Source organism: Streptomyces sp. BYX5S, assembly GCF_054724165.1.
Genome location: NZ_CM138829.1, coordinates 7033915 through 7264600, shown reverse-complemented (window position 1 = coordinate 7264600; position 230686 = coordinate 7033915). Strand labels below are relative to the sequence as shown.

Here is a 230686-nt window from a genome sequence, read left to right as displayed (position 1 = left end):
GCGAACCGCTCTCCGAACGTCATCTGTCCCGCGTCGGCCTCGTCGAGGGCCCGGGTGAACGCGGCGTACTCCTCGGCTGCCGTCTGTCCCATCGCGTCGAGCGCTCCCCGCGCCCGCGACAGCAGCACCGTGCCGTCGGCACGCCCGCCGGAGCGCCGCACCTCTTCCTCCACGGCTCGTGCCAACAGCCGCTCGGCTTCCGCCCGATGGCTGTCCCGCATGTTCGGTCCCCCTCCGGTAGCGACAGTACGGGTCAAGTGTGCTGCGTATGGGGTGTCGGCGCGAGGCCCCCGGCGATCAGAGACGCGACGCGGACGGCTCATGCGCGAGGATGGGGGACATGCCGAACCGACTGGCCCAAGAGACGTCCCCCTACCTCCTCCAGCACGCCGACAACCCGGTGGACTGGTGGCCCTGGTCGGCCGAGGCCTTCGCGGAGGCGCAGCGGCGCGGGGTGCCGGTGCTGCTCAGCGTCGGGTACTCCAGCTGTCACTGGTGTCACGTGATGGCCCACGAGTCCTTCGAGGACGAGGCCACCGCCGCCGTCATGAACGAGCACTTCGTCAACATCAAGGTCGACCGCGAGGAACGCCCCGACGTCGACGCCGTCTACATGGAGGCGGTGCAGGCCGCGACCGGGCAGGGTGGGTGGCCGATGACCGTGTTCCTCACGCCGGAGGCCGAGCCGTTCTACTTCGGGACGTACTTCCCGCCCGAGCCGCGCCACGGCATGCCGTCGTTCACGCAGCTGCTGCACGGCGTGCGGGACGCGTGGACCGAGCGGCGCGGCGAGGTCACCGAGGTCGCCGGGAAGATCACCGCTGACCTGGCCGCCCGTGAACTGTCGTACGGGAACACGGAGGTGCCCGGGGAGAACGAGCTGGGGCAGGCGCTGCTCGGTCTCACCCGGGAGTACGACGCGACGTACGGCGGCTTCGGCGGCGCCCCGAAGTTCCCGCCGTCCATGGTGATCGAGTTCCTGCTGCGCCACCACGCGCGCACCGGCGCCGAGGGCGCGCTCCAGATGGCCGTCGACACCTGCGAGCGGATGGCGCGCGGCGGGATCTACGACCAGCTCGGCGGCGGCTTCGCCCGCTACTCGGTGGACCGCGAGTTCAAGGTCCCGCACTTCGAGAAGATGCTCTACGACAACGCGCTGCTGTGCCGCGCCTACGCGCACCTGTGGCGCTCCACGGGCAGCGAGCAGGCGAAGCGGGTCGCCCTGGAGACCGCCGACTTCATGGTGCGTGAACTGCGCACGAACGAGGGCGGGTTCGCCTCCGCGCTCGACGCCGACAGCGAGGACCCGGCGAGCGGCAAGCACGTCGAGGGCGCGTACTACGTGTGGACGCCCGCCCAGCTGACCCAGGTGCTGGGGGAGGCGGACGGCGAGGTGGCCGCCCGGTACTTCGGCGTCACGCAGGAGGGCACCTTCGAGGAGGGCGCCTCGGTGCTCCAACTCCCGCAGGAAGACGGTGTGTTCGACGCCGCGCAGATCGAGCGGATCCGTGAGCGGCTCGCCGACGCCCGCGCCGAGCGGCCCGCCCCCGGCCGGGACGACAAGGTCGTCGCCGCCTGGAACGGGCTGGCGATCGCCGCGCTCGCCGAGACCGGCGCGTACTTCGGGCGCCAGGACCTGGTGGACGCCGCGGTCTGCGCGGCCGACCTCCTCGTCCGCCTGCACATGGACCCGCTCGCGCGGATCACCCGCACCAGCAAGGACAACCGGGCCGGGGCCAACGCCGGGGTGCTGGAGGACTACGCGGACGTCGCCGAGGGCTTCCTCGCGCTCGCGTCCGTCACGGGCGAGGGCGTGTGGCTGGAGTTCGCCGGGTTCCTGCTCGACCACGTCCTCGACCGCTTCACCGACCCGGAGTCCGGCGCGCTGTACGACACCGCCGTCGACGCCGAGCAGCTCATCCGCCGCCCTCAGGACCCGACCGACAACGCCACGCCGTCCGGCTGGACCGCCGCGGCGGGCGCCCTGCTGTCGTACGCCGCGCACACCGGCTCCGAGCCGCACCGCACGGCCGCCGAGCGCGCCCTCGGCGTGGTCAAGGCGCTGGGCCCGCGGGCGCCGCGCTTCATCGGCAACGGTCTGGCCGTCGCCGAGGCGCTGCTCGACGGGCCGCGCGAGGTCGCCGTGGTGGGCGAGGTCGGCGGGCGGCTGCACCACGCGGCGCTCACCGGTACCGCGCCGGGCGCGGTCGTCGCGGCGGGCCCGGAGGGCGGGGACGAACTCCCGCTCCTCGCCGACCGCCCGCTGGTCGACGGGCGGGAAACCGCCTACGTCTGCCGCCACTTCGTGTGCGACGCGCCGGTGACCGACGTCGACGCGCTCCAGCGGGCGCTCGCCGGGCCGCAGGGGTAGCGCCGCCGCTCAGAGCCCGTGAACGAACCCCCGTCTGCGCTGCGACGCCCGGCACGCACGCTCGCGGCGTTGCCGAACCGCCCGAGTAGCTCCGCTACTAGGACGCTCCGGCGCCTTGCGATCGCACGCACCGGACGCCGCAGCGCCCGCCCTCCGGGCGGACGACGGGGGTTCGTTCACGGGCTCTCAGAGCCCGTGCTGCACCGTGTCGAGGGCGCGCAGTACGAGCTCGCGCAGGTCGTCCTGGTGGTCGTGCTCGGCCCAGTACATCGTGGCCTGCATCAGGGCGCCGACCAACGCCATGGCGTAGACGCGGACTTCGAGGTCGGTGGCGTCCCGGCCGGTGCGGCGGGCGATGACCCGGCACAGCAGCCGGCCGGTGGTCGACATGGACTCCATCATCCGGGAGCGCACCGCGGGCGTCTCCACCTGGAGCCGCAGGCGCAACCTGGTGACCTCGGGATCCTCGTCGGCGAAGGCGAGTTCCAGGCTGCGCTGGACGACGTGCCGCACGGACTCGACGATCGACTCGTCCTCCGGCCGCTTGAGGAGCTCCCGCTCCAGGATCGGGTCGAACTCGTCCGTGAGGACGATGTCCTCCTTGGTCGGGAAGTAGCGGAACACCGTCGACGGCGACACCTCGGCGGCCTCGGCGATCTGCTCGACCGTCGTCGCGTCGTACCCCTGCTCCGTGATCAGGCGGTACGTCGCCTCGCGGATCGCCGTCCTGGTCTTGATCTTCTTGCGCTCGCGGAGCCCGACCCTGGGCTCCGCGGGCTGCTGTGCTGACGCGGCCATGGCGCTCATTGTCAGGCATCGGCGCTGACCGGGGCCACCTCCGGTGCGGCCGCCGGGTCGGCGGCCTGTCCGGGCAGCAGTACCGCCGTCAGCAGCGCGGCGGCCAGGGCGACGAAGCCGATCACGACCAGCGCCAGATCCATGCCGTGGACGAAGGCGCCGTCGGCCGCGGCGGCGAGCGCCGGGTCGCCGAGCCGTCCGGCGACCACGTGCGCGCCGACCACCGAGTCGCGCGCCGCGTCCGCCGCAGCGTCGGGCAGCCCCGCGGTGGTGAGCCGCGCCGTGTACGCGCCGGAGACGACCGCGCCGAGCAGGGCCACGCCGAGCGCCGAGCCGGTCTGCCGCACCGTGGACAGCAGGCCCGAGCCGCGGCCGGCCCGGTCCTTGGCGAGCGCGCCCATGGCGCCGCCCATCGCGGGGATCATGGCGAAGGCGATGCCGATCCCGGCGATCGACAGCCACAGCGCCGTGAAGCCGTACCCGGAGCCGACGGTGGTGCGCGCCCCGAGGAACGCGGCGAAGGCGAGGACCACCAGGGCCACGCAGATCACCGCCCGCGCCCCGAACCGGGAGACCAGGGGCTGCGCCAGTTTCGCGGCGACGAGCATCCCGCCCATCAGCGGCACCATGCGCACGCCGGTGCCCAGCGCGTCGATGCCGAGCACCGCCTGGAGGTACTGCGGCAGCAGGAACAGCACGCCGGTGAGGATGAACATGCCGAGCGTCGCCGCGAGGGTGTTGGTGAGGAAGCCCCGGTGCGCAAGGAGGGAGAGGTCCAGCATGGGCCGGGCGCTGCGCCGCTCGCGCAGCACCAGCGCGCCGATCAGGACGACGGCGGCGAGGAAACCGCCGAGCACGACCGCGCTCGACCAGCCCTTGCCGGGGCCCTCGATGATCGCGTAGATGAGGGCGCCGAGGCCGAGCACGGTGAGCGCGGTGGAGGGCACGTCGACCTTCGGCGCGGCCGGGTCCCGGCTCTCGGGGAGCAGGAACACGCAGGCGGTGATGCCGATCGCGACCATCGGCACGTTCAGTACGAACACCGAACCCCACCAGAAGTGGTCGAGCAGCCAGCCGCCGATGATCGGGCCGAGCGGCAGGCCGAGCGCGGAGGCCGCCGAGATCGCGCCGATGGCCTTCGTCTGCTCGTCGCGCGCGAACAGCGAGGGGATGACCGACATGGCGAGCGGCATCACGAAGGCGCCGCCGACGCCCATCAGGGCGCGAGCCGCGATCACCCAGCCCACGTCGCCGGCGAGGGCGCCCACGACGGACGCGGCGAGGAAGACCCCGAGCCCGCCGATGAGCATCCGGCGCCGCCCGAACCGGTCGCCGAGCAGTCCCGCGGGGAGCATCAGCGCGGCGAACACCACGATGTACGCGTCCGCCATCCACTGCTGATGGCCCGTGGTGGCGCCGAGGTCCTCGGCGATCGTCGGCAGCGCCACGTTGAGGATCGTCGTGTCGAAACCGAGCACGAGCATGCTCGCGACCAGGGCCCCGAGGGCCCACCAGCGCCGGGGGTCGGGGCGCGGACCCGCCCCGTCAGTGACAGTAACCATGAAATGAGAGTAACTCTCAATTCACGGTCACTGTCAATGAGTGTGGCCGCGCACGAAAAAGGGCCGCGGCTCGAAGCCGCGGCCCTGAGGGGAGAGGAGGGGAGGTCAGGCGTGCTGGTACGCCACCAGCGAGATGCCCACGTAGTGCACGACGAACGCCGCCAGCGTCAGGGAGTGGAAGACCTCGTGGAAGCCGAACCAGCGCGGGGACGGATTCGGGCGCTTGAGGCCGTAGATGACGCCGCCCGCGCTGTAGAGCAGCCCGCCCACGATCACCAGGACGAGCACCGCGATGCCGCCCTTCCGCATGAAGTCCGGCAGGAAGAAGGCGGCGGCCCAGCCCATCGCGATGTAGCACGGCGTGTAGAGCCAGCGCGGGGCGCCGACCCAGAAGACGCGGAAAATGATGCCCGCCGCGGCCGCCGCCCAGATGCCCCACAGCAGCCACTGCCCCTTGGCGCCGGGCAGCAGCAGCATCGTCAGCGGCGTGTACGTGCCGGCGATGATCAGGAAGATGTTGGCGTGGTCCAGTCGGCGCAGCACGCCACCCGCACGGGGGCCCCAGTTTCCCCGGTGGTAGAGCGCGCTCACGCCGAACAGCAGGCAGGCGCTCAGGACGTAGATGCCGCAGGCGATCCGGCCCCGCGTGGAGTCCGCGAGCGCGGTCAGGAAGAGGCCCGCGACGAGCACGGCGGGGAACATGCCCGCGTGCAGCCAGCCGCGCAGTCTCGGCTTCAGCACGGAAGGCTCGACGGCGGGGACTTCGCTCTGCTCGGTGGCGACGCTCATCCGGGCATCGTACCTACGCGACCGTAGGTAACGGACCGGGTCAGTGGTGGGGTTCACAGCGAAGTGGCCATGCTCACTTCGCTCAAGTGTGAGGCCCCCTGGACAGATGGGCGTTTCGGTCGGATGATCAAATGAGTGCGGTCGGCACCGGATGAGCGCCCACTGAGCTCCAGTGGATTGGGAGGCGCAGCGTCCGGGTCGCAGCCCCCACGGGGCATCAACCTCAATACCCCTCATTTAGGAGCGATCGTGGCGCGCGACATCGCGGCTCCCTCCCTGGACACCCTCCCGACCAACCACCAGGAACTGATCTCGTGGGTCAACGAGATCGCCGAACTCACGCAGCCGGACAGTGTGGTCTGGTGCGACGGCTCCGAGGCCGAGTACGAGCGCCTCGCCGACGAGCTCGTCGCGAAGGGAACGTTCAAGAAGCTCGACCCCATCAAGCGCCCCAACTCGTACTACGCCGCTTCCGACCCGACCGATGTCGCGCGGGTCGAGGACCGTACGTTCATCTGCTCCGAGAAGGAGGAGGACGCCGGCCCCACGAACCACTGGAAGGCCCCCGCCGAGATGCGGGAGATCTTCCGGGGCAACGAGGGGAACGGGGGGATCTTCCGCGGCTCGATGCGCGGGCGCACGATGTACGTCGTCCCGTTCTGCATGGGCCCGCTCGGCTCGCCGCTCTCCGCGATCGGCGTCGAGATCACCGACTCGGCCTACGTGGCCGTCTCCATGCGCACGATGACCCGGATGGGCCAGCCGGTCCTCGACGAACTGGGCGAGGACGGCTTCTTCGTCAAGGCCGTGCACACGCTGGGCGCCCCGCTGGGCCCCGACGAGGCGGACGTGCCGTGGCCGTGCAACTCCACGAAGTACATCTCGCACTTCCCCGAGGACCGCGAGATCTGGTCCTACGGCTCCGGATACGGCGGCAACGCCCTGCTCGGCAAGAAGTGCTACGCCCTGCGCATCGCGTCCGTCATGGCGCGCGACGAGGGCTGGCTCGCCGAGCACATGCTGATCCTCAAGCTGACGCCGCCGACCGGTGAGTCGAAGTACGTCGCCGCCGCCTTCCCGTCCGCCTGCGGCAAGACCAACCTCGCGATGCTGGAGCCCACGATCTCCGGCTGGACCGTCGAGACGATCGGTGACGACATCGCCTGGATGCGGTTCGGCGAGGACGGCCGCCTCTACGCGATCAACCCCGAGGCCGGCTTCTTCGGCGTCGCGCCCGGCACCGGCGAGCACACCAACGCCAACGCCATGAAGACGCTGTGGGGCAACTCGGTCTTCACCAACGTCGCCCTCACCGACGACAACGACATCTGGTGGGAGGGGATGACCGAGGAGACGCCCGCCCACCTCACGGACTGGAAGGGCAACTCCTGGACCCCGGACTCAGGTGTCCCGGCCGCGCACCCCAACGCCCGCTTCACCACCCCGGCCGCGCAGTGCCCGATCATCGCGCCGGAGTGGGAGGACCCGAAGGGCGTGCCGATCTCGGCGATCCTCTTCGGCGGCCGCCGCGCCACCGCCGTGCCGCTGGTGACGGAGTCCTTCGACTGGAACCACGGTGTCTTCCTCGGCGCCAACGTCGCCTCCGAGAAGACCGCCGCCGCCGAGGGCAAGGTCGGCGAGCTGCGCCGCGACCCCTTCGCCATGCTGCCGTTCTGCGGCTACAACATGGGCGACTACATGGCCCACTGGGTGAAGGTCGGCGCCGGCAAGGACCAGGCCAAGCTGCCGAAGATCTACTACGTCAACTGGTTCCGGAAGAACGCGGACGGCAAGTTCGTCTGGCCCGGCTTCGGTGAGAACAGCCGCGTCCTGAAGTGGATCGTCGACCGTCTCGACGGCCGCGCCGAGGGCGTCGAGACCCCGATCGGCATCCTGCCGACCAAGGAGTCCCTGGACACGAACGGCCTCGACCTGGCCGAGTCCGACCTGGACTTCCTGCTGACGGTGGACAAGGAGGCCTGGCGCGACGAGGCCTCGCTCGTCCCCGCCCACCTCAACACGTTCGGCGACCACACGCCGACCGAGCTGTGGGACGAGTACCGCAAGCTGGTGGACCGGCTCGGCTAGCCCGAACCCGAGCGGGCCCCCGTACAACGGCGTACGGGGGCCCGCTCATGTCCGGAACCGGCCGCGGGCGGAACTCCGGCACCGGAACGCACCACGATCCCGTCACACCATCTCGACTCGGCGGGCACAGAAGGTCATTGACGACTCCTGCGGAAGCGCTTCACCATGTGAGGTCCCCGTTCGCCCAGTCTCCGTGGCAGCGCCCAGGCTGGTGCCCGACGCGTGCACGGGAGCCGCCACATGAAGAGTTCGCCCAGGGCAGCGTTATCCGGCTGGACGGCGGTGCTCGCCGTGCTGGTCACGGTCCCCGCGTCCGGCTCCGCGGCCGCGGCCCCGGACGCCACCTCGCTGCGCTACACGTGCCCCTTCCCGGTGATCGGGGACGAACCGATGACGGCGTCGGTCGTGTGGGACGCCGCGCACACCCACGTGGTCGGCCGGGCCACCCCGCGCCAGCCCATTCGGACGTCGGCGACCGTCGGCTCCCGTGTCGTGGGGTCACTCCGGTTCGTCGGCGCGGCCACGGTCGAGGGCACGGCGCGGGTGCACGCCGTCGTCGAAGCGCCGGAGGGCGATCTGCCCGTCACCGTGCCGCTCACGGTGGCCAGGACGCCGGTCGGGGATTCCGGAACGCTGACCGTCCCGGCGAGTGGCACCCTCCCGTCGTTCGTCTTCCGCCGCCCGGGTCCGGCGAAGATCGTCGTCGGCGCGATCGATCTGCGCCTGACCCCACGGAACGCCGACGGGGACGAGACGCTCGCCGGAAAGATCGACACGTCGTGCGCCCTCAACAGCGGGCAGAGCGGGTTCCTGGCGTCCTTCCGGGTCGCGCCCGCCTCGACCGGCCCGACCGCTTCCGGGAGGCCGTCCGCGCCGGGCGGATCCGGGGCGTCGGGCGCACCGGGATCGGCAGGGGGGCCGGGGAAGGCCGGGTCCGACGGCTCGGGTCCGGCGTCGGCCTCCGGGGCGGCGGGCGCGTCCGCTTCCGCGGCGGCGGGCGCGTCCGCTTCCGCGGCGGCGGGCGCGTCCGCTTCCGCGGCGGCCGCCGCGTCGGCGAAGGGGCAGGACCCTTCCGGGTCGCCCAGCGGTACGGTCCGGCCCTCGCGGTCCGGCGCTCCGGGCACCCCCGCCGCCGACGACGCCCTGACCCGCGGCGCGCACTGGCCGGTGCCGGTGGGCGCGGTCGTGGCCTTCCTCGTGGTGAGCGCGGTCGTCGCGGGGATCGGCTGGTGGGGCCGGCGCCGCAGCCGTGCGGAGGGCCCGGATGAGTGACACGGCGCGTGCCGGGGGCGGGGCCCCGGAGCCCGGACCCGCGGACAAGGACGAGGTGTCTCCCGGGACGCAGCTGAACAAGGTGAGCGACGGCGCCGTCGTCCACGGCTCGGTGTTCATGGCCCGAGACGTCTTCGGCGACGTGTACGTCCAGTCCCCGGCACCTCCCGCGACCGCGCAGGAGCCGCCGCCGACGGGCGGGCCGGGCCCGCGCGACGAACTGCGCGCAGCCGCGGAGCGGCTGGCCGAAGCCGTCGATGCCCGCTGGCGGGACGAGCCCCGGAAGCGGAAGGCCGGGCGGCAGCCGAACGCGCGGCCGCTGCCCGTGCGGTGGACGACGGCCCGCGAGCACCTGATGGACCACTGGCCCAACATCGTCCCGGGCCCGCGGGAGACGGCCGCACCGGTGGACCTGAGCGATGTCTTCGAGAACATCACCGAGACCTACCGGAAAGTGCCCTCCGGCCGGCTGGTGGTGCTGGGCGAAGCCGGCTCGGGGAAGACCGTCCTGGGCCTGCGACTCGTTCTGGAACTCCTGGAGGGCCGGCCGCCCGGCGGACCCGTCCCGGAGTTCTTCAGCCTGGGGGCGTGGAACCCCGCGGCCGAGACGCTCGGGGCGTGGCTGAGCAGTCGGCTGACCCGTGACACGACCGGTATGGACGCCGTCACCGCCGACGGGAAACCGGCCGCCACCGCCCTCGTCGAGCAGGCGATGATCGTCCCGGTGCTGGACGGATTCGACGAGATAGCCGAGGACCTCCGGCTTCTCGCGATCCAGCAACTCAACCTGTACGAAGGCCCGTTGGTGCTGACCAGCCGTACGGGCCCGTACGCCGAGGCGTCCCGCGGAACCAGGGGTCTCCAGCGCGCCGCCGCGATCGAACTGACCGCTCTCACTCCGCAGGACACGGAGAGCTTCCTGGTGCTCGGGAGCGCCCCGGCCGTCAAGTCCCAGTGGGAGGAGCTGCTGAAGGAGCTGCGCGACCGTCCCGACTCCTCGGCCCACAGCAGCCTGCGCGAGGTCCTGAGCACGCCCCTGATGGTCTCCCTCGTCCGGGACGTCTACGGCGAGAGGGCCGCCGCGGAGGACGGCGACGGACGTCCCGACCGACCGCGTCGCCCCGGGGACCTGCTCGCGTTCGGCTCTCGGGACGAGATCGAGAAGCACCTCCTGAGCAGCTTCGTCCCGTCGGCCTACGACCGGCGGCCCGGCGCCCCGAACCCGCCTCCCCGGCACTGGAGTCCCCGGCGGGTCCGGCGCTGGCTCGGGTACTTCGCCGACCATCTGCAGTGGACCGGCGGCCCCGATCTGGAGTGGTGGCGGCTCGGCACGGAGATGAGCCTGCGCGCACGGACCGCCGTGGTCTCGTTCCTGGCGGGGATGCCCTTCGCGCTGGCGACCGGGATCGGGAACATCCCCGTGAACCTGATCGCCACGTCGCACGGACTGGAGTTCGCGATCCTGCGCGGCGTGGTGGTCGGACTGCTGCACGGACTCGTGTCCGGACCGGCCTTCGGCTACGCCTACTGGCGCGCCAACACCGCGCAACGGCCGCGGCCGAGCCCCGTACGCGTCCGCCTCACCGGCCACGACAGGGCGGAACAGAGCGGGCAGTTCTTCCACCGGCTCTTCCACAACGCGCTCCTGGCCGCCCGCATCGGATTCGTCGTCGCGCTGCTCATCGTGCTCGTCGACCGGCTGCTCCTGCCGTTGCTGAACCTCAGCGACGGCCTCGGTGGCGGGTTCGTGGCGGCGGCCCGGTTCCCGCTCACCATCGGGCTGTCCGCCGGGACCGCGCTCGCGCTCATGACCTGGCTGGAGACGCCCATCGACCTGAAGAAGTCCGTCGGCTGCGTCGACCTGCTGCGGCAGAACCGGGAGAACATGTTCGCCCAACTCGCCGTCTGGGCGCTCGCGCTCGGGCTCATCGGGGGGATCACGGCCGCCTTCGTCGAGACCCCGCTGCGCAGCTTCCAGATCGGGCTCGTCTTCGGGCTCGAAGGCGCGTTCGGCGGTGGGTTCGGCTACTGCCTCTGCATGACGGCGTACGGGCAGTGGTTCGCGCTGGTCCGTGTCTGGCTGCCCCTGACGGGGCGCGTGCCGTGGCGGCCGGTGGCGTTCCTGGAGGACGCCTGCTCACGCGACGTGCTGCGGCGGGCGGGCGCCGTGTACCAGTTCCGCCACGCCCGGCTCCAGGATCATCTGGCGACCGCCCGCTCCTAGGGCCTGATGCAAACGACAGGCCCTAGGCGGCGACCAGCGCGTGTGCCTCCATGCGCTGCGCCGCCAGGATCGCGGCGGCGGTGTCGGCCCGGGAGGCCGCGACCACGAGGGCGCGGCCCGCGAGGGCGTGGGCCCGCTGGTGGAGCGCGTCGATGCCGGGCTCGTGGATGGCGGCGGCCACCGAAGCACGGACCGGCGTGAGGCCCCCGCGCAGCCGCGCCACCTGCGCGGCCAGCGCCTCCGCCGCCTCGTCCAGGTCGGCCGCCGGCGTGAGGTGGCGCAGCTCGTCCGTCACGGCGAGGAGGGCGGCCAGGTGGCCGGCGAGCTGGATGTCCAGCTCCTCCTCGCGGGAGCGGTGCGGGAATTCGCCGCTGCCGGCCGCCGTCGAGTGGACCGACTTGGTGCGGATCGGCTCGTACATGGGAGGCCTCCAGGGCATGCGTGTGAGCTTGGCCTCCATCGTACATTGGATTCTGTCTAAATTAGAACCTGTCCAAAACTGTTGACCGTCCGTGCTCGGGTCACGGCTGGCTGTACCCGTCCAGGAAGGTGCCGATCCGGGTCACGGCCTCCGTCAGCTGCCGGGTGTCGGGCAGGGTGACGACGCGGAAGTGGTCGGGCTCCGGCCAGTTGAAACCGGTGCCGTGCACCACCATGATCTTCTCGGCGCGCAGCAGGTCGAGCACCATCTGCCGGTCGTCCTTGACCTTGAAGACCTTCGGGTCGAGGCGCGGGAAGAGGTACAGCGCCCCCTTGGGCTTCACGCAGGTCACGCCCGGGATCTGGGTGAGCAGGTCGTACGCGACGTCCCGCTGCTCCTTCAGCCGGCCGCCCGGCAGCACCAGGTCGTTGATCGTCTGGCGGCCGCTGAGCGCGGCGACGACACCGTGCTGGCCCGGCATGTTCGCGCACAGGCGCATGTTCGCCAGGATCGTCAGGCCCTCGATGTACGACTCCGCGTGCGCGCGCGGGCCGGAGATCGCCATCCAGCCCACCCGGTAGCCGGCCACCCGGTACGCCTTCGACATGCCGTTGAAGGTGAGCGTCATCAGGTCGGGCGCGACGGCGGCGGTCGGGGTGTGCGTGGCGTCCTCGTAGAGGATCTTGTCGTAGATCTCGTCGGAGCAGACGAGCAGGTTGTGGCGGCGGGCGATGTCGGTGAGGCCGCGCAGCATCTCCTCGCTGTAGACGGCGCCCGTGGGGTTGTTGGGGTTGATGATGACGATGGCCTTGGTGCGGTCGGTGACCTTCCGCTCCACGTCCGCCAGGTCCGGCATCCAGTCCGACTGCTCGTCGCAGCGGTAGTGCACGGCGGTGCCGCCGGAGAGCGAGACCGCGGCCGTCCACAGGGGGTAGTCCGGGGCCGGGACGAGGACCTCGTCGCCGTCGTCGAGCAGGCCCTGCATCGCCATCACGATGAGTTCCGAGACGCCGTTGCCGATGAAGACGTGCTCGACGTCGGTCTCCACGCCGAGGGTCTGGTAGTGCATCATCACCGCGCGGCGGGCGGCGAGGAGGCCCTTGGCGTCCCCGTAGCCGTGCGCGTCCCCGAGGTTGCGGAGCATGTCCTCGAGGATCTCCGGCGGGCACTCGAAGCCGAACGCCGCCGGATTGCCGGTGTTGAGCTTCAGGATGCGGTGCCCTGCCGCCTCCAGCCGCATCGCTTCCTCGAGAACCGGGCCCCGGATCTCGTAGCAGACGTTGGAGAGCTTGGTCGACTGGATGAGCTGCATGGTCCGACTTTACGACGGTGTGTCGCGCGGCCGTGTCCTCTTCCCGGGCCTGTGGAGAGTCCGGGAGCGGCCCGGTTTCGGATGCGATGGCACCGGGTGCCGGGTGTCTTCGGAATGCAGGGCCGGGCGGTCGGCGTGGCTTTGAAGCGGCTGGTCGCGGTCGCGGGCGAGGTGGGCCACGTCACCCGGGGAGGGGTGACGCGGCCCGGACCGGTCTCAGGCGGGGGTGAGCGGGGCGGTCGCGGCGTCGAGGACGGCGCGCTCGGCGGGGGTGGCCTGCGGGATCCACTCCGGGGCCAGCGCCGCGTACGTCGTGACGTCGTGCCAGGTCCCCTGCGTGTGGAACAGCTCGCGCAGGGTGGCCTCCGGGCGCAGTCCGGCCGCGAGCATGACCTCCCGCATCCGGTGGTGGTCGGCCCGGTGACCCGCCCAGATCCGGTGCAGGCCGAGCGGGCCGAAGCCGTGGGCCATGAGCAGGCGGCCCGCCTCGTGGCCATGGCCGCGCACCGGGGCGTCGGGCAGCAGGACGAGGCTGGTGAGCATGGCGTTGCGCCCGTACTCCTCCAGGAGCAGGCCCATGGTGCCGACCATCGTGTCGTCGCCCGGGGCGCACACGGCCAGCGTGTGCTTGCGGCGCGGGTACGTGTGCGGCTGCGTCAGGACCTGGACGAAGGCGTCCTGGGCCTGGCGGGCGTCCATGCGCTCGATGCCGAGATAGCGGGTCAGGACCCGGTGCGTGTGGATGCGTTCGAAGGTGCCCAGGTCGGTGGGGCGCAGTTCGCGCAGCCAGAGCCGGTGGCCGTGGAGGTCGGGCAGACGGTTCACGCGGCCGCTCCACCGGTCTCGGGGGCCTGGGGGTGGCCGATGAGCTCTTCCAGGTCGACGTAGTAGCGCCCGGACGCCACCGGGCGGCCGAGCAGGACGCGCCGGGCGGTGTCGGTGACCAGGGCGCCGCCGAGCGTGACGCCGCTGGCCAGCTGGGGCCAGCTGGAGAGGGTGGTGCCGATCCGCTTCAGGGCGTCGGTCATGGCGGGGCTCAGCTTCTCGGCGTCGCAGATGTCGAGAAGGTGGGACAGGGTGGCGGCCGGGTCGAGGGCGCGCACCTGATCGGCGCTCAGGCCGCCGTCGCGGCCGTGGAAGAGGGGGCGGTCCGGTTCCAGGTCGAAGCGTTCGACGTCGAGCAGGCCGCGGTCGTTGGCGTCCATCAGGACCGGGATGCGGCGGGCGCGGGCGCGCTCGCGCACGGCCGTCTTCACCCAGGGGGTGTCGCACTCCTCCACGAGCAGGTCGAGCGCGTCCCCGTCCGAGCCGATGAAGGCGTCGACGGTGTCCTCGGTCAGCCCCTCGGGCCACAGTTCGATGTCGAGATAGGGGTCGGCCTCGTACATCTGGCGGGCGCACAGGACGGTCTTCGCGACGCCGAGGTCGTGCACGCCGGCCCGCAGCCGGTTGAGATTGCTCAGGCCGATGTGGTCGAAGTCGGCGAGCCGGAACGATCCGCCGACGCCCTCCATGGCGCAGGTCAGGGCCGCACTGTTGCCCACGGACAGCCCGACCACGCCGATCCGGCGGCCGAGCAGCAGCTCCTGCTCGACGCCGGTGATCTTGTCGCGGTTGCGGTCGGTGCGCACCCTGCGGAACTCCCGCTCCGGCAGGACGTGCACGAGCCGTCCGGACCACGGGTACCAGACCCAGGTCCCGTACTGGCGTGGCCCGACCCCGGCCAGCAGCTCGGCGACGGCCGCGTCGTGCGCGGGGCCGTCGGGCGCGGCGTCCGGGCGCAGGCAGCGCGCGAGCTCGGCGAGCTGGTCCCCGATGCGGTCGTGCGTCTCGCGTACGGCCCCGGAGGACCGCAGGGAGTCGAAGCGTGCCTGGTCGTGGGGGTCGGAGAGGCGCAGCAGAACGGGGCGCCAGGGGGCCGGTACGGCCGTGTCCTCCGACGCGTGCGCAGGTTCACTCACGGTTACGGAAGCGGTAGAAGTTGTCACAGTGGGTGAAATTAGCAGCGCGTGGGATCGGGTGTCGGGCGTGTCCCCAGAGGGGCGGCACGGGAACGTGTGAGCGAGGCGACCTGGTCGGGTTTAGAGCACATGTTCGAATCGGGCGGTACGGTGGAGCCATGCTTCAGGGATCGCTGTTCGATCAGGCGGAGGAGACGGCGCTCGGCCCGCTCGCCGGGGTGCGCCGCACCGTGCTCGGGGCCGGGGCCTGGATCGACGTGCTGCCGGGATGGCTGAGCGGCGCCGACCCGCTGTTCGAACACCTCGCGGGCGCCGTTCCGTGGGAGGCCGAGCGGCGGCAGATGTACGAGCGGATGGTCGACGTGCCGCGGCTGCTGAAGTTCTACGGGGCGCGCGAGACGCTGCCGCACCCCGTCCTCGACGAGGCGCGCGACGCACTGTCCGCGCACTACGCCGCGGAGCTCGGCGAGCCCTTCACCACGGCCGGGATGTGCTTCTACCGGGACGGCCGGGACAGCGTGGCCTGGCACGGTGACCGGATCGGGCGCGGGGACCGCGAGGACACGATGGTCGCGATCCTCTCCGTGGGCGCGCCCCGCGATCTGCTGCTGCGCCCGCTGGGCGGCGGCGGCCCGACCGTGCGCAGGCCGCTGGGGCACGGCGACCTCATCGTCATGGGCGGCTCCTGCCAGCGCACGTGGGAACACGCGATCCCCAAGTCGGCGCGGGCGGCGGGGCCCCGGATCAGTGTCCAGTTCCGGCCGCACGGGGTGCGTTGAGACAGATTCGGGCGGTCTGTGGACGTATCGCCGATGGCTGTTCCACAGACCCCCACAGTCCCTACACTTCGCCCTCATGTCCTGGCAGCATCACCGTCCCGGCGGCGAACCCGTCGTTCCCGAGGTCGTGTACGACCCGAATCAGGCCGCCCACGCGTACGACGGATACGGCGACCCGGCCGCCGCGCACGGCTGGCAGGAGCCCGGCGCCGAGGACGACACGGCCCCGCTCCCGCCCGTCCCGGCCACGGCCTCCGCGTCGGACACCGCCGGACGCGACCGCGGGCGCCGCCTCGGCCGGACCGGCGGCATCGCGCTCGGTGCCGGCTGCGCCGTCGTCCTCGGCGTCGTCGCCACCGGCCTCCTCGCCTCCGGCCCGTCCGACGGACAGGGCGCCACGAAACAGCGCGCCGAGCACACCGCCCCCGCCACCACCGGGCCCGCGCCCACCACGAGCGAGGGCGCGACACCCTCCGGCCCCGCCTCCGTCACGCCCTCGGGTACCGCGAGCGCGGCGCCGGAGAAGCGGCCGGACGACAGCCCGAGCCCGACCCTCGCGCCGTCGAGGGCGACGACCGCGGCCCCCACGACCACGGCGCCCGACGCCGCACCAGCCCGCGGCAACTCGGGCGACAAGCCCGGCCGGGGCAACGGCGGGCCGGGCGGTTCCAAGGGGTCCGGTTGAAGAGGTAACCCGCCTGTCCGACAGGGGAGTTGACGGCCATACGGACTGGATCCCACCTCTTGCCCGGCCGCCGCGCGCCGCAAAGAATGCGCACGGCAACCATCGGCTACGGGCGTCCCACCGGACGCCGTGAGGGGATCCACCGATGAAGAAGTCCATCGCAGGTGCCGTGTTCGCGCTCGCCCTCGTCGGCGCGGGAGCGGCACCGGCCCTCGGCGCGGACAGATCCCACGACGCGCCCGTCACCTTCGCGGGCACCGTCGCGCTCAGCAACTGTTCCGGCTCCGTCGTGCGCACCCCGCAGTCGCAGCCGGACGACCCGGCGCTCGTCCTCTCCAACGGCCACTGCCTGGAGACCGGCTTCCCGCAGGCGGGAGAGGTGATCGTCGACCAGCCGTCCACGCGGACGTTCACGCTCCTCGACGCGGACGCGGGCGAACTCGGCACGCTCCGGGCCGGCAAGATCTCGTACGCGACGATGACCGACACCGACATCTCGCTGTACCAGCTCACCACCACCTACGCGGAGATCGAGAACAAGTACCACGTGGCACCGCTGCTCATCGATCCCCGCCACCCGCGCAAGAACACCGACATCACGGTGGTCTCCGGGTACTGGAAGGAGCAGTACAAGTGCTCCGTCGACGGGTTCGCGTACCGCCTCAAGGAGTACTGGTGGACCTGGAAGGACTCGGTGCGCTACACCCCGGAGTGCCAGACCATCGGCGGCACCTCCGGCTCCCCGGTGATCGACGACCGCACCGGACGGGTGATCGCCGTCAACAACACCGGCAACGAGGACGGCGAGAAGTGCACCCTCAACAACCCCTGCGAGGTCGACCGCAAGGGCCGGGTCACCGTGCGCAAGGGCATCAACTACGCGCAGCAGACGTACGGGATCGCGCCCTGCGTCGCCCATGACAGCAAGATCGACCTGAGCCGCAAGGGCTGCGAACTGCCGGAGCCCGCCGCGTAGTTCACTTCGTGGTGCGCCGTACGGACCTGCCCGCGAGCACGTCCGTGCGGCGCCCGTCCTCGATCACGAACCTGCCGTCGACGAGGACGTGCGGAATGCCGACGGGCAGCGTGCGCGGCGCCTCGAACGTCGAACCCGCCGCGACCGTCTCCGGGTCGAAGAGGACCAGGTCGGCGCGGTAGCCCTCACGGACCAGACCGCGGTCCGGGAGCCGCAGACGGGCGGCCGGGCGGGACGTCAGGTGCGCGACCGTCTCCTCCAGGGACATGACGCCGAGGTCACGGGCGTAGTGGCCGAGGTAGTGCGGGAACGTGCCGTACGCGCGCGGGTGCGGCTTGAAGCCCTGGAGGATGCCGTCGCTGCCGCCGGTGTGCACCGGGTGCTGCATGATCGCGCGGACGTTGTCCTCGTGGCCGACGTGCTGAAGGATCGTCGAGCCGAGGTTGTCGGCGATCAGCAGGCGGCGGGCCGTGACCCAGGGGGCCTCGCCGCGTTCGGCGGCGGCCTGCGCGACCGTCTTGCCGACGCAGGAGGCGAGCGCGGGGTCGGAGACGCCGGAGATCTCGATGGTGTCCCACTCCATCGGCACGCCGTGACAGCCGTCCGCGCCGATCACCTCGACGTGGTGGCGGATCCGCTCCGCGGTCGCGTCGTCCTTCAGGCGGGCGAGCGTGGCGTCGGGACCGCCCTCGTTCGCCCAGCTCGGCAGCATGGCGACGAGGGTCGTCGCGCCCGGGGTGTACGGGTACGTGTCGAGGCTGATGTCGGCGCCGTCCGCGAGGGCCTCGTCGAGGAGGGCGAGCAGGTCCTTGCCCTTCCCCTTGTTCACGCCGAAGTTCATGGTGGCGTGGGCGAGGTGGAGGGCGCAGCCGGCGTCGCGCGTCAGCTCCACCATCTCCCGGTAGGCGTCGAGGGCGCCGGCGCCGTAGCTGCGGTGGTGGGGGCAGTAGTAGCCGTCGTACGCGGCCACGACCCGGCACAGTTCGGTGAGTTCGGCGTCCTTGGCGTACATGCCCGGGGTGTAGGTCAGCCCGGACGACATCCCCACGGCGCCCTGCTCCATGCCCTCGGCGACCAGGCGCTTCATGTGGTCGAGCTCGGCGGGCGTCGCGTCGCGGTCGTCCCAGCCGACGGCGTACATCCGGACGGTGCCCTGGGGGATGAGGTACGCCGCGTTCACGGCGGTGCCCTGGCGGTCGATCCGGTCGAGGTACTCGCCGACCGTGCGCCAGTCGAAGTCGATGTCGGAGCCGTCGCCGTTCCAGCCGGTGATCGCCTGGCGGACCTGGGCGAGGGTGCGGTCGTCGACGGGGGCGTACGACAGGCCGTCCTGGCCGAGGACTTCGAGGGTGACGCCCTGGGCGGCCTTCGCGGTGTGGTCGGGGTCGCGGAGCACGGCGAGGTCGCTGTGCGCGTGCATGTCGATGAAGCCGGGGGAGAGGGCGAGGCCGTCGGCGTCCACCGTGCGCAGGGCGGTGGGGCGGGGGCCGTCGCCCTCCGCGTGGATCTCGGCGATACGGCCATCGGTGACGACTACGTCGGCTCGGTACGAAGGGCTGCCGCTGCCGTCGATGACGCGGGCGTCGCGGATGACCAGGTCCATGGGGGTGCCTTTCTGGGTGGGTGGCGGGTGGTGCGTGCTGCGGTCCCGGGGCTCCGCCCCGGACCCCGCTGCTCAATCGCCGCAGGGGCTCCAACGATCAAGCCTCGCCGGCGTTTGAGGCGCGGGGTCCGGGGCGGAGCCCCGTGGCGTGAGGGGAGACGGGTGGGCTTCGGTCAGAAGTACGTGCGGACGTAGTCCACGACCGTGCCGTCCGCCTCCACCAACGGAATCAACTGCCACTTGTCGAAGGACGTGCACGGGTGCGACAGGCCCATCCCGAGCCAGTCACCCACCTCAAGGTGCGCCCCCGGCTCCGTCCGCACCCACCCGTGCTGGTCGGACAGACCGGTCACCGCGACCCCCGCGGCCTCCCGGACCTCGCCGGTCCGCGCGTCCCGCACCACCTGCGCCTCCGGCAGATCGATGTCGTACGCGGCGTCCCGCTTGCCCGCGTTGGTGAACGCCTGGCCCTCGTTCGGCCGCGAGACCACCTGCGCCCACAGCCGGAACGCCGGGTGCAGCGCACCCTCCTCCGGCACCCGGTTGAACGGCGTGAGGTGCCGGTAGTGGCCGTCGTCGTGCGAGACGTACGCGCCGGAGCGGAGCAACTTCAGTACGGGCAGCGACAGTTCGGGGATCTGGGCGAACACGTCCGCCACCGCGTCGAACCACGCGGAGCCACCCGCGCTGACGACGATCTCCTCGACGTCCGCGAACCGCCCCGCCTTGTCGAAGTCCGCCGCGAGCCCGACCAGCCGGCGCAGCCACGCCCGCACCCGCTCGCCGTCCGCCTCCGGCACCTCGCCCTCGTACCCGGCGACGCCCACGAGCCGCAGCCGGTCCGCCGCGGCCACCGCGTCCGCGACCGCCGCGCAGTCCGCCTCCGAACGCGCCCCGGTGCGCGCGCCGTCACCCGCGCCGAGCTCCACGACCACGTCGACCGGGCGGCCCGCACCGGCCTGCGTCAGCGCGGCCTGCATCAGCTCCACGCCGCGCACGGAGTCGACGTAGCAGATGAACCGGAAGGAGGGGTCGGTGTCCAGCTCGCGCGCCAGCCACGTCAGTGCCGCCGCGTCGACGAGTTCGTTCGCCAGGAAGATCCGGTCGATGCCGAACTCCCGCGCCACCCGCACCTGGTGGGGCACGGCGAGGGTGATGCCCCAGGCGCCGTGCTCGATCTGGCGGTGGAAGAGCTGCGGGGCCATCGACGTCTTGCCGTGCGGGGCGAACGCGAGGCCGTGCCGGGCCGAGTAGGCCTCCATGAGCGCGAGGTTGTGCTCCAGGCGCTCGGCGGAGAGGGCGAGGACGGGGGTGGTGAAGCCGTCCGTGAAGAGGTTCAGGCGGCGGGCGGCCAGCTCGCCGACCGTCGCGCCGTCCGCCTCGGGCGGCAGCCCCTTGAAGCGGAAGTCCACCCGCTCCGTCGCCAGCTTCTCAAGACGGGCGGTACGGCGCTCGACGGCGTTGTCGGCGTTCTCGGCGGTCACGGCGCCTCCTCCAGGCAGTCCGTTGCGCTATTTGCAACGGTCATTGCGTATGTCGCTTCATGCTGTCTAACATCCGATCCGATGTCGGGTCAACGAAAGCCCGGAGCCCCCGTCGCAAGGAGAGCGATCCACGTGACCGCCACCGGAACCGCAGTACCGAACGACGTCGTCGCGCTCGGCGAGTCCATGGTCACGTTCCGGCCCTCCGTCCCCGGGCGGCTCGCCGACGTGCCGTCGTTCGACCGCGGCATCGGCGGCGCCGAGTCCAACGTGGCGTGCGTCCTCGCCGCCGCGGGCCACCGCTCCGCCTGGGTCAGCCGGGTCGGCGCCGACGGGTTCGGCGACCACCTCGTCGCGGCCATCGGCGCGTACGGCGTCGACACCTCCGCCGTCCGCCGCGACCTGCACCGGCCCACCGGCATCTACTTCCGCACCGCCGGCGACCGGGCCACCGCCGCCCACGAGGTCGCCTACTACCGCGCCGGATCCGCCGCCTCCGCGATGTCCACCGCCAACCTGGACCTGGACGCGCTGCGCTCCGGCCGGATCCTGCACCTGTCCGGGATCACCGCCGCGCTCTCCGAAGGCTGCCTCGACCTGCTGCGCGAGCTGACCGCCCCGCGCGCGGGACGCCCCCTCGTCTCCTTCGACGTCAACCACCGGCCCGGCCTGTGGTCCGGCGCCGCCGAGGGCCCCGGCGTACTCCTGGACCTCGCGCGCGGCGCCGACATCGTGTTCGTCGGCGACGACGAGGCCGAGGCCGCCTGGGGCATCACCGGCGGCCCCGACGCCATCCGCGCGGCACTGCCCGAGCCCGCGCTGCTCGTGGTGAAGGGCGGCGCGGACGGCGCGGTCGCCTTCGACGCCGACGGGCGCCACGAGGAACCCGCCCCGCGCGTCGACGTCGTCGCCGCCGTCGGCGCGGGCGACGCCTTCGCCGCCGGATTCCTCTCCGCCACCCTGCGCGACCTGCCCGTCGCCGAGCGGCTGCGGCACGGCCACCTCTGGGCCGCCGCCGCCCTCACCGACCCCGGCGACCTCGCGACGCCCCCGGGCCGCGCCCGGTCGGAGCGCCTCGTCGGCCTCGACGCCGCCGCGTGGGGGACACTGCACCTCGGCCCCGGGTGGACCGAAGCCACCGACGCGGCCGCCGAGGAGGTACGTACGCCATGAGCCAGACCGTCGACCGCGCGCTCAGCATCCTGCCGCTGCTCGCCGAGGGACCCGCCGACCTGGGCCAGGTCGCCGACCGGCTCGGCGTGCACAAGTCCACGGCGCTGCGCCTGCTGCGCACCCTGCACGAGCACGGCCTGGTGCACCGCCAGTCCGACCAGCGCTACCGCCTCGGCGCCCGCCTCTTCGCGCTCGCCCAGGAGGCCGTGGAGAACCTCGACGTCCGCGAGATCGCCCACCCGCACCTCGCCCAGCTCAACGAGAAGGTCGGGCACACCGTCCACCTCGCGGTGTACGAGGAGAACGAGGTCCTCTACATCGACAAGGTCGAGAGCCGCTACCCGGTGCGCATGTACTCGCGCGTCGGCAAACCCGTCGCCATCACGGTCGCGGCCGTGGCGAAGCTGCTGCTCGCCGACCTCTCCGAGCCCGAGCGCCGCGCCCTCGCGGAGAAGCTCGACTACCCCCTGTACACGGCCCGTTCGACCCCCAACGCCGCAGCGTTCCTGCGGGAGCTGGAGAAGGTGCGCGAACAGGGCTGGGCCACCGACCTCGGTGGCCACGAGGAGTCCATCAACTGCGTCGGCGCCCCCATCCGCGGCGCGGACGGCCGGGTCGTGGCCGCCATGTCGGTCTCCGCGCCGAACGTCGTCGTGACCGCCGAGGAACTCCTCACGTTGCTCCCGCTGGTGCGCCGCACGGCGGAAGCCATCAGCCGGGACTACTCAGGCACCGCAGCCCCGACCGGAAACACCGGTAACACCCCTCCCAAGGAAGCAAGTTCATGACCGAGAAGATCGCGCTCACGCCCGCCACCCACACCACCCCGCCGGCGAAGTTCTCGCACGGCGTCAAGAAGGGCAACATCCTTCAGGTCGCCGGCCAGGTCGGCTTCCTGCCGGCCGAGGAGGGCAAGGCCCCCACCCCCGCGGGCCCGACCCTGAAGGAGCAGACCCTCCAGACCTTCGCCAACGTCAAGGCGATCCTCGAAGAGGGCGGCGCCACCTGGGACGACGTCATGATGATGCGCGTCTACCTGACGGACGTCGACCACTTCGCCGAGATGAACCAGATCTACAACGAGTACTTCGAGGAGCAGGGCCTCAAGGCCCCGGCCTCCGCCCGCACGACCGTCTACGTCGGTCTGCCCAAGGGCCTGCTCATCGAGATCGACGCGCTCGCCGTCCTGAGCTGACCGCCCTCCCCCTGCCGTAGTCCGTACGTCGTCACGGTGCGGCGCCCTCCCCACAGGGGCGCCGCACCGCGATCCCCCCTGCCCGAAAGCCCCATGCACTTACGAGGTCAACGATGTCCCCGTTCGCCCCGCTCGCGGCCGCCGCCCCCACCGAGGCCCCGCCTCACACCGGCGGCATCCTCACGTTCATCGACGGCACCGCCGGTCTGCTGACCGTCGCCTTCCTCGGGATCGTGCTGCTGCTCTTCCTGATCATCAAGGCGCGCATCCAGCCCTTCGTGGCGCTGCTCGCGGTCTCCATAGCCGTCGGCCTCGGCGCCGGCCTGTCGGTCACCGAACTCTTCGGCACCGTCCAGAAGTCCGACGCGGTCTCCACGATCGAGTCCGGCATGGGCGGCACCCTCGGCCACGTCGCGATCATCATCGGCCTGGGCACCATGCTCGGCGCGGTGCTCGAAGTCTCCGGCGGCGCCGAAGTACTGGCGTCCCGCCTCCTGAACCTCTTCGGCGAGAAGCGCGCCCCGCTCGCCATGGGCCTCACCGGCCTGATCTTCGGCATCCCCGTCTTCTTCGACGTCGGCATCTTCGTCCTCGCGCCGATCGTCTACGCGGCCGCCAAGCGCGGCGGCAAGTCGATCATCCTGTACTGCATGCCGCTGCTCGCGGGCCTGTCGATGACGCACGCCTTCCTGCCGCCGCACCCCGGCCCCGTCGCCGCCGCCGGCCTGCTCAAGGTCGACCTCGGCTGGGTCATCCTCATGGGCATCGTCTGCGGCATCCCGGCCGTGCTCGCCGCCTGGGGCTGGGCCGCCTGGATCGGCAAGCGGATCTTCGTCCCCGTACCGCAGGACATGGTCGAGGCGGCCGAGGAGGCCAAGGCCGCCCTGGAGGCCGAGCAGCGCGCCGCGGGCGTCACCCCGACCGAGAAGCCGGTCCCGCTGGGCACGGTCTTCGCCATCATCGGCACGCCGCTGGTCCTGATCCTCCTCGCGACCTTCTCCTCCATCGCCTTCGACCCGTCGACGGGCCGCTCGGTCATCGAGTTCTTCGGCCACCCCTTCGTCGCGCTGACGATCGCGCTGATGATGGCCTACTACCTGCTGGGCATCCGCCGCGGCTGGTCGCGCAAGTCCCTGGAGACGGTGTCGACGGCGTCCCTGAAGCCGGTCGGCAACATCCTCCTGGTGGTCGGCGCGGGCGGGGTCTTCGGCGCCGTCCTCAAGGCGAGCGGCATCGCGGACGCCCTCGCCGACACGTTCAACGGCATGGGCCTGCCCGTCATCGTCCTCGCCTACCTGATCTCGCTGGTGCTGCGCGTCGCCCAGGGCTCGGCGACGGTCGCCATCGTGACGACGGCGGGCATCGTCGCCCCGCTGCTCTCCGAGGGCGACTACTCGCAGGCCTTCGTCGCGCTCGTCATCATGGCGATCTCGGCGGGCTCCATCTTCGCCTCGCACGTCAACGACGGCGGGTTCTGGATGGTCGCCAAGTACTTCGGGATCTCCGAGCGGGACACCCTGCGCACGTGGACGGTCCTGGAGTCGGTGCTCTCCGTCGCCGGGTTCGTGGTGGCGCTGGTGATCAGCCTGTTCGTCTAGCCCGCACGGGGCTCCGGCCCGTTCCTGTGCCGCACCCACCCCCTGGGGGAGGTGCGGCACAGGCTTGTCCGCCATACTTCCGCCCGTGGAGCAGCGTATGGAGAACGAGAAGGTCACGCCCGTCACCGGTGCCGGCTTCGACCCGGCGTACATCCCTGGCCTGACGGCTCCCGCGCGGGGGCCCGCCACGAAGGACGCCGAGGTCACGGACGCCGAGGAGACGCCGGAGGAGGTGACGTCGACGTCCGGGGCCCAGCACGACGAGCCCGAGGAACCGGAGGCCGAGGCCGAAGCGGCCGAAGAGGCAGAGGCTGAAGAGGCCGAGCCCGAAGCCGCGAAGGACTCCGGGCCCGACGATGCCGACGCCGATGCCGAAGGCCCCGCCCTGGAGGCCAGGGACCGCCGCGGTTCCATCACCGTCGACGCGACCGGCGTCCGCTTCACGCTCGACGACCAGGAGGCCGACTTCACCTGGGACGAGATCAGCGCCGTCGAGGTCGGCACCGCGCGCAAGCGCCTCACGGTGACGGTCCACATGCCCAACAGCCGCTGGTTCCCCAACGACGTCGAGGCCCCCGACAAGGCCCGCCTCCAGGAGTGGACGGACCAGCTCGACAAGGCGCTGGACGCGTACTTCGAGGAGTAGTCACCCAGTTGGTGGTGACGCCCCTCTTGCCAGGGCGGCAGCTTTACGCACCCTTGGTGTTCATGGCGGACACCACGGGCACCCCAGGAACCGGCAACACCACCACTCTCGACTCCGAACCCCGCAAGTCCAGTTGGAAGTACATCGGCCCCGGCATCGTCGTCGCCGCGACGGGTGTCGGGGCGGGCGACCTCGTCGCCACCCTCATCGCGGGCAGCAACTTCGGCTACACGCTGCTCTGGGCGGCGGTCCTCGGCTGCCTCGTCAAGATCAGCCTCGCGGAGGCGGCGGGCCGCTGGCACCTGGCCACCGGCCGCACCCTCTTCGACGGCTGGGCGAGCCTCGGCAAGTGGACGACGTACTTCTTCGTCGTCTACGTCGTGATCTGGGGCTTCGTGTACGGCGCGGCGGCGATGTCGTCGAGCGGGCTGCCGCTCCAGGCGCTGTTCCCCGACGTGTTCCCGGCCGACTGGTCGATCAAGCCGTGGGCGATCCTCAGCGGTGTCGTCGGCCTGGTCTTCGTCTGGCTCAACAAGTACAGCGTCTTCGAGAAGGTCATGACCGTGCTCGTCGGCGTCATGTTCGTCGTGACGGTCTACCTGGCGATCCGCGTCACCCCGAACCTCGGCGACGCCTTCGCGGGCCTGCTCCCCGTCCTGCCGGACGAGAAGGACTCGATCCTCAACACGCTGGGTCTGATCGGCGGCGTGGGCGGCACGATCACGCTGGCCGCGTACGGCTACTGGGTCAACGCGAAGGGCTGGACCAACACGTCCTGGATGAAGGTGATGCGGCTCGACAACCGGGTCGCGTACATCACCACCGGCGTCTTCGTCGTGGCGATGCTGTTCGTCGGCGCGGAACTGCTGCACGCGTCGCACACGGCGATCGCGTCGGGCGACAAGGGTCTGGTCGACCTCTCGAAGATCCTGGAGGCCGAGTACGGCACGGCGACCGCGAAGCTCTTCCTCGTCGGCTTCTTCGCGACGTCCTTCACGTCCCTGATCGGCGTGTGGCACGGCGTGAGCCTGATGTTCGCCGACTTCGTCGAGCGCTACCGCCTCTCGCGCGTCGCCACCGGCCGGGAAGTGGCGAGCGGCGACCGCGAGAAGGGCTGGCCGTTCCGGGCGTTCCTGCTGTGGATGACGTTCCCGCCGATGATCCTGCTCTTCCAGGGCCAGCCGTTCCGCCTGGTCATCATCTACGGGGTGCTGGGCGCGGCCTTCATGCCGTTCCTGGCGCTCACCCTCGTCTGGCTCCTGAACTCGTCGCGCACTCCAACGAGTTGGCGCAACGGCTGGCTGAGCAACACCATGCTGACGGTCGCGGGCCTGCTGTTCGTGGTGCTGTGCGTGAAGCAGATCTGGGACCAGCCCTGGTCGGAGTTCTTCTGATCCGTACGGGCCCGGGTGCGGGCAGCGCCGCCGGGGGAGCGGCGGCGCTGCCCGCGCGGGTGACTACAGGCCGTCGACGTGCGGTCCGACGGCCGAGGACCACGCGTTGCCGGAGCTCGCGTCCCAGTTGGTCGACCAGGTCATCGCGCCGCGCAGGCCCGGGTAGGTCTTCGACGGCTTGAACGAGCCGCAGTTCGTGCCCTTGGTGAGGCAGTCGAGCGCGTCGTTCACGACGGACGGGGCCACGTACCCGCTGCCCGCCGCGCTCGACGAGGCCGGTGTGCCGATGCCGACCTGCGAGGGGTCGAGCCCGCCCTCCAGTTGGATGCAGGCGAGGGCGGTGAGGAAGTCCACCGTTCCCTGGCTGTAGACCTTGCCGTCGCAGCCCAGCATCGAACCGCTGTTGTAGTACTGCATGTTGACGACGGTGAGGATGTCCTTCACGGCCAGGGCGGTCTTGAAGTACTCGGCCGAGGTCGACTGCATGTCGATGGTCTGCGGCGCCATGGTGAGCACGAAGCCGTCGCCCGCCTTCGCGGCGAGCGACTTCAACGCCTGCGACATGTACGTGGAGTTGAGCCCGTTCTCCAGGTCGATGTCGACACCGTCGAAGCCGTACTCCTGCATGAGCGCGTACACCGAGTCGGCGAAACTGGTGGCCGAGGCCGCGTCGTTGACCTGGATGGTGCCCTTCTCGCCACCGATCGAGATGATCACGGACTTCCCGGCCGCCTGCTTGGCCTTGATGTCGGCCTTGAAGGCGTCGTCCGTGTAGCCGCCGAGGCCGGCCGAGTCGAGCGTGAAGTCGACGGCGCCGGGCGTCGTGGTGGCGTCGGCGAAGGCGACGGCGACGATGTCGTACGCGTCCGGGACGTCGGCCAGTTCCTGCACCGTGGCGCCGTTGTTGAAGTTCTGCCAGTAGCCGGTGACGGCGTGCGCGGGGACGGCGGCCGTGGAGCTCTCCGCCGCGCTGCCCGCGCTCGCGGTACCGCTCGTCGCGGCGAGACCGCCGACGGCGAGCGCCGCCGCCGTGACGGCGCCCAGCAGCACGCCGAACCGTGACCTGCTCCGATGGGAATGCGCCATTTCTTCCTCCATGTGGGGGGAGGTCTCCCGCAGCGAAGTGGGGGAGAAGTGGGGGGAGTTGAGGAAGCAGCTGCTGGGGCCCCAAGCTGGTCCAGACCATTGAGGATGTCAAGGGGTCGCGCCGACACTTCTTCGCCAACCGGGCCCGAGCCACGGCCGATCACCCCGTGAACAGTGCGAAGTGGGGTGTTGCCGGGCGGCCTCGTGGATATGGTGCTCAAGCAGCACCGCGGCATCACAGCAAGGTGCCACTGGAGGAACGCAGAGCGACGACCGGGGGGTTCACGCGTGCCGACCGCCATAGCCGTGACCGACCCCGACCTGGTCCTGGCCTCGCCCGACCGCCACACGCCGACCGCCACGGTGCTGCCCGTGGGCGAACCGCCGCAGAAGTACCCGCTGGACCGCGCGCTCACCGACGTACACGCACTGATCGAACAGCACGGCTATGTGATCGTGCTCTGCCCGGATTCCGCGCCGGAAGCGACCGTGCACCGCCTCCATTCGATCCGCTCCGTGCTGGAGACCGACCGGATGGCGATCCTCCGCCCCGCCCTGCCGCCCCTCGGACTCGCCGTCCTGGCGCTGCAATTGCGCCAGCTGTCGATCTGCGACTTCAGCCCCGGCGTCCTGGCCTCCTCGGCCCGCCTGCTCGCGCACTACGTCCACGCGGGCGCGGTGGTCGGCTCGGTGGCGAAGCTGGACCGGGTCCCGGTCTCGCTGAAGGCGCACGCGAAGTCCTGGTCGCCCAACGCCCAGTTCGCCGTGGTCGCCTCCCCGCAACCCCAGCTCCTGCGCCTGACCGGCTCCGAGACACCCACCGGCCCGGCCTTCGGCACGCGGATGGTCTACGCGGTCGGCCAGCACACCCCGGACTGGCTCACCGGCGTCCTCGCCCCCGCCTGGCGGGTGCAGGGCGTGACGCGGACGCGGCTGCCCGCGGACTCGCCGCGCTGGTGGGCGACCGGCAAGCCGGGAAGCCCCGGCCGGATCGTCGAGTTCGCCGCGGCCATCCCCGACATCTCGGTGCTCTACCAACTCGTGTCGTCCGTCCGCCGCGAGCAGTGCGGCTGGTGCGGCCTCGAACTCATCGGCGACCGCTGCGGATTCTGCTCCGCGCCCCTGGCCGTAGAGGCACCGCCCGAGGCCCCGGCCGCGCGGGGGCGCACGGCGCTGACACCGGCCGCCGGCTCGACCAGGACGGCCCTGCCACGGGCCCACCACCCATGACCCGCCCGCGTCGCCCCCGCGACCCCTCTGGCCCCCGCCCCCTACGAACGAGGTTGTCCGGTCCATGAACTCACGTCAGCGCCGCGGCGTCATACTCCTGGTCGTCTCGGCTTTGTGCGCCATCGGGGCGTTCGCCGGTGTGCTGGCGGTGATCCGTGACGTGGACTCGAAGGTGGCGCCGGAGGTGGACGCGTACGAGCTGAAGCAGGACGTGGCGCCGTACAAGCAGCTCACGGCGGACCAGTTCGAGAAGGTGCGGATGCCCGAGCGGTGGCTGTCGGAGACGGCCGTCACCGACCTCGGCGACATCCGCGGCAAGATCGCGGTCACCCAGCTCAAGAAGGGCTCGCTGCTCCAGTCCGACATGATCGTCGACCGGCCCCGCCTGGAGGCGGGCCAGCAGGAGATCGCCATCATGATCGACGCGGAGACCGGCGTCGCCGGAAAGATCAACCCCGGTGCGAAGGTCAACATCTACGCGACCTTCAAGGCCGAGAACGACAAGCAGCGCGACCAGTCGAAGGTCATCGTCGAGAACGCCGAGGTCATGGACGTGGGCAAACTGACTCCGCTCGACCAGCAGGGTGCCGGAGCGAACGACAACGACGCGCGCAGGCAGGGCGAGGCGGTTCCGATCACGTTCGCGCTGGCCGCGTCCGATGCGCAGCGGGTCGCGTACGCGGAGTCGTTCGCGACGCATGTGCGGTTGGCGCTGGTCGCGCCGGGGGCGGACGAGGAGATCCCGCCGGGGGACCGGTCGTACACGCTGGAGGGCGACAAGTGACACCGACGCCGGCCGCGCTTTCCCCACTCCGGTGGCCCACGCCCCCCGCCTCCTACGGCCCCCCGCCCCTGACGCCCCGGGGCTCCGCCCCGGACCCCGCTCCTCAATCGCCGGAGGGGCTTGGTGGGGTGGGCTCGACCGCATGGCCCGCGGCAGCTGGGGCTGTGGCGTCGGTGCGGGTATATGGAGCCCCTGCGGCGATTGAGCAGCGGGGTCCGGGGCGGAGCCCCGTGGCCGCAACGACGGTGCGGGTACACCGGGCCTCCGCGGCGATGGTGCCGGTGACGGGAGGTGGGGCGTGAGCACCAGGATTCTGCCGGCCGTCGCGGACCCGGAAACCGCCCGCGCCGTCACCACCCTCCTCTCCCAACTCCCCGACACCGACCCCGCCCCACCCGTCCCCGACGCCACCGCCCTCCTCGACACCCTCGCCTCCCTCGCCGCCGAATCCCTCGACGAACTCCCCGAAGTCGTCCTCGTCCACGAACGCATCGGCCCCGTCCCCGCCCTCGACCTGATCCGCGACCTCGTCCTCCGCTTCCCCGCGGTCGGCGTCGTCCTGCTCACCGCGGACACCAGCCCCGCCCTCCTCACCGCCGCGATGGACAGCGGCGCCCGCGGCATCGTCGCGTTCCCCCTCGGCTACGACGCCCTGGCCGAACGCGTCCAGGCCGCCGCCACCTGGTCCGCCGGCATGCGCCGCCACCTCGCGGGCGGCACCGGCACCGAACTCGTCCCCGCGGGCGGCGGCCGCGTCGTCGCGGTCGCGGGCGCGAAGGGCGGCGTGGGCACCACGGTCACCGCCGTCCAGCTCGCCCTCGCCGCGAAGGCCTCGGGCCGCACCGTCGCCCTCCTCGACCTGGACCTCCAGTCCGGCGACGTGGCCTCCTACCTCGACGTACAGTTCCGCCGCTCCGTCGCCGACCTCGCCGCGATCCGCGACATCACGCCCCGCGTGCTCCAGGACGCGGCGTTCGCCCACGAGTCCGGCGTGGACCTGCTCCTCTCCCCGGCCGAGGGCGAACGCGGCGAGGACGTCACCGACCGCGTGGCCCGCCAGGTGATCCACGCGCTGCGCGCCCGCTACGACGTGGTCGTCGTCGACTGCGGTACGCAGATGGGCGCGGCGAACACCACCGCCATCGAACTCGCCGACCAGACGGCCCTCCTCGTCACCCCGGACGTGGTCGCGGTACGCGCGGCGAAACGCATGGTCCGCCTCTGGGACCGCCTCCAGGTCCGCAAGGCGGAGGAGACCCTCACGGTCGTCAACCGGCACGCCCGCACGGCGGAGATCCAGCCGCCCCTGGTGGAACGGGTCACCGGCACGAAGACCGCGAAGACCTCGATCCCCGCCGCCTACAAGGAACTTCAGGCCGCGGTCGACGCGGGCCGCATGCAGGACCTCGACAACCGGTCGACGGTCAAGCAGGCGATGTGGTCGCTGGCGGCGGAACTCGACCTGGTCGCCACCCCCGCCCCTCCGGGGGCCGGCCGCCGGGGCCGGCGCAGGGCCGGCGACAAGGGCGCGGTCACCCTCGAATTCGCGGCGATGTTCCCGCTGATCCTCGTCGTCCTCGCCCTGATGTGGCAGTGCGTCCTGTACGGCTACACGTACTCCCTGGCCGGGAACGCGGCGGACGAGGCGGCGCGGGCCGCCACGTCGGCGTACGCCTCCGGCGGGGACGGGCAGGGGGCGTGCGACGCCGCGGGGCGGGAGCATCTGCCGGGGGCGTGGCAGGGTGCGCGGATCAGTTGCCCCGAGGGCGGCGGGGTGGTCACGAAGGCCACCGTCGAAGTCGACGTCCCCCTCTTCTTCCCCGGCGTGAACCCCGGCTGGTCCGTCAAGGGCGAGGCCGGCGCGGCAACGGAGGCCACCCAGTGACCCTCCCCCCGCCCCGGGGCTCCGCCCCGAACCCCGCTGCTCAATCGCCGCAGAGGCTCAAAACCCGACCCACCCCAGCCCGGCCGGCCCTCCCGGCGCATGAGAAGCGGGGTCCGGCCCTTTCAGCCCCTCCGGCGTTCGAGAAGCGGGGTCCGGCCCTTTCAGCCCCTCCGGCGTTCGAGAAGCGGGGTCCGGCCCTTTCAGCCCCTCCGGCGTTCGAGAAGCGGGGTCCGGCCCTTTCAGCCCCTCCGGCGTTCGAGAAGCGGGGTCCGGCCCTTTCAGCCCCTCCGGCGATTGAGGAGCGGGGTCCGGGGCGGAGCCCCGGGGGTGCGGGCACGGTGCCGGGCACACCACGACGGCTGACGCCGCGCGACGACCGCGGCGTATCCATGCTCGAATTCGCCGGCTTCCTCCCCTTCCTCCTCCTCATCGGCATGGCCACCATCCAACTCGGCCTCGTCGGCTACGCCGCCAACCAGGCCGGCTCCGCCGCCCGCGCCGCCGCCCGCGCCGAATCCCTCACCCCCGGCACCGCCCAGACCGCGGCCACCGCTTCCGCCAGCAGCTGGCTCAACCCCCAGGCGTCTGGGGGCAGGACTGGTGACACCGTCACGTGCACCGTCACCGTCCGCGTCCCCCCGGTCATCCCCCTGTTCGACGGCTGGGACCTCCGCCGCACCGCCACCATGCCCAACGACGACGAGAACGAGGGGAGCTGACCGTACCGACATGAGCCTGCGCTCCCGCGTGGTCGCCACCCGCGACCCCGCAGCCGGCGGCCCCGGCACCCCCACGTCCGCCGACCGCGACGAGGGCCTGGTCGCCGTCTACCGCACCAAACTCCTCGAGGAGATCGACCTCGCCGAGATGTCGACCCTCCAGGCCGCGGAACGCCGCGTCCGCCTGGAACGCGTCCTCGGCCACATCATCAGCCGCGAGGGCCCCGTCCTCTCCTCGACGGAACGCACCCAGCTGATCCGCCGCGTCGTCGACGAAGCCCTCGGCCTCGGCATCCTCGAACCCCTCCTCGCGGACCCCTCGGTCACCGAGATCATGGTCAACGGACCCGACGCGATCTTCGTGGAGCGCGCCGGCCGCGTGGAACAGCTCCCGCTCCGCTTCACGTCGTCCGAGCAGCTCATGCAGACGATCGAACGCATCGTCTCCACGGTGAACCGCCGCGTCGACGAGTCCAACCCCATGGTCGACGCCCGCCTCCCCACCGGCGAACGCGTCAACGTGATCATCCCGCCGCTCTCCCTCACCGGCGCCACCCTCACCATCCGCCGCTTCCCCCGCGCGTACAGCCTCACCGAACTCCTCGAACTCGGTTCGCTGGACGAGCACATGCTGATGTTCCTCGCGGCGTGCGTCCGCGCCCGCTTCAACGTGATCGTCAGCGGCGGCACCGGCTCCGGCAAGACGACGCTCCTGAACGCCCTGTCGGCCCTCATCCCCTCCCACGAACGCATCATCACGATCGAGGACTCGGCGGAACTCCAGCTCCAGCAGGACCACGTCATCCGCCTCGAATCGCGGCCCGCGAACGTGGAGGGCAAGGGCCAGATCACCATCCGCGACCTCGTCCGCAACAGCCTGCGCATGCGCCCCGACCGCATCATCGTCGGTGAGGTCCGCGGCGGCGAGACCCTCGACATGCTGCAAGCCATGTCCACCGGCCACGACGGCTCCCTCGCCACGGTCCACGCGAACACCGCCGAGGACGCCCTCACCCGCCTCCAGACGCTCGGCTCCATGTCGGAGGTCGACGTACCGTTCGAGGCGCTGCGCGACCAGATCAACTCGGCCGTCGACGTCCTCGTCCAGCTCACCCGCGCCGCCGACGGCTCCCGCCGCATCACCGAGATCGCCCTCCTGATCTCGCACGGCCGCGAGCAGTTCCGCATCGCGACCGTGACCCGTTTCGTCGCACAGCCCTACGTCTCCGGGGCCACGGACGCCGAGATCCGCCGCGTGCACGGCTACTACGAGCATCTGCCGCTGCCCCGCCCGCTCGCCGACCGGATGAACGTGGCGGGGGAGGCGGTGCCACCGGCGTTCGGCGTCGTGGAGTCCGTCGACGTACGCAACACAAGGGAGGCAACAGGATGACGACCCCCGTCCTCCTCGCCCTCGGCGCCACGGTCCTCGCCTGCGTCGTCGCCGTCGCGGGCGTCTACGCGCTGGCCTCGGGCCGGGCCCAGCGCCAGGCCCTGGTCGACCGCCTGGACACGTACCCGGCGGGCGGCGCCACGGGCCTCGGCGCGGGCGGCGGGCGCGCTCGCCGCTTCGCCGCCGTCGACCGCCGGATCCGCCGCACCCGCCTCGGCCGCTCCGTCCACCTGCGCCTGTCGGCGACGGGCCTGGACGTGACGGCGGGCGAGTTCTCCGTCTACGTCGCCGTGGTCGCGGCGGGCCTGTGGTTGATCGCGGCGACGACGCTGGCCCCGTTCTTCGGCCCGATCGCCGCGCTCGTCGCCGTCTGGAGCGCCCTGATCTTCCTGAACTGGCAGCGCCAGAAGCGCATCGAGGCCTTCATCAACCAACTCCCGGACGTCGCCCGCCTTCTGGCGAACGCGACGGCCGCGGGCCTCGCCCTGCGCACGTCGCTCGCGATGGCGGCGGAGGAGCTGGAAGCCCCCGCGGGCGAGGAACTGTCGCGGGTGGCCGACCAGTTGGCGCTGGGCCGATCCGTCGACGACGCGCTCGACGAACTCGCGACCCGCCTGCCGTCCCGCGAACTCATCGTCCTCGTCACGACCCTCGTGCTCTCCAACAAGGCGGGCGGCACGGTGGTCTCCTCCCTGCGGAACCTGACCAAGACCCTGGAGGACAGGAAGGAGACCCGCCGCGAGATCCGCACCATGCTGTCCGAGGTCAACGCGACGGCCTTCACCGTCCCCCTCCTCGGTCTCGGCTCCCTCATCCTCATCAACTCCTCGAACGACGGCGCGCTCGCGCGGGTGACCGACTCGGGCATCGGCCGCACCCTCGTCCTCGTCGCCCTCGCCCTCTACGGCATCGGCTTCTTCGTCATCCGCCGCCTCGGCCGGATCGAGGTGTGAGCGGACCATGACGACCACGATGCTGGGCATCCTCCTCGCGGCCCTGGCGGGCGCGGCGGTCCTGGGCATTTTCCTGGGCATCCGCATGTACCGGGCGGACGCCAAGGTCCCCAGCGACCTGGCCCTGGCCCTGGAAGTGGGCGCCAGCCGCGTCTCCACGACCGGCTCGGCGGTCGACCGCATCGGCATGCGGTTCGCGCCGCTGGTCCTGCGCCTGATGGGCCCGCGCCGGGTCGACGCCAAACGCCGGAAGATCGACATGGCGGGCAACCCCGGCGGCCTCACCATCGACCGCTACGCGGCGCGGCGCGCGGTCTACGGGGCCTTCGGCCTGATCATGGGCCTGATCTTCTTCTCCGCGGGCCAGACCCTCTTCGGCGCGCTCACCTTCGCCTTCGGGGCGCTGGCGGCCGACGCCCTGATCTGGCAGGCGGTACGCGACCGCAAGGAGGTCATCGACCGCACGCTCCCCGACTTCCTCGACGTCCTCGCGGTCGTCGTCTCGGCGGGCCTCGGCTTCCGCCAGGCGCTGGACCGCGTATCGGAGAAGTACGAGGGCCCCTGGGCGGACGAACTCCGCATCACCCTGCGCCAGATGGACATGGGCGTCCCGCGCCGCCAGGCCTTCGACGAGCTGCGGCGCCGCAACGCCTCCGAGCAGGTCGCCCAGTTCGTCTCCGCCCTCCAGCAGGGCGAGGAACTGGGCTCCCCGATCGCGGACACCCTGATCCAGCTCGCCACGGACATGCGCCGCACGGACGCCCAGAACTCCCGCCGCCGCGCGGCGAAGACGATCCCGAAGGCCACGATGGTGACGCTGGTCTTCATGCTGCCGGCGACGATGATCCTGATCGCGACCGGCATGTTCCTTGGTTCAGGCACGAACTTCGGCTCCGTACTGGGCCGTTGAGCGACGTGGGACGGAGGACGGCGATGACACGGAAGGCAACAGGCCGACAACTTCCGGTCAAGCGCACCCCCTTCCTTGGCGAAACCGGGTGCGGAGGGTTGCGCTTCGCGTACGTTGCGTGTGTTGATTTGGTTGCCTTGGCGAAAGCGCCGGAAGTGGTGAAAGGGGGCTCCCGTGATCAGGGACAAACTGCTCGGGGTGTGGGTGACGTGGACCGTCGCACTGGGAGAGAAGGTCCGGGGCGCCCGGCGGGATTCCGGGGCCGGGTTCGTGGAGTATGCGGGGCTGATGATTTTGATCGCGGGGATCTTCGTGGCGATCGACGGCCTGGGGCTGGACGGGATGATCTCCAACGCGATCCTGGGCGCCATCAACAACGTCCTCGGTGGCTGAGCCCTCACCTGAAAGGTGATCGGGGATCGACCCTCCCGATCTACATCTGGCTGACGGCCATGCTGCTCTTCGCCGCGTTCGCCTTCTTTGCTTTTGCCCAAGCTGCATCGACACGCAATGGCGCCCAATCGGCCGCTGACGCTGCGGCGTTGGCGGCAGCACAGGCCGATCGCGACAAGCTGATGCAAGGACTGGGCGAGGCGCTCGAAGGCGGCAAGGATGACTGGCTGGACTGGCTGAACGGCATGGACATCCAGGGCAGCGACGCGGAGGCGGCAGCCATCCAGTTGGCCGCGGCCAACGATGCTCATCTCCTGTCCGGCCCGAACGGGACAGAGGTCAACGGTTATCCGGGCTACTGGGTCGAGGCGGAGACCAACTACACCGTCGGCGACACGATCATCCCCGGCACGGAGACCAGGCGGGCAAAGGCGCGCGCGACTGCGGTGATTCAGCCACGCTGCGACGTTCCTCTCGATGCCGACCCCAAAGAGGCCCTGCAACTGACCTGTGACGACGAGACGTTGGACTTCGATCCCGAAGACTTCGACCTTGACGACCTGCCGGACGCGTCGGACCTGTTCGCCGTCCATCTGGCCGACTGACGAGAGAGGGAAGCCGCAGCGATGAACCTTCGGCGTACGACGACCACCCGCCGGGCACTTGCTGCGGCGACGATCGCGGCGGGCCTGGTGCTGACCGTGACCGGCTGCGGAGGCGACGACGACAAGGGCGAGGGGGATGCCGCGAAGTCCTCGGCGCCAGCGAGGCAGGGCAGCGACGACAAGGCGGAGTCCTCGGCGCCCTCGCCGGACAAGCCGTTGGCCGAGGTGAAGAGCGACGGACTGACGCTCGCGATCACGTCTGCGAGGCGCGACCAGGGCGGCTTTCTCACCGTTGAGGGTACCGTCACGAACAACACGGGAAAGCCGTGGGCAGTCGTCGACTGGCGCGGCGACGAGAAGGAGTTGGCGTCAAACGGCGGCTCCATGGCTGGCGCAGCGCTCGTTGATCAAGCCGGCAAGAAGAAGTACCTGGTGCTGCGGGACACGCAGGGGCGCTGTCTCTGCACCCGCTTTACGGGCGGTGTGCTCAACGGAGCCACGAAGGACTGGTACGTCCAGTTCCCGGCCCCGCCCGAAGGCACCACCGACGTCAGTCTCCAGGTCGGCAGCATGCCCCCCGCCTCCATCGAGATCACCGAGGGCGATTGACATGCCCCGACGCCACCTCACAGCGGCCGCGCTCACCGCCCTCCTCCTCACCCCCCCCACCGCCCACGCCGACGACGAACCCACCGGCGCCCCGCCCGGCAGCACCAGCACCTCACCGCCGCCGTCCGTGGACGCCAACAGCCCGGGGCTGAAGCTCGCCGACGGGGCCACGCTGGCACCGGCCAAGGTGCTGGACATCAAGTCGGTCGTCGAGGACCTGTCCGGGGACGAGCGCCGTACGGACACCAATGAGGACGTGACGTTCGCCCTCCAGGCGGAGGTCCTCTTCCCGAAGGACAGCTCGAAGCTGAACCCGGACGCGAAGTCCCGGATCCAGGCCATCGCTGACGAGATCGAGAACCAGAAGGCCAGCTCGGTACGGGTGTTCGGCTTCACCGACAACCTGGGCTCGTACGCCCACGGCCTCAAGCTCTCCAAGAGCCGAGCCGAATCGGTGCACGACGCGCTGACGGCCGCGCTGGGCGCGCGGGGCGGGAACATCACGTTCCAGGTGCGCGGCTACAGCGAGGACTACCCCATCGCGGACAACGGCACGGAACAGGGCCGCAAGAAGAACCGCCGGGTCGAGGTCTCCCTCCCCAAGTCCGACTGAGGAAGTCCGACCGAGACGAGAAAGGGGCGCCGGGTGCGCCGCCGCACCCGGCGGCGCACCCCGCCTCACCCCACGTGCACCGGCAGCCGATCCACCCCGTACACGATCGACAGCTTCCGGAACTCCAGCTCCGCCGGCTCGACCGCGAGCCGCAACTCCGGGAACCTCCGCACCAGTTGCGGGAACGCCGCCCGCAGCTCCATCTTGCCGAGCTCGGCGCCGATGCAGCGGTGGATGCCGTACCCGAACGCGAGGTGGGAGGCGGCGGGCGGGCGGTCGGGGAGGAACTCGTCCATGGAGTCGCCCAGCCGCGGATCGCGGTCCGCCGCGCTCAGCGACACGATGACTATGTCCCCCGCGGCCAGCGGCACCCCGCCGATCTCGATGTCCTCGCGCGCGAAGCGCGGGAACGCGGTCTGGACGACCGTGAGGTGGCGCAGGAGTTCGTCGACGAAGGGGGCCGCGACCGTGGCCGGGTCCTCGGCGTCGCGCAGCGCGTCGAAGTGCGCGCGGTCCTGAAGCATGATCATGGTGCCGAGGGCGATCATGCTCGCCGTGGTCTCCAGGCCACCCGTGAGCACGCCGTCCGCGAGGCCGGTCAGCTCCTCGTCCGTGATGTTCTCGCCGTGCTCGCGCACGAGCATGCCGAGCAGACCCTCACCGGGGTTGCGGCGCTGCTCCGCGACGACGCCGCGCAGGTAGTCCAGGGACTGCGAGACCGCGCCGAAGGACGCCCCGGCGCCGCCGAGCACGTCGAAGCGGGCGACCGAGAACTGCTGGAACGCGTCGCGCTCCTCGTACGGGACGCCGAGCAGCTCGCAGATGACGAGCGCGGGGACGGGCATCGCGAAGTGCTCGACGAAGTCGGCCGTGCCGTCGGGCGACTCGCGGGCCGCCTTCTCCAGCTGGGCCAGCTGCTCCTCGACGATCGCGTGGATGCGCGGCGTCAGGCGCGACAGGCGGCGCATCGTGAACTCGGGCGTCAGCAGCCGGCGCAGCCGCGTGTGGTCCGGCGGGTCGCAGAAGCCGAGGCCGCCGGGGTTGTGCTCGGCCTCGGCGCCGCCCACCCCCACCAGGTTGCGGAAGTCGTTGCTGAACGCCTTCGCGTTGCCGAGGACCTCCTTCGCCTCGTCGTAGCCGGACACCAGCCACACCGTCATGCCGGGGATCGGCAGCTTGCTGACCGGCTCGCGGTCGCGCAGCGCGCCGATCTCCGGGACCGGGTCCACACCCTCCCGGCGCAGCGGCAGCAGCGCGGCGTCGGGGAGTTTCGACAGCACCGACAGGTCGAGGCTGCCCCCCTTCTTGCGCAGCCGGGAGAAGTAGAGGCGGGTCAGCCAGGTCGCTATCGCGGAACGTACGGACATGTGCTCGCATTTCTGCGGTGAGGCGGTAGGACGGACGGGCCTGAGGGGGGTATGGGGGTTGGGGAATGCCAGTGGGGAACGCCAAGGGTACGTGCGATACCCCTGTCGTACGGAAGAGGGTCAGCCCCCCAGCGGTTCCGGGGGCTGTCCCCAGGGCAGTCGAAATACGGGTGAACCGGACGGGGCGCTGCTGACATCATGCGCACCATGACCCCCGCTCACACCCCGCATCCGGACCACCCGCACGCACACCGTTCCTACGACGACCTCGTCGCGGAGGCCGTCGCCGCGCCCACCGAGGGCTGGGACTTCTCCTGGTTCGACGGGCGGGCCACCGAGCAGCGGCCCTCGTGGGGCTACGCGCGGCTCATGGGGGAGCGGCTCGCCCGCGCGGAATCCGCCCTCGATCTGCACACCGGTGGCGGCGAGGTGCTGAACCTCGCACCGAAGCTCCCGCCCGTGATGGCGGCGACCGAGGGCTGGCCCCCGAACGTGGAGAAGGCCACCCGCCTCCTCGGCCCGCGCGGCGTGGTCGTCGTCGCCGCGCCGGACGACGCCCCGCTGCCCTTCGGCGGGGCCGCCTTCGACCTGGTCACCGCCCGCCACCCGGTGAAGGCGCACTTCGCGGAGATCGCCCGCGTGCTGCGCCCCGGCGGCGCCTACTTCGCCCAACACGTCGGCCCCAGCAGCGTGTTCGAGCTCGTCGAGTACTTCCTGGGCCCGCAGCCGGAGGAGAACCGGCGCGCCCGCGACCCGCACGACGAGGCGCGAGAAGCGCGGGACGCCGGCCTGGAGATCGTCGACCTGCGCGCCGAGCGGCTGCGCGTGGAGTTCCACGACATCGGGGCCGTCGTCCACTTCCTGCGCAAGGTCGTGTGGATGGTGCCGGGCTTCACCGTCGAGGCGTACGAACCCCAACTCCGGGCCCTGCACGAGCAGATCAGGGCCGACGGGCCGTTCGTGGCGCACAGCGCCCGGCACCTCATCGAGGCCCGCAAGCCGGGCGAGCGGTAGGCCGGGCCTGCGCAACTCTGGCCTCTACAGGCGTCTCGCGTAAGGTCCCGCCCCATGAGCCACACGCAATTCAGCCAAGCCTTTCTGTACGAGACCGAGCGGCACGCGGCGTGGGGTGGCGCTCAGCTCGAAGCCCTCATGGGGTTCCTGCCCGAAGGGTCGTCGTGGACGGCCGATCTGCCGACGTGCCGCTACCGGCAGGGCCATGTCGACCTGCGCGTCGGCGTCCTCGGCACGTACGACGCGCGTCAGCGGTCGTGGATGTGGGGCTGGGCCAACCCCGAGCTGAGCGGCACGCCGGTGGCGGCGCTCTCCCAGCAGGTGGGGCGTTTCGGCCAGAGCCACCAGATAGCCGAGTTCACGACCCAGGTGATCGACCTGTCCGGCTTCCCCGACCCCCGGCGCGCCGCCGAGACCCTCGCCTTCGCGGGCATGGGCGTGGTCGGCGCCCCCGGCTACATCGGGGTGCCCGCGAGCCCCGAGACGCAGGTCTACTTCCTGCCGGAGGACGCGCAGGTGCCGCGCGCCGCCCTCGACCCGGTCACGCTGCCGCGCACCCTCGTGCAGGCGGAGGGGCTGCTCGGCGTCGACGCCCGGCGCCTGGTCACCGGCTTCTTCGACCACCACGGGGTGGCGTACCGGGAGGACGGCGGACAGATAGCCGCCGAGCTGCCCGGCTCCGTGCCCGCCGAGATCGGCTTCGACGAGACGGGCCGCATCGCGGGCATCCGCCTCGCCCTGCACTGAACCGCGCACCGAAGCGGACGGCGTCCCGCAGGCTTCATGCCTCGTCGCGCAGCCCGAGGCGCAGGTGCTCCACGTGGAAGAGCGCCTGGTCGAGCAGCTGCGCGACGTGGTCGTCGTACAGCGCGTAGACGATCGAGCGTCCCTTGCGCTCACCGCTGACCAGGCCCAGATTGCGCAGCAGCCGCAGCTGGTGCGAGCACGCGGACTGCTCCAGACCGGCCGCCTCGGCCAGCTCCCCGACCGCGCACGGCCCCTCCTGGAGACGGGCCAGGATCCGCAGCCGCGAGGGGGTGGCGAGGGCCTGGAGGGTCGCCGCGACATCGGCCGCGCCCACGGCGTCGAGCCGCTCGCGGGTGCTGCTCTTGTCATCGATTCCATGGCCCATGGGCCTCATCGTATCCAGGTCACGGGCTTCTTCCATGGCACGCATGAAGAGGTCTTCATGTATCCCTGTATCGTGATCGGCATGTCAGCCCCCGTCCCCGCCACCACCCTGACCGAGGCCGCGGCGCCCGCTCCCGCCGCGCCGCCGACCGGCCGCGGGCCCCGCCGCACCCGCACGCCGCTGCTCGCCCTCCCCGAGGCGCGCTGGGCCGCGGCCGCCACCGTCGCCTTCCTCCTCGCCCTCCCGCTCCAACTCCTCGGCGCCACACCCTGGTTGTGGGGCCCGCTGTACGCCGTCGCCTACGCGGCCGGGGGCTGGGAGCCCGGACTCGAAGGGCTCAGGGCGCTGCGCGAGAAGACCCTCGACGTCGACCTGCTGATGGTCGTGGCCGCGCTCGGCGCCGCCGCGATCGGGCAGGTCATGGACGGCGCCCTGCTCGTCGTGATCTTCGCGACGTCCGGCGCCCTGGAGGCCCTCGCCACCGCCCGCACCGAGGGCAGCGTGCGCGGCCTGCTCGATCTCGCCCCCGCCACCGCCACCCGCCTCACGCCCGACGGATCGCAGGAGACGGTCGAGACGTCACAACTGGCCGTCGGCGACGTCCTGTTGATCCGCCCCGGCGAACGCGTCGGCGCCGACGCCCGCGTCATCGAGGGCGCCAGCGACGTCGACCAGGCCACCATTACCGGCGAGCCCCTGCCCGTCCCCAGGGCCGCGGGGGACGAGGTCTTCGCCGGCACCCTCAACGGCACCGGCGCGCTGCGCGTCCGCGTCGCCCGCGACCCCTCCGACACGGTCATCGCCCGCATCGTCGCCCTCGTCGAGGAGGCCACCCGCACCAAGGCGCCGACCCAGCTGTTCATCGAGCGCGTCGAGCAGCGCTACGCCCTCGGCATGGTCGCCGCGACCCTCGCGGTTTTCCTGGTCCCGCTCGCCCTCGGCGACGCGCTCACCGACGCCCTCCTGCGGGCCATGACGTTCATGATCGTGGCCTCGCCGTGCGCCGTGGTGCTGGCGACGATGCCCCCGTTGCTGTCGGCGATCGCGAACGCGGGCCGCCACGGAGTCCTCGTGAAGTCGGCGGTGGTGATGGAACGCATCGGCCGCACCGACACCGTCGTCTTCGACAAGACCGGTACGTTGACGGAGGGCGCCCCCCAGGTGACCGCCGTCCACCCCGAAAACCCGTACACCGAAGCGGAGTTGCTGGCTTTGACGGCCTCCGTGGAACACCACAGCGAACACCCGGTGGCCCGAGCGATCGTGAGGGCGGCGAGGGACCGCGGCCTCGACCTCCACCCCGTGGAGGGCTTCGCCTCGACCCCGGGCAAGGGCGTCTCGGGCAGGGTCTTCACCAGTGCGGGGAACCGCGCGGCCGACCCCGTCACCGTCGCCGCGGGCTCCCCGCACCACATCGGCGTCGCGCCCACGGCGACGCCCGGCACCGACGTGGCCGTCACGGTCGACGGCGCCCTCGCCGGCCGCATCACCCTCACCGACACCCTCCGCCCCACCGCACCGGAGGCGGTCCGCGCCCTCACCGCCCGCGCCGGGGCGCCCCCACTGCTCCTCACCGGTGACCACGAGCACGCCGCCCTCCCCGTCGCGGAAGCCACCGGCATCGCCCCCGGCGACGTACGCGCGGGTCTCCTGCCCCACGAAAAGGCGCGGGCGGTCCAGGAGTTGGCGGCGGCGGGCCGTACCGTCCTCGTCGTCGGCGACGGGGTCAACGACGCCCCCGCGCTCGCCGCCGCGCACACCGGCGTCGCCATGGGGCGCGGCGGCTCCGACCTGGCCCTCGAAACCGCCGACGCGGTCCTCGTCCGCGACGAACTCGGCGCGCTGGAGCGCACCGTGGCGCTCTCCCGGCGGGCCCGCCGCCTCGTCGTGCAGAACCTGGTGATCGCGGGCGTCTTCATCACCGGACTCGTGATCTGGGACCTGGTCGGCCACCTCCCGCTGCCGCTCGGCGTCGCGGGACACGAGGGCTCGACCGTCCTCGTCGGCCTCAACGGCCTGCGGTTGCTGCGTGAGCGCGCGTGGACGCGCTGAGCGACCGATCCGGATCGTTATCAGTCCGCGATCGAACCACGGGTAAAACTCACGTAAGTTCGGACCAACGGCAATTCGCGTGAGCAAAGCTGCGCGCCGGTACCGCGCAGCGGAGGGGGCTGCGCGGTGCCCGGCCGTAATCGCGCCATTCATCCGCGAGGGGTCCCGCGAGGGCCCGCCGGGGTGCCCCCGCGTCAACTCCGCGTGTGACACGGGAGAGGGACGCCGCGCCGGGAGGCGCGGGCCCCGGAAAACCGGGCCGCGGACCCTGTTGAGCCTGCTGCGGGGCGGCTTGAAAGAAACCTCCGGGCGTCGCCGGGCGACTCCGGAGCGTAGTTGTGGGGCGCCGATGCGCGCGCCGGCACTTACGAAGGGTTATGGTGGAAACCCCCCCTCGGGCCGGTCCGTCTCCCCCCCCCCCCACGGACCGGCCCGTTTTTCTTCCCCCGGTGTCGGCTGCGCGAACCCCCGCTCCCGTGACGGGAGTTCAGCGTCGGCCGTTCCAGATGTTCGTGCCCTCCGTGGAGACGGCGAACGAGTCGATTTCGGTCAGCTCCTCGTCGGTCAGCTTCGGACCGTCGAGCGCCGCCAGATTCTCCTCCAGCTGCTTCACGCTGGAGGCGCCGATCAGCGCCGACGTCATCCGCTCGTCCCGCAGCACCCAGCTCAGCGCCATCTGCGCGAGCGACTGGCCGCGGCGCCGCGCGATCTCGTTCAGCCCGTTCAGCCGCCGGACCACGTCTTCGCTCAGCAGGTTCGGGTCGAGGGACTTGCCCTGCGTCGCCCGCGAGCCCTCCGGGATCTCCTTCAGGTACTTGCCGGTCAGCAGCCCCTGTGCGAGCGGCGCGAAGGAGATGCAGCCCATCCCGGCCGCCTCCAGCGTGTCCAGCAGGCCGTCGTCCTCGGTCCAGCGGTTCAGCATCGAGTACGAGGGCTGGTGGATCAGCGCCGGAACGCCCATCTCCTTGAGCAGCCGCGCCGCTTCGGCCGTCTGCTCACTGCTGTACGAGGACACCCCCACGTACAGCGCCTTGCCCTGCTGGACGGCGGAGGCGAGCGCCCCCATCGTCTCCTCCAGCGGCGTGTCCGGGTCGAAGCGGTGCGAGTAGAAGATGTCGACGTAGTCGAGGCCCATCCGCTTCAAGGACGCGTCCAGGGACGACAGCAGGTACTTGCGGCTGCCCCACTCCCCGTACGGGCCGGGGTGCATGCGATAGCCCGCCTTGGACGAGATGACCAGTTCATCCCGGTACGGCGTGAAGTCCTGGGCGAAGATCTTGCCGAAGTTCAACTCGGCGCTGCCGGGCGGGGGCCCGTAGTTGTTCGCCAGGTCGAAGTGTGTGACGCCGAGATCGAAGGCGCGGCGCAGGATCTCCCGCTGGCTGGTGAGTGTGCGGTCGTCCCCGAAGTTGTGCCAGAGTCCGAGGGAGACGGCGGGGAGCTTCAGACCGCTGCGGCCCGTGCGCCGGTACTCCATGGAACCGTACCGATCCGCCGAGGCGACGTAAGGAGAGGTGTCGTTCATGGATACGAAGCTACGTCAGAGCGCTGACACCCCTTCGCAAGGCACCGCGACCCCACCCGCGTAGGCTTCCGCCTTCGGGGACTCCCATCTGCACGGAGGGCAAAGAGACCGTGAACCTGCGCGACAGGCTGCGCGGCCTGCTGGTCAGGCTGTACGCACGCCGGGTGGAAGGCCACCTGGACCACGCCCAGGTGCCCAAGCACATCGGCGTCATCATGGATGGCAACCGCCGCTGGGCCAAGGCCGCCGGATCCACCACCGCCCAGGGCCACCAGGCGGGCGCTCACAAGATCGAGGAGTTTCTCGGCTGGTGCAGCGAGACGGACGTCGAGGTCGTCACGCTCTGGCTGCTGTCGACCGACAACTTCGACCGGCCCCAGGAGGAGCTCGTCCCGCTCCTCGGCATCATCGAGGACACCGTGCGCAGCCTGGCCGCCGACGGCCGCTGGCGCGTGCACCACGTCGGCAACACCGACATCCTGCCCTCCGGGATGCGCAACACGCTCAAGGAGGCCGAGGAGGCCACCTCGGGGCGCGACGGAATAGTGGTCAACGTCGCCATCGGCTACGGCGGCCGCCAGGAGATCGCCGACGCCGTCCGCGCGATGCTGCTCGACGCCGCCGACAAGGGCCACTCCCTGGAGGAGGCCGCCGACGCCGTCACCGTCGACGCCATCGGCAGGCACCTGTACACCAAGGAGCAGCCCGACCCGGACCTCGTCATCCGCACCAGCGGCGAGCAGCGCCTGTCCGGCTTCATGCTGTGGCAGACGGCGCACTCCGAGTACTACTTCTGTGAAGTCTTCTGGCCGGCCTTCCGCAAGGTCGACTTCCTGCGCGCGATGCGCGACTACGCGCTGCGCCACCGGCGTTTCGGCGGCTGAACCCCGGGCAGGCGGGACGTAGGTCATCAGGAGTTAACGCACGCGTCGTCATATGCCCTTGCATGGCGGCGCGTGTTCGAGGGAATAAGCCTTCCAGGTCGGTGTCCGAGCCAAGGACACCGCATCTCAGCGGACGGCACGGGGCCGTCCGCCCGGGAGGCCCTTTGCACCAGGACGACCGTACGCACATCGGTACGGACGACGACTTGGAGGGCCGGTTCTCGGCCCGCGCGTCGCGGCCCATGAACCGGTCCCGAAAACTCCGTCGCTCCCCGACCTCATCCGAGGGGGTACGTCCTTCCGTGGTGACCAGCAACAAGCGCCTTCCCAAGCCCGACCGGCGCACTTATGTTCTCGACACCAGCGTCCTGCTGGCCGATCCGAACGCCATGACCCGATTCGACGAACACGAAGTGGTTCTTCCTGTCGTCGTGGTCACGGAGTTGGAGGCCAAGCGGCATCATCCGGAGCTGGGCTACTTCGCCCGGCAGGCACTGCGCCTGCTCGACGACTACCGGATCCGCCACGGACGCCTGGACGCGCCGATCCCCACCGGCGAACTGGGCGGCACCCTGCGCGTCGAGCTCAACCACTCCGATCCCGGCATCCTGCCCTCCGGCTACCGCCTGGGGGACAACGACAGCCGCATCCTGGCGGTGGCCCGCAATCTCCAGGCCGAGGGATACGACGTCACCGTCGTGTCGAAGGACCTGCCGCTGCGCATCAAGGCGTCGTCGGTGGGCCTCCTCGCCGAGGAGTACCGGGCCGAACTCGCCATCACGGACTCCGGCTGGACCGGAATGTCCGAGCTGACGCTGCCCGCCGAGCAGGTCGACCTCCTCTTCGAAGAGGACACCCTCTACGTCCCCGAGGCGGCCGACCTTCCCGTGCACACGGGCCTGACCATCCACTCCGAGCGCGGCAAGGCGCTCGGCAGGGTCACGCCCGAGGGCAACGTCCGGCTGGTGCGCGGCGACCGCGAGGCCTTCGGCCTCAAGGGCCGCAGCGCCGAACAGCGGATCGCCCTGGATCTGCTGCTCGACCCCGACATCGGCATCATCTCGATGGGCGGCCGGGCCGGCACCGGCAAGTCCGCGCTCGCGCTCTGCGCGGGCCTGGAGGCCGTCCTGGAGCGGCGCCAGCACCAGAAGGTGATGGTCTTCCGTCCGCTGTACGCGGTCGGCGGGCAGGAGCTCGGCTACCTGCCGGGCTCCGAGGCCGAGAAGATGGGTCCGTGGGCGCAGGCGGTCTTCGACACGCTGTCCGCCGTCACCTCGCGCGAGGTGATCGAGGAGGTGACCGCGCGCGGGATGCTGGAGGTCCTGCCGCTCACCCACATCAGGGGCCGCTCGCTGCACGACGCGTTCGTGATCGTGGACGAGGCGCAGTCCCTGGAGCGCAACGTCCTGCTGACGGTCCTCTCGCGCGTCGGGGCCAACTCGCGTGTCGTCCTCACCCATGACGTCGCCCAGCGCGACAACCTCCGGGTGGGGCGCTACGACGGGGTGGTGGCGGTCGTCGAGAAGCTGAAGGGACATCCGCTCTTCGCGCACGTCACGCTCACCCGGTCGGAGAGGTCGCAGATCGCGGCCCTGGTGACCGAAATGCTGGAGGACGGTCAGATCTAGCCCGCATAGGGCCTGTTCGTCCATATTGGCGCCGTTCGGCAAAGGCTGGAGAGCCTAGCCGGGCGGCGCCTCGGCGCGTGCTCGTTTCCGTAAATCCCTTGGGGCAAACGGGGTGTGACCTTTCACACGCGGTGGGGAATTGCCTTGCCCCACTCCCATACGGCAGAGTCACGGTCCTGTCAGGCCCCGCATACGACACTTGCGTGCCCCCAGCGGTACGAAACAACAGCAGCACCCGCTGCAACTGAACTTCATAGAGGCCGTCGTATGCCGCCCGAGCACCACGCGGCGCTCCCGTCACGGGAGTTGTCCACCGGGCCCGTGTCTCCCGTGACCCCGCAGTTCAGAGACCAGTGCCAGGGGCACGATTGCGTCCGCGACGGTCACACTCAAGCGGGCGATGCTGGAAGGAAACCGTGTGAGCCGGATCTCGGTCCGGGGATTCGCAGTGGCCTCGGCCACCGCGGTCACCACCGTCGGAGCTGTTGTGGGTGTTGCCTCGGGCAGCACCGGTCAGCCCTCGAACGAGGCTGCTGAGGCAACGGCCAGCGACGCGACCCTCCTCGCCGACATCCCTGCCGGTCAGCAGGCGCAGGTGCAGACCTCGTCGCTGAAGCAGCAGGCGCAGACGCAGGCCATCGCGGCCGACACGGCTGCGCAGAAGTCCGCTGAAGAGTCTGCCCGCAAGCAGGCCGCCGAGGACGCGGTCGCCAAGCAGCAGGCCGCGCAGGAGGCCAAGGAGAAGGCCGAGAAGGAGGCCAAGGAGCGCGAGGAGGCCAAGAAGGCCGCCGCCAGCCGCTCCGCGACCCGCGACGCCTCCGACTTCGCCACGCAGTCCTCGTACAGCGTCGCCCAGGTCCAGTCGATGGCCCGTCAGATGGTGCCGTCGGGGCAGTGGCAGTGCTTCAGCAACATCGTGGACCACGAGTCCAGCTGGAACTACAAGGCGGTCAACGCCTCCTCCGGCGCCTACGGTCTCTTCCAGGCTCTGCCCGGCACCAAGATGTCGTCGGCCGGCGCCGACTGGCAGACCAACCCGGCCACGCAGATAAAGTGGGGCCTCGGCTACATGAACGACCGCTACGGCAGCCCTTGCGAGGCATGGTCGTTCTGGCAGGCCAACAACTGGTACTGAGCCAGTAGTTCGCAACTTCACGGAGCCCCTCACCGTCCTACGGTGAGGGGCTCCGGCCGTTTCACCGGGTACGGTCGGTGCGGTCGGGGCAACACAGCTCAAAGAGGACGGATGATGTCGCGAGTTCCAGGTTGGCTCGGCCGTGTCGGCGCCGGAATCAGCAAGGTGGGCGAGCGGCTGGACGAACGCCGCGCGGAGGCCGAACGCGCCGAGGAGCGAGAACTGTCCGGTCCGCCGGACAGAGCCCCCACGGCGGGGCGGCCGGGCGCGCCGCCCGGCCACGAGGGGCACGAGGCCCACGAGAGTCACGCGGCGGACCACGTGCCCGCCCCGCCCTCCTACGCGCCCGCGGTGTCGGCCCGGCCCGAGCCGGTCGCCGCGCTGCCCTGGGGGCTGCGGGTCGCGGCCGAGGCGGGCTGGCGGTTCCTGGTGCTCGCCGGGACGCTCTGGGTGCTCATGAAGGTCATCAGCTCGGTGCAGCTGGTGATCTTCGCGTTCACCGCCGCGCTGCTCGTCACCGCCCTGCTCCAGCCGACGGTGGCGCGCCTGATGCGCAGGGGAGTGCCCCGGGGCCTCGCGACCGCCCTGACGGCCATCCTCGGCTTCGTCATCATGGGGCTCGTCGGCTGGTTCGTGGTCTGGCAGGTCCAGGAGAACATCGACCAGCTCTCCGAGCAGGTCCAGGACGGCATCGACGATCTGCGCAGGTGGCTGCTGAACAGCCCCTTCCACGTGACCGAGAGTCAGATCAACGAGATCGCGAAGTCGTTGCGGGACGCGGTCGGGGCGAACACGGACGAGATCACGTCGGCGGGCCTGGAGGGCGTCACCGTCATCGTCGAGGCGATGACCGGCATCCTGCTGACGATCTTCTCGACGCTGTTCCTGCTCTACGACGGTCGCCGCATCTGGGAGTGGACCCTCAAGCTGGTCCCGGCGCAGGCGCGTCCCGGTATCGCGGGGGCGGGGCCGCGTGCCTGGCGCACGCTGACGGCGTACGTCCGCGGGACGGTGATAGTGGCGTTGATCGACGCGATCTTCATCGGCCTCGGCATCTTCTTCCTGGGTGTCCCCATGGCGGTGCCGCTGGCCGTCTTCATCTTCCTGTTCGCGTTCATCCCGCTGGTCGGCGCGGTGGTCTCCGGTGCGCTGGCGGTGGTCGTCGCGCTGGTCACGCAGGGGGTGTTCGTGGCGGTGATGACGCTGGTCGTGGTCCTCGCGGTGCAGCAGATCGAGGGCCACATCCTCCAGCCCTTCATCCTGGGGCGGGCGGTGCGGGTGCACCCCTTGGCCGTCGTCCTGGCGGTCGCCGCGGGTGGGATGGTGTCCGGGATCGGTGGGGCGGTGGTGGCGGTGCCGTTGGTGGCCGTCACGAACACGGTGGTCGTGTACTTGCGGGCGTGGTCCCGGGAGGCGCACCTCCGGCACTCCCCGGCCCCCCACGGCTCCACGGCGGTCGACCTCGCCCCCAAATCCCCGGACGACCAGTAGCCCCATTCAAGCCCCTGCGGCGTTTGAGCAGATCCAGCCCCGCCGGCGTTTGAGCAGATCCAGCCCCGCCGGCGTTTGAGGCGCGGGGTCCGGGGCGGAGCCCCAGCCTTTTAGCCCCTGCGGCGATTGAGCAGGCGGCTCCGTGGCCGACGCCGCGGGGCTCCGCCCCGGACCCCGCTGCTCAATCGCCGCAGGGGCTTGAAGGACGCGCCTCAAGGCCGCGAGGGCTTGAGGCGCGTCATGGGGTACGGGAGCCGCCGGAGGTGTTACGCCAGCGCGTCTTCCGCGTCGAGGGTGACGGCGACCGCCTGGACGACGGAGGCGATCTTGAAGGCCTCCTGGACGACCTCGCGGTCGACCCCGGCCTTGCGCAGCACCTGCTCGTGCGAGTCGAGGCACATCCCGCACCCGTTGATCGCCGAGACCGCGAACGACCACAGCTCGAAGTCGACCTTGTCGACCCCGGGGTTGCCGATGACGTTCATGCGCAGACCGGCCCGCATCGTCCCGTACTCGTTGTCCGAGAGCAGGTGACGCGTCCGGTAGAACACGTTGTTCATCGACATGATCGCGGCAGCGGACTTCGCGGCGGTGTACGCCTCCGCCGACAGGTTCGCCTTCGCCTCGGGCTCCAGCTCACGCAGCACCCGCGGGGACCGGGCGGCGATCGCGGTCGCCAGCACCGTGCCCCACAGCTGCTGGGCCGGGAGGTCCGAGTTGCCGATGACCGAGCCCAGGTTGAGCTTCAGGTCCTTGGCGTAGTCCGGTATGGCGGACTTCAGTTCAGCGAGGGCCATGGGTCACTCACCGGCCAGCAGCGCGACCGGGTCCAGGGTCTCGTCGCCCTGGCTCCAGTTGCACGGGCAGAGCTCGTCCGTCTGGAGCGCGTCGAGGACCCGGAGGACCTCCTTCGGGTTACGGCCGACGGAGCCGGCGGTCACCATCGTGAACTGGATCTCGTTGTTCTGGTCGACGATGAAGACGGCGCGCTGCGCGAAGCCGTCCTCGCCCTCGATGCCGAGGTCACGCATGAGCTCGTGCTTCGAGTCGGCCATCATCGGGAAGGGCAGGTCCGTCAGGTCCGGGTGGTCCTTGCGCCAGGCGTGGTGCACGAACTCGGAGTCGCCGGAGAAGCCGAGGATCTGGGCGTCACGGTCGGCGAACTCCTCGTTCAGCTTGCCGAACGCGGCGATCTCGGTCGGGCACACGAAGGTGAAGTCCTTGGGCCACGCGAAGACGACCTTCCACTTGCCCTCGTAGGTCTTGTGGTTGATCTGCTCGAACTCCTGGCCCTTCTCCAGCGAGACACAGGCAGTCAGGTCGAACTCGGGGAACTTGTCACCGACAGTGAGCACGCGCTCTCCTTGCAGCTAGAAACGTCCCTTTTGGGGACTTTCCTGTGGGTTGGACTACTCATGATCGTGGCACAGGGTGCATTGATTGCGGAAATAGCTAGACTCGGTCGTGTTGATCGGAGGTGGCTATCAGTGGCCGTACCCACGGGAGGCAAGCGCAGGCAGCCGAGCCTGGCGCAGCTCAGGGCATTCGCGGCGGTCGCGGAGCAACTGCACTTCCGGGACGCGGCGGCGGCGATCGGGATGAGCCAGCCCGCGCTGTCGGGCGCCGTCTCGGCGCTGGAGGAGGTGCTCGGGGTGACCCTCGTCGAGCGTACGACGCGCAAAGTGCTGCTCTCGCCGGCCGGGGAGCGGATCGCGGTGCGGGCCAGGGCCGTGCTCGACGAGGTCGGCGCGCTCGTCGAGGAGGCGGAGGCGGTGCGCGCGCCGTTCACGGGGGCGCTGCGGCTCGGGGTGATCCCCACGGTGGCGCCGTACCTGCTGCCGACGGTGCTGCGGACCGTCCACGAGAAGTACCCGGACCTCGACCTCCAGGTGCACGAGGAGCAGACCGCCTCGCTCGTCGAGGGGCTGGGTGCGGGGCGGCTCGACCTGCTGCTGCTCGCCGTGCCGCTCGGGGTGCCCGGGGTGGCCGAACTCCCGCTGTTCGACGAGGACTTCGTCCTCGTCACCCCGCTCGACCACTGGCTCGGCGGCCGGGAGGGGATCCCGCGGGAGGCGCTGCGCGAGCTGAACCTGCTGCTTCTCGACGAGGGGCACTGCCTGCGCGACCAGGCGCTCGACATCTGCCGGGAGGCGGGCCGCGACGACGCCCCCGTCGCCACGACCGCCGCCGGGCTCGCCACACTGGTCCAGCTCGTCGCGGGCGGACTCGGTGTGACGCTGCTGCCGCGCACCGCCGAGTCCGTCGAGACCAGCCGGAGCAGCCAGCTGCTCACCGGGTACTTCGCCGACCCCGCCCCCGCGCGCCGCGTCGCCCTCGCCATGCGGGCGGGCGCGGCGCGCTCCGCGGAGTACGAGGAGCTGGCCGCGGCCCTGCGAACGGCCTTGCGGGGCCTGCCGGTCCGCGTCCTCGGCGACGGCTGAACCGGCGGCCGGGCGTCACTCCGTGCGCAGGCCCTCCGCCCGCATCATGCGGTACAGCGGAGGCAGCGACAGCAGGGTCACCGCCGCGACGAGGGCGGCCGCCACCCCGGCCAGCGGGAGGAACAGCAGCCAGTCGGTGACCGGATGGCCGACGAGCCGCAGCATCAGCCAGCCGAGCGTCAGCCCGCCCGTCACCGCGACGGCCATGCCGAGGACGACCGGGATCGCCGTCTGCCACAGCACGGACCAGGCGAGCGTCGAGCGCTTCGTGCCGTAGGCGACGAGCACCGACAACAGCCGCTTGCGCTCGCGGAGTTGCTCGATCTGCGAGACCAGCATCGACGCCGCGATGATCACCATGGTGAGGGCCGCGGCCGTGAACAGGGCCGTGCGGATGCTCGCGTACTCCTTGTCGCGGGTCGCCAGTTCGTACGTCCACACCCGCATGCCCGGGTCGACGGCGAACGCGGTGTTGCGGACCTGGTCCGCCGCGTCGGGCACGCTCTCGTCGATCTGGATCTGCGCGCTGGTCGACGCGGTGTGCAGGGTCGCCGGGTCGAGGGCGCCGGGCGTGGCGAGGATGCCGCCGTAGTACTCGCCCGCCGGGTCCTTGCGGGCGTCGACGGTGCGCACGTCCTCGGGCAGCGTCCAGTGCACCGGCTTCAGGTCGGTGCGGCCCGCGTCCTCGGGGTCGTCCACGACGAGCCGCCCGCCGGGCACGGCTACCTTCCCCAACTGCTCGTCGCTGTACGAGTCGTGGGAGCGGGTCACCCGGAAGACGTCGCCGTCCGAGCACGACCGCAGGTGGGCCAGCTCGCGCAGCGAGGGGCAGGAGCCGACGGCCAGCGAGACGGACGGGGCGTAACCGTCCGCGTCCGTCTTCGCGCCCACCAGCCCGGCCGAGGTACTGACCGTGCCGATGACCTTCTTCACGCCCTTGGTGGTCCGGAACTCCCGCACCATCCGGTCGGCCAGCGCACCGCTCGGGAAGTCGGTGTTCGCGCCGATCTGGGCGCGGTGGGGGTCCTGGCCGGTCGCACTGTTGAAGCTGTCGTTGATGCCGACGGTGAACATCTGAAGGGCGATGCCGCCGGCCACCGCGATGGTGATGCCGGAGACCGCGCGGGTGGCGGCGCCACTGTTCAACTGGAGCCTGCGGATCGCCAGTTGCCAGGGCACGGAGCCGCCCCGCAGCCTGCCGACGACGGCCTCCACCAGCCAGGGCAGTACGAGCACCAGGCCGACGAGGGTCAGCACCACACCGGCGACGATGACGGCCATGTCCAGCTGCGAGGCGCCCTCGCCGAAGCTCGACAGGAACAGGGCGAGCACCCCGGCGACGGGGACGGGCAGCCGCCACCACAGCCTGCGGCCGCGTACCCGCCCGCCCCGTACGACACCGAGCGGCTCGATCGCGACGGACCGCAGGGCGAACACCGTGACGGCGATCGCGGACAGCGGCACCGCGAGCAGCACCACCGCGGCGAGGACCGGCACCGGGGTGAAGTCGGCGGGGAACGCCGACAGCCGCCACACCTCGACGTGGGCGAACACCTGCCGCCCCGCGAAGAAGACGACCAGACCGACCGCGAGGCCGACCAGCGTGCCGAACAGCGCCTCACCGGCGGCCACCCACCGTGTCGTCCGCGTGTCCGCGCCGACGAGCCGCAGTGCGGCGAGCCTGCGGTCGCGCCGCTCGCCGCCGAACCGTACGGCGGTCGCGACGAAGATGGCGATGGGCGCGAGCAGCACCACGCAGCCCAGCAGGACCAGCAGCACCAGGGCCGGGTCGAGCGGGCTGTCGTCGCCCGCCCGCCCGAAGTCCTCGACGCGGGTGGCGCCGCGGTCGGTGCTCAGGCTCTCGCTGCCCGCGTACAGGTACAGGTCGAAGGGGTCGCTCAGGCCCGCCGCGTCGATGGTGCCGACGTCGCGGAAGTCGTAGCGCTTCCTGAGGAGTTCGCCCTCGGGGGAGGCGAGGAGGTCGCGCAGCGCGGGCGAGACCAGCATCTCGCCGGGGCCGGGCAGTTCGTCGATGCCGGGCGGCAGGGCGGGGCGCTCGCCGTCGGCGTCCAGCAGGTAGCCGCCGACCGAGACGTCCCGGTACGAGGAGCCGATGTCGAGCGTGAGCAGTGTCCGGTCGGACGGCCGCGGGCTCTCCGGGCTGTACTCGATCGAGCGGGCGTCGTAGCGGGCGTCGCGGGCGCTCGTGAAGTTCGGCACGGACGCGGCGCCCAGCAGCACGGCGACGCCGAGGCCGACGCCGAGCGCGGTGAGCAGCGTCCGGATCCAGCCCTCGCGGCCGCCGGAGAAGCCGAAGCGGACGCCGAGCGCGAGATCGCGCAGGCGGCCCGCGAGGCCGGGGCGGGCGGGCGGTGGCGGGGCGTGGACGGGGCGGTCGTCGAGGAGCGTCATCGGGCGAACTCCATGTCCCGCGCCTTGCCGTCCCGTACGACGATCTCGCGGTCGGAGTAAGCGGCGACCCGCGTCTCGTGCGTGACCAGGACGACGGCGGCGCCGGTGCTCCGGGCGGCGTCCGTGAGCAGCTCCATGACGCGCTCGCCGTTGAGGGAGTCCAGGGCGCCGGTGGGTTCGTCGGCGAACAGCACGCGCGGCCCGGTCACCAGCGAACGGGCGACGGCGACACGCTGCCCCTGCCCGCCGGACACCTCACCGGGCCGCTTGCGCGCGAGGTCGTCGACCTCCAGGCGCTCCAGCCACGCGACGGCCCGGCGCTCGGCCTCCTTGCGCTTCACGCCGTTCAGCCGCAGCGGCAGCGCGACGTTCTCGACGCACGTCAGCTCCGGGACCAGCTGGCCGAACTGGAACACGAAGCCGAACTCGCCGCGCCGCAGCGCGCTGCGCTCCGCGTCGGCCATGCCGGTCAGCTCGCGGCCGTCGTACGTGATGGTGCCGGAGTCCGGCGTGACGATGCCGGCGAGGCAGTGCAGCAGCGTCGACTTGCCCGAGCCGGAGGGACCCATGACGGCGACGACCTCGCCCGGGTGGACGGAGAACGAGGCGCCGTCGAGGGCCGGGGTCGGCCCGTACGTCTTGTGCAGGCCGGCGGCGGCCAGCAGGGAGCCGGCGGGTGCGGTGGGGGAACTCATGACGGACGGACCTCCGCGGCGAGCTTGTCGAGGCGCGCGGCGGTCAGTTCCAGCCAGCGCAGGTCGGCTTCCAGGTGGAACAGGGCGTGGTCGCAGATGAGCTGGTCGGCGAGGTCGCCCTTGCGCTTGCGGTCCGTGAGGATGCGCATGAGGCGCAGATGCTCGGAGCGCTGCGCGTCGAGGAGTTCGGTGGCGTCGCGCCGGGTCAGCAGGGCGAGTACGACCTTGGTGTAGAGGGTCGACTGGAGGTACGGCTCCGGCTTCTCCGGCGTCGCGAGCCAGCGCTGTACGTCGGTGACGCCGGCGTCGGTGATCGCGTACCGCTTGCGTTCGGGGCCGCCGCCGGTCTCGACGCCGTCGATCTCGACGAGGCCGTTCTTCAGGAGGCGGGACATGGTCGAGTAGACCTGGCCGTAGTGCAGCGGTTTGTCGTGACCGAAGGTCTCGTCGAAGGTGCGCTTGAGGTCGTAGCCGTGGCGGGGCCCTGATTCGAGCAGCCCGAGGAGAGTGTGGCCGATGGACATGCGGGTGACTATACATGGCGTGTATACGCGGTGTGTATAGCTGACGCACGGGGCTCCGCCCCGGACCCCGCTGCTCAATCGCCGCAGGGGCTTGAAATATCAAGCCCCTGCGGCGATTGAGCAGATCCAGCCCCGCCGGCGTTTGAGGCGCGGGGTCCGGGGCGGAGCCCCGTGGCGTTCAGTCGGGTTCGGCGGCCGGCGGGCGACCCCGCCTCGGTATCGGCCCCGCCGAACCCGGCAGGCGCCCCGCCTCCGCGAGCGCCTTGCGCAGCAGGAACTCGATCTGTGCGTTGGTCGACCGCAGGTCCTCGCCCGCCCAGCGCGCGAGCGCATCGTGCACGGCCGGATCGAGCCGCAACAGGACCTGTTTGCGGGGCGCGCGCGGGCTCACTGGTAGAGCGTCCCCGTGTTGAGGACGGGCTGCGCGGCCCGGTCCCCGCACAGGACGACCAGCAGGTTGGAGACCATCGTCGCCTTCCGCTCCTCGTCCAGCTCCACGAAGTCCTGCTCGGCGATCCGGGCGAGCGCGGCCTCGACCATGCCCACCGCCCCGTCGACGATCTGGCGGCGGGCCGCCACGACCGCGCCGGCCTGCTGGCGCTGGAGCATCGCCGAGGCGATCTCCGGGGCGTACGCGAGGTGCGTGAAGCGGGACTCGATGATCTGGACGCCCGCCGCGTCCACGCGCGCGTGCAGCTCGACCGCGAGCTTCTCGGTGATCTCTTCCGCGTTGCCGCGCAGCGACAGGCCCTCCTCGTCGTGCGCGTCGTAGGGGTACTCGATGGCGATGTGCCGGACGGCCGCCTCGGTCTGCGTCGAGACGAACTCCAGGAAGTCGTCGACCTCGAAGGTCGCCTGCGCCGTGTCCTCGACCTTCCAGACGACGACCGCGGCGAGCTCGATCGGGTTGCCGTACGCGTCGTTGACCTTGAGCACGGCCGTCTCGTGGTTGCGCACCCGGGTCGAGATCTTGGTCCGCGAGGTCAGCGGGTTGACCCAGCGCAGGCCGTCGGTGCGGATCGTGCCCCGGTAGCGGCCGAAGAGCTGGACGACGCGGGCCTCTCCCGGGGCCACCATGTTCAGCCCCGCCATCGCCATGACCGAGCCGACCACGACCACCAGACCGACCACGATGAGCGTCGCCTTGGTGCCCGCCGAGTCGAACCCGGTGGCGAGCGCGATCAGGCCCGCGCCGACGATCAGGCCGACGAGGCCGAGCAGCAGGGCGAGTCCGCCGCCGATGCTGTGGGCCGTGAACTCGCGTACGCGAGCCTTCGGCATCTCCGGTACGTCGGGCGTGCCGGGTGTGGCGTCCGTCTCGGACATGTTCGTCCCCGTTTCTCTGAGCTGGTCGTTCGTGGCTGGAGTGGCCCGAACGCGGTCTAGCAAAGTGATATCACTTTATCGCGCCCGGCAACCATCCGCATCCCTCGCACGTCGGTTCCCATGGGGCAGGTGCTGATTGTCACGTCCGATATGGCCGAATCAACGGAGATTCGACGTAAGTGACGGGTTAGGTTCTTGAGCCGATTCAGCACGATCGTGAGAACTGGGTTCGTACGGGTACGCGAAGGCGAATGCCCGTACTGGGACAAGAAGCGGAGCGACTGAGGTCATGGGCCGAGCGGATGCGAGGAAGGCGCGCAAGCGCGCGGCGCGGCCGTCGGGCATACGCCGCCTCTTCACCTGGAAGAAGCTCCTGGGCACGTTCTTCGGACTCGTCCTGCTGTGCATGGGCGCGTTCGCCGTCCTGTACCTGGTGATCGACGTCCCCGAGGGCAACCCCGAGGCGCAGGTGCAGAGCAACGTCTACAGGTACGGCGACGGCACGACCATGGCCCGCACCGGCAAGGTCAACCGGGAGATCGTCGACCTGGCCGAGGTGCCGAAGCCGGTCCAGCACGCCTTCGTGGCCGCCGAGAACAAGACGTTCTACACGGACAAGGGCATCGACATGAAGGGCACCGCCCGCGGCGTGCTCAACACCGTCATGGGCAAGGGCAAGCAGGGCGGCTCGACGATCACCCAGCAGTACGTGAAGAACTACTACCTCACGCAGGAACAGACCGTCTCCCGCAAGCTCAAGGAGCTGGTCATCTCGCTGAAGGTGGACCAGCAGAAGTCCAAGGACTACATCCTCGCCGGGTACATCAACACCAGCTACTACGGCCGCGGCGCCTGGGGCATCCAGGCGGCCGCCGAGGCCTACTACGGCAAGGACGCCTCGAAGCTGACCGTGGAGCAGGGCGCGTACCTCGCCGCGCTCCTCCAGGCCCCCAACCAGTACGACTGGGCCGTCGCCTCCGACACGGGGAAGAAGCTCGCCAAGGCGCGCTGGAACTACGTGCTCGACAACATGGTCGACATGCACTGGCTGTCCGCGAGCGAGCGGCAGGGCATGACCTTCGACAAGCCGGACCAGCCGAAGGCCGTCTCCGGGCTCGACGGCCAGGAGGGCTACCTCTACACCGCCGCGCGCGACGAGGTGATGAAGGAACTCAACCTCACCGAGGCGCAGTTCGACGCCGGTGGCTACACGATCACGCTGAACATCGACCGCAAGAAGCAGAAGCAGCTGGAGAAGTCGGTCCAGCAGCAGCTGAACGACAACCTCGACCGCAAGGACAAGAAGGCCGACGCGCGCGTGCAGGCCGGCGCCGTCTCCGTCGACCCGAAGACCGGCAAGGTCCTCGCCCTGTACGGCGGCGAGGGGCTCAGCGAGCACTACGTCAACAACGCGACCCGCACCGACTACCAGCCCGCCTCCACCTTCAAGCCGCTGATCCTCGCGGCCGCCCTGGAGGACGAGGCGACGACGCAGTCCGGTCAGCAGATCACCGCGGACACGATCTACGACGGCACCAGCAAGCGCCCCGTCGTCGACAACGGCGAGAAGGTCGGCTTCGCCCCGCCGAACGAGGACAAGAAGAGCTACGGCCAGGTCACCGTGCAGACCGCCATGAACAAGTCCATCAACTCCGTCTTCGCGCAGATGGGCGTCGACGTCGGCATGGACAAGGTCATGCGGGTCGCCAAGGAGCTCGGCATGGACGCGGGCGACCTCAAGCCGTACCCCGCGCAGACCCTCGGCACCATGGGCGCGAGCCCGATGGAGATGGCCGGTGTCTACGCGACGCTCGACAACCACGGCAAGAAGGTCACCCCGCGGATCGTGAAGGCGGTCTCCAAGCAGGGCGACAAGATCCCGCTGGAGGACCCCGTCGGCGAGCAGGTCATCAGCCGCGGCGCCGCCGACTCGGTGACCTCGATCCTGACCGGTGTGGTCGACGACGGTACGGCGAAGGCATCCGTGCGCGACAACCCGTCCCGCGACGGCCAGCAGGTCGCCGGCAAGACCGGTACCTCCGACGACAACAAGTCGGCCTGGTTCACCGGCTACACGCCCGACCTGGTCACCTCGGTCGGCCTGTTCGGCGAGGGCGCGCTGAAGTCCTCCGAGGCGGGGGCGCACGTGTCGATGGAGGGCGCGGGCGGACTGCCCCGCGTCGACGGCGGCAGCTTCCCGGCCCGGATCTGGGCGCAGTACACCTTCAACTCGTCCAGCTCCAACGGCAGGTTCGACCTCGACACCGACATGGGCAAGGCCGTCAAGCCGACGACGACCGCCCCGGTCACCCCGTCCGAGGAGCCCTCGACCGACCCGACGCCGAGCGAGACGGAGTCGGACAGCCCGACGCCGACCGAGTCGACGCCGAGCGAGACGCCGACGAGCGAGACGCCGCCCCCGGACCCGACGCAGACCCTCCCGGTCCCGACCGAGACCGTCTCACCGACCTGGTCGGTGGACCCGGTCGAACCGGAGAACGACGACGGGAACGGCAGGAACTGACCGGCCCCCGGGACTACTCGGGGGAGCCGAGCCAGGTGCGGGCCGCGCCCAGCAGGGCCCGCACTCCGAGCTCGATCGTCGGATCCTGCAAGGGCGCGAAGTGCGGCGAGTGGTTCACCGGGATCTCGGCGGGCAGACCGCGCGAGGCGAGGGTGTTCGCGTCCAGGCCCGCGAAGGCGGCGGGGTCGGTGCCGCCGAAGTGCCAGAACACCGAGGGCGCGCCGAGTTCCGTGCCGAACAGGCCGAAGTCCTCGCTGCCGTTGATCGGATGCGGCAGCACGAGCACGGCCTGCTCGCCGAGGACCTCGCGCAGCCCCTCGATCGTGGTGGCGGTGGCGTCGTCGCTGTTCTCCGTGACGGGGAACGCGCCGAGCGAGGTGAACTCCGGCTCCTTCGGCGATCCCGAGGCCTCCGCCTCCGCCCGGACGATCCTGCGCACCGCGGCGAGCACCCGCTCGCGCACCACCGGGTCGACCGAGCGGATGTTGAGCTTCAGCTCGGCCTCGTCCGCGATGATGTTCTCCTTCGTGCCGGCGTGGATCGAGCCCACCGTCACGACGGCCGCCTGCGAGGCGCCGACCTCGCGCGCGACCACGGTCTGCAGGCGCATCACGACGGCCGCCGCGAGGACCACCGGGTCGACGGTGGACTCCGGCATCGAGCCGTGCCCGCCGCGCCCGAAGAGACGTACGCGGTAGCTGTCGGACGCCGCCATGATCGCGCCCGGCCTGGTCACCGCGATCCCCGTCGGGAACGGGCCGACGTGCTGCCCGAGGCACACGTCCGGCGCCGGGAACCGCTCCGCGAACCCGTCGTCGAGCATGTCCCGGGCGCCCCGGCCGATCTCCTCCGCGGGCTGGAACACGGCGACGACCGTGCCGCGCCAGGCGCCCAGGTCCGCCGCGAGCAGCGCGGTCACGCCGAGCAGACACGTGACGTGCATGTCGTGGCCGCAGGCGTGCATGACCGGTACGTCGTTGCCGTCGCGGTCGGTGCCGCGGGCCTCGGAGGCGTAGGGCAGGCCGGTCGTCTCCAGGACGGGCAGGCCGTCCATGTCGGCGCGCAGCAGCACGGTCGGGCCCGCGCCGTTGCGCAGGACGCCGACGACCCCCGTGCCGCCGACGCCCTCGGTCACCTCCCAGCCGCCCTGCTCGCGCAGCCGGGCGGCGGCGATCCCGGCGGTGCGGGTCTCCTGGAGGGAGAGTTCGGGGTGCGCGTGCAGGTCCCGGTAGAGCTCGCGCAGGGACGGCAGCAGGCTGTCGAGGGTGGTGGCCGTGGCAGTCGTGGCAGTCATCGGGGCTCGCTTTCTACGTCTGGTCGTGCTGAGTCTGCGTTCCGCGCGCCCGCTTTGGCGGCGACGGGCGTGGGTTCGGGGGTGTCGGGCAGCCGCAGCGCCCGCCGGAAGTCGTGCGTGGTCTGGGGAGTGAAGCAGGCGAGGACCGCGGCGAACAGGGCGCCGACGACGAGGAAGCCGAACGCGGCGCCGAATCCGGCCGCGTCCGCGAGCAGCCCCATCGCGGTCGGCGCCACGATCCCGCCGGCCTGCCCGCCGAACGTGATCAACCCGGCCGCCGCGCCCGTCAGTTCGGGCGGCAGGCTGCGCAGCGGCACCGCGAAGATCGGCATGTAGCCCAGCGAGGCGGACGCGATCGCCACGGTCATCCAGCCGATGAACAGAGCCGTGCCGGAGGCCGTCGCCATGAGGATCAGGGCGACCGAGGAGACCGCCATGGCAGGCACCACGATCTTGCGCTGGTTGCCCTCGAAGCGGTCCGCGAGGCGGCCGCCGGCGATCACGGCGACGGTGGCCGCGCCCGCGGGCAGGATCGAGAGGGCGCCCGCCGAGGTCAGCGAGAGGCCCCGCTCGTCGTGGAGGAACGAGGGCACCCAGGTGTTGAGGCCCCACACGATGATGTCGTAGCCGAAGAACATCCCGGCGAACGCCCACATCGTCCCCGAGCGGAGCACGGTGCGGGTGCCGCCGCCCGTCTGCGGCCCGGCCGCCGTCCGCTCCCGCTCCGGCAGCCACAGCCGGACGGCCGCGTACACGAAGACGCCGACGGCGGCGACGGTGAAGAACGCCGAGCGCCAGCCGAAGTGGGCGATGAGCGGCGCGGCGACCAGCGGGGCGACGACGGCGGCCACCGCGTTCGAGGACTGCACGATGCCGTTGGCGCTCATCCGCTGGCCCGGCGTGGTCCGCTCGCTCACCGCCTTCATCGAGGCGCCCGGGAAGATCCCCTCGGCGACCCCGAACAGGAAGCGCACCACGAGCAGGATCGCGAACGAGCCCGCGAGCCCGGTGATCGCCGTGAAAGCGGACCAGATGAGCAGCGCCCAGCAGGTCACGCGCTTCGCGCCGAACCGGTCCGCGAGCATGCCGCCCGGGATCTGGCAGACGGCGTACGCCACGAAGAACACGGAGACCGCCATGCCCTGCTGGGCGCGGCTGAGGTCGAACTCCTGGCCGATCGAGGGAAGGGCCAGATTGATGACGAGACGGTCGATGTAGTCGATCAGCCAGGCGGCGAACAGCAGCGTGACCGTGATCTTGGCACCTCTGTCGAGGCGCTCACGTGCGGGACCTTGCGCGGGTGGGACCACAGGCACTCCTTCTAGAGTGGGCGTGCTGGTGTGGGGTGCGGCTCGGAAAGTGGGGACAGAATCCGGCCGCCGTGCGGGAAGGGGCCGCAATTGCAGGAAAACGGCAGCGCTGTCGAGCCGGTGCCGGAATCCGCCGCCTTCGAGGAGGCCGACCTCGCGCTCGTCGACGCCCTCCAGACCGACCCGCGTGCCCCGTGGAGCCGGATCGGCCCGGCCGTCGGCATCGACGCGACGACCGCCGCCCGCCGCTGGGCGCGCCTGGAACGGGCGGGCCTGGCCTGGGTGACGGCGTACGCGGGGCCGACGACGGCCACCGTCGCGTACATCGAGGTGACCTGTGTGCCGGGGGAGCTGGAGGAGCTGAGCGCGCGGCTCGTGCGGCTGCCCTGGGTGTTCAGCGCGGAGCACGTGGTCGGCGACTACGACCTGCTGCTGTCGATCGCGGCGTCCGACCTGCCGTCGCTGGGCCGCCGGGTCAGCGACGACCTCGGCCGACTGCCCGGCGTGCGCACCACCCGGACCCGGCTGAGCATGCGGCTCTACCAGGAGGGCAGCGGCTGGAAGGTACGGGCCCTTGCCCCGGCGGGGCGGGCGCGGCTCGGCGGGGCGGGGCCCACCGGCACCCGCGCGGCGCCGCCGCCCGCGTTCCGGCCCCGCGACGAGGTCGACCTGGCGCTCCTGCGCGAACTCGGCGACAACGGCCGCGCCGGATACGCCGAGCTGGCGGCCGCCGTCGGCGTCGGCGAGTCGACGGTACGGCGGCGGCTCGCCCGCGAACTGCGCGACCGGGAGATCGTGCTGCGCTGCGACCTGGCCCAGCAACTGGCGGGCTGGCCGGCCCTCGCCACGTACCGGGCGACCGTCCCGCACGGCGAACTCGACCGGACCGGCGCGGCGCTCGCCCGGCTCCCGCAGACCCGGCTGTGCGCCTCCGTCACCGGCTCCTGCAACCTGCTCCTGTCGGTGTGGCTCCGCGACCTCGACGGCATGGCCACCCTGGAGGCGCTGCTGGACGAGCGGTTCCCCGCGCTGCGCGTCGAGGACCGCACGGTGACACTGCGCACGGTGAAACGGATGGGGCGGATCCTGGACGACCAGGGGCGGGCCACGGGATACGTACCGGTGGGGCTCTAGACGCCGCCGGTACGCGGGGGATGCGCCGCGCGCCACGCCGCCATCGAGGCATCCCACCCGTCGCCGGACAGCGCGGTCAGCGACGCCGGGAAGAGACCGTCCTCCTCCTTGGCGATGTGCCGGTGCAGCTCGTCCGTCTCGTCCCTGAGGCGCTGCACGTCGCCGGGGTCGTTGAGGTCGAGCGTGGGCAGCAGCGCGCCGAGCTCCCGGTGCTCGGCGACGAGGGCGGCGATGTAATCGGCGTACTCCGGGTCCTCGGACATCGCCGCGAACAGGCCGTCCTCCTCGCCCTTCCAATGCGCGGCCAGCTCCCGCGCCATGGTGTCGACGAGCGTGTGCGCCGCCGCCACGTCACCGCGCTCCAGGGCCCGCAGCGCGTCCCCCGCCGCGTCGGTGACGCGCTCGTGCTCGGCGATGAACTCCTTGATCAGCGGGATCTCACGGCATCCGCAGTAGTGACACATGGCCTCATTGCAGTCGCTCGGACCCGCGCCGCGGGCGCGGTGGGCGCGGGCGCCGGGCCGCGCCCACCCGTGCGGCCCAACACCCTCGCGCCCCTTACGGCACCGGCAGTTCGAACCAGACGACCTTGCCGGTGGACAGCCGCGTCGCACCCCACCGCCGGGCCAGCCGGTTCACCAGATAGAGCCCGCGGCCACCCTCGTCCGTCGCCCGCGCCTGCCGCAGCCGCGGCAACTGCGGTACGTCGTCGCCCACTTCGCAGCGCAGCACATTGGTGCGCAGCAGACGCAGCGTCACGGGGCGCGAGGCGTAGCGCACCGCGTTCGTCACGACCTCGCTCACCAGCAGCTCGACCGAGTCCGTCAGCTCCTCCAGGTCCCAGCGGGCCAGCGCGCTGCGGGCCAGCCTGCGGGCCCGGCCGGGCGCCGCGTCCTCCGGGTCCAGGTGCCAGTACGCGACGTCGCTCGGCGCGATCCCGTCGAACCGGGCGGCGAGCAGCGCGATGTCGTCGTCCCGGTCGCCCGGTCCGAGCATGTCGAGCACCTCGTCGCACAGCGCCTCAAGGGGCGGCGGGTGGTCCGGGCCGGTCAACTGCGCGGTCGCGGCCAGCCGTTCGCGCAGCTGCTCTATGCCCGTCCACACGTCGCGCAGCCGCGACTCGACGAGCCCGTCCGTGTACAGGAGCAGCGTCGCGCCCGCCGGGGCGTCCAGCTCGACGGCCTCGAAGTCGACCCCGCCGACGCCGATGGGCGCGCCCGGCGGCACCCGCAGCACCTCGGAACGCCCGCCCAGGTGCAGCAGCACGGGCGGCGGATGACCGGCGTTGGCGATGGTGATGCGGTGCGCGACCGGGTCGTACACCGCGTACATGCACGTCGCCATGCGGTCGGAACCGAGCCGCTGGGCCTGCTCGTCGAGGTGGTGCAGGACCTCCTGCGGGGGCAGGTCGAGCCCGGCGAGGGTCTGCGCGGTCGTGCGCAGCTGGCCCATGATGGCGGCCGACGTCATCGAGTGGCCCATGACGTCGCCGACGACCAGCGCGACGCGGCTGCCCGGCAGCGGGATCGCGTCGTACCAGTCCCCGCCGACCCGGGCCGTCTCCGCCGCCGGGAGGTAGCGGGAGGCGAGCCGCACGCCGGTCGGGTTCGGCAGCGTCTCGGGCAGCATCGTGCGCTGCAACTCGTCGGCGATGTACGCCTCACGGCCGTAGAGGACCGCCTTGTCGATGCCGAGCGCGCTGTGCGTCGCCAACTGTCCCGCCACCAGCAGGTCGTCGGCGTCGAACGCGGGCCGGTCCGGGCGGCGCAGGAACACCGCCGCGCCGATCACCCGGCGCCTGCCGCGCAGAGGGGCCAGGATCGCGCGCTGCCCGCCGGGCAACACCCGCTCCGAGCCCAGCAGTTCCGGCAGCGCGGCGATCGCCGCGGGCGAGTCGGCGAACACGGGGCGCACCCCGCGCAGTACCTCGGCGAGCGCACCGCCGGTGAGCACCTCGCACAACTCGGCGGTGCCCCCGGTCAGTTCGAGCTGCGGGGAGGCCGGGACCGAGAACCCCACGCCTTCGGTGTCCGGGTCGTCCACCGCGTCGGGGATCCGGTCGGTGCGGCGCAGGCGCAGCACCATGGGGCCGGTCGGCCGCTCGTCGCCCACCGGCAGCGGCTCGCGCAGGTACACGAGGATCGCGTCGGAGAACGTGGGCACCGTCGCCCGGCACAGGCCCATCACGATCTCGTCGAGGTCCAGGCCGCGCGCGATCCGCCGGGTCGCGGCGCCGACGAAGCGCAGCCGGTCGCCGTCCCGCCGCATCGCCGTCGGCTGCCCGGCGGGACGCGGCTGCCCGGTGCGCCGGTCGGCGCCCTCCGGCGGCCCGGGGCGCACCGGCTCGGGGGAGGGGGCCACGGGCTGCGCGTGCTCGGCGTCCGGGGCGGAACCGGAGCCGCGCCGCGGCTGCTCCGGTAAGCCGCCGGAGGCCGGGGCGGAGGCCTCGCCGGAGGACGCGGAGGTCTCAGGGGTGTGCCGAAGCGCCCCGCGGGCATCGGCGGGGCGGGCCGCCGTGCCGTGGTGGCGGCCTTCGTGGGAGGTGGGGTACTCCGTCACGCGTGTCGATTCCGTCCGTCCGGGGCTGCGCGCCGTGTCACTGGCCAGTACGCCGGCAGTTGAGGAACATCTGGGGCCAGGGCCTGTCGAGGGTGGCGCCGCGACCCGTGACCTGCGGAGTGTCCCGCAGGAGAGCGGATACCCGGAACGTGCCCTCCGGGAACGGAATCCCGGCAGGCGACACCGCCGGGCGCGCGAACGCCGGGCGTGCGCGGACAGCGTGGCTCCCGGCCCTGGCGGCCGGTTCGCTCCGGCCCGCCCTCTGCGTCGTCTCACCCACGTTCACGGTCCCGCCGCCCCTCGATGACCTCGTTGACATCGTGTCAGACCTGTTGTGCGTGCCAAGAGTTGTCCGTAGAACCCGCACATTCGGACCGGTGCTCTCTCCGTGGCTGTCTTGCGGAGGACGATCCTACGGTTCCCCCATGGGGGCGCATCAAGGGTCTCATGAGGACACGTGCGCGGGCGTACGGTCCCAGTCCGCGGGGAGCGCGGGAACCGGCCACGCGGGGTCCGGGCGCCAGTGCTGCCAGCCGTCCGAGAACGGCCGCTGCCAGCCCTCGATCACCTCGATCGCGCGGCGCCCCGCGGCCCGCACCTCGGCGGCCTGCCCGGCGCTCATCAGGCCCACGGCCTGCGCCTGCGCGAACTCGTCCTCGTCGTGCCAGCGCCAGCTGCCGTCCGGATACACCGACAGGTCGAGGAAGTGGTCCTCCGAGTCGACGCCGCCGGCCCAACGGGCGCGCGGCTCCTCCAGGTTCACGTACCAATTGCGGAACCTCCAGCCCGGCTCCCAGAACAGCCACACCGACCAGGGGTCGCCGGGCCGCGCCAGCTTCAGCACACCGGTGCCGAACCAGCGGTCGCGCTGGAGCGTGCGCGGCTTCGTGTAGCGCGTGGCGAGCGGCTCGCGGTGCACGGGGGTGCCGTCGGCGAGCACGGGCTTCACGCACTCGGTGCCGGGCGCCATCCACACGGCGAGCAGCTCGTCGGTGTCCTGGACGACCGTGACCGGACGGCAGATGTGGAAGCCCTCGCCCCCGTTGGCGCGGTAGCGCCACAGGATCGGCTCCCCGGGCGCCCAGCGCCCCTCCCCGTCGGTCTTCCGGTCGTCGTCTGTCATGCGCAGATATTAGGTGCCATCGGCATACGACGCTGCGGTGCGTATCACGAATACGCCATCCGGCCACGCCCCGTTACGGGTGCGTCACCCGCAGGACATCCAGCGCCTCGTCGAGCTGTTCCTCGGTGAGGTCGCCGCGCTCCACGTAGCCGCCCTCGATGACGACCTCCCGGATCGTCTTCCGCTCCGCGAGGGACTTCTTGGCGACCTTGGCGGCCTCCTCGTACCCGATGTACTTGTTGAGCGGCGTGACGACCGACGGGGACGACTCGGCGTACTCGCGGGCGCGTTCGCGGTTGGCGGTGATGCCGTCGACGGTGCGGTCGGCCAGCAGCCGGGAGACGTTGGCGAGCAGCCGGATCGACTCCAGGACGTTCTTGGCGATGACCGGGAGCATCACGTTCAGCTCGAAGTTGCCCGCGGCGCCGGCCGCGGCGACCGTCGCGTCGTTGCCGGTGACCTGCGCGGCGACCATCAGCGTGGCCTCGGGCAGCACCGGGTTCACCTTGCCGGGCATGATCGACGAACCCGGTTGCAGGTCCGGGAGGTTGATCTCGGCGAGGCCGGTGCGCGGGCCGGAGGCGGCCCACCGCAGATCGTTGGCGATCTTCGTGAGGCCCACCGCGATGGTGCGCAGCTGGCCGCTCGTCTCCACGATGCCGTCGCGCGCGCCCTGCGCCTCGAAGTGGTCGCGGGCCTCGGTCAGCGGCAGCCCCGTCGCGCGGGCGACCTCGGCGATCACGGCGGCCGAGAAACCGGGCGGCGTGTTGATGCCCGTGCCGACCGCGGTGCCGCCCAGGGGCAGCTCGGCGAGCCGGGGGAGCGAGGCCCGCAGACGCTCCACGCCGTAGCGGACCTGCGCCGCGTAGCCGCCGAACTCCTGGCCGAGCGTGACCGGCGTAGCGTCCATGAGGTGCGTACGCCCCGACTTCACGACGTCGGAGAACTCGGCCGACTTCCGCTCCAGGGCGGCGGCCAGGTGGTCCAGGGCCGGGATCAGGTCGTGGGTGACGGCGGCGGTGGCGGCGATGTGGATGGAGGACGGGAAGACGTCGTTGGACGACTGCGAGGCGTTGACGTGGTCGTTCGGGTGCACGTCGCGGCCCAGGCGCTCGGTGGCGAGGGTGGCCAGCACCTCGTTGGTGTTCATGTTCGACGACGTGCCGGAGCCCGTCTGGAAGACGTCGACGGGGAACTCGTCGTCCCAGCGCCCCTCGGCGACCTCCGCGGCCGCCGCGGCGATGGCCTCGGCGATGTCCTTGTCGACCACCCCCAGCTCCGCGTTGACCGTCGCCGCCGCGCCCTTGATACGGGCCAGCGCCTCGATGTGGGCGCGCTCGATGCGCTGCCCGGAGATCGGGAAGTTCTCCACGGCGCGCTGCGTCTGGGCCCGCCACTTCGCGGCGGCGGGGACGCGGACCTCGCCCATGGAGTCGTGCTCGATGCGGTATTCGTCGGCGTTGGCACTCATACCGGGTACAGCGCACAAGACGGTGGGGTTGTTCCGGAAACGCCGGAACAACCCCACCGAAGAGTGCCGCGGAGTGCCGTTTACGACAGGCCGGGGCCGCGCACCGGGATGTGCGTGAAGGTCGGCTCGGGCGCCGGGTTCTGGAAGAAGTCGTTGCCCTTGTCGTCGACGACGATGAACGCCGGGAAGTCCTCGACCTCGATCTTCCAGACGGCCTCCATGCCGAGCTCCTCGTACTCGACGACCTCGACCTTCTTGATGCAGTCCTGCGCGAGGCGCGCGGCCGGGCCGCCGATGGAGCCGAGGTAGAAGCCGCCGTGCGCGTCGCACGCGTCCGTGACCTGCTTGGAGCGGTTGCCCTTGGCGAGCATGACCTTGGAGCCGCCCGCGGCCTGGAACTGCTCCACGTAGGAGTCCATGCGGCCGGCCGTCGTCGGGCCGAAGGAACCGGAGGCGTAACCCTCGGGGGTCTTCGCGGGGCCCGCGTAGTACACCGGGTGGTCCTTCAGGTACTGCGGCATCTCCTCACCGGCGTCCAGGCGCTCCTTGATCTTGGCGTGCGCGATGTCGCGGGCGACGACGAGCGGGCCGGTCAGGGAGAGGCGGGTCTTCACCGGGTGCTTGGCGAGCTCGGCGAGGATCGCGTCCATCGGCTGGTTGAGGTCGATCTTCACGACGTCGCTCGACGCGTCCTCGGAGAGGTGCTCGTCGGTCGTCTCCGGCAGGAAGCGCGCCGGGTCCGTCTCCAGCTGCTCCAGGAAGACGCCCTCGGCGGTGATCTTCGCGACGGCCTGGCGGTCGGCCGAGCAGGACACGGCGATGGCGACCGGGCAGGAGGCGCCGTGCCGCGGCAGACGCACCACGCGCACGTCGTGGCAGAAGTACTTGCCGCCGAACTGCGCGCCGATGCCGATCTTCTGCGTCAGCTCGAAGACCTTCTGCTCCAGCTCCTCGTCCCGGAAGCCGTGGCCGAGCTCGGAGCCCTCGGCGGGCACGTTGTCCAGGTAGTGCGCGGAGGCGTACTTGGCGGTCTTCAGGGCGTACTCGGCGGAGGTGCCGCCCACCACGATGGCCAGGTGGTACGGCGGGCACGCGGCGGTGCCCAGCGACCGGATCTTCTCCTCCAGGAACTTCATCATGGAGCCCTCGTTGAGGACCGCCTTCGTCTCCTGGTAGAGGAACGACTTGTTGGCCGAGCCGCCGCCCTTGGCCATGAAGAGGAACTTGTAGGCGCCGCCGTCCGTCGCGTACAGCTCGATCTGCGCGGGGAGGTTGGAGCCGGTGTTCTTCTCCTCCCACATGTTCAGCGGGGCCATCTGCGAGTACCGCAGGTTCAGGTTCTGGTAGGCGTCGTAGATGCCCTTGGAGAGCGCCTTCTCGTCCTCACCTTCGGTGAGGACGTTCTGCCCGCGCTTGCCCATGACGATGGCGGTGCCGGTGTCCTGGCACATGGGGAGCACGCCCGCGGCCGCGATGTTGGCGTTCTTCAGCAGGTCGAGCGCGACGAACTTGTCGTTGCCGGACGCCTCGGGGTCGTCGATGATGCGGCGCAGCTGCGCGAGGTGCTCGGGGCGCAGGTAGTGCTGGATGTCGTGGATCGCCTCTTCGGCGAGCTTGCGCAGCGCCTCCGGCTCGACCTTCAGGAACGTACGGCCGTCCGGCCCCTCAGCGGTGGAGACACCCTCCGAGGTCACCAACCGGTACGTGGTGGTGTCCTCGCCTTGGGGGAGCAGATCGGTGTACGCGAACTCAGGCATCTCGCCCATTCCTCTTTCGGCCGGTTGACAGCTGGCATCCGTTGGCAGCGCCAACCAGCGTAGAACCTGGTCGGGCGGCCGGGTCTGTGAGGTAAGGCTCAGTTGGCTCAGGGAGCCCCGCCACGGGGGGTGTCGCGATCTATCGCGTTTCGGTACGCTGCTGCCGTGGACCTTCAAAAGCGCCCTTCGCAGCCCGCGCCCAGTGCCCCCGCGGCGGAGCCGACCGACCTGCGCGCGTCCGACGCGGACCGCGACCGGATCGCGGACATCCTGCGCGAGGCGCTCGCGGAGGGCCGGCTGGACGCGGAGGAGCACGCCGAGCGGATCGACGGGGTCTACCGCGCGAAGACGGTGGGTGAACTGGAGCCGCTGGTGCGCGACCTGCCGGGCGCCCACGAGCCCCGCCGCCCGGCGCCCGAGGAGGGCCCCGCCCCGAGCCGCCCGGCCCCCGGCACCGTGCCGTCGGTGGCCGACGAGAACCTGGTGGCGGTGCTCAGCTCCACGACGCGCAAGGGCCGCTGGCGGGTGGGCCGCCGCACGCACGCGTACGCGATCTTCGGCAACGTGGAGATCGACCTCAGCGAGGCGATCTTCGAGTACCCGCAGGTGTACATCAAGGCGGTCTCCGTGTTCGGCAACGTGGAGGTCCGCGTCCCCGAGAACATCTCGCTGCGCGGCAGCGGCGCGGGCGTCCTCGGCAACTTCGAGGTGGACACGCTGGACGCGCGCGAGCCCGGGGCGCCCGTCGTGTACGTCGACGGGTTCGCGGTCCTCGGCAACATCGAGGCGAAGCCGAAGCGGGGCAAGCTCATCCAGAACCTGGAGAAGCACCTGCGCAAGCACTTCGGCTGACGGCGCCGACGGTCGGTCGGCGGCTTTTGGGTGCCCAAGTCCCCTATGGGGGCGGGAACTTCCGTGCGTGGGAACTCAGTGCATAGGCGTCGACACAGCGGGTAGAGCTTGCTGCATCGTCTCTCGCTCGCGAAAGCCGTCGTTAGCCGTCGTCAGGAGTAGACCGTGCTGCACCCGCCGCATCAGTCCCTGCAGGTCACCGCCGTACCGCAGCAGCGTGAGCCAGTCAGGGGCAGGGATCAGGACGCTCCATGGCACACGGAGGCCGTGTGCAGGCGCGACGAGGCGGGCCTCTTCTTCGCCCCGTCCAAGGAACCCACCGCCGCGCGTCTCGCCCGCGAGGAAGCGGCCAAGCGGGTCTGCGCCCGCTGCCCCGTACTGGTCGAATGCCGCGAACACGCCCTCCTCCAGCCGGAGCCCTACGGCGTCTGGGGCGGCCTCACCGCCGCCGAACGCCGCGTCGTCCTCGCCCGCAGGCGCCGCCGCGACGTCGAACTGAAGAAGACACCCCGCACGGTGGCGGTCTGACCGGACGCAAGCAGCCTCGCCGGCGTTTGAGGCGCGGGGTCCGGGGCGGAGCCCCGATCTTTGAGCCTCTGCGGCGATTGAGCAGCGGGGTCCGGGGCGGAGCCCCGTGGGTGCACCCCCGGACCCCCGCGACCTACTTGGCCCGGTCGAAGTCGATCGCGCTGTAGGCCCGCAACTTGCTCAACCGGTGCGTGGAGTCGATCTGCCGAATCGTCCCGGACTTCGACCGCATCACGAGCGACGACGTGTGCGCCCGCTCCGAGTCGTACCGCACCCCCCGCAGCAACTCCCCATCGGTGATCCCGGTGGCCACGAAGAAGATGTTCTCGCCGGAGACGAGGTCGTCCGTCGACAGCACCCGGTCCAGGTCGTGCCCCGCGTCGATCGCCCGCTGCCGCTCCTCGTCGTCCTTCGGCCACAGCTTGCCCTGGATCACACCGCCCAGGCACTTGATCGCGCAGGCGGAGATGATGCCCTCGGGCGTACCGCCGATGCCCAGCAGCAGATCGACGCCGGACCCCTCCCGCACGGCGAGGATCGAACCCGCGACGTCGCCGTCCGAGATCAGCTTGATGCGGGCGCCGGTCTCCCGGACCTCCTTGATGATCCCCTCGTGCCGCGGCCGGTCGAGGATGACCACGGTGATGTCCTCGGGCGCCCGCTTCTTCGCCTTGGCGACCCGGCGGATGTTCACCGACACCGGCGCGTTGATGTCCACGTAGTCGGCGGCCTCGGGGCCGGTGACCAGCTTGTCCATGTAGAACACGGCGGACGGGTCGAACATCGTGCCGCGGTCGGCGGCGGCGAGCACCGCGATCGCGTTCGGCATGCCCTTCGCGCAGAGCGTCGTGCCGTCGATCGGGTCGACGGCGATGTCGCACTCGGCGCCCGTCCCGTCACCGATGCGCTCCCCGTTGAAGAGCATCGGGGCCTCGTCCTTCTCGCCCTCGCCGATGACGACCACGCCGTTCATCGAGACGGTGGAGACGAGCGTGCGCATGGCGCGCACGGCCGCGCCGTCCGCGCCGTTCTTGTCGCCGCGGCCCACCCAGCGGCCGGCGGCCATGGCCGCGGCTTCGGTGACCCGGACGAGTTCCAGGGCGAGGTTGCGGTCCGGGGCCTCGGAGGGAACCTCGAGTTCGGACGGAAGCTGGTGATGCTCGGTCATCGAGACGCACCTTTCTGTTCCGGGATTCACCGGATTGTTCGGCTTCACCGGGATACGACGACGGCCGGACGAGGGGTTGGTATGGGGAGGACTCTATCGTCAGTCCGACAATCTGAGCAGACCGCCCCACGGATGAGCGGACCGGGCAGCCTCGTACCGCGCGAATCCGGACCTCCCGGCGGAGATCATCGGGCGACCTGCGACGATGGAACGCGTGGCAGCAAGAAACGGTAAGAAAACGGTCGGCAGCCTGGTCCTCTCGCTCGGGGTCTGTGTCGTCGCGGCCGGCGTGATCTACCTCTTCGTCCCCCACGACGACTCCGGGGAACCGCCGGTCAAGCGCGTCGACTACAAGATCGAGCTGACGACGGCCCGCCGCGCGGCCTCGTACCCGGTGGCGGCGCCCACGGGTCTCTCCGACGCCTGGAAGGCCACCTCGGTGCGCTACCAGGGGACGTCGAACGACGCCTGGCACCTGGGCTTCCTCGACCCGGACGGGCAGTACGTCGCCGTCGAGCAGTCGGCCGACAAGTCCAAGGCGTTCATCGCCGACGCGACCCAGAAGGCCGAGGCGACCGGCCGTACGCAGCGCATCGGCGGCGAGGAGTGGGAGCGCTACAAGGGCGAGAAGTACGACGCCCTGGTGCTGAAGAAGGACGACGCCACGACGGTGGTGACCGGCACGGCCGACTTCGCCCAGCTGACGAAGATGGCCGAGTCCCTGGAGATGAAGCGCGAGAAGGCGTAGGTACGCGGACATGAGGAAGGGCCCCGGGCTTCGAAAGCCCGGGGCCCTTCCTCATGTCCGTACGCGCGCGGCTCAGACGGTCGTGATGACCTGGTCCAGCTCGAGGCGGGGGGAGCGCGGGAACCAGGCGTCCTCGCCCGGCTTGCCGATGTTGACGACCATCAGCGGGGTGTGGTCGTCGTCCAGGAACTCCTTCTGGACGCCGTCGAAGTCGAGGCCGGTCATCGGGCCCGCGGCGAGGCCGGCGGCGCGCACACCGATGATGAAGTAGGCGGCCTGGAGCGTCGCGTTCAGCGTGGCGGCCTGCTCACGGACCGGGCGCTCGGAGAAGAACATGTCCTTGATCGCCGGGGCGTGCGGGAAGAGCTGCGGCAGCTCCTCGTGGAACTCGTGGTCGGCGGAGAGGATCGCGACCAGCGGGGCGGCGGCGGTCTTCGGCTGGTTGCCCTCGGCCATGTGCTTGACGAGGCGCTCGCGGGCCTCGGGGGAGCGGACCAGCGTGATGCGCAGCGGCGACTGGTTGAAGGCGGTCGGGCCGTACTTGACCAGGTCGTAGATCGCGGCGATCTGCTCGTCGGTCACCGGCTCCGACGAGAACGTGTTCGCGGTGCGGGCCTCGCGGAACAGCAGGTCCTGCGCGGCGGGGTCAAGAACGAGAGACATGAATCAACCTTCTCGGTGCGACGGTGACTGTCGAGGCGATCCGAGTCTGCCGGATCCGCCGTCATGATCGACCGTACGCCTATGAGGTTCAAGGTTCAACCAAACGCCTCGTGATGCTGTTCACAAGGCGCCTCCCGTGTCCCGCGCCGACGCCCCCGCCGCCCGCCGTCACTCCTCGTCCTCGTCGTCCCCCTCGGCCGCCTCGTCGTCGCCCTCCTCGCCCTCCTCGGCGAGCGCCGCGTCCAGGCGGGCGCGCGCCCCGTCGAGCCAGCGGCGGCACACCTTCGCCAGCTCCTCGCCGCGCTCCCACAGCGCGAGCGACTCCTCCAGGGACGTGCCGCCCGCCTCCAACCGCCGTACGACGTCGATCAGTTCGTCGCGCGCCTGCTCGTAACCGAGCGCCTCGTCGGCCGCCTTGGTCGTCATCCTGTTGTCCGTCCTCACGCTTCGTCCGCCGCGGCGGCGTCTGTGGTTACTCGTACGGTGAATTCGCCCTCGGCGACGCGGGCCCGCAGCTCCTCGTCGGCCGCCACCTCGTCCGGCGCGCGCACCACGTGCCCGTCCGGCTTCTGGAGCACCGCGTAGCCCCGCTTCAGGGTGGCGGCGGGGGAGAGCGCGACCACGCGCGCGTGGGTGTGCGTCAGCTCCGACTCGGCGCGGTCGAGGAGATGGCCGAGGGTGCGGCGGGAGCGCCCGGTCAGCGCGGCGACCTGCTCCTCGCGCTCGTCGATCATGCGGTGCGGGTCCTCTATCGAGGGCCGGGCGAGCGCCGCGGCCAGGCCCCGCTCCTCCCGCTCCAGGAGTGCCTCCACGCTGCGCCGCGCCCGGTCCCGCAGCCAGCGCACCCGCTCGTACTCCTCGCCGACGTCCGGCACGACCTTCTTCGCCGCGTCCGTCGGTGTCGACGCGCGCAGGTCGGCCACGTAGTCGAGCAGCGGGTTGTCCGGCTCGTGCCCGATCGCGGAGACCACCGGCGTACGGCAGGAGGCCACCGTCCGCACCAGCTGCTCGTCGGAGAACGGCAGCAGGTCCTCCACGCTGCCGCCGCCGCGCGCCACGATGATCACGTCGACCTCGTCCGCCGTGTCCAGCTCCTTGACGGCCTGCACGACCTGCGGCACCGCGTGCACGCCCTGCACCGGCACGTTGCGCACCTCGAAGCGGACCGCGGGCCAGCGGTGCCGCGCGTTCTCCAGCACGTCCCGCTCCGCGGCCGAGGCGCGGCCGCAGACCAGACCGATGAGCTGCGGCAGGAACGGCAGCGGCTTCTTGCGGTCGGCCGCGAACAGGCCCTCCGCGCCCAGCGCCTTCTTCAACTGCTCAAGCCGCGCCAGCAGTTCCCCGACACCCACCGGGCGGATCTCGGCGGCGCGCAGCGACAGCTGACCGCGCGGCGCGTACCACTCCGGCTTCGCGTGCACGACGACGCGGGAGCCCTCGCGGACCACGTCCGCCACCGCGTCGAACACCTGCCGGTAGCAGGTCACCGACACCGAGATCTCGTGCGACGGGTCGCGCAGCGTCAGGAACACGACGCCGGCGCCCGGCCGCCGGGACAGCTGCGTGATCTGCCCCTCGACCCACACGGCGCCGAGCCGGTCGATCCATCCCCCGATGAGCCGCGACACCTGGCCGACGGGCAGCGGGGCGTCCGCGGACGTGTTGACAGCCATGCCGAGAGCGTAGTCGCAGGCACCGACAACGCAGGTGGTCCCGGGCGCCCGTCCGACGGTCCGGTGGGCGTGGCGCCCGGGGGTGACGGGAGGGCGCTTCTAGCGTCCCTGTATGACAAAAACGACAAACGCCGTGAAGGTGATCCCCGTCGCGGGCGCCGTCGCCTGCACCGTGGCCCTCGCGGCGTTCTCCGACGCCTCCGCGGGCCTCGCGGCCGTGGCACGCGAGACGGTCTCCATCGGCAACCCCGTGGCGGGCAACAACGGCTTCGGCGTCGTCACCGAGGGCGACGCCGTCCTCGGCAGCACCGAGTCGGAGGGCCCCGTCGCCATCGGCGGCGACCTCACATACGGCCCCGGCTACAACGTCGCCCTCAACCACACCGGCTCGTACACCGCCCCCGGCGACAGCAATCCCACCGCGCTCATCGTGGGCGGCGGCATCGACTACGCCGACAGCGCGTCGGACGGTGTCCTGAAGGTGCTGCGCGACGGCTACGTGAAGATCGGCGACCTCAGCGGCAGCCGGGTCCTCAGCCAGGACAGCAACGGCGCGGCCGTCAACACCCACATCACGCGCGCGGGCGCCGCCTACGACTCGACCTCCCGCATCGAACTCACCACCAGGCAGTCCGCCGACTCGATCGCCCAGCAGCCCATGGACTTCGCCTCCCTGTTCACGACCTACCGGGCCCGCGCGCAGTCCATGGCGAGCTGCGCGAACACGGTCGAGCTGCGCGACGGCAACGACAACGTCCTGGCGGACCCCACGCGGATCCCCTCCGACGGGCAGGTCCGGGTCTCGCTCACGCAGGGGCGGACCAACGTCCTGCGCCTGACCGGCGAGCAGCTCGACGCCATCGACGAGATCACCTTCGACAACCCGCCGAGCGCCGACACCCCGTTCCTCGTCGTCGTGGACACGACGGGCACCGACTCGCAGTTCACCTGGCACACGCCCACCCTCGCGGGCGTCTCCGGCGCGCAGGCCCCGTACATGCTGTGGGACTTCCCCGACGCGACCGACATCACGATCGCCGACGGCGACGAGATCGAGGGGACCGTCTTCGCGCCCAACGCCCGGATCACCGACCTCGACCCGTCGAACATCGAGGGCGACGTCATCGCGAAGGAGCTGATCGCGGGGCCCCTCGACCCGGTCACCGGGCAGTCCGTCAACGCGGGGGAGATCCACTACTTCCCGTTCGACGCGCAACTGACCTGCGACGACCAGCCCTCGCCGTCGACCAGTCCGCCCCAGTCGCCCACGCAGGCCTCGGGAAGCCCGCACCCCTCGGACAGCGGTTCGCCGTCACCGTCGGACAGCGGCACCCCCACCCCGTCACCGTCGGACAGCGGCACCCCGACACCCTCGCCCTCCCCGTCCTCGGAGAGCCCCACGCCCTCGCCGTCGGACAGCGGGACGACGACGCCGTCGCCCTCCGGCAGCACCTCCGCCCCGGCTCCCACCCCCACGCCCACCTCTCCCGGCGGGCCCCTTGCCCACACCGGGACCGACGGGCGCCGGGCCGCCGTGCTCGGCGGGATCGCGATCGTCCTGGTGGCGGGCGGCGCGGGAGCCGTCCTCCTCGGCCGCAGGCACGGACGCGGCCGCCACTGACCGGCGTACGGGGCCGGGCACGGGCTCAGCGGGCCGCGTCGCCACCCGCCGGCGGCGCGGCCGTCGCGGTCGGTACGCCCGGCTCGGCCCGGCCCCGCTGGACCGCCAGCACCACCAGGCCGACGACCAGCCAGATCGCGCCCACCACCTGCGCCGTCCGGGACGCCTCCACGATCACCGCGACGGTGATCGCCGCGCCGATCACCGGCACCACGAGGTGCCGCCACCAGACCACGGGCCCGCCCTGGCGGCGTACCGCGAAGTACCCCACCACGCTCGCGTGCAGCAGCGTGAACGCCGTCAGGGCGCCGATGTCGACGACCGAGACGAGGTGGTCCATGCCGTCGCCCCGGCTCGCCGCCCACACCGCCGCGACCAGCGTGATCACCGCGGCGAGCAGCAGCGCCACCCGAGGCACCCCCGAGTACGTCCGCGACAGCGCCTTCGGCAGCCGCCGGTCGCGGGCCATCGCGAACAGCAGCCGCCCGGCCGCCGCCTGCCCGGCCAGCGCCGCGAACGCCGCGCCGATCGCCTTGCTCACCGCCACCAGGTCGTGCAGCCAGGTGCCCACCGACGCGTCCACGGCGTCGTAGAACGCGCTGCCCTGCTTGCCCGGATCGGCGGCCAGCTGCGCCGACGTGGTGGGTTCGAGGAGCGCCACCAGGTAGGTCTGCGCGACGAACAGCACACCCGTGAGCGCGAGGCAGAACAGCACCGCCCGCGCGACCTTCGCCGAACCCCCGGTGACCTCCTCCGCGAACGAGGCGATCGCGTCGAAGCCCAGGTACGACAGGACCGCCACGGACACCGCGCCGAGCACCGCCGACAGCGCGAACGCGCCCTGCGTCCCGTCGCCGGTCAGCGGCGACAGCCAGTCCCGCTGCGGGCCGTCCGTGGCCAGCACCACGACCGCCGAGACGACGAAGACCAGCAGGACCACGATCTCCAGCGCCAGCACCGCGAAACCGACCCGCGCCGCCGTCCGCACGCCCCACAGGTTGAGCAGCGTCGTGATCACCACCGCGATCGCCGTCCACACCCACTGCGAGACCGACGGGATCAGGGAGTTCATCGCGATGCCCGCGAAGAGGTACGCGACCGCCGGGATCAGCACGTAGTCGAGCATCGCCATCCAGCCCGCGATGAACCCGGGCCCTTTTCCGAGACCCGCGCGCGCGTAGGCGAACACCGAGCCGGCCTGCGGGGCGACCCGCACCATCTGCGCGTAGCTGAACGCGGTGAACGCCATCGCGATCGTCGCGACGACGTAGACGAGCGCGACCGCGCCGTGCGATTTCGCGTCCAGGGTGCCGAAGACGCCGACGGGCGCCATCGGGGCGATGAAGAGCAGCCCGTAGACGACGAGGTCCCGGAACCCGAGACTGCGCCGCAGCGTCGCTTCCTCATGGGTGGTGTCGGCGGACATGGAGCCTCCGTAGATCGCGCAGACTCCCAGTCTCCCCACCCGGACGATCTTTGGCGCCCTGGGGTCGCCCTTACGATGGGACACATGACTGCAACGCCTGGCTCCCGCCGCGTCCTGCTCGCCGCCCCCCGGGGTTACTGCGCCGGTGTGGACCGTGCCGTGATCGCCGTCGAGAAGGCCCTTGAGCAGTACGGGTCGCCCATCTACGTCCGCCACGAGATCGTGCACAACAAGTACGTCGTGGAGACCCTGGAACGGAAGGGCGCCATCTTCGTCGAGCAGACGGAGGAGGTCCCCGAGGGTTCCATCGTGATGTTCTCGGCGCACGGTGTCGCACCGACCGTCCACGAGGAGGCCGAGCGCGGCAAGCTCGCCACCATCGACGCCACCTGCCCCCTGGTGACCAAGGTCCACAAGGAGGCGATCCGCTACGCCAAGGACGACTTCGACATCCTCCTGATCGGGCACGAGGGCCACGAGGAGGTCATCGGCACCTCCGGCGAGGCCCCCGAGCACATCACCCTCGTCGACGGCCCCGAGGACGTCGCCAAGGTCGAGGTCCGCGACCCCGAGAAGGTCGTCTGGCTCTCCCAGACCACGCTCTCCGTGGACGAGACGATGGAGACCGTCGACGCCCTGAAGACCAAGTTCCCCGGCCTCGTCTCCCCGCCCAGCGACGACATCTGCTACGCGACCCAGAACCGTCAGCTCGCCGTGAAGCAGATGGGCGCCGACTCCGACCTCGTCATCGTCGTCGGCTCCCGCAACTCCTCGAACTCCAAGCGGCTCGTCGAGGTCGCGAAGATCGCGGGTGCGCGCGAGGCGTACCTCGTGGACTACGCGTCCGAGATCGACGAGTCCTGGCTGGAGGGCGTCACGACCGTCGGCGTCACCTCCGGCGCCTCCGTCCCCGACGTGCTCGTCGAGGAGGTCCTGGAGTACCTGAAGCAGCGGGACTACGCGGACGTCGAGATCGTGAAGGCGGCCGAGGAGTCGATCACGTTCTCGCTGCCCAAGGAGCTGCGCCGGGACCTGCGCGCGGAGGCCGCCGCCCTGGTCGGGGGAGCCGAGGGCGTCAAGGGTGCCGAGGGTGCCGGGGATTCCGCCCCCGGGAAGTGACTGTCGGTCTCCCGTCGTAACGTGGAGTCATGCAGATCTTCGGTGTGGACATCGGCGGATCCGGGATCAAGGGCGCCCCGGTCGACCTGGGGCGCGGCGATCTCGCCCAGGAGCGCCACAAGGTGCTGACCCCGCATCCGGCCACCCCCGAGGCGGTGGCCGACGGGGTCAAGCAGGTCGTGGACCACTTCGGTGACGCCCGCCCGGACCGGGTGGGCATCACCTTCCCCGGCGTCGTCACGGGAGGCTCCACGATCCGTACGGCGGCCAACGTGGACAAGTCCTGGGTCGACGTCGACGCGCAGGACCTGCTGAGCAAGAAGCTCGGCGGGCTGCCGGTCACGGTGCTCAACGACGCGGACGCGGCGGGCGTCGCCGAGATGAACTTCGGCGCGGGCCGCGACCGCAAGGGCACCGTGCTGCTGCTCACCTTCGGTACGGGCATCGGCAGCGCCCTGTTCAGCGAGGGCGTCCTCGTGCCGAACACGGAGCTGGGCCACCTGGAGCTGGACGGGCACGACGCGGAGAAGCGGGCCTCCACGAAGGCCCGCGAGGACCACGACCTCAGCTGGGAGCACTGGGCGCACCGCGTGCAGAATTACCTGGCGCACGTGGAGATGCTGTTCTCGCCCGACCTGTTCATCATCGGCGGGGGCATCAGCCGCAAGGCGCACAAGTTCCTGCCGCTGATCGAGGGCATCAAGGCCGAGATCGTCCCGGCCGAGCTGCAGAACAACGCGGGGATCGTGGGCGCGGCGATGACGGCCTCGCGCGCGTAGCTCCCCCGGAGGGGGTTACGCAGTGCGGCGGCGCGGCCCCGGCGCCTTCGACGGCGTCCGGGCCGCGGACGCGCCGGACGCCCGCCGTGCCGCCGCCCGCCGGGCCATGAGCCGCACCTTGCGTACGCTCACGAGCACCCCGGTGATGAGCGTCCCGCCGTACAGCCACACCGCGTTCATCGCGAGCGTCGTGGCGAGCCCCATGAACTGCTGCCCGAGGCCCCCGCTGCCCTCCGCGATCGGCACGATGCCGACGGCGAACGCGATCGGCACCACGACCGCCGCCGTCACCAGGTCCGCGCCCCGCACCCACACCGCCGTGAGCCCGCTGACGAGCAGGAACAGCACCCCGTAGACGGCCGGGGCGCCCCCGAACAGCAGCCGGTCGAGGAACCCGGCGGCGAGCATGGAGGCGACGCAGAACAGCGCGGTGCCGCGGCCGGTGAGGCGCGGCTGCGGGAAGCGGAACGCCCGGCGCCCGGCAGCGGGTCTGCCCGCTGCGGCGGCCCGGTACACGGTGGCGGTCCCACCGGTGTCACCGGACGTGCCGGCCGCACCGGGCGACGGCACGGCGCCGTCGTCCTCAACGCCCTGGTGGCCGCCCTGCGACTGGGGCGGCAGCGGGCTCGTGCGGCGGGGGCGGGCCTGCGGCGAACGCGTCCTGGGTTGCTCCACAAGCCCAACATAGATGCGCTTATGTGCCCAATAGCCCATGAGACACGCACTTTGGCAGACCTTGACCGACCTTGGCGCAATTCGGCCGGGTCGGGTGAGGCCGTAGACTGGTGGACTGCCCAGCCCCACACTCACTCACACCACGTACGGGAAGTCGCAACGTGTCGCTCACGATCGGAATCGTCGGTCTGCCGAATGTCGGCAAGTCGACCCTGTTCAACGCCCTGACCAAGAACGACGTGCTCGCGGCCAACTACCCGTTCGCCACGATCGAGCCGAACGTCGGCGTGGTCGGCGTCCCGGACGCCCGCCTCACCAAGCTGGCCGAGATCTTCAACTCCCAGAAGGTCCTCCCGGCCACCGTCGACTTCGTCGACATCGCGGGCATCGTGCGCGGCGCCTCCGAGGGCGAGGGCCTGGGCAACAAGTTCCTGGCGAACATCCGCGAGTCCGACGCGATCTGCCAGGTCATCCGGGCCTTCCAGGACGAGAACGTCGTGCACGTCGACGGCAAGGTCGAGCCCAAGAGCGACATCGAGACGATCAACACCGAGCTGATCCTCGCCGACCTCCAGACCATCGAGAAGGTCCTGCCGCGCCTCCAGAAGGAGTCGCGCATCAAGAAGGACATCGCCCCGAAGGTCAAGGCGGTCGAGGCGGCCAAGGAGATCCTGGAGCGGGGCGAGACGCTCTCCTCCCAGGGCATCGTCCAGGGCAGCGGCAACGAGGAACTCCTCCACGACCTGCACCTCCTCACGACGAAGCCGTTCCTCTACGTCTTCAACGTCGACGAGGACGAGCTCACGGACGACGCGTTCAAGGCCGAGCAGAGCGCCCTCGTCGCCCCGGCGGAGGCGATCTTCCTCAACGCCAAGCTGGAGGCGGACCTCGCCGAGCTCGACGAGGAGGACGCGATGGAGCTCCTCCAGTCGGTGGGCGCCGAGGAGCCGGGCCTGGCCACCCTCGCCCGCGTCGGCTTCGACACCCTCGGCCTCCAGACCTACCTCACGGCAGGCCCCAAGGAGTCCCGCGCCTGGACCATCAAGAAGGGCGCCACGGCCCCCGAGGCGGCCGGCGTCATCCACACGGACTTCCAGAAGGGCTTCATCAAGGCCGAGGTCATCTCCTTCGACGACCTCGTCGAAACGGGCTCCGTCGCGGAGGCGCGTGCGGCAGGCAAGGCGCGTATGGAGGGCAAGGACTACGTGATGCAGGACGGGGACGTGGTGGAGTTCCGGTTCAACGTGTGATCGACCAATCGCTCTAAGTTACGCGACTGGTTAACGTGCAAATTCGGGGCCGATCCCTTGGCATTTGCATGGCAGTTGTACTTGCACAGTGGCTGCGCCTGATTGGCAGTGCATCGCCTCCTCTCCCAGATGATGCGATGCACGCCAGCCCGCTTGCGGCCCCAAGGCGTCTCGTGCCGGTTGCGTCGCGTCGCCTCGTTCAGTGGAAACCGGCAGGTGCAGCTCGGCTCAACGGAGTGAGTCTCTTCCAACCGCCCCGTCCGGTTGTGTTGATGTGCGCCAGACCCTCTGGCAGGGTGCGACATCAAACGGGGAGGGACCCATGCTGAAGCAAGTCGTCGACGGCGTGCTGATCCACCAGAGTGAGTTGCTCGAGAACAACACCGTTGTCGTGCAGGGCAGGGACGGCGTGCTACTCGTCGACGCCGGGATTACCGGTGCCGAAATGACCTGCCTGTCGAACGACCTTCGGCAGCTGGGCCGGCCCGTGGTGGCAGGGTTCTCGACGCATCCTGATTGGGATCACGTGCTCTGGCACGCCGAACTCGGCGGAGCGCCTCGTTACGGTACAGCCCGCTGCGCGGACTTCATGCGGGATGTGTTGTCGAACGCGGACTGGAAGGCCGATGTTGCTGAGGGGTTGCCTCCGGAAATCGCCGAGGACACACCGCTCGACCTGTACGGCCTGATCACTGGTCTGCCTGCTGAAACCGTGCAGCTTCCCTGGGACGGCCCCAAGGTGCGGATCATCGAGCATCCGGCGCATGCCCCGGGCCATGCGGCCCTGTTGATCGAAGAACGCCGAGTTCTCATCGCCGGCGACATGCTCTCCGACGTCTTCGTTCCCATGCTCGACGACACCATTGAGCCGATTGAGGACTACCTGGTCGGGCTGGGGCTGCTCGAGGGCGTAGCGGACGACGTTGATGTCGTCATCCCCGGACATGGCTCCCTCGCCAGGGATGAGGAGGTACGCGCCAGGATGAAACTGGATCGCGCGTACGTGGAGGACCTGCGTGACGCCCGGGTGTCCAGCGACCCGCGGGTCGTATCGCCCAAACCCGGCTGGGAGTGGGCGAGCGACATCCACGAAGGGCAGGCCCGAAACCTCGCCCGACGAAGCCAGCGCGACGGGACGCCTGGCTAGCAAGCTGCTTCCGCCGCAAGACGCCCCTGTCTGTGAGCCTCTTCAGAGCTGGCGGCGCTGAACGTCTTGGATGGTCGTGCGCAACGACGAAGCTCCTGCTAGATGGGTTCTCGACCAAGATCACCCGTGTCCGCCAGGAGCTTCGCGTGCTTGTCTATCCGTCCTCGATCGACTTGTCCACCCGCACCGTGCGGTTCTTGGCCGGAGAATTGAGGGCCAGGCGCCGGAACATCGGGACGCGGTGGCGGCGGCTTCCCGTGGCACGTGAGGCCCTGCTCGCCCTGGCCCACCTGCGGTGCGGTGACAGCTACACCCAGCTCGCAGCGGGGTTCGGCGGCAGTAGTCGTCCTTCACCACGCATCAGCGTGAGGTTGGAAAACGCTCAGTGATCGCGCATTAGGCCTGGCGGTTGCGCACCTTCCGCTATGGACCTGACGGGGCTTTCGTCAATTCCTGCCGCAATCATCACTCGCTAGTGTCAATGGTGTGCAGATCTAGGGTTCATTTGTTCTCCGGTCGAGCGATCGCTCGACACGGCATACCCTGCTGAACTTCAGAGATTGAGCCTCGGAGGACAGATGGCGCCTGACGTCTTCGGCTGCGTAGCAGCGTATGTCCGTGATGTTTGCGGTGAAGGGTCGGTCTGTGTCCACGTGGATGACGCACGTGAATGTCAGATCAAACGGCACCCGAACTATTTGAAGCTCCGCTCCCGAGCTGTGGCTGCGCGAGCGGCGCGAAAACCCTCTCAGCTTTGGGAGTCAATAGTCGCCATGGGGCGTATGTCTGACGCGCGCGGCGATAACAAGTGGCGGATGATCGTTGTGGACTGCCTCGCCCCTTTCCTTCGTACGCGCTCTTGGTCGATCTCCCGACAGTTTTATTGCGATTTAGGGGACGTCCGATCGGACATGTTCGAAGCTGCCCTCGATGTTTGGGAGGGAACGGTGAGGGATGTCCCTCCTCGAGAGGTTCCGACGTTGATGGTCAAGGCGGCCATCAATGCCGCCTACGAACGTGCAAAAGTTCATGTAAGTGAAAGTTCGACCGATTACGTGGAAGACCTGTTGATGCTCGAAGAAGCTGTCACGGGTACCACGCTGAAGGCGTCTTCGATTATTCACGAAGCCGATCCGAGAGATCCCGCCGTTGCCGAGCAAATTAGGGGCGAGCGGACTGGAGCGCTATGGCAGATGTACGGCCTAGGTGAAGCTGTTAATCGCTATCACGAGGATCTTCGGGCAAGGCGTCGCCCGGGCCTGCGAGACACTCTCGCGACAGAAGCGATGTTGGCCCGCACTTGGGTTACGGGTAGTAATTACTATTACTACACCTCCGACTTTTACCCCAAATTTGTCGACCTTCCGGCTGCTGCCGAAGCGCTGGGAATCGCCAAATCTGCTGCGTATAAAATGGTGAGAGCGGGATCTTTCCCCTGCCTGACTACGCGCATGGGATGCGGTATTCAGGTGCCTACGAAAGAATTGATGCACTCGCTTTCCGTTGAGGACGTCATCGTTCACCTTGACGACGTGGAAAACGGGGCGGCCCGGGCCGGAGGAAACTAACAGTAGCTCCGAGCGGGATCACCGGTAGTCGAGTCTGTCTCCGCGGCTTGACGTGCTGGATGTGCTGGATGGGTCCCGACGGTGCTGGATGGGTGCTGGATACGATCACCTGAGGGAAAGTTTCCGCAGGTGGGAGCGCTGTGTTGAACGTTCCGGTTCAACGTATGAGCGGTCGCCGGCGACGAGCAGGGGGTGGCTCTGCTCGTCGGGGCGCGTGCGCGCCGTGTCCCGTGATCACGCCCGCAGGTACGCCAGCACCGCCAGCACCCGGCGGTGCCCCTCGGTGTCCACCGGGAGGTCCAGCTTGGTGAAGATGTTGCCGATGTGCTTGTTCACGGCCGCCTCGCTGATGAACAGGAGCTTGGCCAGACTCGCGTTGCTGCGGCCCTCCGCGATCAGCGAGAGCACCTCGCGCTCGCGGGCGCTGAGCCGCTCCAGCGGGTCCTGGCGCAGTCGGACCAGCTGCTGGATGACCTCGGGGTCCACCACGGTCCCGCCGGCGGCGACCCGTTCGATCGCGGAGGTGAAGTCGGCGACCTTGCTCACCCGTTCCTTGAGCAGGTAGCCCACCCCGGCGCCGCCCCCCGAGTCCAACAGGCGAAGCGCGTAGGAGCGTTCCACGTACTGGCTGAGTACGAGCACGGGCAGTCCGGGGTACTCCGCGCGCAGCTCCACCGACGCGCGCAGGCCGTCGTCGCCGAGCGACGGGGGCATCCGGACGTCGGTGACGATCAGGTCGGGCCGGTCGGCGCGGACCGCCTCGACCAGGCCCTCGGCGTCGCCGACGGCTGCCACCACCTCGTGACCGACCCGTTCCAGCAGCCCGACCAGGCCTTCGCGCAACAGCACGGCGTCCTCGGCCACGATCAGACGAAGCGACACGGCACCTCCACGTGCACCAGGGTGGGACCACCGGCGGGGCTCGACACCCGCACGCGGCCGTCGAGAGCGCGGACCCGGTCCGCGAGGCCGGTCACGCCGCTGCCCGCGGGGTCGAGTCCGCCCCTGCCGTCGTCCTTGATGTCGAGGACGAACAGGTCGGAATGGTAGCGGCCGTGGACGTGCGCCAGCGTGGCGCCGCTGTGTCTGGCGATGTTCGTCATGGCCTCGTTGATCACGTAGTACATCGTCGTCTCGAGCTTCCTGGGCAGTCGCTCGGGCAGCTTCAGATCCACGGTCACCGGGATCGGGAAGCGGCCCGCGTAGTCCTCGATCGCCGCGACGAGCCCGTGGTCGGCGAGGACCGGCGGGTTGAGGCCCCGGATCAGGGCGCGCAACTCCTGGTGTGCGGTCCCCAGTTGATTCTCGGCCTGGGTGAGCAGTTCGTCCTGCGCGGATCCCTCCTGGACGTCCAGGCGCATGAGGCCCAGGGTCATGCCGAGGGAGACGAGGTGCTGCTGGGCGCCGTCGTGCAGGTCGCGCTCGATCCGTACGCGTTCGGCGTCGAAGGAGTCCAGGAGACGCGACTGCGAGGCGCGCACCTCGCGCAGCTCCTCGCCCAGCTCCGTGTCCCGCGGCGCGAGGAACGTGCGGGCCATGGCCGCGCGCGCCCCGGCCCACGCGGTCACCGTGTAGGGCGAGGCGAGCAGCACGATCGCGGCGAACACCGTCCACGGCCAGGTGTCACCCGAGGTCGCGGCGATCAGCGTGGCCGGCAGCCCGAAGGAGAAGCCGAGCACGAGCAGGTCGAGCCACCAGAGGGCCGCGGCCGACACCAGGGTGAACACCAGCTCCCGCCAGGTCGCCTGTTCCTTGAGACGGGTGGCCACCCAGCCGCGCGGGCCCGGGGAGTCCGGGCGGCGGTGCGGGCCGGTCAGCCGGTCGAGGTCCACCAGACGCAGCCGCCAACGCTCCACCGTGGCCACCACGGTGGAGGCGAGGACCAGCCCGACCAGCGGTGCCGCGCCGATCAGTACGACGAGCAGGGCCAGGCCCGCGGCCAGGCCGAGGGCGAAGACGAGGACCGCCGCGGCCCCGACCAGGACGCCGCCGCTCAGATACGCGAGGGACCGCCAGGGCCAGCTGGAGGTCAGAAAGCTCAGCGGGCGCTGAGCCATGGCCTGCCAGGCCGTTGTGGGTTGCATGCGATGAACGTACCCGGGGTGCCGCGTGCCGATCTGTGCGGGAACAGGGCGCCGTCGCGTCCCCGGGGGCCTCAAATCGCCTGCTGTGCGGCGCAGTTCGGTTGTGTGGCGGCGGGTGCGTCCGTTCGTTTCGGAGCGTGGAGGTAGTGCTGGCACTACCTCGGGAGTAGAGAGCAGGCCAGTGCCCTGGGCCCTCCCGCACGGTGGAATCTCCGTATGACGACGAGCCGCACCACCGCCACCCCGTACGCGGTCGAACTCCACGGCCTCCGCAAGGTGCACGGCACCGGCGGACGCCAGGTCACCGCTCTGGACGGTGTCTCCCTCGCCTTTCCGCGCGGCACCTTCACCGCGATCATGGGGCCCTCCGGTTCCGGCAAGTCGACCCTGCTGCAGTGCGCGGCCGGGCTCGAGCAGCCGTCCGAGGGCGAGATCGTCCTCGCCGGTGCGGACATCGGCCGGCAGAACGAGAAGGAGCGCACCGAACTGCGCCGCAAGCACGTCGGGTTCGTGTTCCAGGCCTTCAACCTGGTCGAGTCCCTGACGGCCGCGCAGAACGTGGAGCTCCCGTCCCGGTTCGCCGGTCGCAAGGTCAGCCGTGAGCAGGTCGAGCAGGCGCTCGCCTCCGTAGGACTCGCGGAGCGGGCGGGCCACCGGCCCAGCGAGCTCTCCGGCGGTCAGCAGCAGCGCGTCGCCCTCGCCCGTGCCCTCGTCACCCGCCCCGACGTCCTCTTCGCGGACGAGCCGACCGGCGCCCTGGACACCGTCACCTCGCGCGAGGTGCTGCGGATGATGAGGATGCTGGTCGACCAGGAGGGCCAGACCACTCTGATGGTCACCCACGACCCCGTCGCCGCGGCCCACGCCGATGTCGTCGTCTTCCTCAAGGACGGCCGCATCGCCGACCGCATCTCCCTCGACCGCCAGGCCGGTGCGAACAACGCCGCGGCGATCGCCACCCACATGGCCCGGCTGGAGGCCTGAGAGACATGCTGATCCTCGCGAACGTACGTGAACGCTGGTCCGGTTTCCTGGGAGCCTTCGTCGCTGTCCTGGTCGGTGTGGCCCTGATCACCACCACCCTGGTCATCTACGACTCCGCCAAGGCCGAGGTCCAGCCGCGCTATGAGGGCACCGCCGCCCTCGCCCTGCCGGAGCAGGCCGTCGAGGCCGACGGCAGCCCCGAGGACCGGATGCCGTGGAGCGAGTCCGAGGCCGAGCCGCTGGTCGCCGGCCTCGCGAAGGTCCCGGGCGTCGCCGACGCCGTCGTGGACCGCTCCTTCTACGCCCAGGCGATCAAGGCCGGCAAGCCCGTCACCGACGAGGGCGCCCTGGAGTCGGGACACGGCTTCGGCAGCGCGCGCATGGCGTCGTACCAGCTGGTCTCCGGCCGGGCTCCCGCGGCCATGGACGAGGTCGTGGTGGACCGTGCGCTCGGCGCGGCGGTCGGCAGCGAGCTGACCGTCAACGTCACCCAGGGCCGCGAGCGGTTCGAGGTCGTCGGCACCGTGGACGGTCCCGGCTACTACTTCAGCGAGAAGTTCGCCGCGAAGCAGCAGCCCGGTGTCTCCACCATCGCCCTGGTCCCCGACAAGGGCGCCGACACCGGTGCGATCGTCGCCGCGGCGAAGAAGGTCGTCAAGGATCAGGGCAGCGTGGTCTCGGGTGACGGACGGGCCGAGCTGCAGCCCGCGTACATCGAGCACAAGCGCTTCCTCGGCGTCCAGCTGATCAGTGCCATGGCCATCCTGGGCCTGTTCACCACGGTGTTCGTCGTCGCCTCGATGCTGGTCCTGTCGACCGGGATGCGCCGCCGCGAGATCGGGCTGCTGCGCACCATCGGCGCCTCGCCGAAGCAGATCCGCCGCATGATCCTCGGTGAGGCCTCCGTGGTCGGCCTGGCTGGCTCGATCGTCGGCTGCGTGGCCGGTGTGGCGGCGACGCCGCTGCTGCTCTCGATCCTCCGCGGCCTGGACGTCGTCCCGCCCGGCATGCGGATCACCATCGCCGCCTGGCCGCTCCTCGTGGCCTCCGTGATCGGCATCGGTGTCAGCGTCGTCGGCGCCTGGAGCGCGGGCCGCAAGGCCGCCAAGGTCGCCCCGATCGAGGCACTGCTCGACAGCCGCTCGGCCAACAAGGGCATGGGGCGCGGTCGTTGGATCGCCGGTCTGGCCGTCCTCGGCCTCGGCGTCCTGCTCGCCATCGGCACCGCCACCTCCACCGCCGACAACCGGATCAACATGGCGATCTTCGCCACCATGACCCTGATCGTCGCTGCGGCCCTGCTGGCACCCGTGTTCGTCGGACCCGTCGGCCGCATCCTGACCGCGCCGTTCCAGCGCGGCGGCGGTGCCACCCCGGTCCTGGTCCGTGCGGAAATGGTCGCCAACCCGCGCCGCGCCGCCTCCCTGGTGGCACCGGTGATCGCTGCCGTCGGCTTCGCGGTGCTGCTCAGCGGCATGGTCGAGACGATGCGGGTGGCCTATCCGGCCGGTGAGGCACTGAAGGTCGCGGGCCAGACGATCGTCACGCCGGACGGCACTCCCGGCAACACCGACGAGGTCGTCGCCGCCAACCCGGTCGGCAAGGCCGCCCTGCCGACCCGTGCGTTCGTCGAGACGAACAAGGCGCGGAACACCGATATCGCCGGAGCGGCCACGGTCCTGGACGTACTGGGCAGCCGGGACCCGGAGTGGAACAAGCAGGGACAGGCCGTCCTCGGCGAGAAGACGGCCGGCGACCTGGGGCTGAAGAAGGGGCAGGAAGTGCCGGTGCGGTTCGCGGACGGCGCCACCGTCACGCTCACCGTCGCCGAGGTGCTGCCAGACGACCCGGCCCGCGGTGACTTCGTGGTCGCCCGTGACCTGGTCCGCGCCCACGACCCGGCCGCGCTCACCGACGACATCTTCGTCCCGGCCGACGCCAAGGCCTCGGCCGCGGTCCCGGGAGTGGCACTGCACGACGCCGTCGAGTTCGCCCTGGCCGACTACAACACCGACGCGAAGCTCACCGAGTCCCTCGCCATGATGCTGATCGTCATCGCCGTCGGCTACAGCGTGATCGCCGTCGCCAACTCCATGGCCATGGCGGCCCACGGCCGGCGCCGCGACTTCGCGGTGATGAAGTCGGCCGGTGGCACCGTCCGCCAGCTCCTGTTCACCTCGGTCGGCGAGACGACCCTGGTCATCGTGATCGGAGCCGCCCTCGGTGTCCTGGTCACGCTGCCCCCGCTCGCGGGGATGGCGGCGGGCCTGTCCGAGGCCACCTCGTCGGACGTGGGCCTGCACCTGAACTCGGGAGCCGTCGTCACCGCGGTCGTCGGCACCCTGGCGGCGGCGGTCCTCGCGGGGATCGCGGTCACCTCGAAGACCCTGAGGCGCCGGGCGGCGTGAGGCGTCGCGCCACCCCCACCCCCGCCGCCCCCACAAGTCCCAACACCACGACCGTCCCCAACGTGAACGTCTCGAACGTCGTGCGGGAGACGCCCCACGTGTCCATGAAGTCGTAGTCGATGCCGAAGAGGGACTCCAGGACGCCGGGGAAGAGGGCGGACCAGGAGCCCACCAGGATCCAGGCGTAGACGAGGACGGCGCACGTCACGAAGCCGCGGGTGCCGAAGGGGACCCGGTAGGGGCGGGGGACCTCGGGGCGGCGCAGGCGCAGCACCACCAGGGCCGGGACCACGACCAGGTACGACAGCAGGAGCGTCGTCACCGCCACCGTCAGGACCACGCCGAAGACCGCGCCGGTGTCGCCCTTCACCAGTTGCATCGCCGCGAGCATGAACAGCGTCGCCACGGCCCCGGAGAGCAGGTTCGTGCGCACCGGGGTGCCGAGCTTCGGGTGGAAGGCGCCCAGCGCGCGGCTGAAGAAGCCGCCGTCGGCCGCCGCCATCGCCTGCATCCGGTCGCTGACGATCATCCACGCGCTGCCCTGGGTGAGGAGCGCGAAGACGAACATCACGGCCGTGCAGGTGAGGAGCGGGCCCGCCGCCGGACCGTAGATGTCGAAGACCAGGCGGACGCCCTCCATGAAGCCGCCGATGCCGGTGACCTTGTCCGCGGGGACGACCGCGAGGAGCGCCAGGATCGGCAGCAGGTAGCAGGCCGCGGCGATCGTCGCCGAGCGGCCGAGCGCCGCGGGCACGTCGCGCTGCGGGTCGTGCATCTCCTCGCCCGCGGCGTTCGGCGCCTCGAAGCCCACGTAGGCGAAGAGGAGGATCGGGACGAGGGCCAGGAAGCCGGCCGTCGACGGGGTGAAGTGGGCGGTGGCCAGGCCCTGGAAGCCGTGTTCGGCGCCGTACAGGATCGCCGTGATCGTGAAGAGGGCGAGCGCCGCCACCTTCACCGCCGCGCCCGCCGTCGTGATCCACTTGCCGCGGCTGAGCGAGACGATCGCCGTGAGGATCGCGATCCACACGAAGAGCAGCTTGAACGTGTAGTCGGCGAACGTGCCCGAGCCGAGGTGGAAGACGAAGCCGTCCCACGTCTCGGCGGCCAGGAAGACCAGTGAACCGCCCAGCCAGATCGGGTTGGTGACCCAGTAGAAGAGGGTCGTGAGCGCTGCCGCCGGGCGGCCGAGCGCCAGTTTCACCCAGACGTACGGGCCACCCTCCTGCGGGAACGCGGCGCCGGTCTCGGCGAAGAGAAGCGCGTAGGGGAGCAGGAAGAACAGGGCGATCGCCGCGGTCCAGGTGGCCGCCTCGCCGCCGCCCGTCGCGATCTGGCCGATGGTGTCGAAGGAGATCACCGCGGCCACGGCCATCGCCGTGATGTCGAAGCGCCTGAGGCTGCGCCGCAGGTGCGAGTCCGGGGTGGTGGTGCCGCCGTGCTGTGTCCGTGGGTCTGCTGAGGGGAGGTTCGTCGACACGGGCAGGTCCTAGGGAGGGAGGGGGCGGGGCTGCGGGCGGTGTGCGGGTGCGGGTGCGTGGGGCCCGGTGGGGTGCGCGGCACCGGGCCCGACGGGGGTGTTACGCCTCCCGGATCTCTCCGGTCGGCGAGGTGCGCTCCAGTACGCCGCGCAGCGCCGACGCCACCTCCTTGGCCTCGGCCTCCGTCATGATCAGCGGCGGGGACAGGACCAGGCTGTGGGCGGAGTCGCGGACGATGACGCCGGTCTCGCGGCGGATCACGTCGTGCGGCATGCGGTCCGCGTGCAGGGGGAGCGGCTCACGCGTCGTGCGGTCCGCCACCAGTTCCACCGCGAGCATCATGCCCACCGAGCGGATCTCGCCGACGATCGGCAACTCGCCCAGCTGGAAGTCGAGTTCGGCGTGCAGCGTCGCGCCCATGGTCTTCGCCCGTCCCAGCAGGCCCTCCTTCTCGATGATGTCGAGGTTCGCGAGGGCGACGGCGGTCGCGACCGGGTGGCCGTTGTACGTGTAGCCCATCGGGAAGCCGTGGTCCTGGAGCAGGACCTCCGCGACGCCGTCGGCGACCATCAGCGCGCCCAGCGGTACGTAGCCGGACGTGATGCCCTTGGCGGTGACGATGATGTCCGGGGTGACGCCGAAGTGCTGGGCGGCGAACCACTCGCCGACGCGGCCGTACGCGGTGACGACCTCGTCGAAGATCAGCAGGATGCCGTGCCGGTCGAGGACCTCGCGCACGCGCGGCCAGTAGTCGGCCGGCGGGACGAGCATGCCGCCGACGCCCATGATGGGCTCGCCGATCATCGCCGCGATGTTCTTCGCGCCGATCTCCGCGATCCGCTCCTCCAGCTCACGGATGAGGAAGTCGGTGGGGTCCTGGCCGCCGTACAGGTCCGTGCGGTACGGCCACGGCGGGGTGAGGTGCGAGACGTGCGGCATCATCGGGGCGAAGCCGTCGTGGTACAGCGGGAATCCGGTGGCCGAGCCGCCGCCGTAGCCGATGCCGTGGTACGCCTTGTCGCGCGCCAGGATCCACGTGCGGTCGGTGTCGCCGCGGCGGTGGTGGTAGTAGCGGGCCATCTTGATGGCGGCCTCGTTGCCCTCGGAGCCGCCGGACGTGAAGTAGACGTGGTTCAGCGGGTCCGGCGCCAACTCGGCGAGACGGGCGGCGAGTTCGATGGCGCGGTCGTTGGAGAACTCCCAGAAGCTCGTGAAGTACTCCAGCTTCTTCATCTGCGCGTGCGCGACGTCCGCCAGGTCCTCGCGGCCGTGGCCGACCTGCGCCAGCCACAGCCCGCCGGTCGCGTCGAGGTAGCCGCGGCCCTCGCTGTCGGTGAGGCGGCAGCCGGAGCCGGACGTCATGATGACCCGCTCCTCGGCGCTGCCGGGGAGGTAGGGGTGGATGATGTGGGCGCGGTCGGCCGACAGGAGACCCTGGTGGTCCGGGTGCGTCATGGGGATGTCCTTCCGTACGTACGGGATCAGGCTGCGGGTGCCGTGAGGTCGAGGGCGGCGAGGGCGAGGGCCTTCGCCGTGTCGACGAGGTCGTCGACCTCGATGTACTCGTCGATGGTGTGGAGGGTCGGGGAGCCGTCGGGCCGGGTCGCGGTCGGGCCGAGGCAGACGGCGGGGGTGCCGGCGAGGCGGGTGAGGGTGGCGGCGTCGGTCCAGGACGGTTCGCCGAGGACGCGGGGCGCCCGGCCGAGCGAGGTGGACGCGCCCTCAAGTGCCCTGACCACGGCGTGGGTTCGGGCCACCTCGGCGGGCGGCAGTTCGGTGTCCCAGGTCAGGCGCGGCGGGTGCGCGGTGAGCCAGCCGTCGGTGGCGCAGGCGTCGCGGACGGCCGCCTCGATCTCGGCCCGCACCCTGCTCGCCCAGCCGCCCGCGTCCGCCTGCACGGGCAGGTACGTGATGTCGAGGCAGACCTCGCAGGAGGCGGGGTAGGTGACCCACCACTCGCCGCCCTTGATGGTGGTCGGCACGATCGACGGGGGCGGCAGCAGCGGGTGGACGTGCGCCGGATCGTCGGCCCAGCGTTCGCGCAGCGCCTGGAGCGCGGCGAGGGCCGGGAGGGTCTTCTCGATGGCGTTGACGGCGCCGCCCGATCGCCAGTCGCCGGGCGGGTGCTCGGCGTGCCCCGGTCGCCCCTCGACGGTCAACGTGCCGCCCAGGATGCCGCGTTGGGCGGTGACGACGTCCAGGTCGGTGGGTTCCGGGACGATCGCCGCGTCCGCCTTCACCCCGTACGCGAGGGAGGCGAGGGTGCCGGCGCCGTTCCACTCCTCGTCGGTGACGGTGTTGAGCAGCAGGTCGCCGGGGAGCCGGACGCCGAGCGCGGCGAGGGTCTCGGCCGCGACCACCATCGCCGCGACGCCGCCCTTCATGTCGCAGGTGCCCCGCCCGTACAGCCGCCCGTCGCGGACCTCGGCGCGGAACGGGTCGCTGGACCACGCCCCGCGCGGCTCCGCCGAGACGACGTCGATGTGCCCGTTGAACAGGAGCGAGCGGCCACCACCGGTGCCGGGGAAGCGGGCGACGAGCTGCGGGCGGCCGTCGAAGCCCAGGCCCTCCGGGGTCTGCGGTGAGCGCGGCAGGTCCGACGGCTTGGGCGTGACCACGTCGACCGTGGCGCCCGCCGCGCGGAGCCGGTCCGCGAGGTGGTCCTGGAGGTCGTGCTCGGCGCGCCAGCGCTCGTCGGCCGCGCCGCGCACCGTCGTGTCGAAGCCGACCAGCTCCGACGTCAGGGCCACCAGGTCGTCGCGGCGCCGGTCGATCTCGGCCAGTACGTCCCGCGCGCTCATCCGTACGTCACCCACGTCGTCTTCAGCCCCGTGTACTTGTCGAAGGAGTGCAGCGACAGGTCGCGGCCGTAGCCGGACTGCTTGAAGCCGCCGAAGGGGGTCATGGGCGACAGCGCGTCGACCGTGTTCACCGAGACCGTGCCCGCCTGGAGGGCGTCCGCCGTGCGGTGCGCGCGGGCCAGGTCGCGGGTCCAGACCGAGGCCGCGAGGCCGTACGGGGAGTCGTTCGCGAGCCGGACCGCCTCCGCCTCCGTGTCGAAGGTGTGCACCGTGAGGACCGGGCCGAAGACCTCCTCGCGGGCCAGCGGGGCGTCCGGGGCGAGCCCCGTCACGATCGTCGGGTCGACGTACGCGCCGGGCCGGTCGGGGCGGGTGCCACCGCACACCACGGTGCCGCCGGACTCGGCGACGGCCTTGGTCACGCGCACCGCCTGCGCCTCGTCGACGAGCGGGCCGAACATGGTCGCCGGGTCGAGCGGGTCGCCCGGGGCGAAGGCGGCGGCGCACGCGGCGACCCGCGCCGTGAACTCCTCGGCCACCGAACTCTCGACCAGCAGCCGCGTGTTGGCCGAGCACACCTGCCCGGAGTTGTAGGCGAAACCGGCCGCGGCCTTCTGTGCCGCCGCCTCCAGGTCGGCGTCCGCGAACACGATGTTCGGGCTCTTGCCGCCCGCCTCCGGCCACACCTGCTTGAGGTTGGACTCGGCGGCGTACGTCAGGAAGCGGCGGGCGGTCGCCGTGGAGCCGGTGAAGGCGAGCGTGTCCACGTCCGCGTGACGGCCGAGGGCCTGGCCCGCGCGCTCGCCGAGGCCGGGGACGACGTTGAGGACGCCTGCCGGGAGCCCCGCCTCGACGGCCAGTTCCGCGAGGCGCAGGGCGGACAGCGGGGACTGCTCGGCGGGCTTGAGGACGACGCTGTTGCCCGCCGCGAGGGCCGGGGCCAGCTTCCAACTGGCCATGTCCAGCGGGAAGTTCCACGGTACGACCGCGCCCACGACACCGAGCGGCACGCGCCGCACCAGCGCCAGGTTGCCGGGCGGCGCCGGGGCCACCTCGTCGTACAGCTTGTCGGCGGCCTCCGCGTACCAGGCGAACACCCCGGCCGCGCCGGGCACGTCGGTGCCGTAGGTCTCGGCGATCGGCTTGCCCATGTCGAGGGTGTCGAGGAGGGCCAGCTCACGGCCGTTCTCCTCGATGAGCGCGGCGAGCCGCAACAGGACGCGCTTGCGGGTCGCCGCGTCCCCCCGCGACCAGTCGCCCGCCTCGAAGCTGCGGCGCGCGGCCCGCACGGCGGCGTCCACGTCGGGGGTGTCGCAGGAGGCGACCTCGGCGACGGTGCGGCCGGTGGCCGGGTCGACGGTGGCGAAGGTGGCGCCGGACGCCGCGTCCTGCCACTCGCCGTCGATGAACGCCTGCGTGCGGAAGGCGAGTTGACCGGCGAGGTTCGCCCAGTCCTGGCGGGTGTACGTCATGCTGCGGGCACTCCTGTGGTGGTCGGTGCGGGTGCGGGGGTGCGGCGGCTCGTGCCACGGGCCGCGAGCAGCCAGTAGAGGGGGACGGTGACGACAAGGCCGGCGATCCAGCCGAGGTCGGTGTCGCCGAGGGCGTGGGCCAGCGGGCCCGTGTAGAGGGACTGCGCCATGAAGGGGATCTCGGCGAGGATGCCGACCGCGTAGACGGCGAGGGCCGTGACGTTCCAGCGGCCGTAGACGCCGCCGTCGCGGGCGAAGAAGGACGGCACGTCGTAGTCGCCGTGCCGGATCAGGTAGAAGTCGACCAGGTTGATCGCGGTCCAGGGGATCAGGACGTACTGGAGTACGTAGATCAGGTTCAGGTAGTTGTTCATGAAGCTGTCGGCGAGGGCCAGGGCGAGGGCCACCGACAGGGCGGTCAGCACCGCGCCGATGACCGCCCGGCCGGTGGCGCGCGGCAGCCAGCGGCTGGCGAAGGTCTGCACGGCCGTCACGGCGCACAGCACCGCCCCGTACAGGTTCATGGAGTTGGTCAGCATCGTGACCAGAGCGAAGCTCCACAGGGTGAGTTGGCCGAGCGCCGAGCCGAGGAGGTGGTTGAGCGAGGCGATCGGGTCGCCGTCGCCCGCGATGCCGATGGCCGCGCCGACCACCATCGGGATGACGCTGCCGAGGACGCAGCCCGCGTACGTGCACCACAGCGTGGAGCGGACTCCGGCGCGGTGGGCGGGCATGTAGCGGGAGTAGTCGGAGACGTAAGGGGCGTAGGCGATCTGCCAGAGCGCGCCGACCGACACCATCCCGAGGAACCCGGCGAGGCTGAAGCCGCCGAACGACAGGAAGTCCGAGGGCAGGCCGCCCGTGAAGAGGTACACGGCGCCGACGACCTGGATCGCGCCGAACGCCCACGTCGTCCACGCGCCGATCCGGTGCATCAGGCGGTAGCCGACGACCGCGACGACGAGGCTGACCGCCGCGCACAGCAGCACGCCCGCGCTCTCGCCGACCGGCGTGACCTGGCCGAGCGACTGTGCGCCCACGACCAGGTTCGAGGCGAAGAAGCCCTGGTACATGACGATCACGACGAGGACGACCGCGAGCGCGCCGACGCTGCCGAACTGGCCGCGGCTCTGGATCATCTGCGGCACCCCGAGCTGCGGCCCCTGCGCCGAGTGCAGCGCCATCAGGAAGCCGCCGCCCAGGTGTCCGACGAGCAGCGCCACCAGGCTCCAGACGAAGGAGAGGCCGAAGGCGGTCGGGGCGAGGGCGCCGGTGACGACGGTCAGCGGGCCCAGGTTGGCGCTGAACCAGATCGTGAACAGGTCCCGGGTGCGGCCGTGCCGCTCGTCCGCCGGGACCACGTCGATGGTGCGGCGCTCGATGCGCTCGGGGCCCGGGGCGGCCGTGCCGCCGTCCGGCGTCCGCGCTGGCTGACCGTCCACTGCGTCTCCGTACTCTCGGATCAGAGTTCTTTGAGCGTGGATTCAAACAATGGGTCCGGGGTCCGTCAATGGCTCGAACCGGATCCGCTTGATTTCCTTGAATGATGTAACAGAGAATTAACCGCATGGGAAAACCGGGGAGACCGAAGAACCAGACCGCGCGGCGCGAGGCGCTCGTGGACGCGGCGGGGCGGGCCATCACGGAGCGCGGGCTCGAAGGGCTGCGCATCAAGGACATCGCGGCGGAGGCCGGGATGTCGGCGGGGTCGGTCCTCTACTACTACCCGGAGCTGGACGAGCTGGTCCTGGAGGTGCACCGGGGCGCGGTCGAGCGGTTCCTCGCGGCGCGGCACGCCGTCACCGACGAGGTCGCCGACCCGGTGGCGCGGCTGCGCGCGCTGATCGCCTCCGGCCTGCCGGCCGCCCCCGACGACGCGACGCACGGGCTGCTGTACGAGCTGCACGGCCGGGCCGACCGCAGCGCCGGGCACGCGGAGCTGATGGCGTCCCTGTTCGCCAGCGAGGTGGGCCTGTACGCCACCGCGCTCGAAGTGGGCGCCGCGACCGGCGCGTTCACGCTGACCGCGCCCGTGGGGGACCTGGCGCGCAACCTGGTCGCCCTGGAGGACGGCTTCGGCCTGCACATCGTCAGCCGCAACGCCGCCCTCACGCGGGAGGAGGCGCAGCGCCTGATCCGCGTGCAGGCGCGGGCGGTGACGGGGTGCGCGGACCTCTGAGGGCGGCCGGCCGGACGACGACGGCAGGCCCTAAGGCAGGTCGGCGCCCTCCCGGACGATGTCCATCACCGCCCGCGCCCGCGCGCTCTGCGTCATGCCGTCGAGGTGGGCGATCCGCACCTCCAACGGCCTTCCGGCGTCCCGCAGTTCGAGCTCGGCCAGGTCGCCCCCGCCGTACGTCTGGCTCGTCGTGGGCCGCTGGTTGAGCACCGAGTAGCCGAGGCCGCGGGCCACCATGGAGCGCACGGTCTCGTAGCTGCGGGTGCGGTAGCGGACGTCGGGGGCGGTGCCGGTGGCGGCGACGAGGGAGCGGAAGTAGTCGCGGCTGTGCGGGAGGTCGAGGAGGACGAGCGGTTCCGCGGACAGGTCGGCGAGGGAGACGCTGCCCCGGCCCGCCAGGGGGTGGTCGGCCGCCACGATCACGTACGCCGGGGCGCGGGCGATGGTCTCGCTGCGCAGCTCCGGTTCGGTCGACAGGCCCAGGTCGTAGGTGAGGGCGAAGTCGATGCGGCCCGTAGCCAGGGCCTCGACAAGCTCGTCCGCCTCGGCCTCCAGCACGTCGATCTCGATGCCGGGGTGGCGCCGCGTGCACTCGCTGAACAGGCGCGGCAGGTAGTACGGGGCGAGGGTCACGAAGCAGCCGACCGCCACCGGCCCGGACAGCTGCGCGCCGTCGCCGCGCGCCTCCCGCTCGACCTCCCGCGCGCGGGCCAGCAGATCCCGGCCCTGCGCCCGCAGCCGCTCACCGGCGGGGGTGAGGGTGAGGCCCCGGCCCCGGCGGCGGATGAACAGCTGCACCTGGAGGTCGCGCTCCAGGTTGTGGATGGCGGCGGACACGGCGGACTGCGCGATGTGCAGCTCCGCCGACGCCTCCGTCATGGAACCGCGCTCGGCGGCGACCAGGAAGTAGCGCAGCTGGACGAGCGTGAAACCGAGCGGTGACGTCATACGAGCCCTCGTGCCGGGTGACCTGGTGTGCGCCCGACTCTAAGCCTCCTCGGCGGGGGTCTCGCAGACGTCCTCCGCGTGCAGCAGCGCCGAGCCGGCCGTCTCCTTCAGGGACAGCGCCGCGACGAGGCCGCCGACGGCGAACACCATCAGGTACGGGCCCGGCACCAGCGTGCTGCCCGTCGCCGATATGAGCAGCGTCATCAGATACGGCACGGTGCCCGCGAACAGCGCCGCCGTCACGTTGTAGGCGATGGACAGGCCGCTCTGCCGGGTGCGCGTGGGGAAGACCTCCGCCGACCACACCGCGTACGTACCGAGGATCGCGGCCAGGATCGCGCCGAGTACGAGACCGGCGATCCAGGTGCCCGCCATGCCGGTGCGCATCAGCCAGAACGCCGGGGTGGCCAGGACCAGCAGCGCCGCCGTCGCCCCGATGAACACCGGTTTGCGGCCCACCCGGTCCGACAGCGCGCCGAACACCGGCACGAGCACCAGGCCCAGCAGCGAGATGACGGTGGACAGCAGGGCCGCGCTGTCGGCGGAGTGGCCGAGGTGGTCGGTCTCGTACGTGACCAGGTAGGTGAGGACCGCGTAGAACGGCACGTGCATGGCCGTCATCAGGCCCGCCGCCTGGAGCAGCTGGCGCTTGTGGGTGCGCAGCAGTTCGCGGGCGGGGCTGCGCGGGACCGTGTCGTTCGCTTCGAGGGCCCGGTACTCGGGGGTGTCCTCGATCTTGTTGCGGATGACCACGCCGATGATGCCGAGCGGCGCCGCGACCAGGAACGGGATCCGCCAGCCCCACGAGGTGAGCTGGGCGTCGTCGAGCCCCGTGGAGAGCAGCAGGAAGACGAAGGAGCCGGCCAGGAAGCCGAGCAGCGAGCCGACCTCCAGCCAGCTCACGCCGAAGCCGCGGCGGCGGCGCGGCGCGCTCTCGGCGAGGAAGCTGGCGGCGCTGCCGAACTCGCCGCCCGCCGCGAAGCCCTGGATCAGGCGGAGCACCACCAGGAGGACCGGCGCGGCGATGCCGATCGAGTCGTAGCCGGGGAGCAGGCCGATCGCCAGCGTGGCGCCGGACATCATGAAGATGACCAGGGACAGCGTCCGCTTGCGGCCGATCCGGTCGCCGAGCGGCCCGAAGACGAGCGCGCCGATGGGCCGCACGCCGAAGGAGACCGCGAAGACGCCGAACACGGCGAGCAGCCCGGTCGTCTCGTCCCCGGCCGGGAAGAACACGGTGGCGACGGTCCCGGCGAGATACGCGTACGCCGCCCAGTCGAACCAGTGGACGAACACGCCGACGGCCCCGGCCGCGACGCTCCTGCGCAGCGTCGCGGCGTCGGCCTGGGCGGGCGGAGCCCCGGTGAGCGTCATGTCGTCGCCTCCTCGGATGCGGCGGACCGGTCCACGCCCGTCCACGCCAGCGCGACCGCCGCGTCGAGCAGCGCCCGCTCGGCGGTCGCGCCCACGCAGTACGCGGCGAACTCGTGCTGGTGGTTGGTGGCGGGCAGGGAGCCGATGCCGATGTAGGGGTGGATGGCGGGCACCACCTGCGAGACGTTGCCCATGTCGGTGGAGGCCCGGTTCATGCGCGCGGCCTGGCCCGGCGGCGCGAACTCCCGCCCCAGGGCGAGGGCGTTGGCGCGGTAGTGGGCGAGCGCCGACTCGTCCGCGCGGAACTCCGCGTACGGCTTGCTCTCCGGTTCGATCTCCAGCGCGCAGCCGGTCGCGAGGGCGCCCGCCTCGAAGGCGCGCATCACGCGCGGCTCCAACTCGGCAAGTTCGGCGAGGGTTTCGGCCCGGACGTACCAGCGGCCCGAGGCGCGCTCCGGGATGGCGTTCGGGGCGTCACCGGCGTGCGTCACGACGCCGTGCACCCGCGCGGAGGCGGGGAGTTGCTGGCGGAGCAGGCCGATGGCGACCTGGGCGACGGTGAAGGCGTCGGCCGCGTTGATCCCGGCCTCCGGGTAGGCGGCGGCGTGCGCCGACTTGCCCGTGTACGACACCTTGGAGTGGCTGACCGCGAACGGCTGCGCCTCGGCGACGTCGACCGGCGCCGGGTGCGCCATCATCGCGAGGTCGACCCCGGCGAACGCGCCCCGGTCGAGCAGCTCGATCTTGCCGCCGCCGCCCTCCTCGGCGGGGGTGCCGTAGACCTCGACGGTGAGCCCCAGGTCGTCGGCGACGGCGGCGAGGCCGAGGGCGGCGCCGATGGACGAGGCGGCGATGAGGTTGTGGCCGCAGGCGTGGCCGAGGCCGGGCAGCGCGTCGTACTCGGCGCACAGCGCGATACGGCGCGGACCGCTGCCGAAGGAGGCATGGAAGGCGGTGTCCAGGCCGAGGTACTTCGACGTGACGTCGAATCCGGCCCGGTCGAGCAGCTGCGGCACGGCGGCCGCCGCCCGGTGCTCCTCCCACGCGGTCTCCGGGTCGGCGTGCAACTGCTCGGACAGGGCGATCAGTTGCCCGGCGTGCCGGTCGACCTCCTTGCGGGCGGCGGCCTTGAGCGCACTCACCGTGCGTCCCCGGGAACGCCGTACGAGGGTGAGCTCGCCGGGTCGAGGCCGCGCGTCACGTAGTCGTCCCGCTGCGGCAGCCACACGTCGAGGAGGTCGCCGAGCCGGTCGATCGGGTCGTCGGCCCAGTCGATCCGCAGGTCGGTGACGCGCCAGCCGACGTCGGCGACGACCGCGAGGCCCGCCGAGTGCACGGGGCCCTCCTCGCCGCCCGCCGCGACGGCGGCCTTCATGGCGGCGATCAGGCGCTCCTCCAGCTCGCCGGTGGCGTCCCGGTACGCCTCCAGGAGCACGCCGGGGATGTGCGTACCGGAGAGCATGTTCCCGGCCGCGACGGCGCCGTCGGCGGTGGCGGTGGCGTACGTGCCGAGGGTGTGCGGGCCGCTGTACGCGAAGCCGGGGCCGGTGCGCCCGAGGACGGTCAACTGCCGGTAGGCGATGGTCTTCTCGTGCCGCGGGTCGCCCGTGACCCCGGCCAGGGCCCGCTCGGCGTCGCCGTGCGCGGCGAGACCGTCGAGCAGGGCCGCGCCGAGCATCGGGTCCGTGATGTTCTGCGAGGACGCCGCGCCGACGCCGGGCCGCAGATGGGCGATGCGGGCGGCGACCGCGGGGCTCGACGAGCTGCCCGCGATGCCGAACCGCTCACCGTCGCGTACCACCAGGGAGAACGTCATGCCCGCGCCTCCTTCGACTCCTCCGCGGACCGGGGGATCACGGCGATCGCGTCGATCTCGCACAGCCACTCCGGGCGGGCGAGCGCCGAGACGACGATGCCGGTGGAGATGGGGTGGACGCCCTTGGTCCAGCGGCCGACCGTGCGGTAGACGGCCTCCCGGTAGCGCGGGTCGATCAGGTAGATCGTCAGCTTGACCAGGTGTTCCATCCGGCTGCCGGACTCCTCCAGCAGCATCCTGATGTTCGCCATGGCCCGCTCGGCCTGCGCCTCCGCGTCGCCGACGCCGACGTTCTCGCTGGTGTCGAGGTCCTGGCCGATCTGGCCGCGGACGTACACCGTGTCTCCGGCGACGACGGCCTGGCAGAGGTCGTTGTCGAGGTTCTGCTCGGGATAGGTGTCGCGGGTGTTGAACGGCCGGATCCGGGTGTGCCCGCCGGCCACGATGGGGGCGTTGGCCATGGTCTTCTCCCTAGTTGGTGCCGTACGCGAGGTATCCGCGCCGGGTCGTGATGTGGTCGGCGACGTACTTCGCGTCGTGCCAGACGCCCCAGATGAAGCTCGACCCGCGCCGGGACAGCCAGGGCAGGCCCAGGAAGTAGACGCCGGGCTCGGTGGAGACCCCGCGGCGCTGGTCGGGGCGGCCGTTCTCGTCGTACACGTCGACGTCGAGCCAGCCGTAGTCGGCGGCGAAGCCCGTGGCCCAGACGATCGACGTGACGCCCGCCTCGGCGAGGTCGAGGGCGAGGCGCGGGTCGGTGACGCACGCGGGGTCGGGGCCGAGGACGTGCGCCTCGGGCTCCGCGGGCAGGTCGAGGCCGTTGCGCTCGACGTACGCGTCGGCCGCCCGCAGCAGCTCCAGGTACTTCTCGTCGCCGAGCGCGATGTTCTCGGCGAGGTCGGGCGCGAAGCGCAGCACCCCGTCCTCGTACGCGGAGGTCATGCCGAGGAGTTCGATGCCGGTGCCCGCCAGCTCGCGGAAGTCCACGGAGTGGCCGCCGCGCGCCCCGCTGACCGCGATGGTCACGTGGGCGGCGCCCTCCGGCGGCGTCGTGAGGTCCCACAGCCCGAGCACCCCGAGCCACCAGCAGAAGTCCCGGCCGCGGTACTGCCGCGGCGGACGGTCGTGCGGGCCCACGGACAGGAAGACCCGCCGTCCCGAGCGGCGCAGCTCGTCGGCGATCTGCACGCCCGACGAACCGGCGCCGACCACGAGGACGGCACCCTCGGGCAGCTGCTCCGGGTTGCGGTACTCGCTGGAGTGCAGCTGGGTGCGCACCGCGCCGTCCGGGACGATCGGCGGGATGACGGGGCGCTGGAAGGGGCCGGTCGCGGCCACCACGAACCCCGCGTCGATGGCGCCCTCGGACGTCTCGACCCGGAAGCCGGGCCCGCCCTCGCGCTTGCGCACCTTCGTCACCTCGACGCCGCACCGCACGGGGGCGTCGATCTTCTCCGCGTACCGCTCGAAGTACTCGGCGACCTGCTCCTTCGTGGCGAAGGCGTCGGGGCCGACGTCGGGGAACTCCAGGTTCGGGAAGCGGTCGTGCCAGGCGGGGCCGTTCGCGACGAGCGAGTCCCAGCGCTGGGTGCGCCACCGCTCGGCGATCCGGTCCCGCTCCAGAACGATGTGCGCTATGCCCAGGGCGCCCAGGTGCTCGCTCATGGCGATGCCGGCCTGGCCCGCCCCGACGACGACAACTTCCGTCTCTTCACTCGGCACTTGAGCCTCCACTCGGGTCGTGCGGTGGGAGCCATCCTTGGACGCGTCCGCAACCCTGTCCAACAGATGTTTCCGAGGAGAGTGATCGGTTTTTCAGATGCGTGACGCCGCGCCCCGACGGGCGGCGCCAGGCCTCAGCCAGGGGGTCGGCCGGGCAGGCTCTAGGGTCGAGCCGTGACCGCTGAGCCCGCGCAGACCCCGCCCGCCCCCCTCGACGACCTCGACCGCCGCATCGTCGCCGCCCTCCAGATCGACGGCCGGGCCTCCTGGCGGCGGATCGCCGACGTGCTCGGGGAGCCGGAGCGCAAGGTGGCGCGGCGCGGGTACCGGCTGGTGGAGAGCGGGGACGTCGCGGTGCGCGGGCTCGTGGTGCGCGGGGAGACCGTGATCCTGCGGATGAACTGCCGCCCCGGATCCGTCCGGGACGCGGCGCTCGCCGCCGCGCGCAGGCCGGACGCGATCTTCAGCTACGTCCTCGCCGGCGCCGCCGACTGCGTGGCCGAACTCCAGTGCCCGCCCGAGCAGTTGGGGCGGTTCATGCTGGACGAGGTGCCCGCGCTGCCGGGCCTGCTCCAGCAGCAGGTCTCGCCGGTCCTGCGCTACTTCCGCACCGTCCACGAGTGGTCGCCCGGCATCCTCGACGCCGCCGAGGTCGCGGCCCTCGGCGGCGAGCGGCAGGTCGACCGGGTGGGCCTCGGCGACGTCGAGCTCGCGCCCGACGAGGAGGCGATCCTGCGCGCCCTCGCGGCGGACGGCCGGTGCACGAACGACGAACTCGCCGCCGTCGCCGGGGTGTCGGTGGCCACGGCCCGGCGCCGCGTCGAGTCGCTGAGCCGCGCCGGGCTCGTCAGCATCCGCGCGGTCGTGGAGCCCGCGCTGCTCGGCCTGCCCGTGCAGGCGCTGCTGTGGATCAGGACCCGCCCCGGCGAGGTCGAGGAAGTGGGGCGGCTGCTCCTCGCGTCGCCGCTCGTGCGGTACGCGGCCGTGGTCATGGGGGAGCACCAGCTCCTGGTCGACGTGACCCAGCCGTCGAAGGCCGCGCTGCACTCCTTCCTGACCGAGGCGCCGTGGGTGCGCAGGGCCGAGGCCGTGCAGTCCCATCTGGTGGTGGAGGCATGGAAACGCAGCGGAGTGACCGTAAAGGCCAGTTAGGTGGATCTGACGTCTGAAAAGTTCATCCAGTACAAGCCATTGACTTAAACGGTCAGTCCGCCGCAGTGTGAGGGCGCACACAGTCGCCTCCCTCCCGAGGACGGTCATGCCCGTACGCCCCACCGACTCCGACACCCTGTGCGGCCTCGACGCCGTCGAACTCGCCGACCGGATGCGCCGCCGCGAACTCTCGGCACGCGAGGTCGTCGCCGCCCACCTGGACCGCATCGAGCGCGTGAACCCGGCGCTCAACGCCATCGTCACGCTCGACGCCGAGGGTGCCCTCGCGGCGGCCGGCGCGGCGGACGAACGGGCGGCGTCCGGAGCCGAGTTGGGGCCGCTGCACGGGCTGCCCATCGCCTTCAAGGACACCCACCTCACGCGCGGCCTGCGCACCACCCACGGCTCGCCGCTCTTCGCCGACCACGTGCCCGACCAGGACGAACTCCTCGTCGAGCGGATCCAGGAAGCCGGCGCCATCCGCGTCGGCAAGACCAACGTCCCCGAGTTCGCGGCCGGTTCGCACACCTTCAACCCGGTCTTCGGCGCGACCCGCAACCCCTACGACCCGACCCGCTCGGCCGGCGGCAGCAGCGGTGGCGCCGCCGCCGCGCTCGCCGCCCGCCTCACCCCGATCGCCGACGGCAGCGACATGGGCGGCTCCCTGCGCAACCCCGCCTCCTTCTGCAACGTCGTCGGCCTGCGCACCACCCCGGGCCGCGTGCCGTCGCTGCCCACGAACGACCTGTGGGAGACGCTCGGCGTCGCCGGGCCCATGGGCCGCACCGTCGCCGACGTCGCCCTGCTGCTCTCGGCGATGGCGGGCCCGGACCCGCGCTGCCCGCAGTCCCTGGAGACACCCGGCGCCGTCTTCCGCGCCCCGCTTCAGCGCGACCTCAAGGGCCTGCGCGTCGCGTACGCCCCCGACCTCGGCGGGCGCGTCCCCGTCGACCGGGAGGTGCGCGACGTCGTCGCCGACCAGGTCGGAGTGTTCGAGGCGGCGGGCGCCCGCGTCGTCGAGGACTGCCCCGACCTGGACGGCGCCGAGGAGGTCTTCCGCACCCTGCGCGCGCAGGCCTTCCGCACCGGACTCGGGCCGCTCCTGGAGACCTCCCGCGACCGGCTGAAGCCCAGCCTCGTGTGGAACATCGAGGAGGGGCTGCGGCTCACCTCCGACGACCTGGCCCGCGCCCGCACCGAACACACCCGGATCCACCTCGCGGCCACCGCCTTCTTCGACCGCTACGACGTGCTGATCGCCCCGGTCAGCCAGGTCGTGCCGTTCGACGTCGACGCGGAGTACCCCACCACCGTCGACGGGCAGCCGCAGCACAGCTACCTCGACTGGATGCGCTCCGCGTACCTGCTCACCGTCCTGGGCGCACCCGCCCTCTCCGTCCCCGCCGGCTTCACGCCGGCCGGACTCCCCGTCGGCCTGCAGATCGTGGGCCCGCCGCGCGCCGAACGCGCCGTCCTGGAAGTCGGCGCCGCCTACGAGGCCGCCACCGGACACGGCCGCCGCGCGCCCGCTCTTTCGTAGCGCTCGGCTCCCGTCCCCGGGAGCCGACTCGACTCCCCGCTGGAGCCCCGATGAGATCTCCGCACGCGCTCTGGGCCGCCGTGCCCGTCCTCGCCTTCCTCAGCACTCCGTTCCTCCCGTTCGTCAACGGACCGCACCTGTGGTTCGGCATCCCGTCCGTCCTGGCCTGGTGCCTGCTCTGGACCGTCGGCACCACGGTCGCCCTCGCCCTCGTCGACCGGGGCACGCGCGCGGGCGCCGGCTACGAGGACGAGCGCGACGAGAACACGGAGGTGGCGGCGTGAACAGCACCATGGTCATCACGGTCCTCGGCATCGTCGCCATCGCGACGGTCGGCATCTCCGGCCGCCGCGCGCCCAGCAAGGAACTGGGGGAGTGGACGGTCGCCAAGCGCGGGTTCTCCACCTTCACCACCTGGTTCCTCCAGGCGGGCGAGGCCTTCACCACCTTCAGCTTCCTCGGCCTCGCGGGCATCGCCTTCGGCGGCGGCGTCGCGGCGTCCTTCGCGGTCTGCTACCTCGCCATCAACTTCGTCCTCCAGTACTTCACCGCGCCCCGGATGCGCCAACTCGGCCAGGGCGGCGGTTACTTGACGCAGGCCGACTTCTTCGTCGACCGCTACGGCAGCCCGCTGCTCGGCAAGGTCGTCGCCGTCGTCGGCGCCGTGTTCCTGCTGCCGTACCTGCAACTCCAGATCACCGGCCTCGGCATGATCGTGCAGCTCGCCACCGGCAGCCGCACCGGCGGCAACCTGAGCATGGTCCTCGCCACGGTCCTGACCGTCGTCTTCGTCCTGTGGTCCGGCATCCGCGGCATCGCGCGGGTCGCGTACCTCAAGGACGCGCTGATGATCATCGGTCTCGTGGTGCTCGTCGCGGGCGTCGCCCTGTCGGTCGACGGCGGCATCGGCGGCCTCTTCCACACCCTCCGCGACAGCCACCCACAGCTTCTGACGCTCAATCAAGAGGGCTACGACAGCACGTTCTTCGTCACGGCCGTCATCATCTCCGGAATCGGCGGAGGGCTCGGCACCATGGCCCACCTGTGGCCGCCGGTGCTCGCCGCCCGCAGCGGCCGCGTGCTGCGCTCCAACGCGATCTGGCTGCCGCTCTACCAGGTCGCCCTCGGCATCCCCATCATCATCGGCTTCGCCGGCGTCCTGCTCGCGAAGAAGGGCACCGAACCCAACGGCGTCGCCCTCACCCTCGCCGGTCAGACCCTGCCGGGCTGGCTCGTCGGCGTGGTCGCCGTCGCCGCGGCCTCCGCCGCGATGGTGCCGTCCGCGGCCATCGTCGTCGGCATCTCCAGCCTGCTCTCCCGCAACCTCCTGAGCGTCCGCAACGAACGCACCCAACTGCGCACCAACCACCTGTGCGTGGTGGCCGCGGCGGCCCTCGCCCTGACCCTCGGCCTGACCCGCCCCGGCCTCCTCTCCGACCTGCTGCTCCTCACCTACGGCGGCCTCACCCAGCTCGCCCCCGCGATCGTCATGGGCCTGGCGAGGACCGTCCGGCTACGGGCGGTGCCCGCGCTCACCGGCATCCTGACGGGTGTCGCGGTGCTCGCCTGGCTGACGTTCGGCTCGGTCGACGTCGGCACGGTGGACACCGGCCTGATCGCGCTCGCCGTCAACATCGTCGTCACGGCCGGTGCCCAGCTCGTCGTCCGGCCGAAGCCTCAGGACACGGTCAACTCCCCGACGGACTCGGCCGATTCACCGGTCTCCGTGAGCCGCACGTAACGCCCCGGCGCCCCGGCCTCGAACGGCGCCCACGTCTTCCCGTCGGTGGACGTCTCCAGGCGGAACTCCTCGGCCCCGGCCACCTCCACCCGGTGCACGGGCCGGACGCCGCCCAGGTCCACGGTGAGCGAGGCGCCGGGCTTCGCGGGGCGCCAGGTCGTGGCCGGATTGCCGTCGACGGCGGCGCCCGCGTACTGCCCGGCCTCCTCCGACGTCGCCTCGGCGGGCTTGCAGCGGGCGGCGTCGGTGGTCGGGGCGAGGTCGGGGCGGCGGGTCGGCAGGGTGAGACCGGCGCCGGTCACGGTCTTGCGCCCGCCGGGGGTCTCGACGGCGAACGGAGCACCACCGGTGAGCCGCACCCGCGTCGCCTCGGCCCTGATCTCGACGTCGTACGTCCGCCCCCGCCACGTCAGGCCCTTGACGTTCACGCCCCGCGCGAGCTGCGACGGCAGCATCGGATCGAGCCGCACGGCGTCCCCGTCGGTCAGCCGCATCCCGGTCAGACCGTGCGTGAACACCTGGAGGAAGCCGCCCTTCCCGGTCAGGAAGTCCTGCGCGGGCGTCCCGGCGAGCGCGTCCCCCGCGCCCGCCTTCTCGCCGCGCGACTCCGAGAACGTCCCGAACGGCCCCCGGAAGAACGGCCGCGAGGCCCGCTCCAGGAACGTGTACGCCGAGCAGCCCGGCTCCCCGATCCCGGCCGCCGCCACCGCGTGCACGGAGTCCGTCATCGCCGGTCCGTCGCGGTCGGTGTGCGCCGCGTAGTGGTCGAGCGTCGCGGCCGCCGCGCCCTTCGGCATCGGCTCCCAGCCCAGCGGATACAGCAGCAGCACGGCGTCCGCCTGCTTGATGTCGGCGCCCTTGTCGATGTCGTAACCGGCGTACTGGAGGAAGACCTTGCGGTCGCGGTCGTACGGGATGCGCAGCCGGTCGGCGATCCGGTTCCACTCCGCCGGGGCCGCGGCGCCCACGAGGCGTGCGGCCTTCGTCGCGTCGCGCAGCGAGGTCGCGGCGACGGCATTCGTGTAGACGCCGTCGTCGACGCCGTTGCTGTACTCGTCGGGCCCGGCGACGTCCTTGACGGAGTACGTGCCGTCCTTCTCGTTCGGCGTGACCCGTGAACCCCAGTACGTGGCAATGCCCTTGAGCAGCGGCCACCCTCGCTCACGCAACCAGCCCCGGTCCCCGGTCGCCTGGTAGTACTGCCAGGCGGCGAGCGCGATGTCGCCCATGAGGTGGTTCTGGGTGACGCAGTGCGGCGGGTTCCAGCTCTGGCACTCCTTCCACAGCGCACCCGAACTCGCGCTCGTCCAGGGGTACATGAGCCCCTTCTGGGACGTCCTGAGCGCGTTGTCGGCGGCGGCGCCACGGGTGCGGTAGCGGTATTCGAGCACGGGCTCCGCCAGCTCGGGCCGGGTGGCCAGCAGCGAGGGGAACATCCAGGTCTCGGCGTCCCAGAACACCATCCCCGCGTAGTTGTCGCTGCTCAGACCGGTGGGCGCGATGCTGTCGCGGGCGCCGGGCCGCAGCGAGGAGAGCAGCCCGTACTGGGAGGCACGCAGCTGCTCCTGGAGGGCGCGACGACCGGGCGTCTCGATGTCGGCGGCCCACAACTGGCGCCAGGCGGCGTCGTGCCCGCGTCTGAGAGCCCGCCACCCGGCGGCCGCGGCACGCCTCGAAGCGCGCACGGCATCGCCCCGCGGGTCCTTGGACGTGAGCGCGGTGTCGACGCCGACGAACTTGGTGACGTCGTAACTGTGGCCCGCGGCGGCCCGGAAGTCGGCGGACTGCCGGCTGCCGAGGCCGCCCTCGACGCGGCGCGCGGTGTGGGTGCGGCCGGGGGAGCGGAGGGTGGAGGCGACGGCGCCCTCGGTGCCGGAGCCGTCCGTGCGGAAGCCGACCACGGCGGTGCGCTTGCCGCCGGGGCCGCTGCCGGTGCCGGTGACGCGGCGGGCGCCGCGGTCGTCGATGCGGTCGGTGACGGTGACGGTTCCCGACCAGTGAGGGGTGACGCGCAGCCGCACGGCGCCGACGTGCGGGCGGGCGCGGTCGGCGAGCACCTCGTACGTGAGGTCGGTGCGGCTGCCGTCCCGGTGCACCCAGGTGACGTCCGTACGGACGACGCCGCAGCGCAGGTCGAGAGTCTGCCGGTAGCCGGTGGTGCGGCTGCCGGGGCCGTACGTCTCGCCGTGGGCGTGGACGTCGAGGGCGGTCCAGGTGGGGAGCGCGGCGACGGCCTCGCGGTGAGCGGTGTGCTTCGGGCCGCGCCCGTAGAGCCCGGACACGAAGGCGCCGTCGTACGGGGGCGTGTACAGCGGCCACCCCGTCTTTGCGCCCTCGCCTCCGGTCCGGGCGTATCCGGTGCCGGTGGGCGGCACGCGTGCGCCGAGGTATCCGTTGCCGACGTAGGCGTGGTACGGGCTGTCCGTCTCGGCGCGGTGGCTGCGCAGGGCCCAGCCGTCGCCACCGCAGGCGGGCGGTGCGGCGTGGGCGGGTGGGGTGACGGTGGTGGTGGCGAGGGCGAGTACGGCGACGACGAGCTGCGCTGGCTTCATGGGACGAGCGTCCTGCGCGCCTCCGCGAACCCCGGGTAGCCCGCGCCGCCCCCCGCCCCTCAACCGCCGAACCGGCCCAAAGACCGGGGCTCCGCCCCATACCCCGCTCCTCAATCGCCGGAGGGGCTTGAAAGTGGTCGATCCGCGCTGAGGGGTATTTGGAGCCCCTGCGGCGATTGAGCAGCGGGGTCCGGGGCGGAGCCCCGTGGCGTTCGGCCTCTTGGGCGTTCGGGACGCGGAGCCCGCCTAGGGTCGGCGGATGAGTTACGCCACGTACTGCCCGGCCGACGGCACCCGCATCCCCACCGCCTCCCTCACCTGGCGCTGCCCCACCTGCCACGGCCCCCTGGACCTCGACTACCACCCCACCCCCAGCCCCCTCAAATCCCTCACGGGCCGCCCCAACTCCATGTGGCGCTACGCCGAATGCCTCCCCCTGCCCACCCCCGACTGCACCCTCGGAGAGGGCCGCACGCCCCTCGTCCCCCTCACCGACGGGGTGACCGCCAAGCTGGACCACCTCCTGCCCACCCTCTCCTTCAAGGACCGCGGCGCGGTGATGCTCGCCGCCCTCGCCGCCCGACTGCGCCCGCACCGCGTCATCGCCGACAGCAGCGGCAACGCCGGCACCGCCATCGCCGCCTACTGCGCCCGCGCCCGCCTCGCCTGCACCGTCCACGTCCCCGAGGGCACCTCCGCCAAGAAGCTGGAACAGATCCGGGCCCACGGCGCCCGCCTGGAGATCGTCCCGGGCGACCGCGAGGCCACCGCCCGCGCGGCGCGCGCCGCCGCCGACGAGGACGGCGTGTTCTACGCCAGCCACGTCTACAACCCGTACTTCCTGCACGGCACGAAGACGTACGTCCACGAGATCTGGGAGGACATGGGCGGCCGCCTCCCCGACACCCTCGTCCTCCCCGTCGGCAACGGCACCCTCCTGCTCGGCGCCGCCCTCGCCGTCGCCGAACTGCACCACGCGGGCCTCATCGACCGCCGCCCCGCCCTGCACGCCGTCCAGGCCGCCGCGGTCGCCCCGCTGGCCCGCGCCTGGCAGGCCGGAGCGGACGAGGTGGTCGTCGACCCCGCCCCGGCCCCCACCGCCGCCGAGGGCATCGCCATCCCGAACCCGCCCCGCGCCCGCCAGATCCTGCGCGCCGTCCGTGAATCGGGCGGCGCCTTCCACACGGTGACGGAGGACCAGATCCGGCACGCCCAACTCGACCTCGCCTCCCGCGGGCTGTACGTCGAGTCGACCAGCGCGGTGTGCTGGGCAGCGGTCCGCGAGGGCGGCGTCCCGGGCGGCCGTCACGCCGTCGTCCCGCTGTGCGGCGCGGGCCTCAAGTCGGGCCTCGCCCCCGCTCCCGACCCCGGAAACGGATGAGCGATCGAAGCGTGGTCCGATGTGTGAATGGCCCACTACCTGGGCAAAGTCGCTGCGTAAAGGCCCCCGACCTCGGAAGTCATCACATCGAGTGATTCTCTGGCCTTCGCTTGCACCGCTCAACCCACGGTTGCCACGCTGTTGCTGTCTGTCAATCTGATGGGGATCTGAGGGGACAACCAGTGACATTCGGTGAGCAGCCGGCGTATCTCCGGGTTGCGGGTGATCTCCGCAAGAAGATCGTCAGTGGTTCGCTGCCGCCGCACACCCGCCTCCCCTCACAGGCCAAGATCCGTGAGGAGTACGGGGTTTCGGACACGGTGGCCCTGGAGGCCCGCAAGGTCCTCATGGCGGAGGGCCTCGTCGAGGGCCGCTCGGGTTCGGGCACGTATGTGCGCGAGCTGCCCGTGCCGCGCCGCGTCTCCCGCTCCGGCTACCGGCCGAGCAGCGGCTCCACCCCGTTCCGGCAGGAGCAGGCCGACCCCGACGCGCGCGGCACCTGGGAGTCGCGCAGCGAACAGATCGAGGCGACGGCCCCGGTCGCCGAGCGGCTGGCGATCCGCGCGGGCGACCGCGTGATGCGCACCCAGTACGTGTACCGGGACGCGGGCGAGGCGATGATGCTCGCCACCTCCTGGGAGCCCCTCGCCGTGACGGGGCGCACGCCCGTGATGCTCCCGGAGGAGGGCCCTCTCGGCGGCTGCGGCGTGGTCGAGCGCATGGCGGCGATCGACGTGATCGTGGACAACGTGACGGAGGAGGTCGCCGCCCGCCCCGGCCTCGCCGAGGAACTGAGCGCGCTCGGCGGCGTGCCGGGACATGTGGTCGTCGTCATCCACCGGACGTTCTTCGCCTCGGGCCGACCTGTGGAGACGGCCGACGTGGTGGTCCCGGCGGACCGCTACCGCATCGCATACCACCTGCCGGTGAAGTGACGCGGCGCGCCCGATAGCCGGGCAGCCCCGTCCGGGCCGTGTGATCCCGAGTTAACCGCGCCCCCACTGCCGTAACAGGCAGGCAATCGAGCGCTGCGCCAACTTGTCATGTCCGGCTCCTAACTTCCTCCTCCGTACGCAGTTGGTATACCGCTGACGGAGGAACGGGTAGCCGCCATGACCGAGACCGCCGTATCGCAAGCAGACCCGGTACCCGGGTCATCCGCAGGAGGGCCCGACGGGCGGGCCCCCAAGCGCAGTTACGCCAAGCTCGCCGCCGACGAGTCCCGCGAGGACTACTCGCTGCGCTACGCCCCGCACTCCTACCGGCGCTGGTCGCCGACCATGGTGGCCTCCACGGCCCTCGGCGGCATCGCCTACCTCGCGGACTTCGCGATCGGCGCGTCCATCGTCTTCACGTACGGGTTCACCAGCGGCCTCGCCTCGATCCTGTGCGCGGCGACGATCATCTTCACCACCGGCATCCCGATCGCCCGCGCCTGCGCCAAGTACGGCCTGGACATGGACCTGATCACCCGGGGCGCCGGCTTCGGCTACTTCGGTTCGACGCTCACGTCCCTGATCTACGCCTCGTTCACCTTCATCTTCTTCGCGCTCGAAGGCTCGATCATGGCGCAGGCCATGCACGAGGTCGTCGGACTGCCGCTGCCCATCGGGTACTTGGTGACCACGCTGATCGTGATCCCCATCGTGTTCCGGGGGATGGGCGCGCTCGCGAAGGTGCAGGCGTGGACGCAGCCGATCTGGCTGATCGGCCTGGTCCTGCCGTTCGTGATCCTGCTCTTCCACTCGCCCGGCTCGTTCGGCGACTTCACGAGCTTCGGCGGCACCGAGGGCGCGGGCAGCGGCTTCTCCTGGGTCGGCTTCGGGCTCGGCACCGGTGTCGCGCTCTCGCTCATCGCGCAGATCGGCGAGCAGGCCGACTACCTGCGATTCATGCCGGCCAAGACGGAGGCGAACCGCAAGCGATGGAATCTGGCCGTTCTCGCGGCCGGTCCCGGCTGGGTGGTCATCGGCGCCGCGAAGCAGATCGGCGGCGCGCTGCTGGCCTTCGTGGCCCTGGAGGCCGTCGGCAAGACGCACGCCCTCGAACCCATCGCCCCGCAGGTCGAGGCGCTCAAGCCGTGGCTCGGCTCGGTCGCGCTGCCTGCCGCCGCCCTGTTCGTGGTGGTCTCACAGATCAAGATCAATGTCACGAACGCGTACAGCGGTTCGCTGTCCTGGTCGAACTTCTTCTCCCGTGTGACGCACCGTCACCCCGGCCGCGTCTGGTACATCTTCCTCAACCTCGCCATCGCGCTGACGCTGATGGAACTGAACATGTTCGCCGCCCTGAACAAGCTGCTGGGCTTCTACTCGAACGTGGGCATCGCCTGGATCGCGGCCGTCGCCGCCGACCTCGTCATCAACAAGCGAGTGGGCTGGAGCCCCAAGTACATCGAGTTCAAGCGGGCGTACCTGTACGCGGTGAACCCGGCCGGATTCGGCGCGATGGTGGTGGCCTCGACCGTCTCGATCATGGCGTTCTTCGGGCTCTTCGGTGAGTACGCGCAGGCCTTCTCCACGTTCATCGCCGCTGGTCTCGCGCTCGTCCTGTGCCCGCTCATCGCGTGGGCCACGCAGGGCAGGTACTACCTGGCGCGGCCGAACCCGGTGAACGGCCCGGACGTCGAGGTCGCCGACGTCACCGCCACCCACACGTGCGGCGTGTGCGAGACGGCGTACGAACTCCCGGACATCGCCGACTGCCCGGTCCAGTCCGGCCCGATCTGCTCGCTCTGCTGCTCCCTCGACGCCGAGTGCGGCGACGTCTGCACCAAGAAGCCGACGGGCGAGCCGGTGCTGATGCCGATGCCCACCGTGCGCACCGACTGAGACCACGATCCGGGGGCGGGGACCGAGGGGGCGCATCCACTGGATGCGCCCCCTCGGTCCGTCCTCCGCATGGTGGGCCGGTGGCTTGTTGCGTACCTCTTTGTGCCAATCCGTATCCGGTGCGTGAAGGTCAGGCGTAGGCTCGGGCATATGCGGATTGCGGTTTCCTCGAATCCGGGAGGCAGGGCGCGATGCGAGTCGGGATCGGGACGGCCAGGGAGGGGCGGGGCGCGATGAATGACAGCACGACCACACTTCCGTGGCTGGTCATCCGCGAGGACGACAACGGAAACCGCTACCGGGTGGGCCGTTACGCCACGAAGGCGGAGGCCCAGCGCATGGCGGACAGCCTCGACGAACACCGGGGCCACCAGCCGACGTACTGGGTGGAGCGGCTGGGTCAGGGGCGGAACGGCGCGGCGCTGTAGAGGAGCCGTAGGCTCCGGCGCATGCCTGAGTCACTGTCACCGACCGTCGTGGTCGCCGCGGCCCTGTACGACACGCAGGAGCGGCTGCTCGCCGCGCGGCGCAGCGCGCCGCCCGAGCTCGCGGGCCGCTGGGAGCTGCCCGGCGGGAAGGTCGAGCCGGGCGAGAGCCAGGAGCGCGCCCTCATCCGCGAACTGCGCGAGGAACTCGGCGTCGAGGCCGAGCCGCTCGCGCGCGTCCCCGGGGAGTGGCCCCTGAAGCCCGGTTACGTCCTGCGCGTCTGGCGCTGCCGCCTGTCCCGGGGAACCCCGCGCCCCCTGGAGGACCACGACGAACTCCGCTGGCTGACCCCCGACGAGGTGTGGTCCGTCGACTGGCTGGACCAGGACGTCCCGGCGGTGAAACAGGTGGTGACGACGGAGTAGGGGGCCGTCCCGCGGCCCCGCCGAGGGGCTTGCGCGCGCTTCCCGCGCGCCACTTCTACGCCGTCCGTGCCACGGCGTACCCCACTTCGCGATAGCACGCCGCTTCTGACGGGTATATCCCGATTAACCCTATGAAACCGGACAGCTGCCTCGCGGGCCAGGGAAGTGATCGGCGTGCTCCACACCGAAGGCGTTTGCGCCGAGTGGGCCTTTCCCGCCGACCCGTCGGCCGTCCGCAGGGCCCGCGACGAGGTGCGCACCCAGCTCGTGACCTGGGGACTCGACGAACTGGCGGACATCGCCGCGCTGCTGGTCAGCGAGCTGGTGACCAATTCCCTGCGGTACGCGTCCGGCCCCATCGGCGTCCGCGTCGGCTGCCCGCACGACCCCTCAGGCGTCCTGCTGGTCGAGGTCTCCGACCCGCTGCCCGACCCGCCCTGCGCCCGCACCGCCGACCCCGACGACGAGGGCGGCCGCGGTCTGCACCTGGTGGCGGAGGTCTCCCGGCGCTGGGGCACCCGGCCCGGCGGCCGCTCCGGCGGGAAGACGGTGTGGTTCGAACTCACCCTGCCGGTTGATGCGCCGCGCTCCGGTTAGGACCCGGCCAAGTGGGACAGACGCGGGGGTGAGGGGCGGGTGTGAGATGCCGTGTGTGGGCGCACCCGCACCCTGGGTACGCAAACAGTCGGTCCCGACGGGCCAAAAAGCGTCGGGACCATGGTGTGATCGTGAACACCGTGTTGCGCGGCTCCGTAGTGCTGGATACTGCGTGCAGCCGCCCCGGTGACCGGTGCCGGACGCGGTGAGCTGGAGGGGACGGTTCGCGTGAGCGAGATACCAGCGAAGAGCAGGGTGTCCGAGGGCCCCTCGGGCGCGGCGCCGACGCCGCGCGCGCAGCAGGCGCCGCGGAGCGCGGGCGCCCCCGACGCCGCGGGCACGGAGCGGCCGGAACCGACCCCGGAACCGGCCACCGCCGGACCCGGCCCTGTCGCGTCGGACCCGGCCGGATCGAGCCCCGCCGGAGCGGGCCCGGTCGCGTCGGACCCGGCCGTGGCGGACGCCGCCGGGCCGGGCGCGGTGGAGGAGCCCGAGGAGGAGCCCGGACGGGCCGACCTCTGGCAGGCCAGTCCGCCGGGCTCGATCTACGACTACATCAAGGTCGCCTCCTTCTCGATCGGCCCCGACGGCGCGATCGACCAGTGGAGCAGGCGGGCCGCCCGCCTCTTCGGGATCGCCGCCGCGGACGCCGTGGGCAAGGACCCCATCGAGGCCTTCGTCCCGGCCGACCTGCGCGAGCGCGGCCACCGCAAGATGGCGGAGATCCTGGACGGCCAGGAGTGGACCGGCGTCGTCCCGTTCCGGGTGCCGGAGCCGGCCCCGGACGAAGCAGAGCCGGAAGCGGAGGCGCCGAGCGGCACGGCCGGGGGCCCCACCGCCCTCGCCGAGGTCTACGTGATGCCGACGACCACCGAATCCGGCGAGCGCGCCGCGGTGTGCATCGTCGTCGACGTACGGACGCTGCGGCACATCGAGACGGACCTCGCCGCCTCGCAGGCGATTTTCGGCCAATCTCCCTTCGGTTTCCTGCTGTTCGGCACCGACCTCAAGGTCCAGCGCACCAACCGCACCCTCACCTCGGTCTTCGGCGGGCACGTCGACGACCACCGGGGCCGCACCGTCCACGACTACCTGCCGCGCCACGAGGCGGACCGGGTGCAGGGCGCGCTGCGCCGCGTCCTGGAGACCGGTGACGCCGTCACCGACATGCAGCTGGTCGGTCCCGCCCCGGAGTCCACCGAGCGGCGCCACTGGTCCATCAACCTCTACCGCGTGCACAGCGGTTCGGGCCGCCCCATCGGCGTCGCCGGGCTCGCCACCGACGTCACCCGCAGGCACGCCGCCGCCCGCGAGGCCGCGCACGCCCGCCGCAACCTGGCGCTCCTGAACGAGGCGGGCTCCCGGATCGGCAACTCGCTGGACCTGGAGACGACCGCCCGCGAACTCCTCGACGTCGTCGTCCCCGGCTTCTGCGACCTCGCCTCCGTCGACCTCTACCAGGGCCTCCTCGCGGGCGACGAGACGGCGCTGGTCCGGCACAGCCTCGCCGACGGCAGCGCCGAGCTGCGCAGGGTGGCCGCCGCGAGCGCCGTCGCCGACGTGCCGTTCCTCGACCTGGGCGGCGAGGCCCCCGTCAACGTGGGAGCGGTGCACCGCTACGCGTTCAACTCGCCCTGCGCGCAGGCCCTGCGCACCGCGCGCCCGCAGACCCTCCCCAACGAGCAGCGCGGCCTCGTGCAGTCCACGCTCGCCGTCCCGATGGTCGCGCACGACACGGTCGTCGGGCTCGTGCAGTTCTCCCGTACGAAGGGCAGCGAGCCGTTCAACGAGCGGGACCGGGCGCTCGCCGTGGAGCTGGCCGCGCGCGCCGCGGTCTGTATCGACAACGCGCGCCTGTACCGCCGCGAGCACGAGCGCGCGCTGATCCTCCAGCGCTCCCTGCTGCCGCCGGACGACCCCGAGGCGGCCGGCCTCGACATCGCCTGCCGCTACCGGCCGGGCAACGCCGCGACCGAGGTCGGCGGCGACTGGTTCGACGTCATCGAACTCCCCGGCCACCGCACGGCGTTGGTCGTAGGCGACGTCATGGGGCGCGGTCTGCGCGCCGCCGTCGCCATGGGCGAACTGCGCACCGCCGTAAGGACGTTGTCCCTGCTCGACCTCGAACCCGCCGAAGTGCTCAGCGCGCTGGACGAGATCGCCCGTGGTCTCGGCACGCCCGGCGGCCCCCAGCAGGGCACCCGGCAGGCCCGCACCGCGCGCTCCTTCGGCGGCGAGGACCTCTCCGAGGTGTACCTCGCCACCTGCGTCTACGCCGTGTACGACGCGGTGACCCGGCGCTGCACGTTCGCCAACGCCGGCCATCTGCCGCCGGTCCTCGTCGAACCCGGCGAGGGCGCGCTCATGCTCGACGTACCGCCGGGGATGCCGCTCGGGGTCGGCGGCGAACCGTTCGAGGAGGTCGAGGTGGAGCTGCCGGAGGGCGCGCTGCTCGCCCTCTACACGGACGGTCTGGTCGAGTCCCGCGACCACCCGCTGGACGAGGGCCTGTCCGCCTTCCGCGCCGCGCTCGACGACCCGTCCCCGGCCCTGGAGGACGTCTGCGACCACGTCCTCAACACCCTCGACACGCATCACGGCGAGGACGACATCGCGCTCCTCATGGCCCGCGTGCAGGGGCTGCCGAGCGAGAACGTCGGCGACTGGACGCTGCCGCGCGAGCCGAAGTCGGTGGGCCGGGCCCGTGAGTACGCGCGGACGCAGCTGACCGAATGGGACCTGGAACCGCTCGTGGACACGGCGGAGCTGCTGGTCAGCGAGCTGGTCACGAACGCGCTGCGGTACGGCGAGGGCGACATCAGGCTGCGCCTGCTGCTCGACCGCACGCTGGTGTGCGAGGTGTGGGACGCGGGTCTCGTGCAGCCGCGCCGCCGCCGGGCGCGGGACACCGACGAGGGCGGGCGCGGGCTCCAGCTCGTCGGGCTGCTCAGTGCGGCGTGGGGATCGCGCCGGACGCCGCGCGGCAAGACGGTGTGGTTCGAGCTGCCGCTGCCGGACGGGGAGTCGGGCCTGGCGGATCCGACGGAGGCGCTGCTCAGCCTGTTCTAGGAGCGGTCGGGGGTGCCGGGCGGGCCGCCGGTCACGGATGGTGACGCCGACCACATCCGCGCACCCCCCTTTGCATGACCATGCATCGTCATGCATACTCTTCCTATGTCCAAGGTCCTCACCTCCCTCCCGGCCGGCGAGCGCGTCGGCATCGCCTTCTCGGGCGGCCTCGACACGTCGGTCGCCGTCGCGTGGATGCGTGACAAGGGCGCCGTCCCGTGCACGTACACCGCCGACATCGGCCAGTACGACGAGCCCGACATCGAGGGCGTGCCCGCCCGCGCCAAGGCGTACGGCGCCGAGATCGCGCGCGCCGTCGACTGCAAGGCCGCACTGGTCGAGGAAGGTCTGGCCGCGCTGACCTGCGGCGCGTTCCACATCCGCTCGGGCGGTCGCGCGTACTTCAACACGACGCCGCTGGGCCGCGCCGTCACCGGCACGATGCTGGTGAAGGCGATGCTGGAGGACAACGTCCAGATCTGGGGCGACGGCTCGACGTACAAGGGCAACGACATCGAGCGGTTCTACCGCTACGGCCTGCTGGCCAACCCGAACCTGCGGATCTACAAGCCGTGGCTCGACGCGGACTTCGTGACCGAGCTCGGCGGCCGCCAGGAGATGTCGGAGTGGCTGGTCGAGCACGGCCTGCCGTACCGGGACTCGGCGGAGAAGGCGTACTCCACGGACGCCAACATCTGGGGTGCCACGCACGAGGCGAAGACCCTGGAGCACCTGAACGTCTCGCTGGAGACGGTCGAGCCGATCATGGGCGTCAAGTTCTGGGACCCGTCGGTGGAGATCCCCACCGAGGACGTCACCATCGGCTTCGAGCAGGGCCGCCCCGTCACGATCAACGGCAAGGAGTTCGCCTCCGCCGTCGACCTGGTGATGGAGGCCAACGCGATCGGCGGCCGCCACGGCCTGGGCATGTCCGACCAGATCGAGAACCGGATCATCGAGGCCAAGAGCCGCGGCATCTACGAGGCGCCGGGCATGGCCCTGCTCTTCGCCGCGTACGAGCGCCTGGTCAACGCGATCCACAACGAGGACACGGTCGCGCAGTACCACGCGGAGGGCCGGCGCCTCGGCCGCCTCATGTACGAGGGCCGCTGGCTGGACCCGCAGGCCCTGATGATCCGGGAGTCGCTCCAGCGCTGGGTCGGCGCGGCGATCACCGGTGAGGTCACGCTGCGCCTGCGCCGCGGCGAGGACTACACGATCCTCGACACGCAGGGCCCCGCCTTCTCGTACCACCCGGACAAGCTCTCCATGGAGCGCACCGAGGACTCGGCGTTCGGCCCGGTCGACCGGATCGGCCAGCTGACCATGCGCAACCTCGACATCGCCGACTCGCGCGGCAAGCTCGAGCAGTACGCGGGCCTCGGCCTCCTCGGCTCCGTCACCGGCGCCGCCCAGACCGCCGTGACCGGCCTCATCGGCACCATGCCGGAAGGCGGCGCCCAGGCCATCGCCTCCCGCGGCGAAACCTCCGCCGAGGACGAGGCCCTGGACCGCGCGGCCATGGAATCCGGCACGGACTGACTCCGTCGGTCGACCGCCAAGCAAAGGGGCACCCCGACAACGGGGTGCCCCTTTCGCGTGCGCCGTCGGGGTGCCCCTTTCACGTACGCCGTCGGCGTGCCCCTTTCAAGTGCGACGGCGGCGGCTGAGCCATTTCAAGCCCCTGCGGCGATTGAGCAGCGGGGTCCGGGGCGGAGCCCCGAGTCGTGTGCGGGCGGCACCGGGGGCCGCCCGGTGGCCGGGGTGGCAGGTGCCGCAAGGGGCCCCGCCCGATCAGCTCGTACCGCGGCGGCGGATTTTGTTGCCCAGCCACACCACCGGGTCGTACTTGCGGTCCGCCGCGCGTTCCTTCAGGGGGATCAGGGCGTTGTCGGTGATGTGGATGCCCTCGGGGCAGACCTCGGTGCAGCATTTGGTGATGTTGCAGTAGCCGAGGCCGTGGTCGTCCTGGGCGGTCGTCTTGCGGTCGAGGCCGGTTTCGGCGGCCGCGTCCAGGGGGTGCATGTCGAGTTCGGCGACGCGCATCAGGAAGCGGGGGCCGGCGAAGGCCGCCTTGTTGTCCTCGTGGTCACGGACGACATGGCAGGTGTCCTGGCACAGGAAGCACTCGATGCACTTGCGGAACTCCTGCGAGCGGTCCACGTCCTCCTGCATCATGCGGTACTCGCCGGGGCCCACCCCGGCGGGCGGGACGAAGGCCGGGACCTCGCGGGCCTTGCGGTAGTTGAAGCCGACGTCGGTGACGAGGTCGCGGACCACCGGGAAGGCCCGCAGCGGCGTCACCGTGATCGTGTCGGTGCGGTCGAACACCGACATGCGCGTCATGCACATCAGGCGCGGGCGGCCGTTGATCTCCGCCGAGCACGAACCGCACTTGCCCGCCTTGCAGTTCCAGCGGACCGCCAGGTCGGGGGCCTGCGTCGCCTGGAGGCGGTGGATGATGTCGAGGACCACCTCGCCGTCGTTCACCTCGACCGTGAAGTCCTCCAGACCGCCCCCGCCGACGTCGCCCCGCCACACCCGGAAGGCCGCCTCGTAGCTGCTCACTCGAAAAGCTCCTCTTCGGCCAGGTACTTCACCAGCTCCTCCTTCTCGAACAGGGCGAGCAGATCGGGGCGGATCGGTTCGGTCGTCTCACGCGTGAGGGTGATCTGGCCGCGCACCGGGTCCGTGGCCGCCAGGCCCCCCGTCGGATCCCGGAGCTGGCACAGCAGATTGGCGCGGCGCCACGTGCGGTCCATCGCCGGGTGGTCCTCGCGGGTGTGCCCGCCGCGCGACTCCGTACGCTCCAGGGCCGCCCGCGCGACGCACTCGCTGACCAGCAGCATGTTGCGCAGATCGAGCGCGAGGTGCCAGCCCGGATTGAACTGCCGGTGCCCCTCCACCCCGGCCCGCCGCGCCCGCACCCGCAGATCCGCGAGCCTGCGCAGCGCCTCCTCCATCTCCGCCTCCCGCCGGATGATGCCGACGAGGTCGTTCATCGCCTGCTGCAACTCCTGGTGCAGGGTGTACGGATTCTCCGGCGTGACGCCCTCCTCGGGCCCCTCCGCCGAGAACGGCCGCAGCGCCTCCGCCGCCGCCGTGTCGATCTGCTCGTCCGCCACCACCGGACGGGCGATGCGCGAGCGCGCGTACGACGCCGCGTGCAGCCCCGCCCGCCGCCCGAACACCAGCAGGTCGGAGAGCGAGTTCCCGCCCAGCCGGTTCGAGCCGTGCATACCGCCGGCCACCTCACCGGCCGCGTAAAGCCCTGGCACGCCGCGCGCCGCCGCCGTGTCCGAGTCGACGGCGATGCCGCCCATCACGTAGTGACAGGTCGGCCCGACCTCCATCGCCTCGGCCGTGATGTCGACGTCCGCCAGCTCCTTGAACTGGTGGTACATGGAGGGCAGCCGGCGCCGGATCGTGTCGGCGGGCATGCGCGTCGACACGTCGAGGAACACGCCCCCGTGCGGCGACCCGCGCCCCGCCTTCACCTCCGCGTTGATGGCGCGCGCCACCTCGTCGCGCGGCAGCAGTTCAGGGGGACGGCGGTTGTGGTCCGGGTCGTCGTACCAGCGGTCGCCCTCCTCCTCCGACTGCGCGTACTTCTCCTTGAACACGTCGGGGACGTAGTCGAACATGAACCGCTTGCCCTCGGAGTTGCGCAGCACCCCGCCGTCGCCGCGCACGGACTCCGTGACGAGGATCCCCTTCACCGACGGCGGCCAGACCATCCCTGTCGGGTGGAACTGCACGAACTCCATGTTGAGCAGCGGCGCGCCCGCGAGCAGCGCGAGCGCGTGCCCGTCGCCCGTGTACTCCCACGAGTTCGACGTCACCTTGAAGGACTTGCCGATGCCGCCGGTCGCGAGGACCACGCTCGGCGCCTCGATGACGAAGAAGCGGCCGCTCTCGCGTTCGTAGCAGAACGTGCCGCAGACCACGCCGTCCTCGTCCTTCAGCACGCGCGTGACCGTGCACTCCTGGAAGACCTTCAGGCCGGACTCGTAGTCGCCGGTCTCCTTGAAGTCCTGCTGCTGGAGCTGGACGATCTTCTGCTGGAGCGTCCGGATCAGCTCCAGGCCCGTGCGGTCGCCGACGTGCGCGAGCCGCGGGTACTCGTGCCCGCCGAAGTTCCGCTGCGAGATCCGCCCGTCCCCGGTGCGGTCGAACAGGGCGCCCCAGGTCTCCAACTCCCATACCCGGTCGGGGGCTTCCTGCGCGTGCAGCTCCGCCATCCGCCACTGGTTGAGGAATTTGCCGCCGCGCATCGTGTCGCGGAAGTGGACCTGCCAGCTGTCCCCGGAGTTCACGTTGCCCATGGAGGCGGCGATGCCGCCCTCCGCCATCACCGTGTGGGCCTTGCCGAACAGCGACTTGCAGATGACCGCCGTACGGGCGCCCTGCTCGCGCGCCTCGATCGCGGCCCGCAGCCCCGCCCCGCCGGCGCCCACCACGACAACATCCCACTGCTGCCGCTGCACTACTGACATCAGAAAAACCTCGGATCGTCGAAAGCACCGGACGCGACCAGGTACACGTAGAAGTCGGCGAGCGCCACGCTCACCAACGAGGCCCAGGCAAGCAGCATGTGACGGGCGTTCAGTTTCCCGACCCAGCCCCAGAGCCGATACCGCACCGGGTGTTTCGAGAAGTGCTTGAGCCGTCCGCCGACGATGTGCCGGCAGGAGTGGCAGGAGATCGTGTAGGCCCAGATCAGCACGATGTTCGCCAGGAAGACCAGCGTGCCGAGGCCCATGTGGCCCCACTCGTAGTTCTCGTCGCGGAACGCCAGCACCGTGTCGTAGGTGAGGATGCAGGCGACGAGCACGGCCGCGTAGAAGAAGTAGCGGTGGATGTTCTGGAGGATCAGCGGGAACTTCGTCTCGCCGCTGTATTTCTTGTGCGGCTCCGCCACCGCGCAGGCCGGCGGCGACGCCCAGAAGCCCCGGTAGTAGGCCTTGCGGTAGTAGTAGCAGGTCAGCCGGAAGCCGAGCGGGAAGATCAGGATGAGCAGTGCGGGGGACAGGCCCCACCAGCTGCCGAAGACCTCCCAGTTGGGGCCGCTCCGCATCGGCTCGCAGTTGTCCGCGAGGCACGGCGAGTAGAACGGTGAGACGTACGGGGCCGCGTAGTAGTCGGCGTTCGCGAAGGCCCGCCACGTCGAGTAGACGATGAAGGCGAGCAGCCCGCCCGCGGTCGCGGCCGGGGCCAGCCACCAGCGGTCGGTGCGCAGATGGGGCGCGGCGATCGCGGCACGCGTCCGCCCCCGGACGCCGGTGCCGCCTTCGGTATGGGGATCTTCGGTACTGGTGGGTTCCGTGCCGGTGGCCAACGAAGCCTCCGCTCGCAGGGACGGGGGACGGGAGTGGTGCGGTGGGGTGCGGTGCGGGTCAGGGTGCGTGCCGGTCCCGCGCGCCGAGCCCCTCGTCGTCCGAATCGGTCCACAGGGACGAGTCGTAGGGGGCGTCCGGGATCGTCACGAGATCCGGGCGGCGCGGCGTGCCCTGCGCCGCCGCCGTCTCGCGCAGCAGGGCGACGCTCTCGCGCAGATGCTCGGTGTCGGCACGTACCCGGCGCAGATCCGGGCCGCCCGCGACGCCTTCGAGCTGCGGCGCCAGGCGCCCCACGGCGCGTGCGAGATCGTCGACGCAGCGCTGAATAGCCGTCAAGTCGTCGTGCAGAGCCATGACTTGGCCTCACTTCCGCTGGTGCGGCGGAGATGCTCATGCGCCTGCGAGTGTCGCGCGTCACATTGCCGTTTGTGAAGGGATCCGTAAGGGATCCGTGCGGATTGCCGGTGTGCGCCGTGGTGCGCGCCCGCGTGTTCACGCCGTCCGGGCCGCATTCCTTTGGGCCGCACGGGTGGCTTCGGGGCGGCCCCTGGGCGTGTCGGGCGGCGGCCCCCGCCGGATCCACTTCAGTTGGCCGATAGATGTGATCAGCTCCATATACCGCCAAACGAGACAAAACCGGCCAGTCCCGGAGGTACCCGTGATGCCCCACGTCCTTAGGCGCCCAGGAGCCGCCGCACGCTCGGCCGCGTTCCTCGTGAGCGGTGCGCTCGCCGTGACCGCGCTCGCCGGCTGCGGTTCCGACGATCCGGCGGGCGAGCCCGCCGCCGCGCCCGACCTCGCGACGGCCGCCCGCTCCCAGGTCAAGGACGGCGGCACGCTGCGGTGGGCGATCGACGCCGTGCCCCAGACGCTCAACGCCTTCCAGGCGGACGCCGGCGCCGCCACCAGCCGGATCACCGGGGCCGTACTGCCCTCGCTGTTCCGCCTCGACGCGCAGGGCCGCCCGCAGGCCGACCCCGACTACCTGGAGAAGGCCGAGGTCATCAAGACCGAGCCCAAGCAGGTCGTGCTGTACAAGCTGAACCAGCAGGCGGTGTGGAGCGACGGCCGGGAGATCGGTGCCGCCGACTTCGCCGCGCAGTGGCGCGCCCTGTCCGGAAAGAACAGCGCGTACTGGACGGCCCACAACGTGGGCTACGACCGCATCGAGAAGGTCGAGCGCGGCAAGGACGACCTGGAGGTCCGGGTCACGTTCGCCAAGCCGTACGCGGACTGGCGCTCGCTGTTCTCGCCGCTGTACCCCAAGGACGTCATGGGGACCCCGGACGCCTTCAACGAGGGCGCCCGCCGCGCGCTGAAGGTGACCGCCGGACCCTTCGCGGTGGACAGGATCGACCGGAGCGGCAAGACCGTCACGCTGGACCGCAACCCCCGCTGGTGGGGCAGCCCCGCCAAGCTGGAGAAGCTCAAGCTCACCGCGGTCGCGCGGGACAAGCGGCCCGCCGCCCTCGCCGCCGGGAAACTGGACCTCGCCGACGTCGACCCCAAGGCCGCCGAGCGCATCGCGTACGCCGCCCGTGACAAGGGCGCCTCCGGCCCGCTCGCGCACGGCCCCGGCGCCGGTGCCACCTCCGGCGACGCGCTGCGCTCCTGGGCGCGCGCCCACAGCGAGGACTGGGAGGTCGCGGAGTCGGAGCTGGAGGCCCGCGCCAAGACCAAGAAGGCCGTGAAGAAGTACGCGAAGGAGCAGTCGAAGCTCGACGGCTTCGTCGTCCGCAAGTCGCTGGAGCCCGCCTACACCCAGCTCGCCCTGAACGGGTCGAGCGGCCCGCTCGCCGACGAGCGGGTGCGCCAGGCCGTGGCCCGCGCCCTCGACCGTTCGAAGCTCGCGGAAGGCGTGCTCAAGCCGCTCGGCCTGCCCGCGGGCGCCGTCGGCAGCCACCTCGCCCTGTCCGGACAGGCCGCGTACGCCGACAACAGCGACGCGCTCGGCACGCAGGACGCCGAGAAGGCGCAGGCGCTGCTCGCGGAGGCGGGCTGGGTGCGCGGCGGCCCGCTGGAGGAGAAGAAGGACAAGCCCCGGACGGCGGGCGGCACGGCCGACCGGGCCTCCGACACCTCGGCCGGTTCCGACGACGGCACGTACATCATGGGCGAGGACGACCAGAAGCCCGGCGACCCGGGCGGCGTCGCGGACGGCAAGCCCGCCGACGCCGCGCCCCCGCTGCTCGGCCCCGGCCCCCTCGCCGCCGCCCAGCACTCCGCGCTGCTGCACCAGGCCGACGCCGCGAAGGTCCGTTCCGCCGAGCACGAGCAGCGGCACTCGGGCGGGCACACCAACGACGCCAAGCAGGGCGTGGCCCCCGGCGCGTACGCCCCGAAGGGCACCCCCGCCCCCGAGCAGGCCGCGGCCAAGGACTCCGACGACGCCGGCAAGGGCGCGAAGGCGGGCGCCGCGGCCGGGCAGCTCGCCAAGGACGGCAAGCCGCTGACCCTGAACTTCGTGCTGCCGGCCGGGCCCGACGCCGAGCAGTTGCAGTCCGTGGCCGACCGGATCTCGGCCATGCTGGAGAAGATCGGCGTGCGCACCGACGTCACGAAGGTCGACGACGCGGACTACTTCAAGGACCACATCGCGGCGGGCGACTACGACCTGGCGCTGTACTCCTGGCCCGGCTCCGCCTACCCCGCCACCGACGGCCGCCCGATCTACGCCAAGCCGGTCCCGGCCGCCGACGGTTCGCTCACGGTCGAGCAGAACTACACGCGGGTCGGCACCGACCACATCGACCAGCTCTTCGAGCAGGCCGCCGGCGAGCTCGACGAGGAGAAGGCGCGCTCGCTGGTGCGGCAGGCCGACGAACGCATCTGGGCCGCAGCAGGATCGATTCCTCTCTATCAGCGCCCCGAGCTGGTGGCCGCGAAGGCGAACCTGGTGAACGCCGGGGCGTTCGGCTTCCAGCAGCCGTCCTACGAGGACATCGGCTTCCTCAAGCCGGGTGCCAAGGCCCACGGCGCACCCGCGAAGGATGCCGGCTGACCTGCGGTTTCACGGAGCGGGCCGCCGCCTTCCCGGCGGCCCGCACGGCCCGGCTGAGCCGGCCGTCGTCGAGCCACGTACCATGGGGTGAGGCCGTGGCGTGTCCAGCCCGGCAGGGCGTGCGTACCAAAGATGTACGTGCAGCCGACCCTTCACTCCGGGAGTACGCCGCAATATGGCCACGCGCCACGACATCCGTAACGTCGCCATCGTCGCCCACGTCGACCACGGCAAGACGACCATCGTCGACGCCATGCTCAAGCAGGCCGGTTCCTTCGCCGCGCACGCTGCCGAGTCCCTCGACGACCGCATGATGGACTCGAACGACCTGGAGCGTGAGAAGGGCATCACGATCCTGGCCAAGAACACGGCCGTCAAGTACCACCCGAAGGATGGCGGCGACGTCATCACGATCAACATCATCGACACCCCGGGCCACGCCGACTTCGGTGGCGAGGTCGAGCGCGGTCTGTCGATGGTGGACGCGGTGGTCCTGCTCGTGGACGCCTCCGAGGGCCCGCTCCCGCAGACCCGTTTCGTGCTGCGCAAGGCGCTCCAGCAGCGCCTCCCGGTCATCCTGTGCATCAACAAGACGGACCGGCCCGACTCGCGCATCGACGAGGTCGTCAACGAGACGTACGACCTCTTCCTCGACCTGGACGCCGACGAGGACCAGATCGAGTTCCCGATCGTCTACGCCTGCGGCCGCGACGGCGTCGCCTCGCTGACCAAGCCGGAGGACGGCACGGTCCCGGCGGACTCCACCAACCTGGAGCCGTTCTTCTCCACGATCCTGGAGCACGTCCCGGCCCCGACGTACGACGAGGACGCGCCGCTCCAGGCCCACGTCACCAACCTCGACGCCGACAACTTCCTCGGCCGTATCGCGCTGCTCCGCGTCGAGCAGGGCGAGCTGCGCAAGGGCCAGACCGTGGCCTGGATCAAGCGCGACGGCACGGTCTCGAACGTGCGCATCACCGAGCTGCTGATGACCGAGGCGCTCACCCGCAAGCCCGCCGAGAAGGCGGGTCCGGGTGACATCTGCGCGGTCGCCGGCATCCCCGAGATCATGATCGGCGAGACCCTGGCCGACCCGGAGAACCCGGTCGCCCTGCCGCTGATCACGGTGGACCAGCCCGCGATCTCCATGACCATCGGTACGAACACCTCGCCGCTGGTCGGCCGTGGTGGTGGCGGCAAGGGCGCCGACGCGAAGTCGAGCGTCAAGGACCGCAAGGTCACCGCCCGCCAGGTCAAGGACCGCCTCGACCGCGAGCTGATCGGTAACGTCTCGCTGCGCGTCCTCGACACCGAGCGCCCCGACGCCTGGGAGGTGCAGGGCCGCGGTGAGCTGGCGCTGGCCATCCTCGTCGAGCAGATGCGCCGCGAGGGCTTCGAGCTGACGATCGGCAAGCCGCAGGTCGTCACCAAGGAGATCGACGGCAAGGTCCACGAGCCGGTCGAGCGCCTCACGGTGGACGTCCCCGAGGAGCACATGGGCGCCGTCACGCAGCTCATGGGCGTCCGCAAGGGCCGCATGGACAACATGTCGAACCACGGCTCCGGCTGGGTCCGCATGGAGTTCGTCGTCCCGTCCCGCGGCCTCATCGGTTTCCGTACGGAGTTCCTGACGAACACCCGCGGCACGGGCATCGCCCACTCCATCCACGAGGGCCACGAGCCGTGGTTCGGCACGCTGACGACCCGTAACAACGGTTCGCTCGTCGCCGACCGCGCCGGTTCGGTCACCCCCTTCGCGATGATCAACCTCCAGGAGCGCGGTGTGCTGTTCACCGAGCCCGGCACCGAGGTGTACGAGGGCATGATCGTCGGTGAGAACTCGCGCGCCGACGACATGGACGTGAACATCACCAAGGAGAAGAAGCTCACCAACATGCGTGCGGCGTCCGCGGACTCGACGGAGAACGTCGTCCCGGCCCGCAAGCTGTCCCTGGAGCAGTCCCTGGAGTTCTGCCGCGACGACGAGTGCGTCGAGGTGACCCCGGAGGCCGTCCGCATCCGCAAGGTCGTCCTGGACCAGAAGGAGCGCGGCCGCACGGCTTCGCGCGCCAAGCACAACTGACCTGACGGCAGTCGGGCCCGGCACCCCCTTCGGGGGGCGCCGGGCCCTTTGCGTTCCGGTAAGTGGTACAGCAGCCCCGTACACCTTGCGCAACTCGATTTCGTCCGCGAACAGTTCGATAGTCGGTGCGTGATGACCGTTAGGTATGTAACGCGTCCGTTTCGCGTCCATCTATCTCGGATCGATTTGTCCAGATTTTGGAAGATGTACACATCAGATGTGATCGAACCGAGACCCGAAGGGTGTGGTCGCCAGGTGGCCCATGGCTAATAGTTATCCGCGTAGAGCTCGGGTCAATGGGTCACGCGCAGTGGGGAGCGCCGACTCACGAGCACACTGGGGCACCGGACTGCCGGCCGTCAGGGGTGGCGGCGGCGTCGAGGAGTGCCCACTTCTGCAGTGACAAGTGGACTCATGAGGAGGAACCCATGCGTGGTGCCAAGAGCGCCAAGTGGGTCGCGGCGGCCGCAGTTATAGCCCTCGGTGCGACGGCCTGTGGTGGCGGCGGCGACAGCGGCAACGACAACGCCAACCGGGAGATCGACCCGAACGGCATCGTCACGTACGCCAACGGTGAGCCGCAGAACCCGCTGCAGCCCGCCAACACGATGGAGGCGTACGGCTCCGTCACCATCGAGGCGATCTTCGCCGGTCTTGTCGACTACGACGACAAGGGCGAGATCACCATGACCAACGCCGAGTCGGTCACGCCCGACAAGGACAACAAGGTCTGGACGGTCAAGCTCAAGCCGGGCTGGAAGTTCCACAACGGCGAGACGGTCACCTCCAAGTCCTTCGTGGACGCCTGGAACTGGGCCGCCAACGTCAAGAACAACCAGGTCAACTCCTCCTGGTTCTCGGACATCGAGGGTTACGCCGATGTCCACCCCGAGAAGGGCAAGGCCAAGAAGGACACCATGTCCGGCCTGAAGGTCGTGGACGACAACACGTTCACGATCACCCTGACCGACGGTGTCCCGTACTTCCACTACAAGCTGGCCTACCCGGTCTTCTCGCCGCTGCCCAGCGGCTTCTTCAAGGACCCGAAGGGCTACGGCGAGAAGCCGGTCGGCAACGGCGCCTACAAGTTCAAGTCCTGGGAGCACAAGAAGTCGATCCAGCTCACGCGGAACGACGACTACAAGGGCCCGGACAAGGCGAAGAACGGCGGCCTGAACCTCAAGGCGTACACGTCGGACACCGCCGCGTACAACGACCTGGTGTCGAACAACGTCGACTCCATGCCGATCGTCCCGAACTCCGAGCTCGCGAACTACAAGCAGGACCTCGGCGACCGCGCGATCGAGCAGGACTACGCGGCGATCAACACGATCAACCCCGCGTTCTACGCCAAGGGCCTCAAGGACATCGACGTGAAGGTCCTCCAGGGCCTGTCGATGGCGATCGACCGCGACACCATCAACAAGACCGTCTTCTACAACACGCGCGAGTCCGCGACCGGTTGGGTCGCCAAGGGCGTGCTGGGCTACCAGAAGGACGCCTGCGGCGAGTACTGCAAGTACAACCCGAGCAAGGCGAAGGAGCTCATCAAGGAAGGCGGCGGCGTTCCGGGCAACAAGATCTCGATCCAGTACAACGCCGACCAGCCGCACAAGGACTGGGTCGTCGCGGTCTGCAACTCGATCAAGAAGGCCACGGGCGTCGAGTGCGAGGGTGACGCCAAGACGGACTTCCAGGCCGACCTGAAGGTGCGCGACGCCAAGCAGGTCAAGTCCTTCTACCGGTCGGGCTGGGTGCTCGACTACCCGTTCAACGGCAACTTCCTGCGTGACCTCTACGGCACCGGTGTCGCCGGCAACAAGGGCGACTTCTCGGACAAGAACTTCGACGCTCTGGTGAAGAAGGCCGACGCCGCCCAGACCGTCGACGAGTCCGCGAAGCTGTACCAGGAGGCCGAGAAGGAGCTGCAGAACAGCTTCCCGGGCATCCCGCTCTGGTACAACCGCACGATTTCCGGGCACTCCGAGAACGTCAAGAACATGACGTTCGGCCAGGACGGCGACCCGAACTTCAACGACGTCGAGGTCTACAAGAAGTAATCCAGCCGGGGCAGTTGACCCGTGGTGCAGGCCGGCGATCCCGGTCTGCACCACGGGCTGCTCCGCTATGGACGGAGGCACCATGGGGCGCTATGTCGCGAGGCGACTGCTCCAGATGATCCCGGTCTTTCTCGGGACAACCATTCTGATCTTCCTGATGGTGAACGTGCTGCCGGGCGACCCGGTGGCCGCACTGTGGGGCGACAAGCCGCCGGACCCGGCGCAGATGGCCAAGATCAAGCACGATCTCGGTCTCGACCTGCCGCTGTGGCAGCAGTATCTGCACTATCTCGGCAACCTGCTGCACGGTGAGTTCGGCGTGACGATCGCGGGCAACCGCCCCGTGATCGACGAGATGGCGGCCGCTTTCCCGGTCTCCATCCGTCTTGCGCTGATGGCGTTCACCTTCGAGATGGTCGTCGGCATTTTCCTCGGCGTGCTCGCCGGCATCCGCCGCGGCAAGCTGATCGACACCAGCGTCACCGTCTTCACGCTCCTGGTGATCTCCGTACCCGTCTTCGTGCTCGGCCTGCTCGGCCAGCAGATCATCGGTACGCAGCTGGGCTGGGTCACGCCCAACGTCCAGGACTCCATGAACATGGGGCAGTTGCTGCTGCCGGCGCTCGTGCTCGGCTCGCTCTCGCTGGCGTACATCGCGCGGCTCACCCGCACCTCGATCGCCGAGAACTCGCGCGCCGACTACATCCGCACGGCCGTCGCCAAGGGGCTTCCGCAGCGTCGGGTGGTCTCCATGCACCTGCTGCGCAACTCCCTCATCCCGGTGGTCACCTACCTCGGCACCGACATCGGCGCGCTGATGGCGGGCGCCGTCGTCACCGAGGGCATCTTCAACGTGCAGGGCGTGGGCAATCTCCTCTACGAGGCGCTCGCCCGTCGTGAGGGCAGCATCATCGTCGGCGTGGTGACGGTCTTCGTCTTGATCTACCTCGTCGCGAACCTGCTCGTCGACCTGCTCTACGCGGTGCTGGACCCGAGGATTCGTTATGCCTGAGAACACCGTGAAGACGCAGAAGAACGACGCCGCTGCGGTCGTCGAGGAGCCCAAGGGCGTCGTCGGCCCCACCGTCGCCGAGGCCGGTCCGGCCCCGGAGAAGCCGCGTTCGCTCGCCGCCGACGCCTGGGCGGATCTCATTCGCCGCCCGCTGTTCCTGATCTCCTCCGTGCTGATCCTGTTCCTGCTGGTGATGGCGGTCTTCCCGTCGTTGTTCAGCAGCACGGACCCGACGGCCGGCGATCTGAGCAAGCACTTCCTGGACAGGCCGAAGCTCGGCAGCCTCTTCCAGCCGGACTGGTTCGGCTACGACGCGCAGGGGCGCTCCATCTACTCCCGTGTCGTCTACGGCACCCGAGTGTCGATCATGGTCGGCGTCGGCGTGACCGTGCTGACCACGGTGTTCGGTGGTCTGCTCGGCATGCTCGCCGGCTACTTCGGCGGGTTCTGGGACACGGCCCTGTCGCGGATCACCGACGTGTTCTTCGGCATCCCGTTCATCCTCGGCGCGATGGTCGTCCTCAACGCCTTCGCCGACCGCACCGTCTGGACCGTGATCGGGGCCCTCGCCTTCCTCGGCTGGACCACCCTCGCGCGCGTCATGCGCGGCGCGGTGATCACCGCCAAGCACGCGGACTACGTCATGGCGGCCAAGGCACTCGGAGCGAGCACCGGCCGGATCCTGCGCAAGCACATCCTGCCGAACGCGATCGCCCCGGTGATCGTCGTGGCGACCATCCAGCTGGGTGTCGTCATCGTCGCCGAGTCCACCCTGTCGTACCTCGGTCTGGGCCTCGGCACCAACGACGTATCGTGGGGTGCGGACATCTCGGACGCCGTGAAGTCCATCCGGAACGCGCCGCACATCCTGTTCTTCCCGGCAGGCGCGCTCAGCCTGACGGTGCTCGCGTTCATCATGCTCGGCGACGCAGTGCGCGAAGCCCTCGACCCCAAGCTGCGCTGAGGGAGGCGTACTCGTCATGACTCTTCTCGACAAGACGGACTCGGTGCCGTCTCCGCGCGGTGCGGGCGACGACGGCGCCCCGCTGCTCGAAGTCCGCGACCTGCACGTGGAGTTCCACACCCGCGACGGTGTGGCCAAGGCGGTCAACGGTGTGAACTACACCGTGGACGCGGGGGAGACGCTCGCCGTGCTCGGCGAGTCCGGCTCCGGCAAGTCCGTCACGGCGCAGGCCATCATGGGCATCCTCGACATGCCGCCCGGCAAGATCCCCCAGGGCGAGATCCTCTTCCGGGGCCAGGACATGCTCAAGATGTCCGGCGAGGAGCGCCGCAAGATCCGTGGCGCGAAGATCGCCATGATCTTCCAGGACGCGCTCTCCTCGCTGAACCCGGTGCTCTCCGTGGGCTACCAGCTCGGTGAGATGTTCCGGGTCCACCAGGGGATGTCCAAGAAGGACGCCAAGGCCAAGGCCATCGAGCTGATGGACCGGGTGCGCATCCCGGCCGCGGCGGCCCGGGTCGGGGACTACCCGCACCAGTTCTCCGGCGGTATGCGCCAGCGCATCATGATCGCGATGGCGCTCGCCCTGGAGCCGGACCTGATCATCGCGGACGAGCCCACCACGGCGCTCGACGTGACGGTGCAGGCCCAGGTGATGGACCTGCTCGCGGAGCTTCAGCGCGAGTACAACATGGGGCTCATCCTCATCACGCACGACCTGGGTGTGGTCGCCGACGTCGCCGACAAGATCGCCGTGATGTACGCGGGCCGGATCGTGGAGACGGCGCCGGTGCACGAGCTGTACAAGCGGCCCGCGCACCCGTACACCAAGGGTCTGCTGGAGTCGATCCCGCGCCTGGACCAGAAGGGCCAGGAGCTGTACGCGATCAAGGGCCTGCCGCCGAACCTGACGCGGATCCCCACGGGTTGTGCCTTCAACCCGCGCTGCGCGCAGGCGCAGGACGTGTGCCGCACCGACATTCCGCCGCTGCTCCAGGTGACGGACCGGGACGGTGCGCAGATCGCGGGCCGCGGCAGCGCGTGCCACTTCTGGAAGGAGACGATCGATGGCTGAGCTCGGCAAGAACCTCGCCAAGAACGAGGAGCCGTCGGACGCCACGCCGAACGTCTCCCCGGTCGAGGAGATCAAGGACGCGGCGGAGGCCGAGGCGGTCGCCGCCATCGAGGCGCCGGTCGACCGCGGTGAGCCGATCCTTCAGGTGCGCAACCTGAAGAAGTACTTCCCGCTGACGCAGGGCATCCTGTTCAAGCGGCACGTCGGTGACGTGAAGGCCGTCGACGGGGTCTCCTTCGACCTGCACCAGGGCGAGACCCTCGGCATCGTGGGCGAGTCCGGCTGTGGCAAGTCCACGGTCGCCAAGCTGCTGATGACGCTGGAGAAGGCGACCGCGGGCGAGGTCTTCTACAAGGGCCAGGACATCACCAAGCTGTCCGGGCGCGCCCTGAAGGCCGTGCGCCGCAACATCCAGATGGTGTTCCAGGACCCGTACACGTCGCTCAACCCGCGCATGACGGTCGGCGACATCATCGGGGAGCCCTTCGAGATCCACCCCGAGGTGGCGCCGCGGGGCAGCCGTCGTCAGAAGGTCCAGGACCTGCTCGACGTCGTCGGCCTGAACCCGGAGTACATCAACCGGTACCCGCACCAGTTCTCCGGCGGTCAGCGCCAGCGCATCGGCATCGCGCGCGGCCTGGCCCTGAACCCCGAGATCATCATCTGCGACGAGCCGGTCTCGGCGCTCGACGTCTCGGTCCAGGCCCAGGTCATCAACCTGATGGAGAAGCTCCAGGACGAGTTCAACCTGTCCTACATCTTCATCGCGCACGACCTGTCGATCGTCCGGCACATCTCCGACCGGGTCGGGGTCATGTACCTCGGCAAGATGGCGGAGATCGGCACGGACGCGCAGATCTACGACCACCCGACGCACCCCTACACGCAGGCGCTGCTGTCGGCCGTGCCCGTGCCGGACCCGGAGGCCCGTGAGGGCCGCGAGCGCATCATCCTCTCCGGAGACGTGCCCTCGCCGGCCAACCCGCCCTCCGGCTGCCGCTTCCGCACCCGCTGCTGGAAGGCGCAGGACAAGTGCGCCGAGGAGATCCCCGTCCTGGCGGTCCCGGAGCGCTTCCGGACCTCGGACACCCCGGCCGCCCACGAGTCGGCGTGCCACTTCGCGGAGGAGAAGGACGTCGTCCACGCGGCGTGACCCACCCTTTCCGAGCCGACCGGCCCCCGCTTTTTGAGCGGGGGCCGGTCGGCTTTTCCCGTCCGTCCGCCGGTACCGGTTCCTGGAGGAACGTCATGCACGGCACGCTGCACCACATCGAACTGTGGGTTCCCGACTTCGGCCGGGCCGAGGCCTCGCTCGGGTGGCTGCTCGGGGAGCTGGGATACGCCGCCGAGCAGCGCTGGGAGAACGGGTGCAGCCTGCGGCTCGGGCCGACGTACCTCGTCGTCGAGCAGTCGTCCGCGCTGAGTTCGGACCGCCACGACCGCCTCGCCCCCGGCCTCAACCACCTCGCGTTCCACGTCGAGGACACGGAGGCGGTGGACCGGCTCGTGCAGGAGGCCGCCGGGCACGGCTGGCGGCTGATGTTCCCGGAGCGGCATCCGTACGCGGGCGGGGAGGGCCACTACGCGGCGTTCCTGGAGAACGCGGACGGGTTCGAGGTGGAGCTGGTGGCGGGGGAGCGAGGCCCTGCCCCGGGGATTGCCGAATAAACTCTGCAAAAACTCTTTTGCAGAGTGCGGGTGGCGGCCTACGCTCCCGGTATGGCCGATGAGAATCGCAAGCGCGTACTCGATCCCGAGCAGGACGCGGCGGCGCTGAAGGCGCTGACGCACCCCCTGCGCATCCGGCTGCTCGGGCTGTTGCGGCTCGACGGGCCCGCCACCGCGACCGAGCTCGCGGTGAAGGCGGGGGAGTCCTCGGCCTCCACCAGCTACCACCTGCGGGTGCTCGCCAAGTACGGGTTCGTGGCGGAGGCCGAGCACCGGGACGGGCGCGAGCGGCGCTGGCGGTCCGTGCACGCCGTCACCACGTGGAGCAACGAGGCGATGCACGGCTCGCCCGGCGCCCGCCACTTCGTCAGCGAGATGCGGGGCCGCCAGATCGAGCACCTGGGCCGCTCCCTCGCCCGCCACGAGGCGGACCTCGCCGAGGGGCGCCTCGGCACGGAGTGGGTGGAGCCCTCCGGCATCTCCGACGCCATGCCCCGCCTCACCGCCCGGTCGCTGGCCGAGCTGATGGCCACGGTCGACGCGAAGCTGGAGGAACTGGCCGAGCGGGACGCCGCGGACCCGGAGGCCGAGCAGGTCGTCCTCCTCGTGGCCGGACTGCCGCTCGCGCCGCGCGAGGCGGACGGCGCCGGCCCCGGCCCGGACGCGCCGTGAACCCCCGGATACCCGGCCCGCGCGCCGCGCGCCGTCGGTACGCCACCGTCTGCGCCCTGTTCTGGCTGCCGGTCGGGGCCGCGATCGCGCCCAAGGTGCTGCTCCTGACCGAGCGCGGGTTCGCGCTCAGTGCCATCACCGCCTTCGTCGCCGCGCACTCGCTCACCGCCGCCGCCCTCGAACTGCCCACCGGCGGCCTCTCCGACGTCCTCGGCCGCCGCCCCGTCCTCGCCGCCGCCGGCCTCCTCGACCTCGCCGCCCTCGCCCTGATCGGCCTCGGCACCACCGCGCTCCCGGTCGCCCTCGGCTGCGTGCTGCTCGGCGCCGGACGCGCCCTGTCCACGGGACCCGCCGAGGCCTGGTACGTGGACACCGTGCAGGCCGCCGAGGGCCCCGGCGCCGAACTGCGCACCGGGCTCGCCCGTGGCTCGGCCGCCTCCTCCGCCGCGCTCGCCGTGGGCACGCTGATCGGCGGCGCCCTGCCGTGGCTGCTCGGGCTCGGCGCGAACCCCGGAGCGTGGCTCACCGGGGCGACGTCCGGGTACGTGGTGCCGCTGGCCGTACCGATGCTGCTCGGCGTGGTCATCGAGGTCGGCTTCGTCGCCTACGTCCTGCTCGCCCTCCCCGAACCCCCACGCCCCCGCGCCACCCTCTCCGGCGTGCTGCGCGGCATCCCGGCCACCGTCCGCGACGGGCTGTGCCCGGCCGCCCGCGACGTGATCGTGCGCCGCGTGCTGCTCAGCGCGGGAGCGGCGGGCGCCGCCCTGTTCACCCTCGAACTCCTCACACCGGGCCGGGCCGCCGCGCTCACCGGCGCCTCCGAGTCCGGCGCCGTCGTCTTCGCGGGCCTGGCCTGCGCCGGATACGTCTGCTCCGGCCTCGGCAGCCACCTCGCCCCGCTCACCGCACGCCGCACGGGCAGCGGCGAACGGGCCGTCCTGGTGGCGCTGGGCGCGGCCGCCCTCGGCCTGCTGCTGCTCGGCGCCACCGCCGCCTTCGCCGGCCCGGCCGTCACCGTCCTCGCGGTCGCCGGGTACGCCCTGGTCTACCTGGGTCTCGGCGCGGCGGGCCCGAACGAGAACGAACTGCTGCACCACAGGGTGGGCCGCGAGGGCCGGGCGACGGCACTGTCCGTGCAGTCCCTGGCACTCCAACTCGTGGGCGCGGCCGCCGGACTCCTCATCGGCACACTGCCGCCCGGCCCCCTGCCGTGGCTGCTCGGCGGCGCCGCGCTGACGGCCGGGGCGCTGCTGTGGGTACGGCGGACCGGTCAGCGTCCGTCGTCACCGCCTGCCTTCCCGTACCGGCGGAAGTCGGCGGTGTCCACGGACCAGGGGCCGAAGGGGACCGTGTCGCCGTAGATGTACGGCTCCTTCGACCGGTAGCGGCCGTCGGCGGGGTCGGAGTGGACCTCGACGGTGCCGACGCGGGGGTCGACGATCAGGTAGTGCTCGATGCCCATGGAGGGATAGTCGGCGAGTTTGTCGCGGTAGTCGTTGTCCGGGTTGGAGGGGGAGACGATCTCGATGACCGCCAGGACCTGGGAGGCGTCGACCGCGAGGCCCTCCTCGTCCAGGGCCGCCTCCGGGATCACTACCGCGTCGGGGCGGCGCATGCGCCCGATGGCGGGATGCTCGACCTCGGGCCCCGGAACGCATGCATGGCCGGGGTGGGTGACGGGGACCTGCGAATTGAGCTGCTTGCTGATGCGCCAAACCGTCCCCTCGTGCCGCTTCGAGGGACTCATCATCGCCAGTATCGGACCAGAGGCGCCGATCTCCACGCTCCAGGAGCCCTCAAGACGGTGGGCGTACTCCGCCAGCTCCTCGGCGATCTGCCGCATCTTCGCGTAGTCCATGCCACCCACGGTAGCCGCCCCACCACCGGCCCACGCATGGGACGGAAACGGCACGAAGGCCCGCGCCGAGCGAACGGCGCGGGCCTTCTCCCCGGAGAACCGGGAGCGTCCATGGCTCGGGTCAATGGGCCGACGTTCCGGTTCCTGACGTACGGAGCCGGGCGAGGATGGGGTGGTGCCGCGGCCCCGTACCGGGGTCTTTGGGGGAAGAAGCAGTCTAGAGGGCCTTGCGGGCCCCTGGGACGGCCGCCGCGGCCGGCTCCTCCGGGTGGTGGCACGCCGTGAGGTGCCCCTCGCGGCTGCCCTCGACCCGCACCAGCGGCGGCGCCTCCGTCGCGCACACCTCCGTCGCCTTCCAGCAGCGGGTACGGAAGCGGCAGCCGGAGGGCGGGTTGACGGGCGAGGGCACGTCGCCGGTGAGGCGGATGCGCTCCACGGCCGGGGCGGCGTCGTCGGCGTTCGGTTCGGGCACCGCGGAGAGCAGCGCCTTGGTGTACGGGTGGCGCGGACCGCCGTACAGGTCGGCGCGGTCCGCGATCTCGACGATGCGGCCGAGGTACATCACGGCCACGCGCTGCGAGAAGTGCCGGACGACGGCCAGGTCGTGGGCGATGAAGACGAACGCGATGTCCAGCTCGCGCTGGAGCTCCTGGAGCAGGTTCACCACCTGCGCCTGGATCGACACGTCGAGCGCGGACACCGGCTCGTCCGCCACGATCAGCTTCGGCTCCAGCGCCAACGCCCGCGCCACACCGATGCGCTGGCGCTGGCCGCCGCTGAACTCGTGCGGGAAACGGTTGTAGTGCTCGGGGTTGAGGCCGACCGTCTCCAGGAGTTCCCGTACGCGGCGCTCCCGGCCGCCCGCGGGCTCGATGCCGTTGATCTCCATCGGCGCCGAGACGATCCGGCCGACGGTGTGCCGCGGGTTCAGGGACGCGTACGGGTCCTGGAAGATCATCTGGATCTCCGAGCGGACCGGCGCCAGCTGCTTGCGGTCGGCGTGCGTGATGTCCTGGCCGCGGTAGCTGATCCTCCCGGCGGTCGGTTCGAGCAGCCGCGTGATCAGACGGCCGGTCGTCGACTTGCCGCAGCCGGACTCGCCGACCAGGCCGAGGCTCTCCCCTCGCGCCACCTGGAAGTCGAGGCCGTCCACGGCCTGCACGGCGCCGACCGTGCGGCGGATCGGGAAGCCGCCCTTGATGGGAAAGTGCTTCGTGAGGCCGGAGACGTCCAGCAGGGGAGTCGTGTCGCTCATGGTGAATCCCTGAAATCCCTCTGTGTGTACGTCAGTTGATCCGGGCCGCGGCACTCACCGCGGTCAGCTCGGCGAAGAACTCCGAGCGCTGCTGAGCCGTCAGGTGGCACGCCGGCGCGCGCTCACCGGCCGCGTCGAGGCGCGGCTCCCGCGTGGTGCAGCGCCCGTCCGCGACCTGCTCCACGAAGGTGCAGCGCGGATGGAAGCGGCAGCCGGTCGGCGGGTTGAGCAGGCTCGGCGGGGTGCCGGGGATGGGCGACAGCGGGATGTCGACCGGGGCGGACAGGCTCGGCATCGAGCCCAACAGGCCCCAGGTGTAGGGGTGCTGGGGCCTGCGCAGCACCTCTTCCTTCGTGCCGCGCTCCACGCACCGCCCGCCGTACATCACCAGGACGTCGTCCGCGATGTCGGCGATGACCCCGAGGTCGTGCGTGATGAAGACGATCGACGTGCCGAACTCCTGCTGGAGGTCCTTGAGCAGGTCGATGATCTGGGCCTGCACCGTCACGTCGAGCGCCGTCGTCGGCTCGTCCGCGATGAGCAGCGCCGGGTCGCAGACCAGCGCCATCGCGATCATCGCGCGCTGGCGCATGCCCCCGGAGAACTGGTGCGGGTAGTCGTCCACGCGCAGATCGGGCTGCGGGATGCCGACCTTGGTGAGCATCTCCACCGCCCGGTCCCGGCCCTCCTTCTTGGAGGCCCCGGTGTGCTTGCGGTACGTCTCCGCGATCTGCCGGCCGACGGTGTGGTACGGCGACAGGGAGGCCAGGGCGTCCTGGAAGATCATGGCCATCTTGTTGCCCCGCAGCTTCTCCAGCTCCCGCTCGGAGGCGGTGAGAAGCTCCTGCCCGTCGAGGACGATCTCGCCGTCGAGGTGGGTGCGGGCGCGGTCGTGCAGGCCCAGGATCGCCATGTTGGTGACGGACTTGCCGGAGCCGGACTCGCCGACGATGCCGAGGGTGCGGCCGCGCTCGAGCTGGAAGCTCAGACCGTCGACGGCCTTGACGACGCCGTCCTCCGTGGAGAAGTGGACCCGCAGGTCGTCGACGGCGAGGAAGGGTGCGCTCATGGGTGTTGCTCCTAGGCCAGCCGCACGCGCGGGTCGATGAGGGCGTAGACGGCGTCGACCACGATGTTGAAGATGACGATCGCCGCGGCGGCCACGAGGACGACGCCGAGCAGCGTCGGCAGGTCGTTGGTGGACACGGCCTTCACGGACAGCAGGCCGATGCCCTGGAGGCTGAACGTGGACTCGGTGATGATCGCGCCGCCGAGCAGCAGGCCGAGGTCCATGCCGAAGATGGTGACGATCGGCGCCATCGCGCCGCGCCAGGCGAACCGGAAGAAGACGGTGCGCCGGGACAGGCCCTTGGCGCGGGCCGTGCGCACGTAGTCCTCGGTCAGCTTCTCGACCATCTGGGAGCGCGTCATGCGCGTGTAGTTGGCCGTCCAGATCAGGGAGAGCACGATCCACGGCAGCAGCAGCCCCTTGGCCCAGGCGGCCGGGTTCTGCGTGAACGGCGTGTACGAGGCGCGGTCCATCAGGTGCCACTGGTCGACCAGGTAGTACGTGGCGATGATGCCGACGACGTAGATCTGCACCGAGGAGGCGACCAGCGAGGCGGAGCTGGCGACCTTGTCGAGCGCCTTGCCCTGCTTGGCGGCGGCCAGCATGCCGGTGCCGACACCGAAGATCACGAAGACCACGGCGGAGCCGATGGAGAGCGAGATGGTGGTCGGGAAGCGGTCGAGGATGGTGCCGAGGACCGGCTCGCGGTTCTGGAACGAGAAGCCGAGGCACGGCGCCGGGCAGTGGCCGAACGAGGAGTAGTCGCGCCCCACGAACAGGCCCTGGAGCCAGTGCCAGTACTGCACCGGCACCGGGTCGGCGATCCCCAGGTTCTTCTTCACCAGCGCCAGCGTCTCGGGTGTGCAGACCTTGCCGCAGGCGATACGGGCCGGGTCGCGCGGGGCGGCGTAGAACAGGACGAACACGATGGCGCTGATGATCAGGAGGATCACCAGGGCGCCGATGGCGCGTCGAAGGATGAAGCGGAGCATGGCAGTTGGGTTTCCTGACGGATGCCGACAGGCCTCGGTGGGGCCTGGAAGAGGAAGGGTGGCGGGGACGCCCTGGGGGCAAGGCGCCCCCGCCGGAAGGGGTGCTCGTCAGGCCTTCACGAAGGTCTTGTAGAGCAGCGTGGCGGAGAAGTTCGGGTCGAACATCGCGCCGCCGACCTTGGAGCCGCTGATGTACCAGCGGCGCTGGAAGGTCTCCGGGATGATCGGCGCGACCTCCTTCATGATCCGCCGGTCGAGCGCGGCCCAGGCCTTGCCGGCCTTCTCCTGGTCGGTGATGGCCTCGTTCTTCTTGATGCCCTCGTCGATCCAGTCGACCTTGACCTGCGAGACGTTGTTCATGCCGTTGCCGATCGAGGCGCTGTCGAACAGCGGCTGCATCATGGTGAAGGCGGTCGGCCAGTCCGGGGACCAGCCGAACCACATGACGTCGTAGTTGTTGTCGATCTGCTGGACCTGGTCGTAGTACGTCGTGGAGTCGATCGGCTTCATGACGGGCTTGAAGCCGGCTTCCTTCAGCGCGTTCTCGATGACGACCTTGGTCTTGTCGTAGACCGGGTCCTGCTCGTACGCGTAGACGATCTTCGTGCCGAGCTTTCCGGCCTTCTTCAGCATCTCCTTGGCGCGCTTGGGGTCGCCCGCGGGCTTCTTGAGCTTGCCGTAGAGGTCGTACTTCTCGTAGCCGATGATGTCCGGGCTGAGGATGCTGGTCGCGTAGTCGCCGGCCGAGGCGCCGCCGTAGATCTTGCGGATCTGCTCCAGCGGCCAAGCGACGTTGAGGGCCTGGCGCACGGTCAGGTCGGTGACGCGCTTGCAGTTGATGGCGTAGTAGTAGCTGCCGGTGAGCAGCCCGTTGAAGGTACGTTCCTTCAGCTCCGGCGTGCTGAGCACCTTCTGCATGCGCTCGGCCGGGATGCTCTTGTAGATCGAGACGGCGTACTGGTCCTTGCCCTGGTCCGCGATGAGGCGGTCCGTGGAGTCGAGGCCCTCGACGCCGAAGGTGAACTCGAAGCCGTCCGGGTAGGCGTTGCGGATCGGGTCCGTCGCCGGGTCCCAGTGCTTGTTGCGCACCAGCACCATCGACTTGTCGGTGGTGTGCGCCTTGACCTTGTACGGGCCGCTGGAGACCGGGTTCTTGTCGTACTTCTCCTTGGTGTCCAGCTTCACCGGGGTCGCCGCGTAGCTGTGCATGGCCAGCGTGAAGTTGAAGTCCGGGCGCGCTTCCTTGAGGTGGAAGGTGATCGTCTTCTTCTTCTTGTCCGTGACGATCGCGTCCAGGTGCTTGCCCTTGTACGGACCCTCGTACTGGTCACGCCACTTGGCGTCGTCGCCGGTCAGGGCTATCTGCGCGTAGGTGGCGCCCTCGGTGATGAACGGGGCCCAGCCGCGCTCGAAGCCGTGCCGCACGTCGTCGACGGTCAGCTCGCTGCCGTCGTCCCACTTGAGGCCGTCCTTGAGCGTGAACGTCCACGTCTTGTTGCCGTCGGAGGAGGTGCCGGTGTCCGTGGCGAGGTCGCCGACGAGCTTCTGGTGCCCGGCCGAGTCGACCCTGTAGCCGGTGAGGCAGCGCGCGTAGAGCAGCGCGACCGTCGAGTTGTACGAGTAGTAGATGCGCTGCGGGTCCAGGTGCGAGAAGTCGTCCGGCGAGTAGCCGTAGATCGTGCCGCCCTTGCGCGCGCCCTTGACCTCGGGCGCCGGGCCCTGGGAGTCGTCGGCCGTGCCGATCTCGACCTTGGCGCCCGTGTACTTGGTGGCGCCGCCCGAGGCACCGCTGTTGCCGCCACCGCCGGCGTTGCCGCTGCTGCACGCCGAGAGCAGCGTGCTCGCGCCGATGGCCACGGACGTGCCGATGACGAAGTTTCTCCGCGAAAGGGACATGGCTTCCTGCCCTGGTGCTGGTTGGGTGGTGAGCTGAACGGGGGTGCGTCAGCGCTTGGTCTTGGGGTCCATCGCGTCCCGGACCGAGTCGCCGAGCAGGTTGAACGCGAGGACGAAGATCACCATCGACAGGCCGGGAATGAGCATGAAGGTGATGTCGGCCTGGTAGGTCTTGGCGGCGTTCTGGAGCATCACGCCCCAGTCCGGCGTGGGGTTGGTGAGCCCGACGCCCACGAAGGCGAGACCCGCCTCGGTGGTGACGTACATGGGGAGCGCGAGGGTCGCCTGGATCAGGATCGGCGTCCACAGGTTGGGGAGCAGCTCCTTGAAGATGATCCGCGCGGGGGAGGCCCCGGTGACCTTCGCCGCCTCCACGAACTCCCGCTCGCGCAGGGCGAGTACCTCGCCCCTGAGCAGTCGAGCCACCGACGACCAGCCGAATGCGGTCATCACCAGGATCAGACTGGTGACGGTCAGCCACACCGGGGTGTTGTCCTCCGGCGACACGAAGATCGAGATGACGACCGGCCAGAAGGCGATGAAGAACAGGGTCTGCGGGAAGGCCAGGAGGATGTCGATGACCCAGCCGACGAAGTAGTCGGTCCTGCCGCCGAGATAGCCGGCGCTGACCCCGATGACGATGCCGAGCACGGTGGTCAGGATCGTCGCGACGCCCGCGATGAACAGCGAGTTGCGGATCCCGTAGAGCAGGAACGTGAAGACGTCCCGGCCGAGCTGGGGCTCGATGCCGAACCAGAACTGGCCGCTGATGCCGCCGTTGGCCCTGACCGGGTACCCGAAGTCGTTGAGCAGCCCGCCCTGGTTCATCCCGTACGTGGTGTACGGGTCCTTGCCGTACAGCTTGGCGATGAGGGGCGCGAGGAGCGCGATCAGGACGAAGAAGCCGACCACGTAGGCCGAGACCACGCCGGTGCGGTCCCGCTTGAAGCGCCGCCAGGCGAGCTTGCCGGGGGAGAGGCTCTCGTCACCGCGGGCGGGGGACGGTATCGCCGTCCCGGAAGGTGCGTCGTCCACCACCACCTCAAGGGAGGAGGTGGCGGGGGGAGTTGGGGTCGTCATGGTGCTCCAGGCCCTGAGGGTCCACATGGGCACGGGGCGACCCGTGCGCTCAGGCGGACTTTTTCAAGGCCCAGATGTCCGGTCAATGAATTCCTGAGGTCTTGATCCCGTCTTTGAATCCTTGGCCCTGCCTTTGCTCCGCGTAGGCGGACCCCTGGCGTGACCTTGATGAAACCGGGGAGGCAAAGGGTGACTTGTGCGGGCGAATTGGGGCGACCGGTTCGATATACGGACGCGAACGTCTCGCTATGCGTACACCCCTACCCGCTCCCGCAGGATCAAATACTCCTCCCAGCGACGCTTCAGCGGACCCGGCGGACGGACCACCACACGCGCGTTGGTCACCCGCTCGCCGAGCCGGAACTGCTCCCGCGTCAGATCCAGCTCGATGCCCGACGGCAGCCGGTTCCACCAGTGGTAGCCCTCCTGCGTGCCGTCCGTCAGATACACCTCCCCGCACATCAGGTCCCCGCCGAACAGGTCGTTCACCACCAGCGCGGTGATGTCGCACTGCCCCCAGGCCGGGTTCTTGGGCGACCACCGGTGCGCCCCGTCCGGCGAGGTGGTGTCGGCGGCCCAGGCCGAGCGCAGGGCGGCGTCCAGGTCGAGCAGGGACCAGATCTTCGTCGAGGGCTCCGTCGTCATGCGCGCAGCATGCCAGCGGCCACTGACAACGCCCGGACCGTCACGCCGTCCTCCCGCGGCACGGGCATGCCCTCAGATGGGTGACACAACAGGCGTATCGGCCGCCCCGCGGGTCCAATGGGCCCAAGGCTCGTCCCCTGACCGCCCTCTGGAGGACCCTGATGCGCCTCGGCCTGCGTACCGGCGCCCTGGCCGCCGCCCTGCTGCTGGCCGTGCCCTGGCTGGCGTCCTGCGGCGCCACGGCCACCGAGTCGGGCATCGTACGGGCGAAGTGGGGAGACCCGCAGAACCCCCTCGAACCCGCCAACACCAACGAGGTCAACGGCGGCAAGGTCCTCGACATGATCTTCCGGGGCCTCAAGGTCTACAACCCCGAGACCGCCGAGCCCGAGTACGCCGTCGCCAAGTCGATCACCAGCGACGACGCACAGAACTTCAAGGTCACCCTCAAGGACGGCTGGAAGTTCTCCGACGGCTCCAAGGTCACCGCGCGGTCCTTCGTGGACGCCTGGAACTACGCCGCCTACCTGCCGAACGCGCAGATCGGCGCCGACTTCTTCGGCTACATCGACGGCTACGACAAGCTCCACCCCACCGAGGGCAAACCCACCGCGAAGAAGCTGTCGGGGCTCAGGATCGTCGACGACCTGCACTTCACGATCAAGCTCAACCAGAAGTTCTCGCTCTTCCCCGACATGCTCGGCTACGCCGCCTTCTCCCCGCTGCCCGAGAAGTTCTTCAGCGACCACGACGCGTGGCTGGAGAAGCCCTTCGGCAACGGCCCCTACGAGGTGACGAGCTACGAGCGCGGCGGCCGCATGAAGCTGCGCGTCAACGACGAGTACAACGGCACCAAACCCCGCAACAAGGGCGTCGACCTGCTCGTCTACACCGACGACAACACCGCGTACACCGACGTCGTGGCCGGTCAGCTCGACGTCACCGACGCCGTCCCCGCCGAGCAGCTCAGCAACCTCCACAAGGACGTCGGCGACCGGTACATCAACACCCCCGCCGGCATCATCCAGACGCTGATGTTCCCCATGTACGACAAGGAATGGGACACGGCCGACGCCCTGAAGGTCCGCCGGGGCATCTCGCTCGCCATCAACCGCGAGCAGATCACCGACAAGATCTTCCAGAAGACCCGCATCCCGGCGAAGGACTGGACCTCCCCGGTCCTGCGCGAAGAGGGCGGCTACAACCCCGACATCTGCGGCGACCGCTGCACCTACGACCCCGAGCAGGCCAAGCGGCTGATCGAGGAGGCCGGCGGCTTCCCGCACGGCAAGCTCGTCCTCAGCTACAACGCCGACACCGGCAACCACAAGCAGTGGATCGACGCCATCTGCAACAGCATCAACCGGGCCCTCGGCAACTCGAAGGCCTGCGTCGGCAACCCGGTGGGCACCTTCGCCGACTTCCGCACCCAGATCCAGAGCGGCAAGTTCACCGGCCCCTTCCGCAGCGGCTGGCAGATGGACTACCCGCTGATCCAGAACTTCCTCCAGCCCGTCTACACCACGGGCGCCCCCAGCAACGACGGCAAGTGGAGCGACAAGGAGTTCGACGCGCTGATCAACAAGGCCAACGCGGACCCGGACCCCGACAGCGCCATCAAGGACTTCCAGGACTCGGAGAAGATCCTCGCCGAGCAGCTCCCCGCCATCCCGCTCTGGTACCAGAACGGCACCGCCGTCTACGGCACCCGCGTGCACGACGTGAAGCTCAACCCCTTCAGCGTGCCGGTCTTCGAGGAGATGACCGTCAATGACTGACACCGCCCGCCGACCCGCGTACCCGAGGGAGGTGCCGTGGGCCGCTATGTGATCCGACGGCTGCTGCAGATGATCCCGGTGTTCATCGGCACCACGCTGCTGATCTTCCTCATGGTCAACGTCATGGGCGACCCGACGGCGGCGCTCTGCGGCGACAAGGCCTGCGACCCGGCCACCCAGGCCCAGCTGCGCGCGGAGTTCAACCTCGACAAGCCGCTGGTGCAGCAGTACCTGATCTACCTCGGCAACATCTTCCAGGGCGACTTCGGCACCGCCTTCAACGGCGACTCGGTGGCCGACCTGCTGCTGCGCGCCTATCCCGTCACCATCAAGCTGACGCTCGTGGCGATCGTCTTCGAGATCGTCATCGGCATCGGCCTCGGCGTCATCACCGGGCTGCGCCGCGGCAAGCCCATCGACACCGGGGTGCTGATCCTCACCCTGGTCGTCATCTCGGTGCCGACGTTCGTGACCGGGCTCGTCGCCCAGCTCCTGTTCGGCATGCAGTGGGGCATCGTCAAACCCTCGGTGGCGTACGAGGCGCCGATCGACGAGCTGATCCTGCCGGGCCTCGTCCTCGCCTCGGTCTCCCTCGCGTACGTGACCCGGCTGACCCGCACCTCCGTCGCCGAGAACGCCCGCTCCGACTACGTCCGCACCGCCGTCGCCAAGGGCCTGCCGCGGCGCCGCATCATCTGGCGGCACCTGCTGCGCAACTCGCTGATCCCGGTGGTCACCTTCATCGGCACCGACATCGGCGCCCTGATGGGCGGGGCCATCGTGACCGAGCGGATCTTCAACATCCGCGGCGTCGGCTACCAGCTCTACCAGGGCATCCTGCACCAGTCCTCGCCGACCGTGGTCGGCTTCGTCACCGTCCTGGTGATCGTCTTCCTGCTCGCCAACCTCATCGTCGACCTGCTCTACGCCGTCCTTGACCCGAGGATCCGCTATGCCTGAGCCCGTCACCCCGGTCACCGTCGAGGCCCACCTGACGCCCGGCACGCCCGAGGGCGGTGGCGCCGAGGGGCCCGCGCGCTCACTGTGGTCGGACGCCTGGCGCTCGCTGCGCCGCAACCCCGTCTTCATCGTCTCGGCGCTGATCATCCTGTTCCTGGTGATCGTCGCGATCTGGCCGCAGCTCTTCACGAGCGGCGACCCCAACGACTGCGACCTCGCCCACGGCCAGGAGACCGCCTCCTCCGGACACCCCTTCGGCTACGACGCCCAGGGCTGCGACGTCTACACGCGCACGGTGTACGGGGCCCGCGCCTCGATCACCGTCGGCATCTGCGCCACCGCGGGCGTCGCCCTGCTCGGCGGGATCCTCGGCGCGCTCGCCGGGTTCTACGGGCGGTGGGCGGACGCCCTGCTGTCCCGTGTCGCCGACGTGTTCTTCGGCATCCCGGTCGTCCTCGGCGGTCTCGTGCTGCTGTCCGTGGTGACGTCGACGACGGTGTGGCCCGTCGTCGGATTCATCGTGCTGCTGGGCTGGCCGCAGATCTCCCGCATCGCGCGCGGCTCCGTCATCACGGTCAAGGAGAACGACTACGTGCACGCCGCGCGCACGCTCGGCGCCTCCAACTCCCGGATCCTGCTGCGCCACATCCTGCCGAACGCGGTCGCCCCGGTGATCGTCGTCGCGACCATCGCGCTCGGCACGTACATCGCCCTGGAGGCGACGCTGTCGTTCCTCGGCGTCGGCCTCAAGCCGCCCGCCGTCTCCTGGGGCATCGACATCTCCAACGCCGCCCCGTACATCCGCAACACCCCGCACATGCTGCTGTATCCGGCAGGCGCCCTGGCCCTCACGGTCCTCGCGTTCATCATGCTCGGCGACGCGGTGCGCGACGCCCTCGACCCCAAGCTGAGGTAGCGGACCATGCCGAACACAGCCCTGCTGGAAGTACGCGACCTGCACGTCGAGTTCCGTACCCGCGACGGCGTCGCGAAGGCGGTCAACGGCGTCAACTACACCGTCGACGAGGGCGAGACGCTCGCCGTGCTCGGTGAGTCGGGAAGCGGCAAGTCCGTCACCGCGCAGGCCGTCATGGGCATCCTCGACATGCCGCCCGGCCGGATCTCGGGCGGCGAGATCCTGTTCAAGGGCCGGGACCTGCTGAAGCTCAAGGAAGAGGAGCGGCGCAGGATCCGCGGCGCCGAGATGGCGATGATCTTCCAGGACGCGCTGTCCTCGCTGAACCCCGTGCTGAGCGTGGGCGAACAGCTCGGCGAGATGTTCGTCGTCCACCGGGGGATGTCGAAGAAGGACGCGCGCGCCAGGGCCGTCGAGCTGATGGACCGGGTGCGCATCCCGGCCGCGAAGGAACGGGTGAGCCAGTACCCGCACCAGTTCTCCGGCGGCATGCGCCAGCGCATCATGATCGCGATGGCGCTCGCCCTGGAGCCCTCGCTGATCATCGCCGACGAACCGACGACGGCCCTCGACGTCACCGTGCAGGCCCAGGTGATGGACCTCCTCGCCGAGCTCCAGCGCGAGCTCAACATGGGGCTCATCCTCATCACCCACGACCTCGGCGTCGTCGCGGACGTCGCCGACAAGATCGCGGTCATGTACGCGGGCCGGATCGTCGAGCAGGCCCCGGTGCACGAGATCTACAAGGCGCCCGCCCACCCGTACACCAAGGGCCTGCTCGAATCGATCCCGCGCCTCGACCAGAAGGGGCAGGAGCTCTTCGCCATCAAGGGGCTCCCGCCGAACCTCATGAACATCCCGCCCGGCTGCGCCTTCAACCCGCGCTGCCCGATGGCCCAGGACGTGTGCCGCACCGACGTCCCGCCGCTCGCCGAGGTCTCCGAGGGCCGCCGCAGCGCCTGCCACTTCTGGAAGGAGACGCTCGATGCCGCAACACGCTAAGCACGTCAGCAAGGACGACCTGAAGCGCGAGGGCCGGATCGCCACGCACCTCCTCCACAAGGCGCAGGCCGAGAACGACTACGCGGCGCACGGCTCGCCCTCCGGCCACGAACCGCTCCTCCAGGTCCGCGGGCTGACCAAGCACTACCCGCTCACCCGGGGCATCCTCGTCAAGAAGCAGATCGGCTCGGTCAAGGCCGTCGACGGCGTCGACTTCGACCTCGGGCAGGGCGAGACGCTCGGCATCGTCGGCGAGTCCGGCTGCGGCAAGTCCACGGTCGCGAAGATGCTGGTCAACCTCGAACACCCCACGGCCGGCGTCATCAAGTACAAGGGCGAGGACATCACCAAGCTGTCGGGGCGCGCCCTGAAGGCCGTCCGCCGCAACATCCAGATGGTGTTCCAGGACCCGTACACCTCGCTCAACCCCCGCATGACGGTCGGCGACATCATCGGCGAGCCGTACGAGATCCACCCCGAGGTGGCGCCCAAGGGCGACCGGCGCAGGAAGGTCCAGGACCTGCTCGACGTCGTCGGCCTCAACCCCGAGTACATCAACCGCTACCCGCACCAGTTCTCCGGCGGCCAGCGCCAGCGCATCGGCATCGCGCGCGGCCTCGCGCTGCGCCCCGAGATCATCGTCGCCGACGAGCCGGTGTCCGCCCTCGACGTGTCGGTGCAGGCGCAGGTGGTCAACCTCCTGGACCGGCTCCAGAGCGAGTTCGACCTGTCGTACGTGTTCATCGCGCACGATCTGTCGATCGTGCGGCACATCTCCGACCGGGTCGGCGTGATGTACCTGGGGCGCATCGTCGAGATCGGCTCCGACGCCGAGATCTACGACCACCCCACCCACCCCTACACGCAGGCGCTGCTCTCCGCGGTGCCCGTGCCGGACCCGGAGGCGCGCGAGGGCCGCGAGCGCATCATCCTCACCGGCGACGTGCCCTCGCCCGCCAACCCGCCCTCCGGCTGCCGCTTCCGCACCCGCTGCTGGAAGGCGCAGGACAAGTGCGCCGACGAGGAACCGCTGCTCGCCGTGCCGGAGGTCTTCCGGGGCGGCGCCACCCCCGCGAACCACCCGTCGGCCTGCCACTTCGCCGAGGAGAAGCAGGTCGTGCCGACAGAGGAAGAGCGCCCCTGACAGTCCTTTACACACAGGCAACCCGTCCGACCCGGCACCGATATGTACGAGCGCCACAGTGTCTCGTGTACGGCCGTGCGGGTGCCGTAGAACCGGGCCGGAGCGCGCCATGTCGCTCCGGCCCGGACCCGTCTCAGGCCAGGCCGAGCGAGCGCTTCAGGAAGTCGACCTGGAGCAGCAGCAGATTCTCCGCGACCTGCTCCTGCGGCGTCATGTGGGTCACCCCGGACAGCGGCAGCACCTCGTGCGGGCGCCCGTCCGCGAGGAGCGCCGACGACAGCCGCAGGGCGTGCGCCACCACCACGTTGTCGTCCGCGAGGCCGTGCACGACGAGCATCGGCCGATGCTGCTCGGCGGCCTCGGACAGCCCGTCGTCGGTCACCAGGGAACTCTTCGCGTACGTCTGCGGGGCCACGGCCGGGTCGCCCAGGTACCGCTCCGTGTAGTGCGTGTCGTACAGCCGCCAGTCCGTGACCGGGGCGCCCGCGATGCCCGCGTGGAAGACGTCGGGGCGGCGCAGCACGGCCAGCGCCGACAGGTAACCGCCGTAACTCCAGCCCCGCATCGCCACCTTGGACAGGTCGAGCGGGAACCGGTCCGCCAGCGCGTGCAACGCCGTGACCTGGTCGTCGAGGGTGAGCGTGAAGTCGCCGTGGATCGACTTCTCGCGGCCGGGCGAGGTGCCGGGCGCGCCCCGGCCGTCCGCGACGATCACCGCGAAGCCCTGGTCGGCGAACCACTGCGAGGTCAGATGCGGATTGTGGGCCGCCACCACCCGCTGCCCGTGCGGACCGCCGTACGGGTCCATCAGCACCGGCAGCGGGCCGTCCCCCTCCTGGTACGAGGAGGGGAGCAGGACCGCGCACGGGATGCCCTCGGCCTCCGTCAGTGTCAGGCGCGGGGAGAGCAGCGGGCGTTCGGCGTGCGAGACGATGTCCGCGACGTGCTTGCCCTCGCGCTCCACGCGCGCCCGTGCGCCGGGGGAGTCCGGCGTCGCCGAGACGAGGACCGTGACGTCCCCGGAGCGGACCGCGGAGTGCGCGCCGGGCTCCGTGGAGACGCGCCGCCACCCCAGTTCGTTGACCCGGTAGACGTGCACCTCGCCGGTCTCCGGGACCTCGGCGTCGGCCCCCGCCGAGGCGGAGACGAGGACGTCGCTCTCACCCACGTCCAGGACCGCCCGCACGTGCAACTGGGGCCCGGTCAGCGGCCGTTCGCCCACCGCGAGGACCCGCGCGCCACCCTCGTCGGCGATCCGCACCAGCTGCCCGCTCGGCGACCAGCACGGCACCCCGGGCAGCAGCTCCAGCCACTGGTCGTCCTCGTCGGCGTGCACCATCCGCGTCGAACCGTCGTCCGTGTGCACGGCCAGGTAGAGCGCGCTGCGCTGGTCGCGGGCCTGCACCAGGAGCAGCGGCGCGCCGTCCGCCGACCAGTGCACGCGCGCGAGGTACGGATACGCCGTGCGGTCCCAGGTGATCTCGGTACGGGTCCCGTCCAGGCCGTACGCGAAGAGCCGCACCTCGGCGTTGGGCGTGCCCGCCGAGGGGTAGGCGACGCGGGCCGGCTCCCGGTCCGGGTGCGCGGGGTCGGCGATCCACCAGCGGTGCACCTCCGCGTCGTCGGCGCGGGCCACGAGCAGCCGGTCCGACTCGGGGGACCACCAGTGGCCCCGGTACCGGGACATCTCCTCGGCCGCGATGAACTCCGCGAGCCCGTACGTCACCGTCTCCGACTCCGGCTCGGCGAGCGCCCGGTCGTCCTCGCCCTCCGCCCCGACGACCCGCAGCGCGCCCCCGGACACGTACGCGATGTGCCGGCCGTCGGGAGAGGGGCGCGGGTCCAACACCGGTCCCGGCACCCGCAGTTCCCGCGCCGTGCCCGCGCGCAGCTCCGCCGTGAACAGTCGCCCCGACAGGGCGAAAGCGGCCAACTCGGCGGCGGCGTCCGTCGCGTAGCCCACGATGCCCGCGCCGCCCTCCCGGCTGCGCTCGCGCCGGGCCCGCTCCGCCGCCGACAGGTTCTCCGCCGCCCCGCCGAGCAGCGCCACCGGGTCGGCGGCCACCCGCTCCTGACCGCTCGCCACGTCAAGCACCCACAGCGCGTTCGCCCGATCGGAGCCGGAGGAGGACCGCAGGAAGACGACACGCTCGCCGTCCGGCGCCACCGTGAAGGCGCGCGGCGCCCCCAGGGTGAACCGCTGCGTGCGCGCGTGCTGACGGGGGAAGGTCTCGATGGTCATCCATGAAGCCTAGGGCCTGTCGTTTGGATCAGGCCGGGCTCGCGGGGGCTGGCACGCGCGCTCGCGGCGTTGTCGTCGGTTGCCGACGCTCCGCGTCGACGCCCTCCTCCGCCTTGCGATCGCACGCTTCCCCAAGCTCTCGGCTCCGCTCGAGCAGGGGAGACCCCATTGCCCCCGCTCCCTGATCCGGCCTGATCCACACGACAGGCCCTAGGAGAGAAGAGGCCCGCGCGCCCCCGTGCGCTCCCGGTCGCATCGCGTGCTCCCCAATGACGACTCATGCGCGGCGACGGATAGTTATGATCGTTAGCGCTGTGTGGGTACGAGTCCGTCGGCGACCGGATCACTTTGGAGGAGGACCGCTGTGGCACTCTCGATCTCGGCCGTGGTGCTGTTCGCGATCATCGTCTTCATCCTGATCAAGAAGTCGGGACTGAAAGCGGGACACGCCGTGGTGTGCATGCTCCTCGGTTTCTATCTGGCCAGTTCGTCCATCGCTCCCACGATCAAGGAGCTGACGACGAACGTGGCGGAGATGGTCGGCGGCATCAGTTTCTAGAGCTCACGTCCCGGCTCGGCGGCTCACGCTCCGCCCGGACCGGCCGTCGGCCCGGTGTCGGTGGGGCGTTCTAGGCTGTGAGGCATGACGGAAATGCCAGGCCGGCGCCTGCTCCTTGTGCATGCGCACCCCGACGACGAGTCGATCAACAATGGCGCCACCATGGCCAAGTACGCCGCGGAAGGCGCCCGGGTCACGCTGGTGACCTGCACGCTCGGCGAAGAGGGCGAGGTCATTCCGGACGAACTGGCGCATCTCGCGCCGGACCGGGAGAACATTCTCGGACCGCACCGGATCGGCGAGTTGGCCGCCGCCATGAAGGAGCTCGGCGTCAGCGACCACCGCTTCCTCGGCGGCCCCGGCCGTTTCCGCGACTCCGGAATGATGGGCGCCCCGCAGAACGAGCGGGAGGGCGCCTTCTGGTCCGCCGACCTCGACGAGGCGGCCGCCCACCTCGTCGCCGTGATCCGCGAGACCCGCCCGCAGGTCCTGATCACGTACGACCCCGACGGGGGCTACGGACACCCGGACCACATCCAGGCCCACCGCGTCGCGATGCGCGCCGCCGACCTCGCCGCCGAGACCGCCTTCCGGCGCGACCTCGGCGAACCGCACGCGATCGCGAAGGTCTACTGGAACCGGGTGCCGCGCTCGGTCGTGGAGGAGCGGTTCCGGTGGCTCGCCGGGGCGCTCGACACCACCCCCTTCGACGTCGCCGCCGCGGTGGACGACGTGCCGGGCGTCGTCGACGACGAGCGGATCACCGCCGAGATCGACGGACGGCCGCACGTGGAGCGGAAGGCGGCCGCCATGCGCGCACACGCCACCCAGGTCGCCGTGCCCGAGGGCCTCGGCGCCTTCGCGCTGTCCAACCGGCTCGCGCAGCCGCTGTTCGACGTCGAGTACTACGAGTTGGTGCGGGGCGAGCCCGGATCACCGTACGAGAAGGACCTGTTCGCAGGGCTCGGGACCACCGAAGGCCCGGGGAACTCCGAGGAAGTGAGCGCGTGATGAGCGGCGGCAGGAACGGGCGGGCGGCGGCGTCCAGCGGCGGGACGAACGGCGCGAAGCCGCCCGCGGGCCGGGCGGGAGCGGCGCAGGACGTCGACCTGCCGTTCGGTTTCGGCGGGTTCACCGCGGGCCGGGCGGCCGCGCTGATCGCCCTCTTCGTCCTCGGCGCGGTCGTCGCCATCGCCGGCGGCCTCGTACAAGGGGGTTGGTTCCCGGGCGGGTTGCTGCTCGCGCTCCTCGGGGCGGCCGGTCTGTTCCACGGCGGGGCGCGGCTGACGCGCGGGCGCTCAGGGGCGATCGCGCCCGCCGCGGGCTGGGTGCTCGCGGTGATCCTGCTCACCGCCAGCCGTCCGGAAGGCGACTTTCTGTTCGGCGCGGGAGCGGGCTCGTACCTCTTCCTCCTCGGAGGGATGGCTGTCGCTGTGATGTGTGCCACCTTCTGGCTGCCGGGGCAACCACCCGCGTCCGCCGCCCGACTTGGGAAGTGACGTAACACTTTGGGTCGTAGTGCGGCGCGTCCCGTTCCGGAATCGACATCGGTCACACCGTGACCCCCGGCGGCGGACAGTATGGTGGTGCGCGCCGCCGAGCAGCCCGCGCGAGGTCGAGACGGGCGGCGGAGCCAACCGGGAGAACCTGCCTTGAGCCGTGAAACTGACAGTTCGTCCTCCGGGCCCCAGGGGCGCGGCGCTGCCGCGTACCCGTCGGGCACGCCTCCGTACGGCTCGCCCGCGCAGGGCGCCACGTCCGGCGACGCCGGACCGACGCCGCCGGGCGACCAGGGCGCCCCGGAGACACCCAAGACCGAGACGACGCTGACGACCCGGATCCGGATCAACATCCCCGGTTCCCGGCCGATCCCGCCGGTCGTCATGCGGACGCCGATGAGCGACGTCAACGGCAACCCGGAGGGCCGCACCGAGCCGGCCCCCGACGCCGGACCCGCCGCTCCCGCCCCGGACGCGACGCGGGGCGGCCGCCCCGCGTACGGCGGCCAGGACACGGGCGCCGTGCCCGCCGCCCCCGAGGCGTCCGCGCCCGCGCCGCAGCGCGAGGAGAAGACCAGCGACTGGTTCGCGCCGCGCAAGTCCGCAGGCGGGACGCGCGGCGGTGCCGGTGGCGCGCTGACCGATGCGGGTACGGGTGCCGGTCCGGCGACCGGCGCGGGCCGTGCGCCCGGCGCGGGCGGTCCCGGCCCCTCCGGTCCCACGCCTCCCGCACCCGGCGCCAACCGCGGCACGCCGCCCGGCACTTCGGGCGGTTCCTCCGGCGGGTTCGACGTGACCGGTGCCGTGGCGGCCGGCCCCCTCGGGTCCGGCGGCGCGAGCGGTCCGCGCGGCGACCAGAACCGGGGCGACCTGCCGTACTTCTCCGCCAACCAGGACGCGGGCGCGCCCGGTCGCGGTGACGGCGGCCCGGCCGGCCCCACCACGGGCCCCGCCGCGGGCGACGGCCCGATGGTCGCGCCGACCGCGCCCAACCCGCTCGTCCCCGGCGCCGGTCCGACGCCGCCGCGGATGAGCGACGACACCGCGATCCTCACGCCGCAGAAGCCCGCCCCGGAACCGCCCGCGGGCGGCGGCACCCCGGGCGGCAACGTCTCCGGGGACACGCTCACCAGCGGCATGCCGGTCATCCCGTCCACCGGCGGCCCCGGCGCTCCGAAGGGCTCCGGCGTCCCCGCGTTCCGGCCGAACCAGGACGCCCCGGCGGCGCACACCCCGCCCAAGCTGCCCGACCCGGTGCAGGCCGAGCCGGCCCCGGCGAAAAAGAAGAAGGGCCGCAGCAAGCTGGTGCTGCTCGGCGCGGGCGTCGTCGGCGTGGCCGGAGTCGCGTACGGCGCGGGCCTGTTGATGAACCACTCCGACGTCCCGAAGGGCACCACCGTCGCGGGCGTCGACATCGGCGGCGGCACCCGCGACGAGGCGTCCTCCAAGCTGGAGGAAGCCCTGGGCAAGCGCACCGAACAGGCGCTGAAGCTGAAGGTCGGCGACCGGACGGTGGAGCTGGCGCCGGAGCAGGCGGGCCTCTCCTTCGACACCGCGGCGACCGTCTCCGCCGCCGCCAGCAGCGACTACAACCCGGTCTCCGTGATCGGCTCGCTGTTCGGCAACGAGCGGGTGGTGGACCCGGTCGTGCCCGTCGACGACGAGAAGCTGGCCGCGTCCCTGGAGCGGGCCGCGGGCGGCGCCGCCGCGTCCGGCGAGGGCACGATCAAGTTCCAGCCTGGCAAGGCCGTCGCCGTCTACGGCAAGACCGGCAAGGGTCTCGACGTCGCGCAGTCGACCTCCGCGGTCAAGGACGCCTACCGCGCGCAGATCGAGACCGGCTCGTCCGGCACGGTCCCGCTGGCGACCTCGACGCAGCAGCCGACGATCTCGAACGCCGAGGTCGACCGGAAGATGCAGCAGTTCGCCGAGCCCGCGATGTCCGGCCTGATCACCGTCAAGGCGGGCAACGCCTCGATTCAGTTCGGCCCCGACAAGTCGCTGCCGAAGATCCTCGGCGTGAAGGCGGTCAACGGGAAGCTGATCGAGACGTACAACCTGCCGGTGCTCAAGAAGCTCTACGGCAACACCTTCGACGGCGTCCTGATCACCCGCGGCACCGGCAAGAAGACACCGGTCCAGCCGACGGACGTGGCCCAGGCGATGGCGAAGGCGCTGCTCGGCAAGACACCGGCGGAGCGCATCGCGGAGATCCGGACGAACGCCTCGTAGGGTCCCGCCCGCGCCACACGAGTCCCGCACGACCACCGCGTCGTGCGGGACTCCGCGTCTGCGCCGCGTGTCAGTTCAGCATCGCGCGGGCCGCCCGCGCCTGCTCCCGCACCGACTCCGCCGACGTCTCGTCCACGGCCCCGACCACGTCCGCGTACGCCTCCAGCTCCACGGCCCCGTTCACGAAGTCGCCGCGCCGTACGAGGAGTTGCGCCCGCTCGTAGCGCAGGCGCGCCGGGTGCGAGGGGAGCAGCAGGGACAGCTCCACGGCCCACAGCGACACGTCGGAGCGCTCGGGCCGGGTCGCGGCCCACGCCCGGATGTTGTTGAGGATCCGCAGGACGACGTCCAGCGGATCGGCGGGCCGCAGCATCGCCGGATCGAGCGAACCGCCCGTCGCCCCGGCCACCAGCAACTGCGCGTCGGCGCCCGTCAACACCCGCCCGCCGTCGAACGGATCGGCCAGCACCTGCTCCTCCGGAGCGCCGAAACCGACCACGAAGTGCCCCGGCAGGGCCACCCCGCACACCGGGGCCCCGGCCCGTCTGGCCACCTCCAGCCACACCACCGACAACAGGATCGGCAGCCCTCTGCGACGGCGCAGCACCTCGTGCAGGAGGGACGATTCCAGGCGCTGGTAGTCGCCGGGCGCGCCGCGGAAACCGAGGCGCTCACCGAGGAGTTCGGCGCACGCGGTGGCCCAGGCGCCCGGAGTGCCCGGCCGGTACGGCAGCCGCCCGGCGAGCTCGTCCAGCTCGATCTGCACGGCGTCCATGCCCGCCTCGTCGAGCGAGACGTCGCCCTGTGCGGCCAGCAGCAGGCACAACTGCGCCAGATCGGGCCGCTCGGCCCGCGCCTCCTCGGCGAACCGGCGCCGCAGCTCCGTGGAACGGGGGGAAAGGTGGGGGGACATACGTGCCTCGTGCCCTCTCAGACCGATCGATACGGCGTCAATCGCTACCGGGTCACCCGACGCCCCGGTCCGGAGCACGGTAATGGTGGTACGTGTGGTGTGTGGCGAAACCGAGGTGGTCGTAGAGGGCGCGGGCGCCTTCGTTGTCCGCCTCGACCTGGAGCCAGGCCGCCGAGGCCCCCTCGTCGAGGGCCCGCCGCGCCAGCGCCGTCATCACGTCCGTGGCGAGCCCCCGACGCCGATACGCAGGGTCGACCTCGACGGCGGCGAACCCGGCCCACCGCCCGTCGACCACGCACCGCCCGATCGCGGCCGGTACCTCGCCCTCGCCCGGGACGGTCGCGAACCACACCGACGGCCCGGAGCACAGCACCTTCAGCGCCACCTCGCTCGCGCCCTTGCGCTGGTAGCGCGCCAGCCACGCCGGACCGGGCTCGCGGTCGAGCCGCACCCGCGGCGCGTCCGGCGCGTCCCCGATCGGCGCGAGCGCCGCGATCCGCAGCTCGGCGCTCACCTCACGCGCCCACCCGCGCGCCTCCAACTCGGCGCACAGCACCTCCTGCGCCCCCTCGGCCCCGGTCGCCGTCTGCGCGTACGCCGGAAGGCCCCGGGCCGCGTACCACTCCCGTACGCGGCCCAGTGCGGCGTCGAGCGGAAGGCCCGGGTCCCCCAGAGGGAGTACGGAGTTGGCGCGCCGCGTGAAGCCGTCGGCGGCCCTCAGCTCCCACTCGCCGAGCCGCTCGCTCTCGACCGGCCGCCAGGCCCGCGACGCGACACGCGCGAGCTCCGGATACGTGGCGGACGGCCCCCGGCGCCGGGCGGGCGCGGCCGGTACGACCTTCCCCGCGACCAGCGCGGACTCCTCGACCCGCACACCTTCACCGTTTCTTCGTGTGATGAGCAGCACACCGTCGTTCCACGATGTGAGAACACCGACGACATCGGTGAACTTGTTCCCTGCGGAATCCTCCCCGCTCACCCGTCGCACAGAGACGCGTTTCCCCACGTCAGCGCCGGAAATGCGGACTTCCAGCCGTCCGCCGGTGGTGAATTCCACAGCTCGGCCCACCCCTCCTGTTCGGATCATGCCCAGGAACGGAGATACTAGAGGCGGGCATCGACGACGCCGCGCTCCCGCGCGCCAGGCGGCGGAGCCTGCGGAGGCCCGCCAGCGCCCTATCGAGGAGGAACGACAGCGTGACCTACGTCATCGCGCAGCCTTGTGTCGACGTCAAGGACAAGGCGTGCATCGAGGAGTGCCCGGTCGACTGCATCTACGAGGGCTCCCGGTCCTTGTACATCCACCCGGACGAATGCGTCGACTGTGGTGCCTGTGAGCCGGTCTGCCCGGTCGAGGCGATCTTCTATGAGGACGACACTCCGGAGGAGTGGAAGGACTACTACAAGGCGAACGTCGAGTTCTTCGACGACCTCGGCTCGCCGGGTGGTGCCTCGAAGATGGGCCTGATCGAGAAGGACCACCCCTTCATCGCCGCGCTGCCGCCGCAGAACCAGTAACTGCGCACAGCGGTACGCACAGGCGCGGCCCCGGTCCCGTACGGCTTTCACTGCCGTACGGGACCGTGGCATTTGTCCAACCATTCCGTGAGAGAAGTGAGCTGCCAGGTGTCCGCAGTCCCGGCCCCCATCGACCGCATCCCGACGTTCCCCTGGGACAAGCTGGAGCCGTACAAGAAGACGGCCGCCGCGCACCCGGACGGCATCGTCGACCTCTCCGTCGGCACGCCCGTCGACCCGGTGCCCGAGCTGATCCAGAAGGCGCTCGTCGACGCCGCGAACTCGCCGGGCTACCCGACGGTGTGGGGGACCCCCGAGCTGCGCGACGCACTGGTCTCCTGGTGCGAACGCCGCCTCGGCGCCCGCGACTTCGACCACACGAACGTGCTGCCGGTCGTCGGCTCCAAGGAGCTCGTGGCCTGGCTCCCCACCCAGCTGGGCCTCGGCCCCGGCGACAAGGTCGCGTACCCGCGCCTCGCCTACCCGACGTACGAGGTCGGCGCCCGCCTCGCCCGCGCGGACCACGTGGTCTACGACGACCCGACGGAGCTGGACCCCACCGGCCTGAAGCTCCTGTGGCTCAACTCCCCGTCGAACCCGACGGGGAAGGTGCTCGCCAAGGACGAGCTGAAGCGCATCGTGGCGTGGGCCCGCGAGCACGGCGTCCTGATCTTCTCCGACGAGTGCTACCTGGAGCTGGGCTGGGACGCCGACCCGGTCTCCGTCCTGCACCCGGACGTCAACGGCGGCTCGTACGAGGGCCTGGTCGCGGTCCACTCGCTCTCGAAGCGCTCGAACCTGGCGGGCTACCGCGCGGCGTTCATCGCCGGTGACGCCTCCGTCCTCGGCCCGCTGCTCCAGATCCGCAAGCACGGCGGCATGATGACCTCCGCGCCGACGCAGGCGGCGGTCGTCGCGGCGCTCGGCGACGACGAGCACGTGCGGGTGCAGCGGGAGCGCTACGCGGCCCGCCGCGAGACGCTGCGCGCGGCCCTGCTCGCGCACGGCTTCCGCATCGAGCACAGCGAGGCGAGCCTGTACCTGTGGGCCACCCGCGACGAGTCCTGCTGGGACACGGTCGCCCACCTCGCCGAGCTCGGCATCCTGGCGGCCCCCGGCGACTTCTACGGCGAGGCGGGCGCCGCCTTCGTCCGCGTGGCCCTGACGGCCTCGGACGAGCGCGTCGCGGCGGCGGCGGCCCGGCTGGGCTGAGGGGCCCGCGAAGGCGCGACAGCGAGAACGGGGTGCCGGGAGCAGAACGCTCCCGGCACCCCGTCCGTGTCGACCAGGTGATCAGCCGAGCGGCAGACCCTGGACCGGCAGCCCGCCCAGGCTGTCGGTCGGCAGCCCGCCGTCGGTGGGCAGGCCGCCCTCGGTGGCGGCTCCGGCCGTCTCGCCGACCACGTCGCCCGCGCTGCCGGCCAGGCCGCCCGCGGCCTCCTGCGCGGCCGGGGTGGCGGTCTTGGCGCTCGTGCCGACGACCTTGCCCGCGGCGGGGACGGCCTTCTCGACGGCCGCGCCGCCGGTGGCGCCCGCGAGGCCGCTGACGTTCTGAGCCGCACCGTCGACGGTCTCGCCCATGTTCGCGCCGTCCAGGGCGCTCACGGCGCCGAGGTCGGCCGTGGCCGGCAGGTCGGCGGCGCTCGCGGAGCCGGCCGCACCGACCACGGGCGCCGCTCCCGCCGCTACGAGCAGCGCGGCACGGGCGATCCGGCGGGTCAGGGGGAGGGACATGATGCTCCTTAGCGGGAGAGAACGTTTGGCGTCCGGTTGCCGTGCGGCGATCGGACGCCGTGACAACAGCCCCAGGGCCCCGGGAGGTTGCGGGTCCGAAACGTAAAGGGTTCGCAATGCGTCGCATTATCGGTTGTGGGCAAAATCGGGCAAACTGTGCGCGGCGTCAACCGCTGCAAAACCCTTACAGCCCGCTGCTCACAAGGGGTTCGGGGCCGGGCCCGCGATCCGCCCGAACGAGCCCGACGCGCGTCCATCCCGCATGATCCGCGTTACCTGATCGAGTGATCGCCCGCACTACTGCCCGGTGACGATTCGCACCTCGTCGACGGACGTCGACGCCGCGGAACCGGCCGCCCGCGACGACTTCCCGTCCTTCGTCCCGGACGACGCGACCTTGCGCCACTCGTTCCCGGTCCTGCCGGAGGTCCACTCCCGGCCCGCGTACGAGACCCGCTCGATGCGCAGCGCCGACGCGTTGGCCACCGCCCACTGCGCCAGCTCCCACCCGCGCTGCCGCTCGGCGCCCTCGGCCGAGTCGACGGTCGCGGGCACGGGGACGCGCAGGGAGCTCTTGTCCGGCCCCCGCGCCGGCTCCACGTCCCGCCCGAAGTCGCGCGCGAGCGCCGCCCGTACGCGCGCGGGGTCGCCGGCGGACGCCTCTTCGCCGCCGCTCGCCCCGCCGTCGCAGGTCAGCGACGCGGCGGCGCGCCCGGTCAGCGAGGCGGCGAGCAGCGTGGCGTCCGGCTCGTGCTTCGCGTACGCCTGCGGATAGCCGCTGCGCTGGACGCGCTGCGCGGCCGCGGTCAGCGGCAGCCGCGAGTAGCCGGGGACCTTCGCCAGGTGCGCGTAGAAGCGCTCCGACGCGTACGCCGGGTCCATGATCTGCTCCGCGGTGCCCCACCCCTTCGTGGGCCGCTGCTGGAACAGGCCGAGCGAATCCCGGTCGCCGTGGCTGATGTTGCGCAGCCCCGACTCCTGGAGCGCCGTCGCCAGAGCGATCGTGACGGCCCGCTCGGGCATGCCGCGCGAGGTGCCGACGGCGGCGATCGTCGCCGCGTTCTCCGCCTGCTCGGACGTGAACTCGTACGACGCGCCCTCCCCGTTGGCCGAGACGACCACGCATTTCGGGGCCCCGCGGCCCCCGGTCGCGTACTGCACGGCCACGTACGTGGCGACCGCGAGCAGCACGACCACGGCCGCGCCGATACGGAGGAGGCGGCCGCGCCGGAAGAGAGTGGGGGGCTCAGGCACGCGTCCAAGGTACTGGAGTCCACTGACAGTCCAGCTGCCGCACGGGAAACGCCCGCGTAATAGGGTCGACGCCATGGACCGCACCTCCCTTGACCTCACGCAGGACGCCGCGCGCCTCACCGCTCAGCTGGTCGACTTCCCCTCGCCCAGTGGCAGCGAGAAGGAGCTCGCCGACGCGATCGAGGAGGCCCTGCGGGAGCTGCCGCACCTCACGGTCGACCGGTACGGCAACAACATCGTGGCCCGCACGCACCTCGGGCACGACGAGCGGATCATCCTCGCGGGGCACATCGACACGGTCCCGATCGCCGACAACGTGCCCTCGCGGCTCGACGAGAACGGCACGCTGTGGGGGTGCGGCACCAGCGACATGAAGTCGGGCGTCGCGGTGCAGCTGCGGATCGCGCAGACGGTCCGCGAGCCCAACCGCGACCTCACGTTCGTCTTCTACGACAACGAAGAGGTCGCCGCGCACCTCAACGGCCTGGGGCACGTGGCCGACGCCCACCCCGACTGGCTGGAGGGCGACTTCGCGATCCTCCTGGAGGGGACGAACGGCGATGTCGAGGGCGGCTGCCAGGGCACCCTGCGCGTCATCCTGAAGGTGAAGGGCGAGCGGGCCCACTCCGCGCGCGCGTGGATGGGCCACAACGCCATCCACGCCGCGTCGCCCATCCTGGAGCGCCTCGCCGCCTACGAGCCGCGCAAGCCGGTCGTCGACGGCCTGGAGTTCCACGAGGGCCTCAACGCGGTCCGGGTCGAGGGCTTCGTCGCCACGAACGTCATCCCGGACGAGTGCGCCGTCACGGTCAACTTCCGTTACGCGCCCGACCGGTCGATGGAGGACGCCGAGCGGTTCGTCCGCGACTTCTTCGACGGCTGCCCCATCGACGAGTTCGTCGTCGACGACCACACGGGCGGCGCCCGCCCCGGCCTCAACCACCCCGCCGCTGCCGCCTTCGTGGCCGCGGTGGGCGGCGAGGTGCGCCCCAAGTTCGGCTGGACCGACGTCTCCCGGTTCAGCGCGCTGGGCGTCCCCGCGGTGAACTACGGGCCCGGCAACCCGATCTTCGCGCACAAGATCGACGAGCGGGTCGAGACCTCGCTCATCCTGGAGGGCGAGAAGCGGCTCGCCGCCTGGCTCACCGCCTCCTGACCCGGGCGCCGCCCGATCCTCGGCTTCCCGATACACCGAGGTCCCGCGTCCGTAACCCGCGTAGACCTACCCTTGCTGGACGTAAGCGCGCGGTCACTGCGCAGGAAGGGAGCAGACGATGAGCAACCCGGAGGGCAAGCGACGTCCCGTGGAGCAGCGGACGGGGCCGGTGGTGCGCCGCCGTGACCAGATGCAGCCAGGGACGAGCGACCAGCGTCTGCTCGACACCGAAGGCCCCTCGGGGTGGGTGCACACGGATCCGTGGCGGGTCCTGCGCATCCAGTCCGAGTTCATCGAGGGCTTCGGCACGCTCGCGGAACTGCCGCCCGCGATCAGCGTGTTCGGTTCGGCGCGCACCCCGGAGGACTCCCCGGAGTACGCGGCGGGCGTCGCCATCGGCAAGGCGCTGGTGGAGGCCGGTTTCGCGGTGATCACCGGAGGCGGCCCCGGCGCCATGCAGGCGGCCAACCAGGGCGCCGTGGAGGCCAAGGGCATCTCGGTCGGCCTCGGCATCGAGCTGCCCTTCGAGCAGGGCCTCAACCCGTACGTCGACCTCGGCCTGAACTTCCGCTACTTCTTCGTGCGGAAGACCATGTTCGTGAAGTACGCCCAGGGCTTCGTGGTGCTGCCCGGCGGCCTCGGCACCCTGGACGAGCTCTTCGAGGCGCTCACCCTCGTGCAGACCACGAAGGTGACCCGCTTCCCGATCGTCCTCTTCGGTACGCAGTACTGGAGCGGCCTCGTCGAGTGGCTCAAGAACACGGTGATCGCCCAGGGCAAGGCGAGCGAGCCCGACCTGATGCTCTTCCACGTCACGGACGACGTGGAGGAGGCGATCACGCTGGTCACCAAGGAGACCGGCAAGTAGAGCGGGGTCAGGCGAGCCCTCGGCGGGCGACCGCCGGGGGCCGGTGGCCCGCGATGGACGACACCATGTCCAGCACCTGCCGCGTCTCGGCGACCTCGTGCACCCGGTAGACCTGCGCCCCGAGCCACGCCGACACCGCCGTGGTCGCGAGCGTGCCGATGACGCGCTCCTTGACGGGCTTGTCGAGGGTCTCGCCGACGAAGTCCTTGTTGGACAGCGAGACGAGCACGGGCCAGCCGGTCTCCACCATCTCCGGCAGCCGCCGCGTCGCCTCCAGCGAGTGCCGCGTGTTCTTCCCGAAGTCGTGCCCCGGGTCGATCAGCACGGACTCGCGCGGCACCCCGAGGGCGACGGCCCGCTCGGCGTACGCGAGCGTCACGTCGAGGATGTCCGTCATGACGTCCTCGTACGTCACCCGGTGCGGGCGCGTACGGGGCTCGGCGCCGCCCGCGTGCGTGCACACGATGCCCACCTTGTGCCGCGCCGCGACCTCCGCGAGCTTCGGGTCGACGCCGCCCCACGCGTCGTTGAGCAGGTCCGCGCCCGCCTCGCACACCGCGTCGCCGACCTCGTGCCGCCACGTGTCGACGCTGATGATCACGTCCGGGAAGCGGCGCCGTACTTCCGCGACGAAGCCGACGGTGCGCCGCGCCTCCTCCTCGGCGGTGACCTCCTCGCCGGGGCCCGCCTTCACCCCGCCGATGTCCACGATCATGGCGCCCTCGGACACCGCCTGCTCGACGCGGGCGAGCGCGGGCTCGTCGCGGAACGTGGCGCCCTGGTCGTAGAAGGAGTCCGGGGTCCGGTTCACGATCGCCATGATCACCGGCTCGTGCGCACCGAATTCGTGCTGGCCCAGCCTGAGCATCCCCTGTGACTCTCCTTCTCGTTCCCGGTCCGACGGTCGTCTGCGACCTTAACTGTCAGTGCGGCATGGCACGATCGAGGCCTGACGGTTGAGGGCCGCCCGGCCCGTTCGAACGCAGGGGACGGCAGACATGGTCATGTTCTTGTTTCTGGTCGCCGCGCTGGTCGTGGTGATCGCGGCGGTGACGTTCGCGGTCATCGGCGGCGGTGACGGCGGCGCGCTGCGCGACGAGCCGTCCCAGTTCTACGCGGACCCGCTGCCGCCCGACCGCCCGCTGGCCCCCGCCGACCTGGAGGCACTGCGGCTGCCCACGGCGGTGCGCGGCTACCGGATGGCGGAGGTGGACGACGCGCTGAACCGGCTGGGGGCCGAGCTGGCCGAGCGGGACGCGCGCATCACGGAGCTGGAGGCCGCCCTCACCGCGGCCCACGCCCCGGCCGGCCCGCAGCCGACCGACCGCGGCCCGGACACGGGCTACGCGCCGCCGGGAGAGTACGGGTACGGGTACGAGACGGGGGAGGGCTTCCGGTGACCGAGCCGACAGGAGGGGCCGTTCCCGGCCCCGACGGCAAGCTGCGCTGCCCCTGGGGGCTGTCGACCGAGGACTACGTGGCGTACCACGACGAGGAGTGGGGCCGCCCGGTCCACGGCGACGACGCGCTCTTCGAGCGGCTCTGCCTGGAGGCGTTCCAGTCGGGCCTGTCCTGGATCACGATCCTGCGCCGCCGGGAGACCTTCCGCGCCGCGTTCTCCGGCTTCAAGATCGCGGACGTCGCCGCCTTCACCGACGCCGACCGCGAGCGCCTGCTCGCCGACCCCGGCATCATCCGCAACCGCGCCAAGGTCGACGCGACGCTCGCCAACGCGCGCGTGCTCGTCGACTGGTCACCCGGCGACCTCGACAAGCTGATCTGGTCCTTCGCGCCGGACGCCGCCACGCGCCCCGCCCCGAAGACCCTCGGCGACGTACCGGCGATCACCGACGAGTCGACGGCCCTGTCCAAGACCCTCAAGAAACGCGGCCTCCGCTTCGTCGGCCCCACCACCGCCTACGCCCTCATGCAAGCCTGCGGCCTCGTCAACGACCACCTCGCAACCTGCACCTCCCGCCGACCACACGAAACCGCACCCACCTAACGAGGGGCGGGCCTTCGTCGCGGCTAAGAGGGGCGCGGGGAACTACGCCCACCTAACGAGGGGCGGCTCCCCGCCGCGGCGGGAAGGGGCGCGGGGAACTGCGCATCTTTGGCCACGGTGCGGCGCACACGGGACGAGGGGCGGCTCCCCGCCGCGGCGGGAAGGGGCGCGGGGAACTGCGCACGCCCAGCACGGCGCGGCGCCCACCTGACGAGGGGCGGGCCCTCGTCGCGGCTAAGAGGGGCGCATCTTTCGCTGCGCGGTGCCACGCACACCCGACGGGGACGGCACCGCGCAGCGCCCCTCACCGCCCCAAATACTCCGGCTTCTCCTTCGCGATGAACGCCCGCACCGCGATCAGGTGGTCCTCGGACGCCCCCGCCCGCGTCTGCAACTCGTCCTCCTTCTCCAGCGCCTCCGCCAGCGAGTGATCCCCGGCGAACGCCACCGACTCCTTCAACGCCGCGTACGCAACCGTCGGCCCCTCCGCAAGCACCCGCGCCACCTTCCGCGCCTCGTCCGCGAGCTCCGCCGCCGGCACGACCCGGTTCACGAGCCCGAGCTCGTACGCCTCCTGCACCTTCACCGATCGCGGGAAGAGCAGCAGGTCGGCCGCGCGGCCGGGCCCGATCAGCCGCGGCAGCGTCCACGACATCCCGGAGTCGGCCGTGAGCGCCACACCCGCGAACGAGGTGTTGAACGAAGAGGTGTCCGCCGCGATCCGGTAGTCGGCACAGAGCGCGAACCCGAACCCCGCCCCGGCCGCCACACCGTTCACCGCCGCCACGACGGGCTTCTTCATCTGGGTGAGCGCCAGCACGATCGGGTTGTAGTGCTCCCGCACCGTGCTCATGGTGCGGCCCCCGCCGTCCTCACGGTCCGCCATCAGCGAGCCGACGTGCTCCTTGAGGTCCTGCCCCACGCAGAACGCCCGGTCACCCGCGGCCGTCAGCAGCACCGCCCGTACGGATTCGTCGGCGGCAGCCGCCTGCACCGCGTCGCGGAGGGCGACCTTGGCCTCGGTGTTCATCGCGTTCATCGCCTCGGGGCGGTTCAGCGTGATCGTCGCGAGCCCGTCGCTCACCTCGTAGAGCACGGTGTCGGCCATGGGACTCCTCCTATGCGGTCGCTCAGTCGGTCCGTGCTCAGCATGACGGAGATCACGGCCCGGGGAACGCCCCCGGCGTGTGACCTGCGTCAAACAAATTCGTGCCGGGAAGGGTCCGAAGATGGCGCAGTATCGCAGTCCCCTCCCCGAATTGAGTGGTTTTGCTCAAGCGCGTTGCCTAAGCGATGCCGACCGATGTTGGTCATCGGGTCCCGCGATGCGGGATAATGGCCTGGAAGCAATGTGTTCGATGCCGGTGACGTGTGCCCACCCAGAGGGCCGTCGGCTGTGAGATGAGCTGGTTTCAGGAAGGGGAACGAGCATGGCGGCCATGAAGCCGCGAACGGGTGACGGCCCGCTCGAGGTGACCAAGGAGGGGCGGGGCATCGTCATGCGCGTTCCGCTCGAAGGCGGCGGTCGGCTCGTAGTCGAGCTGACGCCGGACGAGGCAAGTGCCCTCGGTGACGAACTGAAGAAGGTCGTCGGCTGACGCGGAAGCGACCATACCTTTTCGACTGCCTCGGCACACATCCGGTGCCGGGGCAGTCGTATGTGCAGGTGGGGGCGGGGTTTCCGAAGTCCTGACGCAGCGCTCGGAACGCCGACCCGACGCCGCCCGACATGGCCCGGCGCGGCCCGGTCCGGTCCGGGGGTCAGCGCTTGACGGCGCAGAGCAGCCCGTCGCCCACCGGCAGCACGGACGCCACGAGCTCAGGGCTCTCCCGCACGGCGCGCAGCAACTCGCGCAGCCGCACCACTTCCACCGGCTGCGGCCCCGCGTCGACGGTCCGGCCCTCGGCGAGCACGCCCTCGAAAACCACCAGGCCACCGGGCCGGAGCAGGCGCAACGATTCAGCGAGGTAGTCGAGGGACTCCATGCGGTCGCCGTCGCAGAACACGAGGTCGTAGCCGCTGTCGGCGAGACGCGGCAGCACCTCCAGGGCCCGGCCGGGGATGAAGCGGGCCCGGTTGGTGGCGAAGCCCGCCGCCCGGAACGCCTGCCGCGCGAACTGCTGCCGCTCCGGCTCGGGATCGACCGTCGTCAGCACGCCGTCGGGCCGCATCCCGTGCAGCAGATGGATTCCGGACACGCCGGTGCCCGTACCGATCTCGGCGACGGCTTTCGCCCCCACCGTGGCAGCGAGCATGCCGAGCGTCGCCCCCGCGCCGGGAGACACGGGGCACAGCCCTGCCTCGTGGGCCCGGTCACGAGCCCAGCGAGTCGCGTCGTCCTCGGCGACAAAGGCGTCGGCGAACGCCCAACTCGTCTGCCGGTTGCCGGTAATGGCCCTCTCCCGTCCCCTGGTTGCCTGCGCGTGACTTTATCCGTTGGTGGCGGGAACTCGCAGATGGGACCGCGCGTTTGAAGAGGCAGGGGGAAAGAGCAGGCCGGAGACGTGGAAGCGCGGGGGTGAACGGGATGGCGACAGCCGTGCGGGAAGCGGCCGGGGGCCGACCGGCAAATCTGAGTAAAAACGCTTATCCGGAGCTAACGGACGGGGTGGTTATGGTAGGTGCTCCACTGGACACCACCAGAGCCGACAGGGGAGGTGCGGCTGCGCCTGTGGATCGGAGAGGAGCGCTTCGGCGCCTTCTCAGGTCGGCGGGTGAGCCGAAATCCGTGACCAACACCGCTGACCGAATCCGCACCGTTGACTCCGCACAGACCGCGACCTTTGCCGCCGATGCGGAATCGCAGGCGTGGACTCCGCCCACCTGGGAGGAGATCGTCAGCACGCACAGTGGCCGCGTCTACCGTCTCGCCTACCGCCTGACCGGTAATCAGCACGACGCCGAGGACCTCACGCAGGAGGTCTTCGTCCGCGTCTTCCGTTCGCTGTCGACGTACACGCCCGGCACCTTCGAGGGCTGGCTGCACCGCATCACCACGAACCTGTTCCTGGACATGGTCCGTCGCAAGCAGCGCATCCGCTTCGACGCGCTGGGGGACGACGCCGCCGAGCGGCTGCCCAGCAGAGAGCCCTCGCCGCAGCAGGTCTTCAACGACGCGCACTTCGACGCCGACGTCCAGCAGGCGCTGGACACCCTCGCGCCCGAGTTCCGCGCCGCCGTCGTCCTGTGCGACATCGAGGGGCTGTCGTACGAGGAGATCGCCGCGACCCTCGGCGTCAAGCTGGGCACGGTCCGCAGCCGGATCCATCGCGGCCGCTCGCAGCTGCGCAAGGCGTTGCAGCACCGCTCGCCCGAGGCCCGCAAGGAGCGCCGCTCGCTCGCGTCGGCCTATGGGACGGGCGCCTTCCCCGTCCTCGGAGGAGGGGGCGCGCCCGCGTGAGTGGATCACGTCTCAATCCTGCCGAGCGCCATCAGACAGCGGCCGACGAGCACCTGGGGGACAGGCTGGCCGCACTCGTCGACGGCGAGTTGGACCACGACGCCCGCGAGCGCGTACTCGCGCACCTGGCGACCTGTGCCAAATGCAAGGCCGAGGCCGACGCCCAGCGCCGCCTCAAGAGCGTCTTCTCGCAGGCGGCCCCGCCGCCGCCGTCCGAGAGCTTCCTGGCCCGTCTCCAGGGGCTGCCCGCGGGAAGCGACAGTGACGCCGGCTCCCCACCGTTCGGGGGAGGCGGCTTCGGCAGTGGCCGGACCCTGGGCGGCGCCCGGGGCTTCGGGCAGGGCGTCTTCGACGTGGACCCCGAGCCCTTCGGCTACGCACCGTCCGCCGCGCACGCCGCCGTCCTCCCCAGTGACCAGCGCGGTTTCCGCATCCATGAAATGGGGCGTCCCGACCGGCACGACAGCGACCGGGCCTCGCGGTCCCGCCGCTTCGCGTTCGCCGCGGCCGGTGCGGTGTCGCTGGCCGCGATCGCGCTCGGCGGGGTGACGACCGCGGCGCCGATCGACGGTTCCGACGTGCGGGGTGGCGGCTCCGGCAGCAATGCCACGCCGCTGCGCAGCCAGCCCTCCGGGGCGGCGGCCGCCTCCGACTCGCAGCGCCGCAGGTCGACCCCCTCCCTGCTCGGCCAGCGCGGGGGCGCCCTCGCGGCTCCCGTGTCGCCGACGGAGGCGGGGGCGCCGCTGCTGCCCGGTGGCGGACATGCGGAGAGCGCGGGGTATCCGTTCTCGACGCCGATGCTGGCCGAGGCGGCCCGGATGTCGCCCCTGATACGTCCGGCCGTTCCCGTCGCGGCGGTCTCGGTCACGCCGCAGCCGTCCCTCTCGCCTTCCGGCGGTGAGTCCGGTCCCGGTCTCACCGCGGCTTCCGCGGCGGCGTCCACCGCGTCGTCCCGGCCGTCGTCCGTGCGCTGACGCGACCTGGTTGAATCCGGGTGGGCGGGGTGTCGGGTCCGGATCCGGTGTCGCGCGCGTGGGAGCCGGCGGTGTGGTGCCGCGGGCCAGGCTTTTGGAGTGCGGCGGGACATGGACGAGGGCAAGAAGACCTCCGGCGGTGCGGCCCCCACGCCTCGGGGCTCCGCTGCTCCATCGCCACGAGGGCTTGAGAGCCGGGACCTCGCGCAGGCCCCCGTTCCCCCGTCGCCGGACGGGCCCAACGATCGGGGCTCCGCCCCGGAGCCCGCTGCTCAAGCGCCGCAGGGGCTTGAAGTGCCTGAACCGGCGCAGGCCGCCCTTCTCCCGTCGCCGGACGGGCCCAACGACCGGGGCTCCGCCCCGGACCCCGCTGCTCAATCGCCGCAGGGGCTTGAAGTGCCTGAACCGGCGCCGGACGGTGGCGGCGACTTGGGCGAGCTGCCGCCTGGGGCGGCAGGCGCCGGTTTCGGTGGTCCAGGCGCGGTGGGGCCCTGGCGGCAGGACGAGCCCGTGCCCGCTGAGCGCCGCGTCTCGGTTCGGCGGCGCACGGTCGTGATCGGCGCCGCCGTGGTCGCACTGGTGGCCGGAGGCATCGGCGGAGCCGTGGGTGTGTTCGTCGATCGCGGCGGCGTCGGCGCGAACATCGAACTCCCGCAGGCCGACCCCGAGTCCAAGCACCGCGCCCCCGGCAGCATCGCCGGCATCGCGTCGGCCACCCTCCCCGGCGTCGTCACCATCCACACCGACGGTTCCTCGGAGGAAGGCACCGGCACCGGCTTCGTACTCGACGGCCGCGGCCACATCCTCACGAACAACCACGTCGTCTCCCCGGCGGGCTCCGACGGTGAGATATCGGTCACTTTCGCCGGCGGCCAGAGCGCCAGGGCCGAACTCGTCGGGCACGACACCGGTTACGACCTCGCCGTCATCAAGGTCGACGGCGTCCGCGGCCTGCACCCCCTGCCCCTCGGCAACTCCGAGAACGTGCAGGTGGGCGACTCCGTCGTCGCCATCGGCGCCCCCTTCGACCTGGCCAACACGGTCACCGCAGGAATCATCAGCGCCAAGGACCGCCCCATCACGGCGGGCGGCGAGAAGGGCGACGGCAGCGACATCAGCTACGTCGACGCGTTGCAGACCGACGCGCCCATCAACCCCGGCAACTCCGGCGGCCCGCTCCTCGATGCGAAGGCCCGCGTGATCGGCATCAACAGTGCGATCCGCTCGGCCGGCAGCGGCGGCCCGGAGCTGACCGAGGGGCAGTCGGGCTCCATCGGTCTCGGCTTCGCCATCCCGGTCAACCAGGCGAAACGCGTGGCGGAGGAGCTGATCAACACCGGCAGGGCCACGCACCCGGTGATCGGCGTCACCCTCGACATGGACTACTCGGGCGACGGCGCCCGCGTCGGCACGAAGGGCAACAGCGGCGGTTCGGCGGTCAGTCCGGGCGGCCCCGGCGCCAAGGCGGGCATCGAACCGGGCGACGTGATCACCGAGGTCGACGGCGTCCGCGTGCACTCCGGCGAGGAGCTCATCGTCAAGATCCGCACCCACCGCCCCCAGGACGAACTGGTCCTTACGCTCGAACGGGACGGAAAGGAACGGAAGATGTCCCTGGTGCTCGGTGCGGCCGACGGGGACTGAGCCGACGGCAGGCGGGTCCCGGCGGTCACCGGGAGCCTTGACGTTTCCCGGTGGCTACCGAATGGACAGGTGGGCCGGGTACCGTGGAGCGGGTCCGCTGCCGGACCCTGCCGAAGACCTGCTGCTGATGATCGACCGCGGGCCGAGGACACGCTAGGAGTGCAAGGTGTTCAACGACATTGGCCCACTGGAGGTCGTCACGCTCGTCGTGCTGGCCGTGCTCGTCTTCGGCCCCGACAAGCTTCCGAAGGTCATTCAGGACGTCTCGCGCACCATCCGCAAGATCCGCGAGTTCTCCGACAGCGCGAAGCGGGACATTCGTGAGGAACTGGGTCCGGAGTTCAAGGACTTCGAGTTCGAGGACCTGAACCCCAAGACGTTCATCCGCAAGCAGCTGGACAGCGACGAGCTGGGCCTCAAGGAGATCCGCAACGGCTTCGACCTGAAGAAGGAGATGGCCGAGGTCACCGAGGCGGCACACACCGTCGGTGAGCTGGACGACTCCTCTTCCTCGTCGAGCGGCGCCAGCGGTTCCGGCAGTGCCGGTCGCGTCGACATGCGGAAGCGTCCCGAGGCCGTCGACATGCGCAAGGGCCCCGAGGCGTCCCCGAAGCCGGCCGCCGCCGAGCCGCCGCCCTTCGACGTCGACGCGACCTGAACGGCCCGCCGGCCGGCCTGGACCACCGCGGCCCGAATCGCCGCGAAGGCGTCCGAAACACCTCGTACAGCCCCCGAATCACCTCGGACGCGTCCTGAACCACGCTGACGAAACCGGGTCTGCCGGACCCGGTGTGGCATCCTGCCTTGTTGTTGCGCGGACCGGACGTGAGGACGCCCGAGGGGGGCGGGCCGCTCCGGTCCGTAACCGAACGAGGAGGCGGCCGGGTACATGGAGACGACGAGTCGGGTAGGCGCGCAGGCGCCGGCCACCGAGGGGACCGGACAGGCCCCCGCGGCCCGGCGCACGGTCGACGGCTACCTGCTGGCGCCCTTCCCGTGGTACGGCCTCGACGAGGCCTTCACGGGACCGCGTTGGCTGATGCAGGTCGGCACCACGGCGGACGGTTCCGTCGAGCACGGTTCGATCGGGCACGGTGACGAGCCCTCCGTACGCAGCGAGCTCACGGAGGACAGCGAGCGGTTCGCGGTCGTCGTGACGGTCGCCGCCAATCCGGTACGGCGCACGGCCGACGGCACGGGCGTCCTGGAGGCCACGTCGGTCTCCTCGGCGGCCTGGCTCGCCGGTGTCGGACTGCTCGCGTACACCTGGCCCGTGCAGATGGACCACACGCTGCGGGACGACTGGCTGGAGCAGCAGACCGAGACGGCGTGGGTGCTCGCCGACGACCTCGCGTCGGACGACTGGGCGACGCTGACGCTGCCGGTGGACGGGGTGCCGACGTCGTTCCACTACCGCGAGTCCGAGTACGGCTGGGTGCTCGCGGGCTCCACGGAGGCCGGGGTGCACCTGGGCGCGTACGGCCGCGGCATGAGCGCGTACGGGCTCGGGTTCTCCGCCGTGAAGGACATCACGGCGCTGGAGCCCGAGGCGTAGCGCCGCGCACGACGGTGTGACGACAGAGCGGGCCGCCCCACCGGGGCGGCCCGCTCCGCGCGTTCACGCGCTCAGAACCTGTTCACGCGCTCAGATCGCGTTCACGCGCTCAGAACTTGTTGCGCGGCGTGATCCCCAGCGACATCCCCGACAGGCCCCGCTGGCGCCCGCCGAGCTTGTCGGCGATGCCGCGCAGCGCGGCGCCCGCGGCGGAGTCCGGGTCGGAGAGCACGACCGGCTTGCCCTCGTCGCCGCCCTCGCGCAGGCGTACGTCGATGGGGATGGAGCCGAGCACCGGCACCGTGGCGCCTGTGGTCTTGGTGAGGCCCTCGGCGACCAGCTGACCGCCGCCGGTGCCGAACACGTCGACCATCTCGCCGCAGTGCGGGCACGGCAGCCCCGACATGTTCTCGACGACGCCGACGATCTTCTGGTGGGTCTGCACCGCGATCGAACCGGCCCGCTCGGCGACCTCGGCCGCGGCCTGCTGCGGCGTGGTGACGACCAGGATCTCCGCGTTCGGGACCAGCTGGGCGATGGAGATGGCGATGTCACCGGTGCCGGGCGGCAGGTCGAGCAGCAGCACGTCCAGGTCGCCCCAGAAGACGTCCGCGAGGAACTGCTGGAGCGCGCGGTGCAGCATCGGGCCGCGCCACACCACCGGGGCGTTGCCCGGCGTGAACATGCCGATCGAGATGACCTTCACGCCGTTCGCGGACGGCGGCATGATCATGTTCTCGACCTGGGTGGGCTTGCCGTCGACGCCCAGCATGCGCGGCACGGAGTGGCCGTAGATGTCCGCGTCGACGACGCCGACCTTCAGGCCGTCCGCGGCCATCGCGGCCGCCAGGTTCACGGTCACCGAGGATTTGCCGACGCCGCCCTTGCCGGAGGCCACCGCGTAGACGCGGGTCAGCGAGCCGGGCTTGGCGAAGGGGACCTCGCGCTCGGCGGTGCCGCCGCGCAGCGCCGCGGCCAGCTCCTTGCGCTGCTCGTCGCTCATCACGTCGAGCGTGACCTGGACGTCGGTCACGCCCTCGACGCGGCCGACGGCCTCCTTCACGTTGTTCTCGATCGTGGAGCGCATCGGGCAGCCGGAGACGGTCAGATACACGGTGACCGCGACGACTCCGTCCGCACCGATGTCCACCGATTTGACCATCCCCAGTTCGGTGATGGGGCGCTGGATCTCGGGGTCGTTCACTGTCGCGAGTGCCTCGCGCACCGCGTCTTCCGTAGCCATGCTCCCGATACTACGGCGGGGTAACCCGCACCGGAAAAGCCCCGTCAGCGGTCGTCTACGTCACGTCGCCGCTCGTGCTCCGCCGGGAATACCGGGCCCTCCGGTGCGGAGCGCCGCTGCTCCTCCAGCTCCTTGAGGAGGTCCTGCAGCTCGGAGCGGATCCAGTCGCGCGTCGCGACCTCGCCGAGGCCGATCCGCAGGGCCGCCACCTCACGGCTCAGATACTCGGTGTCGGCGATGGAGCGCTCGTTCTGCTTGCGGTCCTGTTCGAGATTGACCCGGTCCCGGTCGTCCTGCCGGTTCTGCGCGAGCAGGATCAGCGGGGCGGCGTACGAGGCCTGGAGCGACAGCATCAGCGTCAGGAAGATGAACGGGTACTCGTCGAAGCGCAGGGCGGGCGGCGCGAAGATGTTCCACACCACCCACATGATGATGATCACCGTCATCCAGACGATGAACCGCCCGGTGCCGAGGAAGCGGGCGATGCGCTCGGAGAGCCTGCCGAAGGCCTCGGGGTCGTAGTCGGGGAGCAGCTTGCGGCGCGGCGCGCGCGGCTGGTCGAGCCGGATGCGCGGCCTGCGCGGGGTCTCGCGCTCGCGTTCCTCAGTCGGCACCGTTCACCTCCCCGGAAAGATGGAACTCCTGCTCCCGCCAGTCCTCGGGGAGCATGTGGTCCAGGACGTCGTCCACGGTCACCGCGCCGAGCAGCGAACCGCCGTCGTCGACGACGGGCGCGGCCACCATGTCGTACGTCGCGAAGAACCCGGCGATCTCGGGCAGTTGCGCCTCCGGGGACAGGGCCTGCAGATCGTCGTCGAGGATCGAGCTGACCATCGTGTACGGGGGGTCGCGCAGCAGCCGCTGGAAGTGGATCGTGCCGAGGTACTTGCCGGTGGGCGTCTCGTCCGGGGGCCGGCAGACGTAGACCTGCGCGGCGAGCGCGGGGGAGAGGTCGGGGTTGCGGATGCGGGCGAGGGCGTCCGCGACCGTCGAGTCGGGGCGCAGCACGATCGGCTCGGTCGTCATCAGGCCGCCCGCGGTCCGGTCCTCGTACGCCATCAGGCGCCGTACGTCGGCCGCCTCGCTCGGCTTCATCAGATCGAGCAAACGTTCCTTCTCGTCCTCGGGAAGCTCGCCCAGGAGGTCGGCCGCGTCGTCCGGGTCCATCTCCTCCAGGACGTCGGCGGCGCGCTCCTCCTTCAGCTTGCCGAGCACCTCGATCTGGTCGTCCTCCGGAAGTTCCTCCAGGACGTCGGCCAGCCGCTCGTTGGTGAGCGCCGCGGCGACCTCCGCGCGCCGCTTGGGGGAGAGGTGGTGCAGCACGTTGGCGAGGTCGGCGGGGCGCAGCTGCTCGAACGTGGCGAGCAGGCTCTCGGCGCCCTGGCCGTGCTCCTCCAGGGAGAACCCGTCCACGCCCGACCAGTCGACGGTCAGGGCCTCGCCCTTGGCCCGCCGGAAGGCGCCGCGCTTCGCCGAGCCCTTCCGTACGAAGACCCGGTCGATCTCCCAGTCGCGGCGCGCGGGCAGCTGCTGCACGGAGACGTCGAGGACGGTGACCTCCTCGCCGGTCTCCACGAGCCGCACGCGCCGGTCGAGCATCTCGCCGAGGACGAGCCGCTCGGTGGGCCGCTGCTCGAAACGCCGGACGTTGAGCACTCCGGTGGTGATCACTTGACCGGACTCGATGCCGGTCACCCGGGTCATCGGCAGGAAGATCCGGCGCCGCGTCGACAGCTCGACGACGAGCCCGAGCAGCCGCGGCGGTCTGCGGCCCGCCCGCAGCATCGCCACCAGATCGCGTACGCGCCCCACCTGGTCGCCGTTCGGATCGAAGACGGCGATGCCGGAGAGGTGCGACACGAAGATCCGGGGAGCGCCTCCAGCCATACCGTCGCGCGCCTCCTTCGTATGTCTTCCGTGCGTCTTCATCAGGAAATACGGCCAATTCGTGGTTCAGGCTAGCCGCTCCCTGTTCCGCGCGCCTTTGCGCGGCGGCCACCGGACCTGGACGGGTAACCGCAGATCGCGGGGGTACGCTGCCGTACCTGCCCGCGCCCAGCTGCCGTACGAGAGGTGGTCCGTCCGTGACCCTGCGCCCCCGCACCCGCCGTAGCCACAGGACACTCATGGTGGGTGTGATGTGTGCGGGGCTCGTGGTGGGGCTCGCGGCGTGCAGCGAGGAGGACCCCGACGCGGGGACGAACGGGGTCGGCAGACTGAGCCCGGCCAAGATCCAGTCCCGTACGGTCAAGGCGGCCCGCGGCGCCGACACGGTGCACGTCGCCGGCACGGTGGTCAGCGACAAGAAGACGTACAAGCTGGACATGCGCCTGCGGTCCAACGGCGGCACCGGCTCGGTGACCACCGGCGGCAGCACGTTCCGGCTGCTGCGGGTCGACGACCACCTCTACCTCAAGGCGGACGCCGACTTCTGGACGCACTCCGAGGGCGACGAGGCCGGGAGCGGGGGCGATGCCGCGCAGAAGCTCGACGGCAAGTTCGTGAAGGTCCCGAAGGGCGATCCGGCCTACCAGCGGCTCAGTACGTTCACCGACAAGAGCGTGCTGCTCGACGGGCTGCTCACGTTGCACGGGGCGCTCGCGAAGGGTGAACGGGGGTCGTCGGGCGGCGTGCGCACGATCGAGTTGACCGGGGACAAGGGGGCGGGGGGCACGCTCGACGTGTCGTTGGAGGGGGGTGCGTATCCCATGCGGCTGGAGCGGGCCGGGGGTGCGGGCACGATTCAGCTCAGCGACTGGGGGGCGGACTTCCCCCTCCGCGAACCCAGCCCCACCGAAACCGTCGACTACGGCCACTCCCTTCCCTCCTCCTGACCACGGGTGTCCTCAATCGCCGGACGGGCTGGGTGGGCTGACCCGCGCCGGGGGTGTCCTCAATCGCCGGACGGGCTGGGTGGGCTGACCCGCGCCGGGGGTGTCCTCAAACGCCGGACGGGCTGGATGGGCCGAACCGGGCCCAGGGTGTCCTCAAACGCCGGACGGGCTTGGTGAGCCGACCCGCGCCGGGGTGTCCTCAATCGCCGGACGGGCTTGATCGCGCCGGACGGGCTTGATGGAGCGATCGGCGCCGGGGTGTCCTCAAACGCCGGACGGGCTTGATGAGCGGGGCGGTCGGGTGGGTATATGGAGCCCCTCCGGCGATTGAGGAGCGGGGTATGGGGCGGAGCCCCAAGTTTTTGGGCCGGTGCGGCGGGGCCCACCCCGAAGAGGTCAGCCGCGACGCTTGCGGAGAAGCTTCGGCAGCCCCGCGGGCACGGGGTTGCGCGTCGTGGCCGGCGACCCCACGGGCACCGCGGCCAGCGACCCCTCCGCAACCGGCTCCACACCCCCACCCACCGGCTCCAACCGCACCACCCGACACTCCCGCGCCCACCGCCCGGTCATCCCCTCCGCGTCCGGCGCATTGAGCCGCTTCCCCTTCAACTCCCCGACCACACCCTCGTACGCCTCCGTCCCCGGCGCCAGCTCGACCACCGTCGCCCGCCACCCCACGAGCCGCCCGCCCTTGTCCTTGCTGCGCACGGTGACGACCGCCGACCCCCCGTCGACCAGCCCCGGCAACGGCTGCTCGCCGGGCCCGTCACCGACCAGGCACGCCGCCCCCTCGTGCCACACGTGCCACAGGGCCCGCTCGACGCCCTCGGCGCCGCGCACCCAGATCAGCCCGGACTTCTTCGTGGCCTCCTCGACGAGGGCGGCATCGAGCAGTTCAGCAGTCGTCATGCCGAGAAGCCTAGCTAGAGCCAGCCGTTGCGCTTCAGCGTCCGGTGGATCGTGAAACAGACGCCGCCGATGAGCGCGAGCACCATCGGGTAGCCGAACCGCCAGTGCAACTCCGGCATGTACGTGAAGTTCATGCCGTAGACGCCGCACACCATGGTCGGCACGGCGATGATCGCGGCCCACGAGGTGATCTTGCGCATGTCCTCGTTCTGGGCGACGGAGGCCTGCGCCAGATTGGCCTGGAGGATCGAGTTGAGCAGTTCGTCGAAGCCGATGACCTGTTCCTGGACACGCTCCAGGTGGTCGGCGACGTCCCGGAAGTACTTCTGGATGTCCGGGTCGATCAGCCGCATCGGCCGCTCGCTGAGCAGTTGCAACGGGCGCCGCAGCGGCGCGACGGCCCGCTTGAACTCCAGTACCTCGCGCTTGAGTTGGTAGATCCGTCCGGCGTCGGAGCCGCGCGGCGACCCCTTGCCGGGCTGCGAGAAGACCTCGGTCTCGACCTCGTCGATGTCGTCCTGCATCGCGTCGGCCACGGCCAGGTACCCGTCGACCACGTGGTCCCCGATGGCGTGCAGCACGGCGCTCGGGCCCTTGGCGAGCAGCTCCGGGTCGTCCTGGAGCCGGTGCCGCAGCGCGCGCAGGGAGCCCTGTCCGCCGTGCCGGACGGTGATGAAGAAGTCCCGGCCGGTGAAGCACATGACCTCGCCGGACTCCACGACCTCGCTGGTGGCGGTGAGTTCGGCGTGCTCGACGTAGTGGATGGTCTTGAAGACGGTGAACAGCGTGTCGTCGTACCGCTCCAGCTTGGGCCGCTGGTGGGCGTGGACGGCGTCCTCGACGGCGAGCGGGTGCAGCCCGAACTCGGCGGCGATACCGGCGAATTCGGCTTCGGTCGGCTCGTGCAGACCGATCCAGGCGAAGCCGCCGTCGCGGCGCACCTGGAGCTTCGCCGCGCCGGGCGTGAGGCACTCGGAGGAGGACACGCGCACCCCGTCGCGGTACACGGCGCAGTCCACGACGGCCGAGCAGGCGGCCGGATCACGCGTGGAGTCGTACGAGGCGCGGGCCTCGTTGGCGTACGGGGCGACGCTCTTGCGCAGCGAGGGACGGACGGCGGCTCGCAGGTCGCGCATCATCGACATGGGCAGGCTCCTTCGCGGGCGGGAGTCGCCGCGCGTCGGGTGGAACCACCCGGAATGAGGACGTCCTGGTCAACCGGATACCGGGACATGCTGCACGTCCACAAAGCGGGAAGCACCGCACCGACGCTGGGCGGCTTCGCTGACTGATTCGGATCGCGACGACCCGGGAGGGCGTCGATGCAATCAGGGGAACGAAGTGCTCTTCCGGCGTGCGCGGCCGGCCCGATGAACGGCCGACTGCGAATGAAGAAAGGCCTTGGGCCCTACAGGCCGGAAGAACGGGTAGTACTGCACGGTCGACTTCGATCCATGACAGCCCCACCTCCTCCGGCCGGTCCCCCGTGAGGGACGTGAACGGGTCGGTTTTCCGACGGGCTCGCGGGGGCCCTCGGCGGACACGCACTGCGTGTTGTCCCGACCAGCGGCCAAGACTATCAGCCGACTGACGAAAGCGGGCCCTGTCCTTACCCGTTGGGCGCGAGTTCTATGCTCGCGGGATGGCAGAAGTTCTTGCGCTCGTGGAGGCGCGACTCCGGACAACCCTGGGTGAACCGGACGCGCGCGCGGCGGTCACCTTCCTCGGCACCGACCGGATCGAGGTGTTGCGCTTCACAGACGGCGACCTGGTCCGCTACGCGACGCTCGGCATGTCCGCGTCCCCGATGACCGACCCGACGGCGGCTCTCGCCGACCCGGTCAAGGGCCCCCGCGCGGAACTGGTGCTCACCGTCCGCGCCGGCCTCGCCGACACCGACAAGGTCCTGCGCCCCCTCGCGGTCCTCGCCGCGTCCCCGCAGGTCGAGGGCGTCGTCGTGGCCCCGGGCGCCTCGCTCGACGTGGGTGAACCGCTGTGGCCCGCCGCCCCGTTCACCTCCGCGCTCGTCGCGGAGCCGGGCGGCCTGATCGAGGACCTGGACCTCGACGACCCGCTGGACCCCGTACGGTTCCTGCCGCTGCTGCCCATGACGCCGAACGAGGCGGCGTGGAAGCGGGTGCACGGTGCGGCCGCGCTCCAGGAGAAGTGGCTGAACAGCGGAACGGACCTGCGCGATCCCTTGCGCAGGTCCGTTTCCCTGGACTGAGAACCGGTCAGTTCGCGAAGACCGACACGCTGTCCTCGGTGGCGTGCCGCGGCTCCAGCTCCTCGGCCTCGTGGTTCAGAGCGCTCCTGCGCACCCACACCACGACCGCGCCCAGCACCGCCGTGACCGCGGCGACCACGAACGGGATGTGGATGTTGCTCCACTCCTCGATCTTCGGCGCGAAGAACGGCGCGGCCGCGGCGGCGAACCAGCGCACGAAGTTGTAACCGGCGCTCGCCACCGGGCGCGGCGCGTCCGAGACGCCGAGCGCGAGCTCGGTGTAGACGGTGTTGTTCACGCCGATGAACGCGCCGGACAGGATCGTGCAGACGACGGCCGCGGTGTGGTTGCCGTACCCGAGGACGAGCACGTCCGCGGCGAGCAGCACCAGCGAGCCGCCGAGCACCTTCAGCGAGCCGAACCGGGCCTGCATGCGCGGCGCCACGATCACCGAGAACAGCGCCAGCAGCACACCCCAGGCGAAGAACACCGCGCCCGACTTGTACGGCGTCATGTTCAGCACGAACGGCGTGAAGGCCAGCACCGTGAAGAACGTGTAGTTGTAGAAGAAGGCCGAGATCGCCGCGGACGCGAGCCCGCCGTGGCCGAGCGCCCTGATCGGGTCGAGGACCGAGGTCTTCCTCGCGGGCTTCGGCTGTTCCTTCAGGAACGCGGTGATGCAGAGGAAGCCGACGGCCATCAGCGCGGCGGTGCCGAAGAACGGGTAGCGCCAGCTGGCGTTGCCGAGCAGCGCGCCCACCAGCGGACCGCACGCCATGCCGAGCCCGAGCGCGGACTCGTAGAGCAGGATCGCGGCCGCCGATCCGCCCGCCGCGGCGCCGACGATGACCGCGAGCGCGGTCGACACGAACAGCGCGTTGCCGAGGCCCCAGCCCGCGCGGAAGCCGACGAGTTCGCCGACGGACCCGGACGTGCCCGCGAGCGCCGCGAAGACCACGACGAGCGCGAGGCCGACGAGCAGGGTCTTCTTGCCGCCGATGCGGCTGGAGACGAACCCGGTCACCAGCATCGCGATCGCGGTGATCAGGAAGTACGAGGTGAAGAGCAGGGAGACCTGGCTCGCCGTCGCGTCGAGCCCCGAGGCGATCGACGGCAGGATCGGGTCGACGAGGCCGATGCCCATGAAGGCGACGACGGATGCCCCGGCGGTCGCCCAGACCGCCTTCGGCTGACGCAGGATGCTGCCGGCACCTGCGTCGAACGTGTCCCCTTCGGCGGGATCTCCTGTACTGCTGTGGCTCATGTCGTGCCACTCCTTTGGGTTCGTCGGGTCCATCCAGCTCTGGATCGTTGCCGTTTACACATAATAAGTTAGAGCTGCTAATTAATGCAAGCTACATCTATCTTTCCTGGTCGGAGGGGACGCGACGCCGCACTCCGGACGGGTGATCGTCCTTGACGCGGCGCGGGACGGGGAGGACCGTGGGGCCCTATGAGGGGCGAACCCAGTTGCCCGAAGTGTGGTGGCCGGGTCAGGGCTCCCGGACTCTTTGCCGACTCCTGGCAGTGCGATGTGCACGGCACCGTGCATCCGCTGCAGCCCGTGATCCCGCCCAGCGTCGAGGCCCTCAGCGTCGTGGTGCACCGCGCACGGGTACCGGTGTGGATGCCGTGGCCGCTGCCCGTCGGCTGGCTGTTCACCGGAGTGGCCAACGCGGGGGACGACCGCCACGGCGGCCGCGCCACCGCCGTCGCCTGCTCCGGGCCCGGACCGCTCGGCGGCGCCGGCGAGATGGTGCTCGTCGCCGAGGAGCTGGGCGTCGGACTCGGCGCGCGCTACGCGGGCATCGACGGCCCCGACCCCGGCCCGCACATGGACGTCGCCAGGCCGCCGCAGGCCAAGGTGCTCGCCGCGGGCCGCCCCACCCCGCTGTGGCACGTGTCCGGAGCCCCCGACGACCGGGCGGTCTTCGCGGGTGAGGCGCGCGGCCTGTGGCTGTGGGCGGTCGTGTGGCCGGAGCAGACCGGCATGCTGATGTACGACGAGCTGGTGCTCACGGACCTGCGGGACGCGGGAGCCGAGGTCGACCTGCTGCCCTGCGGGGCGCTGTCGCCGCGCATTCTGAGCGCCTGAGGCGGCGGGGCGGTGCGTAAGGGGCCCGCCCCTGGTTCGGTGGTGACGGGGGTGGCGGAATCCCCGTTATCCTTGAGCGGTCCCCGTCATTCCGTCGAGCCTGGAGTACGCAGCCGTGCGCATCGATCTGCACACCCACTCCACCGCTTCCGACGGCACGGACAGCCCCGCCGAGCTGGTGCGCAACGCCGCGGCGTCCGGTCTGGACGTCGTCGCGCTCACCGACCACGACACGACGCGCGGGCACGCCGAGGCCATCGCCGCCGCCCCCGAGGGGCTGACCCTCGTCACCGGCGCCGAGCTCTCCTGCCGCCTCGACGGCGTGAGCATGCACATGCTGGCGTACCTCTTCGATCCCGAGGAGCCGGCCCTGCTCGCCGAGCGCGAGCTGGTCCGCGACGACCGGGTGCCGCGCGCCAAGGGCATGATCGCCAAGCTGAACGGGCTCGGCGTTCCGGTCACCTGGGAGCAGGTCGCGCGCATCGCGGGCGACGGCTCGGTCGGCCGCCCGCACCTCGCCACCGCGCTGGTCGAGCTCGGTGTCGTACCCGACGTCTCGGCCGCGTTCGACGAGAACTGGCTGGCCAACGACGGGCGCGCGTACGTCGAGAAGCACGAGACCGACCCCTTCGAGGCGATCCGGCTGGTCAAGGCCGCTGGCGGCGTCACCGTCTTCGCGCACCCCGCCGCCGCCAAGCGCGGCCGCACCGTGCCCGAGTCGGCGATCGCGAAGCTGGCGGAGGCCGGGCTCGACGGCATCGAGGTCGACCACATGGACCACGACGCCGCGACCCGTGACCGCCTCCGGGGCCTCGCCGCCGACCTCGGCCTGCTGACCACCGGCTCCTCGGACTACCACGGCAGCCGCAAGACGTGCGTGCTCGGCGAGTACACCACCGACCCCGAGGTCTACGGGGAGATCACGCGCCGCGCCACGGGCGCCTTCCCGGTGCCGGGCGCCGGCGGACGCCGCGCCTGACGCGCCCCCTCTGCACGGCGGCGCCGTCGCGCTCCGCTCCCGCGTGCGCGCCCGACGCGCCCGCTCCCACCCTTCCGCACCACTCTCGCAAGGCACCCTCACCGTGTTCGACGCTGCCGTCTTCGGATCCCTTTTTCTCACCCTTTTTGTGATTATGGATCCCCCCGGAATCACCCCGATCTTCCTCGCCCTCACCGCGGGCCGCCCCGCCAAGGTTCAGAAGCGCATGGCCTTCCAGGCGGTCTGCGTCGCCTTCGGCGTCATCGCTGTGTTCGGCGTCCTGGGCAACCAGATCCTGGCCTATCTGCATGTCTCCGTCCCCGCCCTGATGATCGCGGGCGGGCTGCTGCTGCTCCTGATCGCGCTCGACCTGCTGACCGGCAAGACGGACGAGCCCAAGCAGACGAAGGACGTCAACGTCGCCCTCGTACCGCTGGGCATGCCGTTGCTCGCCGGGCCCGGCGCGATCGTCTCCGTGATCCTCGCCGTGCAGCACGCGGACTCGATGGGCGACCAGGTCTCCGTGTGGTCCGCGATCCTCGCGATCCACGTCGTGCTGTGGCTGGTGATGCGCTACTCGCTGGTGATCATCCGCGTCATCAAGGACGGCGGCGTGGTGCTGGTGACCCGGCTCGCGGGCATGATGCTGTCCGCGATCGCGGTGCAGCAGATCATCAACGGCGTGACGCAGGTCATCCAGGGCTCTTGACCGCTGGCCGCTGACAGCCGACCGTCCCGGCACGGCGAAGCCCCCGTACGCACCGTGCGTACGGGGGCTTCGCTACGTGAGAGTCGTCCGACGCCGTTACGAGGCGGCCGACTCGGCCGGGCGGATGTAGAGGCGCTGCCCGATGGCGGCGGCCTGCTGAACGATCCGGTTGACGGAGGCGGCGTCCACGACGGTGCTGTCCACGGCGGTGCCGTCGACGTCGTCGAGTCGCATGATTTCGAAGCGCATGGCTTCTCCCTTCGTCTGGTCATCCTCCTGAAGGAGAACTACTCGTGCGGGCGCCGCTTCTCAGCTTGGTCCCGCCGTACGGCCGGGCGGTTGCCCGGCCGTTAAGAGTGAATTGCGCGGCCGCAGTGCCGCGCGTTCCAAGGGGTACAACGAGTTGCTCGCTGCAAACATTCCCTACGCTAAGGAAATTTTTCGAGCGGCTAATTACTCGTGCGTCAGGAGGGTGCGCGAGGGGCGGGAGAGGCGGGAAAACCGGGCTACGAGGCCGGGTGGCGGTCCCAGAACGCGGCGAGGGCGGCGGCGGTGGCGTCCGGCTGGTCCGTGTTGGGGGAGTGCTCGGCCCCCGCGATCACCGTGCGCTCGGCGCCGAGGCGCGTCGCCATGTCGTCGAGCAGCGGCACCGGCCAGGTGTCGTCCCGCTCGCCCGACAGCACATGCACGGCGAGCCCGAGCGCGCCGACCTCGTCCACCCGGTCCGGCTCCGCGCACAGCTGCCCCGCCGTGGCGATGAGCTGCGCCGGGCTGTTGCTCAGCCAGCGGCGGCGCAGGTCCTCGCCGTCGCCGCGCAGATCGGCGGCGTCCTCCGGAGCGTCCAGGCCCTGGATGGCCTCCCACACCTGCGCCATGTCCAGCGCGACGAGGGCGCTCTGGAGCAGCTTGGCGCGCTCCTGCTGGGGCGGCGTGACGGCCGCGGGGCCCGAGGACATCAGCGTGAGCGAGGCGAACGGCGCGGGGTCCTCGATCGCCGCCGCGCGCGCGACGAGCCCGCCGAGCGAGTGCCCGAGCAGATGCACCCGGCCGCTCGTGCCGCCCGTGCCGTCCGCGTCGGCCTGGAGCGCCGCCGCCTGCGCGAGCACGTCGTACGCCAACTCGCGCTGCTGGTAAGGCTGTTCGTCGTCCTTCGGACCCTCGGACTCGTACTGCCCGCGCCCGTCCACGGCCACGGTCCGGTACCCGGCCGCGCTCAACGGGGCGTGCAGCGAGATGAAGTCCTCCTTGCTCCCCGTGAACCCGGGCAGCAGCAGGGCGGTGCCCCGCACCGGACCCCGCTCCGGCTCCCCGGTGATCGCGGCGAAGTCGCCGCGGGCGGTGCGGAGGCGGTGCGCACGGGTACCGGGCGGCGGGGTGAAGGTCGCGGGCCTGCTCATGGACCGAGATTACGCGCAGCCACCGACAACGAAGGCCCGGCCCCCGCCGCTGCGGGAACCGGGCCGTTCGTCGTCGGACGGATCAGGCCTCCGGGGCCTCGACCTTCTTGCGTGTACGACGCGGCTTCGCCTCGGCCGTCGGCTCCGCCTTCTTGCGGGTGCGCGTGGCGGGCTTGGCCTCGGTGGCGTCGGCGGTGGGCTCTGCCTTCTTACGGGTCCGGGTCCGGGTCGCCGGCTTGGCCTCGGCGGCCTCCGCGGTGTCCACGGCGGCCTCCGCCTTCTTGCGCGTACGACGCGGCTTGGCCTCGGTGACCTCCGCGGTGTCGACGGCGGCCTCGGCCTTCTTGCGGGTGCGCGTGGCGGGCTTCGCCTCGACGGCCTCGGCCGTGTCGACCACGGCCTCGGCCTTCTTGCGCGTACGACGCGGCTTGGCCTCGGTGACCTCCGCGGTGTCGACGGCGGCCTCGGCCTTCTTGCGGGTGCGCGTGGCGGGCTTCGCCTCGACGGCCTCGGCCGTGTCGACCACGGCCTCGGCCTTCTTGCGCGTACGGCGCGGCTTGGCCTCGGTCGCGTCGGTCGCCTCGGCGGCCTCCACGACGGCGGGCTCGGCCTTCTTACGGGTCCGGGTGCGCGTGGCGGGCTTCGCCTCGGCGGCCTCGGCCGTGTCGACCGCGGCCTCGGCCTTCTTGCGGGTACGGGTCCGCGCGGGCTTCGTCTCGGTGGCCTCCACGGCCTCGACCGCGGCCTCCGCCTTCTTGGGCGCGCGGGTGCGCGCCGGCTTCGACTCGGCCTGCTCCGGCTCGGCGACCGGCTGCGCGGCCGCCACCGACTCGGCCGTGTCCACGACGGACGCGGCCTTCGTGCGCGTACGGCGACGGGGCTTGGCGGGGGCCTCGGCCTCCACCGTCTCCACGACCGCCTCGGCGGCGGGAGCCACCGGCGCGACCGACGGGGCGGCGCCACCGCGCGTACGACGCCGACGGCGCGGCGTGCGCGGCTCGGCGGCCTCCTCCACGGGGGCGGACGCGGGCGCGGGGGCGGCCGTGGCCTCCCCGGCGCCGACCGGCTCGCCACCGCGCGTACGGCGACGGCGGCGCGGCGTGCGCGCCGGACGCTCGCGGTCCCGGTCACGGTCGCGGTCGCCGCGGCCACCACGGCTGCCGCCGCGCGAGGACGACGCGCCGCGGCCACCGGTCTCGCCCAGGTCCTCGATCTCCTCGGCGTCGAGCCCGGCGCGCGTGCGCTCCGAGCGCGGCAGCACACCCTTGGTGCCCGCCGGGATCGCCATCTCCTCGTAGAGGTGCGGCGAGGAGGAGTACGTCTCGACCGGGTCGTTGAAGTTCAGGTCGAGGGCCTTGTTGATCAGCTGCCAGCGCGGGATGTCGTCCCAGTCGACCAGCGTGACCGCGATGCCCTTCTTGCCCGCGCGGCCGGTCCGGCCGATGCGGTGCAGATAGGTCTTCTCGTCCTCGGGGGACTGGTAATTGATGACGTGCGTGACGCCGCCGACGTCGATGCCGCGCGCGGCGACGTCGGTGCAGACGAGCACGTCCACCTTGCCGTTGCGGAACGCGCGCAGCGCCTGCTCGCGGGCGCCCTGGCCCAGGTCGCCGTGGACCGCGCCGGAGGCGAAGCCGCGCTGCTTGAGCTGGTCGGCGATGTCGGCCGCCGTGCGCTTCGTACGGCAGAAGATCATCGCGAGTCCGCGGCCCTCGGCCTGGAGGATGCGGGCGACCATCTCGGGCTTGTCGAGGTTGTGCGCGCGGTAGACGTGCTGCGCGATGTTCGCGACCGTCGTGCCCTCGTCGTCCGGCGACGTGGCGCGGATGTGCGTGGGCTGCGACATGTAGCGGCGGGCCAGGCCGATGACGGCGCCCGGCATGGTCGCCGAGAACAGCATCGTCTGACGCTTCACCGGAAGCATGTTGATGATCTTCTCGACGTCGGGCAGGAAGCCCAGGTCGAGCATCTCGTCGGCCTCGTCGAGGACGAGCGCCTTCACGTGCGAGAGGTTCAGCTTCTTCTGGCCTGCCAGGTCGAGCAGTCGGCCGGGCGTACCGACGACGACGTCGACGCCCTTCTTGAGGGCCTCGACCTGGGGCTCGTACGCACGGCCGCCGTATATGGCGAGGACGCGCACATTGCGCACCTTGCCGGCGGTGAGCAGGTCGTTGGTCACCTGCTGGCACAGCTCGCGCGTCGGGACGACGACGAGGGCCTGCGGGGTGTCGGTGAGCTGCTCGGGCGTGGCCCGGCCCGCCTCGACGTCCGCGGGGACGGTGACGCGCTCGAGGAGCGGAAGGCCGAAACCGAGGGTCTTGCCCGTACCGGTCTTGGCCTGGCCGATGACGTCCGAGCCGGAAAGGGCGACGGGGAGCGTCATCTCCTGGATGGGGAAGGGGTTGATGATGCCGACGGCCTCAAGGGCCTCTGCCGTCTCGGAAAGAATGCCGAGCTGACGGAATGTCGAAGTCTGCGTAGTCAGGGTGTTGCCTCTTCTGTGAGGTGCGGCGCGAGGCGAACGCGGGGGTCTTGACCGTGCCGGCTGGGTACACCGGACTCGAGCCGCGGTCTGCGGGATCGGGTGGACCGGATGGCGCGGGACCACTGCCGACGCTCGAGCGCTCGTGCCGCTGAGGGCCCCTCCTCAGATCCGTACGCCTTGTGACGTACGACCCGGAGGGCTGTCGGGTCGGAGCCGATCGGGCCACCGACCGGGCATCCTCATTCATGCGGCCCGTCCGAAAGTGCGCGCAAGCGCCGTGCGAAGTCGCACAGACGGCCTTGCACTCGGCGGGCTCATTACCACCATACCCCGGAATCGCGCATACGCGATGGCCGAATGGCGTACGTAGCCGTCGTCACACTCCTTGACCAGGGACTTACGCGGCAGGGAGAGCGGGCTATTGTGCGCTTCATGGAGACGCCTGACAACGCCACGCCGTCCACCGCAGCACCCCAGGAGAACCAGGGCCTCACCGGCATCGCGGCCCAGGACTGGGCCACCGCCGCCGCGGACGAGAACTATCGCGCCGCCGTCGTCGACCTGCTGGGCGCGCTCGCGTACGGGGAGCTCGCGGCGTTCGAGCGGCTCGCGGAGGACGCGAAGCTGGCGCCGACGCTGGCCGACAAGGCGGAGCTGGCGAAGATGGCCTCCGCCGAGTTCCACCACTTCGAGCAGCTGCGCGACCGGCTGTCGAAGATCGGTGTCGAGCCGACCGAGGCGATGGACCCGTTCGTCGGCGCCCTCGACGGCTTCCACCGGCAGACCGCTCCGTCGGACTGGCTGGAGGGCCTGGTCAAGGCCTACGTCGGCGACTCGATCGCGTCCGACTTCTACCGCGAGGTCGCGGCCCGCCTCGACTCGGACACGCGCTCGCTGGTCCTCGCCGTGCTCGATGACACCGGCCACGCCTCGTTCGCCGTGGAGAAGGTGCGCGCCGCGATCGAGGCCGACCCGCGCGTGGGCGGCCGGCTGGCGCTGTGGGCGCGACGCCTGATGGGCGAGGCCCTGTCGCAGTCGCAGCGGGTGGTCGCCGACCGGGACGCCCTGTCGACGATGCTGGTCGGGGGCGTGGCCGACGGCTTCGACCTGGCCGAGGTCGGCAAGATGTTCTCGCGGATCACCGAGGCGCACACCAAGCGGATGGCGGCGCTCGGACTCGCTGCCTGAGCCCGCCCCGGGGGATCTCCCGGGGCCCGGCCCCGGCGTCGCCTCAGGCGTACGGGGTCAGCTGCTGCCGCGCTCTGCCCCGGGTGGGGCGCAGCAGCAGCGAGAGCAGGGCCACCGACATCGCGACGGCGCCGACGAGCGTGGCGATCGCGTGTCCCGGCCCGAGTGCGGTGTGTGTGACGAACGCCCCGAACAGGGCGCCCATGATGCCGGTCGGCAGCACGAGTGTGCGTGACGGCAGCCTGTGCGGCAGGCGATGGCCCGCCGCGAGGGCGAGTGCCAGGCCGAGCAGTGCGGAGCCGAGAGCTTCGAGAAGCACGGTGCGGTTACCTCCCGCGCGGCTGTTGGGTGCAAATCGGTCGTAGCCGGTCTACCCCTGGCCCCCGGCATGCAACCCTCCGCATGGGGATCCCCTGTGCGCTCTCTGTGAACACGCGGCGAACGCGCGAAGGGCCTGATGGCGCGGTCGCCATCAGGCCCTTCGTGTTCCTGCTCGCGTGCTGCCGCTCGCGTGTCGGCGGGCTCTACAGCGGGCCGAAGCCCACCTTGCGCGCGGCCGGTTCACCGAGCTCGATGTACGCGATGCGCTCGGCGGGAACCAGGACCTTGCGGCCCTTCTCGTCCTTCAGCGAGAGCAGCTGGGACTTGCCGGACAGCGCCGCGGACACCGCGCTCTCCACCTCCTCGGCGGACTGGTCGCTCTCCAGAACGATCTCGCGAGGCGTGTGCAGCACGCCGATCTTGACCTCCACGGCCTTGTCCCTCCGACGATCCGTGATGTGCGCGGAAAGACCGCGCCGTACCCAGCAAAGATTAGCCCGCCCGGCCGAGGCTCCCGGCGCCCTCGAAGCACGCCAAGAGCGAACAGCCGGACGGGAACAAAGCGAGCCGTGGGCTCGGAGCGCAGCTCTCAGTGGTGCTCCGCGCCGTGCAGCGGGAAGCCCGCGATGCCGCGCCACGCGAGCGAGGTCAGCAGCTGCACCGCCGTGTCGCGCGCGACCGGGCTCGAACTGGACAGCCAGTAGCGCGCGACGACCTGCGAGACGCCGCCGAGCCCCGTCGCCAGGAGCATCGACTCGTCCTTGGACAGTCCGGTGTCCTCCGCGATCACGTCCGAGATGGCCTCGGCGCACTGCAGGCTGACCCGGTCGACGCGCTCGCGCACCGCCGGCTCGTTCGTCAGGTCCGACTCGAAGACGAGCCGGAACGCGCCGCCCTCGTCCTCCACATACGCGAAGTAGGCGTCCATGGTCGCCGCCACGCGCTGCTTGTTGTCCGTGGTGGAGGCGAGCGCCGTGCGCACCGACTGCAACAGGGACTCGCAGTGCTGGTCGAGCAGCGCCAGGTAGAGCTCCAGCTTTCCGGGGAAGTGCTGGTAGAGCACCGGCTTGCTGACACCGGCCCGCTCGGCGATGTCGTCCATCGCGGCCGCGTGGTACCCCTGCGCGACGAAAACCTCCTGGGCCGCGCCCAGAAGTTGATTGCGTCGGGCACGGCGCGGCAGGCGTGTGCCCTTGGGGCGCGCTGCCTCCGTCTGCTCGATGGCTGTCACGCCGCCTCCCAAAATCGTCCGTGTGCGGTGTGCGCCGCGACGTCATCGTACTTTTGGGTAACCAAGATGTGCGCGGTGCGAGCGCAGAATTTCACGGACCGGACAGCTGTGAAAACCGCATGTAGCGAGCCTGTGGTCGCGGCCGTGGGCACAAATGGGGCGGATTTCCCCGCCCGGACGACTCCTCCCGCCGGGACGGCTCTCCCTGCCCGGACGGGCGCCCGCGGTGCGGCGCTCACCGATAGTCGTCCTCGTCGAGCGCCACCACGCGGGCCTGCTCCGCCCGGTCCGCCTCGTTCGCGGCGTCCGGGTCGGCCCCCGTGCCGGGCTCGTCGTCCTGCTCCGGCGCGAGTTCCGTCAGCTGCTCCGCGCTGTCCGCCTCGGGGGTCTCCACGCCCGCCTCGGCGGGCCGGTGCTCCGTGAAGATCTCGGGATCGGTCGGGTCGACCGTCATCGGTGGCTCCCTTCGTCGCCTGTCCGTGCGTGGACGGGTGCCCTGATATCGAGCGTAGGAGACACCTGATCCGGACGCGATGCGACGTTTCGGGGATCTCCCGGGCGGCGACGGCGGCCGTCCTGGTGGAATCGGTGGCCGTACGGCCGTCCTCGGAGCCCCGCGCGCACGCGCCGGATCTGTGACGGCGAACACGCGATCCACAGTGTGATCGTCTCGTAACATATGTCGCATGTCTTCGACCGAGTCGCCGCGCGTGCCCCCAGTCATCGCCGCCGCGACGCCCAAGCCGGGCGCCGTCAAGGTCGAGGAGGGGGAGCGCCTGCGATCCGTGGCGCTGCCTGGACTGACGCTCTCCGTCCGCTCCCGCCCCGGAGCACGCGAGGGCCTGCCGCCCGCGCTGTACGTGCACGGGCTCGGGGGCTCCTCGCAGAACTGGTCGGCGCTGATGCCGCTGCTGGAGGAGACCGTCGACGGGGAGGCCGTGGACCTGCCGGGGTTCGGTGACTCGCCGCCCCCGGACGACGGCGACTACTCGGTCACCGGGCACGCGCGCGCGGTCATCCGCTATCTCGACGCCCAGGGCCGCGGCCCCGTCCACCTCTTCGGCAACTCGCTGGGCGGCGCGATCGCCACGCGCGTGGCAGCCGTACGACCCGACCTCGTCCGCACGCTGACGCTGGTGTCGCCCGCGCTGCCGGAGATCAGGGTGCAGCGCACGGCCCTGCCGACCGGCCTCCTCGCGGTCCCCGGCGTCGCCCCGCTCTTCACGCGCCTGACGAAGGAGTGGACCCCGGAGCAGCGCGTACGGGGCGTCATGGCCCTCTGCTACGGAGATCCGAACCGGGTGACGCCCGAGGGCTTCCGGGCCGCCGTCGACGAGATGGAACGGCGGCTCGAACTGCCCTACTTCTGGGACGCGATGGCCCGCTCCGCGCGCGGGGTCGTGAACGCGTACACGCTCGGCGGGCAGCACGGACTGTGGCGCCAGGCCGAGCGCGTGCTCGCGCCGACCCAGCTCATCTACGGTGGGCGCGACCTGCTGGTCTCGTACCGGATGGCGGCCCGCGCGGCGCGCGCCTTCCGCGACTCCCGGCTGCTCACGCTGCCGGACGCGGGGCACGTCGCGATGATGGAGTACCCGCTGACGGTCGCGACGGCGTTCAAGGAACTCCTCGCCGACGCCGAAGCGTTGAACAAGAGGCGCGGGAGCACCACCCGTTCCGGTGCCGCCGCGCGTGACGCGGCCGGGACCGACGACCACACGACATTGGGGAGCTGAGGCGGCCAGTGGGACGGCATAGCCGCCGAGGACCGGCAGACGGCGCCGAGGAGGCCGTCGACATATCAGCGGCGCCCGAGGCGCGCGGCCAGGCGCAGGCGCGTTCGGGCACCGGGCGCAGACGCCGGATGCCCGAGGGCGCGGCGACTCCGCCGCCCCCGCCGCCGGCGTCCGGCCGCGCGCCCGCTTCGGGGCACGCGACCGCTTCCGGGTATGCGTCCGCGCGCCCGGGGGCCGGGCAGGTGCGGGGCGGACACCCGGAGGCCCGGGAGTCCGGCGGCGGCTGGGGCACGGGGCCCGTGCCGCGGGTCGTCGGGCCCGTCGCGTCGGCGCGCGGCCCCGAGGAGCGGCGCGGCCCGAAGGGGCCCGACGCGTCCGCTGCGTCCGCCCCGCCTGACGCCTCGGCGCGGCAGGGCGCGGGGTCCGAGCAGGATGCGCGGCCCCGGCAGGAGTCGCGGGAGCAGGGGTTGCCGCGGCAGGAGTACATCGACGCGTTCGACGCCCCCGCGCGCGCCGGAGCGAGCGGCGGCGCGGGATCGCCTTCGGACGCCGGTCGGTACGCGGGCGCCCGCGACGCGCGTGCGGACCACGCGGATGCGGACCCGTACGCGCGCGTGACGGAGTGGGACGCCGAGCCGCCCGCGCCGCCGACGGGCAGTGCGGTTGACGACACGGGCGACGACGCGGACGGGGCGCCCGACGGCGGGCGGGAGAAGCGCGGCAAGGGCATGACCTTCACCGGCATCGCCGCCGCGGCCGTCACCGCCGTGCTCGCCGTCGTCGTCGCGGGCCAGGTCACCGACAAGGGCGACTCCGCGCGGGACGCGCAGACGCAGGCCGCCAAGGGGAGCCGCCCGCACGCCGGTTCCGCCTCGCGCACGGACGAGCGCGCCGTGCCGAAGGAGACGGCGCAGGCCGCCCCGGCGACGTACGGGCAGAAGATGGCCAAGAAGTACCCGCTCGCGACGGATCTGAAGGCCTCGGGGGCGTTCACGACGATCTCCGGCACCGACAAGGCGCCGGGCGGCGGGCAGAAGTTCCGCTACCGCGTCGACGTGGAGAAGGGGCTCGACCTCGACGGGTCGCTGTTCGCGCAGGCGGTGCAGAAGACCCTGAACGACAAGCGGAGTTGGGCCCACGACAGCGCCCGCACCTTCGAGCGCGTCTCCTCCGGGACGACGGACTTCGTGATCACGCTCGCGAGCCCGGGGACGACGGCCGACTGGTGCGCGAAGTCGGGCCTCGACACGACGCAGGACAACGTGTCGTGCGACTCGGCCGCCACCGACCGCGTGATGATCAACGCGTACCGGTGGGCGCAGGGTTCGGAGACCTACGACAAGGTGCTCGGCGACAACGCCATATACCCGTACCGGCAGATGCTCATCAACCACGAGGTCGGGCACCGGCTCGGCTTCAACCACGTGAACTGCTCCCAGGACGGGGCGCTCGCGCCGGTCATGCAGCAGCAGACCAAGTTCCTGACGTCCGGCGGGATCACGTGCAAGCCGAACCCCTGGGCGTTTCCCAAGGGTTGACGCTCGGTAGCTGTATGTAGCCAAGTGATCTCTTAGTGCGACCAAACGTCGCGCGCACGGGAAAGTTACTCCCGTTCACCCCTTTTGGTGGCGTGATGGACAACCGTCCATCACGCCACCGGCATGTCCGCATACGTTCGTCCCGCTGCGAGCCGCCAACCCAACGGCGGCTCCCTGTACGGGAGATCGGGGGTGTACGCGTGCGCATCGGACTGCTGACCGAGGGTGGTTATCCGTATGTGAACGGTGAGGCCAGACTCTGGTGCGACCGGCTTGTGCGCGGACTCGAGCAGCACGAGTTCGACATCTACGCGCTCGCCACCAGTCAGGAGCAGGAGGACGCGGGCTGGCTCGAACTGCCCCCGCAGGTCCAGCGCGTACGGACCGCGCCGATGTGGACGACGACGATCGGCGGCGAGAGCGGCGCGCGCGACGGCGTGTTCGGGCGGCGCGCCCGGCGCCGGTTCGCCGCGCTCTACCGGGAGCTGGTCGAGGCGGTGGTGTCGAGCGCCGCGGCGGCCGCTCCGGGCGAGGGCGAGGCCTCCGCTCCCACGGAGGCGGACCGTTTCGCCAACGCTCTGTACGGGCTGGCGGAACTCGCCCGTGACGAGGGCGGACTGGGTGTCTCCCTGCGCTCCGAGGCCGCCGTGCGCATCCTGGAGCGCGCCTGCCGCGCGCCCGGCGCACTCCGCGCCGTGCGCGCGGCGCGCGTGCCCGACCTGCTCGCCTTCGCCGCGCACGTGGAGCGCGAGCTGCGGCCCCTTTCGCTGGACTGGTACGAGGAGGGGGCCGGGTTCGATCCCTCGGGGGGCGTGTCGGAGGGGGTAGGGCCGGGGTCGGTGGGGTCGGCGACTGTGGGTGCGGGTGCGGGTGCGGGTGCGGGCACGGGCGCAGGTGGGGGTGTCGGGGCCGGTTCGGGTGCGGGAACGGGGTCGGGCTCGGGGACGGGTTCGGGCTCGTTCGCGGGTTCGGCTGCGGGTTCGGTTGTGGGGGCTTCGGGTTCCTCGGCGGTGTCGGCCACGGCCTCCTCGGCGCGGTTGCCCGGCGGGGGTGGGCTCGCGTCCGTCGACCTCTGTCATGCGACGTCCGGTGGCGCGGCCGCGCTGCCGGGTCTGATCGCCAAGCACTTCTTCGGTGTGCCCCTGCTCGTCACCGAGTACGGGGTACAGCTCCGGGCCCGGTATCTCGCGGCGGGCGACGCCGAGTTGAGCGCGCCGGTACGCGCGCTCCTCGCCGCCTTCCACGGACGGCTCGCCGCCGAGGTCTACCGGCAGGCCGCCGTCATCACCCCCGGCAACGCGCACGCGCGGCGCTGGCAGGAGCGGTGCGGCGCCGACCGCGCCAAGCTGCGCACCGTGCACCCCGGCATGGAGGCCGGCCCGTTCGCCGAGGTGGGCGAGCGGGAGGGCCCGGGGGATCCGGACACCCTGGTCTGGGTCGGGCGTATCGACCCCTCCAAGGACCTGATCTCCCTGCTGCACGCCTTCTCCGAGATCCGCAAGGAGGAGCCGAAGGCCCGACTGCGGATCGTCGGGGTGCCGGAGGCGGGCGGTGCGGCGGGCTCGGTCGGGGGCGCCGGTGCGGGCGCCGGGCTCGTGGACGGTGGTGGGTGGTCGGCCGACGGGTTCGGGTCCGCGAGGACGCCGGGTGGCGACGGTACGGACGCGCAGGACCCCGCGGCGGGCCGCGAGGCCGCGCTGTATCTGGGGCACTGCAAGGCCCTGGCCGCCCAGCTCTTCCCGGACGAGGCCGAGGGCATCCACGCCGTGGGTGAGAACCCCGTCTCCTTCGAGGAGTTGGGCACACCCGACGCCCCCGACCTCGCCGATGTCTACGGCTCCTGCGGCGTCGTCGTCCTGTCCAGCGTCGTCGAAGGTTTCCCGGTCAGCCTGGTCGAGGCCATGTTCTGCGGACGCGCCACCGTGTCCACGGACGCGGGCGCCGTCGTCGAGGTGATCGGCGGCACGGGGCTCGTGGTGCCGCCGCGCAACCCGCGGGCGCTCGCGGAGGCGTGCGTGGCCCTGCTGCGCGACCCCGCGCGCCGTGAACGGCTCGGCGCGGCAGCGCGTGCGCGCGCCCTCGAGCTCTTCACCGTCGAACAGAACATCACGGCATTTCACGGCATTTACCTGGAGATCGTCTCGCGCTGCCCGGTACGCCGGGACCTCGTGGACGACGCGGGCGACCCCCTGCCGTTCGCGTTCCCACCGGAGGCCCATGTACCGGGCCGCTGGACCACGTCGGCCACGGGCGACCGGGGCGGCGCATGGCTCGCGGGCCGTTCGAGCGGGGCGGCCGGAACGAGCTGGGGCGCCGATGCCGGTGGCGCACGCGAGCAGTTGGCCGGGATGACGCAGGGCTGCGGGGAGGCGGACGGATGACCGGGCGGACCGGAGAGCGCACGGGTGAGCGTGGGAACGCGCGCGCCGGTGCCGGTGCCGGTGGGGCGGCCGATTTCGACGGCGGTGGGCCTGTCGCCTTCGGCGTCAGCGGTACCGGGGGCGACGCCGATGCGCCCCGAGTACCGGTGAGCGCCGGGGCGTGGGGTGCCGGGTCGGCGGAGGCGCTGGGGTCGTCGTCGGCGTTCGACACGCTCGGCGGTGGCTCGGGCGTGGCCGACGGTGACGTGATCCCGTCCGAAGGGCGAGGCGAAACCGACGCCACCGAGGACTCCGAAGGGGAGTTGGTCCGTGAACCCGCGGCGTGGCGGTCGACCGCCACCGCGAGCGGACCCCGTGCCGCCGGGCGCGGGACGGGCGCGCGCGAGGCCGACCTGCGTGACGACGCCTCCCGTACGGAAGCGGCTCGCCGTGCCGATGTCGCGCGGATCGTCGAAGCGCACGGCACCGGTCCGCACGGTTCCGGTTCCGGCTCTGGCCGCAGCTCCGCCTTCGGCTCCGGTTCCGCCCTCAGCTCCGGCTCCGGGCTCAGCTCCGGCTCCGGCACTCGTGAAGCCGACGCCCGTCCCGCCCCGCGCCGTTCGGGTGCCGACCCGGTCAAGGGCCTGATGCACCGGCACCGCGAGCTGTGCGAGCGGGCCGTCGACCCGCTGGAGATCGCCGCCGGGCTGGAGGCCCACGGCGTGACCGACAGGACCGCCGCCCGCTTCCGCCACAAGGACGTGTTCTCGCTCGCCGAGGAGATGTACGCGCGCGTGCCGAGGGACGGCGACCCGGTGGCGCCCGTCGCCCGGACCCTCGCGCCGCCCACCGGCGTGCGGGGGCTGTGGGCCGTGCTCGCGCTGCTGCCCGGCGCCGCCTGCGCGCTCACCCTGTTCGGCCTGCACGCCACGACGGGAACCGTGCGCCTGACCGTCGGCCTCGCCGGCGCGCTCGTCACCCTCGTCGCCCTGCGCGCGACGCTGCGCCAAGGCCCCCTGCGCACGGCCGACGGCCCCACGTCCCCCGTGGCCCGGCTGTGGGCCTGCTGGCTGCTCGCGTACGCGCTCCTCGGCGACGGCCTCCTCGCCGCCGCGCTCGCCGGCGGGCCCGACGAACCCTGGGCTCCCGCGACCGCGCCGCTCGTCGCGCTCACCGTCGCCGTGGCGCCCGCCACCTGGTGTGCCCGGCTGTTCTCCGGCGTGGCCCGGCGACGGCTCGCCGCGAGTCGCGGGCTCGCCGAATTCGCCGACTCCGTACGCCCGCTGCTCCTCGGCTCCGTGGCCCTGTTCACCCTCGTCCTCGTCGCGCTCCTCGTGCTGTCCGGGGCCGTGCTCGACGAGACGGTGGACTACGCCGGGGTGGGCGCCCTCGGCGTCCTGCTTCTCCTCGCCCGCCTCCTCACCGTGCACCGCCGTACGCACGCCCCCGCCGTCGCGCTCGGTTCGGCCGTCGCCGTCGAGGCCCTGGCCGTCGCCACGGTCTTCGCCGCGCGCCTCCCGGGCTGCGACGTGCTGGGCCTGCCCGTCGAGACCGCCGTCGAAGCCGCGGGCACCGGCATCGTGCCCGCGACGGCCTGTGCCGTCGCCGCCCTCGTGCTCCTCGTGCACGCCACCCGGACCCTGACCCGGGCCTCCGCCCACGCGCACACCGACGTCCCGTTCGGCGGCGCCCCATGACCGCCACCCCCGACGTCCCGGCCGAGCACACCGCGCCACCGCGGCCCGCACTCGGCACATGACCAGCACCACCCCTCTCCCGCGGGGCCGACACCGCGGGCCCATCCGAAGACCCACGGCAACGCTCATAAGGAGAACGCCAGATGACCACCCCTCCTCCCGGAGGCGCCGGATACGCCGGATACTCCGGACCTCACGGGCAGCGCGGCATCCACGATCGGTGCGCCCCGCGCGCAGCGCGCGGAGAGCGTGGCGCCCTCGGGGCGCTCCGAGCGACCGGAGCGCGAACCCCGGGAGGCCCACGATGAGGGTTCTGCTGATCGGAGCCAACGGGTACCTCGGCCGCTTCGTCGCCGACCGTCTCCTGGCCGACCCCGCCGTGCAGCTCACCGTGCTCGGCCGGGGCGACGACGCCGACGTCCGCTTCGACCTCGCCACCGGCAGCCCCGGCGCGCTCACCCGCTTCCTGGACGCCGTCCACCCCGGAGTGGTCATCAACTGCGCCGGTGCCACCCGCGGCGGCGCCCGCGAACTCACCCGGCACAACACCGTCGCCGTCGCCACCGTCTGCGAGGCCCTGCGGCGCAGCGGCTGCGGCGCCCGCCTCGTGCAGATCGGCTGCGGCGCCGAGTACGGTCCCTCGCAGCCCGGCTCGTCCACCGCCGAGGACGCGGTGCCCCGGCCCGGCGGCCCGTACGGCGTCAGCAAGCTCGCCGCCACCGAACTCGTCCTCGGCTCCGGCCTCGACGCCGTCGTCCTGCGCGTCTTCTCGCCCGCGGGGCCCGGCACCCCGGCCGGATCCCCGCTCGGCCGGCTCGCCGAGGCGATGCGCCGCGCGATGCAGGCCGGCGACGGCGAACTGAAACTGGGCGGTCTCGGCGCGCAGCGCGACTTCATCGACGTACGCGACGTGGCACGCGCCGTGCACGCCGCCTCGCTCTCCGCCGCGCAGGGCGTGATCAACATCGGCTCGGGCCGCGCCGTACGACTGCGCGACGCCGCCGCCGTGCTCGCCCGCGTCGCCGGCTTCGGCGGCGCCCTCCACGAACTCGACGGTCCTGCCGTCGGGATGCGGACATCCGTCGCCCACCCCCGCGCCGAATCAGACCACGGGCTGCACCCGGCCCCGACCGCGTATCCGTACCCCGACGGCTGCGGCAGTTGGCAGCAGGCCGACGTACGGACGGCGCGCGACCGGCTGGGGTGGCGCCCGCGCATCAACCTCGAAGAGTCCCTCGCCGACATCTGGATGGAGGCGGCATGCCGTATCTGACCCCGACCGCGACCGGCCTGTCGAGCACCGACGTACGTCTCGGCTTCGGCATCCCCGGGTTCGCGCACCCCCTCGTCGCACCCGCGGAGTGGGCCGAACTCACCCGCCCCGCAACACCTTTGCACTGGGTTGTACTGAATGTCGCCAATGGTCCGGGCTCCCGGCCCGACCAGTACTGTCTCGACGCCGTGGCGCGGCTGCGGCGGGCCGGGGTGCGTGTCCTTGGTCACTTGGACCTGATCCACGGCGCCCGCACCTTCGGTGAGCTGGTCTCCGACGCCCACCGCTTTCTCGACTGGTACCAGGTCGACGGCTTCTCCTTCGACCGCTGCCCCACCGAGCGGGCCGCGCTCCCCGACGTCCGGCGCACCGTCACGACGCTGCGCGCCCTGATCGACGACGCGCACATCGTCTTCAACCACGGCACCCACCCGTACCCCGGATACGCCGAGAACGCCGACCAGTTGGTGACCTTCTCCGGCCCCTGGAGCGACTACCGCTGGTCCCAGGTCGCCGAGTGGACCGCCGACTATCCGCCCGAGCGGTTCTGCCACTTCGTCCACGGGATGCCCCTCGGCCATCTCGAGGAGGCGCTGCGCATCGCGCGCTGGCAGGGCGCGAGCACGATCTACTTCACCGATCACACGGACCGGGACGGCGCTGCCTACCCCTGGGAGGCGATGCCCGGCTACTGGGACGAAATCGTCTCGCGTATCGGACCTGGTGTCTCGGAATGAAGGAGGGCGTGGCAGTGTTACAGACGGAACAACCGTACGTAGATACCGACCAACGGAGTCCCCGTGTCGCTGCCACCCCTGGTCGAGCCAGCTGCTGAGCTCACCGTAGACGAGGTCCGCAGGTACTCCCGCCACCTGATCATCCCGGATGTCGGGATGGACGGGCAGAAGCGGCTGAAGAACGCCAAGGTGCTCTGTGTGGGCGCCGGTGGCCTTGGCTCGCCGGCCCTCATGTACCTGGCCGCCGCCGGCGTGGGCACGCTCGGCATCGTGGAGTTCGACGAGGTCGACGAGTCGAACCTGCAGCGCCAGATCATCCACAGCCAGGCCGACATCGGCCGGTCCAAGGCGGAGTCCGCGAAGGACTCGGTCCTCGGCATCAACCCGTACGTGAACGTCATCCTTCACGAGGAGCGGCTCGAGGCCGACAACGTGATGGACATGTTCAGCCAGTACGACCTGATCGTCGACGGCACGGACAACTTCGCGACGCGCTACCTCGTCAACGACGCGTGCGTGCTGCTGAACAAGCCCTACGTCTGGGGTTCCATCTACCGCTTCGACGGCCAGGCCTCGGTCTTCTGGTCCGAGCACGGGCCGTGCTACCGCTGCCTCTACCCGGAGCCCCCGCCCCCCGGCATGGTTCCCTCCTGCGCCGAGGGCGGCGTCCTGGGCGTGCTGTGCGCGTCCATCGGCTCCATCCAGGTCACCGAGGCGATCAAGGTCCTGGCCGGTGTGGGCGACCCGCTGGTCGGCCGCCTGATGATCTACGACGCCCTGGAGATGCAGTACCGCCAGGTCAAGGTCCGCAAGGACCCCGACTGCGCGGTCTGCGGCCCGAACGCGACCGTCACCGAGCTCATCGACTACGAGGCCTTCTGCGGCGTCGTGTCCGACGAGGCGCAGGAGGCGGCCGCCGGCGCGACGATCACTCCCAAGCAGCTCAAGGAGTGGATCGACGGCGACGAGAAGATCGAGATCATCGACGTCCGCGAGCCGAACGAGTACGAGATCGTCTCCATCCCGGGCGCCAAGCTGATCCCGAAGGGCGAGTTCCTCATGGGCACGGCCCTGGAGAACATGCCGCAGGACAAGAAGATCGTCTTGCATTGCAAGACGGGTGTCCGCAGTGCGGAAGTCCTCGCCGTCCTGAAGTCCGCGGGCTTCTCCGACGCCGTCCACGTCGGCGGCGGCGTGATCGGCTGGGTCAACCAGATCGAGCCGGACAAGCCGGTCTACTGAGCCTCTGCTCGGTCGCTGTGAGCTGATCGGACGGGCCTCGCGCACGGTGCGCGGGGCCCGTCCGTCGTCGGGGGACGGACGCCCGCGGTCAGGAGCACACCTTGCCGTCGCGCGGTATTCGACCCTCCAGGAGATACGCGTCGACCGCCGAGTCCACGCAGGCGCTTCCGGAGCCGTACGCCCCGTGCCCCTCGCCCTTCCACGTCAGCTCGACACCGACGCCCTCGCCCAGTTCATCGGCCATCCGCCGGGCCCCCTCGTAGGGCGTCGCCGGATCCCCGGTGTTGCCCACGACGAGCACCGGCGCCGCGCCGGGCGCCTTCACGTCCGGGTCGTCCCACTGACCCGGTACCGGCCAGTCGTGACACCAACCCGCCGTGTCCCAGCCCATGTACGACCCGAACACGGGGGAGATCTCGCGGAACTTCGCCAGCCGCGCCTTGGTCTCGTCCACCGTGGGACGCACCTTGTCGTCGAGGCAGGAGATCGCCCTCTGCGAATGGCTCGCCGTTCCGTAATTCCCGCTCGGATCACGGTCGTTGTACGAGTCGGCGAGCGCGAGCAGCGCGGTGCCGTCGCCCCGCTCCGCGGCCCGCAGACCCCGCGTCAGGGCGGGCCAGCTGCTCTCGCTGTAGAGGGTGACCGCGATGCCGGTGGTCGCGAGCGACGCGTTCAACTCCCGGCCGCCCGCGGTGGGCAGAGGCTTCTCGTCGAGCCGTTCGAGCAGCGCGGCGACCTCGCGCGAGCCCTTCTTTGGGTCCTTGTCGCGTGACGTGAAGTAGTTGTCCAGGGCCCGCTGGAATCCGCGCGCCTGGTTCTCCGCCTGACCGATCCGGCCGGCCGTCGGGTCGACCACCGCGTCCAGGGCGAGCCGTCCGACCTTGTCGGGGAACAAGTGGGCGTAGACGCCGCCCAGTTCGGTGCCGTAGGAGACGCCCATGTAGTGCAGCTCGTCGTCGCCGAGCACCTGACGCATCAGGTCCATGTCGCGCGCCGCCTCCGTGGTCGACACGTGCCCGAGCAGCTCGCCGGCCTGCTTGCGGCAGCCCTTGCCGAACGCGGTGGCGTCCTTCAGGTACGCCTCTTCCTCCGCCGCACTGTCCGGCGTGAGATCGATGGACTCGGCCTCCTGCGTCTCCTTGTCGCTCCGGCAGCGCAGCCCTTCACTCGCCGAGACCCCGCGCGGATCGAAGCTCACCAGGTCGTAGCGCTCGCGCAGCTTCGCGTACTGCGGGGCGAAGGCCGGCAGCAGATCCACCCCGGAGCCGCCAGGGCCGCCGAAGTTGAACAGCAGGGAGCCGATCTGCTCGTCCGCCTCACCCCGCGTCCTGGTGCGGATGAGGGCGAGGTCGACCGTGCGTCCGGTGGGCTTCGCGTAGTCGAGCGGCGCCTTGAGGGTGGCGCACTGCCAGTCGGAGCCGGGGGCGGGCGAGTCCCCGTGAGCGTCGCAGCGGCCCCAGCCGAGGCGCTGGCCGGTGAGGGACGAGGGGAGAGCCGAGGCGTCGTCGTCACCCGGCGCCGCGCCGGCCGTCCGGGAGGCGGAGGCCGACGGCTGCTTCGCGTCGGCTCTGCCGTCGCGGTCGTCCGAGCCGCTACAGCCCGTGGCCGCCCCGGCCGTCAGGACGGCGGCCGCGGCCAGCGAGAGCGCTCTGACCGGAAGCGCTCGAACGCCGTTTCCGCCGCGCGTGCGGGTACCCGCGGGCGCCCGCGAACCCTGTGCCGCCATGGCATCTCCCCCCTCAACCACCGCCGTTCGAAAGGCAGTCAAGTCATCGTAGGAGCGCCTGCCGACAACCGCTTCGGGCTGTGGACAACCCTCAGCATCACTTGCAAACGGTTCCCTCGTTCGGGGTCTTGCCACTGAGGAGATAGGTGTTCACGGCGCTGTGCACACAGCGGTTTCCGCTGTCGTACGCCCCGTGGCCCTCACCGTCGTACGTCAACTCGACGCCCACACCGTCGCCGAGCGCGTCGACCATCTTCCGCGCGCCCTCGTACGGCGTGGCCGGATCGCCGGTGTTGCCGACCACGAGGATCGGGGCGGCGCCGGGCGCGCTGACGTCCGGGTGGTCGGCGGCCCCGTCCACGGCCCAGCCGGAGCAGTTGAGCATGCCCCAGGCGAGGTAGTCGCCGAACATCGAGGACGCCTCACGGAACCGCGGCAGCTTCGCCTCGACGTCCTTCACCGTGTAACGGGGCTTGTCGTCCGCGCAGTTGATGGCGATGTTGGCGGCCTGGATGTTGCTGTACTCGCCGTCCTCGTTGCGCCCGTTCATCGAGTCGGACAGCGCCATGAGGATCTTGCCGTCGCCGTCGTACGCCTGTTGCAGCCCCTCGGTCAGGTAGTCCCAGAAGTCCTGCGAGTACAGGGACTGCGCGATTCCGTTGGTCGCCGCGGTCTGGGTGAGGTCGCGCGGGAAGATGCCCGGGATCGGCTTCTCCTCCAGCTCGTCGAGCAGCTTGGCGATCTTCGTCTTGACGTCCTGGGGCGTGTCCCCGACGGGGCAGTCCTCCTCCTGCGACGTGCAGTGCTCCGCGTAGTTGTCGAGGGCGAGCTGGAAACCCTTCGCCTGGCCGAGCGAGCCCTCCTCGGGGTCCTGCGTGGGGTCGACGACACCGTCGAACACCGCGCGGCCGACCTTCTTGGGGAACAAGTGGGCGTAGACGCCGCCCAGTTCGGTGCCGTAGGAGACGCCGAAGTAGTACAGCTTGTCGTCGCCGAGCACCTGACGCATGAGGTCCATGTCGCGGGCCGCGTCGGTGGTGCGTACGTGGGGGAGGACCTTGCCGGAGTTCTTCTCGCACCCGGCGTTGAACGTCTTGATGTTGTCGACGAGCTTCTTCTGCTCTGCCGTGTCGTCCGGCGTCGAGTCCTGTTGGAAGTACGCGTCGAGCTGCTCGTGGTTCTCGCACTCGATGCCCGCGCTGCGGCCCACTCCGCGCGGGTCGAAGCTCACGAGGTCGTAGCGGGTGCGCAGCTTCGCGTAGTCGGAACCGAAGGCGGGCAGGGTGGTGACCCCGGAGCCGCCGGGGCCGCCGAAGTTGAAGATCAGCGAGCCGATCCGCTTGTCGTCGGCTCCGCTGGACTCGGCGCGGATCAACGCCAGGTCGATCGTGTCGCCCTCGGGCTTGTCCCAGTCGAGCGGCGCCTTCATGGTGGCGCACTGCCACGCGGTCCCGCCGGGGAGCGGGGAGGGCGAGTCGCCGCCTCCCTGGGCCTCCGAAGGCGCGGGGCAGTCCTTCCAGCTCAGCTGCTGGGACGGCAGATCCACATCGTCGTCCGAGTCGCTGCCGCACGCCGCGAGCGACACGGACAGCAGGGTGGCGGAGAACAGGGCAGCGGTGCGGGACCGGGACGGAATGGGCATGCGTCCATCCTGCGGCGGGCCGGTGCGGGGCGCTCGGGCTGCGGTCTGTGCGAGTGAGGCCGGCGCCCTTCTTTTGGAGCGCTGGAGCGCTAGGGGGCAAGAGCCCTTGAGCGCTAGAGCGCGCCCTTTCTTGTCAGGTGGTTGAAGAACAGCCATCCGGGCAGGACCGGGAGCCACAGGGTGAGCAGTCGGTACAGCAGCACCGCCGGCGCGGCCACCTCCTTGGGCAGCCCGACCGCGATCAGACCCACCGTCAGGGTCGCCTCGACGGCGCCCACGCCACCGGGTGTCGGGGCGGCCGAACCGAGCGCGTTGCCGGCGAGGAAGACGACCGCGACGCTGGCCAGGCTGATCGTCTGGGTCTCGCTCCCGAAGGCGCGGATCGACGCGTCCAGGCACATCACGAAACAGGCGGTCAGCAGCAGCATGCCGCCGATGCCGGTGAGCAGCTTGCGCGGCCGTTGCAGCACGTCGAGCATGCGCGGCACGACACCGGCGAAAAGTGACCGCACGCGCGTGACGACGAATTTGCGCAGGAACGGGATCGACGTCACCACGAGGACGAGCACGGCGACGGTGAGCAGACCCGCGATGACCGTGCGGGACGGCGACAAGGAAGGCGTCTTCTCCGTCCCTGTCAGGTAACCGAAGGTCAGCAGCAGCAGGATGTGGCTGCCCATGCCGAACAGCTGGGAGGCGCCGACACTGGCGACCGCGAGCCCGGGACGCACCCCCGCGCGCTGAAGGAAGCGCGTGTTGAGTGCCACACCACCGACCGCGGCGGGCGCCACGATCTTCACGAAGGACCCGGCGACCTGCGCCGCGACGGTCCGCATGAAGGGCACCCGTTCCGGTACGAAGCCGAGCAGGCTCATCGCGGCGGCGACGTAACTGAGTGCGGAGAACAGCACCGCGAGGCCCACCCAGCCCCACTCGGCCTCGCCCACGATCGACCCGAAGGCGATGTGGGTGAGCTGCGAGAGCAGGAAGTACGCGCCGATCGCGCCCGCGATGAAACTGATCAGCGTGCGCGGCCTGATGCGCTCCAGGCGGGCCGGCTCGACGGGCGCCTGCGGCCTGATCCGCAGCACCTGGTGGCGGATCTGGGTCAGCAGATCCTCCTCGCGAGCCTCCTCCAGAGCCTCGTCGATGGCGCGCTTCTCGGCCTGCCGCTCCGCCTTCTCGGACTTCTTCTCGGACTTCTTCTCGGCCCGGACCGACACGGTGCCGGTGTCGGTGGCGGCGGCCTCCTCGACGCGTGCCTGCTTGGCCTTGCTGGACGCCTCCAGGACGGCCTCGCGCTCGCGCTGGGCCCGCTCGCGCCCGAGCCTGCGCAGTGTCGCCCTGGTGGAGCGGGTGAGCGCGATCGGCTGGAGCAGCGGCAGGCAGTCGGCGATGGCGTCGGGGCCGAGGACGCCCACGGCGGAGGCGACGGCGCGCTCGGCGCCCACCCGGAGGCCGAGCGTCGTGAGCAGCTGGGCGATGTCCATGCGGAGCACCAGGTCGCCCGCGGCGATCTCACCGCCGCGCAGATCCGTGAGGATCACCGTGCCGGAACGATCCACCAGAATCGCGTCCCCGGCGAGCCTTCGATGCGCGATCCGCCGGGACTGGAGCGCCTGCACCTGGTGCCAGGTGTCGCGCATCAGCTCGTCGGTGATCTCCTCGTCCGCCAGCGAGTCCAGGGACCGGCCGCCGACGTGCTCGTAGACGAGCATCACGGCGTCGGGGCCGAGCTCGGACGTGGCGATCAGTTTCGGCGCGTTCGCCCCGGCGGCGATCGCCGCGTAGGCGAGCAGCGCCTCCTGCTCCAGCGCCTGGCGCAGCGACTGGAGGCTGCGGCGCTGGGTGATGCCGCGCAGGGTGAGGCGGCGCCACACGCGGTAGAAGAAGCCCTGCGCCTGCTGCTCGCGGTCCACCACGGTGATGTCGAGGGGCGGGCCGTCCTCCAGGGTGACGAAGTAGCGCCGCCCCCGGTCGCCGTTCTCCGTGGTGCCCTCCTGGGCTTCCTCACGGGAGGCGCTGACGGGGTGGAAGCCCACGTGACGCAGGCCGGCGAGGAGCGTCTGCCCCGTGGGGCGCACGTTCGGGGAGCCGACGGCGTACAGCGTTCCGTAGGCGACGGTCCAGCCGATGAGGATCGTCAGGATGATCGAGAACGGTGTCGTGTAGCCGGTGACCAGCATCGCGAAGGCGTCGAGCAGCAGCACCACCCACAGCACGACGCGCCATCGGGGACGCCGCGACATGCCGACCGCGGTCATGTAGGCGATGACGGGCGCCAGGTAGCCGTGCACCGGGTCGGTCAGCGCGTGCAGGTCGCCGGGCGACACCGTGGTCAGCGCTTCCTGGATGGACCGCGGGGCCGCGCGGGCGACCCAGAGGTCGGTGGCCAGCGTCACCCCGTGCGCGAGGACCGCGGCGAGCACACCGTCGGCGATCCGCAGGCCGTCCCGTTTGATGAGCCGCTCGATGGCGAACGCGACCGGCACCAGCAGGATCGCGATGCTCGACGCGAGCCCCGCGAACTTGGTCAGCAGGTCGGGCGCCTGGCCGGTGCCCTTGTCGATGTCCTGGGCGAAGCCCGAGGTCGTCCCGTGCGCGAACGCCGCGATGGCCAGCAGTACGGCGACCGCGAGCACGCCCACGAGGAGGCGCATGAGGTCGGAGGGGCGGTGCACGCGCGCGGAGAGCAGCGGCTCGTCGCCGTCGACCTGCTCCGCGTGCGCGTCCCCCTCGGCACAGTCGGGGTCGTGCAACGGCTGCTCGTGCTTCGCTTCGGCGGCCTGCTCGGCCGCGTCCTCAGGGCGCGCCGGTGCCACAGAGGTGCCTTCCGCCTTGTCGGGGTGCACGCTCTGCTCCGTCGCCTCTTCTTGATCTCGTATCACCAGTCACCGCCCGCACGATGGTGGCATGCCGCACCGTCATAGGGGGGCATCAGGGTGCATTCGAGGAGGGAGAAGTCCTCGGCAAGCGTCTTCTTGTGCGTCTCTCCAGGCTCCCTCTCATCTCCGGGCCGCCTGTCGCACGTCCCGCCGCGCTGTCGGTGCCGTGGGGCAGGATGGACCGGATGAGCAAGGAGAGCGAACCGGCGGGAGAGCTTCCGGAGTACGCGGAGCGGGTCCTGGACGTCGCGGAGTCGATCCCGCGCGGGCGGGTCATGACGTACGGGGACGTGGCCGAATGGCTGGAGGAGGGCGGGCCGCGCCAGGTGGGGCGGGTGATGGCCCTCTACGGAGGCGCCGTTCCGTGGTGGCGTGTAGTGCGTGCGGACGGGCAGCTGCTGCCGGGCAACGAACTGCGCGCGCTGGACCACTACCGGGAGGAGGGCACGCCCCTGCGTGAGGCTTCCCGCGCCGCCGAGGGCCACGTGCCGCGTCTCGACATGAGGCGTGCGCGGTGGGACGGCCGAGCAGATGCGGAAGCTCACAGTTGACAGCTTCGGCCATCCCGCGCGCGGGTGGGGTACCGATGGCGCGTATGGGGGAAACGGGGCACGAGGGGCACTTCGGCGCTCCCGCGTCCGTTGGTGAGACCGGGCACATTCGCGTACGAGGGAACGCGGGAGAGGCGCCGGAAGCCCGGCTTCCGCCACACTCGACGGCGTAGCGTCGACGGCACCGTCGATGACAGCCACCTCCTTCACCCCATGGCCACCGCTTCGCGCGGACGGGCCTTCGACCACCAGCACACCCACCAGGACCAGCGATCCACGTGAGCTCCTCCTCGTCCACCCGGCACCTGTCGCAGCACCAGGTTCGACAGGGGCTCCCCGGTGCGTACCGACTGGTGCGTACCCCGCCGGCCCAGGTGGACCCCCCTCGTCTGGACGCACCACAGCGTGCGGTGGTTGACCACGCCCACGGACCGCTCCTCGTCCTCGCGGGTCCCGGCACCGGCAAGTCCACGACTCTGGTGGAGGCGGTCTCGGCGCGCGTCGCCAAGGGCGTCGACCCCGAGCGCATCCTGGTGCTCACGTTCAGCCGGAAGGCCGCGGTGGAACTGCGCGACCGGATGGCGCAGCGCATAGGGGCCGCGCACGCCCCGCAGGCGACGACGTTCCACTCGTTCTGCTACGCGCTGGTCCGCGCCCACCAGGACGCCGAACTCTTCGTGGAGCCCCTGCGGCTGCTGTCGGGCCCCGAACAGGACGTCGCCGTACGGGAGCTGCTCGCCGGACAGATCGACCTGGAGCAGGCCGGGCTCGGGCACGTGCGCTGGCCCGACGAGCTGCGCGCGTGCCTCACCACGCGCGGCTTCGCCGACGAGGTGCGCGCCGTCCTCGCCCGAAGCCGTGAACTGGGCCTGGGACCCGCCGCCCTGGACGCCTTCGCGCGCCGCATCGGCCGCCCGGACTGGCGGGCCGCCGCCACCTTCCTCGCCGAGTACCTCGACGTCCTCGACGCCCAGGGCGTGCTCGACTACGCGGAACTGGTGCACCGGGCCGTGCTCCTGGCGCGCCGCACGGAGGTCGCGGACCGGCTCGCCGCGCAGTACGACGCCGTGTTCGTCGACGAGTACCAGGACACCGACCCCGCTCAGGTGCGGCTGCTGCACGCGCTCGCGGGCGGGGGCCGCACCCTGGTCGCCTTCGGCGACCCGGACCAGTCGATCTACGCGTTCCGGGGCGCGGACGTGAACGGAATCCTGGGTTTCCGCGAGGACTTCCCGCGCGCGGACGGCACCCCCGCCCCGGTCGAAGTGCTCACCACGTCCCGGCGTTCCGGCGCCCGCCTGCTGGAGGCGACCCGCCGCATCACCCAGCGGATGCCGCTGTCCCGGCTGCCCGCGCACAAGGTGCGCGCCCACCGTGAGCTGACGCCCGTGCGCGACGGGGGCCGCACCGAGGTCTACACGTACCCGACGCCCGGCACGGAACTCGACAACATCGCGGACATCCTGCGCCGCGCCCACCTGGAGGACGGCGTCGCCTGGAGCGACATGGCCGTCCTCGTGCGCGCGGGCACGCACAGCATCCCGGCGGCGCGGCGTGCGCTCACGGCGGCCGGTGTCCCCCTCGACATCGACGGCGACGACCTGCCGCTGCGCCACGAGCCGGCCGTCACCCCGCTGCTGACCGCCCTCAAGGCGGTGGCGCGGGCCGACGGCCCCGAAGAGGAGTGCTGGCTCGACACCGAGACGGCCCTCGACCTGCTGGCCTCGCCGCTCGCCAGCATGGACACGGCGGATCTGCGCCGCCTGGGGCGCGCGCTGCGCGAGGAGGAGCGCGCGGCCGGGAACGCGCTGCCGCCGCCCTCGGACGATCTGCTCGCCCGCGCCCTCGCCGAGCCCGAGCGGCTCGCCCTGCACGACCCCGTCTACGCGCGCGGGGCACAGCGTCTCGGTGCGCTCCTCGCGGCCACCCGCGCGAAGCTCGCCGCCGGAGGCACCGCCGAGGAAGCCCTCTGGGAGCTGTGGAACGGCACCCCCTGGCCGAACCGGCTCGAGCGCGCCGCCCGCAGAGGCGGCGCGGCCGGACGCAACGCGGACCGTGACCTGGACGCCGTCTGCGCCCTGTTCGCCGTCGCCTCGCGCGCGGAGGAGCGCACCGGGGGCCGGGGCGCCCGCAACTTCCTGGAGGAGTTGGAGGCCCAGGACATCGCGGCCGACACCCTCGCCGGACGGGCCGTGCGCCCCGACGCCGTCCGCCTGATGACGGCGCACCGCTCCAAGGGCCTGGAGTGGCGGCTCGTCGTCGTCGCGGGCGTCCAGGAGGGGCTCTGGCCCGACCTGCGGCGCCGCGGCTCGCTCCTGGAGGCCGACCGCATCGGCCGCGACGGCCTCGCCGAACCCCTCACCCCCGGAGCGCTGCTCGCCGAGGAACGACGCCTGTTCTACGTCGCCGCCACGCGCGCGCGGGAGCGCCTCGTGGTCACCGCCGTGAAGGCGCCCGCGGACGACGGCGACCAGCCGTCCCGCTTCCTGACCGAGCTGGGCGTGGAACCCAAGGACGTCGCCGGACGCCCCCGCCGCCCGCTGTCGGTGGCCGCGCTCGTGGCCGAACTGCGCGCCACGACGGTCGACCCGCGCGTCTCCGAAGGGCTGCGCGAGGCTGCCGCGCGCCGCCTCGCACGGCTCGCGGCCCTCAGCGACGACGACGGCCGACCGCTCGTGCCGTCCGCCCATCCGTACCGCTGGTGGGGCATGTACGAGCCGACCGAGAGCAAGGTGCCGCTGCGCGACCGGGACAAGCCTGTGGTGCTCTCCGGCAGCGCCCTCGACCAGCTGGCCAACACCTGCGCCCTGCAGTGGTTCCTCGGCCGCGAGGTGAAGGCCGACGCGCCCGCGACCGCGGCCCAGGGCTTCGGCAACGTCGTGCACGTCCTGGCCGACGAGGTCGCCTCCGGGCGCACACCCGCCGACCTGGCCGTCCTCATGGAGCGCCTCGACTCCGTGTGGGACTCCCTCGCCTTCGACGCGCCCTGGAAGTCGGCCCAGGAGAAGGAGAACGCGCGCGCCGCGCTGGAGCGTTTCCTCCAGTGGCACGTCATGGACCGCGGGGGCCGCACCCCCGTCGCCAGCGAGCACGACTTCGACGTGACGCTCGAAGCGGGCTCCTACGAAGTACGCATCCGCGGCTCCATGGACCGCGTGGAGCGCGACGCCGAGGGCCGCGCCTACGTGGTCGACTTCAAGACCGGCAAACAGGCGCCGAGCGCCGCGGAGGTCGCCCGCCACCCGCAGCTCGCCGTGTACCAGCTCGCCGTCAACGAAGGCGTGGTCGACGAGGTCTTCGACGGCGCCAGGCCGCACCCCGGTGGCGCCGAACTGGTGCAGCTGCGCCAGGGCGCCCCCAAGAAGGACGGCGGCGAGACCCTGCCGAAGGTGCAGGCGCAGGAGCCCCTCGAAGGCGAATGGGTCGGCGATCTCCTCGCCACCGCGGCCGGCAAGGTCCTCGACGAACGCTTCACGCCGACCGCCGGACAGCACTGCACCCACTGCGCCTTCCGCGCCTCGTGCAGCGCGCGCCCGGAGGGCAAACACGTGGTCGAGTGACGTGCGCCTCCACTGAGGCCGAACGGGACGGCGCTGTCAGTGGTGCCGGTTAGCCTCGATGAGGTGACCACGCGCCTCACCGATCCCGAGCAGCTCAAAGAGCTCCTCGGCATCCCGTTCACCCCGGAGCAGACGGCCTGCATCACCGCGCCGCCCGCCCCGCAGGTGATCGTGGCCGGAGCGGGCTCCGGGAAGACGACGGTGATGGCCGCGCGCGTCGTCTGGCTGGTCGGCACCGGGCAGGTCGCCCCCGAGCAGGTCCTCGGTCTGACGTTCACCAACAAGGCGGCGGGCGAGCTGACGGAGCGCGTCCGCAAGGCCCTGATCAAGGCGGGCGTCACCGACCCCGACACCCTCGACCCGGACAACCCCCCGGGCGAGCCCGTGATCTCCACGTACCACTCCTTCGCGGGCCGCCTGCTGACCGACCACGGCCTGCGCCTCGGGCTCGAACCCACGACGCGGCTGCTCGCCGACGCCACCCGCTTCCAGCTCGCCGCGCGCGTGCTGCGCGAAGCGCCCGGCCCGTATCCCGCCCTCACGCGCTCCTTCGCCGACCTCGTCAGCGACCTGCTGACCCTCGACGGCGAGCTGGCGGAACACCTCGTACAGCCGGGCCGACTGCGCGCCTGGGACCAGGGGCTGCTGCGCACCCTCGAAGGCGTCAAGCTCAGCAACGCGGACCTGCGCAAGGTGCCCGAGGCGGCCGCCGCGCGGCTGGAGCTCGCCGAGCTCGTGGGGCACTACCGAGAGGCCAAGCGCACGCGGGACCTCCTCGATTTCGGCGACCAGATCGCCCTGTCGGCGACGCTCGCCGACACCCGGCCCGAGGTCGGCGAGATCCTGCGCGACGAGTTCCGCGTCGTCCTGCTCGACGAGTACCAGGACACCTCCGTGGCCCAGCGGATCCTCCTCGCCGGCCTCTTCGGCGGCGGAACGGGGCACGCGGTGACCGCGGTCGGCGACCCCTGCCAGGCGATCTACGGATGGCGCGGCGCCTCCGTCGCCAACCTCGACGACTTCCCGAGCCACTTCGCGTACGCGGACGGGCGCCCGGCGACCCGCTTCGCGCTCAGCGAGAACCGCCGCAGCGGCGGCCGCCTCCTCGACCTCGCCAACGGGCTCGCGGAGCCGCTGCGGGCGATGCACGCGGGAGTGGAGGCCCTGCGGCCCGCCCCCGGGGCCGAGGCGGACGGCGTGGTGCGCTGCGCCCTCCTGCGCACGCACAGCGAGGAGATCGACTGGCTCGCCGACTCCATCGGCCACCTCGTCGCCACGGGCACGGCGCCCGCGGAGATCGCCGTTCTGTGCCGCACCGCGACCGACTTCGCCGAGATCCAGGGCGCTCTGGTCGCCCGTGACATCCCCGTCGAAGTGGTCGGCCTCTCCGGCCTGTTGCACCTCCCGGAGGTCGCCGACCTGGTCGCCGTGTGCGAGGTCCTCCAGGACCCCGGCGCCAACGCCTCCCTCGTACGGCTGCTGACCGGCCCGCGCTGGCGCATCGGCCCGCGCGACCTCGCCCTCCTCGGGCGCAGGGCACGCTTCTTGGTCTCCCACGCGCGCGGGGGAGCGGACGACGACCCCGACCGGCGCCTGGCGGAGGCCGTCGAGGGGGTCGATCCCTCCGAGGTGATATCGCTGGCGGACGCGCTCGACACATTCCTGGAGACCTCGATCGAGGCCGACGAGGACGACGACGGGCTGCCGTTCTCCCCGGACGCGCGGGTGCGCTTCGCCCGCCTCGCCACCGAACTGCGCGAGCTGCGCCGCTCCTTGTCCGACCCCCTCATGGACGTGCTGCACCGCGTTCTCGCGGTCACCGGCCTGGAGGTCGAACTCTCCGCGTCCCCGCACGCGTTGGCGGCGCGGCGGCGCGAGACGCTGTCCAACTTCCTGGACATTGCCGCCTCCTTCGCGGCCAACGACGGCTCCGCGACCCTGCTCGCCTTCCTCGGTTTCCTGCGCACCGCGGCGCAGTACGAGAAGGGCCTCGACAACGCCCTGCCCGGCGGCGAGAACACGGTGAAGGTGCTCACCGCCCACAAGTCCAAGGGCCTGGAATGGGACGTCGTCGCCGTCCCCGGACTCGTCAACGGCACGTTCCCGAGCGCGCAGGGCCGCGAGAAGTGGACGGCGCAGGCCAAGGTCCTGCCCCACGAACTGCGCGGTGACCGTGCGACGCTGCCCGACATCGAGACGTGGGACTCCAGGGGCATGAAGGCCTTCCACGCCGACATGAAGGACCACCAGCACACCGAGGAACTGCGCCTGGGCTACGTCACGTTCACGCGTCCGCGCTCGCTGCTGCTCGGCTCCGGGCACTGGTGGGGGCCGTCCCAGAAGCGCAAGCGCGGCCCCTCGGACTTCCTCCAGGCGCTGTACGAGCACTGCGCCGCCGGTCACGGCGAGATCGAGGCATGGGCGGACGAACCTGCGGACGACGAGGAGAACCCGGCGCTCCACGAGGACGCCGCCGAGCACGCCTGGCCGCTGCCGCTGGACGAGGCGGCCCGCGCCCGCCGCCGGACCGCCGCCCACACGGTCCTCGCCCACCTGGAGCGCGTCGCCGGCTCCGAGACCGCGCACACGCACGCGCAGACCCACCCGGCCGCACTCGAGGAACCGCCCTTCGAGGACCCCGACTGGCCGCCGCCCGAGGACGACGAACCTCCGTACGACCCGTACGAGGACGGCTACGTCCCGGACGAGGGCGAGGACGCCCCCTACGACGACGGACGCGATCCGTACGCGGACGACGCGGCACTGGCCGACGACCACGCGCGCGTACCCGAGCCCACGACCGCGCGGGTCCCCGAGCCCGCAGCCGCCCACGCGCCCGAGCACGGCCAGCCGGCCCCCGCCGTTCCACACCCCGCCCCGGCCCCGGAGGCGGAGCTCACGCCCGAGGAGGCGCGCACCATCGCGTCCTGGGACCGCGACCTGGAGGCACTGAGCGGGGAGCTGCTGCGCGCCCGCACCGCCGTGCGCGACGTCCCGGTCCCGCACACGCTCACCGCTTCCCAGCTGCTGCGGATGGCCGCCGACCCGGACGCCTTCGCCCAGGAGCTGGCCCGCCCCATGCCCCAGCCGCCGCAGCCCGCGGCCCGCAGGGGCACCCGGTTCCACGCCTGGGTCGAGGCCCGCTTCGAGGAGCTGCGGCTGCCGATGCTCGACCCCGAGGAGCTGCCCGGCAGCGATGCCGAGATCGAGGACGAGCGGGACCTGGAGGCGCTCAAGGAAGCCTTCGAACGCACCCCGTACGCCCACCGCACGCCCTACCGGGTCGAGCTGCCGTTCCAGCTGGCCCTCGCGGGCCGCGTGATTCGCGGCCGTATCGATGCCGTCTACAAGAACGGTGAGGGCGACGGGGCGACGTACGAGATCGTGGACTGGAAGACGGCCCACAGGCGGTCGGCCGACCCGCTCCAGCTGGCCGTCTACCGGCTGGCCTGGGCCGAGCTGCGGGGCGTGCCCCTGGAGGCGGTGAGCGCCGCCTTCGTGTACGTACGCACCGGTGAGACGGTCCGGCCGCGCCGACTGCCGGGCCGGGAGGAGCTGGAACGGCTGCTCGCGGGGGAGTCGCAGGAGCCGGCGCAGTCCGCGGAGGAACCGCCGGACGAGCATGTTCGGGCGGGCGGATAGGCTCGTGACCATGAGCAAGCCCGTTGACAATGCCGTCAGCACCGTCCGTGCGTACGTCGAGAACCACCGTGAGGCGTTCCTCGACGACCTCGCCGCGTGGCTGCGGATCCCGTCCGTGTCCGCCCAGCCCGTCCACGCGCCCGACGTGCGGCGCAGCGCCGACTGGCTCGCCGCGAAACTGGCCGGGACGGGCTTCCCCACCACGGAGGTGTGGGAGACGCCGGGCGCCCCCGCCGTGTACGCCGAATGGCCCTCGGGCGACCCCGAGGCCCCCACCGTCCTCGTCTACGGCCACCACGACGTGCAGCCGGCCGCCCGCGAGGACGGCTGGGACACCGACCCCTTCGAGCCGGTCGTCGTCGGAAACCGCCTCCACGCGCGCGGGGCGGCCGACGACAAGGGGCAGGTGTTCTTCCACACCCTCGGCGTGCGCGCCCACCTGGCCGCGACCGGCCGCACGGCCCCCGCGGTCAACCTCAAGTTCCTGATCGAGGGCGAGGAGGAGTCGGGCTCCCCGCACTTCCGCGCGCTCGTGGAGGAGCGCAAGGAGCGACTGGCCGCGGACGCGGTGATCGTCTCCGACACCGGTATGTGGTCCGAGGACACCCCCACGGTGTGCACCGGCATGCGCGGCCTCGCCGACTGCGAGATCGAGCTGTACGGGCCCGACCAGGACATCCACTCCGGTTCGTTCGGCGGCGCCGTCCCGAACCCGGCGACCGTGGCCGCCCGCCTCGTGGCAGCTCTGCACGACGAGCACGCGCGCGTGGCCGTACCCGGCTTCTACGACGGCATCGTGGAGCTCACCGACCGGGAGCGCGAGCTCTTCGCGGAGCTTCCGTTCGACGAGGAGCAGTGGCTGCGCACGGCGAAGTCCCGGGCCACCCACGGAGAGGCCGGGCACAGCACCCTGGAGCGGATCTGGGCCCGCCCCACGGCCGAGGTCAACGGGATCGGAGGCGGCTACCAGGGCCCCGGCGGCAAGACGATCGTGCCGTCCTCCGCGATGCTCAAGCTCTCCTTCCGGCTGGTCGCCGGGCAGGACCCGGACCACATCGAGAAGGCCGTCACCGACTGGGTCGCCGAGCAGCTGCCCGCCGGGATCCGGCACACGATCACCTTCGGGGCCGCGACCCGCCCCTGCCTCACGCCGCTCGACCACCCGGCACTGAAGTCCGTCGTCCGCGCCATGGGGCAGGCCTTCGAGCAGAAGATCCGCTTCACGCGCGAGGGCGGCTCGGGCCCCGCGGCCGACCTCCAGGACGTCCTCGACGCCCCGGTGCTCTTCCTGGGGATCTCCGTGCCGTCCGACGGCTGGCACGCCCCCAACGAGAAGGTCGAACTCGACCTCCTCATGAAGGGCGTCGAAACAACCGCCTACCTCTGGGGCGATCTCGCGGAGAGCTGGGCAGATGCACACTGACTGAGGCACCCGCACCCACCTCGCCGAACCGCCCGCCGAACCACCCATCTTCACCGGGGGAGTTGGAAGCACTCGTGACCACCTGGACCGACCGAACCGCCGACCTCGCCGCAACGCGACCTCTCTCGCTCGCCGCGCCGAGCGGAATCGACCGCGCGGCTCACCACCGCCTCGACGAGGCCTGGCTCGCCGCCGCCTGGAGCCACCCCACGACCCGCGTCTTCGTGGTCTCCGGTGGTCAGGCGCTGATCGACGAGACACCGGACGGCCGGACGGAACTGGTCATGACCCCGGCCTTCGAGGCCCCCCTCACCGAGGCCCACCGCTACTTCCTGGGCACCGACGAGGACGGCGTCAGCTACTTCGCGCTCCAGAAGGACACGCTTCCCGGGCGGATGGACCAGTCGGCCCGGCCGGCCGGACTGCGCGAGGCGGGCATGCTCCTGTCGCAGCGCGACGCGGGCCTCATGGTGCACGCCGTCGCCCTGGAGAACTGGCAGCGCCTGCACCGTTTCTGCTCCCGCTGCGGCGAACGCACCGTCATCGCCGCCGCGGGCCACATCCGCCGCTGCCCGGCCTGCGGGGCCGAGCACTACCCGCGCACCGACCCGGCCGTGATCATGGCCGTGACGGACGAGCAGGACCGCATCCTGCTCGGCCGCCAGGTGCACTGGCCCGAAGGCCGCTTCTCGACGCTCGCGGGCTTCGTCGAGCCCGGCGAGTCCATCGAGCAGTCGGTGCGGCGCGAGGTCTTCGAGGAAGCGGGCGTCGTCGTCGGGGACGTCGAGTACGTCGCCAGCCAGCCCTGGCCGTTCCCCTCCAGCCTGATGCTCGGCTTCATGGCGCACGCCACGTCCTTCGACATCAACGTGGACGGTGACGAGATCCACGAGGCGCGCTGGTTCTCCCGCGAGGACCTGACGGCCGCCTTCGACTCCGGCGAGGTCATGCCGCCCTACGGGATCTCGATCGCGGCCCGGCTGATCGAGCTCTGGTACGGCAAGCCCCTGCCGAAGCCCAGCGACGCGCTCTGAGCGACCGACAAAGGCCCTGAACAGCGCAGAGCCCCCGTACCCGTGAAGGGGCGGGGGCCGTTCGCTCGGGGCCCGGCGGTTCAGGCCGCCATGGCCTGCTTGACCTGGGCCAGCGACGGGTTCGTCATGACCGACTCGGCGCCGCCCTCGGACACCACGAGGAGCGTGGGGACCGTCTGGTTCCCGCCGTTCGCCTTCTCGACGAAGGCCGCGGACTCCGGGTCGTGCTCGATGTTGATCTCGGTGTAACCGATGCCCTCACGGTCCATCTGCTTCTTCAGCCGCTGGCAGTAGCCGCACCACGTGGTGCTGTACATCGTCACAGTGCCCGGCATGTCCTCGCGCTCCTTCGGTGGCTGGGGTGCGTGTTCGCAATCAGTCGAACGTACGCGACCGGGCGACCATTCCCGCACGTCGGGCGCATTAGTACGACGAGTGGGCGCCACCTGTGGACAACGCGACGCACCCGTCCCTGGAGACCTGGCAGCATGGCGGGGTGACAGCAGCAACGCACTCCACCCTGTTCCCGCAGGTCCCGGAATCTGCCGACGCGGTGCTCGACGGGCTCGACCCCGAGCAGCGCGCCGTGGCGACGGCCCTGCACGGTCCGGTGTGCGTGCTCGCCGGCGCGGGCACGGGCAAGACGCGGGCGATCACCCACCGCATCGCCTACGGCGTCCGTGCCGGGATCCTCCAGCCCAACACCGTGCTCGCCGTCACGTTCACCAACCGCGCCGCGGGCGAGATGCGCGGCCGGCTCAGGCAGCTCGGCGCGGCGGGGGTGCAGGCCCGCACCTTCCACTCCGCGGCCCTGCGTCAGCTCCAGTTCTTCTGGCCCAAGGCGGTCGGCGGGGAACTGCCCCGGCTCGTCGACCGCAAGATCCAGCTCGTCGCCGACGCCGCGGCCGCCTCCCGCCTGCGCCTGGACCGCGGAGAGCTGCGCGACGTGACCGCGGAGATCGAGTGGTCCAAGGTCACCCAGACCGTCCCCGGCGACTACGCCGCGGCGGCGCACAAGGCGGGCCGGGAGTCGCCCCGGCACCCCGCTGAGATCGCCCAGATCTACTCCGCGTACGAGACCCTCAAGCGGGACCGCTCCGTCATCGACTTCGAGGACGTCCTGCTGCTCACCGTCGGCATCCTCCAGGACCGGCAGGACATCGCCGATCAGGTCCGCGCCCAGTACCAGCACTTCGTCGTCGACGAGTACCAGGACGTCAGCCCGCTCCAGCAGCGCCTCCTCGACCTGTGGCTCGGCGAGCGCGACAGCCTCTGCGTCGTCGGCGACGCCAGCCAGACGATCTACTCCTTCACCGGCGCCACCCCCGACCACCTGCTGAACTTCCGCACCCGCCACCCGAGCGCCACCGTCGTCAAGCTGGTCCGTGACTACCGCTCCACCCCCCAGGTCGTGCACCTGGCCAACGGAGTGCTGACCAGAGCCAGCGGGCGCGCCGCCGAGCACCGCCTGGAGCTGATCTCGCAGCGCGAGGCGGGCCCCGAGCCGACCTACGTCGAGTACGCCGACGAGCCCGCGGAGGCCGAGGGCGCCGCCCGCCGCATCAGGGAGCTGATCGACTCCGGGGTGTCCGCCGGCGAGATCGCGATCCTGTTCCGCACGAACGGGCAGTCCGAGATCTACGAGCAGGCCCTGGCCGACGCGGGCGTGCCCTACCAGCTGCGCGGTGCCGAGCGCTTCTTCGAGCGGGCCGAGGTCCGCAAGGCCCACCACGAGCTGCGCGCGGCCGCCCGCTTCGGGGACAACGACGCGGGTCTCGACGAGGCCGTGGATCTGCCCTCCCAGGTCAGAGCCGTGCTGTCCGGAGCGGGCTGGACCTCGGAGCCGCCCGCGGGATCCGGCGCGGTCCGGGACCGCTGGGAGTCGCTCGCCGCCATCGCCCGGCTCGCGGAGGACCTCGCGCGAGCCGAGCCCGCCGCGACGCTCAGCGCGTTCGTGGCGGAACTCGACGCGCGGGCGGCCGCGCAGCACGCCCCGACCGTGGAGGGCGTCACGCTCGCCTCGCTGCACGCCGCGAAGGGCCTTGAGTGGGACGCGGTGTTCCTGGTCGGCGTCGCCGAGGGCATGATGCCGATCACCTACGCCAAGACCGACGAGCAGATCGAGGAGGAGCGGCGCCTGCTGTACGTCGGGGTGACCCGCGCGCGGCGCCACCTCGGCCTCTCCTGGGCGCTGTCCCGCTCGCCCGGCGGCCGGCCGAACCGCAGGCCGAGCCGCTTCCTCGACGGGCTGCGACCGGGGTCGAAGGGCTCGGCGGGGCGCGGGGCGAGCGTGGGGCGCGGCGGCATCGAGTTCGGCACGCGCACGGGCACCCGCGAGCCGCTGGCCGGTGCGCGGCCCCGGGTGGACCGGAAGGTGGCGCGCTGCCGGGTGTGCGGGCGCACGCTCGAGGCCGCCGAGATGAAGCTGATGCGCTGCGAGGAGTGCCCGTCGGACATGGACGAGGGCCTGTACGAGCGCCTGATCGAGTGGCGGGGTCGCACGGCGGCCGACCTCGGGCAGCCCGCGTTCTGCGTCTTCACGGACAAGACCTTGATCGCCATCGCCGAGGCCGCCCCCGAGGACGCGGCCGACCTGTCCCGCATCCCGGGCGTCGGACGCCGGAAGTTTCGGACGTACGGATCCGACGTGCTGGCTATTTGCGCAGGTCAGGCGCTGGACGATCAGCCCGGGGGCGAGGATGTGGACGACTGATGCGAACTCGTCGAAAAAATAGTTTGCGCAGGCCCCAACAATCCCCATAGGTTCTTAATCACGAAAGCAGCGGCCTTCTCGAAGGCCCTGGTTCCGTGTTGTACTTGAAAGCCGTCGGACCGGTTCGCGCCGGTCCCAGAGACGCCGAGAGGAGGCGATTCCAGTGATCAGCATCAACGCCAGCTCCATCAGCACCGTCAAAATGACCGATCGCTCGGTCGTCGCTTCCTGCCTGCTCGGTTTCTCGAACCTGGGCACCGGTCTGTCTGGCGTCTCCGCCACGCGTCCGGAGTCCGTCCTGTCTCTCGCGGGTCTTCCCATTCGCGAGCGCAATGAGCGACCGACCAAGGCACCGGAAGCAGTAGCGACGGCACAGGCTCAGGCCTATGCCTTTGCAGCGGCCGGTGCCGGATTCCGGAAGCAGACGACGCAGCACCACACGATGTGGGCCTTCCGTGGGCTCGAACCCTGGAGTGATCCAGCCTGACGACGATCAGGCAGGCGCCTTCAGGGCCGCGGAACCCCATCCGGGATCCGCGGCCCTTCTGTTTTCCCGGAAGAGACAGCGATCTTCCGAGGAGCCAGAACCAAGGGGCCTCGGGACAAGAAAAGAACCCGGTACCACCGCCACCCGGCCTACCGGCCGGACGACCAGACGAGGAAAAAGACACCGTGCAACTCGAAGCGCACGCCCCGTCCGTACCGCCTTCAGGCCCTCTTTCGCCGCCCGTGTCCACGGAGGACTCCACCTTGAACCCGCTGACCGCGCTCACCGCGCTCGACGACGCCATCGAGAACCTCGACGTGCCCGTCCCCTGCCGTGCCTACGACCCCGAGGTCTTCTTCGCCGAGTCCCCGGCGGACGTCGAGTACGCCAAGTCCCTCTGCCGCACCTGCCCGCTGATGGAGGCCTGCCTCGCCGGCGCCAAGGAGCGGCGTGAGCCGTGGGGCGTCTGGGGCGGCGAGCTGTTCGTCCAGGGCGTTGTCGTCGCCCGGAAGCGGCCGCGTGGCCGCCCGCGCAAGAACCCGGTTGTGGCATGAACACCCCCGGAACGATCGACCGCCCCCTCACGCACGACCCCAAGAAGCAGGCCCCGATGAAGCCGTCCCCGAGCGAGCCCGCAGGCTCCGCGATCCCAGACTTCACCACCACCGGCGCGACCGACTCGTGCCAGAACAGGACCCGTCAGATGCAACTCGCACCAGAAGCCCTGGCTCGTGCGCATATGCACGAGAAGTTGCGTGAGGCCGAGAGCGAACGCCGGGCCTTGCGCCTGGCCGCCGCCCGCCGGATGCAGCGTCGCGCCGAGCGCGCGTCGATGCGTGCCCGGCGCGCGCTCGCCATGGCCGTCATGCAGTAACCCAGCCGTCGACACCGACTGATCGACGCCCGCCGCGACAGCGCGGCTGCTCCCTCGGGGGCCGGTCCCAGGCGGACCGGCCCCCGAGGTGCGTGGCGCCCGGCGTTCATCGGGTTGTGGAGTTATCGTCGCCGAGTGACGTCTCTTCCTGGCGGGGACTCCGCGCAGCACCCCGACCCTCGGCAGATCGTGTGCGCGCGCTGCGGCACGACAGCCCAGGAACCGCCGCTGACCTGGACCTTTTCCATCGAGGGTGGCATCCGGCGACACTTCTGCGACGCCTGCGCCCGGGAGAACATCCGGGCCATCGAAGGGCGGCTCGACTCGGACTGGTGGTGATCTGACCGACTGGCGGCAACGGGCCGAGTGGTGGTGATCAGGCCTCCGCGGCCGGCCAGTCCTCCGTCTCCGTCGGATCCTCGGCGACGAAGCCCGGCAGCCACATCTCCAGCTCGTCGCGGAGCCGCACGGTCGCGCCGAGCTGACACAGCACCCCGATCGTGCTGAGCGTCACCCGATGGATCAGCAGGTACGACGGCGGCAGGTTGAGCTGCTTGCCGAGCTGGTGGGCGGGGGAGCGGGGATCGGCTATCCGGGCCGCCTGATTGCGCATCCAGGACCGGGTGAAGGTGAACGCGTCGACGCGGGCCGGCTCGATGATCGGCAGCAGGTAGTCGAGGACCGCGTCCGGTTCCAGCTCGATCGACTCCCTGACGAAGCCCTCCTCGCAGAGCAGCTCGTAGACCGCCGCCGCCTCGCCGTCGAGCGTCCTGCGCAGGGAGGCGCCGATCGGCTCGGGCAGGCCGCCGGGCAGCCGGTCCACCGTGCCGAAGTCCAGGACGCCCAGCCGTAGGCCACCCTTCTCGTCCGGCAGCAGCCGGAAGTTGCCCGGGTGGGGGTCCGCGTGCAGCAGGCCCGTGCGCGCCGGGCCCGAGAACAGGAAGCGGGCCAGCAACTGCCCCGCACGGTCCCGTGTCTCCTGGCTCCCGCCGCCGATGACCTCGGCGAGCGGCGTTCCGTCCATCCACTCCGTCACCAGGACCTGCTCGGACTGGTGCACCACGCGGGGGATCACGACATCGGGATCGTCCTCGAACTCCTCCGCGTGCGCCTGCTGGGCCTGCGCCTCCAGCGCGTAGTCCAGCTCCTCCGACACCCGGTCGCGCAACTCGGAGATGAGCGGCTTGATGTCCATGCCCGGAATCAGCGGACCCAACAGGCGCGCGAACCGGCCCAGTTGGTTGAGGTCCGACAGCAACGCCTCGCCCGCGCCCGGGTACTGCACCTTCACGGCGACCTCCCGGCCGTCGTGCCACACGGCGCGGTGCACCTGTCCGATGGAGGCGGCGGCCGACGGCTTGTCCTCGAACTCCAGGAACAGCTCACGCCATTGCTCGCCGAGCCGCTCGTCGAGCACCGCGTGCACCGTGCGCGTCGGCATCGGAGGCGCGGCCTCCTGAAGCTTCGTCAGCGCCGCGCGGTACGGGCCCGCGACGTCCTCCGGCAGCGCCGACTCGAAGACGGACAGTGCCTGCCCGAACTTCATCGCCCCGCCCTTGAGTTCTCCGAGCACCTTGAACAGCTGCTCCGCCGTGCGCTGCTGCAGCTCTCGCCCGACGAGCTCGGCGGACTTGCCGCCGATGCGTCTGCCGATGCCCCACGTCGCCCGGCCCGCGAAGCCGATCGGCAGCGCTGCCAGCTTGGCGGTACGGGTAACCGCCTTCCGGGGAAGATCAGACATACACCCCTCCAAGTGCCGCACAGTCATGCCACGCATGCCCGGGTGCCGTAGGGCCGACAGCCATGGCTTACCCCGCCATTGTGTCGTGCGGCCCTTCCTGCACGGAGACCTCCTGCCCGTTACCTCTCTCACCCGCACCGCACGAGCACTCCGGATGGGGCCACACCGGCCGGGCGTGCCAGTCGAGCCCCGGAGCGGCCGCCTCCCAGCGCGCCCCCGTGCTCGACGGCAGCTCCCCGTCGAGAAAGGCCAGGGCGTGCGCCGCGGCGAGACCCGCCACGGCGACGGCCAGGCCCACGTCGCAGGCCTGCACCTGACGGCCGGCGCGCCCCGAGCCCCACTGGGCGAGCAGCCGGGGCCAGGTCGGATCGCGGTCCGTGCGGCCGAGCAGCAGACAGTGCGCGCAGCCCGTCCCGCCGGGCAGCACCAGGGGCCCGACCACGCCGGTGGCCTCGACCACCCCGGCGTAGAGATGGGGAATGCCGGTCGACACGAGGTCCTCCGCCGCTGCCGGGGTGGGGGAGTGGACCGCGAGCGCGTCGCGCGGGGCGATGACGACGAGCGAGAGCCGCGGCGCGTCGGGATCCGGTTCCGCGAGACGCGGGGCGGGCGCCGCGCGCCGGTCCGGGCGAGGCGGCCGGACCGGCGCCGCCGAGCGCGCCACGCGCCGCGCGGACACGTCCCGGCGCTCACCCACCGCCTCCACCGGATGCCCGCCCGGCGCCACGTCCCAGGGCTCCACGCATCCGCCGTCGCGCACCTCGACATGGCCGACGCCCGCGGAGGCGAGCACCGAGGCGACGAGCGCGCCCACCCGTCCGGCGCCTCTCACCTGGACCCGCATGGAGCGGCGGGCGGCCAGCCGCACCATCGCCTCCGCCGGTTCCGACGTCGTCACCGTCAGCGCCGCGTGATCGGGCCGGAGCCGGTCCATCACCCCCGCCCGCCTGCGCAGGTCCTCGGCGGGCGGACCGCCGCCCGTCGCGTCGTCGAGGAGCCCCGCCCCGCTCAGCCGCTCCAGGAGCGCGTCCACATGCCCGTCCGGGAGGCCCATCGTGCGCGCCTCGTCGCGCAGCAGTGGGACGCCGCGGGTGCCGTCGAGCAGGGTCAGGAAGCTGCCCGTCGCCGTGTCGACCGGGCCGAGCACCACCGCGTGCGCCGGTGTCAGGCCGAACTGCACCGTGTTCAGGTCGTGCCAGCCGCGCCGCAGGGCCGGCTTCAGGATCGGATGCATGACTGTTCCCCCGTGGTGTCCCCGTGCTTGCAGTGCCGACCGTGCTGTGCGGTGCCGGCCGTGCTGACCTGTGTCGCGCCCGCACCGTCCTCTCGTGCCCGCACCGTCCTCGTCGTGCCCGCACTGCCCTCGTGCCGAGTCGACGGCGTCGTCCCGTCGAGCGACACCGTCAGGATGCCCGGACCGTCGCGGTCGCGCGGAAAGTTGTCCACAGGCTGTGGGTGATGGTCGTACTAATCGGCGAGCGCGCCATGGGCACCGCACCGAAGACTTCCGGAGGCGGGACTTCCGCCCTGCACAGCGGGTAACGTCGGGGCGTGTCCGCCGACCCACTGCACCGTGCCACGAACACACAGCGCAGCACGACCAGCCCGCCCGCAGGCGGCCTGGGGGCGAGCGCCGTCGAGGTGCGCAGGAGCTCCCGGCGGCGCAGGACGGTCTCCGCCTACCGGGAGGGCGACCGCACCGTGGTGCTCATCCCCGCACGCATGTCGGAGGCCGAGGAGAAGCGCTGGGTGGGCGTCATGCTCGACAAGCTCGCCGCGCAGGAGAGCAAGCGGGTGCTGGGCGACGCCGAGCTGGCGGACCGCGCCGAGCGCCTGTCGGGCCAGTACCTGGAGGGCAAGGCCCGCCCCGCCTCGGTGCGCTGGGTCACCAATCAGAACACCCGGTGGGGTTCGTGCACGCCCGCGGAAGGCAGCATCAGACTCTCCCACCGCTTGCAGGGCATGCCCGAGTACGTCGTCGACTACGTACTCATCCACGAGCTGGCGCACCTGCTCGTCCCCGGCCACGGACCGCGGTTCTGGCGGCTCCTGGAGGCGTACCCGCGCACCGAGCGGGCGCGCGGCTACCTCGAAGGAGTGGTCGCGGCCGACCGCCTGCCGCACCTGCCCGCCACGCGCGGCGACTGATCTTCCCGATCCTCCCCAGGAAGAGCTTCTGTACCAGGGCTGTACCGACTTATCCCACTGTCGGAGTTTGCGGTTAGCCTGGCGCGACGCAATCACCATCGGGATGGGGGACGGTCGTTACGCATGGCCAGGGAATTCCAACGCGGCCACAAGGCCAAGATCAGTGACCTCACCGCGGGCACGGATCTGTACGTAGGTGTACAGATCACCGGTCCCGGACTGAGCTTCGACATCAGCTGCTTCGGCCTCGACGCCGAGGAACGGCTGTCCGACGACCGGTACTTCGTCTTCTTCAACCAGCCGAAGACGCCCGAGGAGTCCGTCCAGCTGCTCGGCGCGCAGGCCGGTGACACGGAGTCCTTCCGCGTCACCCTCGAGAAGATCCCCGCCCAGATCCAGAAGCTGTCGTTCACCGCGACCGTCGACGGCGCGGGCCAGATGTCGCAGATCGCCCCCGGGTACATCCGCATCGTCGCCGGTGGTGAGGAGGTCGCGCGGTATTCCTTCCACGGTGGCGAGTTCTCCACCGAGCGCGCGGTGATGCTGGGCGACTTCTACCTCAAGGACGTGTGGCGGTTCGCCGCGGTCGGACAGGGCTTCGACGGCGGCCTCGACGCGCTGCTGAAGAACTTCGGCGGCGAGGTCGCCGAGGAGGAGCCCGCCGCCGAGCCCGAGCAGGCCGCCGCACCCGGCTTCGCGGCTCCCGGTTTCGCGCCGCCCGCCCAGGCCTCCGAGCCGCCGGCCTTCGGGGCCCCGGCAGCGCCCGCCCCGCCCGCGCCCGAGCCGGCACCGCAGTTCGCCGCCCCGCCGCAGGCCCCCACGCCCCCGCCGGCCGCCGAGCCGCCGGTGCACACGGCGCCCACCATCGCGGCCCCGCTCGCCACATCGCCCGGCACGGTCCCGCCGCCCCCGACGCCGACCGCGCCGAGCCCGCAGGGCCAGCAGCCACCGCAGCAGCCGCAGTTCGGCCAGGTCCCCGGCCAGGGCAGCGCGCCGCTGCCGCCCGGCTACGGCCAGCAGCCGGGGACCCCGGCCGCACCGCAGGGTTTCGGCCAGCAGCCGCCGACGCCCCCCGGGCAGCCGGTCTTCGGCCAGGCCCCGGCCGCGCCCGGAGCCCCGCAGGGCATCCCGCAGCAGGCCGCCGCGCCGGGCGTCGCCGCCGCTCTGGAGAAGTACCGCGAGGCCCCCACGGGGCAGCGCTGGACGCCCCAGAACAAGAAGCTGATCCGTGTCGACCTCGGCGCGGGCGGCGATCAGCCCGTCCTCGCCCGCCAGGGCAGCATGGTGCTCTACCAGGGCAAGGTCGAGTTCAGCTACAAGGGCGCCGGGTTCGCCGGCCGCATCGTCGGCAACGCCACGGGCCAGGAGATGCAGCTGATGCGCTGCACCGGCCGCGGCCAGGTCTTCTTCGCGGAAGAGGCCACCCATCTGCACCCCATCGAGCTCCAGGGCGACGCGATCTGCGTCTCGGCCGAGAACGTCCTGGCGTTCGACGAGAGCCTCCAGCACGAGGTGCGCAGGATCGAAGGG

Annotated in this window: 200 protein-coding genes and 1 pseudogene (2 of these 201 running past the window's edge); 115 read left to right on the top strand and 86 right to left on the bottom strand. The window is 71.4% G+C overall.

The window, feature by feature from the left end; translation table 11 throughout:
• Window positions 1-221 carry the start of a tetratricopeptide repeat protein gene (locus ACYBSK_RS32660; RefSeq protein WP_460244263.1) on the bottom strand. The gene continues 2992 nt to the left of window position 1, outside the view, so 221 of the gene's 3213 nt are visible here — the first part of the coding sequence; it begins with the start codon at window positions 219-221; the stop codon falls past the left edge of the window.
• Between the two features lie 119 nt (window positions 222-340).
• Between ACYBSK_RS32660 and ACYBSK_RS32655 the strand changes: the two genes are divergently transcribed.
• Entirely contained in the window at window positions 341-2371 is a 2031-nt protein-coding gene (locus ACYBSK_RS32655) for a thioredoxin domain-containing protein (RefSeq protein WP_460244262.1), read from the top strand.
• A 186-nt stretch (window positions 2372-2557) separates the two neighbouring features.
• Here ACYBSK_RS32655 and ACYBSK_RS32650 read toward each other — a convergent pair whose 3' ends face one another.
• The 3 genes from ACYBSK_RS32650 to trhA form a co-directional block, all read right to left on the bottom strand.
• On the bottom strand, window positions 2558-3169 hold the full coding sequence (locus ACYBSK_RS32650; protein ID WP_457480863.1) for a TetR/AcrR family transcriptional regulator: 612 nt from the start codon (window positions 3167-3169) through the stop codon (window positions 2558-2560).
• Window positions 3170-3180: 11 nt separating this feature from the next.
• Window positions 3181-4731, bottom strand: a complete 1551-nt coding sequence (locus tag ACYBSK_RS32645; RefSeq protein ID WP_460244261.1) for a DHA2 family efflux MFS transporter permease subunit — start codon at window positions 4729-4731, stop codon at window positions 3181-3183.
• Window positions 4732-4836: 105 nt separating this feature from the next.
• Window positions 4837-5520 (bottom strand): PAQR family membrane homeostasis protein TrhA, encoded by a 684-nt coding sequence (gene trhA, locus ACYBSK_RS32640; RefSeq protein ID WP_460244260.1) that lies wholly within the window; start codon window positions 5518-5520, stop codon window positions 4837-4839.
• A gap of 249 nt (window positions 5521-5769) precedes the next feature.
• On the opposite strand from trhA, the gene ACYBSK_RS32635 reads away from it, so the two are divergent.
• The 3 genes from ACYBSK_RS32635 (at window position 5770) to ACYBSK_RS32625 (ending at window position 11104) form a co-directional block, all read left to right on the top strand.
• Window positions 5770-7608: a phosphoenolpyruvate carboxykinase (GTP) gene (locus ACYBSK_RS32635; RefSeq protein WP_457480861.1), complete on the top strand. Its 1839-nt coding sequence runs from the start codon at window positions 5770-5772 to the stop codon at window positions 7606-7608.
• Between the two features lie 240 nt (window positions 7609-7848).
• Window positions 7849-8880: a DUF6801 domain-containing protein gene (locus ACYBSK_RS32630; RefSeq protein ID WP_460244259.1), complete on the top strand. Its 1032-nt coding sequence runs from the start codon at window positions 7849-7851 to the stop codon at window positions 8878-8880.
• Window positions 8873-11104: an NACHT domain-containing protein gene (locus ACYBSK_RS32625; RefSeq protein ID WP_460244258.1), complete on the top strand. Its 2232-nt coding sequence runs from the start codon at window positions 8873-8875 to the stop codon at window positions 11102-11104. The genes ACYBSK_RS32630 and ACYBSK_RS32625 overlap by 8 nt, the downstream gene beginning before the upstream one ends.
• A 22-nt stretch (window positions 11105-11126) precedes the next feature.
• On the opposite strand, the gene ACYBSK_RS32620 is transcribed toward ACYBSK_RS32625, so the two are convergent.
• From ACYBSK_RS32620 to ACYBSK_RS32605, 4 genes are all read right to left on the bottom strand, one after another.
• The gene (locus ACYBSK_RS32620) at window positions 11127-11525 is read right to left on the bottom strand and encodes an SCO4983 family protein (protein ID WP_457481931.1); all 399 of its coding nucleotides are present in this window, start codon (window positions 11523-11525) and stop codon (window positions 11127-11129) included.
• A 100-nt stretch (window positions 11526-11625) separates the two neighbouring features.
• Complete coding sequence (locus tag ACYBSK_RS32615) at window positions 11626-12837, bottom strand: pyridoxal phosphate-dependent aminotransferase (protein ID WP_457480859.1); 1212 nt, start codon at window positions 12835-12837, stop codon at window positions 11626-11628.
• A 216-nt stretch (window positions 12838-13053) separates the two neighbouring features.
• Window positions 13054-13662 (bottom strand): GNAT family N-acetyltransferase, encoded by a 609-nt coding sequence (locus ACYBSK_RS32610; protein WP_457480858.1) that lies wholly within the window; start codon window positions 13660-13662, stop codon window positions 13054-13056.
• On the bottom strand, window positions 13659-14798 hold the full coding sequence (locus ACYBSK_RS32605; RefSeq protein ID WP_457480857.1) for a ThiF family adenylyltransferase: 1140 nt from the start codon (window positions 14796-14798) through the stop codon (window positions 13659-13661). Before ACYBSK_RS32605 ends, ACYBSK_RS32610 begins: the two co-directional genes overlap by 4 nt.
• A 158-nt stretch (window positions 14799-14956) precedes the next feature.
• Here ACYBSK_RS32605 and ACYBSK_RS32600 point away from each other — a divergent pair, with 158 nt between their 5' ends.
• From ACYBSK_RS32600 to ACYBSK_RS32590, 3 genes are all read left to right on the top strand, one after another.
• Complete coding sequence (locus tag ACYBSK_RS32600) at window positions 14957-15577, top strand: alpha-ketoglutarate-dependent dioxygenase AlkB (RefSeq protein ID WP_460244257.1); 621 nt, start codon at window positions 14957-14959, stop codon at window positions 15575-15577.
• A gap of 76 nt (window positions 15578-15653) precedes the next feature.
• Window positions 15654-16262 (top strand): hypothetical protein, encoded by a 609-nt coding sequence (locus ACYBSK_RS32595; protein ID WP_460244256.1) that lies wholly within the window; start codon window positions 15654-15656, stop codon window positions 16260-16262.
• Window positions 16263-16407: 145 nt separating this feature from the next.
• Complete coding sequence (locus ACYBSK_RS32590; protein ID WP_460244255.1) at window positions 16408-17238, top strand: S1 family peptidase; 831 nt, start codon at window positions 16408-16410, stop codon at window positions 17236-17238.
• Window position 17239: 1 nt separating this feature from the next.
• On the opposite strand, the gene ACYBSK_RS32585 is transcribed toward ACYBSK_RS32590, so the two are convergent.
• Both ACYBSK_RS32585 and ACYBSK_RS32580 read right to left on the bottom strand, forming a co-directional pair.
• Complete coding sequence (locus tag ACYBSK_RS32585) at window positions 17240-18841, bottom strand: N-acyl-D-amino-acid deacylase family protein (RefSeq protein WP_460244254.1); 1602 nt, start codon at window positions 18839-18841, stop codon at window positions 17240-17242.
• 173 nt (window positions 18842-19014) lie between these two features.
• A complete protein-coding gene (locus ACYBSK_RS32580) occupies window positions 19015-20325 on the bottom strand; it encodes an amino acid deaminase (RefSeq protein WP_460244253.1) in 1311 nt (436 codons plus the stop codon).
• Between the two features lie 186 nt (window positions 20326-20511).
• On the opposite strand from ACYBSK_RS32580, the gene ACYBSK_RS32575 reads away from it, so the two are divergent.
• The 6 genes from ACYBSK_RS32575 (at window position 20512) to ACYBSK_RS32550 (ending at window position 26331) form a co-directional block, all read left to right on the top strand.
• Window positions 20512-21498 (top strand): sugar kinase, encoded by a 987-nt coding sequence (locus ACYBSK_RS32575; protein ID WP_460247143.1) that lies wholly within the window; start codon window positions 20512-20514, stop codon window positions 21496-21498.
• The gene (locus tag ACYBSK_RS32570) at window positions 21495-22286 is read left to right on the top strand and encodes an IclR family transcriptional regulator (RefSeq protein WP_460244252.1); all 792 of its coding nucleotides are present in this window, start codon (window positions 21495-21497) and stop codon (window positions 22284-22286) included. Before ACYBSK_RS32575 ends, ACYBSK_RS32570 begins: the two co-directional genes overlap by 4 nt.
• Window positions 22283-22693 carry a RidA family protein gene (locus tag ACYBSK_RS32565; protein ID WP_457480849.1) on the top strand — a complete coding sequence of 137 codons (411 nt, stop codon included), beginning with the start codon at window positions 22283-22285 and terminating at the stop codon, window positions 22691-22693. The genes ACYBSK_RS32570 and ACYBSK_RS32565 overlap by 4 nt, the downstream gene beginning before the upstream one ends.
• Window positions 22694-22806: 113 nt before the next feature.
• Window positions 22807-24291, top strand: coding sequence for a GntP family permease (locus tag ACYBSK_RS32560; RefSeq protein ID WP_457480848.1), 1485 nt, complete (start codon window positions 22807-22809; stop codon window positions 24289-24291).
• Between the two features lie 85 nt (window positions 24292-24376).
• Entirely contained in the window at window positions 24377-24937 is a 561-nt protein-coding gene (locus ACYBSK_RS32555; protein WP_457480847.1) for a hypothetical protein, read from the top strand.
• A gap of 62 nt (window positions 24938-24999) precedes the next feature.
• Window positions 25000-26331, top strand: a complete 1332-nt coding sequence (locus tag ACYBSK_RS32550; protein ID WP_460244251.1) for an Nramp family divalent metal transporter — start codon at window positions 25000-25002, stop codon at window positions 26329-26331.
• A gap of 63 nt (window positions 26332-26394) precedes the next feature.
• Here ACYBSK_RS32550 and ACYBSK_RS32545 read toward each other — a convergent pair whose 3' ends face one another.
• Window positions 26395-27417 (bottom strand): chitinase, encoded by a 1023-nt coding sequence (locus ACYBSK_RS32545; RefSeq protein WP_457480845.1) that lies wholly within the window; start codon window positions 27415-27417, stop codon window positions 26395-26397.
• A 288-nt stretch (window positions 27418-27705) separates the two neighbouring features.
• Here ACYBSK_RS32545 and ACYBSK_RS32540 point away from each other — a divergent pair, with 288 nt between their 5' ends.
• The 11 genes from ACYBSK_RS32540 to ACYBSK_RS32490 all read left to right on the top strand — a co-directional run bounded on the left by ACYBSK_RS32540 (window position 27706) and on the right by ACYBSK_RS32490 (window position 37511).
• The gene (locus tag ACYBSK_RS32540; RefSeq protein ID WP_460244250.1) at window positions 27706-28647 is read left to right on the top strand and encodes a hypothetical protein; all 942 of its coding nucleotides are present in this window, start codon (window positions 27706-27708) and stop codon (window positions 28645-28647) included.
• Between the two features lie 64 nt (window positions 28648-28711).
• A complete protein-coding gene (cpaB, locus tag ACYBSK_RS32535; protein ID WP_457480843.1) occupies window positions 28712-29431 on the top strand; it encodes a Flp pilus assembly protein CpaB in 720 nt (239 codons plus the stop codon).
• A 298-nt stretch (window positions 29432-29729) separates the two neighbouring features.
• The gene (locus ACYBSK_RS32530) at window positions 29730-31316 is read left to right on the top strand and encodes an AAA family ATPase (RefSeq protein ID WP_460244249.1); all 1587 of its coding nucleotides are present in this window, start codon (window positions 29730-29732) and stop codon (window positions 31314-31316) included.
• A gap of 338 nt (window positions 31317-31654) precedes the next feature.
• Complete coding sequence (locus tag ACYBSK_RS32525) at window positions 31655-32035, top strand: TadE/TadG family type IV pilus assembly protein (RefSeq protein ID WP_460244248.1); 381 nt, start codon at window positions 31655-31657, stop codon at window positions 32033-32035.
• Window positions 32036-32045: 10 nt separating this feature from the next.
• Complete coding sequence (locus ACYBSK_RS32520; protein ID WP_460244247.1) at window positions 32046-33428, top strand: CpaF family protein; 1383 nt, start codon at window positions 32046-32048, stop codon at window positions 33426-33428.
• The gene (locus tag ACYBSK_RS32515; RefSeq protein ID WP_460244246.1) at window positions 33425-34381 is read left to right on the top strand and encodes a type II secretion system F family protein; all 957 of its coding nucleotides are present in this window, start codon (window positions 33425-33427) and stop codon (window positions 34379-34381) included. Before ACYBSK_RS32520 ends, ACYBSK_RS32515 begins: the two co-directional genes overlap by 4 nt.
• A gap of 7 nt (window positions 34382-34388) precedes the next feature.
• On the top strand, window positions 34389-35291 hold the full coding sequence (locus ACYBSK_RS32510) for a DUF5936 domain-containing protein (RefSeq protein WP_460244245.1): 903 nt from the start codon (window positions 34389-34391) through the stop codon (window positions 35289-35291).
• 204 nt (window positions 35292-35495) lie between these two features.
• A complete protein-coding gene (locus ACYBSK_RS32505; protein WP_460247142.1) occupies window positions 35496-35684 on the top strand; it encodes a hypothetical protein in 189 nt (62 codons plus the stop codon).
• 59 nt (window positions 35685-35743) lie between these two features.
• Window positions 35744-36289: a pilus assembly protein TadG-related protein gene (locus ACYBSK_RS32500; RefSeq protein ID WP_460244244.1), complete on the top strand. Its 546-nt coding sequence runs from the start codon at window positions 35744-35746 to the stop codon at window positions 36287-36289.
• 21 nt (window positions 36290-36310) lie between these two features.
• Window positions 36311-36898 carry a hypothetical protein gene (locus ACYBSK_RS32495; protein WP_460244243.1) on the top strand — a complete coding sequence of 196 codons (588 nt, stop codon included), beginning with the start codon at window positions 36311-36313 and terminating at the stop codon, window positions 36896-36898.
• A 1-nt stretch (window position 36899) separates the two neighbouring features.
• Window positions 36900-37511: an OmpA family protein gene (locus ACYBSK_RS32490; protein ID WP_460244242.1), complete on the top strand. Its 612-nt coding sequence runs from the start codon at window positions 36900-36902 to the stop codon at window positions 37509-37511.
• A 65-nt stretch (window positions 37512-37576) separates the two neighbouring features.
• On the opposite strand, the gene ACYBSK_RS32485 is transcribed toward ACYBSK_RS32490, so the two are convergent.
• Complete coding sequence (locus ACYBSK_RS32485; protein ID WP_460244241.1) at window positions 37577-38878, bottom strand: cytochrome P450; 1302 nt, start codon at window positions 38876-38878, stop codon at window positions 37577-37579.
• Window positions 38879-39085: 207 nt separating this feature from the next.
• On the opposite strand from ACYBSK_RS32485, the gene ACYBSK_RS32480 reads away from it, so the two are divergent.
• Both ACYBSK_RS32480 and ACYBSK_RS32475 read left to right on the top strand, forming a co-directional pair.
• Window positions 39086-39892 carry a class I SAM-dependent methyltransferase gene (locus ACYBSK_RS32480; RefSeq protein WP_457480833.1) on the top strand — a complete coding sequence of 269 codons (807 nt, stop codon included), beginning with the start codon at window positions 39086-39088 and terminating at the stop codon, window positions 39890-39892.
• Window positions 39893-39946: 54 nt separating this feature from the next.
• Entirely contained in the window at window positions 39947-40639 is a 693-nt protein-coding gene (locus ACYBSK_RS32475; RefSeq protein WP_457480832.1) for a DUF6882 domain-containing protein, read from the top strand.
• A gap of 34 nt (window positions 40640-40673) precedes the next feature.
• On the opposite strand, the gene ACYBSK_RS32470 is transcribed toward ACYBSK_RS32475, so the two are convergent.
• Window positions 40674-41024, bottom strand: a complete 351-nt coding sequence (locus ACYBSK_RS32470) for an ArsR/SmtB family transcription factor (RefSeq protein ID WP_457480831.1) — start codon at window positions 41022-41024, stop codon at window positions 40674-40676.
• An 81-nt stretch (window positions 41025-41105) separates the two neighbouring features.
• Between ACYBSK_RS32470 and ACYBSK_RS32465 the strand changes: the two genes are divergently transcribed.
• Window positions 41106-43076, top strand: a complete 1971-nt coding sequence (locus ACYBSK_RS32465) for a heavy metal translocating P-type ATPase (protein WP_460244240.1) — start codon at window positions 41106-41108, stop codon at window positions 43074-43076.
• Window positions 43077-43563: 487 nt separating this feature from the next.
• Here the strand turns inward: ACYBSK_RS32465 and mgrA are convergent, their stop codons facing one another.
• Complete coding sequence (gene mgrA / locus ACYBSK_RS32460; RefSeq protein ID WP_460244239.1) at window positions 43564-44601, bottom strand: L-glyceraldehyde 3-phosphate reductase; 1038 nt, start codon at window positions 44599-44601, stop codon at window positions 43564-43566.
• A gap of 110 nt (window positions 44602-44711) precedes the next feature.
• On the opposite strand from mgrA, the gene ACYBSK_RS32455 reads away from it, so the two are divergent.
• The 4 genes from ACYBSK_RS32455 (at window position 44712) to ACYBSK_RS32440 (ending at window position 49739) form a co-directional block, all read left to right on the top strand.
• Window positions 44712-45485 (top strand): isoprenyl transferase, encoded by a 774-nt coding sequence (locus tag ACYBSK_RS32455; RefSeq protein WP_457480828.1) that lies wholly within the window; start codon window positions 44712-44714, stop codon window positions 45483-45485.
• 302 nt (window positions 45486-45787) lie between these two features.
• Window positions 45788-47113: a PhoH family protein gene (locus ACYBSK_RS32450; RefSeq protein ID WP_457480827.1), complete on the top strand. Its 1326-nt coding sequence runs from the start codon at window positions 45788-45790 to the stop codon at window positions 47111-47113.
• Window positions 47114-47531: 418 nt separating this feature from the next.
• The gene (locus ACYBSK_RS32445) at window positions 47532-48248 is read left to right on the top strand and encodes an aggregation-promoting factor C-terminal-like domain-containing protein (protein WP_460244238.1); all 717 of its coding nucleotides are present in this window, start codon (window positions 47532-47534) and stop codon (window positions 48246-48248) included.
• 114 nt (window positions 48249-48362) lie between these two features.
• Window positions 48363-49739: an AI-2E family transporter gene (locus tag ACYBSK_RS32440; protein ID WP_460244237.1), complete on the top strand. Its 1377-nt coding sequence runs from the start codon at window positions 48363-48365 to the stop codon at window positions 49737-49739.
• A gap of 266 nt (window positions 49740-50005) precedes the next feature.
• Here ACYBSK_RS32440 and ACYBSK_RS32435 read toward each other — a convergent pair whose 3' ends face one another.
• Window positions 50006-50536 carry an alkyl hydroperoxide reductase gene (locus tag ACYBSK_RS32435; protein ID WP_457480824.1) on the bottom strand — a complete coding sequence of 177 codons (531 nt, stop codon included), beginning with the start codon at window positions 50534-50536 and terminating at the stop codon, window positions 50006-50008.
• Window positions 50537-50539: 3 nt separating this feature from the next.
• Window positions 50540-51094, bottom strand: a complete 555-nt coding sequence (locus ACYBSK_RS32430; protein WP_457480823.1) for a peroxiredoxin — start codon at window positions 51092-51094, stop codon at window positions 50540-50542.
• 132 nt (window positions 51095-51226) lie between these two features.
• Here ACYBSK_RS32430 and ACYBSK_RS32425 point away from each other — a divergent pair, with 132 nt between their 5' ends.
• Complete coding sequence (locus ACYBSK_RS32425; RefSeq protein WP_460244236.1) at window positions 51227-52180, top strand: LysR substrate-binding domain-containing protein; 954 nt, start codon at window positions 51227-51229, stop codon at window positions 52178-52180.
• 15 nt (window positions 52181-52195) lie between these two features.
• On the opposite strand, the gene ACYBSK_RS32420 is transcribed toward ACYBSK_RS32425, so the two are convergent.
• The 5 genes from ACYBSK_RS32420 to ACYBSK_RS32400 all read right to left on the bottom strand — a co-directional run bounded on the left by ACYBSK_RS32420 (window position 52196) and on the right by ACYBSK_RS32400 (window position 57137).
• On the bottom strand, window positions 52196-54592 hold the full coding sequence (locus tag ACYBSK_RS32420; protein ID WP_460244235.1) for an FtsX-like permease family protein: 2397 nt from the start codon (window positions 54590-54592) through the stop codon (window positions 52196-52198).
• A complete protein-coding gene (locus tag ACYBSK_RS32415) occupies window positions 54589-55287 on the bottom strand; it encodes an ABC transporter ATP-binding protein (protein WP_460244234.1) in 699 nt (232 codons plus the stop codon). The genes ACYBSK_RS32420 and ACYBSK_RS32415 overlap by 4 nt, the downstream gene beginning before the upstream one ends.
• Window positions 55284-55811: a PadR family transcriptional regulator gene (locus tag ACYBSK_RS32410; RefSeq protein ID WP_460244233.1), complete on the bottom strand. Its 528-nt coding sequence runs from the start codon at window positions 55809-55811 to the stop codon at window positions 55284-55286. The genes ACYBSK_RS32415 and ACYBSK_RS32410 overlap by 4 nt, the downstream gene beginning before the upstream one ends.
• A gap of 178 nt (window positions 55812-55989) precedes the next feature.
• The gene (locus ACYBSK_RS32405; RefSeq protein WP_457480818.1) at window positions 55990-56253 is read right to left on the bottom strand and encodes a type II toxin-antitoxin system antitoxin; all 264 of its coding nucleotides are present in this window, start codon (window positions 56251-56253) and stop codon (window positions 55990-55992) included.
• A complete protein-coding gene (locus ACYBSK_RS32400; protein ID WP_457480817.1) occupies window positions 56199-57137 on the bottom strand; it encodes an SPFH domain-containing protein in 939 nt (312 codons plus the stop codon). Before ACYBSK_RS32400 ends, ACYBSK_RS32405 begins: the two co-directional genes overlap by 55 nt.
• Before the next feature lie 289 nt (window positions 57138-57426).
• Between ACYBSK_RS32400 and ACYBSK_RS32395 the strand changes: the two genes are divergently transcribed.
• Window positions 57427-59661, top strand: a complete 2235-nt coding sequence (locus tag ACYBSK_RS32395) for a transglycosylase domain-containing protein (RefSeq protein ID WP_460244232.1) — start codon at window positions 57427-57429, stop codon at window positions 59659-59661.
• Between the two features lie 13 nt (window positions 59662-59674).
• On the opposite strand, the gene ACYBSK_RS32390 is transcribed toward ACYBSK_RS32395, so the two are convergent.
• Together ACYBSK_RS32390 and ACYBSK_RS32385 are read right to left on the bottom strand one after the other, a co-directional pair.
• Complete coding sequence (locus ACYBSK_RS32390) at window positions 59675-60955, bottom strand: amidohydrolase (RefSeq protein WP_460244231.1); 1281 nt, start codon at window positions 60953-60955, stop codon at window positions 59675-59677.
• Window positions 60952-62265 carry an MFS transporter gene (locus ACYBSK_RS32385; protein WP_460244230.1) on the bottom strand — a complete coding sequence of 438 codons (1314 nt, stop codon included), beginning with the start codon at window positions 62263-62265 and terminating at the stop codon, window positions 60952-60954. The genes ACYBSK_RS32390 and ACYBSK_RS32385 overlap by 4 nt, the downstream gene beginning before the upstream one ends.
• A 90-nt stretch (window positions 62266-62355) precedes the next feature.
• Between ACYBSK_RS32385 and ACYBSK_RS32380 the strand changes: the two genes are divergently transcribed.
• Window positions 62356-63399 (top strand): Lrp/AsnC family transcriptional regulator, encoded by a 1044-nt coding sequence (locus ACYBSK_RS32380; protein ID WP_460244229.1) that lies wholly within the window; start codon window positions 62356-62358, stop codon window positions 63397-63399.
• Here ACYBSK_RS32380 and ACYBSK_RS32375 read toward each other — a convergent pair.
• The 5 genes from ACYBSK_RS32375 to ACYBSK_RS32355 form a co-directional block, all read right to left on the bottom strand.
• Complete coding sequence (locus ACYBSK_RS32375) at window positions 63396-63863, bottom strand: hemerythrin domain-containing protein (protein ID WP_460244228.1); 468 nt, start codon at window positions 63861-63863, stop codon at window positions 63396-63398. The two genes, ACYBSK_RS32380 and ACYBSK_RS32375, sit on opposite strands and share 4 nt — an antisense overlap.
• A 94-nt stretch (window positions 63864-63957) precedes the next feature.
• Entirely contained in the window at window positions 63958-65958 is a 2001-nt protein-coding gene (locus ACYBSK_RS32370; protein WP_460244227.1) for an ATP-binding SpoIIE family protein phosphatase, read from the bottom strand.
• A gap of 445 nt (window positions 65959-66403) precedes the next feature.
• A complete protein-coding gene (gene fomD / locus ACYBSK_RS32365) occupies window positions 66404-67081 on the bottom strand; it encodes a cytidylyl-2-hydroxypropylphosphonate hydrolase (RefSeq protein ID WP_457480810.1) in 678 nt (225 codons plus the stop codon).
• 73 nt (window positions 67082-67154) lie between these two features.
• Window positions 67155-68552, bottom strand: a complete 1398-nt coding sequence (locus ACYBSK_RS32360) for a class II fumarate hydratase (RefSeq protein WP_460244226.1) — start codon at window positions 68550-68552, stop codon at window positions 67155-67157.
• Between the two features lie 80 nt (window positions 68553-68632).
• Window positions 68633-70309 carry a fumarate hydratase gene (locus ACYBSK_RS32355; RefSeq protein ID WP_460244225.1) on the bottom strand — a complete coding sequence of 559 codons (1677 nt, stop codon included), beginning with the start codon at window positions 70307-70309 and terminating at the stop codon, window positions 68633-68635.
• A gap of 165 nt (window positions 70310-70474) precedes the next feature.
• On the opposite strand from ACYBSK_RS32355, the gene ACYBSK_RS32350 reads away from it, so the two are divergent.
• Together ACYBSK_RS32350 and ACYBSK_RS32345 are read left to right on the top strand one after the other, a co-directional pair.
• Window positions 70475-71161: a DUF1707 SHOCT-like domain-containing protein gene (locus tag ACYBSK_RS32350; RefSeq protein ID WP_457480807.1), complete on the top strand. Its 687-nt coding sequence runs from the start codon at window positions 70475-70477 to the stop codon at window positions 71159-71161.
• Between the two features lie 165 nt (window positions 71162-71326).
• Window positions 71327-71689: a WhiB family transcriptional regulator gene (locus ACYBSK_RS32345; protein WP_457480806.1), complete on the top strand. Its 363-nt coding sequence runs from the start codon at window positions 71327-71329 to the stop codon at window positions 71687-71689.
• A 133-nt stretch (window positions 71690-71822) separates the two neighbouring features.
• Here ACYBSK_RS32345 and glpX read toward each other — a convergent pair whose 3' ends face one another.
• Window positions 71823-72857, bottom strand: coding sequence for a class II fructose-bisphosphatase (glpX, locus tag ACYBSK_RS32340; protein WP_457480805.1), 1035 nt, complete (start codon window positions 72855-72857; stop codon window positions 71823-71825).
• A 214-nt stretch (window positions 72858-73071) separates the two neighbouring features.
• On the opposite strand from glpX, the gene ACYBSK_RS32335 reads away from it, so the two are divergent.
• The gene (locus ACYBSK_RS32335; RefSeq protein ID WP_460244224.1) at window positions 73072-73605 is read left to right on the top strand and encodes a DUF4245 domain-containing protein; all 534 of its coding nucleotides are present in this window, start codon (window positions 73072-73074) and stop codon (window positions 73603-73605) included.
• A 72-nt stretch (window positions 73606-73677) separates the two neighbouring features.
• On the opposite strand, the gene ACYBSK_RS32330 is transcribed toward ACYBSK_RS32335, so the two are convergent.
• The 3 genes from ACYBSK_RS32330 to xseA form a co-directional block, all read right to left on the bottom strand.
• On the bottom strand, window positions 73678-74268 hold the full coding sequence (locus ACYBSK_RS32330; protein ID WP_457480803.1) for a malonic semialdehyde reductase: 591 nt from the start codon (window positions 74266-74268) through the stop codon (window positions 73678-73680).
• A 168-nt stretch (window positions 74269-74436) separates the two neighbouring features.
• Window positions 74437-74694, bottom strand: coding sequence for an exodeoxyribonuclease VII small subunit (locus ACYBSK_RS32325; protein WP_460244223.1), 258 nt, complete (start codon window positions 74692-74694; stop codon window positions 74437-74439).
• A gap of 14 nt (window positions 74695-74708) precedes the next feature.
• Entirely contained in the window at window positions 74709-75941 is a 1233-nt protein-coding gene (gene xseA, locus ACYBSK_RS32320; RefSeq protein ID WP_460244222.1) for an exodeoxyribonuclease VII large subunit, read from the bottom strand.
• 112 nt (window positions 75942-76053) lie between these two features.
• Between xseA and ACYBSK_RS32315 the strand changes: the two genes are divergently transcribed.
• On the top strand, window positions 76054-77562 hold the full coding sequence (locus tag ACYBSK_RS32315) for a collagen-binding domain-containing protein (RefSeq protein ID WP_460244221.1): 1509 nt from the start codon (window positions 76054-76056) through the stop codon (window positions 77560-77562).
• 25 nt (window positions 77563-77587) lie between these two features.
• On the opposite strand, the gene ACYBSK_RS32310 is transcribed toward ACYBSK_RS32315, so the two are convergent.
• Window positions 77588-78988: an APC family permease gene (locus ACYBSK_RS32310; protein WP_457480799.1), complete on the bottom strand. Its 1401-nt coding sequence runs from the start codon at window positions 78986-78988 to the stop codon at window positions 77588-77590.
• 84 nt (window positions 78989-79072) lie between these two features.
• On the opposite strand from ACYBSK_RS32310, the gene ACYBSK_RS32305 reads away from it, so the two are divergent.
• The gene (locus ACYBSK_RS32305; RefSeq protein ID WP_457480798.1) at window positions 79073-80107 is read left to right on the top strand and encodes a 4-hydroxy-3-methylbut-2-enyl diphosphate reductase; all 1035 of its coding nucleotides are present in this window, start codon (window positions 79073-79075) and stop codon (window positions 80105-80107) included.
• Between the two features lie 29 nt (window positions 80108-80136).
• Window positions 80137-80886 (top strand): polyphosphate--glucose phosphotransferase, encoded by a 750-nt coding sequence (ppgK, locus tag ACYBSK_RS32300; protein ID WP_460244220.1) that lies wholly within the window; start codon window positions 80137-80139, stop codon window positions 80884-80886.
• A gap of 15 nt (window positions 80887-80901) precedes the next feature.
• Here the strand turns inward: ppgK and ACYBSK_RS32295 are convergent, their stop codons facing one another.
• On the bottom strand, window positions 80902-81561 hold the full coding sequence (locus tag ACYBSK_RS32295; RefSeq protein ID WP_460244219.1) for a DUF6542 domain-containing protein: 660 nt from the start codon (window positions 81559-81561) through the stop codon (window positions 80902-80904).
• A gap of 161 nt (window positions 81562-81722) precedes the next feature.
• Here ACYBSK_RS32295 and ychF point away from each other — a divergent pair, with 161 nt between their 5' ends.
• The 4 genes and pseudogenes from ychF (at window position 81723) to ACYBSK_RS32275 (ending at window position 85526) form a co-directional block, all read left to right on the top strand.
• Window positions 81723-82811 carry a redox-regulated ATPase YchF gene (gene ychF / locus ACYBSK_RS32290; protein ID WP_457480795.1) on the top strand — a complete coding sequence of 363 codons (1089 nt, stop codon included), beginning with the start codon at window positions 81723-81725 and terminating at the stop codon, window positions 82809-82811.
• 322 nt (window positions 82812-83133) lie between these two features.
• Window positions 83134-83958, top strand: a complete 825-nt coding sequence (locus ACYBSK_RS32285) for an MBL fold metallo-hydrolase (protein WP_460244218.1) — start codon at window positions 83134-83136, stop codon at window positions 83956-83958.
• 146 nt (window positions 83959-84104) lie between these two features.
• Window positions 84105-84293, top strand: a pseudogene (locus ACYBSK_RS32280) (transposase family protein); the annotation flags it as partial.
• A gap of 576 nt (window positions 84294-84869) precedes the next feature.
• Window positions 84870-85526 carry a helix-turn-helix transcriptional regulator gene (locus ACYBSK_RS32275; RefSeq protein WP_460244217.1) on the top strand — a complete coding sequence of 219 codons (657 nt, stop codon included), beginning with the start codon at window positions 84870-84872 and terminating at the stop codon, window positions 85524-85526.
• A 234-nt stretch (window positions 85527-85760) separates the two neighbouring features.
• Here ACYBSK_RS32275 and ACYBSK_RS32270 read toward each other — a convergent pair whose 3' ends face one another.
• Together ACYBSK_RS32270 and ACYBSK_RS32265 are read right to left on the bottom strand one after the other, a co-directional pair.
• Entirely contained in the window at window positions 85761-86408 is a 648-nt protein-coding gene (locus ACYBSK_RS32270) for a response regulator (RefSeq protein ID WP_457480792.1), read from the bottom strand.
• The gene (locus ACYBSK_RS32265) at window positions 86393-87610 is read right to left on the bottom strand and encodes a sensor histidine kinase (RefSeq protein ID WP_457480791.1); all 1218 of its coding nucleotides are present in this window, start codon (window positions 87608-87610) and stop codon (window positions 86393-86395) included. The genes ACYBSK_RS32270 and ACYBSK_RS32265 overlap by 16 nt, the downstream gene beginning before the upstream one ends.
• Before the next feature lie 216 nt (window positions 87611-87826).
• Here ACYBSK_RS32265 and ACYBSK_RS32260 point away from each other — a divergent pair, with 216 nt between their 5' ends.
• Together ACYBSK_RS32260 and ACYBSK_RS32255 are read left to right on the top strand one after the other, a co-directional pair.
• Window positions 87827-88594 (top strand): ABC transporter ATP-binding protein, encoded by a 768-nt coding sequence (locus tag ACYBSK_RS32260; protein ID WP_457480790.1) that lies wholly within the window; start codon window positions 87827-87829, stop codon window positions 88592-88594.
• A gap of 5 nt (window positions 88595-88599) precedes the next feature.
• Complete coding sequence (locus tag ACYBSK_RS32255) at window positions 88600-91002, top strand: ABC transporter permease (RefSeq protein ID WP_460244216.1); 2403 nt, start codon at window positions 88600-88602, stop codon at window positions 91000-91002.
• Here ACYBSK_RS32255 and ACYBSK_RS32250 read toward each other — a convergent pair.
• The 5 genes from ACYBSK_RS32250 to ACYBSK_RS32230 form a co-directional block, all read right to left on the bottom strand.
• Window positions 90968-92479 carry an APC family permease gene (locus ACYBSK_RS32250; protein WP_460244215.1) on the bottom strand — a complete coding sequence of 504 codons (1512 nt, stop codon included), beginning with the start codon at window positions 92477-92479 and terminating at the stop codon, window positions 90968-90970. The genes ACYBSK_RS32255 and ACYBSK_RS32250 overlap by 35 nt on opposite strands.
• 100 nt (window positions 92480-92579) lie before the next feature.
• Window positions 92580-93935: an aminotransferase family protein gene (locus ACYBSK_RS32245; protein ID WP_460244214.1), complete on the bottom strand. Its 1356-nt coding sequence runs from the start codon at window positions 93933-93935 to the stop codon at window positions 92580-92582.
• Window positions 93936-93961: 26 nt separating this feature from the next.
• On the bottom strand, window positions 93962-95296 hold the full coding sequence (locus tag ACYBSK_RS32240; protein WP_460244213.1) for a M20 family metallopeptidase: 1335 nt from the start codon (window positions 95294-95296) through the stop codon (window positions 93962-93964).
• The gene (locus ACYBSK_RS32235) at window positions 95278-96753 is read right to left on the bottom strand and encodes an aldehyde dehydrogenase (RefSeq protein ID WP_460244212.1); all 1476 of its coding nucleotides are present in this window, start codon (window positions 96751-96753) and stop codon (window positions 95278-95280) included. Before ACYBSK_RS32235 ends, ACYBSK_RS32240 begins: the two co-directional genes overlap by 19 nt.
• Complete coding sequence (locus ACYBSK_RS32230) at window positions 96750-98195, bottom strand: purine-cytosine permease family protein (RefSeq protein ID WP_460244211.1); 1446 nt, start codon at window positions 98193-98195, stop codon at window positions 96750-96752. The genes ACYBSK_RS32235 and ACYBSK_RS32230 overlap by 4 nt, the downstream gene beginning before the upstream one ends.
• Window positions 98196-98320: 125 nt before the next feature.
• Between ACYBSK_RS32230 and ACYBSK_RS32225 the strand changes: the two genes are divergently transcribed.
• Window positions 98321-98932, top strand: coding sequence for a TetR/AcrR family transcriptional regulator (locus ACYBSK_RS32225; RefSeq protein WP_457480783.1), 612 nt, complete (start codon window positions 98321-98323; stop codon window positions 98930-98932).
• A gap of 30 nt (window positions 98933-98962) precedes the next feature.
• On the opposite strand, the gene ACYBSK_RS32220 is transcribed toward ACYBSK_RS32225, so the two are convergent.
• The 6 genes from ACYBSK_RS32220 to ACYBSK_RS32195 are packed head-to-tail and all read right to left on the bottom strand — an operon-like array spanning window position 98963 to window position 104792.
• A complete protein-coding gene (locus tag ACYBSK_RS32220; protein WP_460244210.1) occupies window positions 98963-99880 on the bottom strand; it encodes a LysR substrate-binding domain-containing protein in 918 nt (305 codons plus the stop codon).
• Between the two features lie 39 nt (window positions 99881-99919).
• On the bottom strand, window positions 99920-101254 hold the full coding sequence (locus tag ACYBSK_RS32215) for an MFS transporter (protein ID WP_457480781.1): 1335 nt from the start codon (window positions 101252-101254) through the stop codon (window positions 99920-99922).
• Window positions 101251-102396: a M20 family metallopeptidase gene (locus ACYBSK_RS32210; RefSeq protein ID WP_460244209.1), complete on the bottom strand. Its 1146-nt coding sequence runs from the start codon at window positions 102394-102396 to the stop codon at window positions 101251-101253. Before ACYBSK_RS32210 ends, ACYBSK_RS32215 begins: the two co-directional genes overlap by 4 nt.
• Window positions 102393-103070 (bottom strand): DUF1028 domain-containing protein, encoded by a 678-nt coding sequence (locus tag ACYBSK_RS32205; RefSeq protein ID WP_460244208.1) that lies wholly within the window; start codon window positions 103068-103070, stop codon window positions 102393-102395. The genes ACYBSK_RS32210 and ACYBSK_RS32205 overlap by 4 nt, the downstream gene beginning before the upstream one ends.
• Window positions 103067-103531, bottom strand: coding sequence for a RidA family protein (locus ACYBSK_RS32200; RefSeq protein ID WP_457480778.1), 465 nt, complete (start codon window positions 103529-103531; stop codon window positions 103067-103069). Before ACYBSK_RS32200 ends, ACYBSK_RS32205 begins: the two co-directional genes overlap by 4 nt.
• Window positions 103532-103541: 10 nt before the next feature.
• On the bottom strand, window positions 103542-104792 hold the full coding sequence (locus ACYBSK_RS32195; protein ID WP_460244207.1) for a flavin-containing monooxygenase: 1251 nt from the start codon (window positions 104790-104792) through the stop codon (window positions 103542-103544).
• 174 nt (window positions 104793-104966) lie between these two features.
• Here ACYBSK_RS32195 and ACYBSK_RS32190 point away from each other — a divergent pair, with 174 nt between their 5' ends.
• The 4 genes from ACYBSK_RS32190 to ACYBSK_RS32175 all read left to right on the top strand — a co-directional run bounded on the left by ACYBSK_RS32190 (window position 104967) and on the right by ACYBSK_RS32175 (window position 109225).
• Window positions 104967-105944, top strand: coding sequence for an Lrp/AsnC family transcriptional regulator (locus ACYBSK_RS32190; RefSeq protein WP_460244206.1), 978 nt, complete (start codon window positions 104967-104969; stop codon window positions 105942-105944).
• Window positions 105945-106050: 106 nt separating this feature from the next.
• Window positions 106051-107484 (top strand): amidase, encoded by a 1434-nt coding sequence (locus ACYBSK_RS32185; protein WP_460244205.1) that lies wholly within the window; start codon window positions 106051-106053, stop codon window positions 107482-107484.
• Window positions 107485-107534: 50 nt separating this feature from the next.
• Window positions 107535-107768 (top strand): hypothetical protein, encoded by a 234-nt coding sequence (locus ACYBSK_RS32180; protein ID WP_460244204.1) that lies wholly within the window; start codon window positions 107535-107537, stop codon window positions 107766-107768.
• Window positions 107765-109225: a sodium:solute symporter family transporter gene (locus ACYBSK_RS32175; RefSeq protein ID WP_460244203.1), complete on the top strand. Its 1461-nt coding sequence runs from the start codon at window positions 107765-107767 to the stop codon at window positions 109223-109225. Before ACYBSK_RS32180 ends, ACYBSK_RS32175 begins: the two co-directional genes overlap by 4 nt.
• On the opposite strand, the gene ACYBSK_RS32170 is transcribed toward ACYBSK_RS32175, so the two are convergent.
• Complete coding sequence (locus ACYBSK_RS32170; protein ID WP_460244202.1) at window positions 109162-111777, bottom strand: discoidin domain-containing protein; 2616 nt, start codon at window positions 111775-111777, stop codon at window positions 109162-109164. The two genes, ACYBSK_RS32175 and ACYBSK_RS32170, sit on opposite strands and share 64 nt — an antisense overlap.
• A gap of 259 nt (window positions 111778-112036) precedes the next feature.
• Between ACYBSK_RS32170 and ACYBSK_RS32165 the strand changes: the two genes are divergently transcribed.
• The 8 genes from ACYBSK_RS32165 to argG all read left to right on the top strand — a co-directional run bounded on the left by ACYBSK_RS32165 (window position 112037) and on the right by argG (window position 122048).
• Window positions 112037-113158, top strand: coding sequence for a pyridoxal-phosphate dependent enzyme (locus tag ACYBSK_RS32165; RefSeq protein WP_460244201.1), 1122 nt, complete (start codon window positions 112037-112039; stop codon window positions 113156-113158).
• Window positions 113159-113340: 182 nt separating this feature from the next.
• Complete coding sequence (locus ACYBSK_RS32160) at window positions 113341-114093, top strand: GntR family transcriptional regulator (RefSeq protein ID WP_457480770.1); 753 nt, start codon at window positions 113341-113343, stop codon at window positions 114091-114093.
• 177 nt (window positions 114094-114270) lie between these two features.
• Window positions 114271-115989 (top strand): purine-cytosine permease family protein, encoded by a 1719-nt coding sequence (locus tag ACYBSK_RS32155; RefSeq protein WP_460244200.1) that lies wholly within the window; start codon window positions 114271-114273, stop codon window positions 115987-115989.
• A 233-nt stretch (window positions 115990-116222) separates the two neighbouring features.
• On the top strand, window positions 116223-116417 hold the full coding sequence (locus ACYBSK_RS32150; RefSeq protein WP_460244199.1) for an SPOR domain-containing protein: 195 nt from the start codon (window positions 116223-116225) through the stop codon (window positions 116415-116417).
• Between the two features lie 21 nt (window positions 116418-116438).
• Complete coding sequence (locus ACYBSK_RS32145) at window positions 116439-116840, top strand: (deoxy)nucleoside triphosphate pyrophosphohydrolase (RefSeq protein WP_460244198.1); 402 nt, start codon at window positions 116439-116441, stop codon at window positions 116838-116840.
• Window positions 116841-117005: 165 nt separating this feature from the next.
• Window positions 117006-117437: an ATP-binding protein gene (locus ACYBSK_RS32140; protein WP_460244197.1), complete on the top strand. Its 432-nt coding sequence runs from the start codon at window positions 117006-117008 to the stop codon at window positions 117435-117437.
• A 186-nt stretch (window positions 117438-117623) separates the two neighbouring features.
• Window positions 117624-120506 carry a SpoIIE family protein phosphatase gene (locus tag ACYBSK_RS32135; RefSeq protein ID WP_460244196.1) on the top strand — a complete coding sequence of 961 codons (2883 nt, stop codon included), beginning with the start codon at window positions 117624-117626 and terminating at the stop codon, window positions 120504-120506.
• A gap of 105 nt (window positions 120507-120611) precedes the next feature.
• Window positions 120612-122048 (top strand): argininosuccinate synthase, encoded by a 1437-nt coding sequence (gene argG, locus ACYBSK_RS32130; protein WP_457480764.1) that lies wholly within the window; start codon window positions 120612-120614, stop codon window positions 122046-122048.
• Between the two features lie 252 nt (window positions 122049-122300).
• On the opposite strand, the gene ACYBSK_RS32125 is transcribed toward argG, so the two are convergent.
• Genes ACYBSK_RS32125 through ACYBSK_RS32110 form a run of 4 tightly spaced genes read right to left on the bottom strand, consistent with a single transcriptional unit; the run spans window position 122301 to window position 126199 of the window.
• Window positions 122301-123074, bottom strand: a complete 774-nt coding sequence (locus tag ACYBSK_RS32125; RefSeq protein ID WP_460244195.1) for a succinate dehydrogenase/fumarate reductase iron-sulfur subunit — start codon at window positions 123072-123074, stop codon at window positions 122301-122303.
• Complete coding sequence (locus tag ACYBSK_RS32120; RefSeq protein WP_460244194.1) at window positions 123071-125002, bottom strand: fumarate reductase/succinate dehydrogenase flavoprotein subunit; 1932 nt, start codon at window positions 125000-125002, stop codon at window positions 123071-123073. Before ACYBSK_RS32120 ends, ACYBSK_RS32125 begins: the two co-directional genes overlap by 4 nt.
• Window positions 125002-125844, bottom strand: a complete 843-nt coding sequence (locus ACYBSK_RS32115) for a hypothetical protein (protein WP_460244193.1) — start codon at window positions 125842-125844, stop codon at window positions 125002-125004. Before ACYBSK_RS32115 ends, ACYBSK_RS32120 begins: the two co-directional genes overlap by 1 nt.
• 58 nt (window positions 125845-125902) lie before the next feature.
• A complete protein-coding gene (locus ACYBSK_RS32110; RefSeq protein ID WP_460244192.1) occupies window positions 125903-126199 on the bottom strand; it encodes a hypothetical protein in 297 nt (98 codons plus the stop codon).
• A gap of 307 nt (window positions 126200-126506) precedes the next feature.
• Here ACYBSK_RS32110 and ACYBSK_RS32105 point away from each other — a divergent pair, with 307 nt between their 5' ends.
• The 10 genes from ACYBSK_RS32105 to ACYBSK_RS32060 all read left to right on the top strand — a co-directional run bounded on the left by ACYBSK_RS32105 (window position 126507) and on the right by ACYBSK_RS32060 (window position 139741).
• Window positions 126507-128846, top strand: a complete 2340-nt coding sequence (locus ACYBSK_RS32105) for an ABC transporter family substrate-binding protein (RefSeq protein WP_460244191.1) — start codon at window positions 126507-126509, stop codon at window positions 128844-128846.
• A gap of 175 nt (window positions 128847-129021) precedes the next feature.
• Window positions 129022-130929, top strand: a complete 1908-nt coding sequence (gene typA / locus ACYBSK_RS32100; RefSeq protein ID WP_457480757.1) for a translational GTPase TypA — start codon at window positions 129022-129024, stop codon at window positions 130927-130929.
• A 428-nt stretch (window positions 130930-131357) separates the two neighbouring features.
• On the top strand, window positions 131358-132989 hold the full coding sequence (locus tag ACYBSK_RS32095; RefSeq protein WP_457480756.1) for a peptide ABC transporter substrate-binding protein: 1632 nt from the start codon (window positions 131358-131360) through the stop codon (window positions 132987-132989).
• Between the two features lie 82 nt (window positions 132990-133071).
• Window positions 133072-134001, top strand: coding sequence for an ABC transporter permease (locus ACYBSK_RS32090; protein WP_457480755.1), 930 nt, complete (start codon window positions 133072-133074; stop codon window positions 133999-134001).
• Complete coding sequence (locus tag ACYBSK_RS32085) at window positions 133994-134965, top strand: ABC transporter permease (RefSeq protein ID WP_457480754.1); 972 nt, start codon at window positions 133994-133996, stop codon at window positions 134963-134965. Before ACYBSK_RS32090 ends, ACYBSK_RS32085 begins: the two co-directional genes overlap by 8 nt.
• A gap of 16 nt (window positions 134966-134981) precedes the next feature.
• A complete protein-coding gene (locus tag ACYBSK_RS32080) occupies window positions 134982-136040 on the top strand; it encodes an ABC transporter ATP-binding protein (protein ID WP_460244190.1) in 1059 nt (352 codons plus the stop codon).
• A complete protein-coding gene (locus ACYBSK_RS32075; protein ID WP_460244189.1) occupies window positions 136033-137193 on the top strand; it encodes an ABC transporter ATP-binding protein in 1161 nt (386 codons plus the stop codon). Before ACYBSK_RS32080 ends, ACYBSK_RS32075 begins: the two co-directional genes overlap by 8 nt.
• Window positions 137194-137288: 95 nt before the next feature.
• A complete protein-coding gene (locus ACYBSK_RS32070; RefSeq protein ID WP_460244188.1) occupies window positions 137289-137708 on the top strand; it encodes a VOC family protein in 420 nt (139 codons plus the stop codon).
• 51 nt (window positions 137709-137759) lie between these two features.
• Entirely contained in the window at window positions 137760-138380 is a 621-nt protein-coding gene (locus ACYBSK_RS32065) for an ArsR/SmtB family transcription factor (protein ID WP_457480750.1), read from the top strand.
• Entirely contained in the window at window positions 138377-139741 is a 1365-nt protein-coding gene (locus tag ACYBSK_RS32060) for an MFS transporter (RefSeq protein WP_460244187.1), read from the top strand. The genes ACYBSK_RS32065 and ACYBSK_RS32060 overlap by 4 nt, the downstream gene beginning before the upstream one ends.
• Here ACYBSK_RS32060 and ACYBSK_RS32055 read toward each other — a convergent pair.
• The 7 genes from ACYBSK_RS32055 to ACYBSK_RS32025 form a co-directional block, all read right to left on the bottom strand.
• Window positions 139651-140238, bottom strand: a complete 588-nt coding sequence (locus ACYBSK_RS32055) for a Uma2 family endonuclease (RefSeq protein WP_457480748.1) — start codon at window positions 140236-140238, stop codon at window positions 139651-139653. The genes ACYBSK_RS32060 and ACYBSK_RS32055 overlap by 91 nt on opposite strands.
• Before the next feature lie 217 nt (window positions 140239-140455).
• On the bottom strand, window positions 140456-141493 hold the full coding sequence (locus ACYBSK_RS32050) for an ABC transporter ATP-binding protein (RefSeq protein ID WP_460244186.1): 1038 nt from the start codon (window positions 141491-141493) through the stop codon (window positions 140456-140458).
• A gap of 31 nt (window positions 141494-141524) precedes the next feature.
• On the bottom strand, window positions 141525-142562 hold the full coding sequence (locus tag ACYBSK_RS32045; RefSeq protein WP_460244185.1) for an ABC transporter ATP-binding protein: 1038 nt from the start codon (window positions 142560-142562) through the stop codon (window positions 141525-141527).
• 11 nt (window positions 142563-142573) lie between these two features.
• Window positions 142574-143554, bottom strand: coding sequence for an ABC transporter permease (locus ACYBSK_RS32040; protein WP_457480745.1), 981 nt, complete (start codon window positions 143552-143554; stop codon window positions 142574-142576).
• Between the two features lie 108 nt (window positions 143555-143662).
• Window positions 143663-145450: an ABC transporter substrate-binding protein gene (locus tag ACYBSK_RS32035; protein ID WP_460244184.1), complete on the bottom strand. Its 1788-nt coding sequence runs from the start codon at window positions 145448-145450 to the stop codon at window positions 143663-143665.
• Window positions 145451-145498: 48 nt separating this feature from the next.
• Window positions 145499-146530, bottom strand: coding sequence for an ABC transporter permease (locus ACYBSK_RS32030; protein ID WP_460244183.1), 1032 nt, complete (start codon window positions 146528-146530; stop codon window positions 145499-145501).
• Between the two features lie 246 nt (window positions 146531-146776).
• Window positions 146777-147175: a YunG family protein gene (locus tag ACYBSK_RS32025; protein ID WP_460244182.1), complete on the bottom strand. Its 399-nt coding sequence runs from the start codon at window positions 147173-147175 to the stop codon at window positions 146777-146779.
• A gap of 161 nt (window positions 147176-147336) precedes the next feature.
• On the opposite strand from ACYBSK_RS32025, the gene ACYBSK_RS32020 reads away from it, so the two are divergent.
• From ACYBSK_RS32020 to ACYBSK_RS32000, 5 genes are read left to right on the top strand one after another with little or no spacing between them, the layout of a single operon-like run.
• Complete coding sequence (locus ACYBSK_RS32020) at window positions 147337-148953, top strand: peptide ABC transporter substrate-binding protein (protein ID WP_460244181.1); 1617 nt, start codon at window positions 147337-147339, stop codon at window positions 148951-148953.
• 36 nt (window positions 148954-148989) lie between these two features.
• A complete protein-coding gene (locus ACYBSK_RS32015; protein WP_457480740.1) occupies window positions 148990-149913 on the top strand; it encodes an ABC transporter permease in 924 nt (307 codons plus the stop codon).
• The gene (locus tag ACYBSK_RS32010; protein ID WP_457480739.1) at window positions 149906-150829 is read left to right on the top strand and encodes an ABC transporter permease; all 924 of its coding nucleotides are present in this window, start codon (window positions 149906-149908) and stop codon (window positions 150827-150829) included. The genes ACYBSK_RS32015 and ACYBSK_RS32010 overlap by 8 nt, the downstream gene beginning before the upstream one ends.
• Before the next feature lie 6 nt (window positions 150830-150835).
• On the top strand, window positions 150836-151831 hold the full coding sequence (locus ACYBSK_RS32005) for an ABC transporter ATP-binding protein (protein ID WP_460244180.1): 996 nt from the start codon (window positions 150836-150838) through the stop codon (window positions 151829-151831).
• Window positions 151815-152975 (top strand): ABC transporter ATP-binding protein, encoded by a 1161-nt coding sequence (locus ACYBSK_RS32000; RefSeq protein ID WP_460244179.1) that lies wholly within the window; start codon window positions 151815-151817, stop codon window positions 152973-152975. The genes ACYBSK_RS32005 and ACYBSK_RS32000 overlap by 17 nt, the downstream gene beginning before the upstream one ends.
• Before the next feature lie 133 nt (window positions 152976-153108).
• On the opposite strand, the gene ACYBSK_RS31995 is transcribed toward ACYBSK_RS32000, so the two are convergent.
• A complete protein-coding gene (locus ACYBSK_RS31995) occupies window positions 153109-155217 on the bottom strand; it encodes a S9 family peptidase (RefSeq protein WP_460244178.1) in 2109 nt (702 codons plus the stop codon).
• A 364-nt stretch (window positions 155218-155581) separates the two neighbouring features.
• On the opposite strand from ACYBSK_RS31995, the gene ACYBSK_RS31990 reads away from it, so the two are divergent.
• The 4 genes from ACYBSK_RS31990 (at window position 155582) to ACYBSK_RS31975 (ending at window position 159507) form a co-directional block, all read left to right on the top strand.
• Window positions 155582-155776, top strand: coding sequence for a hypothetical protein (locus ACYBSK_RS31990; protein ID WP_457480735.1), 195 nt, complete (start codon window positions 155582-155584; stop codon window positions 155774-155776).
• An 84-nt stretch (window positions 155777-155860) separates the two neighbouring features.
• Window positions 155861-156787 (top strand): N-acetyl-1-D-myo-inositol-2-amino-2-deoxy-alpha-D-glucopyranoside deacetylase, encoded by a 927-nt coding sequence (gene mshB, locus ACYBSK_RS31985; RefSeq protein ID WP_460244177.1) that lies wholly within the window; start codon window positions 155861-155863, stop codon window positions 156785-156787.
• Window positions 156787-157275 (top strand): DUF6113 family protein, encoded by a 489-nt coding sequence (locus tag ACYBSK_RS31980; protein WP_460244176.1) that lies wholly within the window; start codon window positions 156787-156789, stop codon window positions 157273-157275. The genes mshB and ACYBSK_RS31980 overlap by 1 nt, the downstream gene beginning before the upstream one ends.
• A gap of 153 nt (window positions 157276-157428) precedes the next feature.
• Window positions 157429-159507: a hypothetical protein gene (locus ACYBSK_RS31975; RefSeq protein ID WP_460244175.1), complete on the top strand. Its 2079-nt coding sequence runs from the start codon at window positions 157429-157431 to the stop codon at window positions 159505-159507.
• Window positions 159508-159577: 70 nt separating this feature from the next.
• On the opposite strand, the gene ACYBSK_RS31970 is transcribed toward ACYBSK_RS31975, so the two are convergent.
• The gene (locus ACYBSK_RS31970; RefSeq protein WP_457480731.1) at window positions 159578-160420 is read right to left on the bottom strand and encodes a transglutaminase-like and tetratricopeptide repeat-containing protein; all 843 of its coding nucleotides are present in this window, start codon (window positions 160418-160420) and stop codon (window positions 159578-159580) included.
• A 52-nt stretch (window positions 160421-160472) separates the two neighbouring features.
• Window positions 160473-161477 carry a GNAT family N-acetyltransferase gene (locus ACYBSK_RS31965; RefSeq protein WP_460244174.1) on the bottom strand — a complete coding sequence of 335 codons (1005 nt, stop codon included), beginning with the start codon at window positions 161475-161477 and terminating at the stop codon, window positions 160473-160475.
• Window positions 161478-161617: 140 nt separating this feature from the next.
• Here ACYBSK_RS31965 and fdxA point away from each other — a divergent pair, with 140 nt between their 5' ends.
• Window positions 161618-161938, top strand: a complete 321-nt coding sequence (fdxA, locus tag ACYBSK_RS31960) for a ferredoxin (protein WP_356374204.1) — start codon at window positions 161618-161620, stop codon at window positions 161936-161938.
• A gap of 108 nt (window positions 161939-162046) precedes the next feature.
• Window positions 162047-163150 (top strand): bifunctional succinyldiaminopimelate transaminase/glutamate-prephenate aminotransferase, encoded by a 1104-nt coding sequence (locus ACYBSK_RS31955; RefSeq protein ID WP_460244173.1) that lies wholly within the window; start codon window positions 162047-162049, stop codon window positions 163148-163150.
• An 81-nt stretch (window positions 163151-163231) separates the two neighbouring features.
• Here ACYBSK_RS31955 and ACYBSK_RS31950 read toward each other — a convergent pair whose 3' ends face one another.
• Window positions 163232-163672 (bottom strand): ATP-binding protein, encoded by a 441-nt coding sequence (locus ACYBSK_RS31950; RefSeq protein ID WP_457480728.1) that lies wholly within the window; start codon window positions 163670-163672, stop codon window positions 163232-163234.
• Window positions 163673-163969: 297 nt separating this feature from the next.
• Window positions 163970-164926, bottom strand: a complete 957-nt coding sequence (locus tag ACYBSK_RS31945; protein WP_457480727.1) for a heavy metal transporter — start codon at window positions 164924-164926, stop codon at window positions 163970-163972.
• Between the two features lie 73 nt (window positions 164927-164999).
• On the opposite strand from ACYBSK_RS31945, the gene dapE reads away from it, so the two are divergent.
• Both dapE and ACYBSK_RS31935 read left to right on the top strand, forming a co-directional pair.
• On the top strand, window positions 165000-166082 hold the full coding sequence (gene dapE, locus ACYBSK_RS31940; protein WP_460244172.1) for a succinyl-diaminopimelate desuccinylase: 1083 nt from the start codon (window positions 165000-165002) through the stop codon (window positions 166080-166082).
• Window positions 166083-166200: 118 nt separating this feature from the next.
• A complete protein-coding gene (locus tag ACYBSK_RS31935) occupies window positions 166201-166950 on the top strand; it encodes an LOG family protein (protein WP_457480725.1) in 750 nt (249 codons plus the stop codon).
• Between the two features lie 7 nt (window positions 166951-166957).
• Here ACYBSK_RS31935 and folP read toward each other — a convergent pair whose 3' ends face one another.
• Complete coding sequence (folP, locus tag ACYBSK_RS31930; RefSeq protein WP_457480724.1) at window positions 166958-167818, bottom strand: dihydropteroate synthase; 861 nt, start codon at window positions 167816-167818, stop codon at window positions 166958-166960.
• A gap of 130 nt (window positions 167819-167948) precedes the next feature.
• Between folP and ACYBSK_RS31925 the strand changes: the two genes are divergently transcribed.
• Together ACYBSK_RS31925 and ACYBSK_RS31920 are read left to right on the top strand one after the other, a co-directional pair.
• Window positions 167949-168350, top strand: a complete 402-nt coding sequence (locus ACYBSK_RS31925; protein ID WP_457480723.1) for a DivIVA domain-containing protein — start codon at window positions 167949-167951, stop codon at window positions 168348-168350.
• Window positions 168347-168955 (top strand): DNA-3-methyladenine glycosylase I, encoded by a 609-nt coding sequence (locus ACYBSK_RS31920; RefSeq protein WP_457480722.1) that lies wholly within the window; start codon window positions 168347-168349, stop codon window positions 168953-168955. The genes ACYBSK_RS31925 and ACYBSK_RS31920 overlap by 4 nt, the downstream gene beginning before the upstream one ends.
• 304 nt (window positions 168956-169259) lie before the next feature.
• Here ACYBSK_RS31920 and chcB read toward each other — a convergent pair whose 3' ends face one another.
• Window positions 169260-170063 (bottom strand): 2-cyclohexenylcarbonyl CoA isomerase, encoded by an 804-nt coding sequence (gene chcB, locus ACYBSK_RS31915; RefSeq protein ID WP_457480721.1) that lies wholly within the window; start codon window positions 170061-170063, stop codon window positions 169260-169262.
• A gap of 322 nt (window positions 170064-170385) precedes the next feature.
• Here chcB and ACYBSK_RS31910 point away from each other — a divergent pair, with 322 nt between their 5' ends.
• Window positions 170386-170553, top strand: coding sequence for a DUF3117 domain-containing protein (locus ACYBSK_RS31910; RefSeq protein WP_266713770.1), 168 nt, complete (start codon window positions 170386-170388; stop codon window positions 170551-170553).
• Window positions 170554-170716: 163 nt separating this feature from the next.
• Here the strand turns inward: ACYBSK_RS31910 and ACYBSK_RS31905 are convergent, their stop codons facing one another.
• Window positions 170717-171349, bottom strand: coding sequence for an O-methyltransferase (locus ACYBSK_RS31905; protein ID WP_457481929.1), 633 nt, complete (start codon window positions 171347-171349; stop codon window positions 170717-170719).
• A 221-nt stretch (window positions 171350-171570) separates the two neighbouring features.
• Here ACYBSK_RS31905 and sigE point away from each other — a divergent pair, with 221 nt between their 5' ends.
• The 5 genes from sigE to ACYBSK_RS31880 all read left to right on the top strand — a co-directional run bounded on the left by sigE (window position 171571) and on the right by ACYBSK_RS31880 (window position 176529).
• Window positions 171571-172356 (top strand): RNA polymerase sigma factor SigE, encoded by a 786-nt coding sequence (gene sigE, locus ACYBSK_RS31900; RefSeq protein WP_457480720.1) that lies wholly within the window; start codon window positions 171571-171573, stop codon window positions 172354-172356.
• Window positions 172353-173330 (top strand): anti-sigma factor family protein, encoded by a 978-nt coding sequence (locus ACYBSK_RS31895; RefSeq protein ID WP_460244171.1) that lies wholly within the window; start codon window positions 172353-172355, stop codon window positions 173328-173330. Before sigE ends, ACYBSK_RS31895 begins: the two co-directional genes overlap by 4 nt.
• A 42-nt stretch (window positions 173331-173372) precedes the next feature.
• Window positions 173373-174974 (top strand): S1C family serine protease, encoded by a 1602-nt coding sequence (locus ACYBSK_RS31890; protein WP_460247141.1) that lies wholly within the window; start codon window positions 173373-173375, stop codon window positions 174972-174974.
• Window positions 174975-175140: 166 nt separating this feature from the next.
• A complete protein-coding gene (locus tag ACYBSK_RS31885) occupies window positions 175141-175632 on the top strand; it encodes a sec-independent translocase (RefSeq protein ID WP_460244170.1) in 492 nt (163 codons plus the stop codon).
• Window positions 175633-175863: 231 nt separating this feature from the next.
• Window positions 175864-176529: a hypothetical protein gene (locus tag ACYBSK_RS31880; protein WP_457480716.1), complete on the top strand. Its 666-nt coding sequence runs from the start codon at window positions 175864-175866 to the stop codon at window positions 176527-176529.
• A gap of 109 nt (window positions 176530-176638) precedes the next feature.
• Here ACYBSK_RS31880 and ACYBSK_RS31875 read toward each other — a convergent pair whose 3' ends face one another.
• Genes ACYBSK_RS31875 through ACYBSK_RS31865 form a run of 3 tightly spaced genes read right to left on the bottom strand, consistent with a single transcriptional unit; the run spans window position 176639 to window position 179659 of the window.
• A complete protein-coding gene (locus tag ACYBSK_RS31875) occupies window positions 176639-177772 on the bottom strand; it encodes an Mrp/NBP35 family ATP-binding protein (protein WP_457480715.1) in 1134 nt (377 codons plus the stop codon).
• Between the two features lie 44 nt (window positions 177773-177816).
• Entirely contained in the window at window positions 177817-178386 is a 570-nt protein-coding gene (locus ACYBSK_RS31870; RefSeq protein ID WP_457480714.1) for a DUF1003 domain-containing protein, read from the bottom strand.
• Window positions 178376-179659, bottom strand: coding sequence for a magnesium transporter MgtE N-terminal domain-containing protein (locus tag ACYBSK_RS31865; RefSeq protein ID WP_460244169.1), 1284 nt, complete (start codon window positions 179657-179659; stop codon window positions 178376-178378). The genes ACYBSK_RS31870 and ACYBSK_RS31865 overlap by 11 nt, the downstream gene beginning before the upstream one ends.
• Window positions 179660-179898: 239 nt before the next feature.
• On the opposite strand from ACYBSK_RS31865, the gene ACYBSK_RS31860 reads away from it, so the two are divergent.
• Window positions 179899-180606 (top strand): hypothetical protein, encoded by a 708-nt coding sequence (locus tag ACYBSK_RS31860; protein ID WP_460247140.1) that lies wholly within the window; start codon window positions 179899-179901, stop codon window positions 180604-180606.
• 396 nt (window positions 180607-181002) lie between these two features.
• Here ACYBSK_RS31860 and ACYBSK_RS31855 read toward each other — a convergent pair whose 3' ends face one another.
• Both ACYBSK_RS31855 and ACYBSK_RS31850 read right to left on the bottom strand, forming a co-directional pair.
• On the bottom strand, window positions 181003-181515 hold the full coding sequence (locus ACYBSK_RS31855; RefSeq protein WP_457480712.1) for a hypothetical protein: 513 nt from the start codon (window positions 181513-181515) through the stop codon (window positions 181003-181005).
• A gap of 14 nt (window positions 181516-181529) precedes the next feature.
• Complete coding sequence (locus ACYBSK_RS31850; RefSeq protein WP_457480711.1) at window positions 181530-182660, bottom strand: magnesium and cobalt transport protein CorA; 1131 nt, start codon at window positions 182658-182660, stop codon at window positions 181530-181532.
• A 497-nt stretch (window positions 182661-183157) separates the two neighbouring features.
• Between ACYBSK_RS31850 and ACYBSK_RS31845 the strand changes: the two genes are divergently transcribed.
• Window positions 183158-183742: a suppressor of fused domain protein gene (locus ACYBSK_RS31845; protein WP_460244168.1), complete on the top strand. Its 585-nt coding sequence runs from the start codon at window positions 183158-183160 to the stop codon at window positions 183740-183742.
• Window positions 183743-183749: 7 nt separating this feature from the next.
• Here the strand turns inward: ACYBSK_RS31845 and ACYBSK_RS31840 are convergent, their stop codons facing one another.
• Window positions 183750-185006 carry an MFS transporter gene (locus ACYBSK_RS31840; RefSeq protein ID WP_460244167.1) on the bottom strand — a complete coding sequence of 419 codons (1257 nt, stop codon included), beginning with the start codon at window positions 185004-185006 and terminating at the stop codon, window positions 183750-183752.
• A 189-nt stretch (window positions 185007-185195) separates the two neighbouring features.
• Between ACYBSK_RS31840 and ACYBSK_RS31835 the strand changes: the two genes are divergently transcribed.
• The 3 genes from ACYBSK_RS31835 to ACYBSK_RS31825 all read left to right on the top strand — a co-directional run bounded on the left by ACYBSK_RS31835 (window position 185196) and on the right by ACYBSK_RS31825 (window position 187525).
• On the top strand, window positions 185196-185837 hold the full coding sequence (locus tag ACYBSK_RS31835; RefSeq protein WP_460244166.1) for a DUF6758 family protein: 642 nt from the start codon (window positions 185196-185198) through the stop codon (window positions 185835-185837).
• A 115-nt stretch (window positions 185838-185952) separates the two neighbouring features.
• Window positions 185953-186816, top strand: a complete 864-nt coding sequence (locus ACYBSK_RS31830; RefSeq protein ID WP_457480707.1) for a PHP domain-containing protein — start codon at window positions 185953-185955, stop codon at window positions 186814-186816.
• Window positions 186817-186919: 103 nt separating this feature from the next.
• A complete protein-coding gene (locus ACYBSK_RS31825; RefSeq protein WP_457480706.1) occupies window positions 186920-187525 on the top strand; it encodes a MarC family protein in 606 nt (201 codons plus the stop codon).
• Between the two features lie 96 nt (window positions 187526-187621).
• Here the strand turns inward: ACYBSK_RS31825 and ACYBSK_RS31820 are convergent, their stop codons facing one another.
• The 3 genes from ACYBSK_RS31820 to ACYBSK_RS31810 all read right to left on the bottom strand — a co-directional run bounded on the left by ACYBSK_RS31820 (window position 187622) and on the right by ACYBSK_RS31810 (window position 191305).
• Complete coding sequence (locus tag ACYBSK_RS31820) at window positions 187622-187774, bottom strand: hypothetical protein (RefSeq protein ID WP_338700211.1); 153 nt, start codon at window positions 187772-187774, stop codon at window positions 187622-187624.
• Window positions 187775-188031: 257 nt separating this feature from the next.
• Window positions 188032-188922, bottom strand: coding sequence for an alpha/beta fold hydrolase (locus tag ACYBSK_RS31815; RefSeq protein WP_457480705.1), 891 nt, complete (start codon window positions 188920-188922; stop codon window positions 188032-188034).
• 82 nt (window positions 188923-189004) lie between these two features.
• A complete protein-coding gene (locus ACYBSK_RS31810) occupies window positions 189005-191305 on the bottom strand; it encodes a DEAD/DEAH box helicase (RefSeq protein ID WP_460244165.1) in 2301 nt (766 codons plus the stop codon).
• 534 nt (window positions 191306-191839) lie between these two features.
• Between ACYBSK_RS31810 and ACYBSK_RS31805 the strand changes: the two genes are divergently transcribed.
• Window positions 191840-192595, top strand: coding sequence for a ferritin-like fold-containing protein (locus tag ACYBSK_RS31805; protein WP_457480703.1), 756 nt, complete (start codon window positions 191840-191842; stop codon window positions 192593-192595).
• 43 nt (window positions 192596-192638) lie between these two features.
• On the opposite strand, the gene ACYBSK_RS31800 is transcribed toward ACYBSK_RS31805, so the two are convergent.
• The 4 genes from ACYBSK_RS31800 to ACYBSK_RS31785 all read right to left on the bottom strand — a co-directional run bounded on the left by ACYBSK_RS31800 (window position 192639) and on the right by ACYBSK_RS31785 (window position 194601).
• A complete protein-coding gene (locus ACYBSK_RS31800) occupies window positions 192639-192914 on the bottom strand; it encodes a hypothetical protein (RefSeq protein WP_457480702.1) in 276 nt (91 codons plus the stop codon).
• A 205-nt stretch (window positions 192915-193119) separates the two neighbouring features.
• Window positions 193120-193347 carry a DUF3107 domain-containing protein gene (locus ACYBSK_RS31795; protein ID WP_457480701.1) on the bottom strand — a complete coding sequence of 76 codons (228 nt, stop codon included), beginning with the start codon at window positions 193345-193347 and terminating at the stop codon, window positions 193120-193122.
• A gap of 158 nt (window positions 193348-193505) precedes the next feature.
• A complete protein-coding gene (locus tag ACYBSK_RS31790) occupies window positions 193506-194147 on the bottom strand; it encodes a TetR/AcrR family transcriptional regulator (protein WP_457480700.1) in 642 nt (213 codons plus the stop codon).
• A gap of 235 nt (window positions 194148-194382) precedes the next feature.
• Complete coding sequence (locus ACYBSK_RS31785; protein WP_460244164.1) at window positions 194383-194601, bottom strand: hypothetical protein; 219 nt, start codon at window positions 194599-194601, stop codon at window positions 194383-194385.
• Between the two features lie 232 nt (window positions 194602-194833).
• On the opposite strand from ACYBSK_RS31785, the gene ACYBSK_RS31780 reads away from it, so the two are divergent.
• The 7 genes from ACYBSK_RS31780 to moeZ all read left to right on the top strand — a co-directional run bounded on the left by ACYBSK_RS31780 (window position 194834) and on the right by moeZ (window position 204730).
• The gene (locus ACYBSK_RS31780; protein ID WP_460244163.1) at window positions 194834-195883 is read left to right on the top strand and encodes an alpha/beta fold hydrolase; all 1050 of its coding nucleotides are present in this window, start codon (window positions 194834-194836) and stop codon (window positions 195881-195883) included.
• An 8-nt stretch (window positions 195884-195891) separates the two neighbouring features.
• Window positions 195892-197421, top strand: coding sequence for a DUF3152 domain-containing protein (locus ACYBSK_RS31775; RefSeq protein ID WP_460244162.1), 1530 nt, complete (start codon window positions 195892-195894; stop codon window positions 197419-197421).
• A 200-nt stretch (window positions 197422-197621) separates the two neighbouring features.
• A complete protein-coding gene (locus tag ACYBSK_RS31770; RefSeq protein ID WP_460244161.1) occupies window positions 197622-199802 on the top strand; it encodes a DUF3492 domain-containing protein in 2181 nt (726 codons plus the stop codon).
• A complete protein-coding gene (locus ACYBSK_RS31765) occupies window positions 199799-201478 on the top strand; it encodes a hypothetical protein (protein ID WP_460244160.1) in 1680 nt (559 codons plus the stop codon). Before ACYBSK_RS31770 ends, ACYBSK_RS31765 begins: the two co-directional genes overlap by 4 nt.
• A gap of 304 nt (window positions 201479-201782) precedes the next feature.
• Window positions 201783-202751, top strand: a complete 969-nt coding sequence (locus ACYBSK_RS31760) for an NAD-dependent epimerase/dehydratase family protein (protein ID WP_460244159.1) — start codon at window positions 201783-201785, stop codon at window positions 202749-202751.
• Entirely contained in the window at window positions 202739-203488 is a 750-nt protein-coding gene (locus ACYBSK_RS31755; protein ID WP_460244158.1) for a spherulation-specific family 4 protein, read from the top strand. The genes ACYBSK_RS31760 and ACYBSK_RS31755 overlap by 13 nt, the downstream gene beginning before the upstream one ends.
• 63 nt (window positions 203489-203551) lie before the next feature.
• A complete protein-coding gene (gene moeZ, locus ACYBSK_RS31750; protein ID WP_457480692.1) occupies window positions 203552-204730 on the top strand; it encodes an adenylyltransferase/sulfurtransferase MoeZ in 1179 nt (392 codons plus the stop codon).
• Between the two features lie 88 nt (window positions 204731-204818).
• Here moeZ and ACYBSK_RS31745 read toward each other — a convergent pair whose 3' ends face one another.
• From ACYBSK_RS31745 to ACYBSK_RS31735, 3 genes are all read right to left on the bottom strand, one after another.
• Window positions 204819-206456, bottom strand: a complete 1638-nt coding sequence (locus tag ACYBSK_RS31745) for an alpha/beta hydrolase (RefSeq protein WP_460244157.1) — start codon at window positions 206454-206456, stop codon at window positions 204819-204821.
• A gap of 97 nt (window positions 206457-206553) precedes the next feature.
• Complete coding sequence (locus ACYBSK_RS31740; RefSeq protein WP_460244156.1) at window positions 206554-208098, bottom strand: alpha/beta hydrolase; 1545 nt, start codon at window positions 208096-208098, stop codon at window positions 206554-206556.
• A gap of 113 nt (window positions 208099-208211) precedes the next feature.
• Window positions 208212-210950 (bottom strand): lysylphosphatidylglycerol synthase domain-containing protein, encoded by a 2739-nt coding sequence (locus ACYBSK_RS31735; protein ID WP_460244155.1) that lies wholly within the window; start codon window positions 210948-210950, stop codon window positions 208212-208214.
• Between the two features lie 218 nt (window positions 210951-211168).
• On the opposite strand from ACYBSK_RS31735, the gene ACYBSK_RS31730 reads away from it, so the two are divergent.
• The 5 genes from ACYBSK_RS31730 to nudC all read left to right on the top strand — a co-directional run bounded on the left by ACYBSK_RS31730 (window position 211169) and on the right by nudC (window position 221193).
• Window positions 211169-211534, top strand: coding sequence for an MGMT family protein (locus ACYBSK_RS31730; RefSeq protein ID WP_460244154.1), 366 nt, complete (start codon window positions 211169-211171; stop codon window positions 211532-211534).
• 278 nt (window positions 211535-211812) lie between these two features.
• A complete protein-coding gene (locus ACYBSK_RS31725) occupies window positions 211813-215094 on the top strand; it encodes an ATP-dependent helicase (RefSeq protein ID WP_460244153.1) in 3282 nt (1093 codons plus the stop codon).
• Window positions 215095-215157: 63 nt separating this feature from the next.
• On the top strand, window positions 215158-218736 hold the full coding sequence (locus tag ACYBSK_RS31720; protein WP_460244152.1) for a UvrD-helicase domain-containing protein: 3579 nt from the start codon (window positions 215158-215160) through the stop codon (window positions 218734-218736).
• A gap of 10 nt (window positions 218737-218746) precedes the next feature.
• Window positions 218747-220159, top strand: a complete 1413-nt coding sequence (locus ACYBSK_RS31715) for a dipeptidase (RefSeq protein WP_460244151.1) — start codon at window positions 218747-218749, stop codon at window positions 220157-220159.
• 74 nt (window positions 220160-220233) lie between these two features.
• Window positions 220234-221193 (top strand): NAD(+) diphosphatase, encoded by a 960-nt coding sequence (nudC, locus tag ACYBSK_RS31710; protein WP_457480684.1) that lies wholly within the window; start codon window positions 220234-220236, stop codon window positions 221191-221193.
• Window positions 221194-221273: 80 nt separating this feature from the next.
• On the opposite strand, the gene ACYBSK_RS31705 is transcribed toward nudC, so the two are convergent.
• Window positions 221274-221528, bottom strand: a complete 255-nt coding sequence (locus ACYBSK_RS31705) for a mycoredoxin (RefSeq protein WP_457480683.1) — start codon at window positions 221526-221528, stop codon at window positions 221274-221276.
• A 161-nt stretch (window positions 221529-221689) separates the two neighbouring features.
• On the opposite strand from ACYBSK_RS31705, the gene ACYBSK_RS31700 reads away from it, so the two are divergent.
• From ACYBSK_RS31700 to ACYBSK_RS31680, 5 genes are all read left to right on the top strand, one after another.
• Complete coding sequence (locus tag ACYBSK_RS31700) at window positions 221690-223906, top strand: ATP-dependent DNA helicase UvrD2 (RefSeq protein ID WP_457480682.1); 2217 nt, start codon at window positions 221690-221692, stop codon at window positions 223904-223906.
• 163 nt (window positions 223907-224069) lie between these two features.
• On the top strand, window positions 224070-224393 hold the full coding sequence (locus ACYBSK_RS31695; protein WP_457480681.1) for a hypothetical protein: 324 nt from the start codon (window positions 224070-224072) through the stop codon (window positions 224391-224393).
• A gap of 185 nt (window positions 224394-224578) precedes the next feature.
• A complete protein-coding gene (locus ACYBSK_RS31690) occupies window positions 224579-224947 on the top strand; it encodes a WhiB family transcriptional regulator (protein WP_399237289.1) in 369 nt (122 codons plus the stop codon).
• Window positions 224944-225267, top strand: coding sequence for a hypothetical protein (locus tag ACYBSK_RS31685; protein ID WP_460244150.1), 324 nt, complete (start codon window positions 224944-224946; stop codon window positions 225265-225267). The genes ACYBSK_RS31690 and ACYBSK_RS31685 overlap by 4 nt, the downstream gene beginning before the upstream one ends.
• Window positions 225268-225402: 135 nt before the next feature.
• Entirely contained in the window at window positions 225403-225606 is a 204-nt protein-coding gene (locus ACYBSK_RS31680; protein WP_460244149.1) for a hypothetical protein, read from the top strand.
• Between the two features lie 37 nt (window positions 225607-225643).
• On the opposite strand, the gene ACYBSK_RS31675 is transcribed toward ACYBSK_RS31680, so the two are convergent.
• On the bottom strand, window positions 225644-227008 hold the full coding sequence (locus ACYBSK_RS31675) for an ABC1 kinase family protein (protein ID WP_457480677.1): 1365 nt from the start codon (window positions 227006-227008) through the stop codon (window positions 225644-225646).
• Between the two features lie 67 nt (window positions 227009-227075).
• The gene (locus ACYBSK_RS31670) at window positions 227076-228242 is read right to left on the bottom strand and encodes a TOMM precursor leader peptide-binding protein (RefSeq protein ID WP_460244148.1); all 1167 of its coding nucleotides are present in this window, start codon (window positions 228240-228242) and stop codon (window positions 227076-227078) included.
• A gap of 317 nt (window positions 228243-228559) precedes the next feature.
• Between ACYBSK_RS31670 and ACYBSK_RS31665 the strand changes: the two genes are divergently transcribed.
• Window positions 228560-229156, top strand: a complete 597-nt coding sequence (locus ACYBSK_RS31665; protein WP_457480675.1) for a M48 metallopeptidase family protein — start codon at window positions 228560-228562, stop codon at window positions 229154-229156.
• 123 nt (window positions 229157-229279) lie between these two features.
• A protein-coding gene (locus ACYBSK_RS31660; protein WP_460244147.1) for a TerD family protein crosses the window boundary here: on the top strand, window positions 229280-230686 show its 5' portion. Its footprint extends 279 nt past the window's final position; only the first 1407 of its 1686 coding nucleotides appear in the window; it begins with the start codon at window positions 229280-229282; its stop codon lies off the right edge, out of view.

Excerpts from the sequence above, each read along its gene's own strand:
- ACYBSK_RS32655 (WP_460244262.1), top strand. The coding sequence starts at position 341 with ATGCCGAACCGACTGGCCCAAGAGACGTCCCCCTACCTCCTCCAGCAC.
- ACYBSK_RS32650 (WP_457480863.1), bottom strand. The coding sequence starts at position 3,169 with ATGGCCGCGTCAGCACAGCAGCCCGCGGAGCCCAGGGTCGGGCTCCGC.
- ACYBSK_RS32645 (WP_460244261.1), bottom strand. The coding sequence starts at position 4,731 with ATGGTTACTGTCACTGACGGGGCGGGTCCGCGCCCCGACCCCCGGCGC.
- trhA (WP_460244260.1), bottom strand. The coding sequence starts at position 5,520 with ATGAGCGTCGCCACCGAGCAGAGCGAAGTCCCCGCCGTCGAGCCTTCC.
- ACYBSK_RS32630 (WP_460244259.1), top strand. The coding sequence starts at position 7,849 with ATGAAGAGTTCGCCCAGGGCAGCGTTATCCGGCTGGACGGCGGTGCTC.
- ACYBSK_RS32625 (WP_460244258.1), top strand. The coding sequence starts at position 8,873 with ATGAGTGACACGGCGCGTGCCGGGGGCGGGGCCCCGGAGCCCGGACCC.
- ACYBSK_RS32620 (WP_457481931.1), bottom strand. The coding sequence starts at position 11,525 with ATGTACGAGCCGATCCGCACCAAGTCGGTCCACTCGACGGCGGCCGGC.
- ACYBSK_RS32615 (WP_457480859.1), bottom strand. The coding sequence starts at position 12,837 with ATGCAGCTCATCCAGTCGACCAAGCTCTCCAACGTCTGCTACGAGATC.
- ACYBSK_RS32600 (WP_460244257.1), top strand. The coding sequence starts at position 14,957 with ATGCTTCAGGGATCGCTGTTCGATCAGGCGGAGGAGACGGCGCTCGGC.
- ACYBSK_RS32595 (WP_460244256.1), top strand. The coding sequence starts at position 15,654 with ATGTCCTGGCAGCATCACCGTCCCGGCGGCGAACCCGTCGTTCCCGAG.
- ACYBSK_RS32590 (WP_460244255.1), top strand. The coding sequence starts at position 16,408 with ATGAAGAAGTCCATCGCAGGTGCCGTGTTCGCGCTCGCCCTCGTCGGC.
- ACYBSK_RS32585 (WP_460244254.1), bottom strand. The coding sequence starts at position 18,841 with ATGGACCTGGTCATCCGCGACGCCCGCGTCATCGACGGCAGCGGCAGC.
- ACYBSK_RS32575 (WP_460247143.1), top strand. The coding sequence starts at position 20,512 with ATGGTCACGTTCCGGCCCTCCGTCCCCGGGCGGCTCGCCGACGTGCCG.
- ACYBSK_RS32570 (WP_460244252.1), top strand. The coding sequence starts at position 21,495 with ATGAGCCAGACCGTCGACCGCGCGCTCAGCATCCTGCCGCTGCTCGCC.
- ACYBSK_RS32565 (WP_457480849.1), top strand. The coding sequence starts at position 22,283 with ATGACCGAGAAGATCGCGCTCACGCCCGCCACCCACACCACCCCGCCG.
- ACYBSK_RS32560 (WP_457480848.1), top strand. The coding sequence starts at position 22,807 with ATGTCCCCGTTCGCCCCGCTCGCGGCCGCCGCCCCCACCGAGGCCCCG.
- ACYBSK_RS32550 (WP_460244251.1), top strand. The coding sequence starts at position 25,000 with ATGGCGGACACCACGGGCACCCCAGGAACCGGCAACACCACCACTCTC.
- ACYBSK_RS32545 (WP_457480845.1), bottom strand. The coding sequence starts at position 27,417 with ATGGCGCATTCCCATCGGAGCAGGTCACGGTTCGGCGTGCTGCTGGGC.
- cpaB (WP_457480843.1), top strand. The coding sequence starts at position 28,712 with ATGAACTCACGTCAGCGCCGCGGCGTCATACTCCTGGTCGTCTCGGCT.
- ACYBSK_RS32520 (WP_460244247.1), top strand. The coding sequence starts at position 32,046 with ATGAGCCTGCGCTCCCGCGTGGTCGCCACCCGCGACCCCGCAGCCGGC.
- ACYBSK_RS32515 (WP_460244246.1), top strand. The coding sequence starts at position 33,425 with ATGACGACCCCCGTCCTCCTCGCCCTCGGCGCCACGGTCCTCGCCTGC.
- ACYBSK_RS32510 (WP_460244245.1), top strand. The coding sequence starts at position 34,389 with ATGACGACCACGATGCTGGGCATCCTCCTCGCGGCCCTGGCGGGCGCG.
- ACYBSK_RS32500 (WP_460244244.1), top strand. The coding sequence starts at position 35,744 with ATGCTGCTCTTCGCCGCGTTCGCCTTCTTTGCTTTTGCCCAAGCTGCA.
- ACYBSK_RS32495 (WP_460244243.1), top strand. The coding sequence starts at position 36,311 with ATGAACCTTCGGCGTACGACGACCACCCGCCGGGCACTTGCTGCGGCG.
- ACYBSK_RS32490 (WP_460244242.1), top strand. The coding sequence starts at position 36,900 with ATGCCCCGACGCCACCTCACAGCGGCCGCGCTCACCGCCCTCCTCCTC.
- ACYBSK_RS32485 (WP_460244241.1), bottom strand. The coding sequence starts at position 38,878 with ATGTCCGTACGTTCCGCGATAGCGACCTGGCTGACCCGCCTCTACTTC.
- ACYBSK_RS32480 (WP_457480833.1), top strand. The coding sequence starts at position 39,086 with ATGACCCCCGCTCACACCCCGCATCCGGACCACCCGCACGCACACCGT.
- ACYBSK_RS32475 (WP_457480832.1), top strand. The coding sequence starts at position 39,947 with ATGAGCCACACGCAATTCAGCCAAGCCTTTCTGTACGAGACCGAGCGG.
- ACYBSK_RS32470 (WP_457480831.1), bottom strand. The coding sequence starts at position 41,024 with ATGGGCCATGGAATCGATGACAAGAGCAGCACCCGCGAGCGGCTCGAC.
- ACYBSK_RS32465 (WP_460244240.1), top strand. The coding sequence starts at position 41,106 with ATGTCAGCCCCCGTCCCCGCCACCACCCTGACCGAGGCCGCGGCGCCC.
- mgrA (WP_460244239.1), bottom strand. The coding sequence starts at position 44,601 with ATGAACGACACCTCTCCTTACGTCGCCTCGGCGGATCGGTACGGTTCC.
- ACYBSK_RS32440 (WP_460244237.1), top strand. The coding sequence starts at position 48,363 with ATGTCGCGAGTTCCAGGTTGGCTCGGCCGTGTCGGCGCCGGAATCAGC.
- ACYBSK_RS32435 (WP_457480824.1), bottom strand. The coding sequence starts at position 50,536 with ATGGCCCTCGCTGAACTGAAGTCCGCCATACCGGACTACGCCAAGGAC.
- ACYBSK_RS32420 (WP_460244235.1), bottom strand. The coding sequence starts at position 54,592 with ATGACGCTCCTCGACGACCGCCCCGTCCACGCCCCGCCACCGCCCGCC.
- ACYBSK_RS32415 (WP_460244234.1), bottom strand. The coding sequence starts at position 55,287 with ATGAGTTCCCCCACCGCACCCGCCGGCTCCCTGCTGGCCGCCGCCGGC.
- ACYBSK_RS32410 (WP_460244233.1), bottom strand. The coding sequence starts at position 55,811 with ATGTCCATCGGCCACACTCTCCTCGGGCTGCTCGAATCAGGGCCCCGC.
- ACYBSK_RS32400 (WP_457480817.1), bottom strand. The coding sequence starts at position 57,137 with ATGTCCGAGACGGACGCCACACCCGGCACGCCCGACGTACCGGAGATG.
- ACYBSK_RS32395 (WP_460244232.1), top strand. The coding sequence starts at position 57,427 with ATGGGCCGAGCGGATGCGAGGAAGGCGCGCAAGCGCGCGGCGCGGCCG.
- ACYBSK_RS32390 (WP_460244231.1), bottom strand. The coding sequence starts at position 60,955 with ATGACTGCCACGACTGCCACGGCCACCACCCTCGACAGCCTGCTGCCG.
- ACYBSK_RS32375 (WP_460244228.1), bottom strand. The coding sequence starts at position 63,863 with ATGTGTCACTACTGCGGATGCCGTGAGATCCCGCTGATCAAGGAGTTC.
- fomD (WP_457480810.1), bottom strand. The coding sequence starts at position 67,081 with ATGACAGACGACGACCGGAAGACCGACGGGGAGGGGCGCTGGGCGCCC.
- ACYBSK_RS32360 (WP_460244226.1), bottom strand. The coding sequence starts at position 68,552 with ATGAGTGCCAACGCCGACGAATACCGCATCGAGCACGACTCCATGGGC.
- ACYBSK_RS32355 (WP_460244225.1), bottom strand. The coding sequence starts at position 70,309 with ATGCCTGAGTTCGCGTACACCGATCTGCTCCCCCAAGGCGAGGACACC.
- glpX (WP_457480805.1), bottom strand. The coding sequence starts at position 72,857 with ATGACCGAGCATCACCAGCTTCCGTCCGAACTCGAGGTTCCCTCCGAG.
- ACYBSK_RS32330 (WP_457480803.1), bottom strand. The coding sequence starts at position 74,268 with ATGTCTCTCGTTCTTGACCCCGCCGCGCAGGACCTGCTGTTCCGCGAG.
- ACYBSK_RS32325 (WP_460244223.1), bottom strand. The coding sequence starts at position 74,694 with ATGACGACCAAGGCGGCCGACGAGGCGCTCGGTTACGAGCAGGCGCGC.
- xseA (WP_460244222.1), bottom strand. The coding sequence starts at position 75,941 with ATGGCTGTCAACACGTCCGCGGACGCCCCGCTGCCCGTCGGCCAGGTG.
- ACYBSK_RS32315 (WP_460244221.1), top strand. The coding sequence starts at position 76,054 with ATGACAAAAACGACAAACGCCGTGAAGGTGATCCCCGTCGCGGGCGCC.
- ACYBSK_RS32310 (WP_457480799.1), bottom strand. The coding sequence starts at position 78,988 with ATGTCCGCCGACACCACCCATGAGGAAGCGACGCTGCGGCGCAGTCTC.
- ACYBSK_RS32305 (WP_457480798.1), top strand. The coding sequence starts at position 79,073 with ATGACTGCAACGCCTGGCTCCCGCCGCGTCCTGCTCGCCGCCCCCCGG.
- ppgK (WP_460244220.1), top strand. The coding sequence starts at position 80,137 with ATGCAGATCTTCGGTGTGGACATCGGCGGATCCGGGATCAAGGGCGCC.
- ACYBSK_RS32285 (WP_460244218.1), top strand. The coding sequence starts at position 83,134 with ATGCTGAAGCAAGTCGTCGACGGCGTGCTGATCCACCAGAGTGAGTTG.
- ACYBSK_RS32275 (WP_460244217.1), top strand. The coding sequence starts at position 84,870 with ATGTTCGAAGCTGCCCTCGATGTTTGGGAGGGAACGGTGAGGGATGTC.
- ACYBSK_RS32265 (WP_457480791.1), bottom strand. The coding sequence starts at position 87,610 with ATGCAACCCACAACGGCCTGGCAGGCCATGGCTCAGCGCCCGCTGAGC.
- ACYBSK_RS32260 (WP_457480790.1), top strand. The coding sequence starts at position 87,827 with ATGACGACGAGCCGCACCACCGCCACCCCGTACGCGGTCGAACTCCAC.
- ACYBSK_RS32255 (WP_460244216.1), top strand. The coding sequence starts at position 88,600 with ATGCTGATCCTCGCGAACGTACGTGAACGCTGGTCCGGTTTCCTGGGA.
- ACYBSK_RS32245 (WP_460244214.1), bottom strand. The coding sequence starts at position 93,935 with ATGACGCACCCGGACCACCAGGGTCTCCTGTCGGCCGACCGCGCCCAC.
- ACYBSK_RS32235 (WP_460244212.1), bottom strand. The coding sequence starts at position 96,753 with ATGACGTACACCCGCCAGGACTGGGCGAACCTCGCCGGTCAACTCGCC.
- ACYBSK_RS32225 (WP_457480783.1), top strand. The coding sequence starts at position 98,321 with ATGGGAAAACCGGGGAGACCGAAGAACCAGACCGCGCGGCGCGAGGCG.
- ACYBSK_RS32220 (WP_460244210.1), bottom strand. The coding sequence starts at position 99,880 with ATGACGTCACCGCTCGGTTTCACGCTCGTCCAGCTGCGCTACTTCCTG.
- ACYBSK_RS32215 (WP_457480781.1), bottom strand. The coding sequence starts at position 101,254 with ATGACGCTCACCGGGGCTCCGCCCGCCCAGGCCGACGCCGCGACGCTG.
- ACYBSK_RS32205 (WP_460244208.1), bottom strand. The coding sequence starts at position 103,070 with ATGACGTTCTCCCTGGTGGTACGCGACGGTGAGCGGTTCGGCATCGCG.
- ACYBSK_RS32200 (WP_457480778.1), bottom strand. The coding sequence starts at position 103,531 with ATGGCCAACGCCCCCATCGTGGCCGGCGGGCACACCCGGATCCGGCCG.
- ACYBSK_RS32185 (WP_460244205.1), top strand. The coding sequence starts at position 106,051 with ATGCCCGTACGCCCCACCGACTCCGACACCCTGTGCGGCCTCGACGCC.
- ACYBSK_RS32180 (WP_460244204.1), top strand. The coding sequence starts at position 107,535 with ATGAGATCTCCGCACGCGCTCTGGGCCGCCGTGCCCGTCCTCGCCTTC.
- ACYBSK_RS32170 (WP_460244202.1), bottom strand. The coding sequence starts at position 111,777 with ATGAAGCCAGCGCAGCTCGTCGTCGCCGTACTCGCCCTCGCCACCACC.
- ACYBSK_RS32165 (WP_460244201.1), top strand. The coding sequence starts at position 112,037 with ATGAGTTACGCCACGTACTGCCCGGCCGACGGCACCCGCATCCCCACC.
- ACYBSK_RS32155 (WP_460244200.1), top strand. The coding sequence starts at position 114,271 with ATGACCGAGACCGCCGTATCGCAAGCAGACCCGGTACCCGGGTCATCC.
- ACYBSK_RS32150 (WP_460244199.1), top strand. The coding sequence starts at position 116,223 with ATGAATGACAGCACGACCACACTTCCGTGGCTGGTCATCCGCGAGGAC.
- ACYBSK_RS32145 (WP_460244198.1), top strand. The coding sequence starts at position 116,439 with ATGCCTGAGTCACTGTCACCGACCGTCGTGGTCGCCGCGGCCCTGTAC.
- argG (WP_457480764.1), top strand. The coding sequence starts at position 120,612 with ATGTCCAAGGTCCTCACCTCCCTCCCGGCCGGCGAGCGCGTCGGCATC.
- ACYBSK_RS32120 (WP_460244194.1), bottom strand. The coding sequence starts at position 125,002 with ATGTCAGTAGTGCAGCGGCAGCAGTGGGATGTTGTCGTGGTGGGCGCC.
- ACYBSK_RS32110 (WP_460244192.1), bottom strand. The coding sequence starts at position 126,199 with ATGGCTCTGCACGACGACTTGACGGCTATTCAGCGCTGCGTCGACGAT.
- ACYBSK_RS32105 (WP_460244191.1), top strand. The coding sequence starts at position 126,507 with ATGCCCCACGTCCTTAGGCGCCCAGGAGCCGCCGCACGCTCGGCCGCG.
- typA (WP_457480757.1), top strand. The coding sequence starts at position 129,022 with ATGGCCACGCGCCACGACATCCGTAACGTCGCCATCGTCGCCCACGTC.
- ACYBSK_RS32095 (WP_457480756.1), top strand. The coding sequence starts at position 131,358 with ATGCGTGGTGCCAAGAGCGCCAAGTGGGTCGCGGCGGCCGCAGTTATA.
- ACYBSK_RS32090 (WP_457480755.1), top strand. The coding sequence starts at position 133,072 with ATGGGGCGCTATGTCGCGAGGCGACTGCTCCAGATGATCCCGGTCTTT.
- ACYBSK_RS32085 (WP_457480754.1), top strand. The coding sequence starts at position 133,994 with ATGCCTGAGAACACCGTGAAGACGCAGAAGAACGACGCCGCTGCGGTC.
- ACYBSK_RS32080 (WP_460244190.1), top strand. The coding sequence starts at position 134,982 with ATGACTCTTCTCGACAAGACGGACTCGGTGCCGTCTCCGCGCGGTGCG.
- ACYBSK_RS32075 (WP_460244189.1), top strand. The coding sequence starts at position 136,033 with ATGGCTGAGCTCGGCAAGAACCTCGCCAAGAACGAGGAGCCGTCGGAC.
- ACYBSK_RS32070 (WP_460244188.1), top strand. The coding sequence starts at position 137,289 with ATGCACGGCACGCTGCACCACATCGAACTGTGGGTTCCCGACTTCGGC.
- ACYBSK_RS32065 (WP_457480750.1), top strand. The coding sequence starts at position 137,760 with ATGGCCGATGAGAATCGCAAGCGCGTACTCGATCCCGAGCAGGACGCG.
- ACYBSK_RS32055 (WP_457480748.1), bottom strand. The coding sequence starts at position 140,238 with ATGGACTACGCGAAGATGCGGCAGATCGCCGAGGAGCTGGCGGAGTAC.
- ACYBSK_RS32050 (WP_460244186.1), bottom strand. The coding sequence starts at position 141,493 with ATGAGCGACACGACTCCCCTGCTGGACGTCTCCGGCCTCACGAAGCAC.
- ACYBSK_RS32045 (WP_460244185.1), bottom strand. The coding sequence starts at position 142,562 with ATGAGCGCACCCTTCCTCGCCGTCGACGACCTGCGGGTCCACTTCTCC.
- ACYBSK_RS32040 (WP_457480745.1), bottom strand. The coding sequence starts at position 143,554 with ATGCTCCGCTTCATCCTTCGACGCGCCATCGGCGCCCTGGTGATCCTC.
- ACYBSK_RS32035 (WP_460244184.1), bottom strand. The coding sequence starts at position 145,450 with ATGTCCCTTTCGCGGAGAAACTTCGTCATCGGCACGTCCGTGGCCATC.
- ACYBSK_RS32030 (WP_460244183.1), bottom strand. The coding sequence starts at position 146,530 with ATGACGACCCCAACTCCCCCCGCCACCTCCTCCCTTGAGGTGGTGGTG.
- ACYBSK_RS32025 (WP_460244182.1), bottom strand. The coding sequence starts at position 147,175 with ATGACGACGGAGCCCTCGACGAAGATCTGGTCCCTGCTCGACCTGGAC.
- ACYBSK_RS32020 (WP_460244181.1), top strand. The coding sequence starts at position 147,337 with ATGCGCCTCGGCCTGCGTACCGGCGCCCTGGCCGCCGCCCTGCTGCTG.
- ACYBSK_RS32010 (WP_457480739.1), top strand. The coding sequence starts at position 149,906 with ATGCCTGAGCCCGTCACCCCGGTCACCGTCGAGGCCCACCTGACGCCC.
- ACYBSK_RS32005 (WP_460244180.1), top strand. The coding sequence starts at position 150,836 with ATGCCGAACACAGCCCTGCTGGAAGTACGCGACCTGCACGTCGAGTTC.
- ACYBSK_RS32000 (WP_460244179.1), top strand. The coding sequence starts at position 151,815 with ATGCCGCAACACGCTAAGCACGTCAGCAAGGACGACCTGAAGCGCGAG.
- ACYBSK_RS31995 (WP_460244178.1), bottom strand. The coding sequence starts at position 155,217 with ATGACCATCGAGACCTTCCCCCGTCAGCACGCGCGCACGCAGCGGTTC.
- mshB (WP_460244177.1), top strand. The coding sequence starts at position 155,861 with ATGACGGAAATGCCAGGCCGGCGCCTGCTCCTTGTGCATGCGCACCCC.
- ACYBSK_RS31980 (WP_460244176.1), top strand. The coding sequence starts at position 156,787 with ATGAGCGGCGGCAGGAACGGGCGGGCGGCGGCGTCCAGCGGCGGGACG.
- ACYBSK_RS31970 (WP_457480731.1), bottom strand. The coding sequence starts at position 160,420 with ATGTCCCCCCACCTTTCCCCCCGTTCCACGGAGCTGCGGCGCCGGTTC.
- ACYBSK_RS31950 (WP_457480728.1), bottom strand. The coding sequence starts at position 163,672 with ATGTCCCTCCCCCTGACCCGCCGGATCGCCCGTGCCGCGCTGCTCGTA.
- dapE (WP_460244172.1), top strand. The coding sequence starts at position 165,000 with ATGGACCGCACCTCCCTTGACCTCACGCAGGACGCCGCGCGCCTCACC.
- ACYBSK_RS31935 (WP_457480725.1), top strand. The coding sequence starts at position 166,201 with ATGAGCAACCCGGAGGGCAAGCGACGTCCCGTGGAGCAGCGGACGGGG.
- folP (WP_457480724.1), bottom strand. The coding sequence starts at position 167,818 with ATGCTCAGGCTGGGCCAGCACGAATTCGGTGCGCACGAGCCGGTGATC.
- ACYBSK_RS31925 (WP_457480723.1), top strand. The coding sequence starts at position 167,949 with ATGGTCATGTTCTTGTTTCTGGTCGCCGCGCTGGTCGTGGTGATCGCG.
- chcB (WP_457480721.1), bottom strand. The coding sequence starts at position 170,063 with ATGGCCGACACCGTGCTCTACGAGGTGAGCGACGGGCTCGCGACGATC.
- ACYBSK_RS31910 (WP_266713770.1), top strand. The coding sequence starts at position 170,386 with ATGGCGGCCATGAAGCCGCGAACGGGTGACGGCCCGCTCGAGGTGACC.
- sigE (WP_457480720.1), top strand. The coding sequence starts at position 171,571 with ATGGTAGGTGCTCCACTGGACACCACCAGAGCCGACAGGGGAGGTGCG.
- ACYBSK_RS31880 (WP_457480716.1), top strand. The coding sequence starts at position 175,864 with ATGGAGACGACGAGTCGGGTAGGCGCGCAGGCGCCGGCCACCGAGGGG.
- ACYBSK_RS31875 (WP_457480715.1), bottom strand. The coding sequence starts at position 177,772 with ATGGCTACGGAAGACGCGGTGCGCGAGGCACTCGCGACAGTGAACGAC.
- ACYBSK_RS31865 (WP_460244169.1), bottom strand. The coding sequence starts at position 179,659 with ATGGCTGGAGGCGCTCCCCGGATCTTCGTGTCGCACCTCTCCGGCATC.
- ACYBSK_RS31860 (WP_460247140.1), top strand. The coding sequence starts at position 179,899 with ATGGTGGGTGTGATGTGTGCGGGGCTCGTGGTGGGGCTCGCGGCGTGC.
- ACYBSK_RS31855 (WP_457480712.1), bottom strand. The coding sequence starts at position 181,515 with ATGACGACTGCTGAACTGCTCGATGCCGCCCTCGTCGAGGAGGCCACG.
- ACYBSK_RS31850 (WP_457480711.1), bottom strand. The coding sequence starts at position 182,660 with ATGTCGATGATGCGCGACCTGCGAGCCGCCGTCCGTCCCTCGCTGCGC.
- ACYBSK_RS31845 (WP_460244168.1), top strand. The coding sequence starts at position 183,158 with ATGGCAGAAGTTCTTGCGCTCGTGGAGGCGCGACTCCGGACAACCCTG.
- ACYBSK_RS31840 (WP_460244167.1), bottom strand. The coding sequence starts at position 185,006 with ATGAGCCACAGCAGTACAGGAGATCCCGCCGAAGGGGACACGTTCGAC.
- ACYBSK_RS31835 (WP_460244166.1), top strand. The coding sequence starts at position 185,196 with ATGAGGGGCGAACCCAGTTGCCCGAAGTGTGGTGGCCGGGTCAGGGCT.
- ACYBSK_RS31820 (WP_338700211.1), bottom strand. The coding sequence starts at position 187,774 with ATGCGCTTCGAAATCATGCGACTCGACGACGTCGACGGCACCGCCGTG.
- ACYBSK_RS31815 (WP_457480705.1), bottom strand. The coding sequence starts at position 188,922 with ATGAGCAGGCCCGCGACCTTCACCCCGCCGCCCGGTACCCGTGCGCAC.
- ACYBSK_RS31810 (WP_460244165.1), bottom strand. The coding sequence starts at position 191,305 with ATGACGCTCCCCGTCGCCCTTTCCGGCTCGGACGTCATCGGCCAGGCC.
- ACYBSK_RS31805 (WP_457480703.1), top strand. The coding sequence starts at position 191,840 with ATGGAGACGCCTGACAACGCCACGCCGTCCACCGCAGCACCCCAGGAG.
- ACYBSK_RS31785 (WP_460244164.1), bottom strand. The coding sequence starts at position 194,601 with ATGACGGTCGACCCGACCGATCCCGAGATCTTCACGGAGCACCGGCCC.
- ACYBSK_RS31780 (WP_460244163.1), top strand. The coding sequence starts at position 194,834 with ATGTCTTCGACCGAGTCGCCGCGCGTGCCCCCAGTCATCGCCGCCGCG.
- ACYBSK_RS31765 (WP_460244160.1), top strand. The coding sequence starts at position 199,799 with ATGACCGGGCGGACCGGAGAGCGCACGGGTGAGCGTGGGAACGCGCGC.
- ACYBSK_RS31760 (WP_460244159.1), top strand. The coding sequence starts at position 201,783 with ATGAGGGTTCTGCTGATCGGAGCCAACGGGTACCTCGGCCGCTTCGTC.
- ACYBSK_RS31755 (WP_460244158.1), top strand. The coding sequence starts at position 202,739 with ATGCCGTATCTGACCCCGACCGCGACCGGCCTGTCGAGCACCGACGTA.
- ACYBSK_RS31745 (WP_460244157.1), bottom strand. The coding sequence starts at position 206,456 with ATGGCGGCACAGGGTTCGCGGGCGCCCGCGGGTACCCGCACGCGCGGC.
- ACYBSK_RS31740 (WP_460244156.1), bottom strand. The coding sequence starts at position 208,098 with ATGCCCATTCCGTCCCGGTCCCGCACCGCTGCCCTGTTCTCCGCCACC.
- ACYBSK_RS31730 (WP_460244154.1), top strand. The coding sequence starts at position 211,169 with ATGAGCAAGGAGAGCGAACCGGCGGGAGAGCTTCCGGAGTACGCGGAG.
- ACYBSK_RS31715 (WP_460244151.1), top strand. The coding sequence starts at position 218,747 with ATGAGCAAGCCCGTTGACAATGCCGTCAGCACCGTCCGTGCGTACGTC.
- ACYBSK_RS31705 (WP_457480683.1), bottom strand. The coding sequence starts at position 221,528 with ATGCCGGGCACTGTGACGATGTACAGCACCACGTGGTGCGGCTACTGC.
- ACYBSK_RS31685 (WP_460244150.1), top strand. The coding sequence starts at position 224,944 with ATGAACACCCCCGGAACGATCGACCGCCCCCTCACGCACGACCCCAAG.
- ACYBSK_RS31675 (WP_457480677.1), bottom strand. The coding sequence starts at position 227,008 with ATGTCTGATCTTCCCCGGAAGGCGGTTACCCGTACCGCCAAGCTGGCA.
- ACYBSK_RS31670 (WP_460244148.1), bottom strand. The coding sequence starts at position 228,242 with ATGCATCCGATCCTGAAGCCGGCCCTGCGGCGCGGCTGGCACGACCTG.